219 protein-coding genes, 1 tRNA gene, 1 other RNA gene and 6 pseudogenes (2 of these 227 running past the window's edge) are annotated in these 226584 nt (G+C 68.1%); 120 read left to right on the forward strand and 107 right to left on the reverse strand.

All coding sequences use genetic code 11. From position 1 onward, the window contains the following. Both G6N30_RS12420 and G6N30_RS12425 read right to left on the reverse strand, forming a co-directional pair. Positions 1 to 161, reverse strand: partial view of a flavin-containing monooxygenase gene (locus tag G6N30_RS12420; RefSeq protein WP_134053183.1) — the 5' portion only. The gene continues 1459 nt to the left of window position 1, outside the view; 161 of the gene's 1620 nt are visible here — the first part of the coding sequence; it begins with the start codon at positions 159 to 161; its stop codon lies off the left edge, out of view. Continuing rightward, positions 158 to 1186, reverse strand: a complete 1029-nt coding sequence (locus tag G6N30_RS12425; RefSeq protein ID WP_134053185.1) for an NAD-dependent epimerase/dehydratase family protein — start codon at positions 1184 to 1186, stop codon at positions 158 to 160. Before G6N30_RS12425 ends, G6N30_RS12420 begins: the two co-directional genes overlap by 4 nt. A gap of 110 nt (positions 1187 to 1296) precedes the next feature. Here G6N30_RS12425 and G6N30_RS12430 point away from each other — a divergent pair. Further along, a pseudogene (locus G6N30_RS12430) lies at positions 1297 to 1641 on the forward strand (Rieske (2Fe-2S) protein); the annotation flags it as partial. 35 nt (positions 1642 to 1676) lie between these two features. Next, positions 1677 to 3326, forward strand: coding sequence for a medium-chain acyl-CoA ligase Mig (locus G6N30_RS12435; protein WP_134053187.1), 1650 nt, complete (start codon positions 1677 to 1679; stop codon positions 3324 to 3326). Here G6N30_RS12435 and G6N30_RS12440 read toward each other — a convergent pair. Together G6N30_RS12440 and G6N30_RS12445 are read right to left on the reverse strand one after the other, a co-directional pair. Next, on the reverse strand, positions 3323 to 4528 hold the full coding sequence (locus G6N30_RS12440) for a cytochrome P450 (protein WP_134053189.1): 1206 nt from the start codon (positions 4526 to 4528) through the stop codon (positions 3323 to 3325). The two genes, G6N30_RS12435 and G6N30_RS12440, sit on opposite strands and share 4 nt — an antisense overlap. Further along, positions 4525 to 4959 (reverse strand): annotated as a pseudogene (locus G6N30_RS12445) (aldehyde dehydrogenase family protein); the annotation flags it as partial. The gene G6N30_RS12440 and the pseudogene G6N30_RS12445, both read right to left, overlap by 4 nt. A gap of 117 nt (positions 4960 to 5076) precedes the next feature. On the opposite strand from G6N30_RS12445, the gene G6N30_RS12450 reads away from it, so the two are divergent. Together G6N30_RS12450 and G6N30_RS12455 are read left to right on the forward strand one after the other, a co-directional pair. Then, the gene (locus G6N30_RS12450) at positions 5077 to 6291 is read left to right on the forward strand and encodes a CaiB/BaiF CoA transferase family protein (protein ID WP_134055219.1); all 1215 of its coding nucleotides are present in this window, start codon (positions 5077 to 5079) and stop codon (positions 6289 to 6291) included. Between the two features lie 22 nt (positions 6292 to 6313). Beyond that, entirely contained in the window at positions 6314 to 7459 is a 1146-nt protein-coding gene (locus G6N30_RS12455) for a thiolase family protein (protein WP_134053193.1), read from the forward strand. Between the two features lie 114 nt (positions 7460 to 7573). On the opposite strand, the gene G6N30_RS12460 is transcribed toward G6N30_RS12455, so the two are convergent. The 8 genes from G6N30_RS12460 to G6N30_RS12495 form a co-directional block, all read right to left on the reverse strand. Further along, complete coding sequence (locus G6N30_RS12460) at positions 7574 to 8767, reverse strand: acyl-CoA dehydrogenase family protein (protein ID WP_134053195.1); 1194 nt, start codon at positions 8765 to 8767, stop codon at positions 7574 to 7576. Beyond that, the gene (locus G6N30_RS12465; protein WP_134053197.1) at positions 8768 to 9820 is read right to left on the reverse strand and encodes an acyl-CoA dehydrogenase family protein; all 1053 of its coding nucleotides are present in this window, start codon (positions 9818 to 9820) and stop codon (positions 8768 to 8770) included. Further along, positions 9820 to 10656 (reverse strand): amidohydrolase family protein, encoded by an 837-nt coding sequence (locus tag G6N30_RS12470; protein ID WP_134053199.1) that lies wholly within the window; start codon positions 10654 to 10656, stop codon positions 9820 to 9822. Before G6N30_RS12470 ends, G6N30_RS12465 begins: the two co-directional genes overlap by 1 nt. Next, positions 10653 to 12269, reverse strand: a complete 1617-nt coding sequence (locus tag G6N30_RS12475) for an acyl-CoA synthetase (protein ID WP_134053201.1) — start codon at positions 12267 to 12269, stop codon at positions 10653 to 10655. The genes G6N30_RS12470 and G6N30_RS12475 overlap by 4 nt, the downstream gene beginning before the upstream one ends. After that, positions 12269 to 13474, reverse strand: a complete 1206-nt coding sequence (locus G6N30_RS12480) for an amidohydrolase family protein (protein ID WP_134053203.1) — start codon at positions 13472 to 13474, stop codon at positions 12269 to 12271. The genes G6N30_RS12475 and G6N30_RS12480 overlap by 1 nt, the downstream gene beginning before the upstream one ends. Beyond that, the gene (locus G6N30_RS12485; protein ID WP_134053205.1) at positions 13471 to 14286 is read right to left on the reverse strand and encodes an enoyl-CoA hydratase; all 816 of its coding nucleotides are present in this window, start codon (positions 14284 to 14286) and stop codon (positions 13471 to 13473) included. The genes G6N30_RS12480 and G6N30_RS12485 overlap by 4 nt, the downstream gene beginning before the upstream one ends. A 119-nt stretch (positions 14287 to 14405) precedes the next feature. Continuing rightward, positions 14406 to 15203 (reverse strand): SDR family NAD(P)-dependent oxidoreductase, encoded by a 798-nt coding sequence (locus G6N30_RS12490; protein ID WP_134053207.1) that lies wholly within the window; start codon positions 15201 to 15203, stop codon positions 14406 to 14408. A 4-nt stretch (positions 15204 to 15207) separates the two neighbouring features. After that, on the reverse strand, positions 15208 to 15969 hold the full coding sequence (locus tag G6N30_RS12495) for a crotonase/enoyl-CoA hydratase family protein (RefSeq protein ID WP_134053209.1): 762 nt from the start codon (positions 15967 to 15969) through the stop codon (positions 15208 to 15210). Between the two features lie 210 nt (positions 15970 to 16179). Here G6N30_RS12495 and G6N30_RS12500 point away from each other — a divergent pair, with 210 nt between their 5' ends. Beyond that, positions 16180 to 16947, forward strand: a complete 768-nt coding sequence (locus G6N30_RS12500) for a TetR/AcrR family transcriptional regulator (RefSeq protein WP_179965584.1) — start codon at positions 16180 to 16182, stop codon at positions 16945 to 16947. Here G6N30_RS12500 and G6N30_RS12505 read toward each other — a convergent pair. The 3 genes from G6N30_RS12505 to G6N30_RS12515 form a co-directional block, all read right to left on the reverse strand. Next, positions 16934 to 18109 (reverse strand): thiolase family protein, encoded by a 1176-nt coding sequence (locus tag G6N30_RS12505; RefSeq protein ID WP_134053213.1) that lies wholly within the window; start codon positions 18107 to 18109, stop codon positions 16934 to 16936. The genes G6N30_RS12500 and G6N30_RS12505 overlap by 14 nt on opposite strands. Before the next feature lie 102 nt (positions 18110 to 18211). Continuing rightward, on the reverse strand, positions 18212 to 19099 hold the full coding sequence (locus tag G6N30_RS12510; RefSeq protein ID WP_134053215.1) for an enoyl-CoA hydratase/isomerase family protein: 888 nt from the start codon (positions 19097 to 19099) through the stop codon (positions 18212 to 18214). Then, positions 19096 to 19779 carry a hotdog family protein gene (locus G6N30_RS12515; RefSeq protein ID WP_134053217.1) on the reverse strand — a complete coding sequence of 228 codons (684 nt, stop codon included), beginning with the start codon at positions 19777 to 19779 and terminating at the stop codon, positions 19096 to 19098. The genes G6N30_RS12510 and G6N30_RS12515 overlap by 4 nt, the downstream gene beginning before the upstream one ends. 122 nt (positions 19780 to 19901) lie before the next feature. Between G6N30_RS12515 and G6N30_RS12520 the strand changes: the two genes are divergently transcribed. From G6N30_RS12520 to G6N30_RS12545, 6 genes are read left to right on the forward strand one after another with little or no spacing between them, the layout of a single operon-like run. After that, on the forward strand, positions 19902 to 20702 hold the full coding sequence (locus tag G6N30_RS12520) for an enoyl-CoA hydratase-related protein (RefSeq protein WP_134053219.1): 801 nt from the start codon (positions 19902 to 19904) through the stop codon (positions 20700 to 20702). A gap of 10 nt (positions 20703 to 20712) precedes the next feature. After that, positions 20713 to 21525, forward strand: coding sequence for an enoyl-CoA hydratase/isomerase family protein (locus G6N30_RS12525; protein WP_179965585.1), 813 nt, complete (start codon positions 20713 to 20715; stop codon positions 21523 to 21525). An 8-nt stretch (positions 21526 to 21533) separates the two neighbouring features. Next, a complete protein-coding gene (locus tag G6N30_RS12530) occupies positions 21534 to 22316 on the forward strand; it encodes an enoyl-CoA hydratase/isomerase family protein (RefSeq protein ID WP_134053223.1) in 783 nt (260 codons plus the stop codon). Next, the gene (locus tag G6N30_RS12535; protein WP_163687539.1) at positions 22316 to 23791 is read left to right on the forward strand and encodes a class I adenylate-forming enzyme family protein; all 1476 of its coding nucleotides are present in this window, start codon (positions 22316 to 22318) and stop codon (positions 23789 to 23791) included. Before G6N30_RS12530 ends, G6N30_RS12535 begins: the two co-directional genes overlap by 1 nt. Then, on the forward strand, positions 23781 to 25331 hold the full coding sequence (locus tag G6N30_RS12540) for a class I adenylate-forming enzyme family protein (RefSeq protein WP_134053225.1): 1551 nt from the start codon (positions 23781 to 23783) through the stop codon (positions 25329 to 25331). Before G6N30_RS12535 ends, G6N30_RS12540 begins: the two co-directional genes overlap by 11 nt. Beyond that, positions 25324 to 26865 carry a class I adenylate-forming enzyme family protein gene (locus G6N30_RS12545; RefSeq protein WP_134053227.1) on the forward strand — a complete coding sequence of 514 codons (1542 nt, stop codon included), beginning with the start codon at positions 25324 to 25326 and terminating at the stop codon, positions 26863 to 26865. Before G6N30_RS12540 ends, G6N30_RS12545 begins: the two co-directional genes overlap by 8 nt. Here the strand turns inward: G6N30_RS12545 and G6N30_RS12550 are convergent. The 4 genes from G6N30_RS12550 to fabG are packed head-to-tail and all read right to left on the reverse strand — an operon-like array spanning position 26840 to position 30675. Beyond that, the gene (locus tag G6N30_RS12550) at positions 26840 to 27508 is read right to left on the reverse strand and encodes a GntR family transcriptional regulator (RefSeq protein WP_134053229.1); all 669 of its coding nucleotides are present in this window, start codon (positions 27506 to 27508) and stop codon (positions 26840 to 26842) included. The genes G6N30_RS12545 and G6N30_RS12550 overlap by 26 nt on opposite strands. A 1-nt stretch (position 27509) precedes the next feature. Next, complete coding sequence (locus G6N30_RS12555) at positions 27510 to 28703, reverse strand: acyl-CoA dehydrogenase family protein (RefSeq protein ID WP_134053232.1); 1194 nt, start codon at positions 28701 to 28703, stop codon at positions 27510 to 27512. Beyond that, a complete protein-coding gene (locus G6N30_RS12560; protein WP_134053233.1) occupies positions 28700 to 29914 on the reverse strand; it encodes an acetyl-CoA C-acetyltransferase in 1215 nt (404 codons plus the stop codon). The genes G6N30_RS12555 and G6N30_RS12560 overlap by 4 nt, the downstream gene beginning before the upstream one ends. After that, positions 29914 to 30675, reverse strand: a complete 762-nt coding sequence (gene fabG, locus G6N30_RS12565; protein ID WP_163687542.1) for a 3-oxoacyl-ACP reductase FabG — start codon at positions 30673 to 30675, stop codon at positions 29914 to 29916. The genes G6N30_RS12560 and fabG overlap by 1 nt, the downstream gene beginning before the upstream one ends. A 99-nt stretch (positions 30676 to 30774) precedes the next feature. On the opposite strand from fabG, the gene G6N30_RS12570 reads away from it, so the two are divergent. Both G6N30_RS12570 and G6N30_RS12575 read left to right on the forward strand, forming a co-directional pair. Then, positions 30775 to 31959: an acyl-CoA dehydrogenase family protein gene (locus G6N30_RS12570; protein WP_134053235.1), complete on the forward strand. Its 1185-nt coding sequence runs from the start codon at positions 30775 to 30777 to the stop codon at positions 31957 to 31959. Further along, a complete protein-coding gene (locus G6N30_RS12575) occupies positions 31956 to 32777 on the forward strand; it encodes a mycofactocin-coupled SDR family oxidoreductase (RefSeq protein ID WP_134053237.1) in 822 nt (273 codons plus the stop codon). The genes G6N30_RS12570 and G6N30_RS12575 overlap by 4 nt, the downstream gene beginning before the upstream one ends. 89 nt (positions 32778 to 32866) lie before the next feature. Here G6N30_RS12575 and G6N30_RS12580 read toward each other — a convergent pair whose 3' ends face one another. After that, a complete protein-coding gene (locus G6N30_RS12580; protein ID WP_134053239.1) occupies positions 32867 to 33319 on the reverse strand; it encodes a MaoC family dehydratase in 453 nt (150 codons plus the stop codon). Positions 33320 to 34493: 1174 nt separating this feature from the next. Here G6N30_RS12580 and G6N30_RS12585 point away from each other — a divergent pair. Genes G6N30_RS12585 through G6N30_RS12595 form a run of 3 tightly spaced genes read left to right on the forward strand, consistent with a single transcriptional unit; the run spans position 34494 to position 39189 of the window. Then, the gene (locus G6N30_RS12585) at positions 34494 to 35243 is read left to right on the forward strand and encodes a hypothetical protein (protein WP_134053241.1); all 750 of its coding nucleotides are present in this window, start codon (positions 34494 to 34496) and stop codon (positions 35241 to 35243) included. Further along, the gene (locus tag G6N30_RS12590) at positions 35243 to 37372 is read left to right on the forward strand and encodes an Rv1355c family protein (RefSeq protein WP_134053243.1); all 2130 of its coding nucleotides are present in this window, start codon (positions 35243 to 35245) and stop codon (positions 37370 to 37372) included. Before G6N30_RS12585 ends, G6N30_RS12590 begins: the two co-directional genes overlap by 1 nt. Continuing rightward, positions 37369 to 39189 (forward strand): putative bifunctional diguanylate cyclase/phosphodiesterase, encoded by a 1821-nt coding sequence (locus G6N30_RS12595; RefSeq protein ID WP_276026763.1) that lies wholly within the window; start codon positions 37369 to 37371, stop codon positions 39187 to 39189. The genes G6N30_RS12590 and G6N30_RS12595 overlap by 4 nt, the downstream gene beginning before the upstream one ends. On the opposite strand, the gene G6N30_RS12600 is transcribed toward G6N30_RS12595, so the two are convergent. Beyond that, entirely contained in the window at positions 39151 to 40032 is an 882-nt protein-coding gene (locus G6N30_RS12600; RefSeq protein WP_134053247.1) for an FAD-dependent oxidoreductase, read from the reverse strand. The two genes, G6N30_RS12595 and G6N30_RS12600, sit on opposite strands and share 39 nt — an antisense overlap. A 483-nt stretch (positions 40033 to 40515) precedes the next feature. Between G6N30_RS12600 and G6N30_RS12605 the strand changes: the two genes are divergently transcribed. Together G6N30_RS12605 and G6N30_RS12610 are read left to right on the forward strand one after the other, a co-directional pair. After that, positions 40516 to 41193 (forward strand): TetR family transcriptional regulator, encoded by a 678-nt coding sequence (locus G6N30_RS12605; RefSeq protein WP_134053249.1) that lies wholly within the window; start codon positions 40516 to 40518, stop codon positions 41191 to 41193. Between the two features lie 54 nt (positions 41194 to 41247). Next, positions 41248 to 41898, forward strand: coding sequence for a ScbR family autoregulator-binding transcription factor (locus tag G6N30_RS12610; protein ID WP_134053251.1), 651 nt, complete (start codon positions 41248 to 41250; stop codon positions 41896 to 41898). 5 nt (positions 41899 to 41903) lie between these two features. Here G6N30_RS12610 and G6N30_RS12615 read toward each other — a convergent pair whose 3' ends face one another. Continuing rightward, positions 41904 to 42266 carry a PAS domain S-box protein gene (locus G6N30_RS12615; RefSeq protein WP_179965629.1) on the reverse strand — a complete coding sequence of 121 codons (363 nt, stop codon included), beginning with the start codon at positions 42264 to 42266 and terminating at the stop codon, positions 41904 to 41906. Between the two features lie 148 nt (positions 42267 to 42414). On the opposite strand from G6N30_RS12615, the gene G6N30_RS12620 reads away from it, so the two are divergent. The 5 genes from G6N30_RS12620 (at position 42415) to G6N30_RS12640 (ending at position 46665) form a co-directional block, all read left to right on the forward strand. Then, positions 42415 to 43647, forward strand: a complete 1233-nt coding sequence (locus G6N30_RS12620; protein WP_134053255.1) for an acyl-CoA dehydrogenase family protein — start codon at positions 42415 to 42417, stop codon at positions 43645 to 43647. Further along, positions 43648 to 44790, forward strand: a complete 1143-nt coding sequence (locus G6N30_RS12625; protein ID WP_134053257.1) for an acyl-CoA dehydrogenase family protein — start codon at positions 43648 to 43650, stop codon at positions 44788 to 44790. 77 nt (positions 44791 to 44867) lie between these two features. Then, positions 44868 to 45458 (forward strand): TetR/AcrR family transcriptional regulator, encoded by a 591-nt coding sequence (locus tag G6N30_RS12630; protein ID WP_134053259.1) that lies wholly within the window; start codon positions 44868 to 44870, stop codon positions 45456 to 45458. A gap of 105 nt (positions 45459 to 45563) precedes the next feature. Then, on the forward strand, positions 45564 to 46037 hold the full coding sequence (locus G6N30_RS12635) for a hypothetical protein (RefSeq protein ID WP_134053261.1): 474 nt from the start codon (positions 45564 to 45566) through the stop codon (positions 46035 to 46037). A gap of 73 nt (positions 46038 to 46110) precedes the next feature. After that, positions 46111 to 46665, forward strand: coding sequence for a hypothetical protein (locus G6N30_RS12640; RefSeq protein ID WP_134053263.1), 555 nt, complete (start codon positions 46111 to 46113; stop codon positions 46663 to 46665). A gap of 16 nt (positions 46666 to 46681) precedes the next feature. Here the strand turns inward: G6N30_RS12640 and G6N30_RS12645 are convergent, their stop codons facing one another. After that, entirely contained in the window at positions 46682 to 47317 is a 636-nt protein-coding gene (locus tag G6N30_RS12645; protein ID WP_134055225.1) for a nucleoside/nucleotide kinase family protein, read from the reverse strand. A gap of 78 nt (positions 47318 to 47395) precedes the next feature. Continuing rightward, a complete protein-coding gene (locus G6N30_RS12650) occupies positions 47396 to 48334 on the reverse strand; it encodes a mechanosensitive ion channel family protein (RefSeq protein WP_407664733.1) in 939 nt (312 codons plus the stop codon). Positions 48335 to 48648: 314 nt separating this feature from the next. Here G6N30_RS12650 and G6N30_RS12655 point away from each other — a divergent pair, with 314 nt between their 5' ends. Then, a complete protein-coding gene (locus G6N30_RS12655; protein ID WP_163687545.1) occupies positions 48649 to 49299 on the forward strand; it encodes a porin MspA in 651 nt (216 codons plus the stop codon). A 141-nt stretch (positions 49300 to 49440) separates the two neighbouring features. On the opposite strand, the gene G6N30_RS12660 is transcribed toward G6N30_RS12655, so the two are convergent. The 4 genes from G6N30_RS12660 to G6N30_RS12675 are packed head-to-tail and all read right to left on the reverse strand — an operon-like array spanning position 49441 to position 53633. Beyond that, a complete protein-coding gene (locus tag G6N30_RS12660) occupies positions 49441 to 51822 on the reverse strand; it encodes an ATP-binding cassette domain-containing protein (RefSeq protein WP_134053269.1) in 2382 nt (793 codons plus the stop codon). A 3-nt stretch (positions 51823 to 51825) separates the two neighbouring features. Further along, positions 51826 to 52236, reverse strand: a complete 411-nt coding sequence (locus tag G6N30_RS12665) for a VOC family protein (RefSeq protein ID WP_134053271.1) — start codon at positions 52234 to 52236, stop codon at positions 51826 to 51828. A 4-nt stretch (positions 52237 to 52240) separates the two neighbouring features. Beyond that, positions 52241 to 52681 carry a helix-turn-helix transcriptional regulator gene (locus G6N30_RS12670; RefSeq protein WP_134053273.1) on the reverse strand — a complete coding sequence of 147 codons (441 nt, stop codon included), beginning with the start codon at positions 52679 to 52681 and terminating at the stop codon, positions 52241 to 52243. A 10-nt stretch (positions 52682 to 52691) separates the two neighbouring features. Then, the gene (locus G6N30_RS12675; protein WP_134053275.1) at positions 52692 to 53633 is read right to left on the reverse strand and encodes a PE-PPE domain-containing protein; all 942 of its coding nucleotides are present in this window, start codon (positions 53631 to 53633) and stop codon (positions 52692 to 52694) included. Between the two features lie 160 nt (positions 53634 to 53793). On the opposite strand from G6N30_RS12675, the gene G6N30_RS12680 reads away from it, so the two are divergent. Next, positions 53794 to 53952: a helix-turn-helix transcriptional regulator gene (locus G6N30_RS12680; RefSeq protein WP_134053277.1), complete on the forward strand. Its 159-nt coding sequence runs from the start codon at positions 53794 to 53796 to the stop codon at positions 53950 to 53952. Here G6N30_RS12680 and G6N30_RS12685 read toward each other — a convergent pair whose 3' ends face one another. After that, positions 53953 to 54168, reverse strand: a complete 216-nt coding sequence (locus G6N30_RS12685; protein WP_134053279.1) for a hypothetical protein — start codon at positions 54166 to 54168, stop codon at positions 53953 to 53955. A gap of 51 nt (positions 54169 to 54219) precedes the next feature. Here G6N30_RS12685 and G6N30_RS12690 point away from each other — a divergent pair, with 51 nt between their 5' ends. The 3 genes from G6N30_RS12690 (at position 54220) to G6N30_RS12700 (ending at position 57504) form a co-directional block, all read left to right on the forward strand. Further along, a complete protein-coding gene (locus G6N30_RS12690; RefSeq protein WP_134053280.1) occupies positions 54220 to 54651 on the forward strand; it encodes a TIGR03618 family F420-dependent PPOX class oxidoreductase in 432 nt (143 codons plus the stop codon). 766 nt (positions 54652 to 55417) lie between these two features. Beyond that, positions 55418 to 56275 (forward strand): hypothetical protein, encoded by an 858-nt coding sequence (locus tag G6N30_RS12695; RefSeq protein WP_134053282.1) that lies wholly within the window; start codon positions 55418 to 55420, stop codon positions 56273 to 56275. A 491-nt stretch (positions 56276 to 56766) separates the two neighbouring features. Further along, positions 56767 to 57504: a hypothetical protein gene (locus G6N30_RS12700; protein WP_179965586.1), complete on the forward strand. Its 738-nt coding sequence runs from the start codon at positions 56767 to 56769 to the stop codon at positions 57502 to 57504. Between the two features lie 6 nt (positions 57505 to 57510). On the opposite strand, the pseudogene G6N30_RS27235 reads toward G6N30_RS12700, so the two are convergent. The 5 genes and pseudogenes from G6N30_RS27235 to G6N30_RS12725 form a co-directional block, all read right to left on the reverse strand. Then, positions 57511 to 58150 (reverse strand): annotated as a pseudogene (locus tag G6N30_RS27235) (P-type ATPase); the annotation flags it as partial. Between the two features lie 171 nt (positions 58151 to 58321). After that, positions 58322 to 58600, reverse strand: a complete 279-nt coding sequence (locus G6N30_RS12710; RefSeq protein WP_407664734.1) for a hypothetical protein — start codon at positions 58598 to 58600, stop codon at positions 58322 to 58324. A gap of 486 nt (positions 58601 to 59086) precedes the next feature. Then, positions 59087 to 59536: a DUF5078 domain-containing protein gene (locus G6N30_RS12715; RefSeq protein WP_234880112.1), complete on the reverse strand. Its 450-nt coding sequence runs from the start codon at positions 59534 to 59536 to the stop codon at positions 59087 to 59089. Between the two features lie 23 nt (positions 59537 to 59559). Continuing rightward, the gene (locus G6N30_RS12720) at positions 59560 to 59913 is read right to left on the reverse strand and encodes a DUF732 domain-containing protein (protein WP_134053286.1); all 354 of its coding nucleotides are present in this window, start codon (positions 59911 to 59913) and stop codon (positions 59560 to 59562) included. Next, positions 59910 to 60233, reverse strand: a complete 324-nt coding sequence (locus G6N30_RS12725) for a hypothetical protein (protein ID WP_134053288.1) — start codon at positions 60231 to 60233, stop codon at positions 59910 to 59912. The genes G6N30_RS12720 and G6N30_RS12725 overlap by 4 nt, the downstream gene beginning before the upstream one ends. A gap of 750 nt (positions 60234 to 60983) precedes the next feature. Here G6N30_RS12725 and ricR point away from each other — a divergent pair. Then, complete coding sequence (gene ricR, locus G6N30_RS12730) at positions 60984 to 61274, forward strand: copper-sensing transcriptional repressor RicR (RefSeq protein WP_134053290.1); 291 nt, start codon at positions 60984 to 60986, stop codon at positions 61272 to 61274. A gap of 390 nt (positions 61275 to 61664) precedes the next feature. Here the strand turns inward: ricR and G6N30_RS12735 are convergent, their stop codons facing one another. Then, on the reverse strand, positions 61665 to 62744 hold the full coding sequence (locus G6N30_RS12735; RefSeq protein WP_134053292.1) for a DMT family transporter: 1080 nt from the start codon (positions 62742 to 62744) through the stop codon (positions 61665 to 61667). A gap of 259 nt (positions 62745 to 63003) precedes the next feature. Further along, positions 63004 to 63309, reverse strand: a complete 306-nt coding sequence (locus G6N30_RS12740) for a metal-sensitive transcriptional regulator (RefSeq protein WP_134053294.1) — start codon at positions 63307 to 63309, stop codon at positions 63004 to 63006. Positions 63310 to 63521: 212 nt separating this feature from the next. Between G6N30_RS12740 and G6N30_RS12745 the strand changes: the two genes are divergently transcribed. The 3 genes from G6N30_RS12745 to G6N30_RS12755 all read left to right on the forward strand — a co-directional run bounded on the left by G6N30_RS12745 (position 63522) and on the right by G6N30_RS12755 (position 66410). Next, positions 63522 to 64967 (forward strand): MFS transporter, encoded by a 1446-nt coding sequence (locus tag G6N30_RS12745; RefSeq protein ID WP_134053296.1) that lies wholly within the window; start codon positions 63522 to 63524, stop codon positions 64965 to 64967. 286 nt (positions 64968 to 65253) lie between these two features. Then, entirely contained in the window at positions 65254 to 65739 is a 486-nt protein-coding gene (locus G6N30_RS12750; protein WP_134053298.1) for a universal stress protein, read from the forward strand. 83 nt (positions 65740 to 65822) lie between these two features. Further along, entirely contained in the window at positions 65823 to 66410 is a 588-nt protein-coding gene (locus G6N30_RS12755) for a carboxymuconolactone decarboxylase family protein (RefSeq protein ID WP_134053300.1), read from the forward strand. A gap of 366 nt (positions 66411 to 66776) precedes the next feature. Here G6N30_RS12755 and G6N30_RS12760 read toward each other — a convergent pair whose 3' ends face one another. Further along, a complete protein-coding gene (locus G6N30_RS12760) occupies positions 66777 to 67073 on the reverse strand; it encodes a hypothetical protein (protein WP_134053302.1) in 297 nt (98 codons plus the stop codon). Positions 67074 to 67589: 516 nt separating this feature from the next. Here G6N30_RS12760 and G6N30_RS12765 point away from each other — a divergent pair. From G6N30_RS12765 to G6N30_RS12800, 8 genes are all read left to right on the forward strand, one after another. After that, complete coding sequence (locus G6N30_RS12765) at positions 67590 to 68015, forward strand: MmpS family transport accessory protein (RefSeq protein WP_134055229.1); 426 nt, start codon at positions 67590 to 67592, stop codon at positions 68013 to 68015. Beyond that, positions 68012 to 70894 carry an MMPL/RND family transporter gene (locus G6N30_RS12770; RefSeq protein ID WP_407664735.1) on the forward strand — a complete coding sequence of 961 codons (2883 nt, stop codon included), beginning with the start codon at positions 68012 to 68014 and terminating at the stop codon, positions 70892 to 70894. The genes G6N30_RS12765 and G6N30_RS12770 overlap by 4 nt, the downstream gene beginning before the upstream one ends. A gap of 194 nt (positions 70895 to 71088) precedes the next feature. Then, positions 71089 to 71298, forward strand: coding sequence for a heavy-metal-associated domain-containing protein (locus G6N30_RS12775; protein WP_134053304.1), 210 nt, complete (start codon positions 71089 to 71091; stop codon positions 71296 to 71298). A gap of 1 nt (position 71299) precedes the next feature. Then, on the forward strand, positions 71300 to 72268 hold the full coding sequence (locus tag G6N30_RS12780; protein WP_197906171.1) for a DUF8832 domain-containing protein: 969 nt from the start codon (positions 71300 to 71302) through the stop codon (positions 72266 to 72268). Positions 72269 to 72296: 28 nt separating this feature from the next. Continuing rightward, positions 72297 to 74594, forward strand: a complete 2298-nt coding sequence (locus G6N30_RS12785; RefSeq protein WP_134053306.1) for a heavy metal translocating P-type ATPase — start codon at positions 72297 to 72299, stop codon at positions 74592 to 74594. A 273-nt stretch (positions 74595 to 74867) separates the two neighbouring features. Then, the gene (locus G6N30_RS12790; protein WP_276026764.1) at positions 74868 to 75560 is read left to right on the forward strand and encodes a sigma-70 family RNA polymerase sigma factor; all 693 of its coding nucleotides are present in this window, start codon (positions 74868 to 74870) and stop codon (positions 75558 to 75560) included. A gap of 207 nt (positions 75561 to 75767) precedes the next feature. Further along, a complete protein-coding gene (locus G6N30_RS12795) occupies positions 75768 to 76514 on the forward strand; it encodes a response regulator (RefSeq protein WP_134055237.1) in 747 nt (248 codons plus the stop codon). After that, positions 76511 to 77710, forward strand: a complete 1200-nt coding sequence (locus tag G6N30_RS12800) for a sensor histidine kinase (protein ID WP_134053308.1) — start codon at positions 76511 to 76513, stop codon at positions 77708 to 77710. Before G6N30_RS12795 ends, G6N30_RS12800 begins: the two co-directional genes overlap by 4 nt. Before the next feature lie 4 nt (positions 77711 to 77714). Here the strand turns inward: G6N30_RS12800 and G6N30_RS12805 are convergent, their stop codons facing one another. Further along, on the reverse strand, positions 77715 to 78428 hold the full coding sequence (locus tag G6N30_RS12805; protein WP_134053310.1) for a DUF305 domain-containing protein: 714 nt from the start codon (positions 78426 to 78428) through the stop codon (positions 77715 to 77717). 661 nt (positions 78429 to 79089) lie between these two features. On the opposite strand from G6N30_RS12805, the gene G6N30_RS12810 reads away from it, so the two are divergent. Next, positions 79090 to 79299 carry a hypothetical protein gene (locus G6N30_RS12810; protein ID WP_163687548.1) on the forward strand — a complete coding sequence of 70 codons (210 nt, stop codon included), beginning with the start codon at positions 79090 to 79092 and terminating at the stop codon, positions 79297 to 79299. Positions 79300 to 79555: 256 nt separating this feature from the next. Here G6N30_RS12810 and G6N30_RS12815 read toward each other — a convergent pair. The 3 genes from G6N30_RS12815 to pgm all read right to left on the reverse strand — a co-directional run bounded on the left by G6N30_RS12815 (position 79556) and on the right by pgm (position 82612). Then, positions 79556 to 79628 (reverse strand) — tRNA-Ala (locus tag G6N30_RS12815). Positions 79629 to 79683: 55 nt separating this feature from the next. After that, positions 79684 to 80952 carry an MFS transporter gene (locus G6N30_RS12820; RefSeq protein WP_134053315.1) on the reverse strand — a complete coding sequence of 423 codons (1269 nt, stop codon included), beginning with the start codon at positions 80950 to 80952 and terminating at the stop codon, positions 79684 to 79686. A 13-nt stretch (positions 80953 to 80965) separates the two neighbouring features. Beyond that, a complete protein-coding gene (gene pgm / locus G6N30_RS12825; protein WP_134053317.1) occupies positions 80966 to 82612 on the reverse strand; it encodes a phosphoglucomutase (alpha-D-glucose-1,6-bisphosphate-dependent) in 1647 nt (548 codons plus the stop codon). Positions 82613 to 82683: 71 nt separating this feature from the next. On the opposite strand from pgm, the gene crcB (G6N30_RS12830) reads away from it, so the two are divergent. The 6 genes from crcB (G6N30_RS12830) to mbtN all read left to right on the forward strand — a co-directional run bounded on the left by crcB (G6N30_RS12830) (position 82684) and on the right by mbtN (position 87539). After that, entirely contained in the window at positions 82684 to 83082 is a 399-nt protein-coding gene (gene crcB / locus G6N30_RS12830; RefSeq protein WP_134053319.1) for a fluoride efflux transporter CrcB, read from the forward strand. Beyond that, entirely contained in the window at positions 83079 to 83438 is a 360-nt protein-coding gene (gene crcB / locus G6N30_RS12835; protein ID WP_134053321.1) for a fluoride efflux transporter CrcB, read from the forward strand. Before crcB (G6N30_RS12830) ends, crcB (G6N30_RS12835) begins: the two co-directional genes overlap by 4 nt. Beyond that, complete coding sequence (locus G6N30_RS12840; RefSeq protein WP_134053323.1) at positions 83435 to 84457, forward strand: DUF190 domain-containing protein; 1023 nt, start codon at positions 83435 to 83437, stop codon at positions 84455 to 84457. Before crcB (G6N30_RS12835) ends, G6N30_RS12840 begins: the two co-directional genes overlap by 4 nt. Before the next feature lie 63 nt (positions 84458 to 84520). Beyond that, positions 84521 to 84790: a mycobactin biosynthesis acyl carrier protein MbtL gene (locus G6N30_RS12845; RefSeq protein WP_134053325.1), complete on the forward strand. Its 270-nt coding sequence runs from the start codon at positions 84521 to 84523 to the stop codon at positions 84788 to 84790. Between the two features lie 5 nt (positions 84791 to 84795). Next, a complete protein-coding gene (gene mbtM, locus G6N30_RS12850; RefSeq protein WP_134055239.1) occupies positions 84796 to 86361 on the forward strand; it encodes a long-chain-fatty acid--ACP ligase MbtM in 1566 nt (521 codons plus the stop codon). Positions 86362 to 86369: 8 nt separating this feature from the next. After that, on the forward strand, positions 86370 to 87539 hold the full coding sequence (gene mbtN, locus G6N30_RS12855) for a mycobactin biosynthesis acyl-ACP dehydrogenase MbtN (RefSeq protein WP_163687929.1): 1170 nt from the start codon (positions 86370 to 86372) through the stop codon (positions 87537 to 87539). Here mbtN and G6N30_RS12860 read toward each other — a convergent pair. Then, positions 87536 to 88174, reverse strand: coding sequence for a GNAT family N-acetyltransferase (locus G6N30_RS12860; protein WP_134053329.1), 639 nt, complete (start codon positions 88172 to 88174; stop codon positions 87536 to 87538). The genes mbtN and G6N30_RS12860 overlap by 4 nt on opposite strands. Positions 88175 to 88222: 48 nt before the next feature. Next, complete coding sequence (locus tag G6N30_RS12865; protein ID WP_276027020.1) at positions 88223 to 88597, reverse strand: hypothetical protein; 375 nt, start codon at positions 88595 to 88597, stop codon at positions 88223 to 88225. A 101-nt stretch (positions 88598 to 88698) separates the two neighbouring features. Here G6N30_RS12865 and G6N30_RS12870 point away from each other — a divergent pair, with 101 nt between their 5' ends. The 3 genes from G6N30_RS12870 to G6N30_RS12880 all read left to right on the forward strand — a co-directional run bounded on the left by G6N30_RS12870 (position 88699) and on the right by G6N30_RS12880 (position 90295). Continuing rightward, positions 88699 to 88896 carry a hypothetical protein gene (locus tag G6N30_RS12870; RefSeq protein ID WP_134053333.1) on the forward strand — a complete coding sequence of 66 codons (198 nt, stop codon included), beginning with the start codon at positions 88699 to 88701 and terminating at the stop codon, positions 88894 to 88896. Positions 88897 to 88907: 11 nt separating this feature from the next. Continuing rightward, entirely contained in the window at positions 88908 to 89441 is a 534-nt protein-coding gene (locus G6N30_RS12875; RefSeq protein ID WP_134053335.1) for a YbaK/EbsC family protein, read from the forward strand. Between the two features lie 116 nt (positions 89442 to 89557). Next, positions 89558 to 90295 (forward strand): DUF1906 domain-containing protein, encoded by a 738-nt coding sequence (locus G6N30_RS12880; RefSeq protein ID WP_179965630.1) that lies wholly within the window; start codon positions 89558 to 89560, stop codon positions 90293 to 90295. 6 nt (positions 90296 to 90301) lie between these two features. On the opposite strand, the gene G6N30_RS12885 is transcribed toward G6N30_RS12880, so the two are convergent. The 9 genes and pseudogenes from G6N30_RS12885 to G6N30_RS27240 all read right to left on the reverse strand — a co-directional run. Continuing rightward, a complete protein-coding gene (locus tag G6N30_RS12885) occupies positions 90302 to 91816 on the reverse strand; it encodes a serine hydrolase domain-containing protein (RefSeq protein WP_407664750.1) in 1515 nt (504 codons plus the stop codon). A 165-nt stretch (positions 91817 to 91981) separates the two neighbouring features. After that, positions 91982 to 93352, reverse strand: a complete 1371-nt coding sequence (locus tag G6N30_RS12890) for a cytochrome P450 (protein WP_134053341.1) — start codon at positions 93350 to 93352, stop codon at positions 91982 to 91984. A 94-nt stretch (positions 93353 to 93446) separates the two neighbouring features. Continuing rightward, the gene (locus G6N30_RS12895; protein WP_134053343.1) at positions 93447 to 93875 is read right to left on the reverse strand and encodes a cupin domain-containing protein; all 429 of its coding nucleotides are present in this window, start codon (positions 93873 to 93875) and stop codon (positions 93447 to 93449) included. Positions 93876 to 93893: 18 nt separating this feature from the next. Continuing rightward, complete coding sequence (locus tag G6N30_RS12900) at positions 93894 to 94508, reverse strand: sigma-70 family RNA polymerase sigma factor (RefSeq protein ID WP_134053345.1); 615 nt, start codon at positions 94506 to 94508, stop codon at positions 93894 to 93896. A gap of 162 nt (positions 94509 to 94670) precedes the next feature. Then, complete coding sequence (locus tag G6N30_RS12905; protein ID WP_134055241.1) at positions 94671 to 97466, reverse strand: ATP-binding protein; 2796 nt, start codon at positions 97464 to 97466, stop codon at positions 94671 to 94673. Between the two features lie 107 nt (positions 97467 to 97573). Next, the gene (locus tag G6N30_RS12910) at positions 97574 to 98332 is read right to left on the reverse strand and encodes an SDR family oxidoreductase (RefSeq protein ID WP_134053347.1); all 759 of its coding nucleotides are present in this window, start codon (positions 98330 to 98332) and stop codon (positions 97574 to 97576) included. An 86-nt stretch (positions 98333 to 98418) separates the two neighbouring features. Then, positions 98419 to 99180, reverse strand: a complete 762-nt coding sequence (locus G6N30_RS12915) for a YwaF family protein (RefSeq protein WP_134053349.1) — start codon at positions 99178 to 99180, stop codon at positions 98419 to 98421. Between the two features lie 108 nt (positions 99181 to 99288). Beyond that, positions 99289 to 100374 (reverse strand): resuscitation-promoting factor, encoded by a 1086-nt coding sequence (locus tag G6N30_RS12920; protein WP_234880177.1) that lies wholly within the window; start codon positions 100372 to 100374, stop codon positions 99289 to 99291. 240 nt (positions 100375 to 100614) lie between these two features. Further along, a pseudogene (locus G6N30_RS27240) lies at positions 100615 to 100950 on the reverse strand (transposase); the annotation flags it as partial. A gap of 116 nt (positions 100951 to 101066) precedes the next feature. Between G6N30_RS27240 and G6N30_RS12925 the strand changes: the two are divergent. The 4 genes from G6N30_RS12925 (at position 101067) to G6N30_RS12940 (ending at position 104571) form a co-directional block, all read left to right on the forward strand. Next, positions 101067 to 101564 (forward strand): hypothetical protein, encoded by a 498-nt coding sequence (locus tag G6N30_RS12925; RefSeq protein WP_134053353.1) that lies wholly within the window; start codon positions 101067 to 101069, stop codon positions 101562 to 101564. Positions 101565 to 101632: 68 nt separating this feature from the next. Then, a complete protein-coding gene (locus tag G6N30_RS12930) occupies positions 101633 to 102499 on the forward strand; it encodes a LysR family transcriptional regulator (RefSeq protein WP_163687551.1) in 867 nt (288 codons plus the stop codon). A gap of 75 nt (positions 102500 to 102574) precedes the next feature. Further along, positions 102575 to 103489 (forward strand): alpha/beta hydrolase, encoded by a 915-nt coding sequence (locus G6N30_RS12935; RefSeq protein ID WP_197906172.1) that lies wholly within the window; start codon positions 102575 to 102577, stop codon positions 103487 to 103489. After that, positions 103486 to 104571 carry a quercetin 2,3-dioxygenase gene (locus G6N30_RS12940; protein WP_134053359.1) on the forward strand — a complete coding sequence of 362 codons (1086 nt, stop codon included), beginning with the start codon at positions 103486 to 103488 and terminating at the stop codon, positions 104569 to 104571. The genes G6N30_RS12935 and G6N30_RS12940 overlap by 4 nt, the downstream gene beginning before the upstream one ends. 83 nt (positions 104572 to 104654) lie before the next feature. On the opposite strand, the gene ssrA is transcribed toward G6N30_RS12940, so the two are convergent. The 9 genes from ssrA to prfB form a co-directional block, all read right to left on the reverse strand. Further along, positions 104655 to 105022, reverse strand: a transfer-messenger RNA (tmRNA) gene (gene ssrA / locus G6N30_RS12945). A 98-nt stretch (positions 105023 to 105120) separates the two neighbouring features. Then, complete coding sequence (locus G6N30_RS12950) at positions 105121 to 107418, reverse strand: putative bifunctional diguanylate cyclase/phosphodiesterase (protein ID WP_166674584.1); 2298 nt, start codon at positions 107416 to 107418, stop codon at positions 105121 to 105123. Between the two features lie 91 nt (positions 107419 to 107509). Next, positions 107510 to 108355, reverse strand: coding sequence for an EamA family transporter (locus G6N30_RS12955; RefSeq protein WP_134053361.1), 846 nt, complete (start codon positions 108353 to 108355; stop codon positions 107510 to 107512). Then, entirely contained in the window at positions 108352 to 108858 is a 507-nt protein-coding gene (gene smpB / locus G6N30_RS12960; protein ID WP_134053362.1) for an SsrA-binding protein SmpB, read from the reverse strand. Before smpB ends, G6N30_RS12955 begins: the two co-directional genes overlap by 4 nt. A gap of 2 nt (positions 108859 to 108860) precedes the next feature. Beyond that, a complete protein-coding gene (gene ftsX, locus G6N30_RS12965) occupies positions 108861 to 109754 on the reverse strand; it encodes a permease-like cell division protein FtsX (protein ID WP_134053364.1) in 894 nt (297 codons plus the stop codon). Continuing rightward, the gene (gene ftsE / locus G6N30_RS12970) at positions 109755 to 110444 is read right to left on the reverse strand and encodes a cell division ATP-binding protein FtsE (RefSeq protein WP_134055243.1); all 690 of its coding nucleotides are present in this window, start codon (positions 110442 to 110444) and stop codon (positions 109755 to 109757) included. Positions 110445 to 110484: 40 nt separating this feature from the next. Further along, complete coding sequence (locus tag G6N30_RS12975) at positions 110485 to 110970, reverse strand: Rv3103c family proline-rich protein (RefSeq protein WP_163687556.1); 486 nt, start codon at positions 110968 to 110970, stop codon at positions 110485 to 110487. A 5-nt stretch (positions 110971 to 110975) separates the two neighbouring features. Further along, a complete protein-coding gene (locus G6N30_RS12980; RefSeq protein ID WP_134053366.1) occupies positions 110976 to 111956 on the reverse strand; it encodes a mechanosensitive ion channel family protein in 981 nt (326 codons plus the stop codon). Positions 111957 to 111959: 3 nt separating this feature from the next. Continuing rightward, positions 111960 to 113066 carry a peptide chain release factor 2 gene (gene prfB / locus G6N30_RS12985; protein WP_134053368.1) on the reverse strand — a complete coding sequence of 369 codons (1107 nt, stop codon included), beginning with the start codon at positions 113064 to 113066 and terminating at the stop codon, positions 111960 to 111962. Positions 113067 to 113246: 180 nt separating this feature from the next. On the opposite strand from prfB, the gene G6N30_RS12990 reads away from it, so the two are divergent. Next, complete coding sequence (locus tag G6N30_RS12990; protein WP_134053369.1) at positions 113247 to 114623, forward strand: FAD-dependent oxidoreductase; 1377 nt, start codon at positions 113247 to 113249, stop codon at positions 114621 to 114623. A gap of 6 nt (positions 114624 to 114629) precedes the next feature. On the opposite strand, the gene G6N30_RS12995 is transcribed toward G6N30_RS12990, so the two are convergent. Together G6N30_RS12995 and G6N30_RS13000 are read right to left on the reverse strand one after the other, a co-directional pair. Then, positions 114630 to 115034: a PPOX class F420-dependent oxidoreductase gene (locus tag G6N30_RS12995; protein ID WP_234880115.1), complete on the reverse strand. Its 405-nt coding sequence runs from the start codon at positions 115032 to 115034 to the stop codon at positions 114630 to 114632. A 66-nt stretch (positions 115035 to 115100) separates the two neighbouring features. Continuing rightward, positions 115101 to 115460: a hypothetical protein gene (locus G6N30_RS13000; RefSeq protein ID WP_134053373.1), complete on the reverse strand. Its 360-nt coding sequence runs from the start codon at positions 115458 to 115460 to the stop codon at positions 115101 to 115103. A 25-nt stretch (positions 115461 to 115485) separates the two neighbouring features. On the opposite strand from G6N30_RS13000, the gene hisN reads away from it, so the two are divergent. The 3 genes from hisN (at position 115486) to G6N30_RS13015 (ending at position 119165) form a co-directional block, all read left to right on the forward strand. Beyond that, complete coding sequence (gene hisN / locus G6N30_RS13005) at positions 115486 to 116283, forward strand: histidinol-phosphatase (RefSeq protein WP_134053375.1); 798 nt, start codon at positions 115486 to 115488, stop codon at positions 116281 to 116283. 220 nt (positions 116284 to 116503) lie between these two features. Further along, the gene (locus tag G6N30_RS13010) at positions 116504 to 117919 is read left to right on the forward strand and encodes an acyl-CoA dehydrogenase family protein (RefSeq protein WP_134053377.1); all 1416 of its coding nucleotides are present in this window, start codon (positions 116504 to 116506) and stop codon (positions 117917 to 117919) included. A gap of 31 nt (positions 117920 to 117950) precedes the next feature. Further along, positions 117951 to 119165 carry an acyl-CoA dehydrogenase family protein gene (locus tag G6N30_RS13015; protein ID WP_134053379.1) on the forward strand — a complete coding sequence of 405 codons (1215 nt, stop codon included), beginning with the start codon at positions 117951 to 117953 and terminating at the stop codon, positions 119163 to 119165. A gap of 4 nt (positions 119166 to 119169) precedes the next feature. On the opposite strand, the gene G6N30_RS13020 is transcribed toward G6N30_RS13015, so the two are convergent. From G6N30_RS13020 to G6N30_RS13035, 4 genes are all read right to left on the reverse strand, one after another. Beyond that, positions 119170 to 120351, reverse strand: coding sequence for a Dyp-type peroxidase (locus G6N30_RS13020; RefSeq protein ID WP_134053381.1), 1182 nt, complete (start codon positions 120349 to 120351; stop codon positions 119170 to 119172). After that, positions 120344 to 120823, reverse strand: coding sequence for a copper chaperone PCu(A)C (locus tag G6N30_RS13025; RefSeq protein WP_134053383.1), 480 nt, complete (start codon positions 120821 to 120823; stop codon positions 120344 to 120346). The genes G6N30_RS13020 and G6N30_RS13025 overlap by 8 nt, the downstream gene beginning before the upstream one ends. Continuing rightward, positions 120820 to 122220: a PepSY-associated TM helix domain-containing protein gene (locus G6N30_RS13030; RefSeq protein WP_134053385.1), complete on the reverse strand. Its 1401-nt coding sequence runs from the start codon at positions 122218 to 122220 to the stop codon at positions 120820 to 120822. Before G6N30_RS13030 ends, G6N30_RS13025 begins: the two co-directional genes overlap by 4 nt. Positions 122221 to 122377: 157 nt before the next feature. After that, on the reverse strand, positions 122378 to 122914 hold the full coding sequence (locus tag G6N30_RS13035; protein WP_234880116.1) for a hypothetical protein: 537 nt from the start codon (positions 122912 to 122914) through the stop codon (positions 122378 to 122380). Between the two features lie 36 nt (positions 122915 to 122950). On the opposite strand from G6N30_RS13035, the gene G6N30_RS13040 reads away from it, so the two are divergent. Then, positions 122951 to 123949 carry an acrylyl-CoA reductase family protein gene (locus G6N30_RS13040; protein ID WP_134053387.1) on the forward strand — a complete coding sequence of 333 codons (999 nt, stop codon included), beginning with the start codon at positions 122951 to 122953 and terminating at the stop codon, positions 123947 to 123949. 18 nt (positions 123950 to 123967) lie between these two features. Here G6N30_RS13040 and G6N30_RS13045 read toward each other — a convergent pair whose 3' ends face one another. Further along, a complete protein-coding gene (locus G6N30_RS13045; protein ID WP_134053389.1) occupies positions 123968 to 124942 on the reverse strand; it encodes an esterase family protein in 975 nt (324 codons plus the stop codon). Positions 124943 to 125244: 302 nt separating this feature from the next. On the opposite strand from G6N30_RS13045, the gene G6N30_RS13050 reads away from it, so the two are divergent. The 11 genes from G6N30_RS13050 (at position 125245) to G6N30_RS13100 (ending at position 135190) form a co-directional block, all read left to right on the forward strand. Next, positions 125245 to 125811, forward strand: coding sequence for a TetR/AcrR family transcriptional regulator (locus tag G6N30_RS13050; RefSeq protein WP_234880117.1), 567 nt, complete (start codon positions 125245 to 125247; stop codon positions 125809 to 125811). Positions 125812 to 125847: 36 nt separating this feature from the next. Further along, a complete protein-coding gene (locus tag G6N30_RS13055) occupies positions 125848 to 127005 on the forward strand; it encodes an acyl-CoA dehydrogenase family protein (RefSeq protein WP_134053393.1) in 1158 nt (385 codons plus the stop codon). Between the two features lie 23 nt (positions 127006 to 127028). After that, positions 127029 to 127415 (forward strand): nitroreductase/quinone reductase family protein, encoded by a 387-nt coding sequence (locus tag G6N30_RS13060; RefSeq protein ID WP_134053395.1) that lies wholly within the window; start codon positions 127029 to 127031, stop codon positions 127413 to 127415. 98 nt (positions 127416 to 127513) lie between these two features. Continuing rightward, the gene (locus G6N30_RS13065; protein WP_134053397.1) at positions 127514 to 128620 is read left to right on the forward strand and encodes a homogentisate 1,2-dioxygenase; all 1107 of its coding nucleotides are present in this window, start codon (positions 127514 to 127516) and stop codon (positions 128618 to 128620) included. After that, positions 128617 to 129816, forward strand: coding sequence for an alpha/beta hydrolase family protein (locus G6N30_RS13070; RefSeq protein WP_134053399.1), 1200 nt, complete (start codon positions 128617 to 128619; stop codon positions 129814 to 129816). Before G6N30_RS13065 ends, G6N30_RS13070 begins: the two co-directional genes overlap by 4 nt. Next, positions 129813 to 131012 carry a CaiB/BaiF CoA transferase family protein gene (locus G6N30_RS13075; RefSeq protein WP_134053401.1) on the forward strand — a complete coding sequence of 400 codons (1200 nt, stop codon included), beginning with the start codon at positions 129813 to 129815 and terminating at the stop codon, positions 131010 to 131012. The genes G6N30_RS13070 and G6N30_RS13075 overlap by 4 nt, the downstream gene beginning before the upstream one ends. Next, a complete protein-coding gene (locus G6N30_RS13080) occupies positions 131009 to 131914 on the forward strand; it encodes a hydroxymethylglutaryl-CoA lyase (protein ID WP_134053403.1) in 906 nt (301 codons plus the stop codon). The genes G6N30_RS13075 and G6N30_RS13080 overlap by 4 nt, the downstream gene beginning before the upstream one ends. Before the next feature lie 8 nt (positions 131915 to 131922). Next, positions 131923 to 132540, forward strand: a complete 618-nt coding sequence (locus G6N30_RS13085) for a TetR/AcrR family transcriptional regulator (RefSeq protein ID WP_134053405.1) — start codon at positions 131923 to 131925, stop codon at positions 132538 to 132540. 84 nt (positions 132541 to 132624) lie between these two features. Continuing rightward, positions 132625 to 133863, forward strand: a complete 1239-nt coding sequence (locus tag G6N30_RS13090; RefSeq protein WP_134053407.1) for an acyl-CoA dehydrogenase family protein — start codon at positions 132625 to 132627, stop codon at positions 133861 to 133863. Then, a complete protein-coding gene (locus G6N30_RS13095) occupies positions 133860 to 134819 on the forward strand; it encodes a phosphotransferase family protein (RefSeq protein WP_134053409.1) in 960 nt (319 codons plus the stop codon). Before G6N30_RS13090 ends, G6N30_RS13095 begins: the two co-directional genes overlap by 4 nt. After that, positions 134816 to 135190, forward strand: a complete 375-nt coding sequence (locus tag G6N30_RS13100) for a DUF6285 domain-containing protein (RefSeq protein ID WP_134053411.1) — start codon at positions 134816 to 134818, stop codon at positions 135188 to 135190. Before G6N30_RS13095 ends, G6N30_RS13100 begins: the two co-directional genes overlap by 4 nt. A 13-nt stretch (positions 135191 to 135203) precedes the next feature. Here the strand turns inward: G6N30_RS13100 and G6N30_RS13105 are convergent, their stop codons facing one another. Then, positions 135204 to 135836: a class I SAM-dependent methyltransferase gene (locus tag G6N30_RS13105; protein ID WP_134053413.1), complete on the reverse strand. Its 633-nt coding sequence runs from the start codon at positions 135834 to 135836 to the stop codon at positions 135204 to 135206. Positions 135837 to 135897: 61 nt separating this feature from the next. On the opposite strand from G6N30_RS13105, the gene G6N30_RS13110 reads away from it, so the two are divergent. The 17 genes from G6N30_RS13110 (at position 135898) to G6N30_RS13190 (ending at position 153301) form a co-directional block, all read left to right on the forward strand. Continuing rightward, a complete protein-coding gene (locus G6N30_RS13110) occupies positions 135898 to 136329 on the forward strand; it encodes a nuclear transport factor 2 family protein (RefSeq protein WP_134053415.1) in 432 nt (143 codons plus the stop codon). Between the two features lie 36 nt (positions 136330 to 136365). Then, positions 136366 to 136767 (forward strand): Rv3143 family two-component system response regulator, encoded by a 402-nt coding sequence (locus G6N30_RS13115; RefSeq protein WP_134053417.1) that lies wholly within the window; start codon positions 136366 to 136368, stop codon positions 136765 to 136767. 170 nt (positions 136768 to 136937) lie between these two features. Next, positions 136938 to 137312: an NADH-quinone oxidoreductase subunit A gene (locus G6N30_RS13120; protein WP_134053419.1), complete on the forward strand. Its 375-nt coding sequence runs from the start codon at positions 136938 to 136940 to the stop codon at positions 137310 to 137312. Then, positions 137303 to 137857, forward strand: a complete 555-nt coding sequence (locus G6N30_RS13125; protein WP_134053421.1) for a NuoB/complex I 20 kDa subunit family protein — start codon at positions 137303 to 137305, stop codon at positions 137855 to 137857. The genes G6N30_RS13120 and G6N30_RS13125 overlap by 10 nt, the downstream gene beginning before the upstream one ends. Beyond that, positions 137854 to 138549: an NADH-quinone oxidoreductase subunit C gene (locus G6N30_RS13130; RefSeq protein ID WP_134053423.1), complete on the forward strand. Its 696-nt coding sequence runs from the start codon at positions 137854 to 137856 to the stop codon at positions 138547 to 138549. The genes G6N30_RS13125 and G6N30_RS13130 overlap by 4 nt, the downstream gene beginning before the upstream one ends. Further along, on the forward strand, positions 138549 to 139889 hold the full coding sequence (nuoD, locus tag G6N30_RS13135) for an NADH dehydrogenase (quinone) subunit D (protein ID WP_134053425.1): 1341 nt from the start codon (positions 138549 to 138551) through the stop codon (positions 139887 to 139889). Before G6N30_RS13130 ends, nuoD begins: the two co-directional genes overlap by 1 nt. 28 nt (positions 139890 to 139917) lie before the next feature. Continuing rightward, entirely contained in the window at positions 139918 to 140760 is an 843-nt protein-coding gene (gene nuoE, locus G6N30_RS13140) for an NADH-quinone oxidoreductase subunit NuoE (protein ID WP_134053427.1), read from the forward strand. Further along, positions 140757 to 142073: an NADH-quinone oxidoreductase subunit NuoF gene (gene nuoF / locus G6N30_RS13145; RefSeq protein ID WP_134053429.1), complete on the forward strand. Its 1317-nt coding sequence runs from the start codon at positions 140757 to 140759 to the stop codon at positions 142071 to 142073. Before nuoE ends, nuoF begins: the two co-directional genes overlap by 4 nt. Before the next feature lie 103 nt (positions 142074 to 142176). After that, complete coding sequence (locus G6N30_RS13150; RefSeq protein ID WP_134053431.1) at positions 142177 to 144567, forward strand: NADH-quinone oxidoreductase subunit G; 2391 nt, start codon at positions 142177 to 142179, stop codon at positions 144565 to 144567. Beyond that, on the forward strand, positions 144564 to 145799 hold the full coding sequence (gene nuoH, locus G6N30_RS13155; RefSeq protein ID WP_134053433.1) for an NADH-quinone oxidoreductase subunit NuoH: 1236 nt from the start codon (positions 144564 to 144566) through the stop codon (positions 145797 to 145799). The genes G6N30_RS13150 and nuoH overlap by 4 nt, the downstream gene beginning before the upstream one ends. Further along, positions 145792 to 146316 carry an NADH-quinone oxidoreductase subunit NuoI gene (gene nuoI / locus G6N30_RS13160; protein WP_134053435.1) on the forward strand — a complete coding sequence of 175 codons (525 nt, stop codon included), beginning with the start codon at positions 145792 to 145794 and terminating at the stop codon, positions 146314 to 146316. Before nuoH ends, nuoI begins: the two co-directional genes overlap by 8 nt. Continuing rightward, positions 146313 to 147083 carry an NADH-quinone oxidoreductase subunit J gene (locus G6N30_RS13165; protein WP_134053437.1) on the forward strand — a complete coding sequence of 257 codons (771 nt, stop codon included), beginning with the start codon at positions 146313 to 146315 and terminating at the stop codon, positions 147081 to 147083. The genes nuoI and G6N30_RS13165 overlap by 4 nt, the downstream gene beginning before the upstream one ends. Continuing rightward, the gene (nuoK, locus tag G6N30_RS13170; protein WP_134053439.1) at positions 147080 to 147379 is read left to right on the forward strand and encodes an NADH-quinone oxidoreductase subunit NuoK; all 300 of its coding nucleotides are present in this window, start codon (positions 147080 to 147082) and stop codon (positions 147377 to 147379) included. The genes G6N30_RS13165 and nuoK overlap by 4 nt, the downstream gene beginning before the upstream one ends. A 103-nt stretch (positions 147380 to 147482) precedes the next feature. Next, positions 147483 to 149393, forward strand: a complete 1911-nt coding sequence (gene nuoL / locus G6N30_RS13175; protein ID WP_134053441.1) for an NADH-quinone oxidoreductase subunit L — start codon at positions 147483 to 147485, stop codon at positions 149391 to 149393. 53 nt (positions 149394 to 149446) lie between these two features. After that, positions 149447 to 150943 carry an NADH-quinone oxidoreductase subunit M gene (locus G6N30_RS13180; protein WP_234880178.1) on the forward strand — a complete coding sequence of 499 codons (1497 nt, stop codon included), beginning with the start codon at positions 149447 to 149449 and terminating at the stop codon, positions 150941 to 150943. Positions 150944 to 150981: 38 nt separating this feature from the next. After that, the gene (gene nuoN / locus G6N30_RS13185; RefSeq protein ID WP_234880179.1) at positions 150982 to 152514 is read left to right on the forward strand and encodes an NADH-quinone oxidoreductase subunit NuoN; all 1533 of its coding nucleotides are present in this window, start codon (positions 150982 to 150984) and stop codon (positions 152512 to 152514) included. Positions 152515 to 152524: 10 nt separating this feature from the next. Next, the gene (locus tag G6N30_RS13190) at positions 152525 to 153301 is read left to right on the forward strand and encodes an enoyl-CoA hydratase (RefSeq protein WP_134053445.1); all 777 of its coding nucleotides are present in this window, start codon (positions 152525 to 152527) and stop codon (positions 153299 to 153301) included. Between the two features lie 55 nt (positions 153302 to 153356). On the opposite strand, the gene G6N30_RS13195 is transcribed toward G6N30_RS13190, so the two are convergent. The 3 genes from G6N30_RS13195 to G6N30_RS13205 are packed head-to-tail and all read right to left on the reverse strand — an operon-like array spanning position 153357 to position 155456. Then, on the reverse strand, positions 153357 to 154166 hold the full coding sequence (locus G6N30_RS13195; RefSeq protein WP_134053447.1) for an ABC transporter ATP-binding protein: 810 nt from the start codon (positions 154164 to 154166) through the stop codon (positions 153357 to 153359). Then, positions 154163 to 154849, reverse strand: coding sequence for a PIG-L deacetylase family protein (locus G6N30_RS13200; RefSeq protein WP_134053449.1), 687 nt, complete (start codon positions 154847 to 154849; stop codon positions 154163 to 154165). The genes G6N30_RS13195 and G6N30_RS13200 overlap by 4 nt, the downstream gene beginning before the upstream one ends. A gap of 4 nt (positions 154850 to 154853) precedes the next feature. Next, a complete protein-coding gene (locus G6N30_RS13205) occupies positions 154854 to 155456 on the reverse strand; it encodes a TetR/AcrR family transcriptional regulator (RefSeq protein ID WP_134053451.1) in 603 nt (200 codons plus the stop codon). A gap of 43 nt (positions 155457 to 155499) precedes the next feature. Here G6N30_RS13205 and G6N30_RS13210 point away from each other — a divergent pair, with 43 nt between their 5' ends. Together G6N30_RS13210 and G6N30_RS13215 are read left to right on the forward strand one after the other, a co-directional pair. Continuing rightward, positions 155500 to 156651, forward strand: coding sequence for a phosphotransferase family protein (locus G6N30_RS13210; RefSeq protein WP_134053453.1), 1152 nt, complete (start codon positions 155500 to 155502; stop codon positions 156649 to 156651). Next, the gene (locus G6N30_RS13215; protein WP_134053455.1) at positions 156651 to 157790 is read left to right on the forward strand and encodes an Rv3169 family protein; all 1140 of its coding nucleotides are present in this window, start codon (positions 156651 to 156653) and stop codon (positions 157788 to 157790) included. The genes G6N30_RS13210 and G6N30_RS13215 overlap by 1 nt, the downstream gene beginning before the upstream one ends. Here the strand turns inward: G6N30_RS13215 and G6N30_RS13220 are convergent. Next, on the reverse strand, positions 157774 to 158922 hold the full coding sequence (locus tag G6N30_RS13220) for an MFS transporter (protein ID WP_134053457.1): 1149 nt from the start codon (positions 158920 to 158922) through the stop codon (positions 157774 to 157776). The genes G6N30_RS13215 and G6N30_RS13220 overlap by 17 nt on opposite strands. Positions 158923 to 158940: 18 nt before the next feature. On the opposite strand from G6N30_RS13220, the gene G6N30_RS13225 reads away from it, so the two are divergent. Next, on the forward strand, positions 158941 to 159501 hold the full coding sequence (locus G6N30_RS13225) for a TetR/AcrR family transcriptional regulator (protein WP_134053459.1): 561 nt from the start codon (positions 158941 to 158943) through the stop codon (positions 159499 to 159501). 34 nt (positions 159502 to 159535) lie between these two features. Here the strand turns inward: G6N30_RS13225 and G6N30_RS13230 are convergent, their stop codons facing one another. Together G6N30_RS13230 and G6N30_RS13235 are read right to left on the reverse strand one after the other, a co-directional pair. Continuing rightward, positions 159536 to 161020 (reverse strand): flavin-containing monooxygenase, encoded by a 1485-nt coding sequence (locus tag G6N30_RS13230; RefSeq protein WP_134053461.1) that lies wholly within the window; start codon positions 161018 to 161020, stop codon positions 159536 to 159538. Positions 161021 to 161065: 45 nt separating this feature from the next. Beyond that, positions 161066 to 162049 carry a TIGR03617 family F420-dependent LLM class oxidoreductase gene (locus G6N30_RS13235; RefSeq protein WP_163687931.1) on the reverse strand — a complete coding sequence of 328 codons (984 nt, stop codon included), beginning with the start codon at positions 162047 to 162049 and terminating at the stop codon, positions 161066 to 161068. 28 nt (positions 162050 to 162077) lie between these two features. Between G6N30_RS13235 and G6N30_RS13240 the strand changes: the two are divergent. Continuing rightward, a pseudogene (locus G6N30_RS13240) lies at positions 162078 to 163429 on the forward strand (flavin monoamine oxidase family protein). Between the two features lie 9 nt (positions 163430 to 163438). Here the strand turns inward: G6N30_RS13240 and G6N30_RS13245 are convergent. Continuing rightward, positions 163439 to 164392, reverse strand: a complete 954-nt coding sequence (locus G6N30_RS13245; RefSeq protein ID WP_134053465.1) for an alpha/beta fold hydrolase — start codon at positions 164390 to 164392, stop codon at positions 163439 to 163441. Between the two features lie 43 nt (positions 164393 to 164435). Next, a complete protein-coding gene (locus tag G6N30_RS13250) occupies positions 164436 to 165530 on the reverse strand; it encodes an NAD(P)-dependent alcohol dehydrogenase (protein WP_134053467.1) in 1095 nt (364 codons plus the stop codon). Positions 165531 to 165573: 43 nt separating this feature from the next. Here G6N30_RS13250 and G6N30_RS13255 point away from each other — a divergent pair, with 43 nt between their 5' ends. Then, positions 165574 to 166560: an NADPH:quinone oxidoreductase family protein gene (locus G6N30_RS13255; RefSeq protein WP_134053469.1), complete on the forward strand. Its 987-nt coding sequence runs from the start codon at positions 165574 to 165576 to the stop codon at positions 166558 to 166560. A gap of 4 nt (positions 166561 to 166564) precedes the next feature. Here the strand turns inward: G6N30_RS13255 and G6N30_RS13260 are convergent, their stop codons facing one another. After that, a complete protein-coding gene (locus G6N30_RS13260; RefSeq protein WP_234880118.1) occupies positions 166565 to 166996 on the reverse strand; it encodes a hypothetical protein in 432 nt (143 codons plus the stop codon). A gap of 431 nt (positions 166997 to 167427) precedes the next feature. Here G6N30_RS13260 and G6N30_RS13265 point away from each other — a divergent pair, with 431 nt between their 5' ends. Continuing rightward, positions 167428 to 167973: a TetR/AcrR family transcriptional regulator gene (locus G6N30_RS13265; RefSeq protein WP_134053473.1), complete on the forward strand. Its 546-nt coding sequence runs from the start codon at positions 167428 to 167430 to the stop codon at positions 167971 to 167973. Beyond that, positions 167970 to 170828, forward strand: a complete 2859-nt coding sequence (locus tag G6N30_RS13270; protein WP_134053475.1) for an FAD-binding and (Fe-S)-binding domain-containing protein — start codon at positions 167970 to 167972, stop codon at positions 170826 to 170828. The genes G6N30_RS13265 and G6N30_RS13270 overlap by 4 nt, the downstream gene beginning before the upstream one ends. Here G6N30_RS13270 and G6N30_RS13275 read toward each other — a convergent pair. After that, on the reverse strand, positions 170814 to 171404 hold the full coding sequence (locus G6N30_RS13275) for a DUF4396 domain-containing protein (protein WP_134053477.1): 591 nt from the start codon (positions 171402 to 171404) through the stop codon (positions 170814 to 170816). The two genes, G6N30_RS13270 and G6N30_RS13275, sit on opposite strands and share 15 nt — an antisense overlap. 247 nt (positions 171405 to 171651) lie before the next feature. Here G6N30_RS13275 and G6N30_RS13280 point away from each other — a divergent pair, with 247 nt between their 5' ends. Together G6N30_RS13280 and G6N30_RS13285 are read left to right on the forward strand one after the other, a co-directional pair. After that, on the forward strand, positions 171652 to 173319 hold the full coding sequence (locus tag G6N30_RS13280; protein ID WP_234880119.1) for a dynamin family protein: 1668 nt from the start codon (positions 171652 to 171654) through the stop codon (positions 173317 to 173319). After that, positions 173316 to 174893 (forward strand): GTPase, encoded by a 1578-nt coding sequence (locus G6N30_RS13285; protein ID WP_134053481.1) that lies wholly within the window; start codon positions 173316 to 173318, stop codon positions 174891 to 174893. Before G6N30_RS13280 ends, G6N30_RS13285 begins: the two co-directional genes overlap by 4 nt. A gap of 2 nt (positions 174894 to 174895) precedes the next feature. Here the strand turns inward: G6N30_RS13285 and G6N30_RS13290 are convergent, their stop codons facing one another. Beyond that, positions 174896 to 175651 carry a class I SAM-dependent methyltransferase gene (locus G6N30_RS13290; protein WP_134053483.1) on the reverse strand — a complete coding sequence of 252 codons (756 nt, stop codon included), beginning with the start codon at positions 175649 to 175651 and terminating at the stop codon, positions 174896 to 174898. Further along, the gene (locus G6N30_RS13295) at positions 175648 to 176598 is read right to left on the reverse strand and encodes a methylenetetrahydrofolate reductase (protein WP_179965632.1); all 951 of its coding nucleotides are present in this window, start codon (positions 176596 to 176598) and stop codon (positions 175648 to 175650) included. Before G6N30_RS13295 ends, G6N30_RS13290 begins: the two co-directional genes overlap by 4 nt. Before the next feature lie 238 nt (positions 176599 to 176836). On the opposite strand from G6N30_RS13295, the gene G6N30_RS13300 reads away from it, so the two are divergent. Further along, the gene (locus G6N30_RS13300; protein ID WP_134053487.1) at positions 176837 to 178663 is read left to right on the forward strand and encodes an acyl-CoA dehydrogenase; all 1827 of its coding nucleotides are present in this window, start codon (positions 176837 to 176839) and stop codon (positions 178661 to 178663) included. Between the two features lie 98 nt (positions 178664 to 178761). Here G6N30_RS13300 and G6N30_RS13305 read toward each other — a convergent pair. Continuing rightward, positions 178762 to 179094 (reverse strand): annotated as a pseudogene (locus G6N30_RS13305) (TetR/AcrR family transcriptional regulator); the annotation flags it as partial. Between G6N30_RS13305 and G6N30_RS27450 the strand changes: the two are divergent. Beyond that, positions 179044 to 179160, forward strand: coding sequence for a hypothetical protein (locus tag G6N30_RS27450; RefSeq protein WP_325053513.1), 117 nt, complete (start codon positions 179044 to 179046; stop codon positions 179158 to 179160). The pseudogene G6N30_RS13305 and the gene G6N30_RS27450 overlap by 51 nt on opposite strands. Here G6N30_RS27450 and G6N30_RS13310 read toward each other — a convergent pair. Beyond that, entirely contained in the window at positions 179135 to 179902 is a 768-nt protein-coding gene (locus G6N30_RS13310; RefSeq protein ID WP_134053491.1) for an SDR family NAD(P)-dependent oxidoreductase, read from the reverse strand. The two genes, G6N30_RS27450 and G6N30_RS13310, sit on opposite strands and share 26 nt — an antisense overlap. Positions 179903 to 179911: 9 nt before the next feature. Next, the gene (locus tag G6N30_RS13315) at positions 179912 to 180742 is read right to left on the reverse strand and encodes a sugar phosphate isomerase/epimerase family protein (protein ID WP_134053493.1); all 831 of its coding nucleotides are present in this window, start codon (positions 180740 to 180742) and stop codon (positions 179912 to 179914) included. Positions 180743 to 180940: 198 nt separating this feature from the next. On the opposite strand from G6N30_RS13315, the gene G6N30_RS13320 reads away from it, so the two are divergent. The 4 genes from G6N30_RS13320 to G6N30_RS13335 are packed head-to-tail and all read left to right on the forward strand — an operon-like array spanning position 180941 to position 184804. Further along, a complete protein-coding gene (locus G6N30_RS13320) occupies positions 180941 to 182275 on the forward strand; it encodes an MFS transporter (protein WP_134053495.1) in 1335 nt (444 codons plus the stop codon). Beyond that, positions 182275 to 183111: a transketolase gene (locus G6N30_RS13325; protein WP_134053497.1), complete on the forward strand. Its 837-nt coding sequence runs from the start codon at positions 182275 to 182277 to the stop codon at positions 183109 to 183111. The genes G6N30_RS13320 and G6N30_RS13325 overlap by 1 nt, the downstream gene beginning before the upstream one ends. Continuing rightward, complete coding sequence (locus G6N30_RS13330; RefSeq protein ID WP_134053499.1) at positions 183108 to 184097, forward strand: transketolase family protein; 990 nt, start codon at positions 183108 to 183110, stop codon at positions 184095 to 184097. The genes G6N30_RS13325 and G6N30_RS13330 overlap by 4 nt, the downstream gene beginning before the upstream one ends. Before the next feature lie 44 nt (positions 184098 to 184141). Further along, positions 184142 to 184804, forward strand: coding sequence for a GntR family transcriptional regulator (locus tag G6N30_RS13335; protein WP_134053501.1), 663 nt, complete (start codon positions 184142 to 184144; stop codon positions 184802 to 184804). 9 nt (positions 184805 to 184813) lie between these two features. Here the strand turns inward: G6N30_RS13335 and G6N30_RS13340 are convergent, their stop codons facing one another. Both G6N30_RS13340 and G6N30_RS13345 read right to left on the reverse strand, forming a co-directional pair. Continuing rightward, entirely contained in the window at positions 184814 to 185644 is an 831-nt protein-coding gene (locus tag G6N30_RS13340; protein WP_134053503.1) for an LLM class F420-dependent oxidoreductase, read from the reverse strand. Continuing rightward, a complete protein-coding gene (locus G6N30_RS13345; RefSeq protein ID WP_134053505.1) occupies positions 185641 to 186456 on the reverse strand; it encodes a hypothetical protein in 816 nt (271 codons plus the stop codon). Before G6N30_RS13345 ends, G6N30_RS13340 begins: the two co-directional genes overlap by 4 nt. Before the next feature lie 61 nt (positions 186457 to 186517). Between G6N30_RS13345 and G6N30_RS27245 the strand changes: the two genes are divergently transcribed. After that, positions 186518 to 186727 carry a hypothetical protein gene (locus G6N30_RS27245; RefSeq protein WP_166674585.1) on the forward strand — a complete coding sequence of 70 codons (210 nt, stop codon included), beginning with the start codon at positions 186518 to 186520 and terminating at the stop codon, positions 186725 to 186727. Continuing rightward, on the forward strand, positions 186705 to 187136 hold the full coding sequence (locus G6N30_RS13350) for an adenylate/guanylate cyclase domain-containing protein (RefSeq protein WP_166674586.1): 432 nt from the start codon (positions 186705 to 186707) through the stop codon (positions 187134 to 187136). Before G6N30_RS27245 ends, G6N30_RS13350 begins: the two co-directional genes overlap by 23 nt. 4 nt (positions 187137 to 187140) lie before the next feature. On the opposite strand, the gene G6N30_RS13355 is transcribed toward G6N30_RS13350, so the two are convergent. Beyond that, positions 187141 to 188778 carry a peptide chain release factor 3 gene (locus G6N30_RS13355; protein WP_134053507.1) on the reverse strand — a complete coding sequence of 546 codons (1638 nt, stop codon included), beginning with the start codon at positions 188776 to 188778 and terminating at the stop codon, positions 187141 to 187143. Positions 188779 to 188947: 169 nt separating this feature from the next. Between G6N30_RS13355 and G6N30_RS13360 the strand changes: the two genes are divergently transcribed. Beyond that, positions 188948 to 189211 carry a hypothetical protein gene (locus G6N30_RS13360; RefSeq protein WP_134053509.1) on the forward strand — a complete coding sequence of 88 codons (264 nt, stop codon included), beginning with the start codon at positions 188948 to 188950 and terminating at the stop codon, positions 189209 to 189211. Positions 189212 to 189225: 14 nt separating this feature from the next. Here the strand turns inward: G6N30_RS13360 and G6N30_RS13365 are convergent, their stop codons facing one another. The 11 genes from G6N30_RS13365 to G6N30_RS13415 all read right to left on the reverse strand — a co-directional run bounded on the left by G6N30_RS13365 (position 189226) and on the right by G6N30_RS13415 (position 200799). Next, entirely contained in the window at positions 189226 to 190797 is a 1572-nt protein-coding gene (locus tag G6N30_RS13365; protein WP_234880180.1) for a sensor histidine kinase, read from the reverse strand. Positions 190798 to 190895: 98 nt separating this feature from the next. Continuing rightward, entirely contained in the window at positions 190896 to 191894 is a 999-nt protein-coding gene (locus G6N30_RS13370; RefSeq protein ID WP_134053511.1) for an FAD binding domain-containing protein, read from the reverse strand. Next, a complete protein-coding gene (locus G6N30_RS13375; RefSeq protein WP_134053513.1) occupies positions 191891 to 192433 on the reverse strand; it encodes a (2Fe-2S)-binding protein in 543 nt (180 codons plus the stop codon). The genes G6N30_RS13370 and G6N30_RS13375 overlap by 4 nt, the downstream gene beginning before the upstream one ends. Continuing rightward, the gene (locus G6N30_RS13380; RefSeq protein ID WP_134053515.1) at positions 192430 to 194634 is read right to left on the reverse strand and encodes a xanthine dehydrogenase family protein molybdopterin-binding subunit; all 2205 of its coding nucleotides are present in this window, start codon (positions 194632 to 194634) and stop codon (positions 192430 to 192432) included. The genes G6N30_RS13375 and G6N30_RS13380 overlap by 4 nt, the downstream gene beginning before the upstream one ends. Before the next feature lie 82 nt (positions 194635 to 194716). After that, positions 194717 to 195157: a cupin domain-containing protein gene (locus G6N30_RS13385; protein WP_134053517.1), complete on the reverse strand. Its 441-nt coding sequence runs from the start codon at positions 195155 to 195157 to the stop codon at positions 194717 to 194719. Positions 195158 to 195169: 12 nt separating this feature from the next. Beyond that, positions 195170 to 196384 (reverse strand): FAD binding domain-containing protein, encoded by a 1215-nt coding sequence (locus tag G6N30_RS13390; protein ID WP_134053519.1) that lies wholly within the window; start codon positions 196382 to 196384, stop codon positions 195170 to 195172. Next, a complete protein-coding gene (locus G6N30_RS13395) occupies positions 196377 to 197363 on the reverse strand; it encodes an amidohydrolase family protein (protein WP_134053521.1) in 987 nt (328 codons plus the stop codon). The genes G6N30_RS13390 and G6N30_RS13395 overlap by 8 nt, the downstream gene beginning before the upstream one ends. Further along, on the reverse strand, positions 197360 to 198112 hold the full coding sequence (locus G6N30_RS13400; RefSeq protein WP_134053523.1) for an ABC transporter ATP-binding protein: 753 nt from the start codon (positions 198110 to 198112) through the stop codon (positions 197360 to 197362). The genes G6N30_RS13395 and G6N30_RS13400 overlap by 4 nt, the downstream gene beginning before the upstream one ends. Positions 198113 to 198128: 16 nt before the next feature. After that, entirely contained in the window at positions 198129 to 198926 is a 798-nt protein-coding gene (locus G6N30_RS13405; RefSeq protein WP_134053525.1) for an ABC transporter permease, read from the reverse strand. Continuing rightward, entirely contained in the window at positions 198923 to 199759 is an 837-nt protein-coding gene (locus G6N30_RS13410; RefSeq protein WP_234880120.1) for an ABC transporter permease, read from the reverse strand. Before G6N30_RS13410 ends, G6N30_RS13405 begins: the two co-directional genes overlap by 4 nt. Beyond that, positions 199756 to 200799, reverse strand: a complete 1044-nt coding sequence (locus tag G6N30_RS13415; protein ID WP_234880121.1) for an ABC transporter substrate-binding protein — start codon at positions 200797 to 200799, stop codon at positions 199756 to 199758. Before G6N30_RS13415 ends, G6N30_RS13410 begins: the two co-directional genes overlap by 4 nt. A gap of 105 nt (positions 200800 to 200904) precedes the next feature. On the opposite strand from G6N30_RS13415, the gene G6N30_RS13420 reads away from it, so the two are divergent. The 3 genes from G6N30_RS13420 to G6N30_RS13430 are packed head-to-tail and all read left to right on the forward strand — an operon-like array spanning position 200905 to position 204103. Then, positions 200905 to 202617: a helix-turn-helix domain-containing protein gene (locus tag G6N30_RS13420; protein ID WP_163687562.1), complete on the forward strand. Its 1713-nt coding sequence runs from the start codon at positions 200905 to 200907 to the stop codon at positions 202615 to 202617. Positions 202618 to 202673: 56 nt separating this feature from the next. Beyond that, the gene (locus G6N30_RS13425) at positions 202674 to 203090 is read left to right on the forward strand and encodes an ArsR/SmtB family transcription factor (protein WP_134053531.1); all 417 of its coding nucleotides are present in this window, start codon (positions 202674 to 202676) and stop codon (positions 203088 to 203090) included. After that, a complete protein-coding gene (locus G6N30_RS13430) occupies positions 203087 to 204103 on the forward strand; it encodes a cation diffusion facilitator family transporter (RefSeq protein WP_134053533.1) in 1017 nt (338 codons plus the stop codon). Before G6N30_RS13425 ends, G6N30_RS13430 begins: the two co-directional genes overlap by 4 nt. Positions 204104 to 204115: 12 nt before the next feature. Here the strand turns inward: G6N30_RS13430 and G6N30_RS13435 are convergent, their stop codons facing one another. Both G6N30_RS13435 and G6N30_RS13440 read right to left on the reverse strand, forming a co-directional pair. Next, positions 204116 to 204403, reverse strand: coding sequence for a DUF4873 domain-containing protein (locus tag G6N30_RS13435; protein WP_134053535.1), 288 nt, complete (start codon positions 204401 to 204403; stop codon positions 204116 to 204118). Further along, positions 204400 to 205317 (reverse strand): AurF N-oxygenase family protein, encoded by a 918-nt coding sequence (locus G6N30_RS13440; protein ID WP_134053537.1) that lies wholly within the window; start codon positions 205315 to 205317, stop codon positions 204400 to 204402. Before G6N30_RS13440 ends, G6N30_RS13435 begins: the two co-directional genes overlap by 4 nt. A 166-nt stretch (positions 205318 to 205483) precedes the next feature. Between G6N30_RS13440 and G6N30_RS13445 the strand changes: the two genes are divergently transcribed. Beyond that, on the forward strand, positions 205484 to 206116 hold the full coding sequence (locus G6N30_RS13445; protein ID WP_134053539.1) for a TetR/AcrR family transcriptional regulator: 633 nt from the start codon (positions 205484 to 205486) through the stop codon (positions 206114 to 206116). On the opposite strand, the gene G6N30_RS13450 is transcribed toward G6N30_RS13445, so the two are convergent. Continuing rightward, positions 206113 to 206655, reverse strand: a complete 543-nt coding sequence (locus G6N30_RS13450; RefSeq protein WP_134053540.1) for a dihydrofolate reductase family protein — start codon at positions 206653 to 206655, stop codon at positions 206113 to 206115. The two genes, G6N30_RS13445 and G6N30_RS13450, sit on opposite strands and share 4 nt — an antisense overlap. Before the next feature lie 51 nt (positions 206656 to 206706). Then, positions 206707 to 208146, reverse strand: coding sequence for a DHA2 family efflux MFS transporter permease subunit (locus tag G6N30_RS13455; RefSeq protein WP_134053542.1), 1440 nt, complete (start codon positions 208144 to 208146; stop codon positions 206707 to 206709). Positions 208147 to 208330: 184 nt separating this feature from the next. On the opposite strand from G6N30_RS13455, the gene G6N30_RS13460 reads away from it, so the two are divergent. From G6N30_RS13460 to G6N30_RS13475, 4 genes are all read left to right on the forward strand, one after another. Continuing rightward, positions 208331 to 210571, forward strand: coding sequence for a glycoside hydrolase family 3 C-terminal domain-containing protein (locus tag G6N30_RS13460; RefSeq protein WP_134053544.1), 2241 nt, complete (start codon positions 208331 to 208333; stop codon positions 210569 to 210571). A 103-nt stretch (positions 210572 to 210674) separates the two neighbouring features. Then, positions 210675 to 211703, forward strand: coding sequence for an alpha/beta fold hydrolase (locus G6N30_RS13465; RefSeq protein WP_134053546.1), 1029 nt, complete (start codon positions 210675 to 210677; stop codon positions 211701 to 211703). 100 nt (positions 211704 to 211803) lie between these two features. Next, entirely contained in the window at positions 211804 to 212280 is a 477-nt protein-coding gene (locus G6N30_RS13470) for an SRPBCC family protein (RefSeq protein ID WP_134053548.1), read from the forward strand. Continuing rightward, positions 212277 to 212633, forward strand: a complete 357-nt coding sequence (locus G6N30_RS13475) for an ArsR/SmtB family transcription factor (RefSeq protein ID WP_134053550.1) — start codon at positions 212277 to 212279, stop codon at positions 212631 to 212633. The genes G6N30_RS13470 and G6N30_RS13475 overlap by 4 nt, the downstream gene beginning before the upstream one ends. 23 nt (positions 212634 to 212656) lie before the next feature. Here the strand turns inward: G6N30_RS13475 and G6N30_RS13480 are convergent, their stop codons facing one another. After that, a complete protein-coding gene (locus tag G6N30_RS13480; RefSeq protein WP_134053552.1) occupies positions 212657 to 213301 on the reverse strand; it encodes an NADPH-dependent F420 reductase in 645 nt (214 codons plus the stop codon). 244 nt (positions 213302 to 213545) lie between these two features. Between G6N30_RS13480 and G6N30_RS13485 the strand changes: the two genes are divergently transcribed. Then, positions 213546 to 214079, forward strand: coding sequence for an HD domain-containing protein (locus G6N30_RS13485; protein ID WP_234880122.1), 534 nt, complete (start codon positions 213546 to 213548; stop codon positions 214077 to 214079). A gap of 53 nt (positions 214080 to 214132) precedes the next feature. Here the strand turns inward: G6N30_RS13485 and G6N30_RS13490 are convergent, their stop codons facing one another. After that, positions 214133 to 215563, reverse strand: coding sequence for an amidase (locus G6N30_RS13490; RefSeq protein WP_134053556.1), 1431 nt, complete (start codon positions 215561 to 215563; stop codon positions 214133 to 214135). A 233-nt stretch (positions 215564 to 215796) separates the two neighbouring features. Between G6N30_RS13490 and G6N30_RS13495 the strand changes: the two genes are divergently transcribed. The 3 genes from G6N30_RS13495 (at position 215797) to G6N30_RS13505 (ending at position 219695) form a co-directional block, all read left to right on the forward strand. Continuing rightward, entirely contained in the window at positions 215797 to 216756 is a 960-nt protein-coding gene (locus tag G6N30_RS13495) for a LacI family DNA-binding transcriptional regulator (RefSeq protein ID WP_234880123.1), read from the forward strand. Positions 216757 to 216897: 141 nt separating this feature from the next. After that, a complete protein-coding gene (locus G6N30_RS13500) occupies positions 216898 to 218340 on the forward strand; it encodes an APC family permease (protein WP_134053560.1) in 1443 nt (480 codons plus the stop codon). Between the two features lie 41 nt (positions 218341 to 218381). After that, on the forward strand, positions 218382 to 219695 hold the full coding sequence (locus G6N30_RS13505) for an NtaA/DmoA family FMN-dependent monooxygenase (RefSeq protein ID WP_134053562.1): 1314 nt from the start codon (positions 218382 to 218384) through the stop codon (positions 219693 to 219695). Positions 219696 to 219715: 20 nt separating this feature from the next. On the opposite strand, the gene G6N30_RS13510 is transcribed toward G6N30_RS13505, so the two are convergent. Then, positions 219716 to 220606 carry an SPFH domain-containing protein gene (locus tag G6N30_RS13510; RefSeq protein ID WP_134053564.1) on the reverse strand — a complete coding sequence of 297 codons (891 nt, stop codon included), beginning with the start codon at positions 220604 to 220606 and terminating at the stop codon, positions 219716 to 219718. A 218-nt stretch (positions 220607 to 220824) separates the two neighbouring features. Between G6N30_RS13510 and ponA2 the strand changes: the two genes are divergently transcribed. Continuing rightward, complete coding sequence (gene ponA2, locus G6N30_RS13515) at positions 220825 to 223302, forward strand: transglycosylase/D,D-transpeptidase PonA2 (protein WP_134053566.1); 2478 nt, start codon at positions 220825 to 220827, stop codon at positions 223300 to 223302. Between the two features lie 19 nt (positions 223303 to 223321). Here the strand turns inward: ponA2 and G6N30_RS13520 are convergent, their stop codons facing one another. Further along, positions 223322 to 224020, reverse strand: coding sequence for a mycothiol-dependent nitroreductase Rv2466c family protein (locus tag G6N30_RS13520; protein ID WP_134053568.1), 699 nt, complete (start codon positions 224018 to 224020; stop codon positions 223322 to 223324). Then, positions 224017 to 224796 (reverse strand): maleylpyruvate isomerase family mycothiol-dependent enzyme, encoded by a 780-nt coding sequence (locus G6N30_RS13525; RefSeq protein ID WP_134053570.1) that lies wholly within the window; start codon positions 224794 to 224796, stop codon positions 224017 to 224019. Before G6N30_RS13525 ends, G6N30_RS13520 begins: the two co-directional genes overlap by 4 nt. Before the next feature lie 204 nt (positions 224797 to 225000). On the opposite strand from G6N30_RS13525, the gene G6N30_RS13530 reads away from it, so the two are divergent. Together G6N30_RS13530 and G6N30_RS13535 are read left to right on the forward strand one after the other, a co-directional pair. Then, the gene (locus G6N30_RS13530) at positions 225001 to 226209 is read left to right on the forward strand and encodes a Fic family protein (protein ID WP_134053572.1); all 1209 of its coding nucleotides are present in this window, start codon (positions 225001 to 225003) and stop codon (positions 226207 to 226209) included. Between the two features lie 155 nt (positions 226210 to 226364). Continuing rightward, positions 226365 to 226584 carry the 5' portion of a DUF7715 family protein gene (locus G6N30_RS13535; RefSeq protein ID WP_134053574.1) on the forward strand. 155 nt of this gene lie beyond the right edge of the window, so only the first 220 of its 375 coding nucleotides appear in the window; it begins with the start codon at positions 226365 to 226367; its stop codon lies off the right edge, out of view.

A 226584-nucleotide genomic window follows, 5' to 3' on the forward strand; every position in this document is an offset into this window, starting at 1 on the left:
CGCGCCCCGGGGTAGCGGTTCACCAACCAGGTGCCCCCGACGCCGTCCGCCCGCTCCACCACCAGGGTCCGCACGCCCAGTTCACGCAACCGGTGCAGGGCACAGAGACCGGAGAACCCGGCGCCCACGACCAGCACCTCGACGCGCGAGGCCTCGGTCACAGGGCGATCACCTGCTCGTTGCGGTCGCGGCGCTCGACGTAGAATCGCGCCGCGCGGCGGATCGCCTCCGCGGTGGGGCCGGGCCGCCAGCCGAGGTCCCTGGTCGCCTTGCCGTGGTCGGCGGGTGAGGTCAGCGCGATCAACCGGGCGGAGGCGGGGTTGACCGGGAAGTCGGTGCGCAACAGCCGGTTCGACGCACCCGCGATCGCCGCCGCGAGATGGACGAGCGCCATCGGCACACCGAACCGGGGTGGCTTCGCACCCACCGCCTCGGCCGCGATCGTGAACATCTCGCGCTGGGTCATGAAGCGCTCGGAGACGATGTACCGCTCACCGGTCCGGCCGCGGTCGGCGGCCAGCACGAGGGCCTGGGCGGCGTCGTCGATGTCCACCACTTCGGCCCCGACGCCGCGGATGTAGCAGGGCATCTTGCCGAACGCGACCAGCGCGACCAGGGCGCCCTGCCTGGGTTGCCAATCCGGCGGGCCGTACGGGTTCGACACGCACATCGCCACCGCCGGCAGACCACGCTCACGCGCGTAGCGCAGTACGAGGTCCTCCGCCTGGCGCCGGGACTCGATGTACGGGCCGCCCTTGCCGCTCCAGTTGAACGGTGTGTCCTCGTCGACCGTCTCGCCGTTCACGCCGACGGCGACGGTCCCGATGGTGCTCAGGAACACGAAGCGTCGCAGCTCCGCCCGCACCGCGATCTCCAGAACGCCACGCAGACCCTCGACGTTGGTCGCGAACAGTGGTGCCGGGTCTGCCAGGTGCGCCCTGGTGTCGACGACGCAGTAGAAGACCACGTCCCGGTCGTCCATTGCCGCCTCGACCGCCTCGGTGTCGAAGATGTCGCCGTACCGCCGTTCCACGTCGAGCCCGTCGATGCCTCGGGTGGAACTGCTGCGGCGCAACAGGACCCGGACGTCATCACCCTCGGCCACCAGCCGCCGCACCACCGCGGCACCCACATTTCCGCTCGCGCCGAGCACCAGTGCCCGCCGGCGCGCCGGTGTGCCGTCCATCCGCGGGTCCCATCTGTCGAAGCGCATTCGCGTGATCGGCGGGGATGTTACTGTAACTCTTACAGTAGTTGACCGAAACGCAGAAACTCCGATCGGATGGGTGCGGTATGTTGATCCACAGCCACTTCTCCGGGCTCGGCTTCGCGGTCAGCGTCTTCGAGGGCTCCTCGAACCATCGACTGATCTTCGCCTGCACCCCTGTCGACGACGAAGTGTCCGACATGTTCTATTCGATCTGGTGGCCGAAGGTCGCCGGGGACTCCTCCGACGCCCCGCCCGAGGACGTGCGCGCGCGGGTGGAGAAACAGTTCCTGCGCACCGTTTGGGACGATCTGGACATCTGGCGGTATCAGCGCTACGTGGAGCGCCCCGCGCTGGCGAAGATCGACGCGAAACCCTATATGGCGATGCGCGAGTGGGCCAAGCAGTTCTACGACGTGCCCGCCTCGGTATGAGGGTCCGCCTCGCGGAGTTGGATGCAGGAGGTTCGATGCAATTCACCGTGCCCGAGGTCGCCGACGTGGTGGCCGCGGCGCTACCCGACCGCGAATACGTGGTGCAGGGCGCGCGACGCCTCACCTTCGCCGACACCGTCGCGCGGTCGAATCGTCTGGCGTCGTTCCTGCACGGCGCCGGATTGGGTTGCCACACCGAACGATCGGAGCTGCGCGGCCACGAGACCGGACAGGATCTGCTCGGCATCTACGCCCACAACGGCAGCGCATACGTGGAGGGGCTCCTCGGCGCCTTCCGCGCGCGTGTGGCCCCCTTCAACGTCAACTACCGCTACGTCCGTGACGAGCTGCGATACCTACTCGACGATGCCGGCGCCACCGCGTTGCTCTATCACGCGACATTCGCGCCGCGCCTCGCCGAGGTGCTGCCGGATCTGCCTCGCTTGCGCACCCTGATCCAGATCGCCGACGGCTCCGGTCACGAACTGCTGCCGGGCGCAGTCGATTACGAGTCGATCGCCGAAGATGGCCCCTCGGCGCCGCCGCCGGTCCACCCCTCCCCCGACGATCTCTACGTCCTCTACACCGGAGGTACCACCGGGATGCCCAAGGGGGTATTGTGGCGCCAGCACGACATCTTCATGACCGCATTCGGCGGCCGCTCGCTCTACGGCGGTGACACGGTCTCCTCACTCGACGGCATCGCCGAGCGTGCGGCGGCCAACCCGGGCACCACACTGCTGATCCTGCCGCCGCTGATGCACGGGGCTGCCCAGTGGGCGGTGATGACCGCGCTGACCACCGGCCAGACGGTGGTGTTCACCCCAGTTGCCGACCGGCTGGACCCGCAGGACGTCCTGCGCACGATCGAGCGGGAGAAGGCGGCGGTGGTGACGGTCGTGGGCGACGCGATGGTCCGGCCGCTGGCCGATGCCCTCGAGAAATCCCTCGCGCGTGGCGAAACCGACGTGTCGTCGCTGGCGGTCATCGCCAACGGGGGTGCGTTCCTCACCCCGACGACCAAACAACGCGTCATCGGTCTGCTGCCGAATGTGATGATCGTCGATGGTGTGGGGTCATCGGAGACCGGTGCGCAGATGACCCACCTGTCGATGAGCGGCACGGTCGCGACCGGGACGTTCAACGCGGGCCCCGACACGTGCGTGCTCGCCGAGGATTTCAGCACCGTGCTGCCGTCCGGCCACGACGGGCTCGGCTGGCTGGCCCAGCGCGGCTATGTTCCGTTGGGGTACAAGGGAGACGCCGCCAAGACCGCCACGACCTTCCCCGTCGTCGATGGCGTCCGGTACGCGGTGCCGGGCGATCTGGCCCGCCACCTCGAGGGCGGTGTGATCGAACTGCTGGGCCGCGATTCGGTGACCATCAACTCCGGGGGCGAGAAGATCTTCGCCGAGGAGGTCGAGATCGCCCTGGCCTCCCATCCGGCAGTCGAGGATGTCCTGGTCGCCGGGCGGCCCGACGACCGCTGGGGCCAGCAGGTTGTGGCGGTGGTCGCCCTCGCCGAGGGCGCCCGGGTCGGCGCGAAGGAGTTGATCGAGCACGCGGCCGCCACCATCGCGCGCTACAAACTGCCCAAGGCGGTGGTGTTCCGCAAGACCATCCAGCGCAGTCCGGCAGGCAAGGCCGACTACCGGTGGGCCCGCGAACAGGCGGTCAACGGCTAGGGCAGCACGCGCACCGGGACGTGCTGCCAGCCGGCGACGTTCTGCATGTTGACCCGTCGGCACCGCTGGAAGGAGACCTCGTACCGCGGCATGAAGTCGGCCATCTTCTCCAGTGCGACGGCGCTTTCCATCCGCGCCAGTGCCGCGCCCAGACAGCTGTGGATGCCGTAGCCGAAGCCGAGGTTCTGCGCCTGTGTGCGGTCACGGTCGATGTCGAAGGTGTCCGGATCGGTCCACGCCTCGGCATCGCGGTTGGCCGACCCACCGATCAGGAAGACCGGCTTGCCCGCCGGAATCGTCACCCCGTGCAGGGTGACGTCCGTGCGCGAACAGCGGACGTTGTACTGCGCCGGAGCTTCGTAGCGCAGTAGCTCCTCGACCGCGGCGGGGATCTTGCTGCGGTCGTCGAGCAGCGTGCGCCACTGTTCCGGGTTGCGCGCGAAGACCACTGCGGCGTTGCCGATCAGCTTGGTCACGGTCTCCGCACCTGCGCCGCCCAGCAGCATGGCGAACTGGGTGATCTCGATGTTGTCCAGCGGGCCGTGTTCACCGTTCTCGCGCTCGATCTCGGCGGTGATGAGCCTGCTCAGCAGGTCGTTCCCGAGGTCGCGCCGCCGTTCCTTGGTCAAGCGGTAGAGGAAGACCGCCATCTCGGTGCCGGCCTGGATGCCCCGTTCGCCCATCTCGACCTCACCGGGTTCACGATGCAGGAAATCGTCGACCCACATCCGCATCTGCTGACGGTGCTCGGCGGGCACCCCGATCATTCGGCTGATGATCTCGATCGGGAACAAGGCCGAGAAGTCCTGCACCAGGTCGAATCCCCCGGGATCGACCGCGGACAGGCAGTCGTCGATCACCTCCTCGACCATCGGTCGCAGCGACTGAACGGCTCGGGGGGTGAACACCTTGTTGAGCAGGCTGCGCATGTGCCGGTGTTCCGGTGGGTCCATCATGATGATCGACTTGTGCGGCGGCGGAGACTCGTTGCGCACCATGGCAAGATCGACTCCGCGGGCCGACGAGTAGGTCGCGAAGTCCTTGAAGGCGGCGGCCACGTCGGCGTGGCGGCTCAGCGCGTAGAAGTCGTATTCGTCGCTGTAGTACACCGGGGCTTCTTCCCGCATCCGCCGGTACGTCTCGTACGGCCCGTTGAAGAACTCTTCGGAGAACGGATCGAAAACCACTGTGGACAGGGTCATGTCAACCTCTTCGGTGTTCGGCCGAGCCGGTGGCGGGTGCGGGAACGGGCCCGGCGCAGCGCGAGGTCGGCACCCAGGCGCATGGGCCCGGTGAACGGCATCGCCGCGCGTCCGGTGATGCTGAACGGCAGGTCGCTGCCGACCACCGATCGGTGATGGCTGAACGTGTCGAAACCCGCCTTGCCGTGGTAGGCGCCCATCCCGCTGCGCCCGACGCCGCCGAACGGCGCGGCGGACGGGATCATCTGCGCGGCGAAGTCGTTGCGCGCGACCCCGCCACTGCGGGTGGTGCGCACGAAGGTGCGGAACTGCGTGTCGTCGGGTCCGTACCAGTACGCCACCAGCGGTGGGGGCCGCCGGTTGATGTGGTCCACCGCCTCGGCCGGCCGGCGGTATCCGCGGACCACGAGCACCGGACCGAAGACCTCCTTTCACCGGACCTCCTATATGATCGCAAGCGTGCGGGCAACTGTAACTATTACAGTATCGCAACTCGGAGCCGCCGTCCCCGCCGTCGAGCAAGTGAGGAGCACTCGGTGATCAAGGTGATGGAGGGCGTGCGCGTCCTGGAGGTCGCACAGTTCACCTTCGTTCCCGCCGCGGGCGCCATCCTCGCCGACTGGGGCGCCGACGTCATCAAGGTGGAGCACCCCGTGCGCGGCGACACCCAGCGCGGCTTCATCAACATGGGCGGATTCCAACTCGACCCCGCCCGGCATCCGCTGATCGAACACCCCAACCGCGGTAAGCGCAGCGTCGGCATCGACGTCTCGAAGCCGGAGGGACAGGAAGTCCTCTACGAGCTCGCCAAGACCGCCGATGTCTTCCTCACCAATTACCTGCCGGCTCAACGGCAGAAGAACAAGTTCGACCTCCAACACATCCGTGCGGTCAGCCCCGACATCATCTACGCCCGCGGCAGCGCCTACGGCGACAAGGGGCCCGAGCGTGACGTCGGCGGTTTCGACGGCACCGCCTTCTGGACGCGCAGCGGAGTGGGACATGCTTTGACGCCCGAGGAGATCGGCGGCGCGCTGTGCCAGGGCATTCCGGCGTTCGGCGACTCGATCGGCGGGATGAACATCGCGGGCGGGATCTCGGCCGCACTGTTTCACCGGGAGCGCACCGGTGAGGCGGTCGAACTCGACGTGTCGCTGCTGAGCACGGCCTGGTGGGCAGGTGGGGCGAGCATGACACAAGGCATGGAAACCGGCGAGGCGATGCGATCGCTGATGCCGGATGCCGCGGGTCCGAGCGTGAACCCGTTCATGGCCAACTATCTGACGTCGGACGGCGGGACGATCAACCTGTGCATCGTCAGCCCGACCGGCTACATCCGCGACGCGTTCGAGCACCTCGGGCTTCCGGAGTTGGCCGATGACCCGCGGTTCTGCGATGTGATGCCGCTGATCGAGAACGCGGCGGCCGCCGTCGAACTCATCAGAGACTCGATTCGCAGCAAGCCGTTCGAGTATTGGCGCCAGCACCTGAAGACGATGAAGGGCCAGTGGGCGCCGTTCCAGGGATTCCTGGACCTTGCCACTGACGAGCAGGCCGTCGCCAACGACATGATCGTCGAGGTCGAGGCCGCCGATGGCGGTAAGCCGTTCAGGGTGGTTCGCGGTCCCGTGCAGTTCAACCACGAACCGCTTGAGACCACGCGTGCGCCGCAGGCGGGCGAACACACCGAGCTGGTGCTGATGGAGATCGGCATGGACTGGGACCGCATCGAAGAGCTCAAGGACGCCGGCGCCATCGCCTAGGCGGGATCACGGAGGATGCACGATGAATGACGTCGCCATCATCGGCGTTGGCCTGCACCCGTTCGGCCGGTTCGAGGGCAAGTCCGCGATGCAGATGGGCGTCGACGCCATCTTCGCCGCCGTCGCGGACGCCGGTGTCGAGTGGCGCGACATCCAGTTCGCCACCGGAGGCAGCTGGACCGTCGCCAACCCGGACGCGATCGTCGCCATGGTGGGCCTGTCGGGGATTCCGTTCACCAACGTGTTCAACGCGTGCGCCACCGCGGCGAGCGCACTCAAGACGTGCGCGGATGGAATCCGCCTGGGCGACTACGACATCGGCATCGCCATCGGGCTCGACAAACATCCGCGCGGTGCGTTCACCGAGGATCCGGCACTGGTCGGGATGCCGTCCTGGTACGCCGAGAACGGCCAGTACCTGACCACGCAGTTCTTCGGAATGAAGGCCAACCGGTACCTGCACGACCACCAGATCTCACCGGCGACGCTGGCGAAGGTGGCCGCCAAGAACTTCCGCAACGGCGCCATGAATCCGAACGCGTTCCGGCGCACCCCGATGTCCGAGGAGCAGATCCTCGGTTCGGCGATGCTGAACTATCCGCTGACGCAGTACATGTTCTGCGCGCCCGACGAGGGCGCCGCCGCGGTGGTGATGTGCAACGCCGACATCGCTCACCGCTACACCACCAAGCCGGTGTATGTGCGGGCGGTGGAGGTGCGTACCCGGCGTTACGGCGCCTACGAGGTCAATACGACTTTCGCACCCGTCGAGGAGGACGTGGCGCCCACCGTGTACGCCGCCAGGGCGGCGTTCGAGAAGGCCGGCATCGCTCCCGATGACGTCGACGTCGTCCAGTTGCAGGACACCGACGCCGGCGCTGAGCTCATCCACATGGCCGAATGCGGGTTCTGCGCGCACGGTGAGCAGGAGAAGATGCTGGCCGACGGCGACACCGAGATCGGGGGCCGGTTGCCGGTCAACACCGACGGCGGATTGATCGCCAACGGTGAGCCGATCGGCGCGTCGGGGCTGCGTCAGATCCACGAGCTGGTGCGGCAGTTGCGGGGGGAAGCGGGTGACCGGCAGGTGTCGGGGACGCCCCGTGTCGGGTTCGCCCAGCTCTACGGCGCCCCGGGCACCGCGGCGGCGACGGTGGTGACGCGGTGACGCGGTGACGGCAAGGTGCGCCATGCCGAGCGCCCGCGAGACTACGGTTCCTGACGGATTTCACGCGAATTCGGTCAACAACCGTAGTCTCGGCGCACACGGCCGTGGAAACCGTCAGGACGCCTTCTTGACCGGCGGCGAGTAATTCGGCTTGCCCAGCCCGAGTGCGTACTGGGCGATCATGTTGCGGAACACCTCCAGGGTGCCGCCGTAGATGCCCACCAGCGGCGCGAAGCGGTACACGTATTCCGTGCCACCGTCGTCGGCCGCGCCGTCGGTGCCGACCGGCAGCGACGAGGCCACCCCGAGGATGTCCATCAGGTCCGGCGAGATGTCGCGCATCGTCTGCGCGATGGCCACGCGCCCGAAGATGCTCGGGGCGCTCAGCGCGGCCTCCATACGGGCGGCGCTGCGTCCCAACCGATAGGCGACCGACCGGTCGTCCAACAGCCTGCGGCCGTCGGGACCCGATTCGCCGACCCTGCCGGCCACGCGGTCCAGCGCGTCGGCCATGAACCCGGCCTGGTGCATCATGATCGAGACGTCGGCCAGACCGTCATCGGCGGCGGCGACCGCGCCGTGTTCGGCGTTGAGCGGTTCGCGCAGCACCGTCCAGCCACCGTTGACCTCGCCGAGGCGGTAGCGGTCGTCGACCCGCACGTCGCTGTAGTAGACGATGTTGGTGCGGTCGCCGTCGACGGTACGGATGCCCTGAATCTCGATCCCTGGCGTGTCGAGCGGGACCAGGAACATCGTCAGGCTCTGGTGTTTGGGCGCGGTCGGGTCGGTGTTGGTGATCAGGAAAACGTACTGGCAGTTGTGCGCCCCGGTCGTGAACATCTTGGCGCCGTTGATGATCCACTGATCCCCGTCGCGCACCGCCCGTGTCTTGCACGTCGCGATGTCCGATCCGCCTTCGGGTTCGGTGTAGCCGAGGCAGAGCCGGACGTGTCCGCTGAACACCCGCGGCAGCACCTCGTCGCGCACCTCAGCAGTGGCGAACTTGTCCACCGACCGCGCCACCATCGCCGTCGTCCCCCACGTCACCCACGGCACGTGGAATCGGCGCTTCTCCTGCTCCCAGATGCGTCGCCGGACCCGGCTGAATCCGCCGTCGGCTTCGGCCTTCCACTCGCGTTCGAGGTATCCGGCCGCCCCGAGGGCAAGATGGACGCCCTCGTCGAAGTTGTCGCCGGTTTCGCGGTCGCGCCGTTTGACCTCTTCGGTCACGAGGTCACCCAGCAGCGCCCGGACCTCGTCGTGGAACCGCCGGTCCTCGTCGGACAGTTCGATGCGGGAGAAATCCATCTAGCTGCTCCGTCCCGCGCGGCTCTCGCGATCGGCGACGATCGCCGCGATGCGCTGCGCGGCAAGGCCCGGGTCACCGCCGGCCAGCGGCCAGCCCCGCGCCCGCACGAGATACGCCGTCGCGGCGGCTTCCGCGGACACTCCGAGACCACCCTGAACGTGCACGGCCATGGTGGCGGCCTTCGCGGCCTCCTCGGCCATGAACACGAACGCCGACGGCGCCAGCTCCGGCCGCTCCTCGGGTTCGTTGTCGAGGAACCACGCGGCTCGCCGCACGAGGTTGCGGCCGCCCTGCACGACGATCGCGATGTTGGCCAGCGGGTGCGAAATTCCCTGCAGCGTGGAGATCGGCACCCCGAGCGTGTAGCGGGTCTTGGCGAACTCGGCGGCGATGGTCATCGTCTCCTCGACCAGTCCGACCAGTGCGGCAGCGGTGAGCAGCCGCCACTCTGTCAGCGCGCGGTCATAGGCGGCCGCCGCCTCCGCGCCCGCGCCCAGCACGGTGCGACTGTCGGCCGCGGCCGGATCCACCCACGCCATCGGCAGCTTGCCGATGTTGTCCACGCGCGCGGGCCGGGTGCCGAAACCCAAGCGCACCACCTTGTCTTCCTCGCGCACGAGGAGGTGATCGGCGATCGATCCACCGGCGATGAGCCGTACGCCCGGGGCGGCGTCGAGCCGCAGATCGAGTGCCGCGATCTGCTCCCCGCCGACAATCCCGGAGTCCAGCCCGCCGAGCGCGGCGAGCAGGCGTGCGGCCACCACGTGCTCGATCCACGGAACCGGGGCGAGGCTGCGGCCGATCTCCTCGGCCACCAGCGTGAGGTCGACCAGCGTCGCCCCGTCGCCGCCCGCCGACTCGGGCAACGCCATGGTGGTCGCACCCATCGCGCACAGGCGTTCCCACAGGCTCTTGTCGAACCCGGATGCTTCTGCGGCGCGGACGGTTTCGATCGGGCAGTGGGTCTTGAAGAACTGCCGGTAGGCGGTCTGCAGGTCGACGTGGTCCTCGGAGAGGCTGTAGTCGAGCCTGCGCAGTTCGTAGCGGTCCATCACAGCTCCTGTCCGGAGAAGAAGAACTCCTGGGCGTTGGTGCGCAGGTACTTCTCGAGCACCCCGGCCGGCAGGTCCAGGGCGGCCGCTTCGGGCACCACCCGGCGCATGCGTAACACCGGCCAGTCCGAGCCGAAGATGACCTTGTCCGGCCCGCGCGTACGCATGTAGTGCAACAGGCTGTCCGGCAACCGTTTCGGCGACCAGGCCGATGTCATCAATCGCAGGTTGCGGTACTTCATTAGCAATCGGATCGCGACATCCCACCACGGGTCGGCGCCGTGGATCATGCACAGTTTGAGTTCCGGGAACCGCACGCAGACCCGGTCGAGGTGGATCGGGTTCTGCACCTCCCCCGGGATGGGTGGGCCCGGCAGGCCGGTGTTGACACACAGGGGCAGACCGAGTTCGGCGCACTTGGTGTAGAGCGGGTAGTAGACGGCATCGCTGGGCGGGTACTGTCCGTCGCCCCAGAAACTCGGCCCCACCACGGCGTAGACGACCGGCAGATCGCGGGCGACGGCCGCCAGGTCCCGCAAGGCGGGAATCGGTCGCAGCAGGTCGACCCCACCCATTGCCAACGCGAACCGGTCGGGGCGGGCGTCGACGAATTTGCGTGCGGTGACCGACGGTCTGGTGAGGTTGTCCATCAGGATCGCCGTGGCCACGCCCTGTTCGTCCATCTCGTCGAGCAGTTCGGACAGGTCGACCGGCGCGAACATGGACTGCGGTCCCTTGAAGTAGTCGTCGCGCACTTTCAGCATCCACGACGGCTGCTGCTCGGTCTCGCCGAAATGGACGTTGACCAGACAGTCGATGGTCCCGGTGGGTGTCACGCCGGCGTCACCTCCCGCCGTGCCGCGCGTTTGGCCCAACGGTAGTCGGCCTTGCCGTTGCCCAGCCGCCGCACCTGATCTACCACGACGAACTCCTTGGGAACCTTGAATCCCGCCAGACGCCCGGCGCAGTGTGCGTGCAGACGCTCGTCGGCGACGCCGGTTGCGGTGTCGGCGAATGCGATCAGCGCGACGACCTCTTCGCCCCAACGCTGGCTCGGACGGCCCACGACCAGCGCATCGGCCACGCCGGGGTAGGCGCGCACGACCTCTTCGACCTCCTCGACGAACACTTTCTCCCCGCCGGTGTTCACCACCAGCGAGTCACGACCGAACAGCCGCAGTGTCCCGTCGTCTGCCAGGGCGCCGCGGTCCCCGGAGATCACCACTCGCCTGCCGTCCACGTCCGGGAAGGTCCTGCGTGTGCCTTCCGGATCGTCGAAGTAGCCCAACGGAATCCGCCCGGTGCGGGCGACCCAGCCGAGTTCCTGCTCCCCCGGGTGCAGGAATCGGCTGTAGTCCTCGGCGAGCACGAGCGCCCCGTCACGCAGTTCGAAAGTGTCCTTGGTGTCGCCGCGCCGGCTGCGGCCGAATCCGACGTTGCCGGTCTCCGACGATCCGTACCCGTTGACCAGGGTGATGCCCGGGAGCATGTCCAGCAACGCCTGCTGATGGCGCGGATTGGTCGCCGCACCCCCGGTCGCGACGGCGAACAGCGACGAGAGATCGTAGGAGTTGCGATGCAGTTCCGCGACGAGCGGGCCGGCGTAGGCGTCGCCGACCATGGTCATCAGCCCGACCTTCTCCCGTTCGACAGTCTCCCACACCGTCTTCGGATCGAACGCGGTCCGGTTGTCGTAGAGCACCACGGTCTGCCCGCTGAGCACTCCGGCGAACGCGGTCCACATGCCCGCCGCGTGCATCAGCGGGGACACCGCGAACCAGGGCGGACCGGCATGGCGGACCTTCTCCGCGATCTTGGTGGCGTCGGAGTGGTCCGCACCGTTCATCGATACGACGTAGGTGTCGCACTGCCGCCACAACACACCTTTGGGGCGGCCGGTGGTCCCGCCGGTGCACATCATCACCAGGTCGTCGGGAGACGGCGCGATGGTCTGTGGGACCACGCTTTCCGACAGGGCATCTGCCAGTGTGACCGCCGAGGGCAGTTCGGGGACCGCGCTGCTGTCGTCGACCGAGAGCCAGAGCGCGTCGGCAGGCAACACGTCGGCGAACTTCGCTCCCAGTGAGCGGTGGTAGATGACCGCCGCCGGTTTCACGTACTCGAGGAGGTCGAGCACTTCCCGCGGCGTGTAGTGGAAGTTCACGTTCACCGGCACCGTGCGGGCTTTCAGGCAGCCGATCACCATGTCGGGATAGAGATCGTTGTGCATGATCAGCGCTACGCGGTCCTGGCCGCATTCCCAGTTGGCCAGGGCGTGGCGCTCGCGGTGGGCGCCGAGGCCTCGCCCGGCGAGGAAGTGGGCCAGCCGGCGGCTGCGGTCGGCGGTGTCGGCGAAGGTGCTTCGGCGCTGCCCGCACACCGTCATCAGGCGATCGGGGACGGCCTCGGCGATGGCGTCGAGCACTGCGCCGATGGTCCACTCGCTCATCAGCGCGCCGCGACGTTGACGCCGATCAGGTCCAGTGCGTTGTCCCGCATCACTTTCCGGGTGTCCTCGGCACTGAATTCCGGGAACTGCGGGATGTCCGCGGTGAAGGCCATCGGGTCGGCCAGCCCCTCGCCGTGCGGCCAGTCCGAGCCGAACAGGATCCGGTCCACCCCGATGGTCTCGGCGAGCAGTTTCACGTCGTCCTCGTAATAGGGCGCGATCCAGACGTTGTTCTTGAGCTGCTCGACCGGGTCTTCCGTGTAGTGGTACGGCGCGGTGTTGGCGGACTTCTTCAACCGCTTGATCAGCCGATAGACGAAGTAGGAGCCGTTCTCGATGCTGGCCACCTTCAGCTTCGGGTGCCTGGTGAACACCTGGTGGACGATCATCGACGCCATCGCATCGTGAATGGCGCGGTCGTCCAGCAGCACCTGCTCGAGCGGATCCTTCTTGCCGAACCCCTCGAACGTCGCCTTGCCGCCCCACAGCGCCGCGATCGCGAGGTATCCGCTGTCGGACAGGTGGAAGATCACCGGCACACCGGCTTCGGCCAGGCGGGCCCACACCGGATCGTGTGCGGGGTCCCCGAGCGACCGCGGTTTGACCAGCCCGGGCACCGGTGCCGGCCGCACGCAGACGATCTTGGCGCCGCGCGCGAGCACGAACTCGACCTCGTCGATCGCCTTGGCGGGGTCGGCCAGCGAGATGATCGGCGCGGACAGGAACCTGTGGTCGGGGCGGTCGAAACCCCAGTCCTCGTCGAGCCACAGATTGAACGCGTGCACCGAGGCCATGGTCGCCTCGATGTCGTGTTTGAGCGCCTCCTCGACGCCGCAGGCAAAGGTCGGGAGCATGAACACGGTCTCGAGGTTCTGCTTGTCGAGGATCTTCACCCGGGCGTCGCGGTGCTGATACTCCGGGTGATCGCTGAGCCGGTCGACTTTCATCAACGACGCCGGGTCGACGCCCTCGGGGATCTCGCCGCGGAACAGCAGATCCAGGCAGCCCGGCTCGATGATCGGATCGAACGTCGGGTTGGGGATGAAGTGGTTGACGACCCCACCCATCACCGCGAGCGTGCGCTTACCGTCTTGGACCATCTGGACCCCACGGCGTTTGAACTCCTTGGGCAGGTGGCGCGTGAACGCGTCGAGCGGTTCGTAGTAGTGGTTGTCGACGTCGATCGCCATGTAGTCGAGCGTCATCGGAGTTCCTCCTGCAATACCGGGAAGTTCGGCGGCCGTTTCTCGAGGAAGCTCACGATTCCCTCGACGACGTCGGGACGCAGCAGCGATTCGCCCATCAGTTTCTCCGCTCTGGCGCTGGCGTCGACGACGTCGCGTTCGGCGTCGCCGTAGGTCTGTGCCTTGATGATCGCCAGTGAGGCCGGCGAGCAGTGCGCGGCGATGTCTTCGGCGTATTCCATGGCGCGGGCCATGAGCAGATCCGGCGCGACGACGTCCTTGACCAGCCCGAGGTGCGCCGCCTCGTCGGCGTAGAACGTCCGCCCGGTCAGCAGCAGATCCATGGCGGCGCCGAACCCGACGAGCCGCGGCAGGATCCACGAGATCCCGTACTCGGCGATCAGGCCGCGCCGCGCGAAGGCGGTCGCGAACTTCGCGCCGTCGGCGGCGAACCGGACGTCGCACATGAGTGCGTGAGTGAGGCCGATCCCGACACAGGCGCCGTTGATCGCCGCGATGACCGGCTTGCGCAGCGCCGTCAGGAAGTGCGGATGCCGCTCCCCGACGATCTTGCTGACGTCCGGCGCCTCTCCGTCCCCGTTACCCAGCGAGTCGCCGATGCCCGACATCGAACCCAGGTGTGCGCCTGCGCAGAACGCCCGGCCGCTGCCGGTGAGCACGATCGCGCGCACCGCGGGGTCCGTTTCGGCACGGTCCATCGCCGCGTAGAACCCCGACGAGATGTCACCACCCCAGGCGTTGAGCCGTTCGGGACGGTTCAACGTGACCACGGCGACGCCCGCCGGGGTGACCTCGTAGAGGACGGCCTCCACCGCATCAGCTCCTCGTCAGCACGAATCCCGCCAGCAGGTACTCATACTGTATAACTATCGGTAGCGGCTTCCGCAATACCCGGAGCGCGGCTGTTTGCGCAGGCGAAAGCGGTTGCTGCTCAGGTGAAGTCGCTGCCGCCGTCGACGTTGATGTTCGCCCCCGTCATGTACGAGTTGCGCCGGGAGGCAAGGAACGCCGCGACGGGGCCGATCTCCGACGGCAGACCGGCCCGCGGCAGGTGCGCGGGATGCCCGAAGTGTTCGGTGATGGCGTCCATCAGCCGGTACGGATCGCTGCCGTCCACGCCGATCGCCTCCGCCCATCCGGTGAGCGCTTCCGAGGCGATGCTGCCCGGCGACACGACGTTGACCAGGATCTCGTCGGCGGCCAGCGACAGCGACAGGTTCTTCGACACACTGGTGACCATCGCCTTCGCCGCCGTGTAGGCGGGCAATGTGGCGCTCTGGCGCTGCGTCGACTGGGCGGAGAAGTTGACGATGCGGGCCCACGATGCGTTGCGCAACAACGGGAGTGCCGATCGCACGCACCGCACCATGCCCAGCACACCGTCTTCGACCGCGGTTCGCCATTGGTCGTCGGTGAGTGACTCGAAATCCCCGCGGACGTCCGGTCCAACGGTGTTGACCAGGACGTTCAGCGCGTCCCCCCACCGCTGCGCCAGCTCGGCGAACGCGCTGTCCACCTGCTCACCGTCGCGCACGTCGGCGACGATGCCGATGGCGTCAGGACTTCCGCAGCCGGTGAGTTCGGCCGCGGCGCGGGACAGCGCCTCCGCCGTGCGGCCCACCACCGCCACCTTCGCGCCGTCCTCGGCGAGGCACCGGGCGGTGGCCAGACCCATCCCGCGGCCTCCGCCGACCACCACCGCGGTCGCGCCGGCCAGTCCGAGGTCCACCGGGTCAGGTACCGGTCCAATTCGGTGCCCGCTTCTCCGCGAACGCGATGGCACCCTCTTTCGCGTCGTTCGACGAGAACACCGGGATGATGAGTTCCATTTGCCGCGACCACATCTCGGATTCGCTCCACTCCGCGGAGCGGACCAGGATCTCCTTGGTCACGGCCACGGCCAGCGGACCGTTCGCGGTGATGCGTTCGGCGAGTTCGATGGCGCCGGCCAGCGCCTGCCCCGGTTCGGTCACCTTGTTGACGAAACCCCACGCCGCACCCTGTTCGGCGGAGAAGCTCTCACCGGTAAGGGCCAGTTCGAGCGCCTTCTGGTACGGGATGCGCCGCGGCAGCCGCAGGAGGCCCCCGCCCGCGGCGACCAGTCCGCGCTTGACCTCCGGAATGCCGAACTTCGCCGCACTCGACGCCACCACGAGGTCGGTGGCCAGCACGACCTCGGTGCCGCCCGCGAGTGCATACCCTTCGACCGCGGAGATCAGCGGCTTGCGCGGCGGCTTCTCGGTGAATCCGATTCCGCGCCCCGGGATGTCGACCCGCTCGCCCGCCGCGAACGCCTTGAGGTCCATCCCCGCGCAGAAGTTGCCGCCCGCTCCGGTCAGCACGGCAACGGAAAGGCTTGTGTCGCTGTCGAGTTCGTCGACCGCGTCCGCCAGCCCCTTGCTGACCGCGAAGTTGACCGCGTTGCGGGCCTCCGGCCGGTTGATGGTGATGATCAGTGTGCGCCCCTGGCGCTCCACGAGAACCTCGTCTGCCACCCGTTCGCCTTTCGCTGCCCGACTATCGCCAGAAAAGCGTACTATATGGCTTACTGTTGAGGGGCGGTGCGTGCCGATGATGCTTCTGCCAACGCTCGATGGCGAGCCGGCCGGTAGGGTCGACGGCAACGGTCGGCCCGAGGCCCCGGTGTGGAGCCGCAGATCACACTGCCACGGCCGGTAAATTCCCACACTCGGTGTCGAACGTCGATGGAGGTGCCCGCTGTGGCCAAACAAGCGACCGCGCAGAAGCGGCCGCGCCGTGAGCGCGGGTCGATCAATCCCGAGGACATCATCAAAGGCGCGTTCGAACTCGCCGAAGAGGTGTCGATCGACAACCTCAGCATGCCGTTGCTCGGCAAGCATCTCGGCGTCGGCGTCACGAGCATCTACTGGTATTTCCGCAAGAAGGACGACCTCCTCAACGCGATGACGGATCGGGCGTTGCGGCAGATCGTGTTCGAGTCACCCTATGTCGACGCCGCGAACTGGCGGGAGTCGCTGCACAGCCACGCGCACAACATGCGCAAGACCTTCATGACCAGCCCCATTCTGTGTGATCTCGTGCTGATCCGCGGAGCGCTGTCCGCCAAGGCGTTGCGGCTGGGTCTCGAGCAGATGGAGGCCGCGGTGGCCGGGCTCGTCGAAGCGGGCCTGTCCCCCGAGGACGCATTCGACACTTACTCCGCGGTGTCCGTGCACGTCCGGGGGTCGGTGGTGCTCGCGCGCCTGTACGAGAAGACCCGATCGCTCGACGGCCCGGACTTCAGCGCCGGGGAAGCAGCCACCATCGACTCCGAGACCATGCCGCTCATGGCGGCCCTGAGCGCCAAGGGTCATCACATCGGGGTGCCCAACACGATGAACTTCGAATACGGGCTCAACTGCATCCTCGACCACGCCGCCCGCCTCATCGACGAGGGCAGGCCGGCGAAGAAGGCGTCCGCACGACGGAAGACCTCGGCTACACCTCGATGACGACCGCGCCGCCCTGGCCGCCACCGGCGCACATCGCGGCGACACCGATGCCGCCACCCCGCCGCTGCAGTTCGTAGACCAGCGTGGTGACCATGCGAGCGCCGGACGCCGCGATGGGATGGCCCAGACTGCAACCACTTCCGGAGAAGTTGACCTTCTCCTCGTCCAGGCCGTACTCACGGCACGCCGCGATGGGCACCGACGCGAACGCCTCGTTGATCTCCCACAGCGCGACGTCGCCCGGGGTGAGCCCGGCCCGGTCCAGCACCTTGCCGATGACCTTGACCGCGCCGAGCCCGGTGTCGCGCGGCGCCACGCCCGCCGACGCCCACGCACGCACCTTCGCCAGCACCGACAGGCCCTCGGCCTCGGCGTACCCACGCTCGACGAGCACGGTGGCCGCCGCCGCGTCGTTGGTTCCGCTGCTGTTGCCCGCCGTGATCGAGAAACCCTCGATCTCGGGATGGAGCACCTTGAGGCCGGCCAGCTTCTCCGCGGTGGTGTCCCGGCGCGGATGCTCGTCGACGCTGAAGTCGACCACCGTGCCGTCGGGCTGTTCGACCTTCAGCGGGACGATCTCGTCGACGAACTTCCCCGCGTCCATCGCGGCGATCGCGCGCTGATGCGACCGCGCCGCCCATGCGTCCATCTCCTCTCGGGTGATGCCCGCGGCCTGCGCGGTATTCCACCCGACGGTGATCGACATGTCACGGGTCGGCGCGTCCGGGGTCTCGACGTGGGTGGGTGGCATCCAGCGCTCCTCGAACTTCAGTTCGGGACCGGGGATGCGCCAGTTCACCAGCGGCGTCATCGACAGCGACTGCACGCCTCCGGCCACCAGCACGCGCTCCATACCGGACCCGATCTGCGCCGCGGCGTTGCCGATCGCGGTGAGGCTGCCCGCGCAGTGCCGGTTGACCGACTGACCGGGAACATGCTGGAGACCCGTGGCGTCCGCCGCGTAGCGCGCGAGATCGCCTCCGCCGTAGTGGGATTCGGCGAAGATGATGTCGTCGATCGCGTTGGGGTCCACCCCGGAGCGCCGGATGACCTCGGGCAGCACCGTGGTGATCAGCGTTTCCGGCGGAGTGTTCACCAGCGTGCCCTTGAAGGACCGTCCGATGGCTGTGCGAACGGCGCCGACGATGACGGGTGTGGACATGTTCTCGACCTCGGTGTGTCAGGCCGTCACGGCGGCGGGTGCAAACTGGCGGTGTTTACAGAAACGGTATCAGTTGTAAGGCGACCGCACTACCGCCAGGGGTCACTCGACGTCGGGTTCGGGCACGTGGAAGTGCTCGTCACGCAGCCGGAACGCCTCTCTCGTTCCGTGCTGGGCACGGGTCTTGACGAAGTTGAACTCACCGGGGGCGAACTGCAGGTTGGTCCCGTAGGCGTGGAACAGGTAGCCGGCCACCTCCTCGCCCTGATAGGCCTGGCTCTGCTCGACCAGGCGGAACGCCTCTTTGGCGATCACGACGCCGTCGGCAGGCATCTTCGCGGCCTTCTCTGCCCAGTAGCGCGCGCGGGCGGGTACGGCGGAGGCGGCACAGGTTTCGGTGAACACCCCGAGGTGCTCGACAGCGCCTGCCTCGATGATGTCGCCGGTCAACAGCAGTCGGCGGGCCAGCACCGGACCGAGCCGATGGAAGAACATGTGCAGGCTGCCGAGCGCGGGTCCGAGGAAGCGGGTCGCGGGCATGCCGATCCTGGTGTCACGGCCGATCACCGAGATGTCGGTCATCAGTGCCATCTCGAAACCGCCGCCGAGTGCGAAGCCGCTGATCTCGCCGACCGTCACCTTCGGGAAACCCAGCAGATCGTGGTAGAAGCCGAACGACTTGCGGTCCACGGCGAGCCGCCTGCGCTGGCTCGGCCGGGTCCTGGCAGGTGCCTCACCGTGCTCTTGTCCGCCATACCAGCCGTACGCGTTGTTCATGTCGGCGCCGGTGCTGAACACCCCTTCGGCGCCGCGCAACAGCACGACGGTCAGATCGTCGTCCTCGGCGACGGTGTCGAGGTGGCTCGCGAGCGTCTCGCGCATCGCCGCGTCATAGGAGTTGCGTTGCGCGGGGTTGTTGAGCGTGATCGTCGCGATCCGCTTCTCGCGGTCGACGTCGAGGAGCACACGGTCATCGGAGATCGCCGTCATGGCGCTGGTTCCTTCCCTGTGGCCGGTCGGCTCTGCGGCCGCCGCGCCCCGAACCGCGCCCCGACGAGCCGCTCGGGCGGCAGCGCCACCGTGGTGGCCTCCCCCGTGCACAGCAGCTCGTCCTCGAGGCGTAGGTGTGCAATGGACGTGATCCCGCGTTCGGCGGTGGTCCTCTCGATCTCGAACCGCAGCTCCGTCAGTAACGGCGTGGGCCTGCGGTAGGTCAGGTTCAGTGACCGGGTTTTACCGGAAAGCCCGGTTGCGCAGTTGTGGTGCTGGATGACGCAGTCGAAGAACACCGCCAGGAAACCGCCGTGGACCAGCCCCGGTGGACCCTCGTAGGGCAGCGGGAAGCTCACCCGGCCCGCTGCTGCGGTCCCGTCGATGTGGTCGAGGCGGTAGGCCGGGAAGCAGGGGTTGAACGCCCCGCAGTCGTAGGCGTGATCGAGATACACCCGACGCTCGTCACCGAGGTCGTCGCCGACGCGGGGTGCGGCGTCGGCCGGCGCGACCGCGCTCAGTTCGCGTTCCCACGTGGCCAGCCGGGCGGTCATCTCGTCGACGGCGGGGTGCGGGTGCTCGAGCGCCAGCAGCACACCGGTCACGCGCCGGAGTGCAGCGGCTGCGGCGACCGTCTGGGCCAGCGGCTGTTCACCGAACCGGACTACGGGCTGGTCCATCCGCCGCCTCTCGTCGGTCCGATCCGTTCCGCGCACCGGCATTACTTGCTAACTTGTACAGGATATCAATCGAATTGCCTACTGTATGGCCAACCGTAATCCGAGAGAGAGACGACCGAACGGTGAGCGACGACGGCTCGGTACGCACCCACCGCGAGGGTGCGGTGCTGCACCTCACCCTCGACCGTCCCGGACGGCGAAATGCGTTGACGCACAGTATGACCTACGCGCTCATCGAGGCTCTGACCGCAGCCGCCACCGATGACACGCTGCGCGCGCTGCACATCACGGGGGTCGGCGACGATTTCTGCGCCGGCGCCGACTGGCTGGCCACCAACGCGGGCACACACGAGCGCCCGCGCACGGCCGATCTGGTGCGCCGCATCCCGCACACGTCGCACCGCGTCGTCGAACTCGTCCATCACATCCATCTGCCTGTGGTGTGCAGTGTCCGCGGCTGGGCGGTGGGCCTCGGCTGCAATCTGGCGCTGGTCGCCGACTTCGCGGTGGCCGCCGAGGACGCGGTCTTCTGGGAGCCGTTCACCTGTCGCGGCTTCAGCCCGGATTCCGGGGCTTCGTGGTTGCTCCCCCGGTTGATCGGCGTCGCGCGCGCCAAGCGGATGCTGCTGCTCGGCGAGAAGGTCGGCGCCGCCGTCGCCGCCGACTGGGGCCTGATCCACCAGGCGGTGCCACGAGACGAGCTCGACGCGATGGTGAACGGGCTGCTGGCCCAGCTGGCGGCCGGCCCCACGGTGGCGCTGGGCCTGGCCAAACAGGCCATTCACCACGGACAGCACACCACCTTGGAGCAGACCATGACCCAGGAGCTGTTCAATCTCGAACTTTCCTGCCGCACCTCCGATTTCAAGGAAGGGCTGGCAGCGTTCCGGGAGCGCCGCACACCCGATTTCCACGGCCGGTGAAGGGAAGACGATGTCAGCCATGTCGTTCGACACGATCAAGTACGAGGCCGACGGCCACAAGGCCACGATCACACTGAACCGGCCCGAAGCACTCAACGCGCTCAGCCCGCACATGATCACCGAACTGCGCACGGCCTACGAGGCCGCGGAGAACGACGACGACGTCTGGCTGCTCATCGTCACCGGCACCGGACGCGCCTTCTGTACCGGCGCCGACGTCAAGGAGATCCCCGGTGACGGCAAGGTGCTCTACGATCGCCCGTACCTGTCGACCTACGACCAGTGGGAGGCACCCCAGGAGGGCACTCCCCCGTTCCGCCGCATGGCCAAACCCGTGATCGCGGCGATCAACGGGTTGTGCTGCGGCGCCGGACTGGACTGGGTCACCACCTGCGACATCGTCATCGCGTCGGACCGCGCGCAGTTCTTCGACCCGCACGTGAGCATCGGCCTGGTCGCCGCACGCGAGATGGTACGTCTGGCAAGGGTTCTCCCGCGGACCGTGGCCCTGCGAATGGCCCTGACCGGCAGACACGAACGGATGAGCCCGCAGCGCGCCTACGAGCTGGGCATGGTCACCGAGGTCGTCCCTCACGACCGCCTGCTCGAACGCGCCCACGAGATCGCCGACATCGTCAACTCCAACGCGCCCCTGGCCGTCCGTGGCACCCGGTTGGCCATCCACAAGACCCTCGACCTCCCGCTGCACGAAGCGGAGATCCTGGCCGAGGCGTTCCGGGAGCGGGTGGTCCGCACCGAGGACGCGCTCGAGGGACCGAGGGCGTTCGTCGAGAAGCGCGCCCCCGACTGGCAGTGTCGATAGGACGGCCGATGACCTTCGAGACCATCCTGTTCGACGTCGACGACACCGCCCATGTCGCCACCATCACGCTCAACCGCCCCGAGCGGCTCAACGCGTTCAACCGCACGATGTGCGAGGAGATGCAGCGGGCCTGGCGCCTGGTGAAGCACCGCGAGTCGGTGCACGCCGTCGTGCTGCGGGCCGCCGGCGACCGGGCGTTCAGCGCCGGGCTGGACGTCACCTCTTCCTACGGGCAGCCCGACAACGTCTGGAACCACGAGGATCCCGGTGAACTGCTCAGTCCGAAGTGGCAGAAGATGTGGAAGCCGGTGGTGTGCGCCGTCCAGGGCATGTGCACCGCGGGCGCGTTCTACTTCGTCAACGAGGCCGACGTGGTGGTCTGTTCCGACGATGCGACGTTCTTCGACTCCCACGTCAGCGCCGGTCTGGTCTGCGCGCTGGAACCGGTCGGGCTGATGCGGCGCGTCGGCCTCGGTGAGACGTTGCGAATCGCGTTGCTCGGCAACGATGAACGCGTGGGGGCGGGGACGGCGCTGCGGATCGGTCTGGTCACCGAGGTGGTGGCGCGCGACGAACTGTGGGCGCGCGCCCACGAGATCGCGGCGACGATCGCCGCCAAGCCGCCGTCGGCCACCCAGGGCACCGTCAAGGCGATCTGGGAGTCGTTGGACCGACCGTACCGCGCCGCCATGGAACAGGGCCTGATCTACACCCGGCTGGGCAACCCCCTCGGGCAGGCCGAACTCGCCGCGGGCGCAGCCATTCCGAAGGCCGACCCGAGGATCCGCTGATGTACCCGCTGTCCCGGCGCATCACCGACGTGCTGTCGCTGCAACCCGAGGCCCAGGCGCTGGAATACGAGGACCGCTGGCACAGCTGGGGGCAACTGGGCACCCTGGCCGCCCTGATCGGCGACGTGGCCGGCGAACGCCGCGAGGACGGACCACCGCAGATCGGGGTCATGCTGCGCAACAGCCCCGTTCACGTCGGCGCACTGCTGGGGGTGCTGGCCGCCGGCGCGACCGTGGTGGTGATCAACCCGGCACGCGGCGATGCCCGTATCCGGACCGACATCTCCACGCTCGGATTACCGCTCCTCGTCGGGACGCCCGAGGACCTCGCCGCGCTCGTCGACCCCGATGTCCACGGCACCCGCGTGGAGATCACCACTCTCGACTCCGCGCCGCGAGTGGTCCGCACCGGCGCGATCCCCGACCCCGGCAGCCGACCGGGTGTGGCGGTGCGCATGCTGACCAGTGGCACCACCGGACCACCCAAACGTGTGGACCTCACCTACGACATGCTCGCCCGCAGCGTCATCGGCCCGGACCCTGACGAGGCGATCGCGCCGGCGTCGCCTCGCCGGGGTGTCGCGATCGTCAACTCGCCGCTCGTCCACATCGGCGGGGTGTTCCGCGTCCTGCTGTGCATCGCGGAGGCCCGCCCGTTCGTGCTGCTGGAACGGTTCGAGCTCACCCGGTGGGCCCGCGCCGTGCGCACCCACCGGCCCAAGGCGGTGTCGCTGGTGCCCGCGGCGCTTCGGACGGTGCTCGACTCCGATCTGCGGCGCGACGATCTGGCCGGCCTGCAGGCCGTCACCTCCGGCACCGCCCCGCTGTCCGCCGACGACGCCGACGCGTTCACCGAGCGGTTCGGCGTACCGGTGCTCACCTCGTATGCCGCAACGGAATTCGGGGGTGGCGTCGCAGGGTGGACGTTGGCGGACCACCGGCGCCACTGGCGGGACAAGCGCGGCAGTGTGGGCCGGGCCAACCCGGGCGCCCAGCTGCGGGTCGTCGCCGAGGACGGCGCCGTACTCGGACCCGATCAGCCCGGTCTGCTCGAGGTGAAACCGGCCCAGCTCGGCCCCGGCACCGAGTGGATCCGCACCACCGACCTCGCGCGCATCGACGCCGACGGCTTCCTGTGGATCCTCGGGCGGGCCGATCAGGCCATCATCCGCGGCGGGTTCAAGGTCATGCCCGACGACGTGCGGACCGCGCTCGAGGGCCATCCCGCCGTACAGGGCGCCGCGGTGGTCGGCAGGCCCGACGTCCGCCTCGGTGAGACCCCGGTGGCGATGGTCGAACTCCGGGCACCCGCCGACACCGGCGAGCTGACCGAGTACCTGCGCGACCGGTTGTCCGGATACGAGATCCCTACCGAGATCGCCGTCGTCGACGCCATCCCCCGCACTGCGTCCGGCAAGGCCGACCTGCAGGCGGTACGGCGCCACTTCAGCGGTCAGGCAGAGCGTGTCGGCTGACCCGACAACTGTGCCCGCGCTGCTGGGGCAGCAGGCGCAGGCCCGCGCAGACCATCCCCTCCTCGTCTGTGACGATGAACGACTGGGCTACGCCGCTGCCGACCGCCGGTCGGCGCAGCTGGCCCGGCGCCTGGTGGCGCTGGGCGCCGGCAAGGGCAGCCATGTCGGTGTGCTGTACCCCAACGGCGCCCGATTCGTGGTGGCCACGCTGGCGGTTGCACGCATCGGTGCGGTGGTGGTGCCGTTCCCGACGATGGCGACCACGGCCGAACTGCACGCCCAACTCCGCGACAGCGACGTCGAGATCCTGCTCACCGCGGTCTCCTACCGGTCGCACGACTACGTCCGGCAGTTGTCGCAGATCCTCGGCGCCGAACCGCCCACCGGCCGGCGGCTGTTCAGCGCCGCGGTACCGCAGCTGCGTCATGTGCTGATCGACGCCGACGGTGCCGGGGCCGGCGAGTCCGACCTCGGCCCGCTCGAGGACGACGTCGACGGTGCGGATGTGCTGGCGATCGTCTACACCTCGGGCTCCACCGGTGCGCCCAAAGGTGCGATCCACACGCACGCCGCCATGCTCACCCATCAGCGCAACCTCAATGCGATCCGCCACCTCGACGCCACCGACACACTGTTCTGCAACTCCCCGTTCTTCTGGATCGGCGGATTCGCGTTCGGGCTGCTCGCCACCATGACCGCCGGCGCCACGCTGGTCTGCTCGAACGCGACGGACGCCGCGCGGACCCTCGACCTGATCGAAACCGAACGGCCCACTGTCACCAACGGATTCGCCGCCGGAATCGCGCATCTCACCCGCGACCCGACCTTCGTGGGCCGCGACCTGTCGACCCTGCGGCGCGGCAACCTCTATCCGATCATGGCGCCGGACACCCGCCCGGCCGATCCCGAGCTGCGGCACAACATGCTGGGCCTCACCGAGGCGGGCAGCGTCGTTCTGCTCAGCGGTGACTTGAGCGATCAACCCGAACACCGCAGAGGTTCCTTCGGTAAGCCCGCACCGGGGTTCGGCATCCGCATCGTCGACCCGGAGAGCGGTGCGCCGGTGCCGATCGTAACGGTGGGCGAATTGTGCTTGGGTGGGCGGTATCTCATGCTGCGCTACCACCGGCGCTCCCGCGAGGAATGCTTCGACGCCGACGGCTGGTTCCACACCGGCGACCTGGCGCGCACCGATGGGGATGGGTACGTGTACTTCGTCGGACGCCGCGATTCGATGATCAAGACCGCGGGCGCCCACGTGGCGGCCGCCGAAGTCGAAGCCGCCCTGGCTCGGGTCACGGGCGGCACCGCCCATGTGATGGGGCTGCCCGACGCGGAGCGGGGGCGGATCGTGGCGGCGGTGGTCGTGCTCGACGACGGCGCGACGTTCGACGAGGCGGCGGTGCGCGAGCGGCTCCGCACCGAACTGTCACCGTACAAGGTGCCCAGGAGGTTCGCCGTGCTGCGGCGGTGTGAGGTGCCGCTGCGCTCCAGCGGCAAGGTGGACCTGGCGGCGCTCGCCGAGGTCTTCGATGACTGACCCCGTCCGGTGTGGCACCGACACCGTGGACCGCCTGGTACGGCTGCGCGCCGAACGCGATCCCACCTCCGTCGCCGTGATCGACCCGCACGCTCGTATCACCTACGGTCAACTCCACGTCACCACAATCGATCTCGCGGCGGCGTTCATCGAGGCCGGCGTCGGCAAGGGCACCCGGGTGGGGTTGATCATGCCCAACAGCGTGCGATGGGTGCAGATCGCCGTGGCGCTCACCCGGATCGGGGCCGTCCTCGTGCCGCTCAGCACACTGCTCGCCCCGCCCGAATTGGCCGCACAACTGCGCACCGCATCGGTACGGGTGCTGATCAGCGTGCCGGAGTTCCGGGGCCGTCGCTACCTCGACGACCTGGAAGCGCACCGCGCCGCGCTGCCCGCGCTGCGAGCGGTGTGGACCGCCGAACAGGCCGTGACCGCACCGGTTTCCGAGCGCGCCACCCGCATCGTCGACGCGCTCACCGACGCGGTCACTCCCAGCGACCTGTTCGTCGTCATGTTCACCTCCGGCAGCAGTGGACCGCCAAAAGGGGTCATGCACTCCCACGGCAACGCACTGGCGGCGGTGCGTTCCGGGCTGGACGCTCGGTGCATCACGGCGGAGACCCGGCTGTATCTGCCGATGCCGTTCTTCTGGGTGGGTGGGTTCGGCAGCGGTGTGCTCTCGGCGCTGCTGGCCGGCGCGACGCTGGTGACCGAAGAGATCCCGCAGGCCGACACCACGCTTCGCCTGCTCGAGCGGGAGCGGGTGACCCTGTTCCGCGGGTGGCCAGATCAGGCCGAAGCGCTTGCGCGTCATCCGGCTTCGGTCAGCGCGGACCTGTCGTCGCTGCGGCCGGGCAGTCTGGAGGCACTGCTACCGCCGCAGGACCGCAGTGACCCGGGCGCGCGGGCCACGCTGTTCGGGATGACCGAGGCGTTCGGACCGTACTGTGGCTACCGCGCCGACACCGACATGCCGCGCTCGGCGTGGGGTAGCTGTGGCCGCCCCTTCGCGGGGATGCAGGTCCGCATCACCGACACCGAATCAGGTGCGCCGGTGAGTGGCGGCGTCATCGGCGAGATCCAGCTGCGCGGCCCGCATGTCATGCGCGGAGTCTGCCGGCGTGGCCGCGAAGAGGTGTTCACCGCCGACGGCTGGTACCCGACCGGCGACCTCGGCCGCCTCGACGATGACGGATTCCTTTTCTACCACGGCCGTTCCGACGACATGTTCAAGGTCAGCGGCGCCACCGTCTATCCCAGCGAGGTCGAGAAGGCGCTGCGGACCATCGACGGGGTGGCGGGTGCCTTCGTCACGGACGTGTCCAACGCCGTCGGCGCGATGGTGGTCTCGCGGCGTCCGGTCGACCAGCTGCGCGCCGAGGCCCGCGCGCGGCTGAGCGCGTTCAAGGTACCGACGGTGTGGCTGGTGGTCGACGACGACGCGGCAGTCCCCCGCAGGGCCACCGGCAAGGTGGACGTCCGGGCGCTGCGTGAGCTGCTCACCGCGGCTACTGGACCACGCCGCGTGCCCTGAGGTGGTCGATGAGCGGTGCCGCGCCCGCCGCAAGGTGCTCCGACATCGCGGCGCGCGCCAGGTCCGCATCGTGGTTCTCCAGCGCGGCGAGCAGTTGCCGGTGGTGGCGCACCGACTCCTGCGGCCATTCCTCGATGGTCGGGAACACCGACTCCGGTGCGTACCGGGTGATCAACGACATCATCTGGGCCAGCTTCGGGGAGTCCGCCGCGACGTTGATCGCCCGGTGGAACTCGTGATTGAGCCGGACCGCCGCTTCCCCGTCGTGGCGCGTGTACGCCTCTTCGAGCGCGTCCTGGATGGCGGTGAGGTCCCGCACCTGATCGGCGGTGATGTGTAGCGCCGCGCGCGCGGCCAGCTCGCCGCCGACGTACGCCTGCACGTTCGACACATCGGCGATATCGCGGCCGGTGACCGGCAGCACCACGAACCCCCGCCGGGGTTGTTGCGCCAGAAGGCCTTCGGCGCGCAGCTCGAACAGTGCCTCACGCACCGGTGTGACGCTGACGCCGAGTTCACCGGCCAGTTGCTCGAGCCGGATGTACCCGCCTGCCGGATAGGTGCCGTCGAAGATCCGCCGTCGGACGAACCGGGCGATGTCCTCGGACAGTTGGGGCCGGGCCGCGAAATCGGGTGCGGTCATGTCAGATCCGGTAGTCGGCGAGCAGACGCTTGCTGATGATGTTCTTCTGGATCTCGCTGGTGCCCTCGCCGATCAGCAGGAACGGCGCATCGCGCATGAGCCGCTCGATCTCGTACTCCTTCGAGTAGCCGTAGCCGCCGTGGATGCGGAAGCTCTGCTGGGTCACCTCGGCGCAGAATTCGCTGGCAAGGTATTTGGCCATGCCGGCGGCGACGTCGTTGCGCTCGCCGGAGTCCTTGAGCCGGGCGGCGTTGACCATCATCAGATGTGCGGCTTCGACTTTCGTCGCCATCTCGGCCAGCTGGAAGGCGATCGCCTGGTGCTCGGCGATCGGTTTGCCGAACGTCTCGCGCTGCTGGGCGTAGCGCACCGCGAGTTCGAACGCCCTCAGCCCCACTCCGCAGGCCCGCGCCGACACGTTGACCCTGCCGACCTCAACGCCGTCCATCATCTGGACGAAGCCTTGACCGGGCTTCTCACCGAGCACGTCCTCGGCGCTCGCACGGTAGCCGTCGAAAATCAGCTCGGTGGTGTCGATTCCCTTGTACCCCAGCTTGTCCAGCTTGCCGGGAATCGTCAGGCCGGGCGCGACCTCCCCGAACCCCGTCGGCTTCTCGACGAGGAACGCCGTCAGGTTGCGGTGCGGTTTGTCGGCGCCCTCGTCGGTGCGGACCAGCGCGGCGACCAGCGTCGAGCTGCCGCCGTTGGTCAGCCACATCTTCTGGCCGTCGATGACATAACCGCCCGAGTCGTCGCGCCGTGCCCGCGTACGGATTGCCGCGACGTCGGAGCCCAGTTCGGGTTCCGACATCGAGAACGCGCCCCTGGTCTCACCGGTGGCCATCCGCGGCAGGAAGCGCTGCTTCTGCGCATCGGTGCCGTGCTGGCGGATCATGTAGGCGACGATGAAGTGGGTGTTGATCACGCCGGAGACGCTCATCCAGCCACGGGCCAGTTCCTCCACGCACAGCGCGTAGGTGAGCAGCGACTCGCCCAGTCCCCCGTACTCCTCGGGGATCATCAGGCCGAACAGACCCATGTCTTTCATCGCGTCGACGATGGCCTGCGGGTACGTGTCGGCGTGTTCGAGTTCCTGCGCGTTCGGGATGATCTCCTTGTCCACGAATTGCCGGACCGTGGAGATGATCTCGGTCTGGAACTCGGTCAGACCCAGGGTCTGGGCGAGGCGCGTCACGAGGCCACCCGCTCGAAGATCGCGGCCAGACCCTGTCCGCCGCCGATGCACATCGTCTCCAGCCCATAGCGGGCCTGGCGCCGGGTCAGCTCGCGGGCCAGCGTGGCGAGCATCCGCCCACCGGTGGCGCCCACCGGATGTCCCAGCGAGATGCCCGAACCGTGCACGTTGGTGCGCTCCATGTCGCGGTCGGTCAACTTCCACTCGCGCATGACGGCGAGCGCCTGCGCGGCGAACGCCTCGTTGAGTTCGATGAGGTCGATGTCCGACAACTCGAGGTCCGCCCTCGCCAGCGCGACCTCGGTGGCGGGCACCGGTCCGATCCCCATCACATGCGGCGCCACCCCGGCCAGGCCCCACGACACCAACCTGACCAGTGGCGTGAGCCCGAGCTCCGCGGCCTTCTCGGGTGTGGTGACCAGACACATCGACGCGGCGTCGTTCTGCCCGCTGGCATTGCCCGCGGTGACCGTCGCCTCCGGATCCTGTTTCGCCAGAATCGGTGTGAGCCGGGCGAGGCTCTCCGTGGACGTGTCCGCGCGCGGATGTTCGTCGGTGTCGATGACGTCGTCGCCACGCCGCGTGCGCACGGTCACCGGAATGATCTCCTCGGCGAAGACGCCGTTCTTCTGCGCGGCGACCGCCCGCTGGTGCGAGGCGACCGCCAGTTCGTCCTGCTCGGCCCGGCCGATGCCGTACTCGCGGCGCAGGTTCTCGGCGGTCTCCAGCATGCCGCCCGGGACGGGGTGGCGCCGCCCACCGGCGGTGGTCCTGCCGCGAGCGAGGGCGTCGTGGACGGCCACGCCGCCACGGGCGCCGCCCCACCGCATATCAGTCGAGTAGAAGGCGACATTGCTCATGCTCTCCGCGCCACCGGCGATCACCACGTCGTTCGCGCCGCTGCCGACCTGCAGGCAGGCCTGGATCACCGATTGCAGACCCGAACCGCACCGACGGTCGATCTGCATACCCGGCACGGTCACGGGCAGACCGGCGTCGAGCGCCACCACCCGCCCGATGGCCGGCGCCTCGCTGCTGGGATAGCAGTGCCCGAGGATCACGTCGTCGACCGCCGCCGGCTCGATGCCTGTACGGTCGAGCAGACCGGACAGCGCCGCCACCGCGAGGTCGACCGCGGTGAGGTCCTTGAACATGCCTCCGTAGCGCCCGATCGGCGTGCGGACGGGTTCGCAGATGACGGTCTCACGCATCAGATGTGCCGTCCGCCGGTGACTTCCAGCACGATGCCGGTCATGTAGGACGACAGGTCCGAGGCCAGGAAAAGCGCCACCTTCGCAACCTCGTCGGGTTCACCGGCACGGCCCATCGGCACCTCGGCGAGCTTCTGATCCCAGATGTGTTGTGGCATCGCCTCGGTCATCGCAGACCGGATGAGACCGGGTTGGATCGCGTTGACCCGCACACCGAGGTGGGCGAGTTCCTTCGCCGCGGCCTTCGTCATCCCGACGATGCCGGCCTTGGCCGCGGAGTAGTTGGTCTGCCCGACGAGCCCGACCTTGCCGGAGATCGACGACATGTTGACGATCGCACCGCGCTTGTTCTCGCGCATGATCGCGGCGGCCGACTTGAGCCCGTTCCAGGTGCCCTTGAGGTGCACGGCGATCACCTGGTCGAACTGCTCCTCGGTCATCTTGCGCAGGGTGGCGTCGCGCGTGATACCGGCGTTGTTGACCATGACGTCGAGACCGCCGAAGCGTTCCACCGCGGCCCTGACGAGCGCATCCACCTCGTCGGCCCGGGTGACGTCACACCGCACCGCGGTGGCCACCTCGGCACCGCCGAGGCGTTCGGCCGCGGCCTCGGTGGCCTCGAGGTCCAGGTCGCCGAGCACCACCCGCGCGCCTTCGGCGACGAAGCGCTGGGCGATCGCGAAGCCCAACCCCTGGGCCCCGCCTGTCACAACCGCGGTCTGTCCGGTCAGCAACGACACTCGATCACCTACCTGACTCATCGGGGCCTCCGAGGGGCCCGGTCGGCACGAATCATATTTCATATACGATATTGGCGGCCAGCCACCCCGGGGGCCGCCCCACCCGACTGGAGGTCGTCGATGAGCGAAGTCAGTGACGAGGATTTCCGCGAAATTCTCGCGCAGACAAGGCATTTCGTCAGGACCGCGGTGGTTCCGCGGGAGTCCGAGATCCTGGCCGAGGACAAGGTCCCCGACGACCTGCGTGAGCAAGCGAAGAAGATGGGGCTGTTCGGCTACGCGATCCCGCAGGAATGGGGTGGTCTCGGGCTGGACCTGACGCAGGACGTCGAGCTGGCCATGGAGTTCGGCTACACGTCGCTGGCGCTGCGCTCCATGTTCGGCACCAACAACGGCATCGCGGGGCAGGTGCTGGTGGGCTTCGGCACCGACGAGCAGAAGCAGCGGTGGCTGGAGGGCATCGCCTCCGGTGACGTCGTCGCCTCGTTCGCGCTGACCGAACCGGGCGCCGGGTCCAACCCCGCCGGACTGCGCACCAAGGCCGTACGCGACGGCTCCGATGACGAGGCCGGGTGGGTGATCAACGGACAGAAGCGTTTCATCACCAACGCCCCGACCGCGAACCTGTTCGTCGTCTTCGCTCGCACCCGGCCCGCCGACGACCAGGGCGCCGGTATCGCGGTGTTCCTCGTGCCCGCCGACGCCGACGGTGTCGAGGTCGGCGTCAAGGACGCCAAGATGGGACAGGAAGGCGCGTGGACGGCCGACGTGAACTTCACCGACGTCCGCGTTCCGGCTTCCGCGCTCGTGGGCGGCAGCGAGGACATCGGATACCGGGCGGCGTTGACGTCATTGGCGCGGGGGCGCGTGCACATCGCCGCACTGGCCGTCGGCGCGGCGCAGCGCGCGCTCGACGAATCCGTCGCCTACGCCGCCACCGCGACCCAGGGTGGGCAACCCATCGGGAACTTCCAACTGGTGCAGGCGATGCTGGCCGATCAACAGACCGGGGTGATGGCCGGCCGCGCCCTGGTACGCGACGCCGCTCGCCAGTGGGTGACCGGAGAGGACCGCCGCATCGCCCCGTCGGCGGCGAAGGTGTTCTGCACCGAGATGGCCGGCCAGGTCGCCGATCTGGCGGTTCAGATCCACGGAGGAAGTGGCTACATGCGCGAGGTTCCGGTCGAGCGGATATACCGTGACGTCCGATTGCTACGGCTGTACGAGGGCACCAGTGAGATCCAGCGTCTCATCATCGGCGGCGGGCTCGTGAAGGCGGCGCAGCGGGCGGGAGCGAACTCATGACCGGGCGACTCACCGGGAAGGTCGCCTTCATCACCGGCGCGGCCCGCGGCCAGGGGCGCGCGCACGCGGTCCGGATGGCGACCGAGGGTGCCGACATCATCGCCGTCGATATCGCGGACAAGCTTCCGCCCTGTGTCCCTTACGATCCCGCCACGCCCGACGACCTCGCCGAAACGGTGCGCCTCGTCGAGGAGACCGGCCGCCGGATCATCTCTTCGGTCGCCGACGTCCGCGACGTCGACGCGCTCAACGAGGTCGTCGACGCCGGCTTCGCAGAGTTCGGCCGACTCGACGTGATCGTCGCCAACGCGGGCGTGTCCGCACCACAGGTGTGGGACGCCATCACCCCCGAGGACTTCCGAGACGTCATCGACATCAACGTGACCGGCACCTGGAACACCGTGATGGCCGGCGCACACAAGATCATCGACGGTGGCCGCGGCGGCAGCATCATCCTGATCAGTTCGGCTGCGGGACTGAAGATGCAGCCGTTCATGATTCACTACACCGCCAGCAAGCATGCCGTGACGGGGATGGCGCGGGCGTTCGCCGCCGAACTGGGCAAGCACAAGATCAGGGTCAACAGCCTTCATCCCGGCGCGGTGAACACCCCGATGGGCACCGGTGACATGGTGTCTGCGCTGGAAACGGCGTACGCGACGAACCCGCCGCTGCAGTCGATGGTGACGCCGTTCTTGCCGGACTACATCGCCCAGCCCGAGGACATCGCGGACGCCGCCTGCTGGCTGGCGAGCGACGAATCCCGTTATGTCACGGCCGCGTCGATCGCCGTGGACCTGGGCTCGACGCAGTTCTGAGGCGACGACGGCAGCGCCGCCCGCCCGGCCCCGCCGCCACCCGGATCACGTGGATGCGGCTGCGCGGGGAGGCCCCGGTGCCAGGATGGTCAGCCGAGAAAGCGGACGATCGACTCGGCGACGGCGGCCGGCTTCTCGGCTCCCTCGATCTCCACGGTGATCGTGGTGGTCGCCTGGACGGCGCCGTCGAGGCGGTCCACCTTGGTGATCTCCCCGCGCGCCCGCAGCCTGGCCCCCACCCTGACGGGGTTGATGAAGCGAACCTTGTTGTAGCCGTAGTTGATCGCCATCTTGATGTTGTCGACCGTGTAGAGCTGGTGGCTGAAGTGGGGCAGCAGGGACAACGTCAGCAATCCATGGGCGATGGTGCCGCCGAACGGCCCGTTGGCCGCCTTCTCCGGATCGACGTGTATCCACTGATGATCATCGGTGGCGTCGGCGAACAGGTTCACCCGGTCCTGCGTGATCTCCAGCCATTCGGTGGGCCCCAGCTCGGCGCCCTCGGCCGCCGCGAACTCGTCGAGTCCATTGAAGGTCTTCACGGGTGCTCCTCTCCGGCGCCGGCGCGCCACACGTCGCACCCTACGGTTCGCCCGCGCCTCACACGACGCTGGGCACACCGGCGCGCCGGGATCCGCCCGGATAAGGCGAGTACCAAGTTTGCCAGAATGGCCCGATATTCGACCTATTCACGTGGGCCCGCCAATTCTTCGCCCGCTGCATTTGCGCGTTCGTGATAGAGGCGCACATCGCGCGTCGGGGCGTTCGCATCGGATCCGGTACGAATGCGCTGCGGCGACACCGGGCGCGCATTTCACCGCGACCGAGGTGGCACGGGCTTTCCGCCGACTTCCTCAGGAATAGGCCGAGCAAGCTCGAAGTATTACCCTGCGCAACTATCCCGCGATATTGACGGCTAGGACGCGGCCCGGCCCGGGTCGGTCGGCGACGCCCGAAACGCCCGCGAATCGCACGCAGCACCACCGACGACCACGCACCGGGGCCGAATCGCCGAGCAACCAGGATCGCGGCGATGGCCGCACCCGTGTCGCTGTCGACGCATGTCGGTCACGACGTGAAAACACGGCTCGGCATGGCCTGCGCGCGCACCGGGGACGCGAGAGCGCGCCACGGACAGCCACTCCTGGCAAAGTCGTCGGGTCGCCAGGGAGGGAGCGCCCGATCGCCGAGCCCGAACCGTTGTCAGCGGAGTCCGCGACGACGTTTCACGCCGCACCCGACCAGTGCGCGAACACCTCCGATCGCCGTCACACCGGGGGCTTTCTCCGGCCGCCGCGAGGGGTGCGACGAGTCCGGCGGTGCGCGGCCGGCACCACGATCCCACAGACGGCAAACCGGCATGGTGACGACCGTCACAACCTCGACACACCGGCAAACAGCCCGAAACCGTCCACGGACCCCTCATGCCGGCGAAATCGGGGTCGGTGCAATCGCAAAGTTCGCCGGATACGAGCTACGGACAAACAACCTGCGAAGACAGGCTATTGACCGATTGCCATAACTGAAGTCGCGTGCACAATCCGAGATCCTGGGTATGTACCCATAACGCAATACTGGACAAGATTTTCTCGCTAGCTGGAATAGAACCCACCTTGGGCGGGATACTCAAGTCCGCGTATTCGCAACACCGCGTGACGCGCACCACGACCAGCCGTCCCCAACCCCCTACGGCGGCTGCCCGAAGGACGGACACCTATGACTGCTCCCCAGCTAGACACCCTCGCTCCCCGGCTCTTCGAACTGGAACGAAGCCCCAGCTGGTGGGATGCCGCGAGCCAGTGCACGATCGTGGTGGCCCACCCCTCGACCGAGCCCGAACTGTGGGCCGATTATGTTCGCGGCGCACAGCTCAGCTACCAGAAGCACGGAGTGGAGCGGGCGCTGGACACGACGGCCCTCGAGCGTGGGGACGACACCGCGCTGTTCTGCGCCGGCATCAACGAGGCGGGAGAGGTCGTCGGCGGTCTTCGCGCCAAGGGCCCGTACACGGCGGTCGACCAGTGCCACGCAGTGGTCGAGTGGAGCGGTCAGCCCGGGCTGGACGCCGTGCGCAAAATGGTGGGCGATCGTCTTGCGTTCGGCGTGGTGGAAATGAAATCGGCGTGGGTGAGTGACGACCCTGAACAGAGCCGGGCACTCACCGACGTCCTGGCCCGTATGCCGCTGCATTCCATGGTCTTGCTCGACGCGCAATTCGCCGTCGCGACGGCCGCCGCTTATGTGCTTAATCGCTGGTTATCCTCCGGTGGCGTCCTGGCCGCCAAGATTCCCGCCACGCCATATCCGGACGCGCGTTATCAGACGAAGATGATGTGGTGGGACCGGCGTACATTCGCCAATCACGCCGATGCCAAGCAGGTTTCGACGTTCTTCGCGGAGACGCGGCAGGTGACGGCTCAGCTGAACGGGGTGGGTGAGCTCGCGGCCGCGGCTGCGTCGGTCTGATGACACTGTCCCCCGCTGATCAGAACCACTACACCGCCACGCTGCTCACCGACGAGGCCGACCACGACACGCTCGCAGCGCTGCGGGCCGATTCTCGAGTCGAATTCGTCGACCGGGCTGTGGAACTGCGCGCGGCCCTTGCCGAACTGCGGCCACCCGTGGGCGCCGAGCTGACCGACGAGCCGTTGCGGTGGGCGTATTTCCCGTGGCGTCGAACGGTTGTCGGCGTCCTCGGTCCCCGCGCGCACCGCAGGCTGCGACTCGATCGCAACCGGAACCTGATCACCGACGACGAACAGCAGCGGCTCAGCCGGCTGCGCGTGGGTGTCATCGGCCTGAGCGTCGGTCACGCGGTGGCACATACCCTTGCCGCACAAGGTGTTTGCGGGGAACTGCGGCTCGCCGACTTCGACGAGCTCGACGTGTCCAATCTCAACCGGGTACCCGCCGGCCTGTTGGACGTCGGCGTCAACAAGGCCGTGGTGGCGGCCCGGCGCATCGCCGAGCTCGATCCGTACCTACCGGTGCAGGTGGTGTCCGAGGGCATCACGCCGACCACCGTCGAGACGTTCCTCGACGGCCTCGACGTCGTGGTCGAGGAGTGCGATTCCCTCGACGTGAAGGTGCTGGTGCGTGAACACGCGCGGGCCCGTCGCCTCCCGGTTCTGATGGCCACCAGCGACCGCGGGCTGCTGGACATCGAACGGTTCGACCTCGATCCATCGCGTCCACTGCTGCACGGGTTGCTCGGGGACATCGATTCCGCGGCGCTCGAGGGATTGACCAGCAAGGACAAGGTTCCCTACGTGCTGCGCATCCTCGACGCCGCGGCGCTGTCCCCCCGGATGGCCGCGTCGCTGGTCGAGGTGGGGACGAGCCTCACGACCTGGCCACAGCTCGCCGGTGAGGTCGCGCTCGGTGCCACCGCGGTCACCGAAGCCGTCCGCCGGATAGGACTCGGTGAGCCGCTGCCGTCCGGCCGGGTGCGCATGGACGCCGCGGCGCTCCTCGACCTCGTCGAGGATCCGCTGGCCACCCCCCCGACGGTCGACCCGGTCGACGATCCGATGCCCGACGTCGAAGCGGATTCGGTTCCCGAGAAGGTCGCCGCAGCCGCCGTGCGCGCGCCGTCCGGCGGCAACTCGCAGCCGTGGCACATCGAAACGCGGCGCGACGCCGTGCACCTGTGGGTGGCGCCCGAAGCCACCACCGCGATGGATGTCGCATACCGCGGCAGTGCCGTCGCCCTGGGTGCCGCCGTCTTCAACGCCCGGGTCGCCGCCGCCGCGCACCGTCGCCTCGGCGAGGTGGAGCTCGAGCGCGGCGACGAGCGCACACCGTTGCGGGCCGTCGTGCACCTGCACCACGGTGAGGACTCCGAGCTCGCTCGCCTCTACCCCGCGATGATGCGGCGTGAGACCAACCGGCACCACGGTTCCGGCACCCCGATCGACGCAGCGCAGCTCGACGCGTTGGCCGCGGCGGCGGAGGCCGAAGGCGGCCGCCTGACAATGCTCACCGAGCCTCGGGACATGGCCCGCGCCGCCGAGATCCTCGCCGCCACGGACCGCATCCGGTACCTGACCCCCCACCTGCATTCGGAGATGTTCTCCGAGCTGCGGTGGCCCGGCGATCCGGCGCCCGACACCGGCATCGACGTCCGCATGCTGGAGTTGGGGCCGACGGACCTGGTCAAACTCGACATCCTGCGGCGCGGCGAGGTGATGGCGAACCTGGCCCGGTGGCAGGCGGGCTCGGCACTGGGCGACGACACCTACGAGCGGCTGACCTCGAGTGCGGCGCTCGGCGTCGTCACGTTCCGAGGCCGCACTCTCACCGATTATCTGCGGGGCGGTTGCGCGACCGAAGCCGTGTGGACCGCCGCCGAGCAGCACGGGGTGGGCACCCATCCGGTGTCGCCGGTGTTCCTCTATGCGCACGACGAGCGCGAACTCCGCGAGCTCTCCCCCGCATACGCCGAGGAACTCGGCGACCTGCAGCGCCGTTTCCGTGCGTTGACCGGCACCGGTGCCGACGAGTCCGAGGCGCTGGTTCTACGCTTCTCCATCGCGCCGCGACCCGCGATGCGTAGTAGACGCCGAGCACTGAGCAATGCAGCACCGGCATGACACCGGAAACGGAGACAACCGTGCCGAGAAACCTCGAGGTCCTCGTGACGTCGGTGGCAACAGACCTGATGGCCGTCACGGCGGCGACCTCGGCGCAGGTCAGCGAGCGGGTACTCGGCGACCTGGTCACCTACTTCGACGTCGACGTGAGCTTCCTTCGGCATCACGATCACCGCATTCACGCTTCGGAACTCGTGGCCGAGTGGCCGCCACGCCCGGATTCCGCCGGGCCGGACCCACTGAAGATCGTGTACTTCGCCGACAGCGACTCGGTGTTCGCAGAGACCGAACGTCTTTGTGAGCCCACAATTCTCCGGTCGGAGGCTGTCGCCCGCCCAGGGTCCGCCACTGTCGCCGAGGTGCCGCTGCGCTCCGGTGATGTCACCACCGGTGTGCTCGGATTCGTCAAGTTCGGCGAACGGGAGTGGCTGGGTAAAGAGCTCAATGCGCTCAAGGCGATCGCATCGCTGTTCGCGCAGGTACAGGCGCGAATCGCCGCCGAGGAACGCCTCCGCTACCTGGCCGATCACGACGACCTGACAGGTCTGTACAACCGCCGCGCGCTCCTCGGCCATCTCGACAGCCGCCTGGCGGCAGGCCGGCCGGGGCCGGTGGCGGTCCTGTTCTTCGACCTCGACCGGCTCAAGGCGATCAACGACTACCTCGGCCACGTCGCCGGTGACTGGTTCATCCGAATTCTGGCCGAACGGCTGCAGGAGGGCGACGAGGAGAGGTTCGTCGCACGCCTCGGCGGTGACGAGTTCGTCGTCGTACCGTCCATACCGATGACCACCGACGCCGCCGAAACCCTTGCTCATCGCCTCCAAAGCGTTCTGCGCGAACGGGTTTCGATCGACGGCGAGATGCTGACCCGGACGATCAGCATCGGCGTCGCCGTCGGGACACCCGGCCACGACACGACGTCGGACCTACTCAGCCGGGCCGACCAGGCGGTGCTGAGCGCCAAAAATGCCGGTGGCAACAGCATTTCGGTCTTCAGCGACCGGATGTCGCAGGAAATCGCCCTGCGCAACGACATCGAGTTGCACCTGCAGAACGTCATCGACGGCGGAGCCCTCGTGCTGCACTATTTGCCGGAGGTCGACATCCGCACCGGCGACATCCTCGCCACCGAGGCGCTCGTGCGCTGGCAGCATCCGACCCGGGGTCTGCTCTCCCCCGATCGGTTCATCGGCGTGGCGGAGTCCATCAACCTCGCCGGTGAGCTCGGGCGCTGGGTGCTGCGCAACGCGTGCGCGGAGTTCGCTCGCTGGCGATCGACCGGCGTCGGTGCGCAGATCGTGTTGCGCGTCAACGTTTCCCCGGTGCAGTTGGTGACCGAGGGTTTCGTCGACTCGGTTGCCGAGGCGATGGCCGAGTTCGGCCTGGAGCGCGGATCGGTCTGCCTGGAGATCACCGAGAGCGTCGTCGTCCAGGACATCGACACCACCCGCGTCACCCTCGCTGGCCTCAAGGAGGCCGGGGTCCAGGTCGCCATCGACGACTTCGGTACGGGTTACAGCGTGCTGTCACTGCTGAAGACGCTGCCGGTTGACACCCTCAAGATCGACAAGAGCTTTGTGCAGGATCTCGGAACCAACGCGGGCGATCTGGCGATCGTCCGCGCGATCATCGCGCTCGCGGAGGCGTTCCGCCTCGAGCTGGTGGCCGAGGGCGTGGAAACCGACATCGCCGTGCGGACGCTGCTGCACCACGGCTGCCACCGGGCGCAGGGTTTCCTGCTGTCCCGTCCGGTGCCGGGTCCCGAGATGGAGCGATTACTGGCCGAAGGGCGGGTGCCCGTTCACTTCCCGTGAGCGCCGCGTCTCGGAGCGGTTGCGGCGCGATTCGCGCAGCGTCTTGGGCAACCGCCGATTACTGCTCGAACACGTCGCCGGAGGAATGGCCGCGGGCGGAGGAGCGGCCGCGAGCAGTTCGACTCGCGCGAACCGGCTGCCGATCTCACTGACCAGCGCCACCTCGGCCTCGTCCTCGCCGCGTACGTAGTCCGCGGCGGCGGTGTGCGCGACGTGCGGTGCGAGCGTGATCCCGTGCCTGGCCCGGACCGCGTAGAGGCCGTCGGCGGTGTCGAAGACCGCACCGACGACCACCCCTTCCTCGAACACGATCCGCTGCAGGCGCGCGTCGCCCCTCATGTCGATGTCGCGCATGCGGGCCTCGCCGTTCAGCCACGTCGCCAACGGCACCGCACCGCCCCCGGCGGGCAACGTGACCCTGCCCACCACCTTGACCTGAACCGGGCGGTCGTCGAGCGTGCGCATGGTGGTGGTGCGCCAGTCGGACACCCTGGTGTGCAGCAGTCCGTACGGCGAGAGCAGGCACTGCTCCGTCCACTTCCGCAGCCGGCCGCCGTAGAAGGGGGCGACCTTGCGGTCGCGGCGTTCGGCCGCGGTCAGCGGCCGGACCGGGCGCACCGGGACGTCATCCGTAGGCAGTGGCTCGGTGGGCAGGCCGTCCGTCAGCGCGGCGAAATACTCGAGGGTCTCCTCGTCGGTCACCCGCCCGGCCGGCCAAGCACGCTCGTCGTCGTCCGATACGGCGACAAGCACGTCGACGCCTTCGTCAGCGGCCACCACCGCACTGGCGAGTGCACCCACCAGCCCGCCCACGCAGAGGACGTCGACTTCGTGATCCCACATATTCGTTAAACACCTCGCCGTTGCTCGGTTCGCGCCTGTCGGTTCATCGATCGGCGGGTCGATACACGCCGCTGTCGTGATGGTTCTGCCCGTTTTATGGCCACATCCAGGGCGGCACCGTTGAGCACGTGCACCCGGCCACGACCTGACGGATGCGTCGCGGGGATGGGAAGGTGGGTCGCCACGGCCTGTGCAGGGATTCGAGGGGGTTTGCCAGAACAGGCCGTGGCAACCGGATGAAGGTACCATCGCAACCGGCGGAGCGAAAGCGGGGCCGAATGGTGCCCGCCGACGCGCCCGCTCCGGCATATGCAGCGCATATGCCCGGCAAACGAGATACTCGAAGTCATCACCCGTCGCACTTTACATACTTTTTGGATGATTCGCACGACGGGCGGTAACCTGAAGTATGTACTGGCCACGGGGGCGTCCGCGGCCCCGACCACCCGCCGACACGCGCGGGCGAGCAAACCGAGGACGTGAGTGGCCGAGCAGGTCGACCGGAGAACCGACGCGACGCGTCAGCAGATCCTCCGGGCTGCGGCGAAACAGTTCGCCGTCAAGCCCTACGGTCTGGTGAACCTCGACGACATCCTGCTCGACGCCGCCGTCACCAAAGGGGCGATGTACCACCATTTCCGGTCCAAGTACGCGCTTGCCTCGGCGATCGTCGACCAGTGGCTCGAGTCGAATCGCCGCATCATCGACGACACCGTGGCGTTGCGACACTCCGGCATGGAAACGCTCGTCGACATCGTCTTCGCGATCGCGCTGAGAGACATCGGGGATCCCGCCACCCGGGCGGGCCTGAATCTGTTGGAGTCCGTCGGCCGCACGGACGGACTCCGCCGGCGCGCCTTTGACGCCTCGCGAAAAGCGTTGACCCCGCTCGCGCTGCGCGCAATCGAGAACGGTGACGCCGCGGCAGACAGGACGCCCGAGGACATCGCGCGCGTACTGGTCTACCTCTATCTGGGCGTGCGGCAGGCCAACGACCCTGGGGACGCCGCCGCCTTCCTCGGCGACCTGCACAGCGCGTGGACGCTGGTGCTCCCCGGGCTGGCGGCGAGCGACCGGCTCGGGTACCTGACCACCTTCGTTCGTCGGCGCAGCGCTTTGGCGATCAAGAAAGCCGCGCCGCTATCCACCGATACGCTATGACCGCGGGCCGACGCCCCGTGGCATCGACCGTCGTCCGGAGGTGGACAGCGAGACATGATTCGCCAGGCACGTTCTGAGGCGACCAGGCGCAGGATCATCGAGGCGGCGGTCGACCTGTTCAGCGAACGCGGTTTTCCCGGAACGGGACTCGGCGACATCATCGAGCGTGCCGAGATGACCAAAGGTGCGCTCTACTACCACTTCGACTCCAAAGAAGCTCTCGCCGCCGAGATCGTCAGAGAGGGCAGCGCCCGGCTGATGAGCACGTTCGACGCGATCAGCGAATCGTCTTCACCCGCCCTCGAGAGCATCATCCACGGCACGTTCCTCGTCGTCGACCAACTCAGCACGGACAAGGTGGCCCGTGTCGGGATCGTGCTGATGAGGGTGTTCGCCGGATTCAGCGACTCCGCGGGCGGCACCTACAACGGCTGGTTGTCGGCCATGGAAGCCGACGTGGCCCGAGCCCGCGACGAAGGCGACGTTCGCGAGGATGTGGATGTCACGGCGGTCGCCGAGACCTTCGTCGGCGCGTTCGTCGGGGGGAGCCTGCTGTCCGACGCCGCATCGAGGGGCGCGGACCTGCGCGAGCGCGTCACACGACTGTTCGGCCTCGTCCTGCCGGCCATCGTCACCGACGAATCACGGGACTACTTCGCCGAATTCCTGGCACGCGAGGCCCGACAGCGACCACCGCGGGACTGAGTGGCTCAGACCTCCTCCGACCACAGACGCTCGGTGAGGTCGGTGAACATCGCCAGTGCCACCGGATCGTCGCCGCGCAACAACGCCGACTTGCTCATCCGCGCCCGCACCGTGGAACCGTCCCGATGCACGAGCTCCACGACGAGGTCCGCGTGGGCGCGCACCACCATCACCGCGGAGTCGTCGGCCGGCAGCCGGTGAAAGATCTGGGAGAACCGCGACGCCGTCACTTCGTCGGGGGTGTACCCCACCATGTCGCCGAACGCCGCATTGGCGAAGAGGATCTGCCCGTCCTCCGCGATCGCAAGGACCGGCACCGGGAAGCGTTCGAGCAAAACCAGTGCCGGCATGTCCCGCAGCAGCGACATCGGCGATCGGTCGTCGTTGTCGTTTCGCCGCCGCTCCATCGAACGATTATCGCCGAACGCCGGTACGTGCGGAGGGCGGGGCGGTTGACCGTCACTTGACTAACTAGGTTTACTCTGTGAGGACGCACACCGAAGACGGGGGTGACCCATGGACTTGACCTGGTCGGATCGCGACTTGGCGTTCCGCGACGAAGTGCGCACGTTCCTCGCGGAGAAACTCACACCGGAGATTCAGCGCGCCGGACGGCTGATGACCAGCGTCTACGCCGACCATGAAGCGAGCATGGCGTGGCAGGCGATCCTGCACGAACGGGGCTGGGCGGCGCCCGCGTGGCCGGTGGAGTACGGCGGCTGCGACTGGAGCCTCACCCAGCACTACATCTTCAGTCGCGAATCCACACTGGCCGGCGCGCCCTCGTTGTCGCCCATGGGCATTCGCATGGTCGCGCACGCGATCATCAAGTTCGGCACAGCCGCACAGAAGGATTATTTCCTCCCCCGCATCCTCACCGGTGAGGTGTTCTTCTGCCAGGGCTACTCCGAACCGGAGGCCGGGTCCGACCTCGCCGCGCTGACCATGGCGGCCGTCGACGACGGTGACGACCTGGTGTGTACGGGCAGCAAGATCTGGACGACCCACGCCGCGGAAGCGAACTGGATGTTCGCCCTGGTGCGGACCACCCGCGCACCGAAGAAGCAGCAGGGCATCACCTTCGTCCTGATCGACATGACCACGCCGGGCATCGAGATTCGGCCGCTGGTCATGACCTCGGGCGAGGAAGTCCAGAACCAGGTCTTCTTCGACGAGGTCCGTGTTCCCAAATCGAACGTCCTCGGCGAAATCGACGACGGCTGGACCGTCGCGAAGTACCTGCTGGAGTTCGAACGCGGAGGCGGCTCATCGGCGCCGGCGCTGCAGGTGCTGGCCGAGGAGATCGCCACGGTGGCCGCGGATCAGCCGGGTCCCGACGGCGGCCGCCTCATCGACGATGCCGCTTTCTCGCGTCGGCTGGCCGAGGCTCGCATCCGCACCGACGTGCTCGAGATCCTCGAGTACCGGGTACTGGCCACCGTCGCGGCGGGCAAGAACCCCGGGTCGGCCTCCTCGATGCTCAAGGTGCTCGGCACCGAGCTCAGTCAGGATCTCACCGAATTGGCGATGGTCGCGGCGGGCCCGCGGGCACGGGTCTACCAACCGCACGCCACCTGCCCGGGCGGCCCGGTCGCCGAATACGAGCCGCCCGCCGACGGTTACGTCAGCGGTGAGCCGTGGCAGGCAGTGGCACCGCTGCGTTACTTCAACGACCGCGCCGGTTCGATCTACGCCGGCAGCAACGAAATTCAACGCAACATCCTGGCCAAGGCAGCATTGGGGCTCTAGATGGACTTCTCACTCACCAAGGAACAAGAACTGCTGCGTGACGGGTTGACGAAGTTCCTGTCGACCCGTTACGAACTCGAAAAGAGCCGCGCCGCAGCGAAAACCGGTCCGGGCTGGCAGCCCGACGTCTGGCGCGGCTTCGCCGAGGAACTCGGCATCCTGGGGGCGACCCTGCCCGAGGACGCGGGCGGTATCGGCGGTGGCGCGGTCGAGGCGATGGTGATCGCCGAGGCGCTGGGACACGCCCTGGTGGTCGAACCCTTCGTCGACACCGTCGTGGTGGCAGGCGGTTTGCTTCATCGCGCCGGCGGCCCCACTGCCGCGGCCGTGCTCGAGAAAGTCGTCGAGGGCACCGCACTGGTCGCGCTCGCCACCACCGAACCCACCTCGGGCGATAACTGGCGCGACGTGTCGACCACCGCCGAGAAGGACGGTGCCGACTGGGTTCTGCGCGGCGAGAAGGTCGTGGTCGCGGGCGCTCCCCTGGCCGGCTACCTCCTGGTCACCGCCCGGACCTCGGGCGACCGGGACGACGAAGAGGGCATCTCGCTCTTCCTCGTCGACCTCTCCGCGGTCAGGAGCGGCCTGACCACTCACCCGTACCGCACGATCGACGACCGCCGCGCGGCGGACATCACGTTCGACGGGCTGCGGATACCCGGTGACGCCCTGCTGGGCGAGGAGGGACGGGCCTGGCCGTCGATCGCCCGTGCCCGAGACGAAGGGGCCGCGGCCGTCTGCGCCGAGGCGGTCGGCGCGATGCGCAAGGTGCTGGCGGACACCGTCGAGTACTGCAAGCAACGCCACCAGTTCGGCACCGCCATCGGCAGTTTCCAGGTCCTTCAGCACCGGATGGTCGACATGCACATGGAGGTCGAACAGTCGGTTGCAGCGACGTTCCTGGCCGTTCTCAACCTCGAATCCGACGCCGAGGCCCGCGCACGAGCCGTGTCCGCGGCCAAGGCGACCATCGGCCGGGCGGCCCGCTTCATCGGTCAGAACGCCGTCCAACTCCACGGCGGCATGGGTATGACCGAAGAGCTCGCCATCGGTCACTACTTCAAACGCCTCACCGCGCTGCAGTACGAGTACGGCTCCACCGATCACCACATCACCCGGTACGCCCGGCTGACCCACGCCTAGACCACATCCACGGCACGATCAGGACACAGGTGCGGCGAAGCCCCGTGGGACAGGCTGAGGCCTGGTAAGCCTGGCCCATGTCCAGCCGAAGTGCGCCGCACACCACTCGGCTCAGCGACCTGCACGGCGGACGCTCGCTGATGTCGCGCCGGGTGTTCCGCGCCGCGGCCGCGATTCTCGGCGAGTGCACGGACGCGGGCCTGTCGATGTCGGCACTGGCGGACCGTGCCCGCGTGGCCCCGGCCGCGGTGAGTGCCCAATTCCCGTCCATCGACGCCGTGCTCGCCGAGCTCTACCTGCACCGCGTGTCGAGCCTGCCGTTGGTCGTCGATCCCGAGCGCTGCGTCGCCGCCCGGGTCAGCGGCCAGTTGCGCGCGGTCACCCTGGTGATGGCCGACGAGCCGACGCTGGCCGCGGCCTGCAGCCGGGCCCTGCTGCGCGCCGACGACCCGGCCGTGCTGTGCGCCCGGGACCGAATCGGCGCGGAGGTGCAACGCCGGATCGCCGCCGCGCTCGGCACCGGTGCGTGGCCGGAGGTGCAGGACACGCTCGAGACGGTGTTCTGGGGTGCACTCCTGCAGGTGCAGTCACGCGCCATCGACTACCGCGAGATGGCCAACCGGCTCGACACGATGCTCTCGCTCATCCTGCCCGACACCGCCCTCTGACCGCCGCACTGAAAGTCGAGTACTCGACTACTCATGCGTGGGCCCTTGCCGGTTCCTAGCGTGCCTTCTGTTGGCTCAGAAGTGACTCGAATTGGAGGGATCGAGATGACTGACTGGCAATGGGGATGGCGGTTCTGCCAGAAATGCGGCAACATGCACTGGCCCGAAGCCGGCGACGGTGTCTGCCAAACGGGAGGCGGTCATCGCCCACAAGGGTTGTTGTTCGCGCTTCCCTTCAATCGGCCGGTCGGCGCCAAAAGCGAGCGCAACTTCTACTTCTGCCGGGCGTGCCACTCTCTCTTCCAGCAGAAGGCATTCGGCGGCGGCAGTGACCTGGGTCGGTGCCCTGAAGGGGGGCAACACGACCGCACCGATTCATTCGAGTTCGTCCTCACCAAGGACAGGCCGGTGAACAACGCCCAGGACAAATGGGCTGTGTGCGTGAACTGCCACGTGCTCTGGTTTGGCCCTGTCAACGGCCACTGCCCATCGGCGACCCATGGACACAATCCGGGCGGAGGCAACTTCCCGATCTTCCACATCAACCACAGCACCGACCCCGACGACTGGATCCCCTGAACTGGCCCTGCCCGAAGGCAGTTCGAGGAACGGATCCTGTGACAGTACGGTTTCAGACCACTCAAGGAGAGCGATGGCTGAGGCAGAACCGGAGAGCATGAAGCGGCTGCACGATGACCTCCACACCGAGTACACCAAGTTGTTGGACATCGTGAACGGATTCGACCAACGTCTGCTCACGGTCAAAGGGTGGGGCGTCACCCTCAGCTTGGCCAGCCTGGGACTTGGGTTCCAGCAGGGGCACTACGGATTGTTCCTGATCGCGGCTGTCAGCGGCGCGGCGTTCTGGCTGCTCGAGGCATACGTCAAGATTCATCAGATTCACTACTACCCGCGAATGCGAGACATCGAAGTGACGGCGTACGAGCTGTTTCGCGTCGACACCGCCACCGGCCCTGCATCCTCACCACTCATCGATTGGGGATGGAAGACCGCAGGTCAACGATTCCGCAGGCAGAACCGCGAAGGTGACCCGCAGGTGCCCGACCGTTACCCGAAGGAGATGGAAGAGGGGCGAGCAGTGCAGCCCTGGACGATGGCACATGTGATGTTCCCGCATGTCGTGTCCATCGTCGTCGGAATCGTCCTCTTCATCCTGGGTCTGAACGGAGCCTTCGGCCCGATCTAGTCAACCTGTGCGCCGGCTAAACATCCTGCCCGCCAACGATTTCGAAGACCCGGTCACAGAGGCCGCGGGTCGCGACGATGAGGTCGGCATTCGTCTCGTCGACGGTGTCCACCCACTGCGCCGCCTCGGCGTCGCTACGGCCGCCCGCGACATGGCGCGCGATCAACCGCGCCCGGCGGACCGCGCGATCGACGTCGAGGTAGTAGAGCCGGGCCAGCAGTGGACGAACGCCGTCCCACAGACCGAGATAGTTGCCTTCGGTGACCACGAGCCGGGCGTCGGCCGGCACCACCCGCCCGGCCGCCACCGGCTCTTCGAGGGATCGGTCGAAATCGGGAACGTAGACGTCGCTGTGCCGATGGGCGGCGGCGATGCGAGTGAGGGTCGCGAGATATCCGTTGGCGTCGAAGGTGTCCGGCGCGCCCTTACGGCGGCGTCGTCCCAGACGATCCAGTTGTGCGTTCGACAGATGGAATCCGTCCATCGGGACGTAGCTCGCGATGGGGCCGAAGCGCTCGGCGACCAGCCTGGCGAGAGTGGACTTCCCGGTGCCGGGCGGACCGGTGATCCCGATCATGACCCGCCCCGAACCACTGTCGAGCAGTGCCTGCGTGTCCGCGGTGATCGTGCGCAGCGCCTCGTCGGCGGTCATCGTCTCGAGCGCGACGTCGCGCGGGTGAACTCTGCGCTGATCGTCGGAGTCCACCCACGCGACTATAGGGAAGCGCCGCTACTGCTGTCCGCCTCGCTCGTCGCCGTACGGATACTGCGGCCCGCCGGGCATACCGGTGTGCCGACCGCCGTAGGGATCGTCGTAGCCGGCGGGCTGGCCGGACGGGAACGGGCCACCCGTCGAGGGGCCCGTCTGCGGCGGCCGACCGGCCGGGTCGCTCGGATACTGTGAGCCCCCCTGGTACTGCGGCGCGCCCTGGCCATACCCGGGCTGACCGCCACCCTGCCAACTACCGCCCTGCGAGTAGCCGGATTGGGGCACGTTGCCCGCCGGGATCGCCGTCGTCGACTGGTTGCGATCCGCCAGCTGTTCGCGCATGTTGCGGCCTTCGTCCTCGGCCCGAGAGAGGTAGTTCTCCCACCGCTGCTGCATCGGCTTGATGAGGCCGCCACCGACCCCCACGACGAGGATGCCGCCGATGGTGCCGAGGATGGCGACCAGCACCGGCAGCGTGACGGTCAGCGCGATCCCGACCTGGTTCAGCGCCGCGATGACACCGAGACCGATGATCGAGATGCTCGCGATGTTGGCCAACATCCGGCCGTACGACAGGCCACTCAACGCATTGGACACGATGTCGCGGACCGCCGCCGCGATCGCCGCCGCCACCACGACGATGACCACCGCCACGAGCAGTTTCGGCAGGAACGAGATCACCCCGGCGATGAGGTCGCTGATCGGGTTGGGCCCAAACACACCGAACGCCAACTGCAGGACGACCAGCAGCAGTGCGTAGTAGACGATCTTGCTGACGATGGTCGAGGCGTCGTAGCTGCTCCGCTCGAGCGCCTTCTTGACGCCGCCACGCTCGACGGCGCGGTCGAAACCGACTTTCTCGAGGACCTTGTCGATGGCTTTGGCGATCAGCTTCGCCAGGATCCAGCCGATGATCAGGATGACGAGGAACGCGACCAGCTTCGGCGCGAAGTTCGCCACCGACCTCCACATATCTCGTAAGGCGTCTTCCATCGCTTCAACTCCGTTGTTCGTGGCTCCCCGCGGCCCGTTGGTGTGGTGACTCGGCGGTACCCACGGACCCGGCGAATAAACACGAGCGTCAATTGTGTTGGAGTCGGCAAACACCCGGGTGAGGTGGGGCGACGATGAACCTGAATGTTTGCTGTGACAACCCTTGCAGAGTGGTTGACACATCGGTTGTCGGATTGCTGAGCCCCTGTTAGGTTCTCCCCGTCGAAGTGGACGTCACCAACTCATCCCGCCGGCTGCCCGGCGACACAGCTAGGGGAATCATGAAGGCAATCGGTCGGGTGCTGGTCGCGTTGGTCGCGGCCATCGCCGCTCTGTTCACGAGCACGGGCACCTCTCACGCAGGTCTGGACAACGAGCTCAGCCTGGTCGACGGCCAGGGCCGCACGCTCACGATTCAGCAGTGGGACACCTTCCTCAACGGGGTGTTCCCGCTCGACCGCAACCGGCTGACGCGCGAGTGGTTCCACTCGGGCCGCGCCAAGTACATCGTCGCCGGCGAAGGCGCCGACGACTTCGAGGGTTCGTTGGAGTTGGGCTACCAGATCGGCTTCCCCTGGTCGCTGGGCGTGGGCATCAACTTCAGCTACACCACCCCGAACATCGCGTTCGACGGTGAGGGTATCGACGTCACGCAGGGCGCTGCCGGCATCCTGCCCGCCGAGGGCATCGTGACCCCGCCGCTGTTCCCGGGTGTGTCGATCAGCGCCGACCTGGGCAACGGCCCCGGCATCCAGGAAGTCGCCACCTTCGCGGTGGATGTGAAGGGGGCACAGGGCGACGTCGCGGTGTCCAACGCGCACGGCACGGTGACCGGTGCGGCCGGCGGTGTGTTGCTGCGTCCGTACGCCCGGCTGGTCGCCTCCACCGGTGACAGCGTCACCACCTATGGGCAACCGTGGAACATGAACTGAGTTCTCCGGCGATCAGGGCCCCGCGAGCACGTCTCGCGGGGCCCTTCTTCGCACGTTTTCTTGACTTTGCCACAAAACGGTTCCGACTGAACCTCAGATCGAGCTGACAATTAGCTGTGAGCGGGTTGTGGGGATGCTGGGTCAGCTGCCGACGTAGTCGGCGAGGTGCTTGCCGGTGAGCGTCTTGGGTGCCGCGACGAGGTCGGCGGGCGTGCCTTCGAAGACGATCCGGCCGCCGTCGTGTCCCGCCCCCGGGCCGAGGTCGATGATCCAGTCCGCGTGCGCCATGACGGCACGATGATGCTCGATGACGAGAACGGACTTCCCGGAGTCGACCAGCCGGTCGAGCAGGGCGAGCAACTGCTCCACATCGGCGAGATGCAGACCGGAGGTCGGCTCGTCGAGCACGTAGACGTCCTTCTTGTCCGCACCGGTGTCCCCCAGCCGGGTGGCCAGCTTGAGCCGCTGCCGCTCACCACCGGAGAGGGTGGTGAGCGGTTGACCGAGGCTGAGGTACCCCAGCCCCACATCGGCGAGCCGGTCGAGCACCTTGTGCGCGGCGGGGGTGCGGGCGTCACCCTCGTCGAAGAAGGCGAGCGCGTCGGCCACCGACATCTCGAGGACGTCGGCGATGTTGCGGCCGCCGAGCGTGTACTCGAGCACCGAAGGCTGGAACCGCCTGCCCTCGCACTGTTCGCAGGGCGACTCCACGGTCGCCATCACGCCGAGTTCGGTGTAGATGACGCCGGCGCCCTTACAGGCCGGGCAGGCGCCTTCGGAGTTCGAGCTGAACAGCGCCGGCTTCACGCCGTTGGCCTTGGCGAACGCCTTTCGGATCGGATCGAGCACACCGGTGTAGGTCGCGGGATTGCTTCGTCGTGACCCACGGATCGCGCCCTGGTCGATCGAGACCACCTCGTCGCGGCCGGCCACCGAGCCGTCGATCAGCGAACTCTTACCCGAGCCCGCGACGCCGGTGAGCACCACCAGCACGCCGAGCGGGATGTCCACGTCGACGTCGCGCAGGTTGTTGGTCTTCGCGCCGCGTATCGCCAGGGTGCCCTTCGCCTGTCGCACAGACTTCTTCAGTGCCGCCCGGTCGGCGAGGTGACGCCCCGTGAGGGTGCCGCTGCGCCGGAGTTTCGCGACCGAACCCTCGAACACCACTTCTCCACCCGCGGCCCCGGCGCCGGGTCCGAGGTCGACGACATGGTCGGCGATGTCGATCGTCTCGGGTTTGTGCTCGACGACCAGCACGGTGTTCCCCTTGTCGCGCAACCGCAGCAACAGCTCGTTCATGCGCTCGATGTCGTGGGGGTGCAGTCCGATCGTGGGTTCATCGAAGACGTAGGTCACATCGGTGAGTGAGGACCCGAGGTGACGGATCATTTTGGTGCGCTGAGCTTCTCCCCCCGACAGCGTGCCGGCGGGGCGGTCGAGTGAGAGGTAGCCGAGTCCGATCTCGGTGAACGAGTCGAGCAGGTGCTGCAATCCCTTGAGCAGCGGCCCGACCGAGGGCTCGTCGAGGCCGCGAACCCATTCGGCGAGGTCGCTGATCTGCATCGCACACACGTCGGCGATGCTGTGTCCCTTGATCTTCGACGACCGTGCCTCCTTGGTCAGGCGGGTGCCCTCGCAGTCCGGACAGGTCGCGAACGTCACCGCCCGCTCGACGAACGCGCGGATGTGCGGTTGCATGGAGTCGACGTCCTTGGACAGGTACGACTTCTGGATCGTCGGAATCAGACCGGCGTAGGTGAGGTTCACGCCGTCGACCTTGATCTTCGTCGCCTCCCGGTACAGCAGGTCGTTGAGCTCTTTCTTGGTGTACTTGCGGATCGGCTTGTCGGGGTCGAAATAGCCGCAGCCGCGGTAGATCCGGCCGTACCACCCGTCCATGCTGTAGCCCGGGACGGTGAGTGCGCCTTCGTTGAGCGATTTGGTGTCGTCGTAGAGCGCCGTGAGGTCGATGTCGGATACCGAACCGCGGCCCTCGCATCGCGGGCACATGCCGCCGGTGATCGAGAAGTCGCGTCGCTCCTTGACGGTCCTGCCGCCCTTCTCGAACGTCACCGCACCGGCCCCGCTGATCGACGCGACGTTGAAGGAGAACGCCTGCGGCGAACCGATGTGGGGTTTGCCGAGGCGGCTGAACAGGATTCGCAGCATCGCGTGCGCGTCGGTGGCGGTGCCGACGGTGGAGCGCGGGTTGGCGCCCATCCGCTCCTGGTCGACGATGATCGCCGTGGTCAGGTTCTCCAGGACGTCCACGTCGGGGCGCGCCATCGACGGCATGAAGCCCTGGACGAACGCGCTGTAGGTCTCGTTGATGAGGCGCTGCGACTCCGCTGCGATGGTGCCGAACACCAGGGAGCTCTTACCCGATCCCGACACCCCGGTGAACACGGTCAGTCGACGTTTGGGCAGTTCGACGTCGACGTTCTTGAGGTTGTTCTCCCGCGCGCCGAGCACGCGGATGACGTCGTGGCTGTCGGCGGTGGGCTTGCTCGTCGTACTCGACATGGCTCAGGGCAGCTCCTGGATGCGGATCATCGTGCCCGCGGGATCGCGGACAGCGCAGTCACGAACACCGTACGGCTGAACGGTCGGCTCCTGGACGATGTCGGCGTCACGCGACTGCAACCGCTCGAAGGTGGCGTCGAGGTCCTTGGTGGCCAGCACGATGATCGCGTAGGTGCCTTTGGCCATCATCTCGGCGATGACGCGACGCTCCTCGTCGGTCACTCCCGGGTCGGCGGCCGGCGGGTGCAGGACGATCGACGTCCCGGGCTGATTCGGCGGCCCCACGGTGATCCAGCGCATGGTGCCGCCGCCGACGTCGAGGCGCACCTCGAAGCCGAGCGTGTCGCGGTAGAAGGCCAGCGACTCCTCGGGGTCTTCGTGCGGGAGGAAGGTGTTGTGAATCGTGATGTCCATGGCCTCACCGTAAGTGGGGTGCGGCCGCGGAGGCTTCTCGATTCCTGACCGGTCTGGTCACCACCTTGGTCACACACGACGGCGGCTCTGCCGTGGCGTCGGCCCACTGCTGCCGGTAGGTGCTGGGTGGCGCTCCCACCAGCTCGGTGAATCGGGTGCTGAACGTGCCGAGCGACGAACAGCCAACGGCGAAGCAGACTTCGGTGACGCTCAGGTCGCCACGGCGCAACAACGCCATCGCCCGTTCGATTCGCCGGGTCATCAGATAGCTGTACGGCGATTCGCCGTAGGCGAGTTTGAACTGCCGGCTGAGGTGGCCCGCGGACATGTGGACCGCGCGGGCGAGCGCCTCGACGTCGAGGGGCTGCGCGTAATCCCGGTCGATCCGGTCGCGCACCCTGCGGAGGCGCCTCAGATCGCTGAGCCGCTGCGCATCAGCAGCCACGCCCGGAAGTTTACGACGGCCCGCCCTCGGTGGGGTCGCTGTCCGAGTCGTCGTCGGTGTTCGACGCCGCGGGCGTCGCGTCGTCGTCGGTCGCGTCCGTGTCGTCGTCGCGACCGGACGTCGGCTTGGGGTCGTTGCGCTTGTAGCCGGCGTTCACGATCGGACGGAGGTGGTCGTCCACCTCGTCGACGATGCTGCGCGGCACGCCCAGCTGACGCAACGGCTGAGTCAACGGCAGGTTCTTCGTGGGCACCAGGTACTCGGTGGTCTTACCGCCCAGGGTGTTGGTCTTCGTGGTGATGTGACTGTCCGGGACCGCCGTCAGGTCGACGCCGTAGGAGGGGTGCAGATACGCCACACCCATCACGGCGTTCGCGGTGGCGAGCAGGTTCTGGGGGCGGTCGGGGAAGTCGGCGATCCCGTCGTACTCGCGGGTGACGTACACCGTCTCGTAGGGGGTTTCGACCAATGGCTCGGGACGCGTGATGCCGATGGCGGGGATTCGTATCCCCTCCGGCACCCAGTTGGCGACCCCGCCGGAGGGGCGGGCCGGGTCGCCGATGTAGACGAAGCGCAGCTCGTCGGGGGCGGGTCGCCGCGCGGCGGGCAGTGCCATGATGCGCCGCTCCTCCTCGTGCAGCACCAGGCTTCCCTGCGAGACCCCGATGACTGATTTCGGCCCCTTCGTGGCGGTGACCGCATCACCGAGTTGCCTGGCGCCGATGGCGACCGACTCGTTCATGAGCACCGGTGAGGCGGGATACCCGACGCCCACCAAAGTGTCGTCGCGGCCCGCATAGACGTCGTTTTGCAGCCAGGCCATCTGTGAGTGCGTCGGCGTGCCGGGCCAGCCGGTGCCGCCGACGTAGAGGGCGGTGTCGCCTGCGGCCGGGGCGGCGGTCGTGATCGCGATCGCGGTAGCGGCGGAAGCCAGCTTGAGGACGCCGTTCATGGCGGCACTTTAACCCCTTTAAGGATGGCTTCAGCAACCTATTGTTGCAGACAAAAAGACACTTCAAGCAACCTATTTGCAGATGAAAGCAGAGATGGTTTCGTCCTTAAGGATGACAACGCGGGGTCGGGTAGGCTCACGATCCGTGGTGCTGCATTTCATGTCACGAGGTGAAATCGCCGAATATCTCGGCGTCAGCCTCGCGACCGTGAAGGGCTATGTGGACTTCCCGGAACCCGACGTCACGGTGGGCCGCAACCAGGGCTGGGCCCGCGAGACCGTCGACAAGTGGCTCGAGGGACGGCGCCGGGCGAAGTGACTAGCTCGGCCACCGCTCGATGATGCGCCCGTCGCAGCGAAGTTGAACAGCGGTGTGACGCTGACCGCCCGCGGCCTGCAGCTTCTCGGCGTACATCTGTCGGGCGTCGGCTTCGTCGGCCGCGTCCGTCGTGGTGGACTGCAAATCTTCGTCCGAGGGTTGCTCGATGCCCTGCTCGAACGGCGCCACGACCACGACATCCCATTTCGCTGTCATGCGCCCAGTATCGCCTCGCTTGAGCCGGGACAGTTGGGGCATCCACTTCACATGACATCGCCACTGCTGACCGACGACGCCAAGAAGATGTTGTCGAAGCCCAACCCTGCCGTCATCAGTACCGTCCGACGCGACGGCCAGCCCGTATCGGCCGCCACGTGGTACCTCCTGCGGGACGACGGCCGCGTCCTGGTCAACATGGACGTCGCCAGAAAGCGCCTGCAGCACATGCGCAATGAGCCGCGCGTGTCACTCACGGTCATCGACGACACCGACTGGTACACCCACCTCACACTCATCGGACACGTCGCCGAGATGTACGACGACGAGGGTCTCGCCGACATCGACGCGCTTTCACAGCACTATCAGGGGCAGCCGTACCCCGACCGGGAGCGACCCCGCGTCAGCGCGCTGATCGAGGTGGACCGGGTGCACGGCTGGGGCGCGCAGAAGAACAACGATCAGCCCGACGGGCGAGGCTGAGCTGCCCGTCCGCGCAAACAACGAAACCCGCCCCGGCCGATGGTAGGTCGTCGGTCTTCGCTGCATGCCTCGTGATCGTGACAAGAGTCAGCGGCAGCGCAACCAGGTCGTGGTCGAGATCAGGCTTGCCACTCGCAGCAGATGTTCGAGTAACTGGATCCGGCACTGATGGGGCGTCACGTCGAGGTCGCAAGTCGTGAATGCCACCGCCCTGACTGCCTGATGGCTCGGATCGATGCGGTGCACTCACCGCCATCCGACGCTGACCGAAGTACTACCGATAGCCCTTGCCATGGCCACGATTAAGCTAGCCCCTGCTACGACGGCGATCGGGCAACTTGTGTCTCTTCATGTGGTGACGAATGTGCGCGTGCCCTAGCATCCGCGTGTGGCACGAAATCGGGGGGCGCGGCCGCGCAAGAATTCGACCAAAAGAACAAGACGAGGACACGGGCAGGACGCAGCCGAAGGAAGACCAAAGGCAGATTCGCCACCCGTAGACACTCCGGTGCCCACGGAGCAGGCGACCTCGGAAGAGCGGTCGAGCGTGGCATCCGCCTCGAATACTGCAAGTTGTCGTTATAAGAGAGATACCGGCCAACGTGTCCTCGTCCAGATACTTGTTATGGCCGCCCTCTTTGGTGTCTCCTTGGCCGCAGGCTTCAGATATCGGCCAGAGGATAGCCGGCTTGAACCCTTTCCAGATAACGGTGTCGTAATCGAACTGGCGAGGAGCTACAAGAGCGGCGAGGATCGGTACCCACTAATGGCCGTCCAATGGCAGGAATCACACGGCACCGAGTCCTCAGACATGGGGGAAGCAATCCCGTTCCTGGCCCTACCGGATATCGAGAATGAAGAAACTACAAGGGTCATGATCTCGGCCATCTATGACACGCCGGGATTCCCCGTAGGTACGAAGTGGGACGCGAGCTTCGATCTTCCGGACGGGGCAACTCTCGAAAAGTGCGCTACCCTGCCTGGTCTGACTTGCAAGCCGGAGGACAGCAAAATCCCGGCTGGCCAGGGTCGAACTGCGAAGGTCGTCCGGGTGACTGGAGAGATGGCCGACGAAGGCCCATACTCGCAGACACAAACCAACGCTCTTCTCATCCGCGCTGACATCTCCGGTCCTCCAGGACTGATCTTCTCGAAATCACGGACCAAGGCGCTTGTTCGGTATCCCACCGTCGTGGTCAGGCCATCCTCGGGTCCACCCGAAGATCCGAACAACCCCACCGAGACCACGCCTATCGAGGTGATGTCACAGGTGATGTTCGATCGAGCGAATGGGCTTTCTTGGTCCGAGCCGCCCGCCGCTTCGGCCATGCTAGATGGCATGAATTCGTCGATCTTCGTAAACGGAGAGCGCGAGAGTCTTTCGCCGCAGGACTCTGCGCAGTGGCTTTACACAATGTACGACGGCATGCCACTGAGCATCCCAGCCATCAGCGGTACGGACGACGACGTCATTGAGCAGGACTCGCAAGACCTGTTCTATGCCGGTGTCTGGTTCGGTATCGCCGGCGGTACCGCTGTCACTGGCCTTCAACAAGTGATCGTCGGGTGGCCAAACCGAAAGCGAATGGGCGAACTATGGCGGCGGTTTCGGCGGCGAGAGTAACCGAAGTTGATCAGGGTTTGCATCAACCATCTCCTAGCTAGTTGGCTGAAAGCGTGCTGTACCGAACGCGCAGCGCTGATGAGAGAACTCGGTCGGTACTTGCCACCTGGGTGAACGCGACTCGCGACACCATGCCGCATTGCGTCAGCTGTTGACCAAAAATCTGACGACAGTAGCGTGCCCAACTACGTCAACAACACGGCGTTCAAGCCGGTAGAGAGCCTGTTCGCGGTCGCTGCGGTCCTGGCAGTGTGGGGGCACAAGACGAAGCCCGCCTCGGCCGATGGCCGAAGCGGGGTCTCGAACTGTGGAGCCAAGGGGATTCGAACCCCTGACCATCGCAGCATGTCGCCGCTCAACCGCGGGTGCGACTCTTGGCACGCACCGTGCCCGCGGCGGTACCTTAAAACACCGGTGACGGAGCAATCTCGTTCAGGTTGAGATGCGATGTCAGACCGCTGCTGCTCGAAGAATACTGCGATCATCGGCAGGTGGCACCCAGAGCAGAGTCGAAGACGGACAGCAGGCTGGCGGCTCGTCTTGCCGCGCTGGCCTCGCTCGGCGCTTGTGTCATTCACTTCGCCGTCGTACCGAATCACTGGCACGAGTGGATGCCGGCGGGGGTTTTCTTCGCATCCCTCGCAACTTTCCAATTGATATGGGCCCGTTTGGTTCTCGCCCGCACCACGACCCCCGTGCTAGCTCTCGGCATCATGGCCAACGTCGGCGCAATTGCGCTGTGGGCATTGTCCAGGACCGCCGGTGCGCCATTCGGGCCACACGCCGGTTCAGCCGAACTGGTCCAAGCCGCAGACCTCTGCGCCCTGCTACTGCAGATCTATGTCGTGATGGGAGCCGCTTGGGTGTGGCACCAGGGCCTGCAAGGGGTGCCCGTGCCGGGCTTCGCCAGCGCGGTAATTCTTTTCGGCGCGGCTGGTGTGGTCGCGCTGGCGTCCGCGGTCGGTGTCGCATCGGGACTGCGCCACGGCCATCATGCGCCTTCAGGTGCAGAAGCAGGGGCCGGTCACCACGGCACGAGCGCAGGGCACGTAGACGGCCATCACGGTCACGCCGAGCCGACCGCTCCGCCACCGGCCATCGAACCCGCGCGCACGCCGGCGATATCAACCCGGCCGCCAGTACCGGCACAGGTGCTGACACTGGTCCCATTCCCACCGCCGGCAGCAGAGCCGTTGCATGACCATGGTGATCACGACCACGGCCACTAAATTGCGGCTCTGCTGACGGAGACGCCGGGCTCGAGAGGACGAATTTTGCCCCTTCGCGACCAGGCGCTGGATGCCCGCCCAGGGCGGTGTCATCACCGGTAGCGGTGACCCGCAATTCGGAATCGGTGGCGACGGTTCCGGCCGTTACAGACTCCCGACGCCACGGGCCGCGATTCGCCCGGTCACCATCGATTCGTCCATGTCCGCGCGCCCATCGACGATTGCCATCGGCGGAGACGCTGCTGCCGGCAGACGTGGTTTGCGCCAGCGAGCGCATCTCCACCCAGTGGCCGAGCAACATGATGACGATCAGCAGCGCCAGTTCCCACCAGAACTCCAGCTCACGGTGAAGGAGGCGCAAGCTCGCGCCCCATGGGGCGAAGAATGAGACGGTGATCGCCACGCCGCTCAGCATCATTCCCTGTTTGCGGAACGGAATTCACTGACGGTTCCGGTGAGGAACGGACGCCCGCCGACGGCGTACATGACCGTGCCGAGAACCGGCACGATCCCCCTGGGCGCCTGGCAAGTCAGGTTTGTCGTAGCCGAGCAGCATCGCGAACATGGTCGAGAACGCGACGACCGGTATAGCGATGATCAGGTTGATCCAGCAAAGCTTCCGGAACTGAGCGACGTGGTCGCCCCCTGACCAGCATGCCCCCGGCCGGCAGACCGACATGGCCAACGTGGTCGGCGTGGTCGTCGCGCACGTCGTTGTGAGGTTCGCTATCTAACAGTCCTCGTGGTCAGTCATGCTGTGCGCTCCTTGGAGAAGTCCCAAATATCGGTTCGGGCGCGGGTGCAGTGCCGATCGGTGTCAGTCACGCCGTACCGGCGTACTTGTCGGGATCACGATCGAATCGTGGTCCACATCCTTTGCAACACAGCCAATACCGTCGATCGCGGTAGTACGGAACAGGCCCGCGGCTTCGGCAGCTGCCTTATTCACCGATGCGCCGGGCATGACGGGGCAGGTCGTCTCGTCCGTTGCGGGGTCGAGGAGGTTCTTTGCCGCGGAATTGATGACCGTCGTGTCGAACTGTTGGGGTGGGCCGCTGCAGCAGCAGCTGCACGTCGATTTCTTGTTGTCGGACATGGCTTCTCCGTAGTGCAGTAGGGACTTGTTTCTCAACGACGTTCGAGGATGTAGAGGCCTAAGAGGCTTCAGTGGACCCGGCCCGAATTAGACGGAAACGACGTCGACCAGCTCGTCCAGACCGATGAAGCCGTCGCACATTCGCGTGAAATGCCATGCGGGAGCGCATCGAATGTCCTTGGGGTGCAGCAGACGACGAAGGCGTATCGCGCCCGCTCCCCTGCCCTTCGCAACACGTACTCCAATGTGCATTCCCATCAGGAGTGACGGCATTGATTGCCAGCACACCGCCAAGTGGCGGCACAATCCGTGGCGACAGCCACGCTGGTGTCCAGACCGCAAACTGCCGGTTCACCGGGGCACGCATGTCGTGGGCGGCCAGCTCGCGATCAGCGTTGGTCGGGACCAGCTGGTCCCTCGAACAGTTCGACGACGTTGCCCCACCACCGCCTCCAGGCGCGCGGAACTGCAGCCACTTCGTAGGAGTCAACGGGCGACGGGCCAGTCCCACACCGACAGGTCACCGCGCGGATAGTTCAAACAGACCGCGGCCGCTTTGGCAACCACGCCCTTGTTATTGAAGAAGACCTTCGCCCAGTTGCCCCAGCGGGTGGCCACCTGCTCGTAGTAGATGTCGGTGGCGGTGTCCTCCGAGTACTGGCGCCGCCCCGCGGCATCCAGCGAGTAGAACCAGTGGACGCGGTCTTCGGCCATCTGCTGTACGTCCAGCGGCCGATTGCTCTTATCGAGCATGTACCGCTCGAAGTAGATCGGGCTGGTGTCTCGCACTGCCGCAAGGTACTGCTCGGCATCGCATTGCGTCTCGATCTGCTTGCTCGGGATCGGGTACTCGTCGGTCGCGTCGGCGAACACCCGCGGCGACACAAGCAGTGCCGTCGCGGCAGATGCCGTGATGATCAACAGCAGCACACGCATCGTCCATCGAATGCGGTTCATGGCTATGGCACCTCCGTGTGACTGGACGACATCGCGGTGAGCTTGCCAAGGTGTTCGGGGCAGTACAGACGTAGCCCGGAACCCAGGAATTGCCAGACTTGTTCGGCACTCGTCGTCCGCGCCAGGTTGCCGGACAGGAAGGCCGCCGACTCGGTGGCGTCGGCGTCCAGCCCGACGGTCAGGCGTTTGCAAGTGATCTTGGCCAGCCACGCGTTGTAGTCGCGCTGGCCGTAGATCCCGAAGCCGTGCAACTCGGTGGCGAAATCGGTGTCTCGATCCGCTAATGCTGAAGGCGCCAGGGTGATCGGCGCGGCGATCATCGCCGATACCCACCCGGCGATCATCCGCCGCCTCATGCCGTCGTCTCCTGGGCGACCTTGGGCCATGATTTCGGGGCCCCACGCGGACGCTCATCCGTCGGCCACCAGAACCACGTGCCCATCAGAGCCGCGATCGACGAGGTCTTCCGTGAGCGCACGATCTGCGCGTCGAACGGCAAACCCATGACAGCATCGTCAGACTGACCCATTGGCGCCGTGCTGATCTCGCCACGAATCACATTACGTACGACCGTCGGCATGGGATCGACGACATCCCAACCCCGCCTGGCGACCGTCGGCGCCACCGCAGCGTCCAATAGCGTTTCGGGGAGAGGGTTGAGTCTGAATTTGGTCACGACGTCGCCTTTCGTAGTGAACGGCCCCACAGCGCGCGAAGAATGTACCCCCCGGGGGTATTAATACCATACGCCCCCCGGGTATCAATGGGCAAGTCGACCGTCTGTCGCCAGACCACATAACCGGCCAGCTATTTCTCGAAATCGGTTGTATCCCAATGCCTACAGATCGGATAGGGGCGGAGGGCCGCTGTGGACATGGTGAAGACCAAGCGACGTACGCCTCGGATGGGGACAACTAGAAGGGAATAATCCTCTCCACCACAACGGTTTCGGATGCCGCTGACGGCACGAAGGTGCGGCGAGGTCTTCGTGCCTTCTCAGCCAATGATCACGCGGCTTTCCGCAGCGGCTCAAGGCGCACCAAGTTGAGCAATCCGTTGCCCGTTGAACGACTGGATCCAGACGTACTGAGACGGCGCCCCAAGATCGACGGACAAGAGACCGATGCCGTGATCGAGCACCAGTCATGCACGGCTCATGCCACGAACCTGTGATCGTTGACGGCTCGGACGTAGTGCGGCGCCTCTCGGGCGATGAAGGGACGATCCAAGTCAACGGCAACCCGCCGGCACGGATTGTTTCTGTACCCCACGGGGGTAGGTAGCATGGCCTCATGGTGCCTGGCGGCTTCTTTGCTCTTGCGGTCGTGCCTCGCCCGGATTCGTGAGTTGCAGTCGGTACTCGGCCACCACCTGGGGCAGGATGGGCACTACGGCCGAGGCCTCGGTGAAGACATTGGAAGGCTAGATGACGACCTCACGCGGATACTCGGCGCAGAAAGATAACCACGCTAAGCGGCTGCGCCGTATCGAAGGTCAAGTTCGCGGCATCGCCAAGATGATCGACGACGACAAGTACTGTATCGACATTCTGACCCAGATCAGCGCGGTCAACAGTGCCTTGCGCTCGGTGGCGCTGAGCCTGCTCGACGAGCACCTCGACCACTGTGTGACCCGCGCGGTCGCTGAGGGCGGTGACGAGGCCGACAGGAAGCTGGCTGAGGCCTCCGCTGCGATCGCACGACTCGTACGTTCCTGATCGCTACGGCGTGATTGCGCCACCCCGTAGGGCCACGAGCTTGACCATACGACTCGTGGGCGAGGTAGCGGTTGACCCATTGTCGGATTTCCAAGGTGGCGCGTCCTTTCACGCGGCGCCGTTCACATCCCGGGCAGACCCCCAGCCAGTCGCCCGTGCTGCCTCGCCGGGAGCGATGATCGTGGCGAGATGTTCGGCCTGGGTGCGTCAGCGGGCGACTTCATCAATCTGGGTGACAGTCAGCGATTTCCACGCAATGACGAGAACCCGCAACGCAGCGCAGGTATCGTCGTTGCTTCGCGGCCGGCGCGGCCGCTGGGCTATTGCGGTGGCAGCATGGCCGTCGTCCAAATTTCGGCATACGCCGCGGGAGTTGCCATCCCGGTGTGTTCACGAACGTTTTCGGATCCGGGAGCCGCTCGAAGGCAAACTACTACCACTCTGGGGCGGGATGACGGATTGTTGAGACGGCCGCGGTACCGCCGGCGGGTCAGCGGGTGTGCGGATGGTGCGTGGCGTGTCGAAGGTGAGCAGACCGACACCGGTGCCGATGACCAGCAGTCCCAGCACCAGTGCTGCGGTGAGGGGTTCGCCGAGCCAGCCCACGCCGAGCCCGACGCCCGCGATCGGGACTAGGAAGGTCACCGTTGAGGCGGCGACAGGACCGGCGTGGCGGATGATCCAGAAGTAGAGCAGGTAGCCGCCTGCAGTGGCGCCCACCCCGAGCACCGCGACCGCTGCGATCGCGGCGGCGGTCATTGGCCCCCGGGGCGGTGCCGCCCAGGTGGCGGCCACGGTCACCGGAATCAGCAGGGCCGCAGCGGCCAATTGCTGGCCCAGCGCCAGCGTCATCGGTGCGGTGTCGGGGAAGGCACGCCGGGCGTACGTGCCGCCCAGGGCATAGGACAGTGCTGCGGCCAGGGATGCCCCGGCAGCCAGGGCGGTGCCTGTACTTGGGGGCAGTGGGGCGCCGCCGAGCAGGATGACCACGCCGAAGACGCCGGCGGCGACACCGAGTACCCTGCGCCAGGTGATGCGCTGGCCGAGCCAGGCCGCGGCGACCAGGATGGTGAACATCGGGGTGGTGGCGTTCAGAATCGCTGCCATCGAGGCGTTGAGCCCAACGATGGCGGTGGCCACAAGGGTCAGAGGGACCGCGACGTTGAGGGCGGCCAGCAGCACGAATGCTCCGAACCGCTGGTGCACCCCGCGCCAGACGTCGCGGCGAGCGGCGGCGATCACGGCGAGCACGACCGCGGCCACGGCCAGCCGGACGTGGGTGGTGCCGACAGGGCCGAAAGCTGGCGCAGCGATCTTGATCAGCGGGAATGCGCTGCCCCACAGGGCGCCAAGCAATAGCAGAGCGCTGAGCACAAGTCCCGGATGAGGCTTGTCGGCGAACGCGCGGCCAGCATCGATGTCGCCGCTGCCGGGGTTGCGCGGCGAGGTGGTCTGGTGTGGTGTCGACATATCAGCTTCCTAAGCCGTTGTGATACTCGGGTGAAGTCAGAGGGCTCCGCGTCGGCCCGGTTGGCTCTAGGCCTGGCCCACCCCGCCAAGGCAGCCAGGGTCGAAGAGCCGTTGCAGGTGTAGGAAGACCGCGACGCGAGGATCACCGCGCTCTGGTCGGGCGCCGCCCTCGCTGGAGCCCCCGGTAGTAGAGGCGTTGGGTCCGGCCGTCGGCGGTGGTGCGCTCATCGGGAGTCGGCAGTACCTGCGCGATTCCAGGTCAAGAGCGGACCAGGCGGGCGATGGCGTCGGAGGCCTCCTGGATTTTCTCGTCGGCCTGCTGGCCGCCGGTTCGAGCCGCGTCGACCACACAGTGGCTGAGGTGCTCTTCGAGCAGGCCGAGCGAAACCGACTGCAGCGCCTTGGTCGTTGCGGAGACCTGGGTGAGGATGTCGATGCAGTACTCCTCTTCCTCGACCATCCGCTGGAGACCACGGACCTGACCCTCGATACGCCGTAGTCGGCGCAGGTACTCGTCTTTCCGCTGTATGTAGCCGTGCGGTGTGTGGTTTCCGTGGGCTGGCATCTACTCCCCCGCTCGACTCAGTGTCGACTTGATCATCAGTTCACCATACCCCCCCACGGTATTTTTGTATACTCTACGGGGGTATGGTACGCATGATCCCGGACGCCAGCACATGCCGTCAACGAAGCCGGAATCCGACTGACGCCCTTGACAAATCACAACAGGACCCAGCGCACTCGTCGGGTCTGTTCCCTACCGGTACGGAGTAACCGATGTCATCCGCAACGCAGGCGCCACCGACCAATCGCCGCTGGTGGGCCCTTGCTCTGATCGCCGCCGCCCAGTTCATGGTCATCATGGACACCTCGATCATCGGCGTGGCTCTGCCTCAAATGCAGGCCGATCTCAGGCTCACTCAGGAGAACCTGTCCTGGGTCTTCAATGCTTACGTCGTCGCCCTTGGTGGTCTGCTGCTGCTTGGCGGCCGCCTGTCGGACCTGTTGGGTGCCCGCCGTGTGTTCGGCACCGGCTGGGGCATTCTGCTGGTCGGCTCGGCGGTTGCCGGCGCCGCCGGCACCGTCGGCATCGAGCTGGCCGGACGGGCTGTTCAGGGGGTCGGCGCGGCCCTGATCGCGCCGGCGGCACTCACCTTGTTGATGATGCTGTTCGGTTCGTCGCCCAAGGAGCTGACCAAGGCGCTGGCGCTCTACGGCGCCGCCGCACCTGCCGGGGGTACCGCCGGCGTCTTCCTCGGCGGCGTGATCACCCAGTACCTGTCCTGGCCCTGGGTTTTCTATATCAATATCCCCGTCGCGCTGGTCGCGCTAGCCGCCACCCCGGCGCTGATGCCGGCCGGTGGTGCCGGTGGCCGCGGCTCGGTGGACGTCTTCGGCGCCTTGACCGTTACCGGCGGCCTGGCCGCCGTGGTCTACGGGGTCGTGCGGGCCCCCGAGATCGGCTGGGCCGCAGTCGGAACCTGGTTGGCGCTGGGTATCGGCGCTGCGCTGTTGGTCGTGTTCTTCATCATCCAGGCCTCGCGCCGGGAGCCACTGATGCGGTTGTCGATCTTGCGTACCCCCAACCTCGGGGCGGCCAACCTCGCCCAACTGCTGCTCGGCGGTGCCTGGATTCCGATGTGGTTCTTCCTCAACCTCTACCTACAGCAGGTCCTGGGCTATAGCGCCTTCCCCTCCGGTGCCGCGCTGGTACCGATGACGATGCTGATCATGATCGGCATGATCGTGCTCGCCCCTGCGATGATCAACCGGTTCGGCCCGAAGGCGCTCATCGTCACTGGGCTGGCCATTCTCGCCGCCGGGATGGGATGGCTATCGCTGATCAGCCCGAACGGCAGCTACGCAGTAGACGTCCTGCCCGCCTCGCTGGTCGCCGCGCTCGGAATGTCGCTGGCGTTCATCCCCTCCCTGGGCACCGCGATCTCCTCCGCCCCGCCCGAGGAGGGCGGCCTGGCCGCGGGCATCGTCAACACCAGCTACCAGGTCGGTTCCGCCCTCGGCCTCGCCGCCATGACCGCTTTGGCCGCCTCCTACGGTGCCGATCAGCTCGGCAATGCGATCGCCCTGACCGACGGGTTCTCCGCCGCCTTCCTTGGCGCCGGAGCCATCGCCCTGGCTGGCGCGCTCCTGGCCGCAATCACCCTGCGCCGCAATCCATCCAGCGCCGACGCGCCACAGCCCACGTCCGACACGACCACCTGATCGACCGGTGGGCGGCATCACGCCAACGGTACTTGCCGCCCACCAACCCAAAACCCGCCCGAACACCGATCACCCCTAATCGAAAGGGTCCTCGCATGGGCACCGTTCGCCCTCTTCACGTCGCCGTTGGTCAGTCAACGACCACCCGGCACGTCTTGCGTTGTCTGGCCGCATGCGCCGTCGACATCGTCTTCAACGAACGTCGGACACAGAGCGCTTGCTCTTCCGAAACCTGCCGCTGACCCAGTCGCCACCCGACGACCACCTCACCACCAGGGAGTACACCATGAACACCGACACGCCGATCCTGATCGCCTACGACGGGTCCCCGGATGCTCGCGCGGCCATCGATCACACGGCCCGCCTGCTGCCCGGCGCCCACGCCGTCATCCTCTACGCCCGTCAACCCTTGGAAAGCGTCTCCGCGCATCTGGAAGGCCACCCCGCCCTCGAAGAGCTGCAGAAATTCGACGCGGCCACTCACGACGCCGCCGCCCAGATCGCCGCGGAGGGAGCCAAGCACGCCAGCGATGCTGGTCTGCTTGCCGAGCCACGAGTCTCCTCGACGATGAGCACGGCCTCCGAGGCCATCGCCGGCGCCGCCGACGAGGTCGACGCGTCGCTGATCGTGATCGGCTCCCGTGGCCGCCGCGGACTCCGCGCCACTCTTCTCGGCAGCACTTCCGCGAGCGTTCTGCACCACGCGAGCCGCCCCGTCCTCGTGATCCCGTCGGCCCAGGTCGCCCGCGCCCGCCACACGACGACGGAGTAAGCCGGGCGCGCGCGAATCGGACGGCTCCTGCCACGAACGACCGCTCATGGCGTGTTCGACACCCAGAATCGAAGGAGAATCTGATGACACGGCTTCCCCCGCTCACCCCGGACACCGCCCAGGGCGCCGCGCGGAGACTACTGAGCGACCTTCTCGCCCGCCACGGCGAAGTCGGCTCCATGGTCGCCACCATGGCCCACTCACCCGCCGTCCTCGGCGGCTACCTCGACCTGAGCCGGGCGATGAAGCGATCCAAGCTGCCTCGGCAGATCACCGAACGCATCTCCCTCGCCGTGCAACACCACCAAGGGTGCGTTCTTTGTCTGGCCGCGCACACCAACGGAGCGCGCGCCGCAGGGGTGGATGACGCTGAGATCACGAAGGCACGCGAAGGCACCTCCGCCGACCCTGCGATTGCCGCGATCGTGGCCTTCGGCCTCCAGGTCCACACGGCGCCGGCCACCATCACCGACGACCAGATCACCGGCCTGCGCCAACACGGTTACACCGACCGGCAGATCACAGACGTCGTGGGCATCGTGGCCCTCAACGTCCTCACCGGAGCCTTCAATCTCGTCGCCGGACTCCAACCGACACAGAGCGCAGTCCCCAACGAACCAGCCCGACAGCCCGGCCGAACGACCACTTCGGTAAAACCCTTGACCCTTTGACCGCGGGCCCTCTCCGCAGGAGAAGCCTCACCGCACACGTCTCTGGCGACCGATCAACGACAGGCTCACGAGATCGACGGGGCGCGTAGCGCGGCGGGGCGTTCCTTGCGGCGGCTCGCCGCCGTTTAGGAAGTGGGCGCGGCGACGATCACTGCGTTGAACAAGCTCCGCGCCGTTGCTGCCGTGCTGAATCTGCCTGCAGTAGAATCATTTCCAATAATCCGCAGGCTCGCTACCGTTCGGCTCGCCCCGGCCGCGGACGGTGCTGGTGCAGAGCCCGGCGAAGCCGCCAGCGGCATCCCTCGGCCCGTCGGCCCGCGAGGCTGTGCCGTCGTCGAGTGATACGGCTCTCCGGGGTGGAGTCTGTCAGCATCGCGCGAGGACATACGCGCTCGAACCGTTCAATAGCTCCTCCCGATCACCGCCCGTTGCATCTATCGACGAGATCGCGCGGCCTGGCCGGACGGCGGCAACACCACACTGATCGAGTGGCAGCGTGCCCATCTTGTCGAGAATCACCTCATAGCCATGCTTCTGCAGAAAGTCGACGACATCCTGGGCTGACCGGGCGCCGGATGGTGCAGGGGTAGACGGAGCGGCGGTGGCGATCGACACCGCTGCCAAAAGCGTGGCGACCGAGGCGATTGATCCGATCTTGGCCACTGCGTCGCCTTTCCCACGTGAACCTGCCCCGGATGACGGCGAAGCCCCTCTGGGAACCATACCCCTAGTGGGTATAGCGCGGATGGTACGACCCCCCGGGCGTCAGGGGAAAGTCGCCTCTGTGCCGTCAGCCCACACGTCACACCTGTCCGCGCCTCGGAATCCATCCGGACCGCAATCAAAACATCACCGCTGCAGCAGTTGTCGTGGCCAGCCGCGCCATCATCTCGCCCCGGCACAGCCGTGACGTCACCCGATCCTGCACATGGCCCGGTCACTGACACCGGGACCATGCTGGACGTGCCTGCGACGCAACACTTTTGGAATGCACGTCCACTGGGGCAATCCCATGGCGTTCAACTGCGAGCGTCAACAGTCGCGTGCATGTCTGCATATACTCCCTACGGGTATGGGGTGTACGCTCCACGGCAGAGGTGAAACACGTTGGCGCAGGCGGGCAGCGCCTCGATTCTGCGGTTGTTCACGCCGATATGGCAGACGTTGAAGGGACGAGAGATGTTTCGGGTCGTGCAGCGCATGTGGATACCGATGGTGGTGGTAGTAGTGGTCGCGGTCGCAGTGTTTGCGGTGATTCGGCTGCAAGGGGTCGCCGGATCCACGACAGCCGGTCCGAGCGCCATCAGGGATGGATCGGAGCCCGTCATTCCCAAAGACGTGATCTATGAGGTGTTCGGCCCCTCGGGAACGACAGGCCAGGCGAACTTCCTCGACGAGCATGCTCAGCCGCAGCGTGCGAACTTCACCACATTGCCGTGGTCGTACACGATCTCGACAAGACTGATGTCGGTCTTCGCCAATGTGGTCGCGCAGGGCGACAGCGGCACGCTCGGCTGCCGGATCACCATCAATGGCGTCGTTCGCGACGAGCAGTCGGCGACCGCCCATAACGCCCAGGTCTTCTGCTTGGTGAAATCCGCATGAGCAAACACATGGCCGCTGCCAAGGCGTCCCGCATCGCGTCGACCGTCCGCCGGGTGCCCGGTCTGATGATCGTGGCCTGGCTGGTAGCGATGGTGGCGGTGAGTGTCGTTGTGCCGTCGCTCGAAAAGGTCGGCCAAGCGAACTTGGTTTCGCTGGCGCCCGAGGATGCGCCGTCTTATGCGGCGCTCAAGAAGCTGGGCGAAGAGTTCGATCAGTTCGGCTTCGACAGCATGGTCATGGTGCTGCTGGAAAGCGATACCGAACTCGGCGATGAGGCGCGCGACTACTACCGTGGCCTGGTCGCGCAGTTCAAGGACGACCGAGAGCATGTCGACCACGTTCAGGACTTCTGGGGCGACCGCGTCACGGCGGGCGCATCGCAGAGCATGGACGGTAAGGCTGCCTACGTGTTGTTGAATATGGTTGGTGACCAAGGGACGACGCCAGCCAAGAAGTCCGTTGAATCGGTGCGCGAAATCGTCGATCGCAGCAATCCGCCGCCTGGGCTGAAGGTTTACGTCACCGGTCCGGCCGCGCTCACGATGGATTTGAATTCCGCCGCTGACGAGAGCCAGCTGATGATGACGTTGATCACCTTCGCGATCATCGCTCTCATCCTGTTGATCATCTATCGCTCTTTCGCGACGATGTTGCTCGTCACGATCACGGTCTTTGTCGAGCTCAGTGTCGCGCGCGGCGTGGTTGCCATCCTCGGGCACTACCAAATCATGGAATTGTCGAATCTCGCGGTGAACCTGCTGACGATGCTGGGTATCGCGGCAGCGACCGACTACGCGATCTTCTTCCTCGGCCGATACCACGAGGCGCGGGCGGCCGGCCAGGATCGTATTGCGGCCTATTACACGACATATCATAGCGTTTCGCATGTCGTCCTAGGGTCGGGTTTGGCGATCGCCGGTGCGACTTTCTGCCTGACGTTCACCCGGCTGCCGTACTTCGCAGCGGTGGGTATTCCGAACGCCGTGGCCATGCTTGTCATCGTCGCCACGGCACTCACGCTCACTCCGGCGGTGCTGCTGGTGGGCACCCGCTTCGGGTTGCTCGAATCAAAGCGCAAGATCAAGACCCGGGGATGGCGCCGGATCGGCACCGGCCTTGTGCGCTGGCCGAAACCGATTCTCGTCGTAACGATGATCGTCTCGCTGATCGGTCTAGGGGTGCTGCCGTCGTACACGGTGAATTACAACGACCGGTATTACGTCCCAGACAGGATGCCCTCCATTCAGGGCTATCAGGCGTCGGACAGGCATTTTTCGAAGGCCAAAATGGACCCGGACATCCTGCTGGTCGTCGCCGATCAGGATCTACGCACCCCCGCCAACATGCTGATCCTGGACAGGATCGCGAGAAACGTTCTGCGGGTGAAGGGAATCAACAGAGTGCAAAGCATCACCCGCCCCTTGGGGGTGCCGATCGACCACAGCTCGATTCCGTTCCAGGTGAGCATGCAGTCGGTGTCGATGACCGAGAACCTGCAGTATATGAAGGACCGCATGAGCGATATGCTCGGAATGACCGACGAACTCGGTGCGATGATCGGCATCATGGAACGCATGCACGGCCTCATGCAGCAACAGGCCGACATCACCCACGACATGGTCGGCGATGCAAATGACTTGAAGGCGACCGCCGACGAAATGCGCGACCACATGGCCAATTTCGACGATTTCTGGCGGCCAATGCGGAATTATCTGTACTGGGAACCGCACTGCGCCAACATCCCGATCTGCTTCTCGACGCGGTCATTGTTCGACGGCCTCGACGGAATCGACAAGCTCAGCGACAACATGTCGTCGATGTTGGTCAATCTGGAGAAGATGGATGAGCTGATGCCGCAGCTGGTTGCGCAGTTGCCGCCGATGATCGCAATTGCCAAGAACATCCAGTCCACCATGCTGACCCTGCACAGCAGCTTCAACGGGCTGATCGAGCAGATCAGTCGCATGACCGACACGGCGACGGCCATGGGTCAGGCCTTCGATGCCGCGAAAAACGACGACTACTTCTACCTGCCGCCGGAGGCCTTCGACAACGCCGACTTCCAGAAGGGCCTCAAGCTGCTGGTATCACCGGACGGCAGGTCTGCGCAGATGATCATCACCCATGAGGGTGATCCGGCGGGACCTGAAGCGATCGCCACGACGTCGGCGGAGCTGGCTGCGGCGAAGGAAGCCATCAAGACCACGCCGCTGGAGGGGTCCGAGCTCTATCTTGGCGGTACCGCTGCGACCTATCACGACATCGAGGAGTTCACGAAGTACGACCTGATGATCGTCGTGATCGCGGCGCTCAGTCTGATTTTGATCATCATGCTGGTCATGACGAGAAGCATCGTCGCGGCTACGGTGATCGTTGGAACGATTGCGATCTCGCTGGGTTCATCGTTCGGGCTCTCGGTGCTCTTATGGCAGCACATTCTCGGCCAGCAGCTGCACTGGTTCGTGCTACCGATCACCGTCATCATCTTGTTGGCGGTGGGATCGGACTACAACCTGCTGCTGGTGTCGCGGTTCAAGGAAGAGTTGCACGCCGGCCTGAATACGTCGATCATCCGCGGGGTCGCCGGCTCCGGGACTGTGGCCACGCAGGCGGGTTTGGTGTTCGCGATCACCATGGGCTCAATGATCACCAACGACCTGATCGCCATCGGTCAGGTGGGATCTGCGATCTGTCTGGGCCTGTTGTTCGACACCTTCGTGATCCGCGCGTTCATGACCCCGACGGTAGCGGCGCTGCTGGGACGCTGGTTCTGGTGGCCGATCAAGGTGCTCCCCACCTCGGTGATCAGTCGGAGAGCCGCCGCAGCCAACGATCCCCCCGGCGAGGGCACCACCGAGATTTCGGTTCCGGCCCACTGAGTCTCGTCCCGGGTTCCGCCCACCGCCGCCGGCAGGGCTTGCCCGCCATCCAATGGTTCAGCTCGGACGTAAGGCGACACCCTCGCGCAAGCATGCGGTCCGGCCGGCTTGACTAAATACCCCATGGGGGTATGGTGTTGTACGTACACCGCATACCCCCATGGGGTATCCAAGCAGAATGTGAAGAGGAGCCCATGACCACGACCACGTACCAAGTGACCGGAATGTCCTGCGCACATTGCGAGGGCGCCATCACCCAGGAAGTCAGCCAGATCGGCGGGGTCGAGAACATCGAAATATCGTCAGCCACAGGCATACTGACGGTAACCAGCGCGGGCGAACTTGACGACGCTGCGGTCTTGGCTGCCGTCGAGGCAGCCGGGTACACCGGGGTGCGCACCTGACATGCGCGCACCATCCAAGCTCGGGTTGTACGTCTTAGGCCTGGCCGCGATCTTCGTCGTCGGCTTCGTCGGCGCCCGCGCATTCATCCCCACGGACGCGTCCGCGTCGTGGACGAAGCAAGCAGAGGAAGCGCAGATGGATCACGGAGCACAACACCACTCCGACACCACCGGATCGCCGTCCTCGGTCGAGATGTCCGGTCTGTCGATCGAACGCAGCGGTTATCAGATCCGCGACGTGGTAGCCCCCGGCGCGATCGGGCAGGACGGGAAGCTGTCGTTCCGTTTGACCGGTCCGGGCGGAGCTGCGGTCACCGAGTACGACACCGCCCACGATAAGGACTTGCACCTGATCGTCGTCCGTAGCGACGGTGCCGAGTTCCGGCATGTGCACCCCACCTACGACGGTGACGGATCATGGTCGTTGCCGTGGCGGTGGAATGCGGCAGGCTCCTACAGGCTCTACGCCGACGTCGTTCCGAGCGAACTGGGCAGCAATGTGACGCTGACGTCGACCACTTCGGTCGCCGGCGACTTCGTACCGAGGCCGCTGCCGCCCGTATCCGCTGTCGCCACGGTCGACGGTTACACCGTGACACTCGACGGGTCGCTCGGCGTCGGCACGAGTTCGACCCTGACGTTCACCGTCACGCGCGCGGGGCAGCCGGTGAATACGCTCGAGCCATATCTTGCCGCTTATGGGCACCTGGTGGCGCTGCGTGTAGGTGATCTCGGCTACCTGCACGTGCACCCGATGGGTGAGCCGGGCGACGGAGTCACCCAGCCCGGCCCCAACATCGATTTCATGGCGGCCGCACCCACCGACGGCACGTACCTGCTGTACCTGGACTTCAAGGTGGCCGGGCAGGTCCGCACCGCAGAGTTCACAGTCACCGCAGCACCAGCCGCGACTCCCGGCGATACCACCGGCGGCTCGCCCGAGCACGGCCACTCCGGCGCCGGTCACTGACCGGTAGCACGATGGAAGGACCTATCACATGACGACCTCGCCCGCGCATGCGGACACTGTCGAACTCGACATCAGCGGCATGACCTGTGCGTCATGCGCCATGCGGATCGAGAAGACGCTCAACAAGCTCGACGGCGTCTCGGCGACGGTGAACTACGCCACCGAGAAGGCCCGCGTCAGTACCCCGCCCGGATTCGACACCGCGGTCCTGATCGCCGAGGTCGAGAAGACCGGTTACGGCGCCGCTGTGCCGGCCGCCAAGAACTCAGCATCGGATGCCGATGAAGAGCGTGACGATCCCGAGCTGACGACCCTGCGCAACCGCCTGATGGGCTCGATCGTGCTGTCGGTGCCGGTGATCGTCCTTGCGATGGCTCCGGCGCTCCAGTTCACCTACTGGCAGTGGGCGTCATTGGCGCTCGCCGCGCCGGTGATCGTGTGGGCCGCATGGCCGTTCCACAAGGCCGCAGTCGCCAACCTCCGGCACGGCGCCGCGACGATGGACACTCTCATCTCCGTGGGCACCTCCGCGGCATTCCTGTGGTCGCTGTATACGCTGTTCTTCGGCACCGCCGGGGTACCCGGCATGACGCACGCGTTCGAGTTCACCATCGCCCCCGGGGACGGGTCCGCCAATATCTATCTGGAGGTCGCTGCCGGCGTCACCGCGTTTGTCCTGGCCGGACGCTACTTCGAGAAACGATCGAAGCGCCAAGCCGGTGCGGCCATGCGGGCACTTCTGGAGTTGGGCGCCAAAGACGTTGCGGTACTGCGCAATGGCCTCGAGACCCGAATTCCGACCGAGGGTCTGGTAGTCGGCGACGAGTTCATAGTGCGGCCGGGCGAGAAGATCGCCACCGACGGCGTCATCGTCGACGGGACTTCTGCGGTCGACGCGTCAATGCTCACCGGTGAATCGGTGCCGGTCGAAGTCAGCGAAGGCGATACCGTGGTCGGCGCAACGGTGAACGCCGGCGGACGCCTGGTAGTGCGTGCCACCCGGGTCGGATCGGACACTCAGCTCGCGCAGATGGCGAAACTGGTCGAGGATGCGCAATCCGGCAAGGCAGAGGTGCAGCGCCTGGCGGACAAGATCTCCGGTGTCTTCGTGCCGATCGTGATCGGTATCGCTGTCGCCACCCTCGCGGTGTGGCTCGGCGGCGGGTTCGGAATCTCGGCCGCGTTCACCGCTGCCGTCGCAGTGTTGATCATCGCCTGCCCCTGTGCACTCGGCTTGGCGACCCCGACCGCACTCTTGGTCGGCACCGGCCGCGGCGCCCAACTCGGCATTCTGATCAAGGGCCCCGAGGTGCTCGAATCGACCCGCAAGATCGACACCATCGTGCTCGACAAGACCGGAACGGTCACCACCGGCAAAATGACCCTGCTCGGCGTCACCCCCACCGCTGACACCAGCGAGACCGTGGTCCTGCGGCTCGCAGGGGCCATCGAGGACGCATCCGAACACCCGATCGCTCAGGCGATCGCCAGAGGCGCAGCACAGCGGGTTGGCACTCTGCCCACCCCAGAGTCCTTCAAGAACATCGAAGGCCGGGGCGTGCAGGGCATCGTCGACGGTCACCTAGTGGTAGTGGGACGAGCGTCATTGCTCGAGGACTGGTCTATCACGCTGAACACAGACCTGATCGCCGCCAAGGATGCTGCCGAGAAGGCCGGCCAGACCGCGGTTGTGGTCGCCTGGGACGGAGCCGCCCGCGGCGTGCTGGTGGTCGCCGACGCTGTCAAGGGCACCAGCGCTGAAGCCATCGGCCAGCTCAAGGCTTTGGGCTTGACCCCGGTGCTGTTGACCGGCGACAACCGAACCGTCGCTGAACAGGTCGCTCAGCAGGTCGGGATCGAGCAGGTCGTCGCCGAAGTCCTGCCACGGGAGAAGGTCGACGTCGTGTGCCGCCTGCAAGCCGAGGGCAAGGTCGTCGCTATGGTCGGCGACGGCGTCAACGACGCCGCCGCACTCGCGCAAGCAGATCTCGGCCTGGCGATGGGCACCGGAACCGACGCTGCAATCGAAGCCGCTGACCTGACCCTGGTGCGCGGCGACCTTCGATCGGCCGCCGACGCGATACGGCTGGCACGTCGGACATTGTCGACGATCAAGGTCAACCTGTTCTGGGCGTTCGCCTACAACGTGGCCGCGATCCCACTGGCCGCGCTCGGGCTACTCAACCCGATGCTCGCCGGTGCCGCGATGGCCTTCTCCAGCATCTTCGTCGTCAGCAACAGCCTACGGCTGCGAGCTTTCCGTTCCCAAGCTGACAGCTCTGCCGATGTCGACCCGCGACCTACGTCGGCGCCGCAGTTGGTATGAGGGTTACGACGATTCACACCCTGACCTACTGGAGCGCCATGGCCGACAAGTTGCCTTCCGGTCAACCAGCCGACCGGCGGGGATGTGAACCGTCCGACGGCCGCTGCAGTCGTCGTCGCAGGTTCGGGTCCCCTCTGGCCACACTGGCGACTAGGGCGGCGGGCCAACTAGGCGCCGGCGGAGGCGACGCGCGACGCCTCACGGTGTGACGACCAACGGTGTTGATTGACAAACGGATTCGTGAACCGCTCCAAAGTATCGAGAGGTCAGTTGATGGGTGTGGGCACGGCGACCGATGAACTGATGACGAGCGCAGGCGACCTCGCGGCGCGCTTCACCCACGACGTGCTCCCGCTGGTTGACACGCTCTACCGCGCCGCCAGCCGTTACACCACCACCGCGGCCGACGCCGAGGACCTGGTCCAGGAGACGCTGACCAAGGCGTATGCCGGGTTCCACTCCTACACCGACGGCACCAACCTGCGGGCGTGGTTGCTGCGCATCATGACCAACGTCTGGATCTCCTCCTACCGCGCCGCCCAGCGCCGCCCGGACGAGGTCGGCGCCGAGGTCACCGACGCCCAACTGGCCGCGGTGGCCGCCCACACCTCCACCGGGCTGCTGTCGGCGGAACTCGCCGCGCTGGAGGCGATGGGCGACGACGAGGTGCGCGCGGCGCTGGCGGATCTGCACGTCGGCCAGCGGCTGGTGGTCTACTACGCCGACGTGCAAGGGCTGCGCTACAGGGAGATTGCGGCGGTCCTCGACATCCCCCTGGGCACGGTGATGTCACGGCTACACCGTGGGCGGAGCCAGTTGCGCCGACTGCTCACCGACGTCGCGATTGCGCGGGGTTACCTCCCCGCGATCAGTGCCGCTGCAGCGCCGGATGAATTCAGTACTGGCCTCGCGCGATGTCATGGGCCGGCAGATCGAACGCCATGGCCTAGACGAGCGGCTGGATGATCGACGACGGCTGGTAGCGCACTGGTGCCGGCGGCACCAGCCTTTCGACACGTATGACGGAGATCTCGCTAAGTGCCCCAGGCTGATAACCGAACGTACTGTACGGATGCGAGGAGGATGGTCAGTTCCCAGCTGAGAAATGCCAGAGATCGAGCAGCTCCGGAAACCGCGCGCCGCCGCGGCCGCATTGCGGGCACCATATTGGACATGGAGCACCATCCGGGCACACCACCGGAGACGGCGAAGGGCTACCGCGCGCTGGTCGTCGACGACGAACTTCCCCTGGCGGAAGTGGTGGCCAGCTATCTGGAACGCGAGCAGTTCGAGGCCGTCGTGGCCGGCAACGGCGTCGACGCTATCGCCGTCGCGCGCGACCTCGATCCCGATGTTGTCATCCTCGACCTCGGTTTGCCCGGCATCGATGGACTCGAAGTCTGCCGGCAGCTACGCACGTTCTCCGACGCCTACGTCGTCATGCTCACCGCCCGTGACACCGAACTCGACACCGTGCTCGGCCTCACTGTCGGCGCCGACGACTACATCACCAAACCCTTCAGCCCGCGCGAGCTGGTCGCCCGCGTCCGGGCCATGCTGCGCCGACCCCGCGTCCGGCAATCAATGACCACACCCGCCGAGCAAGAGTTGGCGCCGCCTCGCCGCTTCGGCGCATTGAGCATCAATGTCGCAGCCCGCGAGGTACTCATTGGCGATGAACACATCCTGTTGACCCGCACAGAATTCGACATTCTCGAAGCACTCTCGGGCCGGCCAGGTGTCGTGCTCAGCCGACGCCAACTGCTCGAGATTGTCCGCGAAGGACCCTGGGTGGGCAACGAGCACCTCGTCGACGTCCACATCGGGCACCTGCGCCGCAAACTCGGCGACGACGCGGCAAACCCGCGCTACATCACCACGGTGAGAGGCGTCGGATACCGCATGGGGACCGGACAATGACTCACCCGCCGACGCCAACGTCCCCCCAACGTCGATGGTGGCGCCGCCCCGGCATCGGCCTGCGCCTGCTGGGTGCCCAAGCCATTGTGCTTGCAGCCGGGACCGCGACAACCGCCGTCGTGGCCGCCATCGTCGGCCCTCCCCTGTTCCGCGAACATCTCCACCGCGCCGGAGTCCCGATGGACTCACTGGAGGAAGTCCACGCCGAAGAGGCCTATGGCTACGCGACGGTGATTTCCATCGGCGGCGCCCTCGCTGTATCCGGAGTCGCCGCACTGGCCGTCAGCTTCTACCTCAGTCGCCGACTGCAACGCTCCATCACCGAAATCGCTTCCGCCGCCACCGATGTCGCCCAGGGCAACTACGACATCCGCGTCTCACCGCCACGCCTCGGCGACGACTTCGATGCACTGGCCACCGCCTTCAACCAGATGGCCTCCCGGCTCGAAGCCGTCGATTCGACCCGACAACGGCTCTTCGGAGATCTAGCCCACGAGATACGCACACCCGTGGCGGTGCTAGAGGCCTACATCGAGGCACTCGAAGACGGTGTGCGGACTCTGACGCCGCAGACAGCGGCGATGCTGCGCGACCAAACCCGCCGACTCGTACGGTTTTCCGATGACGTGGCCGCTCTGGCTAAGGCGGAGGAAAGTTCCGTCTCCATGTCCCACGCCCACGTTGACGTCGAGCGCTTGACGCGCCAGTGCGTCGCCGCCGTAGAAGAACGCTACGACAACAAGGGAGTCGCACTCCACGTTCGCATCCAGGAGGGATTACCCCAGTTGTGGGCCGACGAACAGCGACTGTCCCAAGTCCTGGGCAATCTGCTCGAAAACGCATTGCGACACACGCCATCCGGCGGGTGTGTCGAAGTGAGTTGCGTTCACGACGGCGACCGACTGAGGATCGCCGTCGCCGACACCGGCGACGGCATCGCCGCAGAGCATGTCAGCCGAGTGTTCGAACGATTCTACCGCTCAGATGTCGCCCGGGATCGCGAGCACGGCGGCGCCGGATTAGGCCTCGCGATCGCCAAGGCCCTGGTCGAGGCTCACGGCGGATCGATCACCGTAGCGAGCCTCGGACCCAATGCCGGCGCAACCTTCACCGTGGACCTGCCGATCACCCGACCGCGAAACCAGACTTCCCCGGTATCGCAGCAGGGGTACGCACCCAGCCAGACGAACCGCTGAGCGGCTACTTATCCAGCATCGCCTGCATCCTGTCGATCTCGGCCTGCTGAGATGACACGATATTTCGCGCCATGTCGACCGCCGCCGGGAATTGACCGTTGTCAATCTCCTGCCGGGCCATCGTGATTGCACCCTTGTGATGCTCGATCATCTGTGTCAGAAAGAGCCGGCTGGCCTCGGCGCCCTGCGCGTTCTGAAGGGCCGCCATATCGGTCTCCGACATCATGCCGTGGCCACCCTCGCCCATACCAGGCATATCGCCCATGCCGCCATCGCCGGGCATTTGATGTCCGGGCATATCGCCCATGTCGCCACCACCGGGCATCTGATGTCCCGGCATGCCGGTTCCGCTGGGCGTGGGCGTGTCCGACACTCCCCACTGCTCAAGCCATCCCTGCATCTGCTCGATCTCAGGACCCTGCGCATTCTTGATCTCATTGGCGAGCGAAATGACCTCGGGGTCGATGCCTTGCTTGCCAAGCAGCATGTCGCTCATCTCGATCGCCTGCTGGTGATGCGGGATCATGCCTTGGGTGAACATCACATCGGCGTCGTTATGGGTGGCGTCGCTGCTGGCAGGACCAGGCGACGCGGACGATGCCGCGGTAGTGGGGCTGGCAGCGGGCTCGGAATCGGTCCCGCTGTTCGAACACGCACCGACCAACAGGGTCGACGCCGCCAATACCGCAACGCCAACGCCATATCGCTTGTGCTGCATCTCGTCCTTTTCTCGCAATTTCGATTTTGCTTCTGCGCGGCAAGCGTCTCGCCGCCTCAGTACAGCCTCAGGAACCCACATATGGCTCGGTTCGATTTTCGATGAAGATCTGATGAAGACGACCCGGTGATAGCAGGCGAGCGGCGCACGCCAAGACGAAGCGCCACGCTGTTCTCTGATGCCCTCGATCTACGCGACCGGCTCTTCATGTTCGAACGACGACTGTCGTCAGAAAGTGTCGTCACGACGGATCTGCGACCGTACTCAAACGACGAAACCCGCCCCGGCCGGTGGCCGGAGGGGGTTTCTCGACTGTGGAGCTAAGGGGATTCGAACCCCTGACCCCCCACACTGCCAGTGTGAACTACGGTGTGCCGGCCTGTATTCAGGCGTCTACTGCGTGTCAAATCTTCCATGTCAGCCGGTCGGTTTCGTGCTCATGTGTCTACGGCGTGTTTGCGTGATCGACAGTCTCAGGACACCGCTAGGACACACCGAACAGCGGTTCGGGGACCGAGTGCCTTTACTACTCGTCGTCAGCCGCTTGACGGTCAATCTCAGCCGAAGCCCTATCCGCTGCGGCGGCTGCGCGATGCCGAGCTGCGGCGTCACGGTGCTCGATCGGATCGCCTAGACCCGCAGCCGCCGCGTCGTCGTGAACATGGGCGGCACGTTCGTGAACCTGCGCCGATTCGTCGTGCCGGTCAGCGGCTCGACGGTGCGCAGTGGCGGCACGCTCGCGCGACTCGTCCGCACGATCAGCCGCCAGCCGTACGTCGTCCTCGGTGACAGAGTCGCCGCGCTGCAACGCCGCGTGCCGGTTGATCAACTCCCCGGCCCGAGCCGCTGCCCGTTCTCGGGCTTCATCTGACACCCAACCAACATAAGCAGAGCCGAAGGTGTATGCGACGGTTCCCGTCAGGCGACGGCGTGGCGAGTGTCGAACCCGCGTGGCACGGCCACACCGAGCGCATGACTCAGGCCGCCTACGGGCGCGTGACCGACGACCGCCGCACCGCGGCGTCGGCGGTGTTCTCGGCAGCAGTAGGACAGACTTAAGACATTCGGCGCTGCGCCTGACCCTTACAGCAAAGAACCCGAGGCGATCTGCCTCGGGTTTCTTGTTGTGGAGCTAAGGGGATTCGAACCCCTGACCCCCACACTGCCAGTGTGGTGCGCTACCAACTGCGCCATAGCCCCGTGATGCGTGCTCACCGAAGTTACACCACCAGGGCTGGCCGCTCAAAATCGCTGGTCACGGCACTTCCCCTCCGGCCTCGGGACCGAGTGGGCGGGCTTCGGTGTGCTCGGTGGACGGGCGCGGTCGAGTCTCGGGCGCGAACACCCACCCCACCGCCGCCACACCCAAGATGATGCCGCTGACCAGGAACGCCCACCCGAACGACGTGTACTGCGCGATGAGACCCACCAGCAGCGAGCCGCCGATCGATCCGAAGTCCGCCATCATTTGGAACGTCGCGACCGCCGTCCCACCCCGCGACTTGTTGCCCACCACGTCGGCGACGGCCGCCTGCTGCGGCGAGACGAAGATCCCGGTCGCGGCCCCGGCGACGTAGGCCGCCGCGAGGAACACCGGCAGCGAGGTCGTGAAACCCACCAGCGCCGTCGACACCGCCGCCAGCGTGAGCCCGGCGATCAGCAGCTTGCGGCGCCCGAGGCGGTCCGACAAATACCCGCTCGGGATGACGACCGAGATGTTGCCGACAGCGAACGCGGTGAGCGCCAGACCGGCCGCGCCCGGCCCCCGGCCCAGCACCTCCACGACGAACAGCGGAACCAGCGCGATGCGCAGCCCGAACGACGCCCATCCCGTCGCGAAGTTGGAGAACAGCGCCGCCCGGTAGGCCCGGTGCCGGAACACCGTGCGGAACGGTACGGGCGCTTCCGGCTCCTCCTCGGGCCGGCCGACGACCGTCGAGTTGCGCAGGCTGACGAACACCACGGTCGCGGCGACGAGTAGCGCGGCACCGTAGATCAGGAACGGCGCCGACAGACCGAATCCCGCGGTGAGGCTGCCCAGGATGGGCCCGCCCACCGAGCCGATCATGAACCCGGACGAGAACAGCCCGGCGACGCGGCCACGCGCGTCGGCCGGCGATATCCGGATCATCAGACCCAGCGACGACACCGTGAACATCGCCGAGCCGATCCCGCCCAGCGAACGGAAGAGCAACAGCTGCCAGTAGGTCTCAGCGAACGCGCACGCCGCGGTCGACAACGCGACGATGATCAGCCCGCTGATGTAGACGCGCCGCTCCCCCAATCGCTGCACGAGCAGACCCGCCGGCGGCGCACCCACCAGACGCATGACCGCGAAGGCGGTGATGACGAATGTCGCGGCGCTGATGCTGACCCCGAAGTACCGCGCGTACTGCGGCAGCACCGGGGCGACCACGCCGTAGCCCAGCGCGACGACGACGTTGGCGGCCACCAGTACCCAGACTTCGCGCGGCAGCCGCTGCTTCGTCTTCTGCGGACAGTCATCCTCCGTCCGTGAACTCACGAATTGACCAGTCTCATGAAATGACCGCCGCCACCACTTCGAGAGCGGCGTCCTGCACCTCGGCCAGATGGTCGGGTCCCTTGAAGGATTCGGCGTAGATCTTGTACACGTCCTCGGTGCCCGACGGGCGTGCGGCGAACCACGCGTTCTCGGTGGTGACCTTCAGTCCCCCCAGCGGCGCGTCGTTGCCCGGTGCCGCGGTCAGCTTCGCGGTGATGGGCTCACCGGCGAGTTCGGTGGCGGTGACCTGCTCGGGTGAGAGCTTCGCCAGCCGCGCCTTCTGCTCGCGGTCGGCCGGCGCATCGATGCGGGCGTAGGTCGGGGCGCCGTACTGCTCGGCGAGTTCGGCGTAGCGCTGCGACGGCGTCGACCCGGTCACCGCGAGGATCTCCGAGGCCAGCAGCGCGAGGATGATCCCGTCTTTGTCGGTCGTCCACACAGTGCCGTCGGTGCGCAGGAACGACGCCCCGGCACTCTCCTCGCCGCCGAATCCGATTGTCCCGCCGATGAGTCCGTCGACGAACCACTTGAACCCGACGGGCACCTCCACGAGGGTGCGGCCGAGGCCGCCCACCACCCGGTCGATGATCGACGAACTCACCGCGGTCTTGCCCACCGCGGTGGCCGAAGGCCAGTCGGGCCGGTGGGTGAACAGATAGTCGATCGCCACCGCGAGGTAGTGGTTCGGATTCATCAGACCGCCGTCGGGCGTGACGATGCCGTGGCGGTCGGAGTCGGCGTCGTTGCCGGTGGCGATCTGGTAGTCGCCGCTTGCGCCGTTCAGCTTCCGGATCAACCCAGCCATCGCGTTGGGCGAGCTGCAGTCCATGCGGATCTTGCCGTCGCCGTCGAGGGTCATGAACCGCCACGTCGCGTCCACCAGGGGGTTGACCACGGTGAGGTTGAGGCCGTGACGTTCGGCGATGGCGCCCCAGTAATCGACGCTGGCACCGCCGAGCGGATCGGCGCCGATGCGGATGCCCTCGGCGCGGATCGCGTGGACGTCGACGACGTTCGGCAGATCTTCGACGTAGGCGTTGAGGTAGTCGTGGCGCTGGGCGGTCTGGCGCGCCCGGGCCAGCGGCACCCGCTTGACCTCACGTAACCCACCGCGCAGGATCTCGTTCGCCCGTTTGGCGATCGCGCCGGTGGCGTCGGTGTCCGCCGGGCCGCCGTTGGGCGGGTTGTATTTGAAGCCCCCGTCGCGCGGCGGGTTGTGCGACGGCGTGACGACGATGCCGTCGGCGAGGTCGGCGTCACGGCCACGGTTGAAACTCAGGATGGCGTGGCTCACCGCGGGGGTGGGCGTGTAGCGGTCGGCCGAATCGATCATCGCCACAACGTCGTTGGCGGCCAGCACCTCGAGCGCCGAGGTCCACGCGGGCTCGGACAGCGCGTGGGTGTCGCGGCCGATGAACAGCGGACCGGTCGTACCCTGGGCGGCGCGGTATTCGACGATCGCTTGCGTGGTGGCCAGGATGTGCGCCTCGTTGAACGCGGCGTCCAGGCTCGAGCCGCGGTGTCCGGACGTGCCGAACGCGACCTGCTGGGCGACGTCGTCCGGGTCGGGTTCGACGGCGTAGTACGCCGTCACGACCGAAGCGACGTCGATGAGGTCTTCGGGTTGCGCCGGCTGACCGGCGCGGGGGTTGGCCGCCATGGTCTTGATTCTGCTCCCTGATGACGTTGCGTTGTCTGACGGCTAGGGGTATTCCCGCCATACTCAGGGTCATGCCCCGTTTCGACGGTCGTGAACTGACCGCAATCTTCGTCGGCGGAGCGGTGGGCACGCTGGCCCGGGCGGGGTTCGAGGAACTCGCTGCGCCGGATCCGGGCCGGTGGCCGTGGCCTACGTTCACCGTCAACATCGTCGGGGCGTTCCTGCTCGGCTACTTCACCACCCGGTTGCTCGAACGGCTGCCGGTGTCGAGTTACCGCCGGCCACTGCTCGGGACCGGCCTCTGCGGCGGTCTGACGACGTTCTCGACGATGCAGGTGGAAACCGTACGGATGCTCGAGCGCGGGCACGTCGCGCTGGCGGCCGGCTACACCGCCGCCAGCCTGGCGGCGGGGTTGCTGGCGGTCGTCATCGCCACCGCCCTGGTGCGGCGGGTGCGGATCCGCGGATGATCGTGTGGGCGGGGGTGATGATCCTCGGCGGGGCGGGTGCGGTGTGCCGGTTCCTCGTCGACCGAGCCGTGACGTCGGCGGTCGGACGCCCGTTTCCGCTGGGCACGCTGGTCGTCAACGTCAGCGGGGCCCTCGTGCTCGGCATCCTCGCTGGGCTCGCGTTGAGTCCGGACGTCGCCCTGCTGCTGGGCGTGGGATTCGTCGGGTCCTACACCACCTTCTCCACCTGGATGCTGGAAACGCAGCGGCTGGCCGAGGAACGCCGAGGCTGGCCGGCCGCGGCGAACATCGTCGTCAGCGTCGTACTCGGCGTCGCGGCCGCCGGGCTGGGCCTGTGGTGGGGAAACCGGCTGTGAGCGGCCTCGCGAAGGTGACGGCGTATTTCGGCGAGCGGCAGCGCAGCGGTGGCCGGTTCGTTGCCGACGCCCTGCTCGACCTGTACGGCGACGCCTCGGTGGCCACCAGCATCGTGATCCGCGGCATTGCCGGGTTCGGGCCGCGCCACGAGCTGCGCAGCGACGTCACCCTGTCCGGGTCGGAGGACCCGCCGATCGCGGTCATCGCCGTCGACGCCGCGGCCAAGATGCGAAGACTGGCGTCGGACACGGTCGGACTCGTCACCCGCGGGCTCGTCACGCTGGAATCGCTGCAGCCGGCGGGCGGGCCGCTACCGGCCGGACCGTCGGTCAAAGTCACCGCCTACGTGCAACGCGGCCATCGGGTCTCGGGGGTGCTCGCCTACGCCGCCGTGTGTGACGTGCTGCGACGGCACGGCTTCGACGCGGCGACCGCCTACCTCGGCGTGGACGGCACCGCACACGGCCGCCGACAGCGTGCCGCGTTCTTCGGCCGCAACGTCGAGGTGCCCGCCATGGTGCTCGCCACCGGACCGCGGGAGCGGGCGGCGCCCGCGATCGCCGAACTGGGCGCGATGGCCGGTCTACAGATGCTGACCGTCGAGGCGGTCACGACCTGCAAGGCCGGGGGCACGCTTCTCTCACCCCCGCCGGTTGTCGCCGGCGACGGGAGCACGCACCAGAAGCTGGTGGTGCAGACGTGCGCGGCGGCGTCGCATGACGGTGTGCCGGTTCACCGCGCGCTGGTCACCCGCCTGCGAGCCGTCCACGTCACCGCAGGCGTGACCGTGCTCCGGGCGGTGTGGGGCTTCCAGAACGGCTCGGCGCCGCCGGCCGACAGCGTGTTCCGTCTGGGTCGCCGCGTCCCGGTGACCACGGTCGCGGTTGACACCCCGGAGCGGATCGCGGCGAGTTTTCGGGTGGCAGACGAGCTGACCGCGCGGCACGGGGTGGTCACCGTCGAGAGGGTTCCGGGCGCGGTGTCGATCGACGGCGGCGTCCGACGCGGCACGCTGTGACCTTCGCCGGGGCGCAGCGGTAAGCCTAGCCTTACCTGACTATGGCGTGTACCGTCCGTGCGCGTGCAAACGAGTAACCCTGAGTCCGTCAGCGCCGCCCTGACGGAGATCCTCCGCGACGACATGAACGTCGACATCCGTCGGGTGACGCGCGAGTCCCGGCTCATCGACGACGTGGGACTCGACTCGGTCGCATTCGCCGTCGGCATGGTCGCCATCGAGGATCGCCTCGGCGTCGCACTGACCGAAGAGGACCTGCTGAGCTGCGATACGGTCGGCGATCTCGAGGCGGCGATCCTGTCGAAGGTGCCGAGCACACCGAGCAACCCGTGAACCCGCTGGCGTCAGCGCTGGCCGATGCGATGACGTCCAGCGGCCACGATCTCGTCGTGCTCGGCGACGGGGGGTGGCATCGCCATCCCTGGCCGGAAGTGCACCAGCGGGCCGAGAACGTCGCCGGCCGGATCGGCGACGAGGCAGCCACCGTGGTGGTGCTCGTCGGCGAACCCACCGTCGAGTTCATCGCGGCGATCCCCGGCACCCTGTACGCCGGTGCGGCACTGTCGATCCTGCCGGGACCCGTCCGCGGCGCCGACCTCGCACACTGGGCGCAGAGCACCATGCAGCGGTGTGCGGGCATCGGCGCGGGCCTCGTGCTCAGCCACGGCGAACATCTCGACGCGCTGCGCGCGACCGGCGACCCGCTCCCGGTGCTGGACGTCACGCGGCTCGCACACCCGCAGCGGTCCGCGACCTTCACGCCTCCCGGTGTCGACGGCCCGTTCGCGGTGCTGCAGGGCACCGCCGGGTCCACCGGGTCACCGCGGACAGCCCAACTGGCCCCCGAGGCGGTCCTGGCGAATCTCCGTGGCCTGCAAACCCGTATCGACACCTCCGCCGCGGACGTCGGCTGCTCGTGGCTGCCGCTCTACCACGACATGGGCCTGACCTTCCTGTTCACCTGCACCCTGAGCGGGATGGAGCTCTGGCAGGCGCCGACGTCGGCGTTCGCGGCATCCCCGTTCAGCTGGGTGCAGTGGCTGACCGACAGCCGGGCCACCATGACCGCCGCCCCCAACATGGCCTTCGGCCTGATCGGCAAGTACGGCAGCCGACTCGCCGACCTCGACCTGGGGGCGTTGAGGTTCGCGCTCAACGGCGGTGAGCCGGTGGACTGCGACGGCACGCGACGGTTCGCCACCGAGATGGCCCGCTTCGGTTTCGACGCCGCCGCCCTGTCCCCCTCGTACGGGCTGGCCGAATCCAATTGCGCGGTCACGGTTCCCGTCCTCGGCTCCGGCCTACAGGTCGACGAGGTGGAGATCAGCACCGACGATGGGCGCTACCTGCGCAAGCACGCCGTCGTCGGGGAGGCCATCCCCGGCGTGCAGGTCCGGATCGTGCCGGTCGACGCATCCACCGAACAGGTGGACGGCCGGGAGTTCGGCGAGATCGAGGTCCGCGGCTCGTCGATGATGACCGGCTACCTCGGCGAGGCGCCGTTGACGCCCGGATCATGGTTTCCCACCGGGGATCTGGGCTACTTCGTCGACAGTGGGCTCGTCGTGTGCGGCCGCGCCAAGGAGTTGATCACCGTCGCGGGGCGGAACATCTTCCCCGCCGAGGTGGAACGCGTCGCCGCCCAGGTGAAGGGCGTGCGCGAAGGTGCGGTCGTCGCCGTCGGCACCGACGGCGCCGTGCGACCGGGGCTGGTCATCGCCGCCGAGTTCCGCGGAACCGACGAGCCCGCCGCCCGCAGCGAACTCGTCCAGAGGGTGGCATCCGAATGCGGTGTGGTGCCGTCGAATGTGGTGTTCCTCGAGCCCGGCACCCTGCCGCGCACGTCGTCGGGCAAGCTGCGCCGGCTCGAGGTCAAACGAAACTTGGAGGAAGTGAGCCGGTGACCGGGACGATCGAGACAGCAGCCCAGCCCACCGAGGACTACCAGGACCTTCTCGACCGGGTCTTCGACGATCAGGTGCGGGCCTGGACGACCGAGGCCGAGGCGACCGAGCGTTTCCCGCGTCAGCTCATCGAACATCTCGGCCGGTCCGGGGTGTTCGCGCAGAAGTGGGGCGACAGTCAGCAGCCCGATGTCGCGAAGCTGATCGCGCTCGCACTGGAGTTGGGGCGGCTGGGTTCCGCAGGCATCGGCGTCGGTGTCAGCCTGCACGACTCGGCGATCGCGCTGCTGCGGCGGTTCGCCAAGAACGACTACCTGCGCACCATCTGCGAGCAGGCGATCCGCGGTGAGGCGGTGCTGTGCATCGGCGCCTCGGAGACCTCGGGTGGGTCGGACCTGCAGATCGTCGGCACCGAAGTCCGTTCCGCGCGTGACGGATACGAGGTTCGCGGCATCAAGAAGTTCGTCTCGCTCTCGCCGATCGCCGATCACATCATGGTGGTGGCCCGCAACGTCGACCACGATCCGGCCAGCCGGCACGGCAACGTCGTGGTCATCGCCGTCCCGACCAGCCAGGTTCAGGTGCAGGCGCCGTACAACAAGGTGGGCGCGGGTCCGCTGGACACCGCCGCGGTGCACATCGACACGTGGGTGCCGGCGGATGCGCTCGTCGCGCGGCCGGGGACCGGGCTGGCGGCGATCTCGTGGGGGCTGGCGCACGAACGGCTCTCGATCGCCGGTCAGGTCGCAGGCGCCAGTCAGCGGGTCATCGGGATCACGTTGGCGCGCATGATGAAACGCCGCCAGTTCGGCCACACCCTCTACGAGCACCAGGCGCTGCGGATGCGGATGGCCGATCTGCAGGCCCGCGTCGACATGCTGCGCTACGCCCTGGCCGGCATCGCCGCCGGAGGCCGGCTCGATCTGCGCGCCGCGGCAGCGATCAAGGTGAGCGCCGCGCGACTGGGCGAGGAGGTGCTGTCGGAGTGCATGCACATCTTCGGCGGCTCCGGCTATCTCACCGACGAGACCCCGCTGGGCCGGTGGTGGCGAGACATGAAACTGGCCCGCGTGGGTGGCGGCACCGACGAGGTGCTCTGGGAACTCGTCGCCGCGGCGATGCGGCCGGACTACGACGGCTACGACGAGCTGATCAACTCACCGACCGGGGACGACTAGGAGCCGCCGATCGGGGGTGCGTCCTGCGGCGTGCGCGGGAAGGCGTAGAGCGCCATCCGGCGGTTGGCCATGTCGTGTTCGCCGAGGAAGGTGCATCCGGCGAATTCGCACACCCGGCGGGCGCCCGTGTTGCGGTGGTCGGGGTCGAACATGATGCGGCGGCAGCGCGGTTCCTTGTCGAACACGCTCGCCACCACCCGCGGCAGCAGCAGCGGCGCGAAACCGCGGTTGACGAACTTCAGGTCGGCGATCGCCGCGTGGATGCCGATGTCGTGCGGATCGGCCGCGTACCGGGGCGCGATGGAGTCCTTGGCCGCGCGGTACAGCTCCACGTACACGACGTCGGCGCCCTTGAAGCTGCCGATCAAAGGCCGCGAGTACTCGCCGTCGAGCTGGGCCTGCAGGTGGCGGCGCCACCGCTCCGGCGGCCACGGATACTCCCACGCCTCGACGAGGTGGGGCCGGTTCATCCACTCCGAGATCATCTCCGCGTCCGCGGCGGCGTCGGCGGGGCGCAGCGCGAACGGCTCGGCCAGCACCGGAAGCGGCGGCGCGGGCACCGCCCGCACCTCCTCGGAGACAGTGGTCAGTTCACGGGGCAGGACCGGCTGGAGCGCCTCTTCGATCTCGGTCATTTGAGCGACGAGCCTACCCGAGCGACTGAGGGTAGGTTTACCTACGTCTCACGCCACGAGGAGCGCGACTCCCGCCGCGACCAGCGCGATCACCTTGATCAGTTCGAGCCCGACATAGACGAAGTGCGCATGGGATCTCGGACCGTCCGCTCCGGCGAGCACCGCGTCCGAGCGCCGGCTGAGCCGGGGCCGCACCGCCAGCACCTGTGCGGCCAGGACCGCGATCGCGACCGCCGCCGCCACGACGACGCCCGCCGACGGTGGACGCACCACGAACGACACCACCACCACGGCGGCGAGGACCGCCTCGCTGGTGTTGAGCGCCCGAAACACCAGCCGGCCGATCCCGAGCCCCAGCTGGAGCGTGACACCCGGCGCACGGAACTTGAGCGGAGCTTCGAGAAACGAGATGGCCAGCACCATCCCCAACCACACGAAGAGCGCGGCGACCGCCACCGCCGAGGCTGCGTCCACGCCGTCAGCCTAAGCCAGCGCGAGTTGCGGTCCATGCGATGGTGGAACGCATGACCGCAAGGGACCGCGTCGAGGAGCTCAAACGCTGGCAGGACAGCGGTGCGGTGTGGACTGTCGTGTCGCGCACGCCGGACCGCCTGACCATCGCGTTGCTCCGGTGCGACGGCGGCGAGGAAGTCGATCGCTTCGAATCCGCCGATCCCGCGCTGAGGGAATTCGTCGGGGACCGCGTCGACAGCACACAGTGAGGAGACGCTCGATGCGCGTCGGTGACCTCGACTTCGCCCCGATCACGACCGCCACGGACTTGATCGCCGAGCCGGTCCGCGCCGCCGTCCAGCGCCACGGCGCGCACGGTCTGTGGGTCAGTCCGATCGACCCGGACCTCGCCGACACCGCCGAGTTCTGCGCGCACTACGGCATCGGCCTGGAGATGTCGGCCAACTGTGTGATCGTCGAAGGCAAACGGGCCGAACGGGTTTCGTACGCTGCCTGCCTGGTCCTGGCGACGACACGCGCCGACGTCAACGGCGTCGTCCGCAAGCGGCTCGACGCCCGCAAGGCGTCGTTCGCGCCGATGGGCACCGCGGTTTCGCTCAGCGGAATGGAGTACGGCGGCATCACCCCCGTCGGCCTGCCCGAAGGATGGCCGGTCCTCATCGACGAACGGGTGGTCGCACAGGGGCGCGTCATCATCGGCAGCGGTCTTCGCGCCTCGAAGGTGCTGGCGGAAACCGCATCTCTCACCGCCCTGCCCGGCGTCGAGGTGTTGGGGCTGGTCAAACCCGGCTGATCTCCGCTGACTGACCGCGCGGCGGGCGTCACCGTTGTTAGCATCGCGCCGTGCATGATCGGCCCGGTCGTGACGGACCGCGAACAGTCTCCCGGCGCGACGCGCTGATCTACGCGATATCCGCGCCGGCTCTGCTGGCGTTCGGCCCGATGACGGCGACTCTCACCGCGCAGAAGGCGTCGGCCGCCGAGGTGAGGCTGATCGACTTCACGCACCGGCAGGTCCCTCCGGAGCAGATCAAAGCGGCCGGTTTCGGCGGCGCACTGGTTTATGTGTCCGAGTTACGGCCGGGCGCCGACTTCGATTTCAAGCCGGTCACCCGCGGATACGCCGATGCGCTGCGGGCAACGGGCCTGCACGTGGTCAGCTGCTACCAGTACGGCAAACCCGGCTGGCCCACGCCGTCGGATTACACCCGCGGATACGACGGCGGTGTCGCGGACGCCCGGACCGCCCTGCGGCTGCACTCCGCGGCCGGCGGCCCCGCCTCGGCGCCGATCTTCTTCAGCATCGACGAGGACATCGACCTCGACATCTGGAAATCCGTTGCCGTCGAATGGCTTCGCGGGATCAACGCGGTACTGGGAGTCAACCGCACCGGGGTCTACGGGCACGCTCAGGTGTGCGCGTGGGCGATCGCCGACGGCGTCATCGGCCGCTCCACCACGCCGGGGCACTGGTGGGCGTGGCAGACGAAAGCCTGGTCCGGCGGTGAGCGCGAGCCCAGGGCCGTGCTCTACCAGTCGGTGGTCGTCACCGCCTCGGATCCGGGAGTCCGCCTCGGCGGCACCAACGTGGATGTCGACGAGGTCCTGGCGGGCGACTTCGGGCAGTGGGACCTCGACAGGGCGTGACGCGACTCAGCGCGGCGCGTCGCCGTAGAGCCCCAGGGCTCTCGCCGCCGCCGTGGCCACTTCACCGCGCAGCGTCGAGATCGGCCAGTTGCCGCGCGGATGAATGGCGTTCGCAAGAAGGACGACGTAGCTGTCCGATCCCGGATCGATCCACACCGAGGTTCCGGTGAAGCCGGTGTGGCCGAAACTGCCGACCGGGAAGACCATGCCCCGCGGCTGAGAATGGGCGGTGTCGATATCCCACCCGAAACCGCGCAGGTTCTGTCCCCTGATCGCCGGATAGTTCGGCGCCAGCAGCGGATGCCGGAGGTTGGGTGTCTCCTTCTCGGCTTGTGCGGCGGTGTCGTCCGCGGCACGGATCTGCTGGGCGGTGTGTCCTGGCTGCTGCGGCGCCGTCATCATCTCGAGCGTCCGTCGCCTCAGCGGGAAGTCGCTCGGGCGGTTCGCCAGCCGGTCCAGCAGAGCCTGCGCGAAGATGCCGACGTCGTGCGCGGTGGAGAACACCCCGGCGTGTCCGGCGACCCCGCCCATGCGGCGCGTCGTCCCGTCGTGCACCGCACCCCGGAGCAGCTGATCCCAATCGGGATTCGTCCTCGGATCACGACGCCCTTCGTCGTCATGGGCCGTCGGTGCGATGCGCGCGAGCAGATCGACGCTCCACGTACCTGCGGGGCAGCGAATCGGCATGGCTTCGCGGCGCGGCCGAGCCCATCGCAACGCGGTTCCCCGCATCGTGTGCGGGCCGCAGGCCTTGGCCGCCGGAAGATAACGCGTGTCCGACATGCCGAGCGGCGCAAAGACGTTGCGCTCGGCGTAGACGTCTTCGGGTTCGCCGGTGACGTCCTCGATCAGCGCGCCGAGCAGGATGAAGTTGATGTCGGAGTAGCGGTAGACCTCACCGGGTGGGGACTGCAGCGGTGCGGTGAGCGCGCGATGGACGCCTTCGGTCTTGTCGGCACGGGACAATCCCCACGGATCATCGAGGTTCACATCCGGTGCTTCACCCGAGAAGTGGGTGAGCAACATGCGGACCGTCACCTTCGCACGCTGCGGATCTCCTGTCGGGTTGAAGCCGGGCAGGTATTCCTGCACCGCGTCGTCGAGCCCGACCCTGCCCTGCTCGTAGAGCTGCATGACGGCGACTGCGGTGGCGAGGCACTTGGTCAGTGACGCCAGGTCGAAGATCGTGTCCTCGGTCATCGGCTCCGCCGGCGCCGCAGACCCGTCGAGTCCCGGTTCGCCGGCGAGTTTGCGCAGACCGTAGGCCTGGCGGAAGACGACCCGACCACCGTGCCCGATCTGCACCACCGCCCCCGGCAGCCGGTGTGCGGTGATTGCGTCGCCGATCAGCGCGGAGATCGCGGCGAAGTCCGCGGTGACCGCGGGCGGCGGCGGGCTGACAGGCGCGGCCTTCGCCCGCTGCGGTGCGGCGGCGCTCGGGCCCGGCGTCGTCGGCACGCCGGCGCCCACCGGCGTCTGGGCGGCGCCACATGCCGAAACGACAGCCGCGAGGAGCAAAATACATGTCAGCGCAACGGCTTTGCGCACGCGGAGCCTGCGCACAGGGACGCTGGCTAGCGAAGATATGGCCACAGGGTCGCCGTCGTGTTCAGGGCTACGGTCGGCCATCAGCATAGGTGGCGGACGCCGGCCGCTGCGGGAAATCCCGGGACGCGTCGTGGTCTCTCAGACCCTGCGGCGGACGCGTGCCCATATCGGGCCGGCGGCGACGGTGGTGTAAGGCGTCTCGAGCGGGAACTCGTCGTCGATCGAATCGATTCGGTGCGAGCGGATCAACGTGGCAAGTGCCAGCGTCGCCTCCAGCATGGCGAAATGCTGGCCGATGCAGGCCCGTGGCCCGCCCGCGAACGGGACGAACTGCCAGCGGTCCCGGTCCCTCGAGTTCTCCGGGCTGAACCGGTCGGGGTCGAATTCCAGCGGGCGGTCCCACAGCGCGGGATCACGGTGCACCGCGTAGATGCCGACGCCGACCAACGTGCCGGCCTCCACGCGATACCCGTCGATCTCCACATCGCGCAGCGCGAGCCTGCCGACGCCCGCGGCGGGCGGGCACAGCCGAAGCGACTCGTTGAGCACCTGCACGGTGTAGTTCAGCCGGCCGATGTCCTCGGGTGTGATGCGGCGGTCGCCGAGTGCCGACGCCTCGGCGGCCACCCGGTCCTGGGCCTCGGGATGGTGCCCGAGCGCCCACAGCGCGTACGTCAGCAGGGTCGCGGTGGTGTCATGGCCGGCCAGCATGAACACCAGCAGTTCGTTGCAGATGTCGTCGTCGGACAGCGCGAGCCCGGTCTCCGGATCGGTGGCGCCGATCAGCGCGTGGACCAGGGGCGCGTCCCGGCTCGGATCGGCCCGGCACGCCTGCAGGATGTCGAGGGTCACCGCCTTCATGGTCGCCACGGCCGCATTCGCGCGGCGGCGCTGCGGGCTGGGAAACCAGCGCGGCGCCCGTATCGGTTTGAGTGCGCGATCGGCCGCGTAGGACGCCGCGACCGGCAGCGGCCCGGCGATCACGTCGGCGCGGGCGTCGAGGTCAAGGCCGAGGATGGACCGGCCCAGCGACCGCATCGTCAGCCTGCGGCATTCTTCGTCGAGATCCACCCGGTCGTCGGCTGCACCCCACCGGTCGGCGACCATCTCCGCCGCCCGCGACATGTGCCCACCGAAACCGCGGACGCTGGGTTTGGTGAACACCGGCTGCAGCGCCCGGCGGCGCGGCACCCACGGGTCGTTCAGCATGACGAAGAGGCTCTCGCCGCCGAGATCGCGCACCTCGTCATGAACACGGCACCGTTCGGCCACGGCGTGGTTGCGCCCGAGGATGTCGCGGATTCCCGCCGGTGAGGTCACCACCACGATCTGCGGGATCATCCACTTCGGACCGAGCTTGAGCCGGATCACCGGCCCTGCGGCCTGGCGCAGCACTTCCTGTCCGGTGTGGAAATTGCGCACCAGGGGCAGCAACTGGCGATATGGCAGTGGGTTCTTCGGCGGCAGCGGTAACGCCGTGAGCCCGGCATCCTCGTTCGTCGCGACCATGGCGCCACCCATTATCGCGTGCGGCCCCGGCGGCCGCGACCCCGGCGCCCGGACCACGCCTTCGGATCGCGTGGATTGACGCGGTTGCCCACACCTAGCGCCCAGTTTCCGGGCCCCGGCGCGGCACGCGCAGGTGGGCCCGTGCGGCGAGTTCGTCGTCGTCGACCGGGACCAGCATCGGCCGGCCGGGCGCACAGACCATCGTGACGACGAACCGGCTCCGGACGTCATCGCGGTTGTTGGCGTCCGAGTAGTGGATGACGTCGCCCCCGGGTTCCCAGAACGCTTCTCCGGCGCGCACGACCCGCGGTGGCTGCCCTTCGAGTTCGAAGAGCATCTCGCCGTCGAGCATGTAGCCGAACGCCGGCCCACCCGGATGCCGGTGCGGCGGTGCGCCCGCGCTGCCCGGTGGATATTCGATGACGACGGTCATCACGTGGGCGTCCGTCGGGAGGAACGGTGGCCGGATCTCCTGGACCACCGTCGGTGCCGATTCCCAGGCCGGGTCGTAGTTCGCGAACATGTCCGGGCTCCTCGGGTCTCAGGCGGCGCACTGCTGGGCGGGGGCGAATCGGCCGCGGCCGTCGGCGAGATGGGCCAGGGCGATGCGCAGCCGCCCCCGGCCCCGGGAGACACGGGACATCACCGTGCCCAACGGGATGTCGAGGATCGCGGCGATCTCGGCGTACGTGTACTCCTCGACGTCGGCGAGGTACAGCGCCTCGCGGAAGCCGTGCGGCAGACCGCCCAGCGCCGCCCTGATCTCGCCGTCGGGGAGACCGGCGAGCGCTTCGGCCTCGGCGGACCGCGCGCCGGCCGGCGTCCGGCTGGCGCTGTCGGCGAGTTCGCGTTCGGTGATGTCGTCGACCGGGACCTCGAGCGGGCGGCACTGCTTGGCGCGGTACGTGCTGACCCAGCGGTTGTAGAGGATCCGGAACAACCACGCCTTGACGTTGCTGCCCTCCTTGAAGGTGTGGAATCCCGCGTACGCGTGCATCAGGGTCTCCTGCAGGAGATCTTCGGCGTCGGCCTCGCAGCGGGTCAGCCGCCGCGCCTTGCGGGCCAACGCGTCGAACAGCGGCTGGGTGTCGTCGGCGAACCGCGCGGCGAGATCCCGGTCCGGCTCGGACGTGGGCTGAACGGGGGTGACGGTCATGATCGAGGCTCCTTCGATTCGCCGGTCTGGCCTGGTGAGATCCCGCATGCGGGTGGTCACGACCAGATTCGCGCGCGCGACGGAGAAGCGAACCCTTGGAACCACGTAGTCCGTGGTGCGTGGTCCGTGGTGGATGGTCCGTGGTGACGATGCTTCAGGGGGTCAGCTGGCCCACGGCACCGTGCGCAGCTGCCGGCGCGAGGTGACGCCGAGCTTGACGAAGACCTTCCTCAGGTGCCATTCCACGGTGTGGGTGCTGATGAACAGCTGCGCACCGATCTCCTGATTGGTCAGGCCGTCCGCGGCCAGGCGGGCAATCTGTGCCTCCTGCGCGGTGAGCTCGTCGCCGGAGGTCAGCGGTTGCCGGCGCACCTTCTCACCGGTGGCCGTGAGCTCTCGCCGAGCCCGCTCGGCGAACCCCTGCGCACCCATCCGGGTGAACATGTCGTGGGCGACGCCGAGGTGTCTGCGGGCGTCGCCGCGCCGGTTGGTCCGGCGCAACCACTCGCCGTATGCCAGGTGGGTGCGGGCCTGGTGCACGACGATGCGGGTCCGGTTCAGGCGGTCGACGGCCTCTTCGAACAGCGATTCGGCGTGCGTGTCGTCGGCCAACAGCGCTCGCGCACTCGCCATCGCGCCCAGACCCCAGTCGGTGCCACTGGCGCCCGCCCGCTCCTCGAGATGGCGCAGCGCGTCCGCCGCGACCGTCCGCTCGCCCAGTCTCGCCGCCGCTTCGACGACTTCGTACAGACACCAGCCGTAGACGCCGAGATCCTCGTATTCGCACCCTTCGCGCGCGGCGGCCAGCGCCTCCTCATATCGACTCAGGCCGTTGTAGAGCACCGCGCTGGCGTACTTCGTCACCCCGAGAAGCCGTCCCTCGCCGCGGGCCACGGCGCTGTCCGCGGCGGCCTCGATCACCCCCGCCGCCTCGGCTCCCATGCCGCGCCAGGCCGCGAGCAACAGGGCGTGGTAGCGCACCGGGGCGCTGTGCCCGGTCGCCGAGGTGATCGAGCTCGCCTCTTCCAAAAGCCTTTGCGCGCTGGTGAATTCCCCGGCGAGCAGGTGGACGCCCGCCCGATAGATGAGCGCCCGCGGCAAGCCTGCCAGCACACCGGCATTGCGGGCGTACCGCACCACCGCATCGGACAGCCGATCGACGATGGTCTCGTCCCAGAGTTCGTGGGCGGCGGATTCCTGGACGACCGGGAACGCGGGAACCAGCCACCGCCGGACCTGGCTCTCGTCGGCCTGCGCCATCTCGCACATCGCTTCGAGCGCGACGCGGATAGGCTCCGCCCCGGCGCTCACGCCGCACGCGATGCGTTCCGTCATGCCCTTGAGCAGCAGATCAACCGGACGCGGTAGCTCGGGCGTGCGGGCGATCAGGGCGCGAGCTGCGGCGGCCGCCTCGGCCAGCACGCCCGGTGCGCCCAGCCGGCCGGCGTACATGCTCGCCGCGAACGCCTCGAGATAGCTCTCGCGCGCGGCGAAATCGTCGAGGCCCTCCAGTCGGCCGGCAGCATCGAGCAGCGCCGGTGCGGTGTCGCCGACCGGAGGCGCACCCGCATCTCCCGACCGACTCCGCATGAACTCCATCTGAGCCCTCAGCCGCGCCACTCCAGCACGTTCCAGCGCCGATAGCGGCGCCATGTCGGCGATCGCGAGGAGCTCGTAGGCCGCGGCGGGTGCCGCCGCGTCTCGCTTCGCCTGCGCGGCGGCCAGCGCCCGTACCCCACGCAGAGCGGGGTCGGAGGTCAGCGCAGTGGCCCGCTCCAGGAACGCGGCCGCGGCCGCGACGCCTCCCCTGGACTGTGCCCGCGCGGCCGACCGCTCGAGTTCGGCGGCGACCGCGTCGTCGGCGCCCGATGTCGCGTTGGCGGCGTGCCAGGCGCGGCGATCGGGGTCCGTGTCCGGGTCGGTGGCCTCGGCGAGGACCCGGTGGATGCGCCGGCGGTCGGCGAGATCGGCGGCGCGATACGCGGCGGACCGCATCAGCGGGTGGTAGAAGCGCATCCGCGGTCCGAACTCGATGACACCGGCCGCCTCTGCGGGCCCCAGTGCGTCGACCGGTATGCCGAGCTGTGCTGCGGCACGGAGGAACAGCGCGGCGTCGCCCACGGGTTCGGCAGCCGCGGCCAGGATCAGCAGCCGCGTCGGTGCGGGCAACGCCTGGATGCGGCGGACGAAGCTCTCCTCGACCTGGCCCGGCGACGGGCGTCCGCCGATGTTCCAGAACCCGCCGGCGAGTTCCGGGGCCGGGACGGTCCGGGGCACCTCCAGCAGGGCCAGCGGGATCCCGCGCGTTTCGGCGACGACCCGGTCCCGCACACGCGGGTCGAGGCCGCCGAGGACGACCGAGTCGAGCAGTTCGCGCGCGTCGCCGTCGGACAGGCCCTCGACCCGCAACTCCGGCAGACCACTCAAGGCGTCGGCGCCGCCGTCCCGGGCGGCGAACACCAACGCGATGGGCTCGGCCATCAGCCGCCGCGCGACGAAGCCGAGTGTCTGCACCGACACCTGGTCGAGCCACTGCGCGTCGTCGATGAGGCCGATCAGCGGCTGGTCGTGCGCGGCGGCGGCCAGCAGACTCAGCACGGCGAGTCCGACCAGGAACCGGTCCGGGGTCGGACCGACACCACGCCCGAACGCCACCGTCAGCGCCTCGCGCTGCGGCTGTGGCAGGTCGTCGAGATGGCCCATCAGCGGTGCGCACAACTGCTGCAGACCGGCGAACGCGAGCTCCATGTCGGATTCCACACCGGCTACATGGACGCAGCGGAACCCGTCGGCGAGCTCCGCGGTGTGCTCGAGGAGTGCGGTCTTGCCGACGCCGGCCTCGCCGCGCAGGACGAGGACGCGGCAGCTGCCCGACCGCACGGTCGACACGAGTTCGCGAAGCGTCTCGCATTCGAACGCGCGGCCGCGCAGACCTTCACCCCGACCCTGCGTCGCCATCATCACCACCGCGTCCGTCACCCGCCGCTTTGCCTGCTGTGAGCGGCGGGTCCGATCTGGATGGTAGTGGCCCTCGGGCCGAGGGGCCAGACAGTTGCCTTAGGGCATCAGGCCTTGGCCGCCGCTTCGAGGATCCAGTCGGCGAAGCGGATGTCGAACCGGGTGGCCCCGTCGTCGGGCACGAGCGTGCGCTCGCCGATGGCGACGCCCCAGTACCGCGCTTCGGGGTCGGCCACCACCTGACGGCTGTCGCCACGCGCGGTCAGCGCCGTGCGGATCAGGTCAGGAAGGCGGAATTGTTCGGGGCCGCCGACTTCGGTGATGCCGTTGACCGGTTCACCGACGGCGGCGATCGCGACCGCCTCGGCGACGTCGGCGGCGGCCATCGGCTGGATGAGCGCCGACGGCAACCGGACGGTGTCCCCCTCGGTGGCGGAATCGGCGATCACGCCGAGGAATTCGAAGAACTGCGTCGCGTGCACGATAGTGAACGGGATCGGCCCGCCGCTGATCAGTCCCTCCTGGGCGAGCTTCGCCCGGAAGTACCCGCTCTCCAGCGCCAGCTCGTCGGTGCCCACGACTGACAACGCGACGTGGTGCCTGACTCCCGCTTCCTGTTCTGCGGCAAGGAGATTCGTCGTCGACGCGTTGAAGAACTCCGTGGCGGCCGCTTCCTCGAACGACGGGGAGTTCGACACGTCGACCACGACGTCGGCTCCGGCCAACACCTCGCGGAGCCCCTCGCCGGTGACCGCGTTCACCCCGGTGGAGGGGGCTGCGGGGACGGCGTCGTGACCGTGCTCGGTCAAGCCCTGCACCAGCTTCGAGCCGACCAGCCCCGTTCCTCCGATTACGACGACTTTCATGATGACCCTCCTCGGCCGTGTCATTGTGGGCGTGCTGTCGGCTGTGACAGCTCCCTGACCCCGAGAACTCGCGGCCCCCGCCGAATTCATCCCGGACGCTGGAAGTCGGTGCGCTCCACCGAACCGGTGGCCGGATGCGCCTTCTCGCGTCGCCGCGTCCGCTCCCACGGCCAGGTGATCAGCGCCCACACGCAGACGACGATCAGGATCTCGACCAGCAGGTACACCGGCCACGGGCCGAGGAGGTCGAGCACCGACGCGGTCGGCGGCTTCCCGTTGAGATATCCGTAGTTGGTTCCGGCGATCAGGTTGAACACGAACGTGAAAGCCACCCACCCGAGCGTCACCGCGACGGCGAATCGGTAGTCGCGCCAGCGCGGCCGCATCCCCCGTCCCCAGGTGAGGTAGACCGCCGCCCACACGACGAGCACGTGCAGCGTGAAGAACGTGAGGAACAGATGGTCTGGGAAGTCGGGCGCGCCTTCCTCCGGCGTGCCGACGTCCGGGGTGAGCAGGGCCTGGGTGCTGAGCACCAGTCCCCAGTAGTAGGTCAGCACGAACGCCCAGTGCCGCTGCGACCACAGGGCGTAGGCGGCCATGAGTTCGGCGATATCGCACAGCTGCAGTGGCACCGATGTGGCGAGCTCCGGCCGGATCAGCTTGTAGACCAGCGCCACGAGGAATGCCGCCACCAGCAGTATCGCCAGGGTCCGGCTGAGCAGGCGCGCCCGCTCGGCACTCTGCCGGCGTCCACACCAGACCAGGAGGACCGCGCCGACGGCGAACAGGGTGAGCACCACCAGGTGCGAGGGGCCGTAGGCGGAGAACTCGCGTTGCGCTGAAACCACCTCGTCACCTCCGTGCTGCCGACTCACCCTCGCTCAGCTGAACGAGCCGTGTTCGATCATTACAGCCTCAGTGTCACCCGGCCCGCGGGCGCAGGGGGCGGTTCGCGTTCACCGCTTGGCCCTCGCGCTGCACACCGGCCAGGCGCCCCACCCCTGCTTGTCCCGGGTGACCTCGGCGATGGCGATCTGCTCTTCGCGCGTGGCCAGGTCGGCGCGCGGCGCGTATCGCAGTCCGCCGAAGCTCTCCCAGGTGCTCTGGGTGAACTGAACGCCGCCGTAGAACCCGTTGCCGGTGTTGATCCCCCAGTTGCCGCTGGATTCGCAGAAGGCGAGCGCATCCCACGTGGCGTTGTTCTGCACCGGCGGGACGGCGGTGCCTGGTTTGGCGCCCACCCGCTGCACCTGTGGGCGCGCGGGGGTCACGACGTCGCGTGCCATCACCTGTCGGTACACCACCTTGCCGTTCACCGTGGAGACGGCGAAGGTGACGTCCTGGGTGCCGGGGACGCCGGGGTCGTCGACGACGCGGCGGCTGATGTTGATCGACGGGTCGTGGATGCGCCGCAGCGGTGCGGGCAGGGGTAGGCGTTCGGAGAACTGGTGCACCCGGATGCGGGTGATCACGATCTCCATGCCCTCGACGACCGGTGTGGACGCCGGGGGCGCCACCTTGTCGTCCTGTTGGAGGCGGGCACCGGCGGTTTCCAGCAGCTGTCCCACGGTGGCTGCCGCCAGGCGCCGCTCGCTCTTGACGCCACCGTCGCTGATGCGCACGCGTTTCGGGGTGACGACCGGCAGCGCCATACCCTCGACCGGCACGCGGCTGGTGCGCGACACGTCGACCGGTGCCACGTCGCGCATCGCCAGCTGCTCGAGCGCTTCGCCGACGGTCACGGCGGTCGTCCACACTTCCCCGCCCGGTTGTCCGTCCACCGAGACCTGCAGCGGCCGACCGCGTCGCAACTCGATGGTGTCCGATCCGCGGACGAGCTGATCAGGGCCGGGGCGGACCTCGTCGTGCTCCCTGACCGCGTAGCCGTTGGCCCGCAGCACGTCGCTCACCCGCGACTTCATCGTCGACACGGTCACCGACTCGCCGTCCACCGTGAGCGTCACGCGCTTGGTCATCGTCGCCACGTAACCGCCCGAGACCATCAACGCCACCAGGACCGCGGCGACCAGCCCACGCTGCACCCTCGAGGTGGCGGGAGCCGGTGCATCGCAGGTGGGGCGTTCGGCATCCTCGGCCGTATCGGTGCGTTCCGCGTCGGCCAGCAGGGTCAGGACGTCCTCCGCCAGCACGCCCCTCGTCGCCCCGTCGAGCACGACACGGCCCACCCGGTGGACGCCCGCGGCCTGAGCAATCAGCAACGCCTGCACGAACAGTCGAGTCAGTGCCGCGAGGTGCCGCCTGCGGAACTCGGCGATCACGCTGTGGTCTGGTGTCTCTTCGGCGGCCAGCCACCGAAAAGAGGGATCGTCGCGACATTTGCGTTGGATTTGCCGCGACGAGGCGACCCCGGTGGTGTAGGCGTACAGCAGGATGCCGACCAGCAGCCGCGGATCGTAGGGGGGCGTGTCGAGCCCGTCGGAGTAGGCGGCGCGGATCGGGGCGAGATCCGCATGCTCGTCGACGAGCACCGCGACCAACCGAGCCAGATTCTCGGCAGGCATCCCGTCGTCGGCCGACACCCGGAACGACTTGTCGGGTAACGGGACTCGTCGTCGCGGGACGCGCATCGGCGTGGTGTCGACCGTCACGGGGTTCATCAGCCACCAATGATGCCTGCGAGCTGTTGCCTAGCCGATCATCCCGCTCGGCGTGTTGCGTGTGGGGCCGCTGAGGCGACGCTCTCGGTTGGGCGGGCGCGCTACGGTGGTGAACCATGCGGTGGTTGACCGCTTCGGGTTTGGGTCACTCGGACTGCGAGCGCATCGCCGACGCGGTGCTGGCGCAGCCCGTGCTGGCCGTGACCAGCCTGGCCTACGTCGCCGCGGGGGTGGCCGTGCTGTGGAGCGCCGTGCGGTGGCGGCGGCCGCTGGGTTGGACGGCCGGGGTGGTGCTGGTGGCCGTCGGGGCCGGCAGCTTCGCCTTTCACGGCCCTCAGCCGTCGTGGGCGAAGCCGGCGCACGATCTGCCGATCATCGCCGTGGGCGTGGTGTACGCCGTCCTTCTCGCGCGCAGTCGGCGCCCGCAGTGGCGGTCCGTCTGGGCGCCGGCGGCCGGGCTTCTCGTGGTGGGGCTGGCGGCTTACGCCGCGGGCCGTTCCGGGTCGCCGCTGTGCCGGCCCGACAGCGTTTGGCAGTACCACGGCGCCTGGCACGTCCTGTCCGCCGCCGCCGCGGGGTGGGCCGCCCGCGCCATGGCGCCGGATCGTCGCTGACCGGCCTCCTGCGCTCGCCCCCTTCGAGTGTCGGAGTTCGACTGTCCGAGCCGGGCTATTCTCGGCCGGTGGACGTGACGGTCGCGCATCTGCGCAGCTTCCTCGCGGTGGCCGAGGAGCTGCACTTCGGGCGGGCGGCCGAGGCGCTGCGGGTGAGTCCGTCGTCGCTCAGCGAGCACATCGCGACACTGGAACGTCGGACTGGCAGGGCTCTGTTCACTCGCACGTCCCGCAGCGTGGCGCTCACCGACGACGGCCGTCGTCTGATCCCGTTGGCGCAGCGCGCCGTTGGGGCAATGGACGACGTGCTGCAGTGGGCCCGATCGGACGGCGACCGGATTCGACTGCGGATCGGGTTGTCGGTGTTCAGCCCACGCTTCCGCGCGATCCTGGCCGAGGCACACCGGCAGTTCAGCGAGATCGTCTGGGAGGTCAGGCAGTTCGGATTCGCCGAGCCGTACCGCCCGCTGCTGACGGGTGAAGTGGACTGCGCGGTGATCCCCGAAGCCGCGCCACCGCCGGCTACCGTGGCGGCGACCACGCTGTGGACCGAGGCCTGCCTGCTCGTGGTGGCCGACAGCCACCCACTGGCGGCCCGTGACCGCGTCACGGTGGACGATCTGACCGATCAGACGTTCGTCGGGGTCGGGGACGCCTCGACCTTCGATCACTGGCTGGGCGATGCCTTGAGAGATGCGCCGCGCACGCTGTCGATCGCCCGCAATTTCGACGAGGTGTTGGAATTGTGCGCGGCGGGCATCGGGGTCAACGTGGCCGGGGCCGCAGCCGCCGAGATGTATCACCGGCCAGGTGTCCGGTTCGTCCCCATCGCCGACCTCGCCGATCGGCCGACGAACCTGTGCGTCGCAAAGGGGCGCTCCAGCCCGGCACTCCGGAAGTTCATCAGGCTGGCCGTGCGCGTCGCGCACGCCTGATCATCCGGATCGGCCGAACGGTCGTTCGGAACTTCCCGCTGGTGGTTCGGCAGTCACGTGCGGAGAATCGAAGGTGTGCAACAGACTTCGATCACGGTGCGGCGTGACGTCGAATTCGCTCGACGGGACACCGGTCCGCTCCTCCTCGATCTCTACCGTCCGGCGAACACGACGGCGCCGGTGGTGGTCTGGCTGCACGGGGGCGGCTGGTTCACCGGCGACCGCACGTTGGCGCCCGATCTGAGCCGGTTCTTCGCCGAGCGCGGAATCGCCATGGCGTCGATCGAATACCGGCTCAGCGCCGCCGCAACGTTCCCCGCGCAACTGCACGACGTGCGGTGCGCCATCCGATACCTGCGGGGTCATGCCGCGCGGTGGCACCTGAATCCGGATCGCATCGGCGTGTGGGGATCGTCGGCCGGCGGCCACCTGGCTGCGCTGGCCGGGCTCACCGGGCACATGGACCGCCTCGAGGGCGAAGATGAAGGCGGGGACGCCTCGGTGCGTGCGGTCGCCGAGTCGTACGGGCCGTCCGACCTCAGCCAATCGGCGGCACAGATGCCCGACGGGTCACCGAGTCCCGAGACCCGGCTGTTCGGTGCCCGCCCTGACCAAGCGGTGGACCGTGCCCGCGCGGCCAGTCCCCTGTACCGGGTCAGGCACGACGCCCCAGCGTTCCAGATCTCGCACGGCACCGCGGACACCGTTGTACCGCAACGGCACAGCCAACGACTACACACCGCCCTGAACGCCGCGGGCGCGGTGAGCGAGCTCTATCTGGTCGACGGATACCGCCACGGCTTCCTCAACCCCGGCGGCCGCCTGGAAGCGGGTATCACCGAGTTCTTCGACGACGGACGGTTGCATGCCGAAGGACAGTCCGCCGCAACGCTTTTCACCAGCAGTTGTTCGAGTGTGTCGACGACGTTCGGGTTCGACACCATCGGCGACTTCTTCGCCCACCACCTGATCGAGAAGGACATCTCATGACCGGCATCATCGACGTCGAGGCGATGCACGACACACGGCCGCTGATCAACCGCCTGCCGGGCGAGCCCGCGCCGTACTACCTCGCCGGCGGCAAGGGACTTCGCTACGAGGTCGACGGCCAGCTGTGGACCGTCATCGCCCGCTCCGTCGATACCGGCGGATCGTTCGACGCCGCGTTCATCCTCGGTCCGCGCGGCGCCGCGGCTCCGTTCCACAGCCTGCCCGGCCACCAGCGGACCTATCACGTGTTCGACGGCTGTGTTCAGTTCTGGCTACCCGGGCGGAGTCGCGTTCTGGTGCAGGGAGATTCGATTCACGTGCCGCCGGAGGTGCCGGTCGCCTATCGGATACTCGGCCACAGCACTCGGATGCTGTTCTTCTCGGCACCCGGTGGCGCCTTGGATGTGGTGCTCGACGACGAGGCGATGGCGCAGGCGCGAACCGAGGCGCGCGTGCACGCGGCCTCCGGTGGGTACGGGATACCGGCTGACGAGGCGCTGCTCCTGCTGCCGGGTGGTGCGCACCGGCACGACCTGGAGTTCGCCGCAGCGAGCGACGAGTGGGATGACACGCTGCCGGCGGGTGCGGAACCCTATTTCCTCCGCGCGATGACCGGAGAACGCCGTGCCTGGCCGAGCGCGATCAACTCGTTCGCCGCACGCGGGCGCAACACGGGCGGACGCTACTTCTCGGTTCTGACCAATGCCGCCCCGCAGCCCTACATCGGACGACACTTCCACGAGCACCACACGGAAAACTTCTTCTGCATGGCGGGCCGAGTGTGGTTGTACGCCAACGGCGACGAGGTGCTGCTCACCCCGGGAGATTTCCTCCACGCGCCGGCGGGCACCATCCACGCGTTCGCCATAGAGCGCCACGACACGCGGATGCTGGGGATGTTGACGTCCGATGTCTTCGAGCCGTTCTTCGATGTCACCGCGGATGCGACGGATGACCATGTCTACACCGAAGGTCTCATCAATCCGGACACCTTCATGGCGCGACTGGCCGCTCATGCCGCCGATCTCGACGTCGTGCAGGTCGGCCCGCCGCCGGTGCGCAACCGGGCGCTCGATCTGTAGCCGACGAGCCGCCACAGCGTCATCGGCGCGACGCCCGCAGCACGAAAAACAGGCCAGAGACTGGGTCTCTGGCCTGTTCTTATCAGTGGAGCTGCCGGGAATCGAACCCGGGTCCTACGGCATGTCCTCGAGGCTTCTCCGTGCGCAGTTCGCTAAGTCTCTACTCGGATCTCCTGATCACGCGAACAAGTCAGGATGACGATCCCAGTCGCTGTTTGATGTCCCTTCAAGTCCCGCGACCGGACTTGAAGGTGGGTCCCTCTAGCTGACGCCAGGGTCCGGGCCGAGGGCGCTCCCGGTCTGACGGACTAGCTTCGCTTAGGCAGCGAGAGCGTAGTCGCGCTGATTGGTATCGGCGCTTAATTGGTTGCAACGACGCTTACGGTGGTCTCTTGCCTGCACCGGCACGCTTCCCTTGATTCGATGCTCGAAGTCGAAACCGTTCAGCCCCCTGTGTACTTGTCAAACAATCCCCACCGGCGCGCGGTAGGGCCCTTCATCGTACGCGAGTTCCAACGGTTCGCTCCACCCCTTTGTTCCGCCCGCCCGTCACGGTCCGGAGACGGCCCCTTCACGGCTCTCCGCCAGGGTCCGGCAGAGCTCGCTCATCGGCATCGCGCGTCCGAAGAGGTGGCCCTGCGCCAGCCGACACCCCGCGGCCAGCAGCGTGTCCACCTGCTCTGGGTACTCGATGCCCTCCGCGATGACGTCGAGATTCAACGCATCGCACAGTCCGATCACCGATCGGTAGAGCGCCAGATCCCGGCCGGGTTCCCCGCCGGCGGCCAGGCTGCGGTCGAGTTTGACGACGTCGACCGGCAGCGCGTGCAGATAGCTGAGCGAGTTGAACCCGCTGCCGAAGTCGTCGAGGGCGACCTTCACCCCGACCGCGGTCAACCTCCTGATGGCCGCGGCGCCCTTCGACAGATCCACGATCGGGACGGTTTCGGTGATCTCGAGGATCAGTCGCTCCGGTTCCATCCCGTGCCGCTGCAGGGTCGCCACCACCTGCGTCTCGAACGCGCGGTTCCCCAGCCGCGCCGCGCCGATGTTCACATGCAGTGCGAGATCCAGCCCGGCTTCTTGCACCTCCCGGCAGGCCAGGTCCAGCACCATCGCGTCGAGCGCAGCTCCCAGCCCGGCGCCTTCGGCCACCGCCACGAAGGTCTCCGGAGGCATCTGCATCCCGTTCGGGGTGGTCCACCGTGCAAGCGCTTCGACCGCCATCGGTGCGGCGTGCGGCAACACCACCACCGGCTGATAAGCCAGCGCGAACCCGGCGGGCACACCGCCGTCCGCCTGCCGCAGCGCGCTGACGAAGTCGACCGACACCCCTGAGGACGGGCGGTACACCACGGCGGTGTCCTTCCCGAGCCGCTTACCCGCGTACATCGAGATGTCGGCCTGCCTCAGCAGATCGTCGGAGGTCGGCGCCGGCTCATGGGCGGAGGGTCGGACCAGACCCATACTCGCGCGCACCCGCACCGACGAACCGTGCACCGCGAACGGATCCCGCAGCGCGACCCGCAGTTTGTCGGCCACCACCTCCGGCGCCTCGTGGTCGCCCTCCACGAGGATCGCGAACTCGTCGCCTCCGATGCGGGCCAGAGTGTCCGACGGCCCCACGCACTGGCGCAGCCGATCCCCTACCGCGCACAGCAGTTCGTCGCCGGCGGCGTGGCCGAACTGGTCGTTGACCTCTTTGAAATCGTCGATGTCGACGAAGATGAGGACGAACTTGCCGTCGTGCATCGCCTCGTCGAGTCGCTGCGCGAACAGCAGCCGGTTGGGCAGCCCGGTCAGCGCGTCGTGGTGCACCTGGTGGGCCAAGCGGGTCTGCGCTTCGTACAGCTGTCGGGTCAGCAGACGTTGGGCGCGCATCGCGACCACCTGCCGCGCGGTGACCAAGCCGATCATCAGCAGGGTCGCGAAGGTGACCGGCGAGGGTATCTGCTCGTCGATCAGGAGGTGGAAGGACAGCAGCGAGATGATGAGCAGGAACCCGATGTAGGGCAGGAACGCCTGCAGCCAGTCCATCGCATCCTCGCCGCGCCCGCTCATCGGCCGAGGCCGTCTGAGCGCAAGCGCGAAGCCGATCATGAGCGGCCCGAGGGCGAATCCGACCCCACACCAGAGATCGCCGGACTCCACCCCCACGGTTCGCAGGTAGGCGGCCAGCCGATCCGACGCGGCGATCGTCAGCACCCCGCCGGAGAGCAGGAGATAGTTCACCCGATCGGGACGGTCCCGCCGGTACGCCATCGCCATCAGCGCCGCGACCACCACGACCACCAGTTCCAGCAGCGAGTAGGCCACCACGACGGTCGTGTTCTGCGAGCGGGGCAGCGCCGCCCCGGTCATCGCGCCCAGCCCGGCGATGAAGGCCAGGATCGAGAACGCGGCCGCCGCCACCAACCCGTCGAGCACCGTGACCACGCGCGAGTGCCGCAACGAACCGGCGTGCCTGCCGTGCAGACCTCCGCCTCCCCCGGCGAGCACGATCATCGCGGCCAGTGACAGCACCGGCGGCAAGAAATAGGCGACGACAGCGATCAGCGGCGCGGTGTCGCTCCCCGTCGCTCCGCCGCTGAGGAACCAGGCCACCTCGCCCACCAGCCAACTGGACATCGCGCCGGCGACCAGCAGTCGCCACCACCGCGCCGTCCCTGTGGTTCGCCGCGCCACCACCAGGGCGATCACCAACGCCGAGATCCCGATCGCCGCCTGCAGCGCCGCCGCCACCGAGCGGGCGGTTGCCTCGCCGTAGGGCGCCAGCGCGTTCCAGTAGGCCAGCACGGCGACGGCGGCAAAGAGACCGAGGCGCCATTGCGCGGTATTCACCGACACAGGCCCCCCGTCTGCCAGCGCGAACAGTCACCCCATACTGCCACGGCAACACCGGCCGACAGCGAGGGCTACCACGGCCGCGCCGGCGCGGCTAGCCCGCGGCGATCATCGTCACGGCGCCCAAGGCCAGCAGCATGCCGAGCGCCTGCCAGCGGGTCACCCGCTCACGCAGTACGACGATCGCCAGCAGCACCGTCGCCGCCGGATACAGCGACATCAACACCCCGGCCAGCGACAGCAGCGACGCCTGCAGGGCCAGCAGCATCGCCACGTTGGCCGCGGTGTCGAGCACACCGGCCAGCAACGCCAGCTTCAACGGAACCCCGGCCGGCGCCGCGAGCTGTCCGCTGACGGCCGCGATCGTCACCACCAGCACCGTCGCCGCCGCTCGTGCGAAGACCAGCGGCCACAGCCCCGCGGCGACCGGGGCCTGATCGATCAGCACGAAGTTCAGCCCGAACGACAACCCGGCGCCGACGGTCAGCCAGGCCACCTTCCTCGTGAACCGGTGGGGACGGACGTCGTCGTCGCTCGCTTCACGGCTGACCAGGACGACCGCCACCAGCGCCACCAGGATGCCGCCGGCGGCGACCCCTCCGGGCCGCTCGCCGAGGAACAACCCGACGCCGACCGGGAGACCGGCCACCAGCACCGCGGTCAGCGGTGAGACGACCGAGATCGGGCCGGCGCCCAGCGCCGCGTAGAACCACCACACGCCGAAGGCCTGCGACACCCCGCAGGCCACACCCCAGACGACCGCGCCGTGGGAGATCTCGCCGCCGACGGCCACGGCGAGCACTGCCAGCAGGACCATCGCGACCGGATAGGAGACCAGCACCACGCGCAGCGCGGCGACCCGCCGTGAGGCGATCCCGCCGACGAAGTCACTGACCCCGTAGCCGGCCGCAGACGCCAGCGCGAACAGGATTCCGATCAGGACATGCCCTTGGCCCTGCGGCCCAGCTCGCGAACGACCTCGCGCTCGGCGTCCCGGCGAGCCAGGTCCTGACGCTTGTCGTGGGCCTGCTTACCGCGGGCCAGTGCCAGCTCGACCTTGACCTTGCCGCCGGAGAAGTACAGCGACAACGGCACCAGGGTCAGGTTGCCGTCGCGGATCTTGCCGATGAGATTGTCGATCTCGCGTCGGTGCAGCAGCAGCTTGCGGTTGCGCCGCGGGGCGTGGTTCGTCCATGTGCCGTGGTGATATTCGGGGATGTGCAGGTTGCGCAGCCAGATCTCGCCGTCGTCGACGGTGGCGAACGCGTCGGCCAGCGACGCCGTTCCGTCGCGCAGGCTCTTGACCTCGGTGCCCATCAGCGCGATCCCGGTCTCGTAGGTGTCGAGGACCGTGTAATTGTGCCGGGCGCGGCGGTTGGTGGCGACGATCTGGTTGTTGGGGTCCTTGCCCCCGCCGGCCTTCCCGCCCTTCTTGGCTGCCACGCCTACCTCCGCACGTACAGGCGCAACGTGACGTACGAGGTGACTCCGGCCATCGCGACGCCGACGAACAGCAGGATGGGCGAGATGTACAGGATGTCCGCGTAGTCGATTCTGGCGATCAGGTTGGCTTGGTAGAACTGGTCGAGCGCGTTCTCCAGGAACGCGGCCCGCACCACCACCAGGCCCGCGATCGCGATGACGACGCCCAGCAGGGCGGCGAGCATCGCCTCGAGCAGGAACGGCAGCTGGGTGTACCAGCGGCTGGCCCCGACCAACCGCATGATGCCGACTTCCGTGCGCCGGGTGTAGGCGGCGACCTGCACCATGTTGGCGATCAGCAGGATGGCGCCGACCGCCTGCACGAGCGCGACGGCGAACGCGGCGTTACTCAGCCCGTCGAGCACCGCGAACAGCCGGTCGACCAGATCCTTCTGGTTCTGCACCCCCTGCACCCCGGGTTGCCCGACCATCGCCTTGTCGAACTCCTCGTGTTGCTCCGGATCGACCAGCTTGACGACGAAAGAGGCCGGGAACGCATCCTTGCCGGCAACGTCCTTGTACTGGGGGAACTTCCGGATCGCGTCCTCGTAGGCGTCGTCACGGTTGAGGAACACCACGGAGTCGACGTCGGTGCGGTTCTCCAGTTGCGTGCGCAGGCCCTGGCACGGATTCGCGTCGCACGTCGGATCGCTGGCCGAGACCTCCGGGGTCAGGAAAACCTGGCTCTCCACCCGGTCGAGGTAGATGTCGCGCGAGTTGTCGGCCAGCCGCACGACCAGCAGGCCCCCGCCGAACAGGCCGATCGAGATCGCGGTCGTCAGGATCATCGCGACCGTCATGGTGACGTTGCGACGAAGTCCGGTCAGAACCTCATTGATCAGGAACCCAAAGCGCACTTAGCGATCCATTCCGTAGACACCGCGCTGCTCGTCACGGACCAGCCGGCCCAATTCGAGTTCGAGCACGCGCTGGCGCATCGAGTCGACGATGTGATGGTCGTGGGTGGCCATCAGCACGGTGGTGCCCGTGCGGTTGATCCGCTCCAGCAGATCCATGATGTCCTTACTCGTCTCGGGGTCCAGGTTGCCGGTCGGCTCGTCGGCCAACAGCACCAGCGGCCGGTTCACGAACGCCCGCGCGATCGCCACCCGCTGCTGTTCACCGCCGGACAGTTCGCCCGGCAGGCGGTTGGCCTTCCCCGACAGCCCGACCATCTCCAGCACGTCGGGCACCACCCGGTTGATCACGTCGGACCGCTTCCCGATCACCTCGAGCGCGAACGCGACGTTCTCGAACACCGTCTTCTGCTGCAGCAGACGGAAGTCCTGGAACACGCAGCCGATCACCTGCCGCAGGCTCGGGATGTGCCGCCCCGACAGCTTGTTGACGTGGAACTTCGACACCCGGATGTCGCCGGAGGTCGGGGTGTCCTCGGCGAGCAGCAGCCGCATGAACGTCGACTTGCCGGACCCGGACGGCCCGATGAGGAACACGAACTCACCCTTGTCGATCTTGAGTGACACGTTGTCCAGGGCGGGGCGCGCCGAGGACTTGTACTGCTTGGTCACGTTGTCGAGGGTGATCATCACGGCTCGCCAGTGTAGCGGGACGCGACCCGGCCGCCGGTTACGGCAGCGGGAGCGGCAGGCCGGGCAGCGGCTGCGGTCCCGGGGCGGGCGTCGGGGTCTGGGTGACCGTCTGAGGCGGCAGCAAACCGGGTCCGTCGGGGTCGATCACCGTGGTCGTCGGCGCGGGAGGCGTCGAGGTCGTCGGCGTGGGGCTGGTGGTCGTGGTCTCGGTCGGACTCGTGGTGGTGGGGGTCGGCGTCGTCGTGGTGGTGCGTGGCGGCCGTCGGGTGGTGGTCTGAGGCACCTCCACCTGCGTGCGGGGCACCCAGGTGTAGTCGGGGTCGGGCACGAACCCGGGCGGCACGACAACGGGGGCCGGTGGTGGCGCGGCCGGTTCGGGTGCGAACGCCTGCTGCACCCAGAACAGTGCGACGAACAGCACCACCAGACCGAGGGTCGAGGTGCGGACGCGACCGCGGAACAGATAGGCGGGCCAGCTCCGGCCGGTGATCGTGTCCTTGAGGGCGCGGGGCCGAAGGCTCACCGGGCTCACTTCTTGTCCTCCGTGGGCCCTTGGGTCTCCACTTCGGCGCCGCCGGCCGTCGCCGGGTGCACGATGGCGCCGACCATCGGTCCGGAGCCGTCGGTGGGAGAACCGACGCCCGCGCGCCGAAGTGCGGCGATCACCAGCACCCGCAACTGCCTGCCCACCTCGAACTGCTTACCGGGCAGCGTGCGTGCCACCATGCGCAGGTTCACGGTGTCCAGACCGATGCTCTCGACACCCATCATCTGAGGTGCGTCGAGCAGCAGATCGTGCAGCTTGCGGTCGTCCATCGCCTTGGTGGCCACCTCGTGCAGCAACTCGTTGACCTCGTTGAGGTCCGCGGACGTCGGCACCGGGATGTCGATCACCGCGCGCGCCCAGTCCTTCGACAGGTTGACGGTCTTGACGATCTGCCCGTTCGGGATGGTCAGCATCTCTCCCTCGGGCGAGCGCAGCTTGGTGACCCGCAGCGTGACGTCCTCCACGGTGCCTTCGGCAGGCACCGCGATACCGGCGACGGTCAACGCCACCAGGTCACCGAAGCCGTACTGCTTCTCGGTGATGATGAAGAACCCGGCCAGCAGATCCTGCACCAGCCGCTGCGCACCGAAACCGAGTGCGGCACCGAGCACCGCGGCCGGGGCGACCAGCGAGCCGATCGGGATGGCCAGAGCGTCGGTGATCTCGACGGCCACCACGACGAACAGGATGGCGATCGAGACCCACGAGATGACCGAGGCGACGGCCTGCCGGTGTTTCGCGCTCTCCGAGCGCACCAGCTGATCGGACTCCTGGTACTCGGCGTCGATACGCCGGCTGATCCGCTGTGCCACCCAGTTGATGAAGCGGGCACCGAGTAGACCGCCGATCAGCAGCAGCGCGATCTGCAGACCGCTGGTGAGGATCCACACCCCGATCTCGCCGCGCCAGAAGCCGGTCCAGCGTTCGGCCAGCGGAAACGCCAACACAGTGTGGTTCGTCATCGGCTAATCGTCGTCACGCCTGTTGCGCCAGCGGATCCCGGCTTCGAGGAACCCGTCGATGTCACCGTCGAGCACCGCGGCCGGATTGCCGACCTCGTACTCGGTGCGCAGGTCCTTGACCATCTGATACGGGTGCAGCACGTAGGACCGCATCTGGTTGCCCCACGAGCTGCCGCCGTCGCCCTTGAGCGCATCCATCTCGGCGCGCTCCTCCTGCCGTTTGCGTTCCAGCAGTTTGGCCTGCAGCACGCGCATCGCCGCAACCTTGTTCTGCAGCTGAGATTTCTCGTTCTGGCAGGTGACGACGATACCCGTCGGGATGTGGGTGAGGCGGACGGCGGAGTCGGTGGTGTTGACGGACTGCCCGCCCGGGCCGCTGGAGCGGTACACGTCGACGCGCAGATCGGTCTCGGGGATCTCGATGTGGTCGGTGGTCTCGACGACCGGCAGCACCTCGACGTCGGCGAACGACGTCTGGCGGCGGCTCTGGTTGTCGAACGGGCTGATGCGGACGAGGCGGTGCGTGCCCTGTTCCACCGACAGCGTGCCGTAGGCATATGGCGCGTGCACAGCGAACGTGGCGCTCTTGATGCCGGCCTCTTCGGCGTAGGAGGTGTCGAACACCTCGACGCCGTAGTTGTGCTGCTCGGCCCAGCGGATGTACATGCGCATCAGCATCTCGGCCCAGTCCGCGGCATCCACGCCCCCGGCTCCCGACCGGATCGTGACGACGGCCTCGCGCTCGTCGTACTCGCCGGACAGCAGGGTGCGGACCTCCATCGCCTCGATGTCCGCGCGCAGCTTCGCGAGTTCGGCGTCGGCCTCGGCGACCTCGTCGGCGCCGCCTTCTTCGGCCGCGAGTTCGTAGAGCACCGGCAGATCTTCGACGCGCTGTCGCAGTGCCTCCACGCGCCGCAGTTCACCCTGCGCGTGCGACAGTTCGCTGGTGACCTTCTGGGCGCGGCTCTGGTCGTCCCAGAGGTTGGGGTCGGAGGCGTCTTGTTCGAGCTTCTTGATGCGGTCCCGCAAACCGTCGACGTCGAGCACTCGCTCCACCGTCGTGAGGGTGGCGTCGAGGGCGGCGATGTCGGCTTGACGGTCAGGATCCACGGGAACTCAGGGTACCGGCCGGTGCGGCGGCGGTCGTGGGCCCGCCCGCATGATCGGCGAGTTCCACGCGACTTGCCCTCGGCGCGGACGTGCCGCGTTTAGAGTCGGTTGGGTAACCAGCGCGGCCGCGTCGCGACAGCCCCTTGCGCGTGGCCGAGCAGCGACAGAAGGCACCTTCATATGCCCCAGCAGCGCCCTTTTCACGTGGCGATCGTCGGTTCCGGCCCGTCCGGGTACTTCGCCGCATCCTCTTTACTCAAGTTCGCCGACAGCGCCGACGCGGACCGCGATGTGCGCGTCGACATGCTCGAGATGCTGCCCACGCCGTGGGGTCTCGTGCGGTCCGGGGTGGCGCCCGACCACCCGAAGATCAAGTCCATCAGCGCGCAGTTCGACAAGACGTCGGGCGATCCGCGGTTCCGGTTCTTCGGCAACATCGCCGTCGGCGACCATGTGAAGCCGGAGGAGTTGGCCGAGCGGTACGACGCGGTGGTGTACGCGGTCGGTGCGCAGTCCGATCGCTCGCTGAACATCCCGGGCGAGGATCTGCCGGGCAGTGTGGCGGCGGTCGACTTCGTCGGCTGGTACAACGCCCATCCCCACTTCGAACAGATGGGGCCCGACCTGTCGACCGGCCGGGCGATCGTCGTGGGCAACGGCAACGTCGCCCTTGACGTCGCGCGCATCCTCGTCACCGATCCGAAGGCGCTGGCCAGCACCGACATCGCCGATCACGCGCTCGAGTCCCTGGACAAGCGCGGTGTCGAAGAGGTGGTCGTGATCGGCAGGCGTGGTCCGCTGCAGGCCACGTTCACCACACTCGAGCTGCGCGAACTCGGTGACCTCGAAGGACTCGGCGACGTCGACGTCATCGTCGACCCCGCCGACCTCGCCGACATCACCGACGAGGACCTCGAGGCGGCCGGCAAGACGGTCAAGCAGAACATCAAGGTGCTGCGCGGGTACGCCGAACGTCCACCGAGTGGGGCGGCGCGCCGCATCGTGTTCCGGTTCCGCACGTCACCGATCGAGATCAAGGGCACCGATCACGTGGAGTCGATCGTGCTGGGGCGCAATGAACTGGTCAACGACAACGGCCGTGTGGTGGCCAAGGACACCGGCGAGCGGGAGGAGTTGCCCGCGCAGTTGGTGGTCCGGGCGGTGGGATACCGCGGCGTGCCGACACCGGGTCTGCCGTTCGACGAGCGCAGCGGAACCATCCCACACACCGACGGCCGCATCGACGGTCGGCGCAACGAGTACGTGGTCGGCTGGATCAAACGCGGGCCGTCGGGCGTGATCGGCAGTAACAAGAAGGATTCGCAGGCGACCGTCGACACGGTGATCGCCGACCTGCACAGCGCGACGCTGGCCGACTTCGGTGAGGACCACTCGGAGAAGCTCGTCGAGTGGCTGGTGTCCCGGCAGCCGAAGCTCGTCACCGATGACCACTGGAAGCTGATCGACGAGCACGAACGGTCAGCCGGTCAGTCGGCGGGCAGGCCGCGCGTCAAGCTGACCAGCGTGGCCGAACTCCTCCGCATCGGCCACGGCTGAGGCCGGTCAGCCGCCCGCGGGAGGTGTCACCCGCTCGGCGTCGATCGTGACGACGACGCGGGTCTCAGGCCGGCCGGTGAAATTGGGGTAGGGCGTGCCGAGGTATTTGTGCGAGATCTCGTCGATGCTCTCGGCTCCCCCGTCGGTAGTCATGTCGGCGACGCGGCCGCGCACGGCGTAATAGCGGAACACCTCGTCGGGGTCGGCGACGTTGAGTGCGATGCGCGGATCGCGCCGCAGGTTCTTGTCCTTCTGGCTGCCCGCGACGATGTTGATCACCACGCGCTCACCGTCGGTGGTCACCCAGGTCTGGGTGAGCTGCGGCGAACCGTCCGGCATGAGCGTGGTGACGAAGCAGGGGCTGGGCTTGCGGAGCAGATCGAGCAGGCCTTTAGGCAGTGGAGTGGACACACACTTTCCTAGCACCCCGGCCGCACCGGTGCAGGCGGCATGCGGCCACCCCACCCGCATTCACGCCTAGTTCAGGGGCGGCGGCACGTCTGGTGACACGGGCGACTCCGGCGGCGCGAAGTTCCAGTTGTCCGGATTCTTCGGCGAGTACACCACCGGGAACAACGCGCCCATCGAGGGCCAGTTGTTCACGTCGACGGCCATGCGTTGGTAGACGACGTGCTCGTTGACCGTCGGACCGTTGATGACCCCGGAGATCGTGACGAACTGCTCCCCCGTCACGTCGTTCGGACGTGGGCTGACACCGGTGACCAGCAGGGTGCCCTGCGCAAGTTCACCGCGCGGACCGCGACCCCGCCTCATCCACGGCACGACGAACATCGCGATCGCACCGATCAACAACAGCAGCACAACGAATTCCCACACCGTGCCCATGGTAGGACTTGCAGACATGAGCACCGGATCCTTCAGCGTGGCCGACGACCTGGAGTTGGCGCTGCGGCTCGCCGACCTTGCGGACGCCGTCACCGTCGATCGCTTCCGCGCGTTGGATCTGCAGGTTGAGACGAAACCCGACCTCACCCCCGTCAGCGACGCCGACCGCACCGTGGAGACCGATATTCGGCGACAACTGGAGAGTGAGCGCGGCGGCGACCCGATCCTCGGCGAAGAGTTCGGTGGCGCAACGACATTCAGCGGCCGGCAGTGGGTCATCGATCCGATCGACGGGACCAAGAACTTCGTGCGCGGCGTCCCGGTGTGGGCGACGCTGATCGCGCTGCTGCATGACGGCGTGCCGGTGGCGGGCGTGGTGAGCGCGCCCGCGTTGCAGCGCCGCTGGTGGGCGGCCGACGGTCAGGGCGCGTTCGTCGCGGTGGCCGGTCAGGCCCCGCGGCCGCTGTCGGTGTCGAAGGTGGCCGAGCTGGAGTCGGCCAGCCTGTCTTTCTCCAGCCTGTCCGGATGGGCCAAACGCGGTCTGCGCGACCGGTTCATCGACCTCACCGACACGGTGTGGCGGGTGCGCGGGTTCGGCGACTTCTTCTCCTACTGCCTCCTGGCAGAGGGCGCCGTGGACATCGCCGCCGAACCCGAGGTGTCGCTGTGGGATTTGGCCGCCCTCGACATCCTGGTGCGCGAATCCGGCGGCACGTTCACGAACCTCGACGGCGTGGCGGGCCCGCACGGCGGCAGCGTCGTCGCCTCCAACGGGTTGCTGCACGACGCGGCGCTGTCCCGCCTCTCGCGCTAGTCGCGCCGAGAACCGCCGTATGGGCGGAACCGCCTCGCGCACAACGACGTCGGATGTCGGCGACCAGCTTGTGGGCGCCGGTCGAGCGCATCAGGCACTTCAGCCCGCTGGCCGCCTCCACTGCCAGGGCGGGATGTGAATTTCCTAACATGCCTCCCGAACCTTACTCCGGAGTAAGATACGGTCATGGCTATCGCCCCGACCAAGTGAGGCAGCTGGAATGACCAACACCCTGCCGTCCAAGAACGGCACCTCAGCCCGTCCCGAACGCTCCGGCAAGGAGAGCGCCGTGGGCCTTCAGCGACACAAGCGGACCCCGACCGACATCGGGTTGGCGCTGATCACCCCGCTGGTCGGCCAGGAGTTCCTCGATCGGTACAACCTGCGCGACCCCCTCAACCGCGGTCTGAAGTACGGCGTCAAGCAGGTGTTCTCGGCCGCGGGCGCCTCGACCCGGCAGTTCAAGCGGATTCAGGGGCTCGGCAAGCAACCGACGCGGCTGCCGAGCGCCCCGAAGGGGTCGGACTACTTCGACCTGACCCCGGACGACGACCAGAAGATGATCGTCGAGACGGTCAAGGAGTTCGCCGAGGAGGTGCTGCGCCCGGCGGCCCACGATGCCGACGCCGCGGCCGCTTACCCGCCGGATCTGATCGCCAAAGCCGCCGAGCTCGGCATCACGGCGGTGAACATCCCCGAGGACTTCGACGGCATCGCCGAACACCGCTCGACGATCACCAACGCCCTGGTGGCCGAGGCGCTGGCGTACGGCGACATGGGTCTTGCGCTGCCGATCCTCGCCCCGGGCGGGGTGGCCGCGGCGCTCACCCATTGGGGCAGCGCCGACCAGCAGGCCACCTACCTGCGCGAGTTCGCCGGTGACAACGTGCCGCAGGCCTGCCTGGCGATCGCCGAACCCCGTCCGTTGTTCGACCCCACCGCGTTGAAGACGACGGCGGTCCGCACCCCGGGCGGCTACCGGTTGACCGGGGTGAAGTCGCTGGTCCCGGCCGCCGCGGACGCGGAGCTCTTCATCATCGCCGCGCAACTGGACGGCAAGCCGGCGATGTTCATCGTCGAATCGGCATCCGAGGGCCTGCGCGTCACGCCCGATCCCAGCATGGGTGTGCGCGCCGCCGCGCTCGGCCGCATCGAACTCGACAACGTGGCGGTCCCGCTGGGGAACCGGCTCGGCGAGGACGAGGCGTCATCGGCCGACACCGAGCAGGACTACCGCGAGGCGATCGCACTGTCCCGGCTCGGCTGGGCGGCGCTCGCCGTCGGCACCTCACACGCGGTGCTCGACTATGTGGTGCCCTACGTCAAGGAACGCCAGGCCTTCGGCGAGCCGATCGCCCACCGCCAGGCGGTGGCGTTCATGTGCGCCAACATCGCCATCGAACTCGACGGGCTGCGCCTCATCACCTGGCGCGGCGCGTCGCGCGCCGAGCAGGGGCTGCCGTTCACCAGGGAAGCCGCCCTGGCCAAACGCTTCGGCACGGACAAGGGCATGCAGATCGGCCTCGACGGCGTCCAGCTGCTCGGTGGCCACGGATACACCAAGGAACATCCCGTCGAACGCTGGTACCGCGACCTGCGGGTGATCGGCGTCGCCGAGGGCGTCGTCGTCCTCTAGACCGTCCTCTGAGTCAGAAACGGATCCTGTCATGGCAATCAACCTGGAACTGCCGAAGAAGCTGAACGCGGTCATCGAGAAGGCCCATCAGGGGGCCGCCGAGATGCTGCGTCCGATCTCGCGGAAGTACGACCTGCGCGAGCACGACTACCCGGTCGAGCTGGACACCCTGGCCACCCTGTTCGAGGGCATCTCGGAGGCCAACACCATCTCGTTCGCGGGCGCCGAGGCGTTCCGCGACGCCGACGACGGCCCGAAGGGAAACGTCAACGGCGGCAACATGTCGGCGGTCCTCAACGTCACCGAGATCAGCTGGGGTGATGTCGGCCTGATGCTGTCGGTGCCGCGGCAGGGGCTGGGGAACGCGGCGATCTCCGGCGTCGCGACCGACGAACAGCTCGAGCGGCTCGGCAAGGGTGTGTGGGCTGCCATGGCCATCACCGAGCCGGGCTTCGGTTCGGACTCGGCGGCGGTGTCGACGACGGCCCGGCTCGAGGGCGACGAGTACGTGATCAACGGGGAGAAGATCTTCGTCACCGCCGGATCGCGTGCCAGCCACATCGTGGTGTGGGCGACGCTCGACAAGTCGCTGGGCCGCGCGGCCATCAAATCGTTCATCGTGCCGCGCGAGCACCCCGGCGTGACGGTGGAGCGGCTCGAGGACAAGCTCGGCATCAAGGCCTCCGACACCGCTGTGATCCGCTTCGACAACGCCCGCATCCCCAAGGACAACCTCCTCGGCGATCCGGAGATCCACGTCGAGAAGGGTTTCGCGGGGGTCATGGAGACCTTCGACAACACCCGGCCGGTGGTGGCGGGCATGGCGGTCGGGATCGGCCGCGCCGCGCTCGAGGAGCTCCGCAAGATCCTCACCGACGCAGGCGTCGAGATCTCCTACGACAAACCGGCCTACGCCCAAAGCGCGGCAGCCGCGGAATTCCTTCGCATGGAAGCCGATTGGGAGGCGGGCTACCTGCTGACCGTGCGGTCGGCGTGGCAGGCCGACAACGCGATCCCCAACTCCAAGGAGGCGTCGATGGCGAAGGCCAAGGCGGCGCGCGTGGGTACCGACATCACCCTCAAGGTCGTCGAACTGGCCGGCACGGTCGGCTACTCGGAGGAGACCCTGCTGGAGAAGTGGGCGCGCGACAGCAAGATCCTCGACATCTTCGAAGGCACCCAGCAGATCCAGCAGCTGGTGGTGGCCCGTCGCCTGCTCGGGCTGACCTCCGCACAGCTCAAGTAGCCGTTCACCTCTCGAGCAGCTGCTGACCCACGTAACCCCCGACGGGTGCGCCCGGCGGGATCGCGAACACCGCCGATCCGACCGGCGTGATCCAGGGGTTGAGCGCGTCGGCCTCGGACAGCCGCTGTTGAACCGGCACGAACTGGCGGGCCGGATCACGTTGGTAGGCAATGAAGAGCAGCCCGCTGTCGGAGATCTGCCCGGTCGGAGGGGTGTCGTCGTAGTTGTAGGGGCGGCGGAGGAATTGCTCACCGTCGGACCGGTGCCGGGCCAGCGCGATGTGGGAGTTCTCCGGTATGACGGGGATCCCGTTGACCGCCGCGGTGAAGTCGGGTTCGTCGCTCTCCCGCGAACCGGTCAGCGGTGCACCGTCGCTCAGTCTGCGACCGACGAACAGCTCCTTGGAGTGCCGGTCCACCTCGTCCCACGTATCCATCTCGGCGCGGATCCGCCGCAGCACCAGCATGGTGCCGCCCGCGAACCACGGTTGGTCGGCACCCGGATCCCACACATACTGCTCGAGTGCCGCGTCGTCATTCAGGTTCGCCGTACCGTCGACCTGGCCCATGAGATTGCGCATCGACGCGCCGGCCGAGGCACTCGCGGGGTTGCGGTAACCGCGCTGTACCCAGCGGATCGTGGTCATCGACCGGACGTTCTTGGTGAGGATTCGGCATGCGTGGCTGATGGTGAGCAGGTTGTCGGCGCACAGCTGCAACATCAGCTGCCCTCCGCCCCAGCGCGATTCGAGCCGGTCGACCCGGAAATTCGGAAGGGTCCGCAACGCCGCGGGCCGGTTGGCGGTCAGCCCGACCGCGTCGAAGAGGTCCGGACCGTAACCGACGGTGACGGTGAGCCGCGCCGGGTCGGCGGCAAGCTCCGGTTCGGTGTCGGCGAGCGCCGGTGACCCCTGGGTCAGCCGGGCCGCGTCCTCGCTCCACAATTTCATGACCGACCGCAGCCCGGCTCGGTCGGCATGGGCGGGCCTCAGGTCCAACGCGATGATCGTGGTGTAGGCCTGCGGCCGTGTGGCGACGCCGGCCTGATGCACGCCGTAAAACGGTTCGGTGGCCGTCGCGGGCTGAACCACACGGGCACCGGCCGTCGCGGTCAGCCCGACCCCGGCGATTCCCGCGGCGACCGCGCCGGCCCCGAACAGCGTGCGCCGGCTGAACCCCTCACCCATGATGGCCACCGTCGTAATGCTCGTCGGCGCCGGGGAATTCGCGCACCTGCGCCGTGATCGGCAGCGTCGACCCGTCGTCGAACGTCACGGTGATCTCGATGTCCGAACCCGGTGCCAACGGCGCGGTCAGGTCCATCAGCATCAGGTGATCGCCACCGGGCGTCAGCTCGGTGTCCGACCGCGCGGGCACCACGAAGCCGCCCGGCTTCACCCGCATCGTCGGTGCGCCGCCTTCGCGGGCCACCTCGTGCAGCTCGACCCTCGCGGCCACCGGGGCGGCCGCCGAGGTGACGCGCACGTCGCGATCGCTGCGGTTGCTCAGATGCGCGAACGCCGCCGTCATCCCGCGGTCGGCCGCTTTGACCCAGGCGTCGTGAACCTGCACTGCCGCAGCATCGTTCGCGGGCTCGGCGTTGCCACCGCAACCGGCGAGCAGCAACGCGGCGAACAGCGCACAGACGACCGCCCTCATCGGGCACCCCCGGAGACATTGCGGCGCTGCGCCACACCGACCGCGGTGTCGACGACGACGAATCCCAGTAGGCTGAGCCCGAGCAGCGGAATGAACCATCCGATCGCGGCGGCCACGGCCACCAGTGCCGCCACCGCCACCGGCGGGGCGCCCCGCAACACACCACGAGCCGGGGGCCGCCCACCGCTCGTCGGCCGGCGCCGCCACCACATCAGATATCCCCGCACGATGACCGTCACCAGGGCGACGGCCAACACCGCCAGCGCGAGCTGATTGATAAGCCCGAACAGCAACCCCATGTGGAGCTGGATCCCCCACGCGGCCAGTTTCGCGGCCAGCGGCCAATCGGCGAACCACGACGTGTCGGTCACCCGGCCGGTGGAACCGTCGACGGCAACGGCATTGTTCGACATCACCCACGGTTCGCGGGTCTGCGCGACCGTGAAGGCGGTTTCGCTGTCCGATGGGATGGACACCTCCACGGCTCCGCCGACACCGGCCGACCGCGCCGACTGCAGCACGCGGTCGACCTCGTCAACTCTCGGCGCCCCGCCGCCGCCGGAGCCCGTATCGACTCCGTGGTGGTCGTGTCCGGCCATCGCCGCCGACCCGTCGAGCGTCGTCGAGACGGCCGGCGTGTTCCACGACAGCGCCGCGCGTAACTCGGTGATGTGGTCGCCGGCGTAGCGCGACCACGTCAGGCCGGTGGCCGACAGGAACAGCAGACCCGCGGCGATCCACAGACCGACGGCGCCGTGCCAGTTCAGGGTGCGGGCGCGGCCGCGCGCGGTGCGATCCACGGTGAACAGCCGCGCGCCGGGAGCACGCCGTCGGGCGAACCAGAGACCCGCACCGGCCAGGGCGATCACCCACAGCCACGAAGCCGCCAGCTCGCTGTACATCCGCCCGGGTTCGCCGAGGTGCAGGTTGCGGTGCAGCTGGTCGATCCACGTCCGGACCGGCAGCGCGCCACTGCTCCCGTAGACAACGAGGTCGCCGACCGGTTGCGCGGTGGCCGGGTCCACGAACACCGCGCGGCGCTCGGATTCTCCGAGCGACGGGTCGTCGAACAGGACCCGCGTCGTGTCACCGGGTTCCCCGGCCGGCCGGACCGCGGTGACCGTGAGGTCGGGGCGCACCGCCTGGGCGGCCGTGATCTGTTCGCCGACCGAGCGGGATTCACCGCTGGGGTGGACGTGCAGGTGATCGCGGTAGAGAAGGTGCTCGATCGACGGCGCGATCGCGTACAACCCGCCGCTCACGGCGGCGATCAGGAGGAACGGGCCGACGAACACGCCGGCGTAGAAGTGCAATCGGCGCAGCAGCGCTGTGAGCGCGGGTTGCCGCGGAGACGAGTCGTCGGTGGTTGACGGGGTAAGTGGATCGGATGTGGTCATGCGTGAGTGCTTTCGGCCGGTGGGGGCGCGAAGAAATGTCGCGCCGCGGGACGTCAGCGCTCGCCTGAGCGCCGACGGACTCGCCCGCGCACAGCGCAGGCGTCAAGGGTGTGTGAACAGCCCGCGTGGTCGCGGCGCGATCACGCGGTGTGCGGCCTCAGCCGCCGATCGACACCACCCGCGGCGGCGCGCGCATCCCCAGTCCGGATCGGAGCAAAAACTGTTGAACGACAACGGATATAGCGTGATGACGGCGCCTCGGCGCCGAGGGGCGGCCGCGGTGGACCAGCGTGAGCATGAGCCAGCACAGAACCGAGGCGGCGACCCGGTACAGGTGGCCGACCAGGCCGATGAGCAGGCCGAGCGCGATCGCCGCGAGCGCGTGGGCGAGCGCCATGGGCAGCGACGGCATGAGCTCGTGGCCGCCGCCGTGGTGCCCTGCGCTGACCGCCAGCACGACGTGGGTGAGCAGTTGCCCCGCACCGACGGCGGCGATGAGCCCGGCGGCCCGCGACGGACCGTTGGCGCCTGCGAGCGCACCGACCGCCGCGCACACCAGAGCGACGAGGACCAGGGTGGGGCCGGTGGGCACGTGGCCGCCGGCCACCGCGTGCGCGGCCATCGCGAACAGGCCCGAGCACGCACCCACCAGCACGCCGCACAGGGCGCCGGCGCGGGAGGTCACCGTGCTCACGGCCCGAACCTTACCGGGTGACTAGCGTGGCATTCCATGGAGACTTTTCAGGCGCTGATCGCACGGCAGTCCGGGGACGGGATCGACACGGCGGTCGAGACCCTCGAGGAATCGGCCCTGCCGCCGGGCGAGGTGACCATCCGGGTGCACTACTCGAGTGTGAACTTCAAGGACGCCCTGGCCGTGACACCCAAAGGTGGTGTGGTGCGGGACTATCCGATCGTCCCGGGCATCGACCTGACCGGTGAGGTGGTGGCGTCGGACAGCGACGAGTTCGCCGTCGGCGATCTCGTGCTCGCCCACGGCTACGACATCGGCACCGGCAAGCACGGCGGCTACGCCGAATTCGCCCGGCTCCCCGCCGACCAGGTGGTGGCCCTCGGCGAGCTGAGCCCGCGCGAGGGCGCCGCGATCGGCACCGCCGGGTTCACCGCCGCGATGAGCGTGCAGGCGCTCGCCGACCGCGGCATCCGCCCCGAAGACGGTGACATCGTGGTGACCGGCGCCAGCGGCGGGGTCGGATCGGTCAGCGTCGACCTGCTGTCAGCGCAGGGCTACCGCGTCGTCGCGTCGACCGGGAAGCCGGAACAGGCCGACCTGCTGCGCTCGCTGGGCGCGGCCGAGGTGATCGGCCGGCTCCCGGAGGATCCGGACGCCAAGCCGAGGCCACTGGGCAGAGCCCGCTGGGCGGGCGCCGTGGACTGCGTGGGTGGCGCGACCCTCGCCGACGTGCTGAGCACGCTCGCCTACGGCGGGGCGGTGGCGGCCAGCGGGCTGACCGGCGGCCCGGGCCTGAACACGACCGTGATGCCGTTCATCCTGCGCGGGGCGGCACTTCTCGGCATCGACTCGGTTCAACTGCCGATCGGCCCGCGCCGGGAGCTGTGGGCGAAGCTCGGCGGTGAGCTCAAACCACAACACCTCGCCGACCTCTCCCACGACGTCGACGTCAAGGACGTCGTGGAGGTGATCGACGAGGTGCGCGCCGGCCGGTACTCCGGCCGGGCGGTGGTGCGGGTGGCCGGCGGTTTCTGACCGCCGGCCCACACCGGCTCAGCCCAGCAGCACGCGCTGCAGGTCGGGCTTCATCTGTTGGAGCTGCTGACCCCAGTACTGCCAGGTGTGCGTGCCGCCGGCCGGGAAGTTGAACACCCCGTTCTGCCCGCCGGCCGCGATGTAGCGCTCCTGGAAGGTGATGTTGGTGCGCAGCGTCAGGCTCTCCAGGAACTCCTGGGGAAGACCGGCGCCGCCCAGCTCGCCCGGCTTGCCGTTACCGCAGTACACCCAGATGCGGGTGCCGTTGGCGACGATCTTGTCGATGTTGACCATCGGGTCGTTGCGCAACCACGCCTCGCTGCCGCCCGGTCCCCACATCGGCTCGGGCTTGAAGCCGCCGGCGTCACCCATCGCCAGGCCGACCAGGAACGGCCACCAGCCTTCCGACAGGTTCAGGAAGCCCGACAGCGATGCCGCGTAGATGAACTGCTGCGGGTGGTAGATCGAGAGCACCAGCGAGGCCGATCCGGCCATCGACAGACCGACCGCGGCACTGCCCGTCGGCTTGACGTCACGGTTGGCCGCCAGCCAGTTCGGCAGCTCCGAGGTCAGGAACGTCTCCCACTTGTAGGTCTGGCAGCCGGCCTTACCGCACGCCGGCGCGTACCAGTCGGTGTAGAAGCTGGACTGGCCGCCGACCGGCATCACCACGGACAGACCGGAATCGAGATACCACTCGAATGCCTGCGTCTCGATGTCCCAGCCGTTGAAGTCGTCACGGGCACGCAGCCCGTCGAGCATGTAGACCGCAGGAGATCCGGGTCCCCCGCTCTGGAACTGGACCTTGATGTCGCGTCCCATCGCCGGTGACGGGACCATCAGGTACTCAACCGGCAGTCCCGGCCGCGAGAACGCTCCCGCGAGTGCCGAACCGCCGGTCAGGCCGATCACGCCGGGCAGCATCGCCGCCACGACGGCGGCCACCGCGAATCGGCGTGCCCAATGGCCTCGAATCTTGTCAACGATCGTCATAAAGCAATCCATCCATCTTCCGGTTACCGCGTAACGCTCCACCCAGCGGACACACGTCGCCATTGGCACCGCAGCCATTTCTGCACTGCGTTGTCCGCGCCCGCTCGACTGACCGGTGCGGCAGAGGAGCGGACCGAGAGAATTCAGTTGTCGCGCACTGAGTAAAACATGGGCCCTTAACTGAGAAAACCCCATAAAACTGCAGGCAGGGCCCTCGCGGCGGCAAAACCTCAGGTGAAGCGCGGTTCGGCGGATTTCCGACGCAACCGTGTCACCTGCGGATACGGCTAATGTTCAGGGCCATGCCGAGGCCTCGTTCGACCGGCGCCGGCCGGCTTTCCGTCGACGACTGGATTCAGAACGGTTACGCGATCGTGGCCGAAGCGGGTCTGGCGGCGCTCAAGGTGGACCGGCTGTGCGATCGGCTCGGGGTGACCAAGGGCAGCTTCTACTGGCACTTCGACGACATGCGCGCATACCGCGCCGCCCTGGTCGCGGAGTGGGGGCGGATGCGCGACGAGGACCGCAGGCGACTGGACGAGATGGCGGACCTTCCGCCGCGGGAACGCCTGTCGCAGATGATGTCCGAGCTTGTGAGTACCCGCCACTGGACCATGGAGCGCGCCATGCGCGAATGGGCGCGCAGCGACGACGCGGTCGCCGCGGGCGTGCGGGCCGCCGACCGGGCCCTGGTCGCCGGGGTGCGGCGGGCACTGCTCGACGGCGGATTCGACGAAGAGGACGCCGACCTGCGGGCGAACGCGATCTTCGCCGCCGGGGTCGGGTTCATCCATCTGTCGGGCCCCACCCCGAGCGCCCGGCAGGCCGCCAGGCGTGAGCGCTTCCTCGATCTCATGCTGCGGCGCTGACCGCTTCCATACTAAAAAGTACGGTAGGGTCCGGCCATGGCCGCAGCCTCTGGTGTCGAAGCCCGTCTGAGCCCGGCGCGTCTGGCCGAACGAGCACCCGAAGCCGAACGGTTGCGGCGTCTGCCGCAGGCGACGGTGGACGACCTCGTCGCATCGAAGATCACCGACCTGCTGGTGCCGGCCCGCTACGGCGGCCGAGAGGCGTCCTACCCGGAGATCCTGCGGCCGGTGCGCGAGCTGGCGCACGGCTGCGCGTCGAGCGCGTGGACCATCGGCTTCTACGTCCTGCACAACTGGATGGTCGCGTTGTTCGACGAACAAGCGCAGGCCGAGGCGTTCGCCGACCGCCCGTTCCTCGCACCGGCCCCGCTCGCGCCCACCGGCCGCGGCCGTCCCGACGGCGACGGGATACGGCTGAGTGGGCGCTGGTCCTGGGCGACGGGCGTGATGCACGGCAACTGGATCATGGTGGGCGCGCTGTGCGGACCCGACGAGGCCATCTACCCGGCGCTCGCCCTGCTGCCGATCGGCGACGTCACCGTCGAGGACGTCTGGCACACCGACGGGATGCGCGCCACCGGCTCCAACGATGTGGTCATCGAGGACGCGTACGTGCCGGCGCACCGCCTGGTGCGCGTGGCGGACATCCACGCGGGTACCGCGCCCGGTGCGGCGTTGCATGACGCACCCGCCTACCGCTGGCCGATGGTGCCCGCCCTGGCGTTTCTGGCCGCGATGCCCGCCCTGGGCAGCGCCGAACGCGTCCTCGAGATCTACACGGAACGCCTCGGCGAGCGAGTGCTGGCCTTTGAGGGTGTGAAGCAGCAGGACAAGCCGCTCGCCCAGGCCCGACTCGGTGAGGCCGACGTGCGCCTGCGGGCGCTGCGCGCACTGCTCGACGACGCCGTCGGCGGCATCGAGCAGCGGGTCCGTGACGGCGACGAGGTGCCGCTGATCGTGCGCGCACAGGCCCGGATGGCCGCGGCGCACATCGTGCACGAGTCCCGCGCGCTCATCGGCATGCTGATGTCGGCCTCAGGGGCGAGCGCGCATTTCGTGACGAACCCGTTGCAGCGGGCCAAACGCGACGTCGACGTTCTCGCCGGTCACGTGATCTTCGATTACGACACGAGCCGCGAATTGGCGGGCACACTGGCGGTCGGCGCACGGATTCCGCCGTTCGCGATGGTGTGAGCGGGGCGACGAAGGAGGACGAGATGGCCGGCCTGCGCGACACGGTGGCCCACACGTTCCAGAAGCGCATCGCCAACCCGGTCATGCGCCGGCTGCCGTTCCAGACGCTGCTGGAGACCACCGGCCGCAGATCCGGCCGGCCCCGCCGAACCCCGTTGGGCGGGAAGCGAATCGGTGATCAGTTCTGGTTCGTCTCGGAGTTCGGCGAGCGATCGCAGTACATCCGCAACATCCAGGCCGACCCTCACGTGCGTGTGCGCCTGCACGGCCGGTGGCACTCGGGTGTCGCGCATCTGCTGCCCGACGACGATCCGCAGGCGCGACTGCGGGAGCTGCCGCAGTTCAACAGTTTCGGGGTGCGCACGTTCGGCACGAATCTGCTCACCGTCCGGGTGGACCTGACCGACTGAACGTGTCGGCGCCGAACCCTTGTGGATGACGGGAGATAAAAGTAACGTCAGTTTTAGTTTGTGCCGCTCCCCCACGCGAACAGTCAATGGAGACTTCGATGGAATCGTTCGTTCACCTGCGCAAAGGCAAGACGCCCCGGCGGCCGCACGCCGACCTCGACGGCCAGAAAGACGACGAGCTCGGTCGCGGCGGGTTCACCGGACGGACCGCCAACATGTATCGGCGCAACGACCCCACCGCATTCCGCACCGTCGGACCGCTTCGCCCACTCGACGTCCTGGGTGATCAGCTCAAACCCGCCGACGCCACCGACGCCAACGGCGCACCGCTGCTGATGTTCTCCAACGCCGACTGTCAGGTGCTGCTCTCCCGGCGCACCGACCAGATGCCGTACTTCGCCCGCTACGTCGACGGAGATCTGCTGTCGTTCGTGCACACCGGTTCCGGGGTGTTCGAGACCGAGTTCGGACCGCTGCGCTACCGCGCCGGCGACTGGGTCTACATCCCGAAGGCGTGCACGTTCCGCCAGGTCCCCGACGCCGAGTCGATGCTGCTGATGATCCAGTCCGCCGAGGAGTTCCGCGTGCCGCCCCCCGGACCGCTCGGCAGGCACTTCCCCTTCGACCCCACCCAGGCCACCATCCCCGAGCCGGAGCCGATCGACGACGGCGTCGGCCCCCGGGTCGACGGCGAGTACGAAGTGCGGCTGTTCCACGAGGGCGGACCGACATCGCTGTTCTATCAACATCATCCGCTCGACGTGGAGGGATGGCGCGGCGACAACTTCGCGTTCACCTTCAACATCAGCGACTACCACGTCATCACGTCCGACAGCGTGCACCTGCCGGCCACCGCGCATCTGTTCATGCAGGCCACCGGGGTGTACGTGATGAACTTCCTGCCGAAGCCCGCCGAGGGTGTGCCCGGTACCGAACGCACACCCTGGTATCACCGCAACGTCGACTACGACGAGATCGCGTTCTTCCACGGCGGTTCGCTGTACGGCATCCCGATGCCGCCGGGGCTGATCTCCCACGCGCCGCAGGGTGTCCACCACGGCGCGCCGGAGAAGGCGCGGGAACGCGCCCGCCGGAAGTTCGACGAATTCCAGCGGGTCGACTGGCAGGTCATCGCCGTCGACACCCGTAAGCGGCTGATCCCGTCACCGGAAGTGCTGGCCAACGATCTGGGGCAGCATTCGTGACGACCGCCGTGCGCTACGAATACGACCGCATCCCGTATCTCGTTGCCTATCAGAACACCTCAGCGGTGCGTGACGTCTACGGCGGCGTCGCCGAACTCGTCGTGCTGGAGAGCCATCTACTGCGCCCGCGCGACAAGCCCTCGGACACCGTGTTGGTGTTCATGCACCCGATCGGCGGCGGCGCGTACCTGCCGATGATGAACGCGCTCGCCAAGGCCGGCCACCACGTCATCTACTGCAACAGCCGGTTCCGCGGCACCGATTCGGCGCTGCTGATGGAGAAGGTCGTCGAAGACCTCGGCGAGGCGATCAAGGACGCCAAGAACCGGCTGGGCTACGAGAAGGTGGTGCTCGCCGGCTGGAGCGGCGGCGGGTCGCTGTCGGTGTTCTACCAGCAGCAGGCGCAGCATCCGACCGTGACGGCGAGCCCGTCCGGGGACGGCCCCGACCTGACCAAGCTGGGGCTGATCCCCGCCGACGGCATCATGCTGCTGGCCGCCCACATCAGCCGCCACGGCACGCTGACCGAATGGCTCGACGCCTCGATCCTCGACGAGGCCGACCCCACCGACCGCGACCCTGAACTCGACCTCTACAACCCCGACAACCCCCACCAGCCGCCCTACACCGCCGAATTCCTCGAGCGGTACCGCGCCGCCCAGATCGCCCGGAACCGGCGAATCACCGCGTGGGTCAAGGACAAACTGGCCGAGCTGCGGTCGAGCGGAAGGCCCGGAGCGGACGTCGCCGAGTTCGCGTTCGTCGTGCACGGCACCATGGCCGACCCGCGCTGGCTGGACCCCACCGTCGACCCCAACGACCGCGCACCGGGCACCTGCTACCTCGGCGATCCAGAGGTGGTGAACATGAGCCCGGTGGGCCTGGCCCGGTTCTGCACACTGCGCAGCTGGCTGTCGCAGTGGAGCTACGACGACGCCAACGGTGACGCGGTGAAGGCGGGCCCGGACATCGCGGTGCCCACGCTGGTGATCGGCAACCTCGCCGACGACGCGTGCACACCGAGCCACACCCGGCGGCTGTTCGAGGCCATCGGCCACCCCGACAAGGAGATGCACGAGATCCCAGGGGCCAACCACTACTACTCCGGACCCGACCAACGTGAGACGCTGCGGGAGGCGGTCGGCATCTGCACCGACTGGCTGCACCGGCACGGGTTCTCTTCGGAGGTGGGATGACAGGCGCACTGGACGGTATCCGGGTCATCGAGATCGGCACGCTGATCTCCGGCCCGTTCGCCGGACGGTTACTCGGCGACATGGGCGCCGAGGTGCTCAAGATCGAGCCGCCCGGCGCCCCCGACCCGCTGCGCACCTGGGGCCAGGCCGAACTCCACGGGCACCGCTTCTTCTGGACCGTGCACGCGCGCAACAAGAAAGCCATCACGCTGGACCTGCGCACCCCGCGCGGCCGCGAGATCTTCCTCGAACTCGTCGAGCAGACCGACATCATCGTCGAGAACTTCCGGCCCGGCACCCTCGAGCGGTGGGACCTCGGCTACGACGTACTTCGCAGCCGGAACAAGGGCATCATCCTGGTGCGGGTCTCGGGTTACGGCCAGACCGGCCCCGATGCCCACCGAGCGGGGTACGCGTCGGTCGCCGAGGCGGCCAGCGGCCTACGCCACCTCAACGGCTTCCCCGGCGGACCCCCGCCCCGGCTGGCGCTCTCCCTGGGCGACAGCCTGGCCGGCATGTTCGCCGCACAGGGTGCGCTCGCCGCGCTGTACCGGCGCACCGTCACCGGTGAGGGCCAGGTCGTCGACACCGCGCTGACCGAATCCTGCCTGGCGGTCCAGGAGTCGACGATCCCGGACTACGACGTCGGCGGTGTGGTGCGCGGCCCGTCGGGCACTCGCCTGGAGGGGATCGCCCCGTCCAACATCTACCGCACCGCCGACGGCAGCTGGGTCGTCATCGCGGCCAACCAGGACACGGTCTTCCGCCGGCTGTGCGCCGCCATGGAACAGCCGGAGCTGGCGACCGACGACCGCTTCGCCGACCACTCGGCACGCGGCCGCAACCAGGACGAACTGGACAAGATCATCGGCGGCTGGGCGGCCGAACGCCAACCCGACGACATCATCGCGACGCTGTCGGCCGCCGGTGTCATCGCCGGGCCGATCAACACCGTCGCCGACGTGGTCGACGACCCACAGCTGCGGGCGCGCGGAATGATCGCCGAGCACTGGGACGAGCGCGTCGAACGCACCGTCCTCGGCCCCGGAATCGTGCCGGTGCTGTCGGAGTCGCCGGGAGAGATCCGCAATGCCGGCCCGGCGCGCCCCGGTCACCACAACGACGAGGTGTACGCCGGGATTCTCGGCAAGACCGCCGAGGAACTGGCCGAGCTGCGTGCCGAGGGGGTGCTGTGAGCGAGCTGCCCGCCAAGGTCGACATCCGCGAGGTCTCGCTTCGCGACGGCCTGCAGATCGAGCAGCCGATCCCGCTGTCGGCCAAACTCGAGTTGCTCGAAGCGGTCGTCGCCACCGGTGTCCGCGAGGTCGAGGCCACCGCGTTCGTCTCACCGTCGAAGGTGCCCGCGCTGGCCGACGCGGCCGAACTCGCCGCCGAGCTGGCCAGATTCGATCAGGTCGAGTTCTCGGCGCTGGTGGCCAGCCCGAACGGCGCCAAACGGGCGATCGCGGCTGAGCTGCGCTCCATCGAGTACGTGGTGTCGGCCGCCGACGGGCACAGCCGGGCCAACGTCGGGCGGTCCAGCGCGGAGGCGACCGCGGTGATCCCCGACATCGTCGCGATCGCCCACGACAGCGGCGCCACGGTCGAGGTGATCATCGCGACGGCCTGGGACTGCCCCTTCGACGGGCCCACCCCGCCGCAGCGGGTACTCGACATCGTGGACGCCGCAACCGGATTCGGCGTCGACCGGTTGGCGATCGCCGACACCATCGGCACCGCGACGCCCCGACGCGTCAGTGATCTCGTCGCGCAGGTGCGCCCCCGCATCGCTGACCTGCCGCTGGGCGCCCACTTCCACAACACCCGCGGCGCGGGCCTGGCCAGCGCCTACGCCGCCGTCCAGGCCGGGATCACCCGCCTCGACGCCTCGGTCGGCGGTTTGGGCGGTTGCCCGTTCGCCCCGGGCGCGAGCGGCAACATCGCCACCGAGGATCTGGTCTACCTGCTGCGCGACAGCGGTATCGACACCGACGTCGACCTTCAGGCCGCCATCGCCGCCGCCGTGGTCGCCCGCGCGGTCGTCGGCCACGACCTCCCCAGTGCGCTGCTGCGCGCCGGGGACCGGATCACCGGCTGAGCGCGGACATGGCCCCGGAGTCGTCGACGCTGAGCAGCAAGGGCCGCCAGACCCGGTACGCCATCGAGCAGGCAGCCCGGAAGCTGTTCGCCGAACGCGGTTTTCATGGCACCACGCTGGCCGACATCACCTCGGCCGCCGGCAAGTCGCCCGCGGTCTTCTACCGCTACTTCGACGACAAGGAGGATCTGCTGGCCGCGCTGGCCCAATCCTTCCTGCACGACGTCGTCGCCCCGTCGCGTTCGGCTGTGCCGCTCCCCGCCTCCCCCGACGACGGCGACTTCTTCACCACCGTGGTCACCGGCTACTGGAACATCTTCAAGCAGAACATCGGCATCATGATCGCCGTCGCGCAGCTCGCCGCGGCCCAGCAGCGATTCGCCGAGCTGCAGAACGAGTTCCGCCGCTTCGGGATGGACGTCGTCGCCGCGTCGGTGCGCAATGCCCAGGAACAGGGTTACGGCGCCGATCTCAACGCGGAGCACACGGCGGCGGCGATCGCGCTGCTCTTCGAGAACTTCACCGTCGTCATGGTCGGCTCGTCGGGCCTCGGTCTGCAGATGAGTGACGCCGACGCGATCGCCACGCTGTCGACCATCTGGAAGAAGACGCTGTATGGCTTCTGACCGCCGCCGCGCCGAGTGCACGGTTGTTGTGCGCAAACCTCGAGTAGACCCGTCCACAACCGTGCAGTCGGCGTAAGGAGAGACATGGATTTCACCCTCCCAGAACACCTTCCGGGCGTTCTCGCGGACATGGACGCGTTCATCGAGGCGGAGATCAAACCGCTCGAACGCGAGCACATGCAGTACTTCGACCGCCACCGCGAATATGCCCGCACCGACTGGGAGAACGGCGGCATCCCGCAGCGCGCATGGGAAGACCTGCTCGACGAGATGCGCCGCCGCGCCGACGCGGCCGGCTGGCTGCGGTACGGGCTGCCCGAACAGTTCGGCGGGCGCGGCGGCTCCAACATCGACATGGCGGTGATCCGAGAGCATCTGGCGCACAAGGGTCTCGGCCTGCACAACGACCTGCAGGACGAGTCGTCGATCGTCGGCAACTTCCCGCAGGTGATCATGATGGACCGCTTCGGCACCGATGCGCAGAAGGCCGAGTGGATCGAGGCGATGCTCACCGGTAAGCGGTCCATGGCCTTCGGTCTGACCGAACCGGACCACGGTTCGGACGCGACGTGGCTGGAGACCCGCGCCGTGCGCGACGGTGACGGCTGGGTCATCAACGGTAGGAAGCGGTGGAACACCGGCGTGCACCGCGCCACCCACGACCTGATCTTCGCGCGGACCTCCGGCGAACCCGGACAAGCCCGCGGCATCACCGCATTCCTCGTGCCCACTGACGCACCCGGTTTCGAGGTGCCGTACTACTGGTGGACGTTCAACATGCCCACCGACCACGGTGAGGTGGTGCTCACCGACGTCCGGGTGCCTGACGACGCGATCCTCGGCGAAGTGGACCGCGGCCTCGAAGTGGGCCAGACCTTCCTGCACGAGAACAGGATTCGCCAGGCCGCGAGCAGTCTCGGCGCCGCGCAGTACTGCATCGACCGCGCCGTGGAGTACGCCGGACGGCGCACGGTGTTCGGCAAACCGCTCGCGGTGAACCAGGCCGTGCAGTGGCCGCTGGTGGAACTGCAGACCGAGGCGCAGATGGTGCGGCTGCTCGTGTACTACGCCGCCACCGAATTGGACCGCAGCCACCACATGGAGGTCTCCGACAAGGTCTCGATGGCGAACTACCGGGCCAACCGGCTGGTGTGCGAGGCGGCCGATCGGGCCATGCAGGTCCACGGCGGTGTCGGGTACAGCCGTCACGAACCGTTCGAGCACATCTACCGCCACCACCGGCGCTACCGGATCACCGAGGGCGCCGAGGAGATCCAGATCCGCCGGGTCGCCCAGCGGCTGTTCGGGTTCGGGCGGAAGTGAGCTCTGAACTCGAGGCGGTGTTGCGCCCGCTGCTGGGCGAGGTGACGGTGGAGAACCTGACCACGCTGACGGGCGGGGCGAGCCGCACCACATCGGCGTTCGACGCGGTGGCCGCCGACACGAGGAGCAGGCTGATCCTGCGCACCGGCCCGCCCGACGAGGTGCACGCCGGGATGGAACTCGAGGCGCGGGCGCAACAGCGCGCGGCCGCCGTGGGCGCGCCGGTCCCCCGCATCGTGACCGCCGACAACGACCCTGCGGCACTGGGTAATCCGTATCTGATCTGCGAGGCGATCGACGGTGAGACGATCGTCCGCCGTATCCACCGGTCACTCGACGACGCCGGACGCGCTCGGTTGCTCACCCAGTGCGCCGAGGCGCTGGCGGCCATCCACCGCGCCGATCCACGGGATATCGGGCTGACCGAGACCGACCAGCTGGCCGAGTGGCGTGACCGCCTCGACGAAATGGGCGACAGTACCGCCACATTCGAATGGGCGTTCCGCTGGCTGGCCGCCCACCGACCGGCGCCGACGCCGCACCGGTTGGTGCACGGCGACTTCCGCATGGGCAATCTGATCGTCGACGGCACCGGCCTCGCCGCGGTCCTCGACTGGGAGCTCGTCCATGTCGGTGAGATCTACGAGGATCTCGCGTGGTTCTGCATCAGGGCGTGGCGGTTCGGCGCCGCGGAACGGCTCGGCGCGGGCGGGCTGGGCAGTGTGGAGGACTTCCTCACCGCCTACGAGGCCGCCAGCGGCGAGACTTTGGACCGGTCGGCGTTTCGCTGGTGGCTGACCGTCGCCACGCTCCGGTGGGGCGTCATCTGCCGCTATCAGGCCGAACGCCACCTCAGCGGGCAGACGCCGTCGGTGGAACTGGCCGCGATCGGCCGCCGCGTCTGCGAGACCGAATGGGATCTGCTCGACCTGCTCGAGGGCGGAGGACCGCGATGACCGGACCCCAGTGGTTGTACGGCAGGCCGACCGCGGCCGAACTCGTCGCCGCGGTGGCGGACTTCCTCGACAACGACGTGCGGGCGGCCACCCGGCGGGATGGCCGGCCCGCCGACGCGGGGCAGGTGGGTTTCCACGCCCGGGTGGCGGCGAACGTGCTGCGCACCGTCGAGCGGGAACTCTCCGACACCACCGCCGGGGAGGCCGTCGCGGCGCTGACCGGTCTCGGCTTCCCCGACGAGGCCCAGTTGGCGGCCGCGATCCGCGCCGGAGAGCTCGACGGCCGGGAATCCGAGCTGCTGCCCACCCTGCGGACCCTGGTCGGACACCGGCTGGCGGTGGCCCACCCCGGCTATGACCGGGTGGACTGAGCCCGCGGTGCGATCACGTCCGGCGCACGCGGGCCAGCCAAGCCGGTTCGTCGACGCGTGCCCCCACCGGCATTCCCAGCGCGTCGGCGTGCGCCGGGCCGACGACACCGCGGTAGGTGGTGGTGTCGACGGCCTCGACCCGCCAGCCGTCGGCGAACGCGGTCCGGATGTCGTCCTCGCTGACCTGCGGTCCGAAGCCCCGGCCTGCGTCGGAGAGCGCCAAGACGTGAACGACCGCGCCGGGGCGGCACACCTTGCGCAGGCTGTCCACGTAGCGCAGGCGATCAGCGGCGTCGAAGACGTGGAACAGCGCGCTGTCGACGACGGTGTCGAACCGCGCGTCCCCGTCGAGGCGCATGGCGTCGGCGACCTCGAAGCGGGCCGCCACGCCGCGGTCGGCCGCGTTGCGCCGGGCCAACTCGATCGCTCGCGCAGAGAAGTCGATTCCCAGCACGTCGTGGCCCCGCTCGGTGAGCAGGATCGTGTGCTCGCCGGCGCCGCACCCGGCGTCCAGGACCGCCCCGCGGATGGCGCCGCGCCGTTCGAGTTCGACGATCGCGGGTTGCGGTTCGCCGATCACCCATGGCGGCGCCCCGCCGGCGTAGATGTCGTCGAACAGGGATTTCGGAGGTGTCGTCTCAGGCATGTCCGCAGTGTCGTACCTGAAGTGCACTTCAGGTCAACCCGCCGATCGGAAGGAATCCACCATGGCCGGCCTGCCCGCTGACGCCCTCGACGAGGTGGCCGATCGACTGTTCGGCGCGATCGAACGCAGCGACACCGCCGCCGTCGAAGCGCTGTGGGCCGAGGATGTGCTGGTCTGGCACTCCGGGGACCGGCGGGACAACGACCGCGACCGCGCACTGCGGGTGATCTTCTGGTTGGTCGGCCACACCACCGAGCGGCGCTACGAGGTGCTCGACCGGCGCCTGTTCGGCGACGGTTTCGTCCAGCAGCACATCCTGCACGCCACCGGCAGCAACGGCAGCACGATCGCGATGAGGGTGTGCATCGTGATCGTCGTGCGTGCGGACGGTCTGATCACCCGGATCGACGAGTACTTCGACCCGGCCGAGATGGCGCCCCTGCTCGACGACACGCCCGAGAGGCGCGGCGCGGCGGACAAATCGCCCGAGTAGGTCGCCGTCACGGGCTCAGCCGCTAGCATCTGGCGCATGGCAGCCCCGCCCCGATCGCTGCGGATCCTGGTCTACAGCGACAATCCGCAGACGCGGGAAGCGGTGCGGCTGGCACTGGGCAAACGGGTCCACCCCGAACTGCCCGAGCTGAGCTACCTCGACGTGGCTACCGCCCCGATGGTGGTCAAACAGCTCGACGCAGGTGGTTTCGACCTGGCCATCCTCGACGGCGAAGCCACGCCCGCCGGCGGAATGGGGCTGGCGAAGCAGATCAAGGACGAGATCGCCGACGCGCCGCCGATCCTGGTGCTGACCGGCCGGCCGGACGACGCCTGGCTGGCGTCCTGGTCGCGCGCGGAAGCGGCGGTCCCGCACCCGATCGACCCCATCCGGCTGGGCGACGCGGTGGTGTCGTTGCTGCGGCTCTCCGCGCAGTAGCCCAAGCCCAATTGCCCTGCCGCGCTGCGGCATTCACGCATGGCGCGCTGCGGTCGACGCCGTGCGCCGCATTGGGAACCGATACTAACCAAATGTGTGGCGCAGATCCCAAACATGGCTAGGCTGTGGGTTAGCTCACATCGACAGCCCCGAGGGAGCGTTTGGCCGGTATGGACCTCTACACGCCGATCCTGGTACTCGGCGCCATCGCGGCGGTGTTCGCGGTGGTGTCGGTGGTGATCGCCGGGGTGGTCGGGCCGACCCGCTACAACCGGGCGAAACTCGAGGCCTACGAGTGCGGCATCGAGCCGCTGGCGCCCACCGGAGCCAACGCCCAGGCGACCGGCCAGCGTTTCCCGATCAAGTACTACCTGACGGCGATGTTGTTCATCGTCTTCGACATCGAGATCGTGTTCCTCTACCCCTGGGCCGTGGCGTTCGACAGCCTCGGGTTGTTCGCGCTGATCGAGATGCTGCTGTTCATGCTCACCGTGTTCGTGGCCTACGCCTATGTGTGGCGGCGGGGGGGACTCAATTGGGACTAGAGGAACGCCTCCCCGGCGGCATCCTGCTCTCGACGGTCGAGAAGGTCGCGGGCTACGTCCGTAGCGGTTCGCTGTGGCCCGCGACGTTCGGCCTCGCCTGCTGTGCGATCGAGATGATGGCCACCGCCGGTCCGCGGTTCGACATCTCACGGTTCGGGATGGAACGCTTCTCGGCCACACCGCGCCAGGCCGACCTGATGATCGTCGCAGGCCGCGTCAGCCAGAAGATGGCACCGGTGCTACGGCAGATCTACGACCAGATGGCCGAACCCAAATGGGTGCTCGCGATGGGTGTGTGCGCTTCCTCCGGCGGGATGTTCAACAACTACGCGATCGTCCAGGGCGTCGACCACGTCGTCCCGGTCGACATCTACCTCCCCGGTTGCCCGCCGCGACCGGAGATGCTGCTGCACGCAATCATCAAGCTGCACGAGAAGATTCAGCAGATGCCGCTCGGCGTCAACAGGGACGAGGCCATCCGGGAGGCCGAACGGGCCGCGCTCGCGGTGCCCTCCACGATCGAGTTGAAGGGGCTCCTGCGGTGACGGAGGCAGACAACGCCACCCGCAACGGCACGGGCGACCCGGAGATCATCGGTGTGCGTCGAGGGATGTTCGGCGCCAAGGGCTCCGGCGACACCTCGGGGTACGGCCGCCTGATCCGGCCGGTCGCGCTGCCCGGCAGTTCACCACGTCCGTACGGCGGAGACTTCGACGCGGTGGTCGACGCTCTCGCCGACGCGCTCGGCCGCGACGGTTACGACGCGTCGGTCGAACGCGTCGTCGTGTACCGCGACGAACTGACGCTCGAGATCGACCGCGCGCAACTGCCCGTCGTGGCCAAGACGCTGCGCGACGACCCGGCCCTGCGGTTCGAACTGTGCCTCGGCGTGAGCGGGGTGCACTACCCCGGCGACGAAGGGCGCGAACTGCATGCGGTCTACCCGCTGATGTCGATCACCCACAACCGGCGAATCCGGCTGGAAGTGGCCGCACCCGACGACGATCCGCACATCCCCTCGCTGTTCACCGTGTATCCGACCACCGACTGGCACGAGCGGGAGACCTACGACTTCTTCGGCATCGTCTTCGACGGCCACCCGTCGCTCACCCGGATCGAGATGCCCGACGACTGGGTCGGGCATCCGCAGCGCAAGGACTACCCGCTGGGCGGTATCCCCGTCGAGTACCACGGCGCCCGGATTCCACCGCCCGACGAGCGGAGGGCCTACAACTGATGAACGTTCCCCCCGACCCGCCCGTCGCGGGCGGTGATGCGCGCACCGGCACCGAGACCGTCGTGGTCGTCGGTGGCGAGGACTGGGAGCAGGTGGTGGCCGCCGCCGAACAGGCGCAGGCGGGCGAACGCATCGTCGTCAACATGGGCCCGCAGCATCCCTCCACGCACGGAGTGCTGCGGCTGATCCTCGAGATCGAGGGCGAGACGATCACCGAAGCCCGTTGCGGGATCGGCTATCTGCACACCGGCATCGAGAAGAACCTGGAATACCGGAACTGGACGCAGGGCGTCACCTTCGTCACCCGGATGGACTACCTGTCGCCGTTCTTCAACGAAACCGCCTACTGCCTGGGGGTGGAGAAGCTGCTCGGGATCACCGACGCGATCCCGGAGCGCACCAACGTGATCCGCGTGATGCTGATGGAACTCAACCGCATCTCGTCGCATCTGGTCGCCCTGGCCACCGGCGGTATGGAACTCGGCGCGATGAGCGCGATGTTCTATGGCTTCCGGGAACGCGAAGAAATCCTGTCGGTGTTCGAGATGATCACCGGCCTGCGGATGAACCACGCCTACATCCGGCCCGGCGGCCTGGCCGCCGACCTGCCCGATGGCGCCGTCCCGCGCATCCGCGACCTGCTCGCCCTGCTGCCGGGGCGGCTGCGCGATCTGGAGAACCTGCTCAACGAGAACTACATCTGGAAGGCCCGTACCCAGGGCATCGGCTACCTCGACCTCGCGGGGTGCATGGCGCTCGGCGTGACCGGGCCGGTCCTGCGCTCGACCGGACTGCCCCACGATCTGCGCCGGGCCCAGCCCTACTGCGGTTACGAGAACTACGAATTCGACGTGATCACCGACGACGGATGCGACGCGTACGGCCGGTATCTCATCCGGGTGAAGGAGATGCGCGAATCGCTCAAGATCGTCGAGCAGTGCCTCGACCGGCTCGAACCCGGGCCGGTGATGATCGAGGACAAGAAGCTGGCCTGGCCGGCCGACCTCGCGCTCGGACCCGACGGTCTGGGCAACTCCCCCGAACACATCGCCCGCATCATGGGGCATTCGATGGAGGGTCTCATCCACCACTTCAAGCTGGTGACCGAAGGCATCCGGGTGCCGGCCGGGCAGGTGTACACGGCGGTCGAATCACCGCGCGGCGAACTCGGCGTGCACATGGTCTCCGACGGCGGCACGCGCCCGTACCGGGTGCACTACCGCGACCCGTCCTTCACGAATCTGCAGGCGGTGGCGGCGATGTGCGAGGGCGGTATGGTCGCCGACGCCATCTCGGCGGTCGCGTCGATCGACCCGGTCATGGGTGGGGTGGACAGATGATGAGCGCTCGCGCGAAGAGGGTCGGCGGATGATCTTCCTCGAACTCGGCCAGCGGCCGGAGGAACCGGGACCGCCGATCAGCGGCTCCGCATCCTACGAACCCGACGTCGCGACCCGTCTCGGCAAGGATGCGGCACGCATCGTCGCGCGCTATCCGCAGGCCCGGTCCGCACTGCTGCCGCTGCTGCACCTGGTGCAGTCCGAGGACGGCTGCCTCACGCCCGCCGGAATCGCGTTCTGCGCCAACCAGCTCGGACTGACCGACGCCGAGGTGGCGGCGGTGGCGACGTTCTACTCCATGTACCGTCGCACCCCGACAGGCGATTATCTGGTCGGGGTCTGCACCAACACGCTGTGCGCGGTCATGGGTGGCGACGAGATCCTCGACGCACTGCAGGATCACCTCGGTGTCCACGCGGGACAGACCACCGACGACGGCCGGGTCACCCTCGAACACATCGAGTGCAACGCGGCATGCGACTACGCACCGGTCGTGATGGTGAACTGGGAGTTCTTCGACAACCAGACCCCCGTGTCGGCACGCGAACTCGTCGACGAACTCCGCGCGGGGAGATCCGTGACGCCCACCCGCGGTGCACCGCTGTGCACCTTCCGAGAGACCGCGCGAACGCTCGCCGGGCTCAGCGACCCGGGCGCCGTCGCCGATTCGGTGGCGACGGGGGAGGCGACGCTGGCCGGTCTGCGCGTCGCCCGCGCCAACGGAATGTCCGCACCGGATCCGGACACCCCGAACGACGCTGCCACACAACCGGATCCACAGCTCACCGAAGCGGCCGACTCGACCCGGGACGAACCCGCCCCGGCACCGGAAGCGGCCGCTCCCCCGCCGGTCAACGGGTCGGCGCCATGACCGCGCTCACCCCGGTGCTGACCCGGTTCTGGGACGAACCGGAGCCCTGGACGCTGCAGACCTACCGGCGCCACGACGGATACCGCGCGCTCGAACAGGCGCTGGCCATGGGTCCCGACGAGGTCATCGCCACGGTGAAGAACTCGGGGCTGCGGGGCCGGGGCGGTGCGGGCTTCCCCACCGGCACCAAATGGTCGTTCATCCCGCAGGGTGACGACGGACCCGGCGCCAAACCGCACTACCTGGTCGTCAACGCCGACGAGTCGGAACCCGGGACCTGCAAAGACATCCCGCTGCTGATGACCACGCCGCACTTCCTGGTGGAAGGTGCGATCATCGCCGCCTACGCGATCCGCGCCCACCACGCGTTCATCTACGTACGCGGTGAGGTGGTGCCGGTGCTGCGTCGCCTGCAGGCCGCGGTCGCCGAGGCCTACGAGGCCGGCTATCTGGGCACCGACATCTGCGGATCCGGTTTCGATCTCGAGCTCATCGTCCACGCCGGCGCCGGCGCCTACATCTGCGGTGAGGAGACCGCACTGCTCGACTCGTTGGAGGGCCGCCGCGGCCAGCCCCGGCTGCGCCCGCCGTTCCCGGCGGTCGCCGGTCTCTACGCGTGCCCGACGGTGGTCAACAACGTCGAGTCCATCGCGAGTGTGCCCCCGATTCTGCGAGGCGGCATCGACTGGTTCCGCTCGATGGGTTCGGAGAAATCGCCCGGCTTCACGCTGTATTCGCTGTCCGGCCACGTCGCCCGCCCCGGCCAGTACGAGGCGCCGCTGGGGATCACGCTGCGTGAGCTGCTTGAGTACGCCGGGGGGGTCCGCGCCGGCCACACCCTGAAGTTCTGGACACCGGGAGGGTCCTCGACCCCGCTGCTCACCGGCGAACACCTCGACGTGCCACTGGATTACGAGGGCATGGCGTCGGTGGGGTCGATGCTGGGCACCAAGGCGCTGCAGATCTTCGACGACACCACCTGTGTGGTCCGCGCGGTGCGGCGCTGGACGCAGTTCTACGCCCACGAATCCTGCGGAAAGTGCACCCCGTGCCGGGAGGGCACCTACTGGCTCACCCAGATCTACGCGCGCCTGGAGAGCGGTGACGCCACCGAGGCCGACGTCGACAAGCTGCTCGACATCTCCGACACCATCCTCGGAAAGTCGTTCTGCGCATTGGGCGACGGGGCCGCGAGCCCGATCATCTCGTCGATCAAGTTCTTCCGCGACGAATACCTCGCGCATCTCGGGGGCGGCTGCCCGTTCGATCCGCACGCCTCGACGCTGATGGCAGGACGAGAGGTGGGGGTGTGAGCGCTCCCTGCGGCCTCCCATCGCCGAGTGTGCGGTTTCGTCCGCGACGCGCCGCGCGAGGCGTACGGAACCGCACACTCGCGGGAAGGAGGTGGGGGTCCAAATGACGCAGACCGCCGACACGGGCACGCCGAGCGCACCGCCGGTCGAGATGGTGGAACTCACCATCGACGGCGCCACGGTCAGCGTGCCCAAGGGCACACTGGTGATCCGGGCCGCCGAGTTGATGGGCATCCAGATCCCCCGGTTCTGCGACCACCCGCTGCTCGACCCCGTCGGGGCGTGCCGGCAGTGCCTGGTCGAGGTGGAGGGCCAGCGCAAACCGATGGCGTCGTGCACCACGACGGTGAGCCAGGACATGGTGGTGCGCACCCAGTTCAGTTCCGAGGCCGCCGACAAGGCGCAGCGCGGTGTGATGGAACTGCTGCTGATCAACCATCCGCTCGACTGCCCGGTCTGCGACAAGGGCGGTGAGTGTCCGTTGCAGAACCAGGCGATGTCCAACGGGCGCGCCGAAACCCGGTTCACCGACGTCAAGCGAACCTTCCCGAAGCCGATCAACATCAGCTCCCAGGTGCTGCTCGACCGCGAACGGTGCGTGCTGTGCGCACGGTGTACCCGCTTCTCCCAGCAGATCGCCGGGGACCCGTTCATCGAGCTGCTGGAACGCGGTGCGCTGCAACAGGTCGGCATCGCTCCCGGTGAGCCGTTCCAGTCCTATTTCTCCGGCAACACCGTCCAGATCTGTCCGGTCGGCGCGCTCACGGGCACCGCCTACCGGTTCCGGGCGCGGCCCTTCGACCTGGTGTCGAGCCCCAGCGTGTGCGAGCACTGCGCCTCGGGATGCGCGCAACGCACCGACCACCGCCGCGGAAAGGTGTTGCGCCGGTTGGCCGGTGACGATCCGCAGGTCAACGAGGAGTGGAACTGCGACAAGGGACGCTGGGCGTTCACCTATCCGACCGTGGGCGACCGCATCGCCACACCACTTATCCGCGACGACGACGGTGCGCTGCGCCCGGCGTCGTGGTCGGAGGCACTCGCCGCGGCGGCCGCCGGGCTGGCCGCCGCAGGCCGGGCCGGTGTGGTGGTGGGTGGCCGCGCCACCGTCGAAGACGCGTACGCCTACGCGAAGTTCGCGCGCATGGTGCTCGACACCAACGACGTCGACTTCCGGGTGCGGCCGCACAGCGCCGAGGAGGCCGATTTCCTCGCCGCACACGTGGCGGCCCGGCCGATGGAGGTCACCTACTCCGACCTGGAGACCGCCCCCGCGGTGCTGCTGGCCGGATTCGAACCCGAGGACGAGTCGCCGATCGTGTTCCTGCGGTTGCGCAAGGCCGTGCGCAAACAGGGACTGCAGGTGCTCTCGGTCGCGCCGTTGGCCAGTCGCGGATTGACGAAACTGGCCGGCCGCCTCGTCGCGGCCGGACCCGGCGGTGAAGCGGCCGCCCTCGACGGGCTGTCCGACGAGACGCTGCTGCGCCTGCCCGGCGCGCTCATCCTCGTCGGCGAGCGGTTGGCCGCGGCGCCGGGCGGTTTGACCGCGGCGGCCCGGCTCGCCGCCGCGACCGGCGCACGGCTGGCCTGGGTACCGCGCCGCGCCGGGGAGCGCGGCGCCGTGGAGGCCGGCGCCCTGCCGACCCTGCTGCCCGGCGGCCGTCCGGTCGCCGACGCCTCGGCCCGCGCGCAGCTCGCGGCGGCCTGGCACACCGACCGCCTGCCGGACACCCCGGGCCGCGACACCGGGGCGATCCTCGACGCGGCGCGCTCGGGGGCGCTCGGCGCGCTGGTGTGCGGCGGTGTCGACGTGACCGACCTCCCCGACCCGGACGCCGCGCTCGCCGCGCTGGCGGCGGTGCCGTTCGTGGTCAGTCTCGAGCTCCGCGAAAGCGACGTCACCCGGTCGGCCGACGTGGTGTTCCCCGTGGCTCCGGTGGCCGAGAAGGGTGGCGCGTTCCTGGATTGGGAGGGCCGGCTGCGTTCCTTCGCACCGGCGTTGCGCAGCAATGCGATTCCCGATCTGCGCGTGCTGAACTTCCTGGCCGACGAGATGGGCGTCGATCTAGCCCTCCCGGACGTGGCGGCGGCCGGCGCGGAACTGGGCAGGCTGGGCTGGTGGGACGGGCCGCGCGCGGCGTCCGAACACGAGGCGACGCCGCCACCGCAGCCTGGGCCGGGACAGGCGGTGCTGACGGGCTGGCGGATGCTGCTCGACCTCGGCCGGATGCAGGACGGCGAACCCCATCTCGCAGGCACCGCACCCGCCCCCGTCGTCCGGCTGTCCGAAGGCACCGCGGGCGCCATCGGCGCGGGGCCCGGTGACCTGGTCACCGTCAGCACCCCGCGCGGACAGATCACACTTCCGCTCGTCGTCACCGACATGGCCGACGGCGTCGTGTGGCTGCCGCTGAACTCCCCCGGTTCGCAGGTACACCGCCAACTCGGCGTGAGCATCGGCGCCGTCGTGGCGATCGGGCGGGCCGCATCGTGACCCACCCCGACCCCACCCTGTTCGGCCACGACCCCTGGTGGCTGATCCTCGCGAAGGCCGTCGGCATCTTCGCGTTCCTGGTGCTCACGGTGCTGGCCGCGATCCTGATCGAGCGGAAGGTGCTGGGCCGCATGCAGATGCGGTTCGGGCCCAACCGAGTCGGACCGAAGGGGCTGCTGCAGTCCCTGGCCGACGGCATCAAGCTGGCTCTCAAGGAGGGCATCACGCCTGTCGGCGTCGACCGGCCGATATACCTACTCGCGCCCGTGATCTCGGTCATCCCGGCGTTCATGGCGTTCGCCGTGATCCCGATGGGCGGTGCGGTGTCGGTGTTCGGGCATCGCACCGCGCTCCAGTTGACCGACCTCGCCGTCGCGGTGCTCTACATCCTCGCCGTCACCTCGGTCGGCGTGTACGGCATCGTGCTCGCGGGCTGGGCGTCCGGATCGACGTATCCCCTTCTGGGCGGGTTGCGTTCGAGTGCGCAGGTGGTCTCCTACGAGATCGCGATGGCCCTGTCGTTCGCCACCGTCTTCCTCTACGCCGGCACGATGTCGACCTCGGGCATCGTCGCCGCCCAGGACAGGACGTGGTACGTCTTCCTGCTTCTGCCCTCGTTCCTGGTGTACGTGACGTCGATGGTCGGCGAGACCAACCGGGCGCCGTTCGATCTCCCCGAAGCCGAGGGTGAGCTGGTCGGCGGCTTCCACACCGAGTACTCGTCACTGAAGTTCGCGATGTTCATGCTCGCCGAGTACGTCAACATGACCACCGTGTCGGCGCTGGCCACCACGATGTTCCTGGGCGGCTGGCACGCCCCCTGGCCGATCAGCATCTGGGACGGCGCAAACTCCGGATGGTGGCCGCTGCTGTGGTTCACCGCCAAGGTGTGGGCGTTTCTGTTCGTCTACATCTGGTTGCGCGGCACCCTGCCCCGGCTGCGCTACGACCAGTTCATGGCCATCGGATGGAAGATGCTGATCCCGGTCTCGCTGGCATGGATCATGGTCGTGGCCACCGCACACACCCTGCGCAACACCGGCTACGGCGGATGGGCGAGCGGGGTGCTGATCGCCGGCACCGTCCTGACACTGCTGCTCGCCGCCGTTCTGTGGCGCACCATGCGTTTCCGCCGGGAGCGCCCCGCTGCGGGCGACACCGCCGAGGACACCTTCCCCACCCCGCCGATGCCCGGCCGCGCGGCCGTGACCAGGGAGACAACCGATGCCTAAGCTGTGGGACGCCGTCGCCGGCTTCGCCGTCACGTTCGGCACGCTGTTCAAGAAGCCCATCACCGAGGAGTATCCGGAGAAACCCGGTCCGGTCGCCCCCCGGTATCACGGCCGCCATCAACTGAACCGGTATCCCGACGGTCTCGAGAAGTGCATCGGGTGCGAACTGTGCGCGTGGGCCTGTCCCGCCGACGCCATCTACGTGGAGGGCGCCGACAACACCCCCGACGAACGCTATTCGCCCGGTGAACGTTACGGCCGCGTCTACCAGATCAACTACCTGCGCTGCATCGGCTGCGGCCTGTGCATCGAGGCCTGCCCGACGCGCGCGCTGACGATGACCAACGAGTACGAGATGGCCGACGACAACCGCGCCGACCTGATCTGGGGTAAGGACAAGCTGCTCGCGCCACTACGCGAAGGCATGCAGGCACCGCCGCACCCGATGGCGCACGGCGCCACCGACGACGACTACTACCTGGGCCGGGTCGGTCCGGTCACCGAGGACGTCACATGACCCCGCACCTGCTGGTCCTGGCCGCCGACGGCGCGGCGCGCACCTCCACGAGCGAGGCCGTCGTGTTCTGGATCGTCGGCGGCATCGCGTTGCTGGGGGCGATCGGGGTGATCGCCGCCCCCAAGGCGGTGTACTCGGCGATCTTCCTCGCGGCCACCATGATCGCGCTGGCCGTGCTCTACATCGCACAGGAGGCGCTGTTCCTCGGCGTGGTGCAGGTCGTGGTCTACACGGGCGCGGTGATGATGTTGTTCCTGTTCGTGCTGATGCTCGTCGGGGTGGATTCGTCGGAGTCGCTGGTGGAGACGATCCGGGGTCAGCGCATCGCGGCGATCGTGGTCGGCATCGGATTCGGCGTGCTGCTGATCGCGGGCATCGGCACCGTCTCGGTGGCCGGGTTCACCGGTCTGCCCGAGGCCAACAGCGGGGGCAACGTGGAGGGTCTGGCCGAGCTGATCTTCACCCGCTACCTGTGGGCCTTCGAACTCACCGGCGCGCTGCTGATCACCGCGGCGCTCGGCGCCATGGTGCTGGCGCACCGGGAGCGCTTCGAACACCGCAAGACCCAGCGGGAGCTGTCGATCGAACGATTCAGGAGCGGTGGGCATGCCACGCCGATGCCGAATCCCGGGGTGTACGCGCGGCACAACGCCGTCGACATGCCGGGCCGGCTGCCCGACGGCAGCGGCGCCAGGTCGTCGGTCAGCACGATCCTGCATCCGCGGGCGGTTCCACCGTCGGGTGACGGAAGGAACGGCCACTCGTGAACCCCGACAACTACCTGTACCTGTCCGCGCTGCTGTTCACGATCGGGGCGGCCGGAGTGCTGTTGCGACGCAACGTCATCGTGGTGTTCATGTGTGTGGAGCTGATGCTCAACGCCGCCAACCTCGCGTTCGTGGCGTTCTCCCGGATGCACGGTCGACTCGACGGGCAGGTGGTGGCGTTCTTCACGATGGTGGTCGCCGCATGCGAGGTGGTGATCGGGCTGGCCATCATCATGACCATCTACCGGGCCCGTCGGTCGGCCTCGGTCGACGACGCGAACCTGTTGAGGCACTGATGAGCGCTCGCGCGAAGAAGAGAAGGCACTGATGAGCGCTCGCGCGAAGAAGAGAAGGCACTGATGAGCGCTCGCGCGAAGAAGAGAAGGCACTGAGGCGCTGATGACCGCTGGAGTGTGGCTGCTGATCGCGCTTCCCCTGGCCGGCGCCGTCGCCCTGCTGCTGGCCGGGCGGCGCTCCGACCGTTGGGGTCACCTGGTGGGTACCGCGGCGGCGGTGGCGTCGTTCGTCGTGGGCGCCGTGTTGTTCGCCGGGATGCTGAGCCGGCCCGCCGAGGAACGCGCCGTGCACGAGACCTTGTTCTCGTGGGTGCCGGTCGGCGAACTGCAGGTCGACTTCGGTCTGCAACTCGACCAGCTGTCGATGTGTTTCGTCCTGCTGATCACCGGTGTCGGCTCGCTCATCCACGTCTACTCGATCGGGTACATGGCCCACGACCCGGGCCGCAGAAGGTTTTTCGCGTACCTCAACCTGTTCGTGGCGGCCATGCTGCTGCTGGTGCTGGCCGACAACTATCTCGGCCTCTACGTCGGATGGGAGGGCGTCGGTCTGGCGTCGTACCTGCTGATCGGGTTCTGGTCGCACAAGCCGTCGGCGGCAACCGCGGCGAAGAAGGCCTTCGTCGTCAACCGTGTCGGTGACATGGGCCTGGCGATCGCGTTGATGGTCATGTTCGCCACGGTCGGGTCGGTCTCGTTCGCCGGAGTGTTCGGCGCCGCACCGCAACTCGGCGAGGGCACGCTGACCGCGATCGGTCTGCTGCTGCTGCTCGGCGCCTGCGGCAAATCGGCCCAGGTGCCGTTGCAGTCCTGGCTGGGTGACGCGATGGAGGGCCCGACGCCGGTGTCGGCGTTGATCCATGCCGCCACCATGGTCACCGCGGGGGTGTACCTGATCGTGCGCTCCGGTCCGGTCTTCGACCTCGCGCCGGCAGCCCAACTCGCCGTCGTCATCGTCGGCACGGTGACACTGCTGTTCGGGGCGATCGTCGGCTGCGCCAAGGACGACATCAAGAAGGCGCTGGCCGCGTCGACGATGAGCCAGATCGGGTACATGGTGCTGGCGGCCGGGCTCGGCCCGGCCGGCTACGCGTTCGCGATCATGCACCTGCTGACCCACGGATTCTTCAAGGCCGGTCTGTTCCTCGGCGCCGGCTCCGTCATGCACGCCATGGGCGACGAGGTGAACATGCGCCGCTACGGCGGGCTGCGCAAGGCCCTGCCGATCACCTTCGCCACGTTCGGGTTGGGGTATCTGGCGATCATCGGGGTGCCGCCCCTGGCGGGGTTCTTCTCCAAGGACGGCATCATCGAAGCCGCGCTGGGCGCCGGCGGCGTCAAGGGCTGGGTGCTTGGGGGTGCGGCGATCGTCGGCGCAGGTATCACCGCCTTCTACATGACGCGGGTCATGTTGATGACGTTCTTCGGCGAGAAGCGTTGGGCCGGTGGGGTGAGCGAAGCGACGGGGGATGGACCCAGCGTGCATCCGCATGAGGCGCCCGCCGTCATGACCGCACCGATGATCGTGCTGGCCGTCGGGTCGGTGGGCTCCGGCGGCTTCCTCGCGATCAACGGCACGCTGTCGCACTGGCTGGAACCGGTGGTCGGCACCCACGAGGAAGCGCACGCGGTGCCGGTCGTCGTCGCCACCGTGCTGATCCTGTCGGTCGTCGCCGTCGGAATCGCGATCGCCTACCGCATGTACGGCAGGCGCGCGGTGCCTGCGGAGGTTCCGGCGGGATCCGCGCTGACCGTCGCCGCTCGCCGCGACCTCTACGGCGATGCCTTCAACGAAGGAGTGCTCATGCGGCCGGGGCAGGCGCTCACCGCGACAGTGGTCCGGATCGACGACGAGGCCGTCGACGGTGCAGCGACCGGACTCGCCGCACTGGTGTCCAAGTGGTCGGACGGAATGCGCCGTCTGCAAACCGGTTTCGCGCGGTCCTACGCGCTGGGCATGCTCGGCGGCGCGGCGCTGATCGTGGCGGCGATCCTGGCGGTGAACCTGTGGTGATTCCCTGGCTGAGCGTGCTGTGGGCGGCGCCGATCATCGGTGCCGGCGTGGTGATGCTGATGCCGCGTCGCGCGCTGGCGAAGTGGGTGGCGCTGGCGGTGTCGCTGCTGGCACTGGGCGTCACGGTCGTCATCGCCGCCGGCTTCGACCCCGGCGGGGAGCAGTACCAGTTCGTCGAATCGCGGCGCTGGATACCGTCGTTCGGCACCGGCTACATCCTGGGCGTCGACGGCATCGCCCTGGCGCTGATCGTGCTGACCGCGGTCCTGGTCCCGTTGCTGATCGTCGCCGGCTGGAATGACGCCGACAACGCCGCGCAGCGACGGTCGGTGCACACCTACCTCGCCCTGACCCTGGCGGTCGAGGGCATGGTGTTCATGTCGCTGATCGCCCTCGACATCCTGCTGTTCTACGTGTTCTTCGAAGCCATGCTGATCCCGATGTACTTCCTCATCGGCGGTTTCGGCGCCGACCGCGTCGCCTCGTCGAAGGCGGCGGTGAAGTTCCTGCTTTACAACCTGTTCGGCGGTCTGATCATGTTGGCCGCGGTGATCGGGCTGTACGTCACCACGGCGGGCAGTGACGCCTTCGGCAGCGGCACCTTCGACTTCCGCGCGATCGTCGCGGCCGTCGCCGCCGGGGACTTCGCTGTGAACCCCGCCGTGCTCAACCTGATGTTCGCCGGGTTCATGTTCGCGTTCGCGGTGAAGGCCCCGCTGTGGCCGCTGCACCGGTGGCTGCCCGACGCCGCTGTGGAGGCCACACCCGCCAGCGCCGTGCTGATGATGGCGGTGATGGACAAGGTCGGCACCTTCGGCATGCTCCGTTACTGTCTGCAGCTGTTCCCCGACGCGGCCACACTGTTCCGGCCGCTGATCATCACGCTGGCGGTGGTCGGCATCATCTACGGGGCGGTGGTGGCGATCGGACAGACCGACGTCATGCGGTTGATCGCCTACACCTCCATCTCGCACTTCGGGTTCATCATCCTCGGCATCTTCGTGATGACGACCCAGGGCCAGTCGGGGTCGACGCTGTACATGGTCAACCACGGCATCTCGACCGCGGCGCTGTTCCTCATCGCCGGATTCCTCGTCTCGCGCCGGGGGTCGCGGCTCATCGCCGCCTACGGCGGTGTGCAGAAGGTGGCGCCGGTGCTGGCCGGCACCTTCCTCGTCGCCGGTCTGGCGACGCTGTCGCTACCCGGGCTGGCGCCGTTCATCAGTGAGTTCCTGGTGCTCATCGGCACGTTCACCCGGTATCCGGTGCTGGCCGTGCTGGCGGCCACCGCGCTGGTGCTCTCGGCGATCTACGTGCTGTGGCTGTATCAGCGCATCATGACCGGACCGGTTCGCGAGGGCAACGAACGGCTACGCGATCTCGTGCCGCGCGAACTCGCCGTGGTGACACCGCTGATCGTGCTGCTGCTCGTGCTGGGGATCTACCCGAAACCGGCACTCGACGTCATCGACCCGGCCGTCGGGCACACGTTGACCACCATCGACCAGCCCGATCCGGCACCCACGCTGGCTGATGGGAACGCCCCGTGATCCCCACCCCCACCGTCGAATACGGCCTGCTCTCCCCCATGCTGATCGTGATCGGCGCCGCGATCGCCGGTGTGCTGATCGAGGCGTTTCTGCCCAGGCGAAGCCGTTACGCCGCCCAGGTCGCGCTCGCCCTCGGGGCCACGGCGGCCGCCCTGGCCGCGGTCGTCCTGCTGGTCCGGCAGCTGTCGGGAGAGGTCGGCCGGTCCGCGGTGATGGGGTCGGTGGTGATCGACCGTCCCGCGCTCTTCCTGCAGGGCACCATCCTGATCGTCGCCGTCCTCGGCGTCCTGCTGATCGCCGAACGCCGGATCCCCGTGGCCACCGATACCGACGACGACCCACCGGGATTCGACGCGTTCACCCCGCAGGCCTCGGCGGTGCCCGGAAGCGTGGCCGAACGGGTGGCCACCCGCGCCGGGGCGGCGCAGACCGAGGTGTTCCCGCTGACCATGTTCGCGGTCGCCGGCATGCTGCTGTTCCCCGCCGCCGACGATCTGCTGACCATGTTCATCGCGCTCGAGGTGCTCTCGCTGCCGCTGTACCTGCTGTGCGGGTTGGCCCGCCGCCGCCGTCTGCTCTCCCAGGAGGCCTCGCTCAAGTACTTCCTGCTCGGCGCGTTCTCCTCGGCGTTCTTCCTCTACGGCGCGGCGATGCTCTACGGCTACGCGGGCACACTGGACCTGCGCGGGATCGCGGCCGTCGTCGCGGAGGACACCGGCAAGACCTCGCTGGCGTTGACCGGGACCGGCCTGATCCTGGTCGGGTTGTTGTTCAAGGTCGGGGCCGCGCCGTTCCACTCGTGGATCCCGGACGTCTACCAGGGCGCGCCGACGCCGGTCACCGCGTTCATGGCGGCCGCCACCAAGATCGCGGCGTTCGGCGCGATGCTGCGGATCTTCTACGTTGCCCTGCCCGAACTGCGCGCGGAGTGGCGGCCGGTGCTGTGGGCGGTCGCGATTCTCACCATGGTCGTCGGCACGGTGACGGCGGTGACGCAGACCGACGTCAAGCGCATGCTGGCGTATTCGGCCATCGCCCACTCCGGTTTCATCCTGACCGGAGTGATCGCCGAGAACCGGCCGGGTCTGTCATCGGTGCTGTTCTACCTGTTCGCCTACGGGTTCTCCACGGTCGGGGCGTTCGCGGTGGTCGGCCTCGTGCGGGGGGCCGACGGTCAGGAGGAGACCTCGATGGCCCGGTGGGCCGGGCTCGGCAGGCGCAATCCCCTTGTCGGCGCGGTGTTCTCGCTGTTCCTCCTCGCGTTCGCCGGAATCCCCTTGACCAGTGGTTTCGTCGCCAAGTTCGCGGTATTCAAGGCGGCGGGTGAGGGCGGGGCGATACCGCTCGTGGTGGTCGGCGTGGTCGCCAGCGCGGTCGCCGCGTACTTCTACGTGCGGGTCATCGTGTTGATGTTCTTCACCGACCCGCCGCTGGACGCGCCGCAGATCGTCGTGCCGAGCGGGTTGACCACCGCGGCCGTCACCGTGACCGCCGCGGTGACGCTGGCGCTCGGCGCCCTGCCGCAGCCGCTGCTCGACCTGGCCGACAGCGCCGACCTGTTCCTGCGTTAGCTTGCCTGTCATGACGTCACTTGTTGTTCTGGCGGCCGACCACGGGCCCGTCCGGCTGCTGACCATGAACCGTCCGGAGGCGCGAAACGCGCTCAGCCGCGACCTCATTCGGGCGCTCTACGCCGCGCTGTCCGACGCCGACGCCGACGAATCAGTGCGCGCGGTGGTGCTGACGGGGACCGACCCGGCGTTCTGCGCAGGAGTCGACCTCAAGGAGGCCGCGCGCGACGGTTCGACCTACTTCGCTGAATTCCAGTCGCAGAGCTGCATCACCCGAGTGGCCGAGATGCGCACACCGATCGTCGGGGCGGTCAACGGTCCGGTCTTCACCGGCGGGCTCGAGATGGCGCTGGGCTGTGACTTCCTGATCGCCTCGGAGCGGGCCGCGTTCGCCGACACCCATGCCCGTGTCGGCATCCTGCCCGGCGGCGGCATGACGGCGCGGCTGCCGCAGGTGGTCGGCGCCGCGATGGCGCGACGGCTGTCGATGACCGGTGAGGTGGTCGATGCGGTGCGGGCGGAGCGGCTCGGGCTGGTGACCGAGGTGGTGGCCCACGACCGGCTAGTGGCCCGCGCGCTCGAGCTGGCGGGTCAGATCGCGGACGTGCCCGCCGCGACCATGGCCGGGCTCAAGGAGATTTATCGCCGCGGCACCGATGCCGTCATCTCCCCCGCACTGGCCGCCGAACGAGACATCTCGGGCACTCAGGACCGCGACTTCGCCGGTCTCGGAACCCGATTCGACGACGTCACCGCCCGCAACCGCGCGCAGATCGGCACCGATTGACCCACGCCCCCTCTCGGCTGTGCGGTTTCATCCGCGACACGCCGTGTAGCGCGGCTCAATCCGCACACTCGGCGTAGCTTTCGGCCTCGGCCTGGGCAAACCAGCGACCGTTACTCATCGCGATCGTGATCGGATGGTCGAAGCACGCGCTGATCGCCGCGGAGGTGAGGACGGTGCGCGCGGCCCCCTGGGCGATGATCCGGCCGTCACGCAGCAGCAGCGCGTGCGAGGTCGTCGCCGGGATCTCCTCGATATGGTGGGTGACGAGCACGGTGGCCAGTTGCGGATCGGACCGGCGCAGCCCGTCCATGGCGGCCAGGAGTTGTTCGCGCGCAGCCAGATCCAATCCGGTGGCGGGTTCGTCGAGGATCAGCAGATGGGGCTCGCCGATCAGCGCCCGGGCGATGAGGGTGCGCCCGCGCTCCCCCTGCGACATCACCTGCCACTGCGCGCCGGCCCGGTCGGCGAGGCCGAGGGAGGCGATCAGCTCGTCGGCGCGACCGATCTGCTCGTCCGTCGGTGACCAGCGCGGCACGAAGTCGGGGGTGTTCGTCAGGCCGGTGAGCACCACCTCGCGGGCGGTCAGCGGCGCGTCGATGCGCAGCCGTGGGTTGACGTGCCCGATGTGGGTGCGCAGTTCCCGCATATCCACCCGGCCCAGCCGGTGTCCGAGCACGTCGACCGTTCCGCTCGTGGGATGCGCGACGGCACCGAACAGGTTCAGCAGCGTGCTCTTGCCCGCACCGTTCGGCCCCAGCACCACCCAGCGCTGCCCGGCCTCGATGGTCACCGAGACGTCGGCGAGCAGATGGCGCCCGCCGCGGACGACGCCGATCGCCTCGGCGCGCAACACGGTCGGCGTCACGGCGTACTCCTGGTTCGGGTGAGGATGAACTCCACGGTCGGGCGGCCACCGAACTCCGGCCGTCCGGCGGTCGCCTGCTCCACTTGAGCGCGGGCCTGCGCGTACACGGGTGTGGCGGGGTCCAGCACCGACAGGTAACGCTCGTGGGCGGCCAACGATTCCACCGCGACCTCGACGAATCCGTCGACCACTTCACCGTGCGTGCCGTCGGGGCCGTTCTCGAACAGCCAGCGTGGCGGATGCACCAGCGCATCGTAGGCGGCGGTGACGGCGGTCGCGAATTCGATGTGGTCACGCTGATTGGGCTGACCCGGTGCCCATTCGGGTCCGCTGTAGATCGTGATGAGGACGTCGGGCGCCACCTCCTCGATGGTGCCGGAGATCCTGGCCCGCAACGCCGGCGTGTCGCGGATCTGGCTGTCCGGGAAATCCCAGAACGTCACGTCCTCGACGCCGACGATCGCGGCCGACCGGATCTGCTCCCGCTCGCGCAGCGGACCGGCCTCCTCCGGCGCCAGCCCCTCGATACCGGCCTCACCCCGCGAGGCCAGCGCGTAGTGCACGCGTCGGCCCGCCGAGGTCCATTTCGCCACCGCGGCGCCGATGCCGTACTCGGGATCGTCTGGGTGGGGCACCAGCACCAGCGCGGTGTGCCAGTCGCCCGGGAAGGGTTGCAATGTCACGGGTTCATGCCACCACACCGCGGGTGACGATGGCGGCGGTCTGGTCCACCCACGCGTCGTCGAGGTCCCCGCCGGGCAGCAGCAACAGCCGCAGCATGGTGGCGCCGCCGATGACCTCGATCAGCCGGTCCGGGTCGACGTCACCGTGCACCTCACCCCGGGTGATCGCGTCGGCGAGGCGGATGCGCACCGCGGCGAACAGATCGGTGAAGCGCGCCATCACCCGCATGTTGAGGCCGGCGTCGTCGGCCATGTCCGCGATCAGCCCCGGCAGCGCAGCCCGCACCACCGGGCTGGTGAACACGTCGCGGGCGGCGCCGATCATCGCGCGCACATCGGCGGCGATGTCGCCGGCCGGCGCCGTCAGCGCGGTGGGCGCGGCGGGGAAGGCCGCTTCGTGCACCAACTCGGCCTTGCTCGACCAGCGGCGGTAGATGGCGGTCTTCGTGGTGCCCGCCCGCTCGGCCACCGCCGCCATGGTCAGGTTCGAATAGCCGATTTCCACAAGCAGATCCGCGGCGGCCCGCAGTATGGCAGCGTCGATGCGTGGATCGCGGGGACGTCCCGCGGTCTGGACCTTGTCAACCGGAGACGGGTCTGCTTTCATAACGCTACTCACCGTATCGTATTTGCGGCCGAAGGAAGAACGCATGCCACACGAACCGGCTGTCGAAGACGTCAGCCGCCTGCAGCGCGCCAGCCGCGACATCACCACCCTGCCCGGCGTCATGTCGCGCTGGCTGGCCACCCGGCTACCCGGTGGGCAGGCCCCGGAGGTTCTGGTCGAGAGCGGTATCGACGCCAACGGAATGTCATCGGAGACAATCATTCTCACCGTGCGCGACCCGCTGGAGCAGCGCCTCGTCGCCCGTGTGGCACCCGCCGCCGAGGACGTCCCGGTGTTCTCCGAGTACCGGCTGGACCACCAGTTCGAGGTGATCCGCCTGGTAGCGGAGCTGACCGATGTCCCCGTGCCCCGGGTGCGCTGGCTGGAACCCACGGGTGAGGTGCTCGGCACGCCGTTCTTCCTCATGGACCACGTCGACGGAGTCGTCCCACCCGATGTCATGCCGTACACGTTCGGCGGCAACTGGTTCTACGACGCGCCCGTCGAACGGCAACGCGAACTGCAGGACAGCACCGTCGACGTGTTGGCCAAGCTGCACTCCATCCCCGACCCGCAGAGCACGTTCGGGTTCCTCGCCGGCGGCTCCGGGGACACCGCGCTGCGACGAAACCTCAACTGGCTGAAGGCCTGGTATGAGTTCGCGGTGCCCGGCATCGGCCGCTCGGAGCTGATCGAGCAGGCGCTTCAGTGGCTGGACACGCACTGGCCGGCCGACGTCGCGGCGACCGATCCGGTGCTGGTCTGGGGTGATGCGCGGATCGGCAATGTGCTGTACCGGGACTTCCGCCCCGTCGCGGTGCTGGACTGGGAGATGGCGACGCTCGGACCCCGCGAGATGGACGTGGCCTGGATGATCTTCGCCCACAACGTCTTTCAGGAACTGACCGGCCTCGCCGGACTCGAGGGCATGCCGCACTTCATGCGCGAGGAGGACGTCAAGGCGACCTACGCCGAGAAGACCGGCGTGCAACTCGGTGACCTGCAATGGTTCTACGTCTACTCCGGGGTGATCTGGGCGTGCGTGTTCATGCGCACCAGTGCGCGGCGGGTGCACTTCGGTGAGATGGAGCCGCCGACCGACGTGGAATCGCTGTTCTACCACGGCGCGCTGCTGCGCCGCCTTATCGGAGGGCGCGATGAGCGCTCGCGCGAAGAGCAGAGAGGAGACGCCTGATGCTCGGTCCGATGGACGAGTTCCCGGTGCACCAGGTGCCGCAACCGATCGCGTGGCCCGGGTCGTCGGATCGGAACTTCTACGACCGCTCGTACTTCAACGCCCACGACCGCAGTGGGGACCTGTTCCTGATCACCGGGATCGGCTACTACCCGAACCTCGGCGTCAAGGACGCGTTCGTCCTCGTGTCACGGCGCGGCGGCGGGGAGAGAGGACTGCTCGGGGACACCCACACCGCGGTGCACCTGTCCGACGGGATCGACCAGGACCGGCTGCACCAGCACGTCGGCAACTACCGGGTGGAGGTCACTGAACCACTGCGCAAGTTGCGGATCGTCATGGACGAAACCGAAGGTGTCGCTGTCGATCTCACGTGGGAGGGCCTGTTCGACGTCGTGCAGGAACAGCCGCACGTGATGCGTACCGGCAACCGCGTCACCCTGAACGCCCAGCGCTTCGCGCAGGTGGGCGCCTGGAGCGGGCGGATCCTGATCGACGGCGACGAGATCGCCGTCGACCCGCAGACGTGGATCGGCACCCGCGACCGGTCGTGGGGTATCCGTCCCATCGGCGAGGCCGAACCCGCCGGACGTCCCGCGGATCCGCCGTTCGAGGGAATGTGGTGGCTCTATGTCCCGATGGCCTTCGACGACTTCGCGATCGTGCTGATCATTCAGGAGGATCCGAGCGGATTCCGGTCGCTCAACGACTGCACGCGGGTGTGGCGCGACGGGCGCGTCGAGCAGCTGGGCTGGCCGCGGGTGAAGATCCACTACACCTCGGGCACCCGCATCCCGCACGGCGCCACCATCGAGGCCACCACCGGCGACGGCACTCCGATCGTGTTCGAGGTGGAGTCCAAGCTGCCGGTGCCCATCCACATCGGCGCCGGCTACGGCGGCGACTCGGACTGGCTGCACGGGGTGTGGAAGGGCGAGAAGTTCACCGAGCGGCTGGATTACGACCTGAGCGATCCGTCGGTGGCCGGGCGGGCGATGTTCGGCGTGATCGACCACGTGGGCCGGGCGACATGTGCGGTCGACGGCCGCGCGATCGAAGGGTGGGGGCTGTTCGAGCACGGTGCGCTCGGCCGCCACGACCCGTCGGGCTTCGCCGATTGGTTCACGCTGGCGCCGTGACCGGCGTGTCCTCGGTGGCCGGCCGCAGCAACAGCGCGAGCAGACCGAACACCGCGCAGGCGCCGAACGCGGTTTGCGCGCCTGCGCTGTCGATCAGCGCGCCCACCGCCGGGGCACCCAGCGCCTGACCGACCGCGAGGGTGAAGAAACTCAACCCCACCCCGAACGCCGTCCGGTCGGGGTAGACGCGCACGCTCCACAGCAGGAGCAGACCGGACATCGCCACGTACGCCGCACCGAACATGCCGGGGGCCGCCAGGATCACGACGAGGTGGGTGGACCCGACGGCCAGGGCCAGCGTCGCCGCCGCCATCGCCACGGTGGTCAGCACCCACGCGGGTCGCAGGCCGATCCGCGCCACGAGCGCACCGCCGAACGCTCCGGCGATACCGGCCGCGCCGAGCACCGTCCACGAGACCGACGACACGACCGGCCCGGCGCCGCCGACGGAGGTGATCACCTCCCTCCCGAAGTTCCAGACCGCGATGCTGGCGACCCCGGCGATCAGCGACGCCACGACCAGACCGAAAGTTCCTGGCCGAACAGTCCTCTCGCGCAGACCCGATGGCTCGGTCGCCCCGACTGACGGCACCACGCGGGCCGCCCACACCGTCACGACGGCGGTGATCGCCGCGAACAGCGCCCACGCGATCCGCCAGTGGCCGAACAGCAGCAGCGCGACGGGGCCGGAGACGACCACACCGATGCCCGTGCCCGCGTTCACGATCGTCTGGGCGCGGTCGGCCACCGCGCCACGCATCAGGTGCGCGACGGCCGCGGCGAGCGGCGGCGAGGCGATCCCCGTGCTGCATCCGGCCACGAGGATTCCGACGGCGAGGAACAACGTCGACGGCGCGGCCGCGACGGTCGAGATGCCCACGGTGGCAACCACGCCCGCGCCGACCGCGACCCGTCGGGGACCGAGTCGTTCGGTCAGCACGATGCTGAGCACGATCGCGGCGCAGTACCCCACGTAGCTGCCCGCGCCGATGAGGCCGAACGCCGTCGACGTCAGCTCGAAGGTGTCGGTGAACACCGGCGAGAACAACCCGTAGGCGAAGCGCGCGAACCCGTAGCAGCAGCCGATCAGGCAGGCACCCGCTCCGACCACAAAGTAGAACGATCGTTGCATTCTAGCTACAATGGCACGATGTCCGTCCGTCGGCAACCCGCCCGCATCCGGCTGCTGCAGGCCGCCGATGAACTGTTCTACGAACGCGGCATCGCCGGTACGGGTGTCGACGCCGTGATCGAGCGCGCCGGTGTCGCCACCGGTTCGCTGTACAAGAACTTCCGCGGCAAGGACGACCTCGTCGTCGCCTACCTCGCTGATCGCGACAGCCGGTGGCGCGCGCTGTGGGAAGAGTGCATCACCGCCGAAACCGATCCCCAACAGCGGATACTCGCGATCTTCACCGCGATCGAACGGTGGCGCGCGGGTACCTCGCTGGCCCGGGGCTGTTCACATGTCGCCGCTGCCGGCCAGTTGCCGCCGGGCCATCCAGGTCTCGACGCGGTCGCCGAGCACAAGCGCCATGTCGTCGCACGGCTGACCACCGAGGTGGCCGCCGCCGGTGTCACCGATGCCGGGGAGACCGCACGCGACATCGCCCTGGTCTACGACGGGATGCTCAGCGCGATGGCAGTCGGGCTGGAACCCGATCCGATCGGCCGGGCGCGGCGGATCGCCCAGCGGCTGCTTGCGCCGTGATTTCGGCGTGCTCAGTTGCGCTGGGCGCGACCGATCACGCCGAAATCACTCGGTCTGGGGCCGGTACGCGGCCGAACACCATCGACTCCTCGATCCGGTCGAAGCGGTGGTCGATCGCGTCGAGGACGTAGTTGTGGCGTACGTTCCACGGCCGCTGGGTGCCGGACTTGGGCAGCGCATGCGGCGCGCGCTGGACGTAGCCGGCGTTGATGTTCCACGCCGGCTTCTCGGCCATCGGCTTGTCGCCGAGGTGCGGATAGGCGTGGGTGTAGCCGTGTTCGTCCATGAACGCGACCAGCCTGGCGAAGGCGCGCGCGGTCAGGTCGGCGCGCAGGGTCCACGACGCGTTGATGTAGCCCACGCACCACGCCAGGTTCGGCACGTCTTCGAGCATGTGCTCCTTGAAGACGAACCGGTCCTGCGGTTTGATCTCCGCGCCGTCGATGCTCAGCGCGATCCCGCCGAGCGCCTGCAGCTGCAGCCCGGTGGCGGTGACGATCACGTCGGCGTCGATGCGCTCACCCGAACGCAGCACGACGCCGTGCTCGTCGAACGTGTCGATGTGGTCGGTCGCCACGTCCGCCCTGCCTTCGGCGATCGCCGAGTACAGGTCGTCGTCGAGGCTCAGGCACATCCGCTGGTCCCACGGGTTGTAGCGCGGGTTGAAGTGCACGTCCACCGGATAGCCCTCGGGCAGCGTCTTGGCCGCCTGGCGGCGGATGAACCGCCGCACCAGGCCGGGCGCCTTACGCGACAGCGCGTAGGTGGAGACGATGAACGCGAGGTTGTAGAACCGCACGAGGTGGAAGGCGATCCGCGCCGGGAACACCTTGCGGATGGCCTGGACCACCGGGTTGATCCGCGGCGAGGACAGCACGTAGGTGGGCGAACGCTGCAGCATCGTGACGTGGCCGGCCTGCCGGGCCAGCGCCGGCACCATGCTGATCGCGGTCGCGCCACTGCCGATCACCACGACTTTCTTGCCCGTCACGTCGAGGGATTCCGGCCAGTGCTGCGGATGCACCACCTCGCCGGCGAACCTGTCGATGCCGGGGAACTCGGGGCTGTAGGGCTCGTCGTAGTTGTAGTAACCGGTGCCGAAGAACAGGAACCGGCTGCGGTAGGTCCGCGGCCCGCCGTCCTGCTCGACGTGCACGGTCCACGTGTCGGTCGCCGAATCCCAGTCGGCGGACAGCACGTGGGTGTCGAACCGGATGTGGGAGTCGATGCCGTGCTTGCGGGCGGTCTGGGTCAGGTACTCGCGGATGTGGTCGCCGTCGGCGACGTTCTCCGGCCGGGTCCACTGTTCGAACGGGAAGCTCAGCGTGAAGATGTCGCTGTCCGAGCGGATGCCCGGGTAGCGGAACAGGTCCCAGGTCCCGCCGATGCGTGACCGGCGCTCCAGGATCGTGTACGTCAGCCGCGGGTTCCGCTCCTGCAGTCGGTAGGCCGCGCCTATGCCCGAAATGCCTGCCCCGATGATCAGGACATCGGTCTGATCAGCATCGACGCTGCTCATGGAACCTCCATTGGTCCGCTTACGTACCGACCCCCACCATAGGGCTCACCCATGCAGCGCGTCGACGATCTGGGCCAACGAGTCCACGTCGATCGGCTGGGGCTGGTACAGGCAGATCCGGTCGGCGACCCCGTCGACCCGGTCACGGATGTGGGCGGCGATCTCCGCCGGAGTGCCACAGGCGGCGATCGTGTGCAGCACCTCGTCGGGGATGAGTTTGGCCATCTCCTGCCAGCGGCCATGTTTCGACATCGCGTGCAGCTCGGGCTGCAGGTCTCCCCACCCGTGCAGATCGAGCACCGGACGATAGGCCGGGGTGGAACCGTAGAACGCGAGCAGCTGGCGGGTGGAGCTGTGGTCGGGGTTCTCCTCGGAGGTGACGGACACGATGATCTCCGGGACGACGGTGAAGTCGGCGGCGTTGCGGCCCGCGGCGGCGAGCCCGTCGGCGACCGCGGACATCGTCGACTCGTGCAGGAACCGCTTGGTACCGAACGGCATCACCAGCAGCCCGTCGGCGTGTTCGGCGGTCGCCCGGGTCAATCGTGGCCCGAGGGCACCGACGTAGATCGGTGGCGGTCCGTAGGTGTTGCCGCGCGGGGTGAAGTTCGGGGTCATCAACGTGTGCCGGTAGAACTCGCCGCGGAAGTCCAGCCGCTCCCCGGTCGACCAGGTCGCGAAGATCGCCCGCAGGGCACCGATCAGCTCCGTCATCCGCGCCACCGGACGGTCGAAGTCCGCGCCGAACCGCTTCTCGATCTGCGTGCGGATCTGGGTGCCGAGGCCGAGGACGAACCGCCCCTCGGACAGGATCTGGTGGTCTATCGCCTGATGGGCGAGGTGAATCGGGTTGCGCGGGAACGCGATCGCGACGTTGGTCATCAGATCCAGCCCGCCGACCGTGGCAGCCAGCGTCAAGGGGGTGAACACGTCGTGCGGCCCCTCGAAGGTGAACACGCCGTCGGCGCCCGCCTCGCGCAGCGCGTGCACCCTCTTGATCGCGTCCGTCGGGCCGAACAGCGCTGTCATCACCTGCACAACGTGAGAGCCTAGTCACATGAGCGCACCGGTCGACGTGGACGTCGTCGTGGTGGGGGCCGGATTCTCCGGGCTCACCGCGGCCCGCGAACTCACCCGCCGCGGTTATGACGTCGTGGTGTTCGAGGGGCGCGACCGGGTCGGTGGTCGCGCGTACACCACCACGGTCGCCGGCACCCCGGTCGATCTCGGCGCGACGTTCGTGGGACCGACTCAGGAGGCGGTCAACGCGCTGGCGGCCGAGTTGGGCTGTGCCACCGTGCCCACCTACAGCCGCGGGAAGAACCTGATCCGCTGGCGCGGGCGGGTGCGCTCCTACCGCAGCACCATTCCGCGGCTGTCGATCCTCGAGCTGCTCGACGTCTCCCGCATTCAGTGGCGGTTCGAGAGGCTGGGCAAACAGGTGCCGGTCGCCGCGCCGTGGACCGGGCCCACCGCGCACCGGCTCGACGACCTCAGCCTCGAATCGTGGTTGCGGACGGTGCGCGCGAGCGCGTCGACGCGTGACCTGATGGCGATCATGTCGCGGGTGACGTGGGGTTGCGAACCGGACGCGGTGTCGATGCTGCACGCCGTGCGCTACGTCAAGGCGGCCGGCGGTATCGGGTGCATGCTCGATGTGGAGGGCGGCGCGCAGCAGGACCGGTTCCACGGCGGCACCCAGCAGATCGCCTTGCGGATGGCCGAGGAACTGGGCGAACGCGTGACGACCGCCGCGCCGGTGCGGCGCGTACGGCGGCTCCCCGACGGGATCGTGCAGGTCGACACCGACCACGGCACGACGTCGGCACGCGCGGTGGTGATCGCGGTGGCGCCCGCCCATCGCGACGCGATCGCCTTCGAGCCACCGCTGCCCGCCGGCTACCACGAACTGGCCGCCCATTGGCCGCAGGGCCGGCTGAGCAAGGCGTACGCCGCCTACGCCAAACCCTTCTGGCGCGAGGGCGGCTGTTCGGGTGAGGCGTTGTCCGACGAGGGCCCGGTGTTCATCACCTTCGACGTCAGCCCGTCCGACGACGGCCCCGGCATTTTGCTGGGCTTCACCGATGCCGCGGTGTTCGACCGGCTGCCCCCGAGGAGCGCCGCCGGTGCGTCATCGACGGATTCACCACCCTCTTCGGTGACGCCGCCTCGGAACCGATCGACTACGTCGACCACCTCTGGGGCACAGAGGATTTCGCGCCGGGCGGCCCGACGGCGGCGGTCCCGCCGGGCGCCTGGACGGCCTACGGCCAGTGGCTACGCACACCGTTCGACGGAATCTATTGGGCGGGAACGGAAACCGCCGACCAGTGGACGGGGTTCCTCGACGGCGCGGTGCGGTCGGGGCGGCGCGCCGCCGCCGAGGTGCACGTCCGGTTGTCGCGCTGAGCCGTCGCCCTACGACGTGGCCCGGCGCGTCACGGCCACCGAATCCACGAGATTGCGCAGCGCGCCGTTGACCTCCTCGGGCCGCTCCAGGATGGCGCAGTGCCCGCCGGACAGTTCGAGGAACGCCGCGAGGTTGGGCACCGTCTCGGCGATGCGCCGCGCCGAGGTGATCGGCAGTAGTCGGTCCTTGTCGCTGCCGATGACCAGCGTCGGCACGGTGAGGTTCTCCAGACCGATGTGGCGCGGTCCCATCGACTCGACCAGCACCCTGGCCCACCCGCCGCGGCCCGCGGCCGGAGTGCCGGTGAACAGTTCGAAGACGAACGCGGCAACCGCGGGATCGGCGGCGCGGCCGACGGCCAACTGGGAGACGAACCGGCGGCTGGGCCGGTGCGCCGCGGCGATCAGGGGCGCCGCGCCGAACGTCTTGATGACGGTGCTCGCCGCGCGCACCCGCGTCGCCGACAGCCGGTGCGGCACGGGCAGGAACTGGATGTCGCGCAGCAGATCCCCGGTGGTGGTGTTGATCAGTGCCACGCCGGCAGCCCGCTGTGACACCCGCTCGGGGAAGCGCTCGGCCCAGGAGGTGATCGCGATGCCGCCCATCGAGTGGCCGGCGATCACCGCGCGCTCGTGCGGGGCGACGGTCGCGGCGAGTACGGCATCGAGATCCGCCGCGAGGTAGTCGAGGCTGTAGTTGCCGCGCCGCGGCGGTACGCCGCTGCGGCCGTGGCCCCGGTGGTCGTAGGCGATGACGCGGTGGTCGCGGGCGAGATCGGCGATCTGATAGGCCCAAACCCGGATTGCGCAGGTGATGCCGTGGGCGAGCACGACGGGCGGGGCGTCCTCAGGCCCGAAGACCTCGGTGTGCAGGCGCACGCCGTCGATCGAGCGCACAGGTGTCACGCGGCCCTGCGGCATCGCCTTCGCCGCCGCGAATCGGCTGGTCCTCGCCCTGCTCACGGGGTGCTCCCATCGCTACCGGCTGCGTTGCCGGACATTAAGCTTAGCTGCCGGTGACCAGCACCGGCTTGATAACACGACCGGTCTTGGCGGCTGACCAGGCGACGTCGAAGTCTTCGAACGCATACGTCGTGACGAGCCGGTCGAGTGGGAGTTCGCCGGCACCGGCGAGGGCGACCAGTCGTGGGATGAAGGCGTGGGGTTCACTGTCGCCTTCGACGACACCCCGCACGGTGAGCCCTCTGCCCATGATCAGTCCCACCGGCAGCGGCGCGACGGGCGCACCGAGTCCCACGATGGCCAGGGTGCCGCGGGCGCGCAGGACACTCAGCGCCGTCGTCAACACCTCGGGTATCGCCGTGGTGTCGACGGCGGCGTGCGCCCCACCGCCGGTCGCGTCCAGCACCTCCGCGGCGACGGCGCCGGCGGCGGCATCAACGGTGGCGGTCGCCCCCAGCTCGGCGGCGAGTTCGCGGCGCTGCGCCACCGGGTCGACGGCCACGATGGCGCGACACCCCGCGATGCGCGCACCCATGACCGCCGACAGCCCGACCGCCCCGGCTCCGAACACCACCACGGCGTGCTCGGGGCGCGCGGCCAGTGCGTTGAGCACCGTTCCGACCCCGGTCTGCACGCTGCATCCGAGCGGTGCGGCCAGTACCGGGTCGAGGTCGTCGATGGCGACGGTGTTGCGCTGTCGCGCAACGGCGTAGGTGGCGAGACTGGACTGCCCGAAGAAGCCGCCGCCGATCGGGGTGCCGGCGAGACGCAGGGCGCTCGACTCCCCCGCCCCGTCGCCACGCATGTTGCGATCGGTGGAGTGCGCGCAGTAGGCGGGTCGGTGGGCGGCGCAGTACTCGCACCGGCCACAGCTGGCGAAGGTGAGCACCACCGGTTGGCCGGTGCGCAGATCGGCCTGCGGTCCGGTCGCCACGACGGTGCCGGCCCCTTCGTGACCGAACACCATGGGCAGGCGTTTGGCCGGCCAGCGGGCGGCGATGCTGATGTCGGTGTGGCAGATCCCCACCGCGTCGATGCGCACCAGCACCTCGTCGCCGATGGGCGGCCGGACGGCGATGTCGGTCAGGCTGGGGTCTGCGCCGGCTTCCAACAGCACCGCGGCACGGGCGTCGATCACCCCGGGATGTTAAATGGTTGCCGACGACGGAAGGAAGGCGACCATGCGCGCGGTTCAGATTGCCCGGCTGGACGGTCCCGACTCGGTGCAGGTCGTCGAAGTCCCAGAACCACGCGGCGACGAACCCGACGCCGCCGACCAGGTGCTGATCGAGGTGCACGCGGCGGGTGTGGCGTTCCCCGACGCGTTGCTCACCCGCGGGCTCTACCAGTACAAGCCGGAGCTTCCGTTCACGCCGGGCGCCGAGATCGCCGGCGTGGTGCGCAGCGCCCCCACCGGTTCGGGCATCTCGACCGGCGACCGGGTCGCCGGATTGACGATGCTGTCCGGCGGGATGGCCGAAGTCGTTGCGCTGCCGCCCGATCGGGTGTTCCCCCTGCCCGATGCGGTGTCGTTCGAGGCCGGTGCGGGTCTGCTGTTCAACGATCTGACCGTGCACTGCGCACTGCGCACCCGCGGGCACCTGGCGCCGGGTCAGACCGTGTTGGTGCACGGCGCGGCGGGGGGCATCGGCACCTCGACGCTGCGGTTGGCTCCGGCGTTCGGAGCCGGGCGCACGATCGCGGTGGTCAGCACCGAGGAGAAGATCGCGGTGGCCCGGGCGGCCGGAGCCGACGAGGTGGTGCTGGCGGACGGATTCAAGGACGCGGTCAAGGAGTTGACGGGTGGCCGCGGTGTCGACATCGTCGTCGACCCCGTCGGCGGCGACCGGTTCACCGACTCACTGCGCTCTTTGGCACCGGGCGGACGGCTGCTGGTGATCGGCTTCACCGGTGGCGACATCCCCACGGTGAAGGTGAACCGGCTGCTGCTCAACAACGTCGACGTCGTCGGAGTGGGCTGGGGCGCTTGGACATTCGCCCATCCCGGCTACGTGCGCGAACAGTGGGCCGAACTCGAACCGCTACTGGCCTCCGGTGCGGTGTCGGCGCCGCAACCCGACATCTATCCGCTGGAGCGGGCGGCCGAAGCCATCGCGGCCCTCGAGAACCGCACGGCGAAAGGCAAAGTCGTCATCGCGATGCGGTGACCGCTCAGGGTGCGGCGATGTAGTCCATCGGCGGACCGTCCGGCCCGACGGCCGACTGGTCGGCGACTGCGGTGGCCACGTGCTGGCCGGCCTGCACGGTCGCGAAGACCGCCACCCGGTCGTCGACCGCGAATGATGCGGCGGGGCTCGCGGGCTGCTGGCGGTCGGCCGTCACGGCGGTGGTGTCCGGAGTGATCCGGTAGGTCTGGATGAGGCCGTCGTCGCTGCGCGTGGTCACCGAATCGGCGGTCACCGCGACCACCGTGCCGTGCTGGGTGGTGGGTGCGGTGCTCGACGCCTGCGGGGCAGCCGGAGCAGCCGGTTCCGGTGAGGAGAAGTGCACGATCGCGCCGGCCAGGACACCCGCCGAGGCCACGGCGAACGACAGCGAACCACCCACGACCACGGGCCATTGCGTCGTCCGACGTCGGGTCATCGGTTCCGGTGACCGGTGTTTTCCACTCATACCTCTGCGCTCCACGAAGTTGTGCGTTCGACGGGTTTTTACCCATGCACTCCTTCGTGCAAACCGCGTTTACCCTGCAAAACCTTCCCGCACCCCCGCTGAGCTGCGCAGATGCGCGCGTCAATTCGCGTTCATCTCTCGCGGAATCGGCACTCAGCGCATCCGTTCCGGAAACAGAACACTCGAAGAATCCGCACCCCTGGCACCATCGCTTGGGCACCGTGTCCCTGCCGCCGGAAGATCGGGAGCGCCGCGCCGATTCCGCCGCTGGCGCCCGTGATGGCGGCGACTTTCGAGGTGTTCGACGACATGGGGGACACTCTCTTCGGTTAAAGTGGACACGTGTCCCCTTACCGCTTCGCCGTACCGGACTCACGTCCGCTTGGCCGGGGCGCCGGGTGGTGAAGCGTCGCAGCGATGCCGAGGAGAACCGGGCGCGAATCGTCGCGGTGGCACGCGAGCGTTTGGTCGCGTCCGACGACGTGAAGATGAATGAGATCGCCCGGGCGGCCGGCGTCGGCCAGGGCACGCTGTACCGCCACTTCCCCACCCGTGAGGCGTTGCTGGCGGAGGTCTACCGCGACGACGTCGACGCGCTCGTCGGCGCTGCGCCGGACCTGCTGGCGCAGCATCCGCCGATCGAGGCGATGACCCTCTGGTTCGGCAGGGTCGCGGAGTACGCCCGGGTGAAACGGGGGGTGTTCGCTGCCGCAACCGATACCGCGCAGCGGGAACTCGACGGCCACAGTGCGGGGCCGATCGACAAGGCCGTGACCGCGCTACTGCAGGCCGGACAGGCCGCCGGCCAGATCCGCCCGGACGTCGACGCCCGGGACATGATTCTGTTGATGGGTTTCCTGACCCGTCTCGACGATGCGGAATGGGACAGCCGAGCGCATCGCGTACTCGACGTGATCCTGGCGGGAGTGGAGGTGAGGGCTCGATGACCGACTGCGTGGGGGAACTCGCGGCCATGGGTATCGACGTGGACACCTCGACCCGGCGGCGGGCCGAGTACTCCTTCGACGCGTCCAACTACCGTCTCCCGCCGCTCGGGGTGATCTTCCCGCGGTCGGTCGACGAGGTGGTGCACACGGTCCGGGTGTGCGCCGCACACGGTGTGTCGGTGACGAGCCGAGGTGGCGGAACCTCGTTGGCAGGCAACGCGATCGGCCGGGGTCTGGTACTCGACTTCTCCCGGCACATGAATGCCGTGACGTCTGTCGACGAGTCGGCACGCACCGCGTGTGTACAGCCCGGCATCGTCCTCACCGAACTGCAGCGGCACATCCAGAGCGCGACCGCCGGGCGGCTCACGTTCGCCCCTGATCCGTCGAGTAAATCCAGGGCCACCGTCGGTGGCGCGATCGGGAACGACGCGTGCGGGAACCACTCCGTGCGCTACGGCCGCACGTCCGACCACGTCGTCGCGCTCGACGTGGTCACTGCGGCCGGCCACCGCCTCACCGCCACCGGCGACGGGGTGCACGCCACCGATCCGACCGACGGGTCCGCGGTCGCCGCCGCCGCGCAGATCACCGCTGATCTCCGCGCGCTGACCGGCGAACACCTCGCCGAGTTCCGGCTGGAACTGGCGCGCTTTCCCCGGCAGGTGTCGGGATACCACCTCGCAAATCTCCTACCCGAGAACGGTTTCCGGGTGGCGAGAGCGCTGGTCGGCACCGAGGGCACCTGCGCGGTCATCGTCGGCGCCACGGTGTCCCTCGTGCCGGTCGCGCCGTCGGCCATGCTGTTGTGCCTCGGCTACGCCGATCTGGTCGACGCCGCCCGGGACAACTCGCTCATATTGCGCTACTCCCCCGCCGCGATCGAAGGCATCGACTCGTTGATCGTCGACACGGTGCGGCATCTGCGGGGGCCCGATTCCGTGGTTGGGCTCCCGGCCGGGAACGCCTGGCTCTACGTCGACATCGACGGCGAGGACCGAGCCGAAGTCGAAGCGCGCGGCGCGGACCTCGTGGCTGACTTGCAGCGTGCCGGACGGCTTGTCGAGGCCCGCGTGGTGGCCGACCCGACCGAACGTGCCTCGCTGTGGCGGGTCCGCGAAGACGGCGCCGGCTTGTCGGCCCGCCTGGTCGACGGCGGCGAATCCTGGACCGGCTGGGAGGATTCGGCGGTCGCCCCCGATCAGCTCGCCGACTACCTGGTCGCCATCAAGGCGCTGCTCGCAGAGTTCGGGCTCACCGGCGTGATGTACGGGCACTTCGGCGCGGGGTGCATGCACATCCGCATCGACTTCGATCAACGGACCGAACAGGGGCGCGAGATCATGTCGCGCTTCATCCGTCGCGCGGCCGAACTGTGCGTGCGGTTCGGCGGCTCGATGTCCGGTGAACACGGCGACGGCCGTGCGCGCTCGGAACTGCTGTCGCTGATGTACAGCCCCGCCATCATGGCGGCCTTCTCCCGGTTCAAGCGGATCTGGGATCCGTTGGGCATCCTGAACCCCGGATCGATCGTCGACCCGGAACCGCTGTTGGACAACCTTTCCCTGGCCGGTGTGGACGGGCGCGACTGGCCGACCTCGTTCGACCTCACGCCCAGCCACCATGTTCCGGTGGCCCCGTTCGTCCACGCGGTACAGGGCTGCATCGGGGTGGGCCGCTGCCGCGCGCCGAGCGGCGGAGTCATGTGTCCGAGCTTCCGCGCCACCGGCGACGAGAAGGACTCCACCCGCGGACGGGCGCGGGCTCTCCAGGAGATGGCACGCAACTCGCCGACCGTCGCCGACGGCTGGCGCTCCGACGACGTCATGGAATCGCTCGACCTGTGTCTGTCGTGCCGGGCGTGCTCCACCGACTGCCCGGTCGGCGTCGACATGGCGACCTACAAATCCGAGTTCCTCGACCACTACTACAGCGGCCGCCGCAGGCCGTTGTCGCACTATTCGCTCGGGTGGCTGCCGACGTGGCTCGAATTGATCACCCGGGCAGCGCCGCTGGTCAATCTGCTCACCCGGGGCCGGATGGGTCGGGTGGCGGCACGGATGGGCGGCCTCACCCCGCACCGAACGATGCCGGAATTCGCCTCGGCCGGACGGATTCGTCGGGAACTCTCGGCCGCAGGCACCGACGGTGACGTCGTCCTGCTGGCCGACACCTTCACCCGTGGGTTCCGTCCGGAGGTGGCCGGCGCCGCCGCCCGCGTGCTGGCAGACGCCGGGATGTCCACTGAGTGCCGCACCGACGCCTGCTGTGGCCTGACCTGGATATCGACGGGCCAGCTGTCAAAGGCCAAGCAGCGCTTGGCGAAAGCTGCCGAGGTGCTCGACGACGGTACCGACCGGCCGATCGTCGTCCTCGAACCCAGTTGCGCCGCAGCCTTGCGTAAGGATCTGCCCGAGCTCATTCACACCGAGGCCGCCCGTCGCGTCGCCCGTCGGATCCGTACCTTCGCGCAGATGGTCACCGAATGCGCCGAGAACGGCTGGCGGCCGCACCATCGGCTGCCCGATGAGGTGACCGTCCAGACCCACTGTCACGAGTACTCCGTGTTCGGCGCGGCCACACAACGGCGAGCTCTCGAGGCTCTCGGGGTCGCCGAGGTACGTGAGGCGACCGGTTGCTGCGGTGTGGCAGGCAATTTCGGATTCGAACCGGATCACTACGACGTCAGCATGAAGGTGGCCGAACAGGGCCTCGTACCCGCTCTCCGCGACACCTCCGCCGACGCTCCCGTCCTCACCGACGGGTTCAGTTGCCACATGCAGGTGCGGCAGTTGGACGCTGACCGCTCGTCGCAGCACCTCGCGCAACTCCTGGACCGCTCAGCCGACGGCTGAGATCGTGGCGCTTTGCGCGTGCCCGCCGGGATCCTCCATATCGGCCGCGATCGACACCACCAGTCCCCCGATTATGAACGCGGCGATCGCCGCGACCAGGGTGCCCGTGCTGAACGAGGGAATGAATCGCCGTGCGCCGCTGGGCGTTTGAGCGCCGTGGTGATATTCGTGTGTCAGCGCGTGGCCTTTCCCCCTTCGCAGCAGGGCGCGGTTGACCGGATAGGCGGCGAGAAACGCCGCGCCCAGAGCGATCATCATGCCGACCCAGAAGACGGCGTTGACCAGGCCGGCATCCATGGCGCCGGGGATCACGGCCATGACGGCGTTGTCGACGATCTCCATGGTCAGAATCGACAGCGTGTCGGCGGCCAGCACGACGCTCAGCGCCGTGCCCAGGGCAAGGCCGGCCTTCAACAGCGGCAGCGTCGAGAGGGTGTATCCGAACACGAAGGCCAAGGCGACCGCGAGACCGATGGTCGCCACATTGCTCAAGCCGATCGCGGTGCCGATCATCAAACCCGCGATCTCCCCGATCGCGCACCCGGTGAGGCAGTGCAGCGTCGCACTGACGGCCATGGCATTGACGTTGTCGCCGTGACCCTGGTGTGCGTGGTCCTGGTGTTCCCCGCCTGGGTGTTCGTGGCCGGTGTGGGAGTGGTCCATGCCGTCATGGTCGTGGGTGTGCACGGTCACCGTCTGCTCCTTCGCTCGAATCGGGTACCCCCTGGGGGTATCCAGACATTACCCCCCGGGGGTATAGATCGCAAGAGGAACAGGTCGCCAAAGCAGCCCGCAGTGGCCTCCGGTGCTGCACGCTGAGGGGATGACGGCGGCCACGGACCTCCTCGATGCGGTGGCTGCTCTCCGCGCGGCGCTCGAACGCACCTCGTTCCCGCTTCCCGCGCCGTCGGCCTGGCCCGCGGATCGGGATCGACGCGAGCTGACCGGACAACTCACCGACTACCTCATCCCACGGTTACGCAGCATCGACGCACCGCTGTTGGCGGTCGTCGGGGGTTCGACCGGAGCGGGCAAGTCGACCTTGATCAACTCACTCGTCGGCGACGAGGTGAGCCAGTCGGGCGTGCTGCGCCCGACCACCCGCGGCCCGGTGATCGTCTGCCATCCGACGGATCTGCAGTGGTTCACCAACGACCGCATCCTGCCGCAGCTGCCGCGCTCAGCCGGTCCGGACGGACTGCGGTTGTCCCCCCATCCGGGGATCGGGCCCGGCCTCGCGCTGCTCGACGCCCCCGACATCGACAGCGTCGTGAGCACCAACCGTGAGCTCGCGGCCACCTTGCTGGCCGCCGCGGACCTGTGGATCTTCCTCACCACCGCGGCGCGCTACGCCGACGCCGTGCCGTGGCACATGCTGCACACCGCCCGCGACCGCGGCACCGCGATCGCCGTCGTGCTGGACCGCTGCCCGCCGGAGGCCGTCCACGACGTCGCGGGACACCTGTCGGACATGCTGGCGGCAGGCGGGCTCAACGGAGCTCCGCTGTTCGTGATCGTCGAACAGTCCCTGCGCAACGGGCGGTTGAAGGAGAAGTCGATCGCGCCGATCCGCGCCTGGCTCGGCGGGCTCACCGCGGACGCGGAGCAGCGGGCGTCGGTGGTGCGCTACACCCTCGACGGTGCGCTGCGCAGCCTGCCGCCACGCACGTACGCCCTGGCCGGCGCCGCAGACGAACAAGCCGAGGTCCGCGGCCAACTGGAGTCGTGCGTACGGTCGTCCTACGACGACGCACTGGCACGGGTCGACGAGGCCATCCGCGACGGCGCCATGCTGCGCGGAGAGGTGCTGGCGCGCTGGCAGGACGTGGTGGGCACCGGTGAGCTGCTGCGCCGGCTGGAATCCCGCGTCGGCCGAATCCGTGACCGCATGGTCTCGGCGGTCACCGGACGCTCGACCCCGGTGGAGGAGCTCGGTTCGGCGCTGGAGAGCGGAATCGCCACGGTCGTGCGGGCAGCGGTCGAGGACGCCGCCGAGTCGGCCTACGGATGCTGGGCCCGCCATCAGGCCGGCGCGCTGCTGCTCACCGACGAATTGGCGCGCCCCGCACCGGGATTGCCCGAGGCCGTCGAACGTCTGGTCCGCGACTGGGAAGGGTTCGTGCTCGAGCTCGTCCGCACCGAGGGCGCCTCGAAACGATCTGGCGCACGGCTGGCGTCCTACGGGGTCAACGGCGCCGGCCTGGTCGTCATGCTCGCCGTGTTCAGTCAGACGGCCGGGTTGACCGGCGCCGAGATCGCGGTCGCGGGCGGAACGACGGTGGCCAGCCAGAAGGTGCTCGAGGCGATCTTCGGCGAGCAGGCCGTGCGCGGCCTGGCCCGCCAGGCCCGCGATGAACTCCTGACCCGGGTGGGCCAGTTACTGGACGAGGACGCCGGCCGGTACCGCCAGGCGCTCGGGTCGGCGTCGTCTGCGGTGAGCGGCGACGAACTGCGGGCCGCCGCGAATCGTGTTGCGGCGGTGCTGCAATGACGATCGCCGACCGGCTCGCGGCGTTGACGTCGGTGGCGGACCTGGGTGTGGGCCGGCTGCCCGAGGATGTGCTCGCCGACGTGCGCAGCCTCGACGCCCGGGCCGGGACGCGGCTGCGGTTGTCCGGTGAGCACACCGTCGTGGCGCTCGCGGGTGCGACCGGAAGCGGAAAATCCTCGCTGTTCAATGCGATCGCCGGGGCGCCGCTGGCGCAGGTCGGGATCCGCCGGCCGACCACCTCGGCCACCCAGGCCGTCGTGTTCGGCCCCACCCCCGCCGGCGAACTGCTCGACTGGCTGGAGATCCGCAACCGCCAGGCCGGGGACCCGTCAGCCCAGCAACTGTCCGGGCTGCTGCTGCTCGACCTGCCCGACCATGACTCGATCGAGGCGGCGCACCGTGCCGAGGTCGACCGGTTGATCCGCCTCGTCGACGCGTTCGTGTGGGTGCTCGATCCGCAGAAGTACGCCGATGCCGTTCTGCACGAGCAGTATCTGCGTCCGCTGGCGCCCCACCGCGAGGTGATGGTCGTCGTCCTCAACCAGGCCGACCGGCTGTCCCTGCCGGACGTGGCCGCCTGTATGCACGACCTGCACCGGCTGCTGTCCGAAGACGGGCTGACCGGGGTGCCCGTGTTGGCCACCTCCGCGGTCAAGCCGGACGGGGCGGCCGAACTGCACGAGTTCCTGGTGGCGACCGTCGCGGACCACCGGGCGCGCACGGCGCGGGTCAGTGCCGATCTGGACGCGATGGCCGCCAGGCTGGCTCCGCTGGCGCCCGCGCGGCGATCAGAGCCGGCGCTGCGCGATGCCGAGCGGCACCTGCGCGGTTCGCTCGCCGGCGCAGCCGCCGTCCCGACGGTCGTCGACGCCGTCGGGCGGGCCTACACCCGCCGCGGTCTGGCCGCGACAGGCTGGCCGCCGGTGCGCTGGATCCCCAAACTCCGGCCGGATCCGCTGCGCCGTCTCGGGCTCGGCGCCTCCGACACGCAGGGCGAAATCCTGCGGCGAACGTCGATGCCGTCGGGTTCGGCGGCGTCGCGGGCCGGGGTGGACAGCGCGGTGCGCGCGCTGGCCGACACCGCGTCCGACGGGTTGCCCGCGCCGTGGCCCCGAATCATGCGTGAGGCGGCCCGGTCCCGCTCGGATGCCGTGCCTGATGCGCTGGACAGGGCGGTGGGCGGAGCCGATCTCGGGATGGCCCGGCAGCCGCGGTGGTGGCGCCTGATCGGGCTGCTGCAGTGGCTGCTGGTCGCCGTCGCCGTGGCAGGCGGGGTGTGGCTGGGGGTGCTCGCGGTACTGGCCTACCTGCAGATCGACCTCGACGCCCCCTCGCTCGGCCCGTTCGCGCTGCCGACCGTCCTGCTCATCGGCGGCCTCGCGCTCGGGCTACTGCTGCGAATCGTGGTGCGCCCCTTCGTGGCACTGGGCGCCGCGCGGCGGCGTCGACGGGTAGCCGCCGAGTTGAATCGACGCATCGACGGGGTGGCCGAGGAGTTCGTGCTGGCGCCGCTGCGCCAAGAGTTGTCGCGGTACGGGCAGCTGTCGGCGGCGGTGCACGGCGTCAGCCGCTGACCTCACCCGTGCCGCAGCACCAGCATCTCGCCGGTGACCTCGCCCTCGCCGAGCAGATCTGCGATCCGCTTGCTCTGCTTTTCGGCGAGTTCCCAGGCACGCGACGTACCGTGCCGATCGGCGAGAGCTGCGTCGACCGCGTCCACCCGATCGGTCCATTCCCGCGGTATGGCGGGCAGATCGGCTGTGCTGCGCCACTTCTGGATCGCCAGCCCCGCATCGGCGATGAGTTCGATGAGGTGTTCACGCGTCGGGAAGTGGTTGCCTTCGGGCTGTTTGGTGAGCAGGGGTTCGCGCGCCACGAACGCGAGCAGCGCGATGCGACCGGGTGCCCGCACCGTCCGTCGCATCTCGGTGAGCAGTTCGAGCTGGTGGGGCGTGGTGCACAACACGCCCAACGACCATGCCGCGTCGACGCAGGCGTCCGCCAACGGCAGCGCCGACCCGAGGGCCTGCACGACGGGGAACCCGAACAGTCTGCGGGCGGCGCGGCAAGCGCCTGCCTCCGGTTCGACGAGCACCGGTGCGAGCGAAACCGCATGTGCGGCATAGGCGGCCGGTCCCCCGACGCCCGCGCCGCAGTCGAGCAGCGAATCCTCGGACGTCAGCCTTAACTGCTCGATCAACCAGTCCAGGGCCGCGGGACTGCCGCTACCCCGGCACCCGGCGGGGATGTGGTAGTCCGGACCGAGGTCGGCGGCCACCTGCGCGGTCCACTCCGCCACGGTGTCGAACTCCGCGCCCATCGCTTCGGTCATGCGGCCTCCTGCGCCTTGATGAGCCGGCCGACTTCGGCCTTGATCTCCGCGCCCACCCGGGTGCCGGAGGCGGATGCCAGTCCGGAGACGTTGACTCCGTCGACGCCGTCGATCGCCAGTAATGCCCGCGCTTCGGCGACCGCGGCCGCGATCCCCGCCGACACCGGATCCGCGGCGCCGAGCACCTCCTCGACCACCCGCTGATCGAGTTCGAGGCCGGGCAGCCCTTGCAGGACGGCCGCGGAGACGAGGTCGGTGAACACGGCGACCGCGGCGACGACCGGAATCGTCAACCCGGCCGTCCGCGCGGATGCCATGAAGTCGGCGACGGTGCCCGGGAACGGGACGTGGTTGAGGACGGCGAGACTCGCTCCGGCGCGCTGCTTCTCGACCAGACGCGCCGGGCGGGCACGCACCGGCGGCGCGGTGGGGGTCTCCGGGACCGCCGCGACCATGCCGACCGACGCGGCCAGCGACACCAGGCGCGGACCGTCGAGATCGAAGGTCTGCGTGACATCCGGGCGGACGTCGTACCCACGGCCGTCACCGGTCACGCACAGCACGGTGCCGACACCGAGTGTGCGCAACCCGCGCAGTTCCTGCTCGAGGACGACGCGGTTGCGGTCGCGGCAGGACAGCGTGATCCAGGGCGACATACCGGACTCGAGCAGCAGGCGGCCCATCAGCGTGGGCGGGAAATCCGGCCGGTTCTGATGCTCACCGACGAGGACCGCGTCGCACGAGTGGGCCAGGATGCCTGCGGTCGCCGCGACGTCGGCCTCGTCGAACGGTGCGCAGCTGAAGTCGGTGAGCACGAGCGGCGCCGACGCCGGACGTGGCGCGGGTTCGACACCCGTCCACGGCACGACGTCGGGGAAGACGCAGGGGCCGGTGCGCATTTCGCACTGTCCGTCGGGGCGGACGCCGCCACAGGGCCCGAACTGCATCCGCTTGGGACATTGCAGGTCCGTCGCCAACGCCACCCTCCACAGTCGTCCGTTCGCAGCCATGTACCCGGGGGACCGGGCTCCCAAGCGGAGCGGCCACGGGCCGAACCAATGTGATCTGCGTCACAGATACGTGACACCACCTGAAACCCTCCGGTTGCGTCACCGTAGGTTACGGTTGCGTACGTTTTCCCAGATCACGGACACTTGACCTCATCTCGCAAGATGGGGGACGCCCATGGGCCACTACATCGCGAATGTGCGCGACATCGCGTTCAACCTCTTCGAGGTTCTGCGCCTCGGGGCGGTCCTCGACGCCGGTGACTACGGCGACCTCGATGCCGACACGGCCCGAATGATGCTCGATGAGGTGGCCCGCCTTGCGGAGGGCCCGCTCGCCGACTCGTTCGCCGACGCCGACCGCAACCCCCCGGTTCTCGACCCGGCGAACCACACGCTCTCGGTACACCCCTCGTTGGTCGCGTCGGTGCATGCGGTCAAGGCGGCCGAATGGTGGCGCATCGGCATCGCCGAGGAAATCGGGGGCATCCCTGCTCCGGCCCCGCTCGCATGGGCGATACAGGAGATGCTGGTGTGCGCGAATCCGTCGGCGGCGTTCTTCTGGGCTCTGGGTCCTACCATGGCGCAGGCACTCGCGATGGTGGGCACTGATCAGCAAAAACGTTGGGCGGCAGGTGGACTCGAACGCGGATGGGCCGGGACCATGGTGCTGACCGAGCCGGACGCCGGCTCTGACGTCGGCGCCGGTCGTGCGCGGGCGAGCGCTCAGCCGGACGGTACCTGGCACATCGAGGGCATCAAGAGGTTCATCTCCGGCGGCGACGTCGGACCGTGCGCCGAGAACATCTTCCACCTCGTACTGGCGCGGCCGGACGGTGCTGGGCCGGGCACAAAGGGTCTGAGTCTGTTCTACGTGCCGAAGTACCTGTTCGACCCCGACACACTCGAACTCGGACCGCGCAACGGCGTTTTCGCGACCGGCTTGGAGCACAAGATGGGTTTGAGGTCCTCCCCCACGTGCGAACTGACCTTCGGCGCTCACGGCATACCGGCGGTCGGCTACCTCGTCGGCGACGTGCACAACGGCATCGCGCAGATGTTCACGGTGATCGAACACGCCCGGATGACCATCGGGGTCAAGTCGGCGGGCACGCTTTCCACCGGCTATCTCAACGCACTCGCATACGCCAAAGTAAGAGTGCAGGGCGCCGACATGACGCAGCTGACCGACAAGACCGCGCCGCGAGTCACCATCATGAAACATCCCGATGTACGGCGCAGTCTGATGACGCAGAAGGCGTATGCCGAGGGGTTGCGGGCACTGTACCTGTACGCCGCCGCGCACCAGAACGCCGATGTGGCGCAGCACGTGTCGGGTGCAGATCCGGCGATGGCCCACCGCGTCGCCGATCTATTGCTGCCGATCGTCAAGGGTGCCGGCTCGGAACGGGCATACGGCATCCTGACCGAGTCCCTCCAAACGCTCGGCGGGTCCGGCTACCTGCAGGACTATCCGATCGAGCAGTACATCCGCGACGCCAGGATCGACTCACTGTACGAGGGCACGACCGCGATTCAGGCACTCGACTTCTTCTTCCGCAAGGTCGTCCGCGATGGCGGCGCGGCGCTGGCGCATCTCTCATCTCAGATCAGCCACACCGTCGAGACGTCCGACGCCGGCTTGAAGAAGCAGGCCGAAAGAGTGCGCACCGCACTGGAAGACGTGCAGGCGATGACTGGCGCCCTCACGGAGTACCTGCTGTCCGCTTCAGAGCAGCCGGCACAGATCTACAAGATCGGGATGCAGTCAGTGCCATACCTGCTTGCCGTAGGTGACCTGTTCATCGGCTGGAGGCTGCTCGCGCAGGCCAACGCGGCCCAGGAGGCGCTGGTGAAGAACTCGTCGGCCCACGCCTTCTACCGAGGCAAGATCGCCACGGCAGCGTTCTTCACAGCGAACGTCCTTCCCCAGCTCAGCGCCCTGCGGGGCGTCATCGAATCGGTTGACCTGGGTCTCATGGAGGTACCCGAAGCGGCATTTTGACGGAACCGGCCGTCACGCAGACGTCCGGCGCCGCCCGACAGATAGTGGGCCAGCACCGGCTGCAGCCCGTCGATGAGGGTCTCGTCGTCCATGCCGGCCAACGGCGGCAACGCGAGGATGTTCCGGGCGACCGCGACCCCGATCAGCTGCGAACCGACCAGGGCCGCCCGTTCGGCGCTGCGGTCGGGCGTGAGGGCCGAAAGCGCGGGGGCCCGACGAGGTGCCCGCCGACCGCGCCTGGAAGATCGCCGCCGTCCTGGCCGGCGCCGACGACGCGAGCTGCTGCGAACACCGCGCTCGTACTCGTCCGTGAGCGCGGCGCGCCAGACATCGAGGCGTTCGACGGCGGGCAGGCCGAGCGCGGCGACGAGGGGCCAGCCGTGCTGGTCCGGCCCGACGGGTACATCGCGTGGGCGGGAAAGTCCGCGGATCGCCCGGCATGGGCAGCGGCGTTGCCGGTGAGGGCAGACGCTAGTGAATGTGGCTGCCCCCGTTGATGTCCACCGTGGTGCCGGTCAGATAGCTGGCGTCCTCACTGGACAGGAACGTGATGACCGCGGCCACCTCGTCGGTGGTGGCGGTGCGGCCGACGGGGATGTCGGCGGCCAGCTTCGCTTCCTGCTCGTCGGTGGAGCCGACCCGGATATTGGTGTCGACGGCACCGGGAGTCACGGCGTTGACGGTCACACCGGTGTGGGCGATCTCGCGTGCCAGCGACTTGGTGAACCCCAGAATCGCGGCCTTGGCCGAGGAGTACGGCACCTTGCCGAACACTCCGCCACCGCGCTGCGCGGATACCGACGACATGTTGACGATGCGGCCCCAGCCCTGGTCGATCATGTCAGGCAGGAACGCCTTCGAGACGAGGTAGGTGCCGGTGGCGTTGACGGCCATCACCTTGTTCCACTGCTCGAGGGTGGTCTCGAGGAACGGGACGGGCGAGGTGATGCCGGCGATGTTGGCCAGTGCACCGACCGGAGGCAGGTTCCCCGAGGCGACCTCGGCGGCCACGGCGGCGTGCGCGGCGCCGACGGAGTCCTCGGAGGTGACGTCGACGGCGTGGCCGAAGGCGGGCACCGCGTACTGGTTGCCGATCTCCGCGGCGACCTTCGCCGACTTCTCGCCGTCGAGGTCGAGCACGACGACGGCCCAGCCCTCACGGGCGTAGCGCTCGGCCACGGCCATGCCGATGCCCTTGTCGGAGGTGGCGCCGGTGATGACGGCGGTCTTGTTCTGCATGGGTTCTCCTCAGATCAGTTCGGAAATCAGTTGCCCGGCGCGCACTGCCGCCGCCGGGCGTTCGTCGTGGGTGATGTCGCGGGTCTCGAGTTCCAGCGAGAAATGGCCGTGGTAGCCGGCGTCTGCGAGCGCCTTGAGGCCCCGGCCGAAGTCGACCGCGCCGTTGCCGACCGAAAGATTGATGTCGCCGGGCGCCGCGTCGCGGATGTGGACGTGAGCGATGCGGGGCCCGAACCGGCAGACGAAGTCGACGGGGTCGCCACCTGAGGCCACGATGTGGCTGAAGTCCATCACGATGCCCACCTCCGGTCCGAACCGGCTGGTGAGCGCCTGCGCCCGGTCGATGTCGCAGCACAGGCGGTGGAAGTGCAGCGATTCGGTCCACAGCTCGACGCGGCCGGCCGCGGCCACGTGTGCGGCCGCGACGAGTTCGTCGGCGACGCGATCGAGGTCCTCGTCCAGTGAGCGCAGGGGGTGGTGACTCAGCGCACCGCAGGGCAGCACGAGCGCGCGAGCGCCGGTCGCCGCGGCGAGCGCGACGAGCATGTCGAGATGGCGAACCCGGGCCCGCTCCTCGGCGCCGGTCAACGACGCGTTGAGGTCTCCGATGTCGCCGTTGATGGACCGCACCCGCAGCCCGGAGGCCGCGACGTCGGCGGCGACCTCAGCGACCGCCGACTCGTCGAGGACGTACGGGACGTGGTCGCACACGCCGGGCAGGGCGCCCAGGTCGATCTCTTCGAAGCCCAGGGCGGCGATGGTCTGCAGCGCCTGCGGCAGCGGCTGGTGCCGGAAGCTGATCGTCGAGCAGCCGAGGCGGCTGTGGAGTGTCGGGGTCATGTCACCTCCTGTGATGACCACCACAGTATCCACGTTGACTGTCAACAGTCAACTCCCGACAGGCGATTTGTGTTGACTGTTGACAGTGGGATGTGCGCGTGGTCACACTGAGAGGCGTACCGCACTGTTGACCGTCGACAGTGACCTGGATCGCCGGTTGGAAGACCAGCAAGAGCAGCGTTTGAAAGGATGACCACCATGAGCGATGACGCTCTGAAGATGCGGGGCCCGGTGCACGGCACACCGGACGCCAAGCGGGTCGCGATCGGTTCCGGTGTCGGCGCAGTGATCGAGACCTACGACTTCATCGGGTTCGGCACGGCGGCCGCCCTTTACTTCGGCACCGCCTTCTTTCCCAACTCCAGCCCGGTCGCCGGTACGCTCGCGGCCTTCGCGACGCTGGGCGTCGGATTCGCCGCCCGCCCGCTCGGCGGCATCATCGGTGGTCACCTGGGCGACAAGGTCGGCCGCAAGCCGGTGCTGGTCGCCTCGCTCATCGTCATGGGCCTCGCGACGTTCGCCATCGGCCTGCTGCCGACCTACGCCGCAGTCGGTGTCCTGGCCCCGATCCTGCTGGTGACCGTCCGCATCATCCAGGGCCTCGCGTTCGGCGCCGAATGGGGCGGCGCGATCCTGATGAGCTACGAACACGCACCGTGGAAGCAGAAGGGCCGCTACACCGGCATCGTCCAGGCCGGCTTCCCCGTCGGACTGCTGCTGGCGAACCTCGTCTTCCTGGTGAGCGTCCACCTGGGCGGTGACTGGGCGTGGCGGGTGCCGTTCCTCGCCAGCATCGTGCTGGTCATGGTCGGCCTGGTGATCCGCGCCAAGGTGCCCGAGTCGCCGGTCTTCGAAGACGTCAAGAACGAGGGCAAGGTCGTCAAGGCCCCGATCGTCGAGGTCGTCAAGAAGGACTGGCGCAACATCGTTCGCGGTATCGGCCTGCGCATCGCGGAGACCGCCGGGTACGCGGTCTCGATCACCTACATGATCAGCTACCTCAAGAGCACCGGGGTCGCCACCGCGACCGAAACCCTTGTCGCGCTGTGCATCGCATCCTTCCTCGGGATCTTCGCGACGATGGGGTGGGCACGCCTGACCGACCGGATCGGGCGCCGCCCGGTGTACATCGGCGTATGCGCGTTCGCGATCCCCTTCGGCGTGCTGATGTTCCTTCTGGTCAACACCGGTTTGATGTGGCTGATCATCGCGACCTTCGTCATCTCCTACGGCGTCTGCCAGAACGCGCTGGCCGGCGCCCAGGGCGCCTGGTTCCCCGAGCTGTTCACCGCCAACACCCGGGCATCCGGTGCGTCCCTGGCCTACCAGATCTCGGCAATGGTCTCCGGTTTCACACCGTTCATCACCACCCTGCTGTACGAGGGGTTCGGCTGGGTGGGTCCGGCACTGCTCTTCTCCGGCTACGCCGCGATCGGCCTGTGGGCCGCCCTGGCGACACGGGAGACATGGGGTCCCGCCGAGCGCAAGGCCGCCGAGAAGGCCGCCGCCGAGTCCCACGCGCTGGCCGCGTGATGCGGGCCCAGCGAGTGGTCGACGCTGCCTACCGGATGCGTCACCACGCCCTCAACATGGGTGAGGCCCAGGGCCAGGGCTATGTCGGTCAGGCTCTGGGAGCCGCCGACATGCTCGCCACCGTCTATGTCGATCAGCTCAACTACCGCGCCGACGACCCGCACTGGGAGGGCCGCGACCGGTTTCTGCTGTCGACCGGGCACTACGCCATCGGCCTCTACGCGGCCCTGGCCGAAGCCGGCATCATCGACGTCGAGGAACTGGAGAGCTACGGATCCGACGACTCCCGGCTGCCCATGTCCGGAATGGCCAGCTACACACCGGGAATGGAGATCTCGGGCGGATCGCTGGGCCACGGCCTGACGGTGGCGGTCGGGATGGCCCTGGGGTTACGCCACCAGGGGTCACCGGCGCGGGTGATCAACTTCCTTTCCGACGGCGAACTCGACGAGGGTTCGACCTGGGAGGCCGCGATGGGTGCCGCGCACCACCGGCTGGGCAACCTGATCGCCATGGTCGACATCAACGCGCTGCAGGCCGACGGCCCCACCGCGGGCGTGCTTCGCACCGAACCCGTCGTCGACAAATGGGCGGCGTGCGGCTGGGACGCCGCCCGCATCGACGGCAACGACGTCGAGCAGTTGCTCGACGCCTTCGACCGCATCGGCGACTCCGGAGGCGACCGCCCGTCGGTCATCCTGTGCGACACCAGGATCGGACGCGGCGTACCGCTGCTGGAGAACAGAGAAAAAGCGCACTTCATGCGCATCGACGCTGACGAATGGCAGATCTGCCGCGATCAGCTGACCGAAGGTTTCCGAGGAGTATCCGCATGACATCCGTTGCGCCACAGAAGCTCAAGACCTCGGCGATGATCGCCTCGTTCGCCGACCCGGGCCAGAAGACCGCGCCGGCACCGTTCGGTCATGCGCTGGTCCGCGCCGCCCAGGAGAACGACAGGATCGTCGGTCTGACAGCCGATCTGGGCAAGTACACCGATATGCACATCTTCGCCAAGGCGTTCCCGGAGCGGTTCTTCCAGATGGGGATGGCCGAGCAGCTGCTGTACGGCGCGGCGGCGGGAATGGCCGAGACCGGCCTGGTGCCGTTCGCGTCGACCTACTCGGTGTTCGCCGCCCGCCGCGCGTACGACTTCATCTGCCTCGACATCGCCGAACCGAACCTCAACGTCAACGTCGTTGGCGGATTGCCCGGCCTCACCACCGGATACGGTCCGTCGCACCAGGCGACCGAGGACATCGCGATCTTCCGGGGGATGCCGAACCTGACGATCGTCGACCCCTGCGATTCGGTCGACATCGAACAAGCCGTCCCCCAATTGGCAGAACACCCCGGCCCGACCTATCTGCGGTTGCTGCGCGGCAACGTGCCGACGGTGCTCGACGAGTACGACTACCGCTTCGAACTCGGGAAGGCCAAAGTCCTGCGCGACGGCACCGACGTGGTGCTGATCTCCTCGGGTCTGATGACGATGCGGGCACTGCAGGCGGCGGAACGGCTGGCGAATGACAACGTCGACGTCGCCGTGGTGCACACCCCGACAATCAAACCGTTCGACACCGAAACCGTTCTGGCGCAGGTCGACACCGACCGTCTGGTGCTGACGTGCGAGAACCACACCGTGGTCGGCGGGCTGTTCGAGACGGTCGCGTCGGCGGCGGTACGGCGTGGAATCGGCAAGCAGGTCACCCCGGTGGCACTGCCCGACGAGTTCTTGGCGGCCGGCGCGCTGCCGACGCTGCACGATCGCTACGGCCTGTCGACGGCGCAGATCATCGCCACCGTGCGCGCCCGGCTGTAGACTCAGATGTCGACAGCTGAATGTTGACAGTCAGGGAGCACCTCATGTCCGTCGATGGGACGTCGCTGCTGCGTCTGGAGAAGACCAGTCTGCGCGAGCAGGCGCTCACGGCGTTGCGGCGGGCCATCACCACCGGACAGTTGACCCCCGGAACCCACCTGGTGGAGACCGACCTGTCCGAGGCGCTGCAGATCAGCCGCGGCACCCTGCGGGAGGCGATGCGCCAACTCCAGCAGGAGGGCCTCATCTCGGCCGGTGCGCGCGGGCGGCTCTCGGTGCGTCACCTCGACGCCAAGGAGATCAGGGACATCTTCGAGGTCCGCGCCGCGCTGGAGTCGGTGGCGGCCAGGACCCTGGCGTCCCGACCCGACCGGACCGAGGCGGTCGCCGCCCTGCGGCACGCCGTCGAGGAGATGGACCGGTGGGCCGCCTCCAACCTCGAGGACCGAATCGAGGCCGATCTGCGGTTCCACCGAACCATGTGCCACCTGTCGGGGAACGAGACGCTGCTGCACTCGTGGTCATCGCTGGAGGGCAGCATCCGGATGTCGATCATGTTCGCCGGTGTCGACCGCGCGCTCAAGAACATGGACGCCAGAAGGCATCTGGCGATCGTCGAGGCGATCGAAGCCGGTGACGGCGACACCGCGGCGGCCACCGTTCGCGAACACATGGCCGGCGCGGCGTCTGTCCTGATCGGCGCCTGAGCAGCGGGCCTAACCGCGGTACTGTTCGACCATCGCGGCGAATTCGTCGAGTTTCTTCAGCGATTCGTCGAGCGGCCGAGTGGGCAGCAGTAATGCCAGCTGCTCGAATCCGAGATCCTCGGCGGCCCGCCAGTAATCCGGCTTCGCCGGTGTGCCGAACATGGCCAGCGGGACATCGTGGCCGGCGCCGTCGCGCAGCTGCCCGATGCGCTTGGTCAGCTGCTCGGTGGGAAGCGGATTGGAGATCCACCCGGCGCCGTGCCGGATGACGCGTTTGACGGTGGCATCGGAGTTCCCGCCGATGTAGATGGGCGGGTGCGGCTTCTGCACCGGTTTCGGACGGCTGTACGAGGGCGCGAAATCGACGTACTTGCCGTGGTACTCGGCCGGTTCGTCGGTCCACAGGGCCTTGATCGCCTCGATGCGTTCGTCGAGCAGTGCACCGCGGGTCTTCGGATCGGTGCCGTGATGGCGCAGCTCCTCGATGTTCCAGCCGGCGCCGACCCCGAACACGAACCGGCCCCCGGAGATCAGGTCGATGCTCGCCGCCTCCTTGGCGGTGATGATCGGGTCTCGCTGGATGAGCAGCGCAATACCGGTGAACAGTTCGATCTGCGAGGTCACCGCGGCCGCAGCGGCCAGCGTGACGAACGGGTCGAGCGTGCGGTAGTAGACCGACGGCAGGTCACCGCCCTCGGGGTAGGGCGACTCACGGCTGGCCGGAATGTGGGTGTGCTCGGCGATGACGAGGGAGGCGAAGCCCCGCTCCTCGACCGCCCGCGCGAGCGAGACCGGGTCGATGCTGTCGTCGTTGACGAAGGTCGAGATCCCGAACTTCATGCGTCGTCTCCTTTCGCCGAGTCCATCGGCACCGGATACCCGTTTCCACCGCCCGCAGGCATCAGCTGCGCCAGCCACTGCACGAGCGCGCGGCACGCAGGCCACGTGTCCGAGTCGCGCACCGCCAGCAGCGAGAGCGGATTGTCGAGCGCCTGGCGTAACCCGGCCCGGGCGTTGGAGACGTCGACCTCGGCGAAGGACACGTCGGGGTCGGTGTTGTTCGCTTGTGCGACGGCGAGAACGGCATCGATCGAGTCGGGGACGAAGAACGCGTCGCCGACTCGCGGCGACTCCGAGTGGTCGATGTACACCACGCACGTCATCTCCTGCCCGTCGGTGAACCGGGCGCCGACGAGCAGTTCGTGGCCCTCGCCGAGTCCGAACGTCATCCGCACCGCACGATGAACGGTGGTGCGGTTCAGGTCGGCCAGCCAGTCCGGCAGGGAGTCTTGACGTTCGTCGGCCGCCCGCCGGCACTGCGCGCGCAGCCCGTTGTCCTCGATCAGCATGTCCCCGAGCACGGCCAGCAGCGCCGTCGTCTCCGCACCCTGCAGGTCGATGAGGGCGGCGACCAGTTCGCCGGTCGTCGGCGGTTGCTCCTCGGAAGGCTGCAACGGCTGGGCGGTGGTACCCAGGATCAGAGTGCTGACCAGGTTGAGGATCTTCAGCGGGTGGCCACCGTCGAGCGCCTGCCCCACCTCGCCGATCAGCGACACCTCTTCCGCGGTGTCGGGCGGTTGCGCGCGCGACTGCCTGCGTTTGGCGTCGCGCCGAGCCTGTTTGGCATCCCTGCGCCTGCGTCCGTCGGCCATGGCCGAACCGTACTCGGACGCGCGGACGGCTCGCGCGCGGCGGATCCGGGATGATCGTCGCGTGAACGTCACGCTCTGGACGGTCGTGCTGATCGAGTTCGCCGGCCTCGTCACGCTCGGCATCTTGCTGCTCCGGTCGCGGCGGGCGCTGGCGCAGAGCCGCCGCCGGGAACTCACACGGCGCAGGGCGAGCGACGAACCGCGCCCACCGCGGCGGCGCAAACCGATGGGCATCGCACCGCGACTGGGTGAAGCTCCTGGATCGACATGAGCAGCTGATCCGGCGGCACGTCGCCGACCACAGGGGCTTCGTCGTCAAGAACCAGGGCGACGGTTTCATGATCGCGTTCCCGGATCCCGCGGGAGCTGTTCGGTGCTGTATCGCGGTGCAGCAGGCGCTCGGTGCCGACGGTGGCGGGTCAGACGGCATCCGCGTGCGGATGGGCGCGCACGTCGGCACGTCGGTCCGGCGGGGCGACGATCTGTTCGGGCTCGACGTCGCGATGGCGGCCCGGGTGGCCGATCTCGCCAACGGCGGCGAGATCCTCGTCAGCGATGCGCTGCGCCTGGCGATCGGCGACGCCGACGACTTCGGCTTCGGTGCGCCGCGCGCCGTCGATCTGAAGGGCGTGCCGGAGACGCAGACGGTGCATGCCGTCGAATTTTCCGATGTGCGTTGAGGTTTCAGTCTCCCGCGGCCACCAGCGAGCGCAGCCGCACCTCGGGAAAATCCCGCTCGACGTTCTCGAGGCGCCACTTGGTGGTGAACACCGCGATGACGGCGCCGTCGGTACGGGTGAACACCTCGACCGAGGCCTGCTTGCCCAGCAGTTCGGCGTCGTCCGGGTCGGCGACGCGCGCGACCGTGTAGGGCAGGGGTTCGAGCGAGATGGGCGCGTTGAACTCGCCGGCCATGCGGTGGCTGGCCACCTCGAACTGCATGGGCCCGACGGCGGCGAACACCGGAGCCTGGTCGCCGCGCCGGTCCGAGCGCAGCACCTGGATCACGCCTTCCTGGTCCAACTGCTCGATCCCTTTACGAAACTGCTTGTGCTTACTCGGGTCGGATCCGCGCGCGACGGCGAAGTGTTCCGGCGAGAAGGTCGGGATCGGCGGGTACTGCACCGGGACGTCGCGGTACAGGGTGTCCCCCGGGCGCAGCGCGGCAGCGTTGGCGAGTCCGATGACGTCGCCCGGCCATGCGGTGTCCAGCGTGGAGCGCTGCTGGCCGAAGACCGACTGCGCGTACTTGGTCACGAACGGTTTGCCGGTGGCGGCGTGGGTGAGGACCTCGCCGCGCTCGAAGGTGCCCGAGCAGACCCGGGCGTAGGCGATGCGGTCGCGGTGCGCGGAGTCCATACCCGCCTGCACCTTGAACACGAACGCACTGAACGGCGCGGTGGGTTCGCGGCGGTTGCCGTCGACGTCGAGCTGGCCGCGCGGCGGCGGCGCGAGTTGGGCCAGCACATCGAGGAGCTGGTTGACACCGAAATTGAGGATGGCCGAGGTGAACAGGACCGGCGTGGACGTACAGCGGAGGAACGAGTCGCGGTCGAAGTCGGCGCCGTCGGCGCTCAACAGTTCGGACTCTTCCACCGCGGTGTCCCAGTCGTCGCCCGCGGCGTCGTGGGCGTTCGCGGCGTCGATGTGCTCCTCAGGGGCGGCGGTGGCACCGCCTGCGGTGCGGGTGTACTTGATGTATTTACCGGTACGCCGGTCAAGCACACCTTTGAAGTCCCCGGCGATGCCCACCGGCCAGGTCAACGGGGTGGTCTGCAGCTGGATGCGCTCGTGGATCTCGTCCATCAACTCCAGCGCGTGGCGACCCGGCCGGTCCCATTTGTTGACCACCGTGATGATCGGGATGCCCCGATGGCGGCAGACCTGGAAGAGTTTGAGCGTCTGCGGTTCCAGACCCTTCGCGGCGTCGATGAGCATCACCGCGCAGTCGACGGCGGTCAGCACGCGGTACGTGTCTTCGGAGAAGTCGGCGTGGCCGGGGGTGTCGAGCAGGTTGATGATGCAGGTGTCCCCACCCTGGGTGCGATACGGGAACTGCAGCGCCGTGGAGGTGATGGAGATACCGCGGGCCTTCTCCATCTCCATCCAGTCCGACACCGTGGCGCGCCGGCCCGCCTTGCCGTGGATGGCGCCCGCCTCGGTGATCGCCTTGGCATGGAGCACCAGGGCCTCGGTCAGCGTGGACTTCCCGGCGTCGGGATGGCTGATCACGGCGAAGGTCCTGCGGCGGCGAGCTTCGGAGGAGATGCGGTCTGCCTGTGGCCCGGTGGCCGTCGACACACCTGAGGCGGTATCGGTCATTGCGGCTCCGATTCTATTTGCCGCGGCGCTGAAACGATAATCGCGGCAATCCGGCGAACGAGTACCTGCTGGCGTGCCCAGCCCTTGGGTGCTGGCGCCGATGGCAGAGCCCATATCGAGAGCGATCCTTGGGCTGAGCGGCCCTGGCGGGCCGCAACGAAGGAGAAGCGTGACCATGAAGACGCCGACCAACTACGTCGCAATCCTGGTTGTGGGGGCAGGTGCCGCCGCGATCGCACTTGCTCCCGTCGCCGCGGCGGCCCCCACCGGCCCCAGCTGCGTGAAACTGACCCGCTCAGCCACTCAGTGCGAGCCGATCGGCGATGCGCACCACCGGTCCATCCGACCGGAGACCAGCCGTGAGACGCAGCACCCTTTCGACGGCTCCTTCGGTCCGTTCGGCGTCATGCGCGACCACCGCGACCACCGCTGAGCCCGGTTGCGACCCTATGGCGGTTGCGGCGTGCGCTCGTCGAACGGAATCCTCGCGACCAACGTTGTTCCGCAACCTGACCGGCTGCAGATGTCCAGCCGGCCACCGACGGCCTCGACACGGTCCTTGAGCCCGATCAGTCCGGAACCACCGCCGACGGCGGCGCCGCCGATTCCGTCGTCGGTGATCGTCAGCTGCAGTTCGTCACCCGTGTCGGCGGCGCTGACCGTCACCTGCGATGCGTGGGCGTGTTTCGCGGCGTTCGTCAGCGCCTCCGCCACGACGTAGTACGCCGCGACCTCCACATGCTGGGGCAACCTCGCGTGAACGTCCAGGTCGAGCGTCACGGGCACGGGTGAGCGGCGGCCCAGTGCCTTGATGGCCGGACCGAGTCCGCCCCTGGAGAGGATGGCCGGGTGTATCCCCCGGGAGAGCTCCCGAAGGATCTCCGCGATCTCGGTGAGCCCGGAGATCACCTGGGAGATCTGGTCGTTGAGCGCCGGCTGGTCAGGGGGTACGGACGCCTGGACACCGCGCAGTTGCAGTCCGAGTGACACGACGCGCTGCTGCGCACCGTCGTGGAGGTCGCGTTCGAATTGACGCCGGGCCTGATCGGCGGCGGTGACGATCCGGGCGCGCGACGCGGTGAGTTCGGCGCGCGTTTCGGCGTTGGCGATGGCTGTGGCGACGAGATCGGCGAAGTCGCCGATCCGCTGTTCGGTTCCGGCCGGAAGTGGTTCGCACAGCGCTGATCCCACGATCACCGCGCCCCACACCCTGCCGTCGACGATGATCGGTGCCCCCACCGCGGACCGCAGCCCGAGTCGTCTCACGCGTTCAGCGGTCGATCCGGCTGCATCGTCGAGACAGTCGATCCGAGCGGGTCGGCCCTCCCGCCGGATGAGGGCCGCGACGTTGTCGCCCTCCAGCGAAAGGTGTTCTCCCTGCAGCATCATCGGGTTGCCGCGTTCGTCGCGGCTACCGACCACGACCGTGGCGCCGCCGGGCGTATAGCGCAACAGGACGGCGTTGTGGATCCCCAGACCTCGGGACAGTTCGGCGACGGCCGCCGGGTATACCTCGGCGGGTGCCACGCCGCGGGCGACGAGCGTCGCCACACGGCGCAGCGCAGACTGCTGCTCGGCGAGCGCACCGGCGAGTGACGCCGCGACCTCGGCCTCGCGACGGCGCTGTTCGGCTTCGCTGGCTCGCAGCCGGGCGTGCCTGCCGAGCAGGTTGGCCGACAACGCGACCGGCAGGAACACCAGGACCGCGACGAAGTCCTGGATTCCCTCGGCGACGACGGAGCCACCCTGCTCGGTGTGGAAGTAGAAGTACACCACCGCGCTGACCAGCGACGTCGCGACCGACAACGCGAGACCCCAGCCGGCGGACACCACCAGCACCCCGAGCAGGAACAGTGCCCCGTAGGCGTGCACCGACGACATCTGCTTGAGCCAGTAGACCAGAAGCGTCTCGACGGCGATGAAACCCGCGGCGACCACGATGCCCACGGCGATCGGCGCCGGTGTCGGCCGCAGGACCAGGCTCAGCGGTCCTTGCCGGGACGCCGAGGCTGGTGACACCGCCGGATGCGGTGCCGCCGGGTTCTGCGGAGTGTGCACAAGTCGACCTCGCCTTCACGCGGTCAAACGCACCGTCGACGCCGGAAAGTCCCGGTGTGTCAGGCGTCGTCCCCGCGCACGGCGGCGGCCATGTGCAGTGCCCGCACCACACTGTGACGGCCGAGGTCTATCTTGAACGCATTCTGCGGCAACGGTTCGGCCCCGTCCATCGCCCGGGCGGCGGCTGCGTGGAACGCTTCCTCACCGGGGGGCCGCCCGACCAGGATGCGTTCGGCCTCGTACAGCCGCCACGGTTTGGCAGCCACTCCGCCGAGCGCGAGGCCGGCCGATGCGATCACTCCGTCCACCACCCGGAGTCCCGCCGCAACGGATACCAGCGCGAAGGCATAGCTGTGCCGATCACGCACCTTCAGGTACCACGAGTGGTCCGCCAGATCCGATGGCGGCAGCTCGATGCCGAGGATCAGTTCGCCGTCGCGCAGGGTGTTGTCGACATCGGGGGTGGTGCCCGGCAGGGCGAAGAAGCCGTCGATGGGGATGGCGCGCCGACCGTCGGGGCCTTGGACGTGCACGACGGCGTCGAGGATCGCCAGTGCGACCGCCATGTCCGACGGGTGGACCGCCACGCAGGCGTCACTGGCTCCGAATACGGCGTGCTCGCGGTGGAATCCGTGCCGCGCCGCACAGCCACTGCCCGGGACGCGCTTGTTGCACGACGAGAACGCCGTCTGCATGAAGTACGGACACCGGGTGCGCTGCAACAGGTTTCCGCCGGCGGTCGCCATGTTGCGCAACTGTGTGGTCGCCCCGCTGAGGATGGCGTGCGACACCACCGGGTACTGGGCGCGGATCAACGGGTGGTTGGCGATCGCGCTGTTGGTCACGCCCGCCTCGATGAACGCACCACCCTCTGCGGTCGGGGCGATCGTCGTCAGTGCGAGCCGCCGCAGGTCGACCAGCGCCTCGGGTTGCTCGACCCCACCCTTCATCAGGTCGAGGAGGTTGGTGCCGCCGGCGAGGTACCTGGCGCCCGGTGCGTTTCCGGACGCGATCGCATCCTCCACGGTGGTGGCGTGCCGGAACTCGAACGTCTTCACCCGGTGCGCCCCTTGACGGCCACGGCCTCGATGGCGGCGACGATATTGGCGTAGGCGCCGCAGCGACAGATGTTGCCTGCCATGCGTTCCCGGATCTCCGCGGCCGTCAGACGGGGGCACCCGTTCACCACATCGGCGCGGGATCCGTCGAACGACACCGTGCTCAGATCGCCGCGGGCGTGCTCGGCGAGCATCGCGTGCGCCGACGAGATCTGCCCGGGTGTGCAGAACCCGCACTGAAACCCGTCGCACTCGACGAACGCGCGCTGCAGCGGGTGCAGCTCGTCACCGTCGGCGATCCCCTCGATGGTGAGGACGTCCGAGCCGTCGATCGACACCGCCAGCGTCAGGCAGCTCACCACCCGTTCGCCGTCGACGGCCACGGTGCATGCGCCGCAGAGGCCGTGGTCACACCCCTTCTTGGTGCCGGTCAGGTGCAACCGCTCGCGCAGCAGGTCGAGCAGTGTGGTGCGGACGTCGGTCTCGATGCGGTGGGTCTCGCCGTTGATGCGCAGTTCCACGACGTGGTCTGGGCTCATCCCACCTCCTCGGCCACGGGTGGGTGGTACGGAACCATCAGGTCCTCCAGGGTGATCGGCAACTCTCGCAACCGCTTTCCGGTGGCGTGGAAGATGGCGTTGGCGATGGCGGCGGGCACCCCGCACGTGCCGATCTCGCCGATCCCGCGCACACCGATGGGATCCAGCCCGAAGTCGTCGCTCTCGACGAAGGTGACGTCGAATTCGGGGCGGTCGGCGTGCGTGGGCAGGTAGTACTCGCCGATCATCTGCGCGGTGTCGGCGTCGTAGGGCACCTGTTCGAGCAGGGCCATGCCCAGACCGAAGGTGATGCCGCCCATCACCTGGCTGCGGGCGAGCTTGGGATTGAGCACCCGTCCGCAGTCCATCACCGCGACCCACCGGGTGACGCTCACCCGGCCGATCTGCTCGTCCACCTCGACCTCGCAGAAGTGGGCGCCGAAGGACTGAGACGCCTGGCCGCTCTGATCGCCGGCATCGCTTCGGGCGGTGAAGGTGAGCTGGTCGTGATGCGTTCCTGCCAACGCGGCGAGGTCGACACCCTGGGCGTTGTCACCGGCCAGCGAAAGGAGTCGCCGCTTCCACTCGGTGGCCGCGGCGTGCACGGCCGACCCGACCGTCGCGGTGGTCTGCGACGCCCCGCTGTACGGAGCGGCCGGGAAGTCCGAGTCGCCGGATTCGAACGTGACGCGGGACAGAGGCAACCCGGTGACGTCGGCGGCGACCTGGGTCATGACGGTGCGCACGCCGTTGCCGATCTCATGTGTGGCCGAGGCGAATCGGACCGTCCCGTCCGGAGCGGTCACCACGCGGCAGCCGGCCGGCATGCGACGTCCCGGGTACGTCGCCGTCGCCATGCCCCAACCGACCTGGACGCCGTCGCGCCGCAGGGCGCGAGGCGCCAGCGGTCGATCCTGCCAGCCGAACCTCTGCGCTCCGGTGTGGTAGCACTCCAGCAGGTGCTTGCCCGACCAGGGCTTTCCACTGGCCTGATCGATGTCGGCGTGATTGCGCAGCCGCAGCGCCAGCGGATCGAGCCCCGTCTGGTGTGCGAGCTCGTCGATCGCCACTTCGAGCGCGAAGAGGCCGGGCGCCTCGCCGGGCCCGCGCATGAAGCACGGGGTGGGCTTATTGAGCCGCGCGGTGCGGTGCGATACCTCGAGGTGCGGGGATTCGTAGAGGAACCGGGTCGACAGGCCCACCGGCTCGCAGAAGTGCGCGACGGTGGAGGTCTCGGTGAGCGTGTGGTGTTCGGTGCTGAGGATGTGCCCGTCGTCGTCGGCGAGGAGGACGAGGTCCTGTTCGGTCCGCGGCCGGTGCCCCGTGGACGAGAACATCTGGTCGCGGGTGAGCACCAGCTTCACCGGCCGCCCGGTCTCCCGCGCGGCGACCGCACACAGCACCACGTGCATCCACAGGAAACTCTTGGAGCCGAACGCGCCACCGACCAATGGCGACAGGACCCGGACGCGGCCCTCGGGGATCCCGAGGTACGCGGCCAGTGCCGCGCGTTCACCGGCGATCCAGCGGGTGCTGTCGTGGACGGTCAACTGGTCCCCGGACCATGCGGCGATGGTGGCGGACAACTCGATCGGGTAGTGCGCATTGAGCGGTGTGGTGAAGCGCGCGGCCACCCGGTGCGCGGCGTCGACGGGCGGTTCGCCGCGGCGGTCCTGCAGCTTCTCCTCCGAGAGTTTGACGAAGTGGTCGGGTTGGTAGCTGCCGTGCCGGACCGGCCCGTCCTGCCCGTCGCGAGCCGGCGGCACCTCGCGAGCGTCGAGCTGCGCCGGAAGTCGCTCGTACGACAGCTCGAACAGTGCGGCCGCCGCGGCCGCGTTCTCGGCCGTGTCGGCCACCACCAGTGCCATGTGCTGGCCGACGTGCTGCACGGTCATGTCCGACAGCGGAGGGCGGCGCTCGAGCGGCAGGTCCCAGGTCAGTTCCTCGGGCAGCACGCCGAGCGGCGGGCAGTTGAGCGGCGTCAGCACATGCAGCACCCCGGGGGCGGCCGAGGCGCGCTCGGCGCCGGCCCGCATCGACTCCTCGGTGACCAGCCCGTGCGGGATCTCGGACTGGACGAGTGCGGCGTACACCTGGCCGGGCAGTGTCAGGTCGGCGGTGTAGCGGGCGGCGCCGGTCACCTTCTGGTCGCCTTCGACGCGGTCGACCGATCGGCCCGTCCGATCGACGGTCCCCGTCATGTCGTGGTGTCCTTTCGTCCGGTGCGCCACCAGCGTGGTGCAGCCGTGCCGGTACGTCCACTCGGGCGCCGCCCAGTCGCGATCACCCCCCGAGCGGCAACGGCGTGTTGGCCGAGTCGAGGTGCTCGACCGTGGTGAACACCAGTTCGGTGTCGCCGGCGTTCTCGATGTCGTGCAGCAGGAACTCCCCCGCGGCGAAGGTGAAGTGCCGCGTCTCTCCCGCGGCGTAGGACACCTCGCGGGTGGTGCCGTCGGCGGTGTGCTGGCGGCTGCGTCCGGCGACGACCGCGGTCCAGAAGTAGTCGAGAACGTGCCGGTGGGCGTGGAACCGCTCGCCCGGCGCGAGGCGGATCTCCCACACCCGCACTCGGCTGTTCTCACTGAGCAGCCGCGAGCCCACGTGCCCGTCGTGGGCGTGGTCGGCGAACTCGGCGCGCAGCGCGTCGGTCCAGCCGTCGAAGTCGGTGCCGACGAGTGTGCCGGCAAGGGGTGCATCGGTGAGGAATTCAGGTGTCGTGGTCATCTCGATCTCCTTTTATCGTCCGGGGCCGTACAGGCCGAAACGGTTGTCGGGGTCACCGGGCACCCACGTGCAGTGGAACTGCGAGCGGGCACCCATCTCCTTGACGCGGTGCATCAGTCGCTGCCCGAGTTCGAGTTGGCCGGGCTCCCACTTCGCCAGTGCCTCGGCGATGTCACCGCTGTCCGACAGCGCGTCATAGAGTGCCCACGCGTTCGCGGCGGCCTTCGCGGTGCCCGCCGCCGCGTGCGGACGGGCCGCGCTGGCCGCGTCACCGACGAGGGCCACCCGGCCCGACGCCATGCGGTGGGCGACCACGTCGTACACCGCCTGCAGGTAGGGCTGTTCGGTGCGCCGCACCACCTCCGCGGCGGCCGGAGCGAGCACTTCACCTGCGACTGCGCGCATTTCGTCGACGAATCGGTCCTGCACGCCTCCCGGATGCAGTGACACGCCCGCGAGGAAGCCGCGTTTGTCGGTCATCAGCTCGTCGAGTTCATGCCCCTCCGGCACGTTGCGGTACCAGACGTAGTTCAGTAGTCGCTCGCCGACCGTGAGGCCGCCGTCGGCCGACGGGATCGGGTAGACGTTGATGTGCGTGTGCGGTGCGACGCTGTAGGTGATCGAGTCGTGCAGCAGCGCGAAGGTCTCCGGGGACACCTCGCGCTCGGGCACGGTGCCGCGCCAGCCGACGTACCCGGAGTACTCCAGCCTGCTGTCCGGTGAGATGCGGCGCCTGCTGGGCGAGCCGATACCGTCGGCGAACACCACGAGGTCGCCGCGTTCCCGGCGGCCGGACGTGAAGCGCACCTCGACCCCGTCGGCGTCCTGGTCGAAGCCGGCCGCATACTCACCGAGGTGGTAGTCGTCGGTACCGAAATCGGCCAGCAGCGCCCGGTAGAACGTGCCCCACGACGTGTAGCTCCACGGCGCCTCCTCGCGGTGCACGACGGCGTTCCCCGGCCCGAGGTACTGCACGAAATGAGTTGAGGTACTGACCTGTTCGGGGTGTTGATCGCTGCACTCGACGAACCAGCGAAGGGTGTCGGGTTGCAGCACGATGCCGCCGCCACGGCCGTCGAGGTTGGTGGGTGTCCGCTCGAACACCGACACGTCGAAGCCCAACCGGCGCAACAGCAACGCCGTCGTGAGTCCGCCGATGGAGCCACCGATCACCAGCGCGCGGTGCCCACTCCAGTCCTGGCGGGAGGCGCTGAGACGCTCAGACACGATTCTCTCCTTCGGTGAGCCCGAGGAAGCGTCGGGCGTTGTGTTCCAGGGCGGCGTCGTCGATGCCCACGGCGTGCGGCAGGTCCAGTGGGCGCTCCACGCCCATGTCAAACGGGTAGTCGCTGCCGCACATCAGGTGCGCCGGATCGGCGTGCGCCCGCAGCAGTTCCAGGGCGGGCCCGTCATGGGTCAGGGTGTCGAACCACAGATCCGTGAAACCTTCACGCGGTGAGCGGGTTTGCGCGCTGCGCACGTCGCCGCGCTGATTCCAGCCGTGCTGCCAGCGGCCCACCAGCGCCGGTGCGCAGCCGCCGCCGTGCAGCAGGCAGATCCGCAGCGCCGGCAGCTCCTCGAGGACGCCGCCCAGCACCAGTGCGGCTGCTGCCGTGGCGGTCTCGACGGGGTTGCCGATGAGGTTGGTCAGGTAATACGACGACCACTCGGGGCGGGGCAGCTGCATGGGATGCACGAGCACGGCCGCGTCGTTCTCGGCGGCGATCGCCAGCACGTCGCGCATTGGCGCCACGTCGAAGGAGGTGTGGCCGAGCAGGGGCGGCACCGCGATACCGCGGACGACGCCCGTCGCGGCGATGGCCTCGATCTGCTTGCGTGCTTCGTCGGGATCGTGCAGCGACACCAGACCGAGGCCGAGCAGCCGGCCGCCGCTGTCACGGCACACCCTGGTGAGTTCTTCGTTGAACGCGCCCACGTAGTCGTCGACGCCCGGCGCATCCGACACGGGAAAAGCGAACGGCGGTGCGGAGATCACACGTGCGCCGAGCCCTGCCGCCTCGGTGTCGGCCAGCACGCGGGCGGCGTCGCTCATCGCGGCGGTTTCGATGGACAGCGGCAGGTCGCCGAGGTGTAGTTGGCCGTCACGACCGTTGAGCGGTGGCACCGGCGAGCCCGGGGGCAGGCGGAACAGGTCCTCCGGGAGCCAGTGGGCGTGGACGTCGACCGGCCCGGGTCGGAGCGTCATGCCGGACTTCCCGCGGTGGCCGCCTCGAGCGCCTCGAAGCGGGCCAGGATCTCGGCCTGCAGGACCGCGACGGCGGGGTCGGAGGCCTTGCGCGGCCTGGGCAGGTCGACGTCGATGACCTCGTGCACGCGTCCGCCGGGGGCGAGCACGACGATCCGGTCGGACAGCTGCACCGCCTCGGTCACGTCGTGCGTCACGAACATCACGGTGCGGCGCGACTCCAGCCAGATCCGCTCCAGGTGTTCGCGCAGCGTCCGCGACGTCATCGCGTCGAGGTGGCTGAACGGCTCGTCCATGAGCAGGATGTCGGGTTCGACGGCGAAGGCGCGGGCGATACCGATTCGCTGCTGCTGACCGCCGGACAGCTGGGCCGGGAACCGGTCGGCGCAATGGCTGAGCCCGACCAGATCCAGGTAGTGCCGGGCGCGGTCCTCCCAGCCTGGGCGTTCGTGCTGGACGAAGCCGAGATTGGCCATCACGGTGCGCCACGGCAGCAGCCGTGGGTCCTGGAACACGTAGCCGACGCGGGCGTCGTGCCCGCCTGAGGTCAGGTCGACCGTGCCGGAGGTGTGCGACTCGATGCCGGAGACGATGTTGAGCAGCGTGGTCTTGCCGCTGCCCGACGGCCCGACGATCGACACGAACGTCTCACCGGAGATGGTCAGGTCGATACCGTCGATGACGCGGGTGCGGTGACCGCTGCGGTCGTGGAAGTCCTTGACCAGGTTGCGGATCTCGATGGAAGCCATAGGTTTCTCGCTTTCGTCAGTTGTTGCGCCAGCGGGTGACGCGGCGTTCGATTGGGCCGAGGACGAGCAGGTCGGCGACGACCAGCACGACGATGAACACCAGGACCCAGGCGAAGAAGCCGTCGAGCTGGTTGGCGTCGTACCAGTACCGCGATCGCCAGCCGACACCTGAGGTGGCGCCGAACCACTCGGCGAGCAGCAGCCCGTTCCACGCGCTCATGATCGCGAAGCGCACGGCAGCCACCGTCGAGCCGGCCACCGCCGGAGCGACGATGTGGCGCAGGACATTACGTCGCGGCACCCCGAACGCCCTGGCCATCAGGACCAGGTCGGCGGGAACCGCGCGGGTGGCCTTGGCGATGTTGACGATCACGAACGGCAGCCCGGACAGGAACACCGTCACCACCGGGGTCAGCCAGCCGAATCCGAACCACATCGTGGTCAGCAGCGCCCAGATCACCGCGGGGATCGCGAGTGCGGCGGCGTTCAGATCGGAGAACGCCAGGTCGGCCCATCGGGACAGACCCATCCAGACGCCCACCGCCGCACCGACGACCAACGCCAGCACCAGGCCGAGGGCGAAGCGGTTCATGCTGATCGCCAGGTTGTGCCACAGTTCGCCGAGGGCGGCCTCGGAGACCAGGCTGTCCGCGGTCTGGGCGGGCGACGGGATGCGGTTGCCGATGACGACGGCCAGCTGCCACGCCCCCAGGATCGTGAGCAGGGCGGCGACGATGGCGACGGCCGAGGAGGTCTGCCCGCGCAGTTGGCGGCGCCACACGGGCGCGGTGGCCGAGAGTGCGTCGGTGGTCATGCGATTTCCTTCCGCCAGGCGAAGAAACGGTTCTCCAGGTAGGCCAGGCCACGCTCGATGAGGACCATCGCGACGATGAACAGCGTGGTCCACGCCAACATGTCGGCCACCTGGAATTCCTGATAGGCCTTGCGGATCATGAACCCGACGCCGTCGCTGGCGCCGAAGACCTCGGTGAGCGCCTCGACCTTCCACGCCATCGCGAAGCCGTAGCGCACGCCGGCGAAGACGAACGTCACCAACGCCGGCAGGTAGAGGTGCCGCAGCACGTCGCGCCGGTTGCGTTCGAACGCGCGGCACATCGCCAGCAGGTTCCCGTCCACCGAGCGGACACCCTCGGCCACGTTCATCGCGATGAACGGCAGTGCGACGAGCGCCGAGACGACGACGGGGCCGCCCGCGCCGACACCGAAGATCAGCAACCCGAACACCGCGTAGGTCAGGCCGGGCATGTTGCCGAGTACGAACAGCGGCAGCGAGAAGTACGACGACATGAATCTCGAACGCCCCATGGCGAACCCGATCACCAGACCGCCTGCCATCGCGATCGCGAAGCCCGCCGCGATCTTGCCGATGCTGGACGCGAAGTTGGTGAACGCCTCGCCTGATGCGGTGATCGCCACCACCCGCTCGAACACGTCGAGCGGCCTCGGGAGGATCGGGTCGTTCACCCAGGCGGCGACGAGGGCCCACGCGGCCACCGCGGCGACGAGCGCGATACCCGACACCAGCCATCTGCGCGGGCCGGGGCCGCCTGTCCACTTCCGGCGCGGGCGCGGGGCCGGATCCCGCTGCGCCGGATCAGCGTCCGGCGGCGTGATGGTCTGGGTCACTGGTGGACTCCTCGGGTGGGCAGGAATTGGGGATCGGTGACGTCGTCACCGATGACACCGGTCTCACGCATCAGGTCGAAGATCGAGGACTCGTCCTCGGCCCACTTCTGATCGAAGCGGACGTCGTCGACCACCCAGTCATGTTGGGCCACATAGTCCTTCATGAACGCGATGTCCTCGGGCGTCTCGACGGCGAAGTGCTGTGGATATCGCTCGATCATGTCGTCTCGGTGCCGCTGCCATTCACCGAGACCGCGCTCCCACAGGTCGAGGAACGCCGACACCTCGCCGGGATGCCCGTCGACCCAGTCTTTTCGGGCGACGAACACATTGCCCATCGGGCCGTCGTGACCCGGGGCGTCGAGTTCGGCGAACAGCTCCGCCGACGACTTCCCGTCGTAGAGGGGGCGGACGCTGCCCTCGCGCAGATCGCCGGCCGACAGGTCGGGGTAGCAGATGCACGCGTCGATCTCCCCGCGCGCCAACAGGTTCGAGAGGTTCTGGATGTCGGCGACGATCACCTGATAGTCGTCGGCGAGGTTCACGTCGTGCATCTGCTTGAGCAGCGCGCTCCACACGAGCGTGCCTGACACGGTGGTGAAGACACCGAGCCGCTTGCCCTTCAGGTCGGCGAGGGTCTGAGCGGGGTCGTCGGCGCGCACGAGGATGCGGCTGCGCTCGGCGTTGTAGCGGCCGATGATCACCGTCTCGCGTTGTGTCTGCTCCTCGAGGCCAGGGACCTCGAACGACGCCGTGGAGATGATGTCGGCGTGTCCGCCGGCGAACAGGCCGAACTCGTCCCACGTCGCGCTGGTCTCGATGTGGTACCCGCTTTCGCGCTGCCACTCGTCGACGATGCCCGTCTCGTTCATGTAATCCCAGATCGGGTCTGGGGCGAACGTGAACCGGATGACGCCGTCGCGCGCTGCGCGCGATGATGCCGGGCCGCCGAGGCCGGCCGAGCACCCCGCGGTCAGCGTCACCATCGCCGCAGCGGCGACGGCGACCGCGGCACGAATCGTCCGAGTGCTTCGTCGCACGGGAACCTCCTGCATGTCATGTGACGGCTGTCACCGTCCGCACCAGACTGATGGAGTCGACCCAACCCGGGCAATGTCTTGACGTACACACTTATGCTTCGAAACATGTCGTCGGCGACACTGAAGCCCGATCTGGCGCGATGGCTCGACGCGCTGGCCGGTATCGGCGAGGCGGTGGGCGGTGACGAGCCGGTCATCGATCTCGTCGACCGGGTCGCCCGTACGGCGTGCGACCTGCTGGGTTACGACTTCTGCGCGGTGTTCCTGCCGACCGCGGACCGCCGAGCGCTCACGATCGTCGGCTCGCACGGCCTCTCCCCCGACTACGTGGCGCAGGTCAACGCCGATCGACCGATCCTGCTCGACGTCCGCGGCGCCGAAGAAGCCCCGACCAGCGTCGCGTTCCGCACCGGGGAGGTCGTGACGCTCGAGGACATCGAGACGACGCCCGGCATCGGCCCGTGGGGCGGTGTGGCCCAGGAGCAGGGATACCGGGCACTGGTGTCGGTGCCGCTGCGCCGGGCGGGGGTGGTCGTCGGGGCACTCAACGGGTACCGCACCGCGCCACACCGGTTCGACGCCGTCGAGATCGGCCTGGTGACGACGCTCGCCTCGCAGGTCGCCGTCGCACTCGGCACCGCGCAGCTGCGGTCGCGGGAACAGGACACCATCCGGGAACTGCGCCGGGCCGAGGAGGTGCACGCGCTGCTCACGGCCACCGCGCTGCGCGGCGAGGGGGTGTCGGGGGTGGCGACCGCGCTGGCCGAGCTGTTGGCCAGGCCTGTGCTGATCGACGATGTCTACGGCGCCGCGCTGGCCGAGGCCCGGTGGCCCTCGGACGGAGCTGTCGGGGAGGGGGTCGCCGCCGACGTGACCCTGGGCGGCGAGGTGGTCGCCCGCGTCCGGGTCACCGCCACCGAAGACGACCTGTCTCCTCTCGACATGCGCGCCGTCGAACACGCGACCGTCGTCACGGCGCTGGAACTGATGCGCGCCCGCACCGCGGCCGAGGTGGAGCAGCGGCTCCGCGGATCGCTGGTCGCCGATCTGCTGAGCACCGACGGCGCCGACATGGCGGCGTTGCTCGACCGTGCGCGGCGGCTGGGCTGGGATCTGTCCGGCGAGCAGACCCTGATCGCGGTGCGATCTGCGGACCCGCAGGCTGCGGACGACCGAACCGCCACCGAGCGGCTGCTGGCCGGTGCGGACAGGTTTGCGGCGACGGTCACGCCCCGTCCGCTGGCGGCCGTGTACCGGGGCGATCTGGTGCTCATCGCGGCGCCGTTCGCGACGGCGCCCGGCCGGATCCGGGGGGCGGCCGCGGTGGCCCGTCGCCTGGTCGACCATCTCACGGACACCGGGGTGATCGGTCGCGCGGTGGCCGGGGTGACCCCCGCGGCGGCCGCGGTCGAACTACCCGGTCTGCTCCGAACGCTGCGTGGCGCAATGGATCTCGCGGCAGACACCACCTCGGATGCGACGACGACGGTGATCGATCTGCGCGACGTCGCGATCGACCACCTACTGTTGCAGCTCGACGACCCGCAGCGGCTGCGCGACTACGCCACGACGGTGCTGGGGCCGGCCCTCGAGTACGACCGCGAGCACGGCAGCGAGCTGCTGCGCACGGCACGGGTGCTGCTGGAGCGCGACCTGGATCGCCGGGCGGCGGCCGAGGCGCTGCACCTGCACCCGAACACCGTGGCTCAGCGGATGCGTCGGCTCGAGGCGCTGACAGGCCTGCGCCCGACCCGGCCCCGCGATCTGCTGCAGCTCAGCTCGGCGCTGACCGTGGCACGGATCGCCGGCCTCGGATGACGGGCGCTACCCGGCAGCCGTCGCGCTCAGCGATACTCCTGTCCTATTATCTGCGTATGAATGCAGATAGTCAGCGATGCGCTCGGCGGCTGCCCGACGATCAGGTGGACCTCGTCGTCGAGGTGTTCCGGATGCTCGCCGATGCCACCCGGGTGCAGATCCTCTGGGCACTGGTGAGCCGTGAGATGTCGGTAAATGATCTTGCCGCTCATGTGAACAAGCCCGCGCCCTCGGTCTCGCAACACCTGGCGAAGCTGCGGATGGCCCGGTTGGTCCAGACCCGCCGAGACGGCACCAGCGTCATCTACAGCGTCGACAACGAGCACATCAAGCAGCTCGTCACCGATGCGGTGTACAACGCCGAACACGCCGGTCCGGGTGTTCCCGGCCATCACCGGGAGGCCGCGGATCTGGCGACCCTGCACGACGGCTCGGCCGCCAGAGGCGCGCGCGGGCAGGGACGCGGCGCATGAGCCGCGAGGCGGGCCACGGGCATCCTCACCACCACCACCATCACCATCACACTTCGACGGGTGGGGGCCGGATTCGTGGGGCGGTCAGAGAGGTGTTCGCACCTCACAGCCACGACGCGTCGGACAGCATCGACGGCGCGCTCGAGTCAAGTGCCGCGGGCATCCGGGCGGTGAAGACCAGCCTCGTCATCCTGGGCGCCACCACGGTGGTGCAGATCGCGATCGTGATGCTCTCGGGATCGGTTGCGCTGCTTGCCGATACGGTACACAACTTCTCCGATGCGATGACGGCGATTCCGTTGTGGATCGCGTTCGCACTCGGAACGAGAACCGCCACTCGGCGCTACACCTACGGGTACGGACGGGCAGAAGACATCGCGGGGCTCTTCGTGGTCGCGATGATCGCGCTGTCCGCGATCGTTGCCGGCGTCGAGTCGATTCGCCGCCTCATCGCCCCTGCGCCGATCGAACACGTCGGTTGGGTGGCCGCGGCGGGTCTGGTCGGATTCCTCGGTAACGAGTTGGTCGCCGTCTACCGAATCCGTGTCGGACGCCGTATCGGCTCGGCGGCACTCGTGGCCGACGGCCTGCACGCCCGCACAGACGGATTCACCTCGCTCGCAGTGGTTCTCGGTGCCGCGGGGGTCGCGCTGGGCTTCCCGCTGGCCGATCCCGTCATCGGGTTGCTCATCACCGTGGCGATTCTCGCGGTCTTGCGGACCGCCGCGCGTGACGTGTTCCGGCGCCTCATGGACGGAGTCGATCCGGCACTGATCGAGACGGCGGAGACCGCGCTCGCGGCCGAGCCGGGGGTCACTGACGTGGGGAGCGTCAAGATGCGTTGGATCGGCCACCGACTCCACGCGGAAGCCGAGCTGGACATCGATTCCGGTATCACCCTCGCGGAGGCACATCGCATCGCGCACAGCGCCGAACACACCCTCACCCATGCGGTGCCGAAGCTATCGACCGCACTGGTGCACGCGTATCCGGCGCGCGTCGAGAGCCGGTGACTCCCGCTCACCTCATACCGGCGAGAGGTCGTACGGCGGCTCCCCCACGCCGCTGACCATGAGCTGGCCGGACGGTATCCTCTCGACCAATCGCACTGGGGAGCTGCGCTTCCCGATCCACAGGTGGGCCGGCTTGCCCGCCTGGAGCTCGTCGGGAGCGCCGTAGGCCAGGCCCTGCCAGTGGTATCGCCCGTCGATCGGGTTCAGGTGACCGGCCAGGCGTACTCGGACCGGACACCGCGTGCCTGCCACATCCAGTTCGGCGTCCCCGTCGAATACGCCGCTCTCGTCGACGCTCACAGGAAGTTGCTGCGCTTCCACATCCGCCGGCCGATCCGGCTCATGAGCCCGACCTCTTCGAGGAACGTCGCCAGCGGAGCGAATCCGGCTCGCATCGTCTCGTGGAAGTGCGGGTTGGCACGGGCCTGTCGACGCGCCTCGCGGGCGTCGAGCCCGGCCCGGCGATACACCGCCGGGTTGGTGAACAGGTAGCGGTAGAACGGCCCACCGGCACCGTGGATCGTGCCGAGGAGGTACCGGTTGATCGGCCGCATCGCGGGGACGTCGCGGCGCGCGCCGTCGCGGGCGAACTGGATGTGGCGTGCCTCCTCGGTGACGTGGATCCGCATGACCCGGCTCACGATCGGCTGCAGTTCCGGATCGTCGAGGATCTGCCGCTGCAGCGCATCGAAGATCTCCTCACCGACCAGCGCGGCGATCCACAGGACCGTCTTCTGGAACACCAACGGCAGCGTGTTGATGATCATCCGCTGGAACCGCTTCGGCTGGAAGGGTTTGCCGCCGACGGCCTCGATCGTTCGGCCGAACATGACCATGTGGCGGGTCTCGTCGCCGAGTTCGGTCAGTGAGTAGTGGGTGGAGGGTGACGTGCAGTCGGCGTGCATCAGGCCGCGCAGCAGCGCCTGATTGAGGATGTTCTCGAACCAGACGCCGGCCGACAGCAGGTTGATGAACTCCTGGCGCGACAGCTCGATCTGCTGTTCGCGGGTCATCTCGGCCCACATCGGTGTGCCGTACAGCGACACCACCCGCGGCGGCAGAAAGAACTTGTCGGGAACGACCGGCGTGTCCCAGTCGATGTCGACGACGGGGGCGTACGACTTCTTGGCCGATCCCCGCAACAGCCGCTCTGAGAAGTCGTCCCGACTGGGCGATGTGCCGGTTGACGGAGCCTGGTCGATGGTGCCGGCCATGGGGGCCTCCTGCTGGTCGGGTGCGTTCGGACACTGGCGTTCGACCCAACGAGCGCCATCAGTACGAAAGATACATTCTTCGTTCGTTTGTATCAATCGTCTGTGTGCAGGCTTTAGACTGCGTGAGCACCGTCGTCCCCAGAGCGGCCCATGTCGAGGAGATCCGATGAAGTACAGCGGCCTGCTCGCCAAGGCGGTACAGCGATTCGGGTCGCCGACGGCGGAGGGAAACGCCGAACGGATCCTCGACGCGGCGCTCAAGCAGTTCGAGCTGTTCGGGATCCGCCGCTCGACGGTGGAGGACATCACCCGTCGTTCCGGATTGGCGCGGGTCACGCTGTACCGGAACTTCGCGAACAAGGACGCCATCGTCGAAGCGGTGCTCTTGCGGGAACTCGAGCGGTTTCTCTCCGACCTCGCCGCCGAGGCCGGCGGTTACGCCGAAGCCGAGGACAAGCTGGTCGAGGGGTTCGTCTTCACGCTGACCACGTTGCGTGACCATGCGCTGCTGCAGCGGTTGCTCGCCACGGAGCCGGAAACCGTGTTGCCGTTCCTCACCGTCGAGGGCGACAGCGTCGTCCGGACGGCCTCGTCGTTCCTGGCCCATCAGCTCGCGGTGGCCCTGCCCGACGACCATCGCACGCAGCTCGAGCTGCTCGAGGTCGCCGAGGTCACCGTCCGGGTCATCGTGTCGTTCGTGCTGACACCGTCGCAGAACGTCGCGCTCGGCGACGACGATGCCGCCCGGTCGTTCGCGCGCCGCTACCTCGTCCCGCCGCTGTTGGGGTTGGCCCGCTAACGGCGCGGTTCGTACCGCATCGCGACAGCGCCCGAGGCGAACTCACGCCGGCCGACGAGTTCGAGGTCGATGGGCTTGGACAGGCCCGCGAACAACGTCGGCCCGTGGCCCACGATCCTCGGCTGCACGACGAACTCGTACTCGTCGATCAGCCCCAGCTCCGCCAACGCGAGCGGAAGCTGCAGGCCCCCGACGTACAGGCCCTCCCCGGGCTCGCGTTTGAGCTGTTCGACAGCGTCTCTCAGATCGCCGCGCAGGAGTTCGGCGTTCCAGTCGACCCGGTCGAGGGTGCTCGACACGACATACTTCTTGGCCGCGTCGATGGTCCGCGCGAAAGGTCGTGTCCACTCAGGCATGTCGTCTGCCGGCGACCGCCACGCGGACTCCATCATCTGGTAGATCACCCGACCGAAGATGAGGGCGTCCGCGCGGCCGATGGTCTCGGCGGCGTAGCGATGCAGTTCCTCGTCCGGGATCCCGGCGCGGTGGTCGCAGCAGCCGTCGAGGGTCACGTTGATCGAGTAGCGGAGGGGACGCACCCCGTAAGGATGCACGAGGGGCGGCGCGCCGGTTGCGGTTCCGTGGAAGACCTAGTGCACCGGTGTGGCGGCTGCGGTCGCCGGTCGGCGTCCCGTGAAAAGCCCCACGATGACGACGACCACGCCGATCACCGCGGCGACGGTGAAAGCAGCACGCACACCGGGTAGGTCGGGCGCCCCGCCCGACACCGACGCCTTGGTCATGACGGTGATGAACAACGCCGTACCCGCAGCGCCGGCGACCTGTTGCAGCGTTGTGAGGATCGCGCTTCCGTGCGTGTACAGCGATTCGGGCAGAGCCCCCAACGCGTCGGTCATCAGCGGTGTGAACATCATCGACAGACCCACCATCATGACCGTCTGCAAGCCGATGATCTCCCACATCGGTGAGGTCGCCGACAGCGTCGCGAACCCCCACAGCGACGCGCAGAGCATGAGCGAGCCCGGGATGACGAGCAACCGAGCGCCCAGCCGGTCGTAGATGCGCCCCACCAGTGGGCCTGCCACTCCCATCAAGATGCCGCCGGGCAGGCTCACCAGGCCTGCTGCTAACGCGCTCTGCCCCAGCACATCCTGCACGTAGAGCGGCAGCATGATGATCGCGCCGAACAGCGCCATGAACCCGAGGATCACCAGCGACAGCGATAGTGAGAAACGTCGATAGGCAAAGGGGCGCAGGTCCAGAAACGCCCGCTCGCGCCGCTGCAGCTGCACCTGCCGGATACCGAAGACCACCAATGCCGTTGCGCCGACGGCGATCGGTACCCATGCGGGCGCAGCCTGCCGTCCACTTCCGGATTCACCGATGAGCGAGAGACCGAACACCAGACCGGCGAAGCCGACGGCGGAAAGTGGTATGGACGCGGGATCGATCGGCGTCGGGCGCTGCCGTTCGTCGGCCACGCGCAGCCGTGCGACGCCCGCCGCCAACGCGAGCGCCCCGATTGGCAGCACGATCCAGAACATCCACCGCCAGCTCAGTGAGCCGAGGATGATGCCCGACAGTGTCGGACCGATTGCGGGGGCCACCGCGATGACGATCGAGATGGTTCCCATTGTCCGTCCGCGCCGCTCAGGCGGGATCAGGGTCATCACCATCGTCATCAGCAGCGGCACCATGACCGCGGTGCCGCACGCCTGCACGATCCGGCCGGCCAGCAGGACCGCGAAGCCGGGTGCCACGGCTGATATCACGGTGCCCGCGCAGAACAACGCCATCGATGTCAGGTAGACGCCTCGCACCGGGAACCGCTGCAGCAGCGACCCGCACATCGGGATGACGACCGCCATGGTCAGAAGGAACCCACTGGTCAGCCACTGTGCGGTGCTGGCCGTGATGTCCAGATCGACGATCAAGGCGGGCAGAGCGACGCTCATGATCGTCTCGTTGAGGATCATGACGAACGCCGACCCGACGAGTATGGCGATGATCGCGTTGGCGCTGGATGGCAGGCGCTCGCGGGTCGAGGGCTCCTGTGCCTCGGTGGTCATGTACCTCCCTGATTGTTCGTTCGGCTAACCAGAATAGGCGAGTCGCTTCACCCAGCAGTCGACGCCGAGACGACCTACCGGATCCGGCCTCTCCTGGCACGTCGAGGGTCGTGAAACTGGCACCCCAAGAACTGCAGCCGTACCGTTTGGCATGGAGACAACTGACGCTCGCGGACATGGCGATATGCCCGACGACCCTGTCGACGTGACGAGTGTGACTCTTGAGGCGAAGGCAGCGCTCGGAAGCGGTCAGTCTTTCTGGCGCACGAAGGCCGTGGGCGGGCTGCCCGCCGTGGTGCTCACCGACGGCCCCCACGGTGTGCGCGCTCAGGCCGACGCAGCGGACAATTTCGGTGTCGCCGGTAGCGCTCCGGCGACGTGCTTTCCACCGGCCGCCGGCCTTGCGCAGAGTTGGGATCGCGGGCTCGTCGAGCGTGTGGGCGCCGCACTCGCCGACGAGGCTCGATCCCTCGGTGTGAATGTCCTGCTCGGCCCCGGCGTGAACATCAAGCGTGACCCGCGCTGCGGACGCAATTTCGAGTACTTGTCGGAAGATCCGATTCTCAGCGGCATGCTGGGCGCGTCGTGGGTGAACGGACTGCAAGGCGGTGGGGTCGGCGCGTCCGTCAAGCATTTGGCGGCCAACAACGCCGAGAGCGACAGGATGCGATCAGACTCTCGCGTCGAGCCGCGCGCGCTGCGGGAGATCTACCTGAAGAGTTTCGAGCGTGTGGTCACCGAATCTCAACCGTGGACGGTGATGTGCTCGTACAACAAGATCAACGGCGTCTACGCGTCGGAGAACCGATGGCTGCTGACCGATGTGTTACGGCACCAATGGGGCTTCACCGGTGCCGTGGTCAGTGATTGGGGGGCAGTCAACGACCGTGTCGCGGCAATGGCTGCCGGCCTTGATCTCGCGATGCCCGGCGGCGACCCGTCGCTCGACGACGAGGTGATCGCCGCTGTCGCGGCTGGAGATCTCGACGAGGCGACAGTGGACGAAACCGCGGGCCGCGTCATAGGTCTCCTGCGGCGCGCCGCCGACAACTCAGGCCCCGTCGAGGCCGTGGACCTCGACGCCCATCATGCTCTTGCCCGCGAGGCGGCCAGCCGTAGCGTCGCGCTGCTCAAGAATGCCGGTGGCGTCCTGCCGCTGGCGCCGGACCGCAGGCTGGCGGTCATCGGTCGCTTCGCCACCGAACCGCACTATCAGGGCGGTGGAAGTTCCCGTGTCAACGCCGCCCGCGTCGACATCCCCCTCGACGAAATCCGTAGTCGCACTGCGGCGGACGTCACTTGCACCGCCGGGTTCGGCGCGGAGGGGGACCCGGCGCACGCCCGCGCCGACGCGGTGGCGGCGGCTCGCGCGGCCGACGTCGCCGTCGTGTTCTTGGGATTGTCCGATCTCGACGAGTCCGAGGGCTACGACCGTGACGACATCGATCTGCCGGAGGAGCAGTTGCACCTGCTGGCCGCCGTAGCGGAGGTCCAACCGCACACTGTCGCCGTTCTGTCCCACGGCGGCGTGGTGCGCCTGGACGACGTGGATCGGCGTGCAGCAGCTGTCCTCGACGGGGGCCTGCTCGGGCAGGGCGGCGGCGCGGCGGTGGCCGACGTGCTGTTCGGAGTCGTCAATCCGTCGGGGCGCCTCGCCGAAACGGTGCCCGTACGTCTGGAAGATGTTCCGTCCTTCCTGAACTTCCCGGGTGAACACTCCCATGTCCTCTACGGCGAAGGAATCCATGTGGGGTATCGGTGGTACGACGCCCGCGCGTTCGAGGTGACGTATCCCTTCGGACATGGGCTGTCCTACACGACATTCGGGTACGGCAGTGTCGAGGCCCGGACCGAAGACGGCGCCATCCGCGTGGCGCTACCGGTGAGCAATACCGGTCCCCGCGATGGCCGTGAAGTGGTGCAGGTGTACGTATCCAAGGCCGCGTCCGACGTGCAGCGACCACCGCAGGAATTGAAGGGATTCCAGGTCGTCGATCTGCCCCGCGGATCCACCTCGATGGTGGTCATTCGTATTGCCCTGGAGGATTTGGCGTACTGGGACGACCGCGTCGACGACTGGGTCCTCGAGGGCGGTGACTACACCATTCGGGTCGGCAGTTCGAGCCGGGATATCCGCTGTACGACGGACGTTCGGCTCGAGGGCGACGGACCGCGCATCGCGTTGTCCGAGAATTCGACGATTGCCGAGGTGCTGGCGCACCCCGTCGCCGGACCGCTGTTCACCGCGATGGCGCGACAGGCCATGCCCGCGATGCCCGACGCGTTGAGCAGCGATGGCGAGCTGGTCAAGATGGTCGGATCAATCCCCCTCCATCGCATCCGGCGCTTCGCCGGCGGCATCGGTCAGACCGCGATCGATCGGCTTCTGCAACAGGCGAATCAGCCACTGGACGGGCAGCAGTAAAACGCGGAATCTCGCTGGGTCTCCTGCGTCGTGGGTTCCAGTTGGTTATGCTCCGACTGGTCAGAGCATTTCGGTGCCAGACTCAACCAAGAGGTGCCGTTCGATGGATGAGTTTCCGCAGGACTACAAGCTCTTCGACCTCGGCGACGTGACGCTGCAGCATGGTGCCACGCTGCGCGGCGCGAAGCTCGCGTACAAGACGTACGGTGAGTTGAACGCCGACAAGACGAACGCGGTCGTGTTCCCGACGTGGTATTCCGGCCGCCATTGGGACAACGAGTGGTTGATCGGCGACGGAATGGCCCTGGACCCTGCGAAGTACTTCGTCATCGTCCCGAACATGCTGGGCAACGGCCTGTCGACCTCGCCGTCGAACACACCACCCCCGTACGATGCCGCGCGCTTCCCGCATGTCACCTTCTACGATCAGGTCGAACAGCAACACAAGCTCGTCGAGTCGTTCGGGATCGAGACACTTGCGCTGGTGACCGGCTGGTCGATGGGTGCCGGGCAGACCTACCAGTGGGCCGTCAGCTATCCGGATATGGTGCAGCGCGCCATGCCATTCTGCGGTTCCTCAAAGACCAGCGAGCACAACATCGTGTTCCTCGAAGGCGTGAAGGCCGCACTGACGGCGGACGCAGCGTTCAAGGAGGGTTGGTACACCGACAAGCCCGTCAAGGGACTGCGTGCGGCCGCCCGGGTCTATGCCGGGTGGGGTTTCTCGCAGGCGTTCTATTGGCAGCAGGAGTACAAGAAGATGGGGTATTCCTCGCTCGAGGACTTCCTCGTCGGCTTCTGGGAGGGCTTCTTCCTCGACCGCCGAGACGCCAACAATCTGTTGGCCATGCTGTGGACCTGGCAGAACGGCAACGTCGGGGCAACGCCCGGCCGAGGGTTCGACGGCGACCAGGTCGCGGCGTTGAAGACCATCAAAGCCAAGATGATCGTGCTGCCGGCCGAGAAGGATCTCTACTTTCCGCCCGAGGACGAGGAGTTCGCGGTCAGCCACATCCCGAACGCCGAGTTACGGGTCATCCCAGGCATATACGGTCACTTCGCGGGCGGCGACGCGAACCCCGAGGACAACAAGTTCATCGACGACGTCCTCAAGGAACTGTTGGCCGACTGAGTCGGCGGACCACTTCCTGCCCCTTTCACACATCGGGCAACTGAACCGTTGCGTATCGAGAGGGTGGTGTGGTTGACTACAGGCAACTAGGAGGTTGCTCATGTCATCGACCGACCGCATTGAGAAGTTCACCGTCCTCAACGCCCCGCTGGAGCGGGTGTGGAATGCCATCAGCGACTCGGAGAGCTTCGGCACCTGGTTCGGAATGCGCGTCGACGGACCGTTCGTGGAGGGAAGCACTGTTTCGGGTGTGATCGCCGTGACCGAGGTCGACGACGAGGTCGCCGAACGGCAGCGCCCCTACGCCGGCGAGCCGGTCACCCTCGACATCGTCGCCGTCGAGCCGCAGCGCCGGTTCGCCTTCCGATGGAACCCGTTGCCCGGATCGGATCTGACGACTCTGGTGGAGTTCACGCTCACCGACACCGCGGACGGCGTGCAGTTCCGCGTCGTCGAGTCGGGCTTCGAGGCGCTGCCCGCCGAGCACCGGCGCTCCATCTTCGACGGCAACAGCGAGGGCTGGGCGTTGCAGATGAGGCTCATCGCCGCGTTCCTGGCACAGCCCGTCCAGCGATGACGGCAGGCGTGTCGCAGGCGCGGGCGGCAAAGGTCTTCGACGCGCTCGGCGAGCCGCACCGGCTGCGCATCGTCACCGGGCTGTGTCGGACGGGTCCGAGGTCCACTTTGCAGGTGGCGCAGTCACTTACGATGAGCCGCCAGGCCACGACCAAGCACCTCGAACTCCTGCAGGCGGCCGGCGTCGTCAGCAGCGCCAAGTCCGGTCGCGAGCGCATCTGGACCGTCGAACCGCAACCGCTGAGCGCGGCCGGCGACTACCTCGCCGCGCTGTCCGCCCGTTGGGACGGCGCGCTGGCGCGGCTACAGGCGTTCGTCGACGACGGTGAACCGCCCAACGGTGACCACCGGTAGTGCCGCGATCAGGTGCGTCACGTTCAGGGGTGGGCAAGATCCTTCTCGGGTGGCGTGGCGCCGCTGATCTGCTGCGAGATGAAACTGTGCGTGGTCAGTGGGCCCCCGAACTGCTGCAACAACCCGCCCTGGTCATTGCGTCCCAGATCGATCGGCTCGAAGCCGAACTGGTCGATCAGTTGGGCGATCTGATCGTTGGCGTCAGGGTGGTTGCCCGACAAGAACAGAACCCGCCTTCCGCCGTGCCCGTCGCTGGGGTCGCGGGCCAAGACCTTGGCCCAGGTGTGGCCGAAAGCTTTGACGACCCGCGCACCGTTGGCCCAGCCCGCCACGACATCCGAGGACGCCCGGCCACCCAGGTCGGCGGCTGAGAAGTCCGTGTAGTCGATGGCGTTCGTAGCGTCGACGATGATGCGCTGGTTCCAGTCGGGTACCTGCTCAACCAGCCCTTGCACGGCTTCGAACGGCACGGCCAGGATGACCACATCGGCCAGCAGGGCGTCAGACACCTCGGCAGCGCTGATCCGCGGCCCCAGCGTGTCGGCCAGAGGTTTGACGGCGTGAGCGCCGCGTGAGGCGGCTACGGCCACATCGATCCCACTGCGGGCGAACTGGGCTGCCACCGCCGAACCGATATTGCCCGAGCCGATGATCGAATACGTCGTCATGATCGTCTCTTCTCTCGTTGCAGCGATCACCCGGTTGCGGTCGCATCGGGCACGCCTACATAAGCGTCCGAACGGGCCGGCTATTCCGTGCTCGACGCCGGCGCTGCAGGCACCCCCACCACCGCCACCTCATTGGTCGTCTCGCTTCAGACGCGCGGCCGGAACAAGTGACCGCTACGTTTGTCCGGGAACCAGTTGAAAGGAGTCGGTCATGAGTACGCCGACACGCGCCACCTTCCGCACGATGGCCGAAGGCACCGCCGGAGACTACGCGCTGATCGGTCGCGCCGAAGAGGCGAACAATGCCGGCCTGGTACCCCGCGTCCTGTCACTGGTGGAAGTCCTCGCTGACGGCGAGCAGGCTTATCCGATCAGTCGGCTGGACCACTCACTGCAGTCGGCGACCCGGGCCTTCGACGACGGACGGTCCGTCGACTACGTGGTTGCGGCGCTTCTGCATGACATCGGTGACACGTACGCGCCTCATGCCCACGGCGCGTTCGCCTCAGCAGTCCTCGCGCCCTACGTGTCGGAACGTCTGGCTTGGATTGTGAAGGTGCACCCCGAATTCCAGAAGTATTACTACGCCCCGCACATGGGTGGCATCCGAGACGCTCGGGAAGAATACCGCGGACACCAATGGTTCGACGACTGCGTGGAGTTCTGCGAGAAGTACGACCAGAACTGTTTCGACTCGCAGTTCGAGCATCGTCCGCTCGAGTTCTTCCGCCCGATGGTCGAGCAGGTCTTCGCCCGCGAGCCGTGGGCCGCGCACTGATCCCGCGCCCTGCCAGCCGATGGCAGTCAGTTCTCCAGTCCTGCGCCTGAACATCAGTCCTTGGGCCGGTCGTGTCGCCCGAAGATCACGGGGCGATGCACCGACCATGGACGAACGTTCTCCAATTCGAAGGCAAGCGCGAGCAGGAGATCCTCGCGGCCGTGAGCGGCCATGAAGTGGGTTCCGATGGGGAGGGCGTCAGCGTTCCAGTACAGCGGCACGGACATGGCGGGCGAACCGACGGCGTTGGCGTACCAGGTGAATGGCGAGTACTCAGCGTCACGATCCAGCAGTTCCAGAGGATCCGTTGGATCTGCTGTGAAGAAGCCGAGCGGAGGTGGCGGCGCTGCCAGCGTCGGAGTCAGGAACACATCGAACTCGGCCCAGAACGCCGAAATCTGGTGTTCGGCTCGTTCGAGAGTCGCAATGGCACCGCGTATGGCGGCAGGTGAGAAACTGCGACCATGCGCGACAACAGCGTCGGTGTAGGGTTCGAGGTCGCCGGGACGCGGGGGGTATCCGAGGACAGCGATCCAATGGTCAAGCCACGCTGCGGCTCCCGCGGTGTAGAGGATCAAGAAGGCGCGCTCGAGCTCCGCGAAGTCGCCCGGCAGCTTGGTCTCGGCGACGGTGTGACCCAGGCGCGCGCAGAGTTGGACCGCGTCGTCAACCGCTTCTTCGCAATCACTGTCAACCGGGGTCCCGAGTGGCGGTGTTGTGGCGTAACCAATTCGGAGTGCCGGCTTTGGTGAGGAGCTCAGGGTGAAACGGTCGCCGCCGCCCGCTGAACCGACGGCGCGGGCGTGGAGGACTGCGGCACTATCACGCACTGTTCGTGTCAAGACGTGCTCAGACCAGATCCCGGACGCAGGGCTACCAGACAACAGCTCAGGGATCAGCGCGCGGTGCCTGCTCGGTTTGAGTCCGAAAAGCCCGCAGGCCGATGCGGGAATTCGGATAGAACCGGCCGCATCGTTGCCGTGGGCGATGGGGACGACACCGGCCGCCACCGCTGCCGCCGCGCCGCCGCTCGATCCTCCTGTGGTGCGGGTGGGGTCCCACGGATTGCGGCAAGGCCCGTGCGCCGCAGAGTCGGCGGTTGACAGTAGCGCGAATTCACACGTCGCCGAGGTACCAATGGGGATCAGGCCGGCCGCGCGGTATTGGCGGACGATCTGGCTGTCGACGGTGGCGACGAAGTCACGCAGGTATCGCGAGCCTGAGGTGTGCCGTATGCCGGCCTGCAACGCCAGGTGGTCCTTGATCAAGCAAGGTACACCGGCCAGCGGCGCATCGACGTCGACCGTAGCGGCGTGGGCGCGCGCCGTCTCCACCATGCTCGTCACCTGGAACCCGAGAAGCGCGTTCAGAGATTCCGCCCGGGCGATGGCGCTCTCGACCACCTCTTCGGCCGAAATCATCCCAGCCCGGATGGACTCGGCGATGGCTATCCCGTCGCTGGCTGCCAACTCGTCTTCGTTCATACCTGCGTCCCCGCTCTATTCATGAACCATGTTCACAGGCAGTCTGTTTCGCTACGGCTGCGGACTCGCAGCACTACTGTGTGCGGGAGGGCATACTCGCCGTGATGCGTTCACACCCGTCGGCCGTGACGATAACGTTCTCCGCGTGGTTCCGCTGAGGATGTGTGACCGAAGGCCTAGATTGAGCGCACATGGCAGCTGAACGCGGCAGAGGCAGGGTTACCTTGCGTGACGTGGCACTCGCCGCGAACGTTTCCACCACGACTGTGTCGGATTCGTTGAACGGCAGCGGCTCGCTGCCCGTGACGACCCGACAGCGGGTGCGCAAGATCGCTGCCGAGTTGGGATACCGTCCCAGCGTCGCCGCGCGGTCTCTGCGCAACGGACGGACCGGAACCCTGGTGATCACGATGTTGCCGAGCGAGGTTGACGCCGAATCGCTCTGGCATGTCGACTATTTCATGCGGGTGATGGCCGGAGCCGCGATCGAGGCGAACCAACGCGGCTTTCTCCTCGCGGTTGCGCCGGCACACATGCAGCTGGATGCCGCGCACGACGGGCTCATCGCCGTCGACCCCTCCAAAGAGGATGACCTGGTCGAGTCCGCGCGCCTCCGCGGTACCCCGGCGAGCACGGTGGGACGCACCGACTCCACCGCGGCGAGTTGGGTCGACAACGACTGGGCCGGCGTCGTCGCCGACGTCCTCGATCATCTCGAACGGGGTGGTTCGCGTCGGCCGATGCTGATCACCCCGGACTCCCCTGCGTCGTACATCCATTCCGTCGAGCACGAGTTCACGTCCTGGTGCGCCCGGCGAGGTTTCGCCGACCGCAGATCCCGAATCCCGGGCGCCTTCAATCCGGCGGCGGCTCGCGCCGCCGTGCGGGACATCCTCGACGATCCCGACCCCCCGGACGCGCTCTTCGTCGGCCTGGATCAGCTCGCGCTGGCCGCGGAACTGGCCGCGATGGACGTGGGGCTGCGCGTCCCGCAGGACCTCATGCTGGTGAACATCGGTGACGGTGCCGCGGTCGCGCTTGCGCCCGTGCCGATCTCGGTGGTCGAACTGCATGCTGAGGAGATGGGCCGGACCGCGGTGCGCATGCTGGTCGACCAGATCGAACAGAACGCCGAACCCGGCCGCGAGGTGGTGTCCGCGCATCTCGTCGTCCGCGCCAGTTCTCAGCGGTAGGGCGCCGGAGCACGTCACCAAGCCGTAGCGCGCGGTAACAGGAACGTTACTGTTGCAGCCGCCCAGCGACACATGACGCCCCTAACTTTCAGCACAGAAACGTTCCTGCGCCCCCGCGGGAGCCTTGCTGAAGGAGCGCCCGTGGACGACATCGCGACTGGTACGACTGCGGTTCCGCCCACCGCCGCCGCACCGATGCGACGCGAATTCTCCATGTGGTCGGCAGCCATGCTCGGCTTCGTCTTCGTCTCGCCGATCGTGGCCATGTACATGGTGTTCGGGCTCGGTCTGGCCGCGGCCGGGCCCGGTTTCTGGTGGGCCCTGGTGGTTGTGCTGATCGGCCAGGTGCTCATCGGCGTGACGTTCGGTGTGCTGGCGTCGCGGTGGCCGATGGCAGGCGGGGTGTACCAGTGGTCGCGACGCTTGCTCGGCCCGGCCTACGGGTGGTTCGCCGGATGGGCCTACATGTGGACGCTGATGATCACCCTGACCGCGGTGTCCTACGGTGGTGCGTTGTTCGCAGCCGCCGCATTCGATCTCGACGCGGACAACCAGACGCTGATGACGCTCGTCGGGATGGTCATCCTCGCCGGCGCGGTGCTTGTCAACGTGCTGGGCCGTGCGGCGGTCCGCATCGTCGGCTTCCTGTGCCTGATCGCCGAGGTGGTCGGCTCGGTGGGTATCGCGTTGTGGCTGTTGTTTTTTCACAAGGTCAACAGTGTCGCGACGCTCGGCAGCGCGATCACCTGGCCGTCGGACACCGCCTTCATGGCAACACCGTTCGTGTTGGCGGTCATGTTCGCAGGATGGTCCTTCCTCGGCTTCGAGAGCGCCAGCACCCTCGCCGAGGAGGTCGGTGAACCCAAACGCGACATCCCCAGGGCGATCGTCGGATCACTGGTCGGCGTCGGACTCGTCGTGCTGTTCACGTGCTTCGCCTTCCTGATGGCCATGCCTGAGAGCGCCGCTGCCGAAGCCGATCCCGTCGCGGCCACGCTCACCGCGTACCTCCCGGCTCCTGCCTTCAAGGCCGTCATGATCCTGTTCGTCATCGCCTACTTCGCTACCGTGGTCGCGATCAGTTCAGCGGTGTCGCGCATCGTGTGGTCTTACGGTCGCAACGGAGAACTGCCGATGAGCCACCAGCTCGGCAGACTGCACCGGCGCATCAACACTCCGACTGTCGCGACCGTGGTCACCGGCACGATCGGCATCGTGCTGTACCTGCCGTTCCAAAGCGAACAGATCTACACGCTGCTGGTCACTTTCGTCACCGCGGGCTTCTTCCTGTCGTTCGGATTCCCCATCGTCGGGCTCGCGATCAGCAAGGTCCGGGGCACGTGGGACCGCTCCGAATCGACGTTCCTCGGCCGCGCCGGGCACATCGCGGGGTGGCTCGCGCTGGTATGGGTGATCGTCGAGACCGTCAACGTGCTGTGGCCTCGCACCGGTGACCCGCTGGTCGATTGGGCGCCGTTCGTCGTCACCGCAGCTCTGTTCGTCATCGGCCTCGCCATCCGGGCAAGTCTGGGGCTCAGAGCCGTTCAGGACGCCACGAGTACGGAACTCCAGCCGCAGATCTGACCGTCGAAAAGTACAACTATCGAGAAAGTAGTGATTCTCCGGTGAAAGACAAGAAGTTCCATCTCGGTTGGTTCATGAACTTTACCTCGGACATGTGGACGGGGCCGTTCGAACAGACCGGCGGTACGCCGTGGGACGGGCAGTTCTACGTCGAGATGGCCAAGAACCTCGAACGCGCAGGCTTCGACTTCATCATGATGGAGGACAAGCTCGCCGTGTCCGAAGCTTTCGGCGGCACCAAAGAGGCGGTCCTCAAGCACGCGTTCGGCATGGTACCCAAGCACGACCCGGCGCCTTTGGCGACGTTGATGAGCGCCGCCACAAGGCATCTCGGTGTGGTGGCCACGCTGTCGACGCTGGGATATCCGCCATTCCTGCTGGCGCGGCTGTGCTCGACCATCGACCACATTTCGAACGGCCGGTTCGGCTGGAACATCGTGACCAGCGCCGAGAACGCCGCCGCGCAGAACTTCGGCCTCGACGAGTTGCCACCGCGGGAAGACCGCTACGCGATGGCCGACGAGTACATGGATCTCGTTTACCAGCTGTGGGATTCGTGGGAGCCGGACGCGGTCGTCGTCGACCGCGAACGCGGTGTGCACACCGACTTCACGAAGGTCCACGAGATCAACTTCCACGGCAAGTACTACAAGTGCCGCGGCCCGCTCAACACCGCGCCGTCCCCGCAGGGCCGGCCGACGTTCCTGCAGGCCGGCGGGTCGCCGCGGGGACGGGACTTCGCGGCAAAGCACGCCGATGCGATCATCACCCTCGCCGAAGGCGTCGACGGGATGCGGGCGTATCGCGAGGACATCCGTGGCCGGGCGGCCGCCCAGGGTCGCAATCCCGACGAGGTCAAGGTCATGTACCTCGTGATCCCGACGCTGGGCGAGACCACCGAGGAGGCGATGGCGCGGCGCGAGCGAATGGTCACCTCGCAGGCATTCGCCGAACAGTCACTGTCGCTGCTCTCGTCGATCACCGATATCGACTTCGCCCAGTTCGACCTCGACTCGCCGCTGCCGCATCTCACCACCAACGGCGAGCAGGGCTCGCTGGATAAGTTCCAGCAATCCGGGTCGGGCAAGACCCTGCGGGAACTCGTCTACGAGTCCGCCGAGTTCTCGTCGTCCTATCCGCTGATCGGTACGCCGTCGGCCGTGGCCGATGAGATGGAATGGCTGATGGACGAGGTCGGCGGCGACGGTTTCCTCATCACACTGCACAACCAAGGCGTGAGCCGCAGACACGTCATCGAGGTCACCGACGGCCTGGTGCCCGAACTGCAGCGGCGCGGCGTCGTGCGCACGGAGTACACGCAGACGACTCTGCGTGACACGCTTCGGGAGTTCTGAAGCTGCCGAGGTTTGCGGCCTCAGGTCGCCAGTTCGGCCTCGCGTTGAGACTGCGTCAGTGCAGACGACATGCCGGAGAGCGACGCCGTCAGCGCAGCCGGAATGTCGGTGTCCGGGCGCGACGCGTCACCGCCGGCCGAGCTCTCGCCCTGCGCCTGCGGCGTCGACCGTTCCAGGAAGCGAAGCAGTTCGACGGGGAAGGGCAGCACCAGGGTCGAGTTCTTCTCCGCCGCCACCTCCACGACGGTCTGCAGAAGCCGCAGTTGCAGTGCCGCGGGTTGCTCGGACATCACCCCGGCCGCGGCGGCCAGCTTCTGGGAGGCCTGCAGTTCGCCGTCTGCGGTGATGACCCTGGCCCGTCGCTCCCGCTCGGCCTCGGCCTGGCGGGCGATCGACCGCTTCATGGAGTCGGGCAGGATCACGTCCTTGATTTCGACGCGGTCGATGTGGATTCCCCAGCCCAGCGCCGGGCTGTCGATCATCAACTCCAGGCCCTGGTTGAGGTGCTCCCGATTGGACAACAGGTCATCGAGGTTGCTCTTGCCGATGATCGACCGTAGCGACGTCTGCGCGACCTGCCCGATGGCCGATTTGTAGTCCTGCACGTCGACGGCCGCCCGCACAGGATCGGCCACCTTGAAGTAGATGACCGCATCCACCCGTACGGTCACGTTGTCGCGCGTGATGCCGTCCTGGGCGGGTACCGGCATCGTGATGATCTGCATGTTCACCTTCTGCAGTCGATCAGCGACTGGGACAAGCAGCGTGAGCCCGGGCTCGCGCACCCGGGATTGCACCTGCCCGAACCGGTACACCACGCCGCGTTCGAACTGTTGGATCACGCGCAGGCTGGACCCGAGACAGAGCAGTGTCAGCGCCACGACGCCGGCCACCGCGTAGAGGGTGGTCATGATGCCTCCCTGGTTGGTCGCTCATCGGGCGGAAGCCGACGGAATACGCGGCACGTCGCTGTCAGCGTGTCGAGGTCAGAGCGGAGTCCAACCGGTTCCCGGCCCCGCGGGCCCGAATCCATACATCGATTGTGGCACCAGCGGGTGCCGGGCTCAACGACACCGATGGACTGCTGCAATCCGCTGTCAGGTCCCGTGAACCGTCCTAAGCTGGCGCTATGCGCGACCAGCGCCGGGCAAAGCGGGAAACCCTCGCCAGGCTGGCGGGCTGCTGCCTCGCCGCCGGGCTGCTCGCGGCGGCGTTGATGTTCCCGTTCGTCGGCGGTGCCGGGACGGCGTTCATGCGCGTAACCGACTCGGCCACTGAGGAATTCACACAACTGCTCGAGGGGGCGGCGCCGACCGTCTCCACCATGGTGGACGAAGCAGGGAACCCCATCGCATGGCTGTACGAGCAGCGCCGCTGGGCGATTCCCAGCAATCAGATCGCCAACTCGATGAAACTGGCGATCATCTCGATCGAGGACAAGCGTTTCAGTGAGCACAACGGCGTCGACTGGCAGGGCACCCTGACCGGCCTGGCGGGTTATCTCCAGGGCGCCGAAACCACCCGGGGTGGGTCGACGGTCGAGCAGCAGTACGTCAAGAACTTCAACCTCCTGGTGAAGGCGCAGACCAGTGCGGACCGGCGCACGGCGGTAGAGAACACCCCGGCACGCAAACTCCGCGAGATCCGGGCGGCCCTGGCCATGGACGCCGCGCTCCCCAAGGCGGAGATCCTCGCCCGCTACCTGAACCTGGTGTCGTTCGGCAACGGTGCGTTCGGTGTTCAGGACGCCGCGAAGACCTACTTCGGCATCGATGCCCGCGACCTCAACTGGCAGCAGGCTGCGCTGTTGGCCGGGATGGTCCGCTCCCCCAGCTCGCTGGATCCGTACATCTATCCCGATGCCGCGTTGGAACGGCGCAATGTCGTGCTCAACACCATGATCGAGAACCTGCCTGACAAAGCCGACGAACTCCGCGCCGCCAAGTCCGCACCGCTGGGCATACTGCCGCAACCCGCGGCGCTGCCGCAGGGTTGCATCGCCGCCGGTGATCGCGCGTTCTTCTGCGAGTACGCGCTGCAGTACCTGGCCAGGGCGGGTCTGAGGGTGGAGGACGTGGCCCGCAACGGCTACCTGATCCGCACCACCCTCGACCCGAAGGTCCAGGAAAGCGTCAAGAACGCCGTCGACGAATTCGCCGACCCCGCCGCCGTCGGCGTCGCCAGCGTGATGAGCGTGATCAGGCCCGGCAAGGACGCGCACCGCCTCCTCGCGATGGCCGACAGTCGCAGCTACGGGCTGGACGCCAACGCCGGCCAGACGGTGCAGCCGCAGCCGTTCTCTCTCGTCGGCGACGGTGCCGGCTCGATCTTCAAGATCTTCACCACGGCCGCCGCGCTGGAGATGGGGATGGGCATCAACGCCACCCTCGATGTGCCGCAGACGTTCCGGGCCACCGGCCTGGGCGACACCACCGAACCTGGATGCCCGCCAAAGACGTGGTGTGTGAGGAACGTGTCCCAGTACGCCGGCCAGATGAACGTGACTGATGCGCTGGCAAAATCACCCAATACCGCGTTCGCCAAACTGATCTCCCAGATCGGCGTGCCCCGAGCGATCGACATGGCGGTCCGGCTCGGGCTGCGATCCTACGCCGAGCCGGGCACCGCCCGCGTGTACGAGCCCGAGACCAACGACAGCATCGCCGATTGGGTCAAGCGGCAGAACCTAGGATCGTTCACACTCGGCCCGCTGGAGCTCAATGCGCTCGAATTGTCCAACGTGGCAGCGACGTTGGCCTCGGGAGGAGTGTGGTGCCCGCCCAGCCCGATCGACAAGATCTTCGACCGCAGCGGCCACGAGGTGGCCCTCGCGGCGGCGCCATGCGAGCAGGTTGTTCCCGAGGGGCTCGCCAACACGATGGCCAATGCGTTGGGGAAGGACCACATCGGCGGAACCGCCACCGGCGCGGCGGGTTCTGTCGGATGGGATCTGCCGATGTCGGGCAAGACCGGTACCACCGAGTCACACCGGTCCTCGGCATTCCTCGGGTTCACCAATCAGTACGCCGCCGCGAATTACATCTTCGACGACTCCCCGACTCCGTCCGGTCTGTGCTCGAGCCCGCTGCGCGAGTGCAGTGACGGAGACCTGTACGGCGGAACCGAACCGGCCCGCACTTGGTTCACGGCGATGAAGCCGATCGCCACCGACTTCGGCCCGATCGCCATGCCCCCCACCGATCCGCGCTACGTCGACGGTGGCCCCGGCGGCGCGGTACCCAATGTGGCCGGGCTTAAGCTCGATGAGGCACGAAAGAAGTTGACCGAGGCAGGCTTTCAGGTCGCAGACCAACCGACTGCGGTCTACAGCTCCGCCGCGAAGGGCAGCGTCGTCGGCACGACTCCGAAGGGCACAACAATTCCCGGTACGATCATCACGATCAACACCAGCACCGGGTACGTCCCCGCGCCGGTGTACCAGCCGCCTCCTCGGAGTGCCCCTGCCGCTCCGAGCGCGCCGCCGTCAGGGGAGGCACCGCCCCCGCCACCCCCGAACATCGTCGAAATCCCGGGACTGCCGCCGATAGTGCTGCCGTGGCTGGCGCCACCGCCGCCACCCCCGCCACCTCCGGCTCCACCGCCGTGACAGCGCGTGATCCGGCCGCTCAACTCAGCTCGTCGAGGCTGACCACCTTGCCGCGGTTGATCGATACCCAGTCTCTGGCCTCGAGGTACGGGCGGAACGTCGTAGCGATCGCCTGCTGGTCAGCCGAGGTCTTCGGACGCTGCAGCTCATAGAGGTGCGGGAACTCCGTCCACGCCACGACGGCATCCCACAACCGTAACGCGGCCACGCCGACCGGCGGATCGATCAGCACCGGCCCGAACAGGCACTGGCCGTCCGGAAAGAACAATGTCGGCACTCCGTAGCCGCCCGCGTCGACGACGCGATTGTGGTCGGCCAGCACCTCGTCGCTCGTCGTCCGGTCCGCAATCGCTTCATCGACCAATCCCGGGTCGAATCCCAGCTCCCTCAAAAGGTGCCGGGCGACGGTCTTCTCGTGCGGCTTGTGCCCTTCGACGTGCAGCGCCCGCGCCGCCCGCTCGTACCAGGCGTCGACGTCGGCCATCGACTGCCGGCGCAGCAACGCGCCGATGCGCATCATCGACCAGCCGTAGGACCATTCTCGCTCCCACGGATGCTTCTTGCCCTCCTGCCTGTTGATCTCCTCGAGACTGAAGAAGCGCCAGTTCACCTCGAGGCCGGTCTGGTCGCGCACGGAGCGGATCCACCGCGACGTCTGGTACGCGAACGGACACATGACGTCGAAGTGGAAGTCAACGGAGACAGGGCAATTGGTCACATCGTAAACCTCAGGTTGCGGGCGGCGCGGTCGCCGAGCTCGTCGTCACCCGTCCAGCTGATCGCACCGGAGTCGATCTGCTCCTGCGGGTCGATGCGTCCACAGGCGAGCTGGATGAACGTCGTGGAGTCGGTTGTCACGGTGACGTCGGGGTCGTCGAGGTGGTCGACACGCGCGGCCCGTCCGTCGACGGCGACGTGGATTTTCCGGGTGAGCGGGCCGGTGAGGTCGAACGTGAGGCTCTTGCCGTCGGGCAAGCCGACCCTCTTGCCGACGATGTAGCCGATCGAGTTCTCCACCTGTTGCAGTGCGATCTCCGCCGCGACGCCGCCGTCGTCGGTCTGGCGGCCTAGCGGCGTGGTGATGTCGCGCTCGTGCACCCAGAAGTCGAAGACTCTGATCGCCAGGAAGCGACCGTACGTGCCTGGGCCGACGGGCATCCAGGACGGGCGGGCCAGATCCTTGTCCGTCAAGGCGGCTAGATCACGACGCCGACGGTCGTAGACGCCATGCACCTTGTCGACGTACGGAGTCTCGTCAGCGAGGAACTCGCCGGCCCGCTCGAACGGCGGTGGTGTCTGGTCGTCCTCGGGCAACCACCCGGCCATGACGGCTTCGATGCTGGTGACGTGGTCGACGACGCCGCGCACGCTCCAGTCCGGGCACAGTGACTGGACCTGCCACTCGTCATCGCTGAGGTCGGTGCACAGCACGCCGAATGCGTCGTAGCAGTGCTCCAGCGCGCCGCGGATCTCGTCGAGGCTTCGAGTTTTCACGCTCGCATCATCTATCCGCAGGCGGCTACGCACCGGTCTTTTGGCGACGGTGACTGTCGTGAGGCATCGCTGTGCCGTCGCGGCGGCCGGTCGGGTGGAACCTCGCGTTTCAGGCGGCCACCACAAGCAGCCCTGGCTCACACGCGATGTCAGTGACCGCCGCATAGCATCACTTAACTTCTCAAGTGATGCTATCCTTGGGGGGTGGCATCAGCCAGTGGGGGCACCGCGCTCACGTACGAGACCCTGACGTGGGACGCACCGGTCGAAGCAGGCTACGGACTCGCGGACCTGCGGGCAGCGCAGCGACAAGCCGGAGACTACGAAGCCGCCGTCCCCGCTTCCATCGCCGAACTCACCGTTTCGCTTCCCGCGGCTGTCCTGGCCGATGCGGAAGAAGCAAGCAATGAGATCACACGTTTCGACGCAGAACTCGGCGACGAGATCGCGCCTTTCGCGTCGGTCCTGCTGCGCTCCGAGTCCGCGGCGAGTTCGAACATCGAAAATCTAACCGCCTCCGCCCGAGCGATCGCCGAAGCCGAAGCGCTCGGCGACACCAGCCGGCGCAATGCGGCCCTGATCGTGAGCAATACCGAAGCCATGAAGGCTGCGGTCGCGCTGGCCGACCGACTCGACGACAAAGCGATCCTCGCGATGCACGCCGCCCTGATGCACCACAGCGATCCCGTCTCAGCTGGACACTGGCGCACCGAGCAAGTTTGGATCGGCGGTGGAAGCTTCGGCCCCCGCGGCGCCGACTACATCGCACCGCACCACACTCGCGTCCCCGGCGCCATCGAGGATCTGCTCGCCTTCACCAATCGCGCCGATGTGCCCAGCCTTCCCCAGATCGCCATCGCTCACGCACAATTCGAGACCATCCATCCCTTCACCGACGGCAACGGCCGGACGGGCCGCGCACTGATCCAAGCGATGCTGCGGCACAAGCGACTCACCCGCCAGATCACCGTCCCGGTTTCGGCCGGGCTCCTCACCGACACCGATGCCTACTTCGGCGCCCTGGGCTCCTATCGCGACGGTGATCCCGCCCCCATGGTCGAGCGGCTTTCGGAAGCGTCGCTGCTCGCGGTCGCGAACGGACGCCGACTGGTCACCGACCTCAGATCAATTCGTGAAGAGTGGGATGCAAGGATCGCTGCGCGGCGGGACTCAGCTGTTCATCGGGTCGCCGACCTGCTCATCCAGCATCCGGTCTTCAATGCGCGGCTGCTTCAGCGTGAACTTGGCATAACGACCGGGAATGCCCGCCGATATGTCGACCCGTTGACCGCCGCCGGAATAATCATCGAGTTCACCGACCGCGCCCGCAACAGAGCATGGCGCGCACCAGAAGTCCTCAGCGCGCTCGATGCGTTCGCCACGCGGGCTGGGCGGCGCAGACGGACCGGATAGACCGGCACGCCAGACCGGGATCGTGTCCAGGTTGACGGTGACCGACGTGTGGCCATGCGGTTAGGTGTCGCCGCGGCGATGCACCGGCTGCGCCCTCACCCGAGCTGTCGGTGGGCACTCGTAACGTCGGCACCAACCGCGTAGGAGGTCGGAAAATGAAGATTCTGGTGGCGACAGAACTCACCCAGGGCACCCGCAGCAACGACTACAACTACTGCGTCCCAGGCGAACTCGTGTGGGTCCAGGAACCGTGCGACCGAGACCGGCGTAACCCTGACGGCGGCTGCGGATGCGGCCGTGGCTTCGCCGGTGTGGCGTCCCACCGCGCGACCACAACGGCGGAGGTCGTCGAAGTCGGTTTCAGTCGCGACGAAC

It is taken from the genome of Mycolicibacterium litorale (assembly GCF_010731695.1).
GTDB classification, from domain to species: Bacteria; Actinomycetota; Actinomycetes; order Mycobacteriales; family Mycobacteriaceae; genus Mycobacterium; species Mycobacterium litorale.

Coding starts and splice junctions, on each gene's coding strand:
- G6N30_RS13055 (WP_134053393.1), top strand. CDS start 125,848: ATGGCCGCAGCCTCTGGTGTCGAAGCCCGTCTGAGCCCGGCGCGTCTG.
- G6N30_RS13375 (WP_134053513.1), bottom strand. CDS start 192,433: ATGAGCCCAGACCACGTCGTGGAACTGCGCATCAACGGCGAGACCCAC.
- G6N30_RS12465 (WP_134053197.1), bottom strand. CDS start 9,820: ATGGACCGCTACGAACTGCGCAGGCTCGACTACAGCCTCTCCGAGGAC.
- G6N30_RS12765 (WP_134055229.1), top strand. CDS start 67,590: ATGTTTCGGGTCGTGCAGCGCATGTGGATACCGATGGTGGTGGTAGTA.
- G6N30_RS12640 (WP_134053263.1), top strand. CDS start 46,111: ATGGCTGAGGCAGAACCGGAGAGCATGAAGCGGCTGCACGATGACCTC.
- G6N30_RS13205 (WP_134053451.1), bottom strand. CDS start 155,456: ATGAAAGCAGACCCGTCTCCGGTTGACAAGGTCCAGACCGCGGGACGT.
- G6N30_RS13225 (WP_134053459.1), top strand. CDS start 158,941: ATGTCCGTCCGTCGGCAACCCGCCCGCATCCGGCTGCTGCAGGCCGCC.
- ftsE (WP_134055243.1), bottom strand. CDS start 110,444: ATGATCACCCTCGACAACGTGACCAAGCAGTACAAGTCCTCGGCGCGC.
- G6N30_RS12755 (WP_134053300.1), top strand. CDS start 65,823: ATGACACGGCTTCCCCCGCTCACCCCGGACACCGCCCAGGGCGCCGCG.
- G6N30_RS13255 (WP_134053469.1), top strand. CDS start 165,574: ATGCGCGCGGTTCAGATTGCCCGGCTGGACGGTCCCGACTCGGTGCAG.
- G6N30_RS13190 (WP_134053445.1), top strand. CDS start 152,525: ATGACGTCACTTGTTGTTCTGGCGGCCGACCACGGGCCCGTCCGGCTG.
- G6N30_RS13440 (WP_134053537.1), bottom strand. CDS start 205,317: ATGGCCGGCACCATCGACCAGGCTCCGTCAACCGGCACATCGCCCAGT.
- G6N30_RS12635 (WP_134053261.1), top strand. CDS start 45,564: ATGACTGACTGGCAATGGGGATGGCGGTTCTGCCAGAAATGCGGCAAC.
- G6N30_RS12535 (WP_163687539.1), top strand. CDS start 22,316: ATGTACCCGCTGTCCCGGCGCATCACCGACGTGCTGTCGCTGCAACCC.
- nuoE (WP_134053427.1), top strand. CDS start 139,918: ATGATCTTCCTCGAACTCGGCCAGCGGCCGGAGGAACCGGGACCGCCG.
- G6N30_RS13295 (WP_179965632.1), bottom strand. CDS start 176,598: ATGCAGTTCGGGCCCTGTGGCGGCGTCCGCCCCGACGGACAGTGCGAA.
- G6N30_RS12745 (WP_134053296.1), top strand. CDS start 63,522: ATGTCATCCGCAACGCAGGCGCCACCGACCAATCGCCGCTGGTGGGCC.
- hisN (WP_134053375.1), top strand. CDS start 115,486: ATGAGCACCGGATCCTTCAGCGTGGCCGACGACCTGGAGTTGGCGCTG.
- G6N30_RS13165 (WP_134053437.1), top strand. CDS start 146,313: ATGACCCCGCACCTGCTGGTCCTGGCCGCCGACGGCGCGGCGCGCACC.
- G6N30_RS13105 (WP_134053413.1), bottom strand. CDS start 135,836: ATGCCTGAGACGACACCTCCGAAATCCCTGTTCGACGACATCTACGCC.
- G6N30_RS13315 (WP_134053493.1), bottom strand. CDS start 180,742: ATGACCCCGACACTCCACAGCCGCCTCGGCTGCTCGACGATCAGCTTC.
- G6N30_RS13040 (WP_134053387.1), top strand. CDS start 122,951: ATGGAGACTTTTCAGGCGCTGATCGCACGGCAGTCCGGGGACGGGATC.
- crcB (WP_134053319.1), top strand. CDS start 82,684: ATGCCCCGTTTCGACGGTCGTGAACTGACCGCAATCTTCGTCGGCGGA.
- G6N30_RS12560 (WP_134053233.1), bottom strand. CDS start 29,914: ATGCGTGAGACCGTCATCTGCGAACCCGTCCGCACGCCGATCGGGCGC.
- G6N30_RS13325 (WP_134053497.1), top strand. CDS start 182,275: ATGCGGGCCCAGCGAGTGGTCGACGCTGCCTACCGGATGCGTCACCAC.
- G6N30_RS13355 (WP_134053507.1), bottom strand. CDS start 188,778: ATGACCGATACCGCCTCAGGTGTGTCGACGGCCACCGGGCCACAGGCA.
- G6N30_RS13020 (WP_134053381.1), bottom strand. CDS start 120,351: ATGGGTGAGGGGTTCAGCCGGCGCACGCTGTTCGGGGCCGGCGCGGTC.
- G6N30_RS12870 (WP_134053333.1), top strand. CDS start 88,699: ATGACCGCAAGGGACCGCGTCGAGGAGCTCAAACGCTGGCAGGACAGC.
- nuoN (WP_234880179.1), top strand. CDS start 150,982: ATGCTGATCGTGATCGGCGCCGCGATCGCCGGTGTGCTGATCGAGGCG.
- G6N30_RS13065 (WP_134053397.1), top strand. CDS start 127,514: ATGGAATCGTTCGTTCACCTGCGCAAAGGCAAGACGCCCCGGCGGCCG.
- fabG (WP_163687542.1), bottom strand. CDS start 30,675: ATGAGTCAGGTAGGTGATCGAGTGTCGTTGCTGACCGGACAGACCGCG.
- G6N30_RS12655 (WP_163687545.1), top strand. CDS start 48,649: ATGAAGGCAATCGGTCGGGTGCTGGTCGCGTTGGTCGCGGCCATCGCC.
- G6N30_RS13235 (WP_163687931.1), bottom strand. CDS start 162,049: ATGACAGCGCTGTTCGGCCCGACGGACGCGATCAAGAGGGTGCACGCG.
- G6N30_RS13280 (WP_234880119.1), top strand. CDS start 171,652: ATGACGGCGGCCACGGACCTCCTCGATGCGGTGGCTGCTCTCCGCGCG.
- G6N30_RS13385 (WP_134053517.1), bottom strand. CDS start 195,157: ATGACCACGACACCTGAATTCCTCACCGATGCACCCCTTGCCGGCACA.
- G6N30_RS13230 (WP_134053461.1), bottom strand. CDS start 161,020: ATGAGCAGCGTCGATGCTGATCAGACCGATGTCCTGATCATCGGGGCA.
- G6N30_RS13025 (WP_134053383.1), bottom strand. CDS start 120,823: ATGAGGGCGGTCGTCTGTGCGCTGTTCGCCGCGTTGCTGCTCGCCGGT.
- G6N30_RS13075 (WP_134053401.1), top strand. CDS start 129,813: ATGACAGGCGCACTGGACGGTATCCGGGTCATCGAGATCGGCACGCTG.
- G6N30_RS13405 (WP_134053525.1), bottom strand. CDS start 198,926: ATGACCACCGACGCACTCTCGGCCACCGCGCCCGTGTGGCGCCGCCAA.
- G6N30_RS12455 (WP_134053193.1), top strand. CDS start 6,314: ATGAATGACGTCGCCATCATCGGCGTTGGCCTGCACCCGTTCGGCCGG.
- G6N30_RS12505 (WP_134053213.1), bottom strand. CDS start 18,109: ATGTCCACACCCGTCATCGTCGGCGCCGTTCGCACAGCCATCGGACGG.
- G6N30_RS12530 (WP_134053223.1), top strand. CDS start 21,534: ATGACCTTCGAGACCATCCTGTTCGACGTCGACGACACCGCCCATGTC.
- G6N30_RS12460 (WP_134053195.1), bottom strand. CDS start 8,767: ATGGATTTCTCCCGCATCGAACTGTCCGACGAGGACCGGCGGTTCCAC.
- G6N30_RS12525 (WP_179965585.1), top strand. CDS start 20,713: ATGTCAGCCATGTCGTTCGACACGATCAAGTACGAGGCCGACGGCCAC.
- G6N30_RS12750 (WP_134053298.1), top strand. CDS start 65,254: ATGAACACCGACACGCCGATCCTGATCGCCTACGACGGGTCCCCGGAT.
- G6N30_RS12435 (WP_134053187.1), top strand. CDS start 1,677: ATGCAATTCACCGTGCCCGAGGTCGCCGACGTGGTGGCCGCGGCGCTA.
- G6N30_RS13465 (WP_134053546.1), top strand. CDS start 210,675: ATGGATGAGTTTCCGCAGGACTACAAGCTCTTCGACCTCGGCGACGTG.
- G6N30_RS12690 (WP_134053280.1), top strand. CDS start 54,220: ATGACATCGCCACTGCTGACCGACGACGCCAAGAAGATGTTGTCGAAG.
- G6N30_RS13030 (WP_134053385.1), bottom strand. CDS start 122,220: ATGACCACATCCGATCCACTTACCCCGTCAACCACCGACGACTCGTCT.
- G6N30_RS13300 (WP_134053487.1), top strand. CDS start 176,837: ATGGGCCACTACATCGCGAATGTGCGCGACATCGCGTTCAACCTCTTC.
- G6N30_RS13120 (WP_134053419.1), top strand. CDS start 136,938: ATGGACCTCTACACGCCGATCCTGGTACTCGGCGCCATCGCGGCGGTG.
- G6N30_RS13215 (WP_134053455.1), top strand. CDS start 156,651: ATGCTCGGTCCGATGGACGAGTTCCCGGTGCACCAGGTGCCGCAACCG.
- G6N30_RS13460 (WP_134053544.1), top strand. CDS start 208,331: ATGCCCGACGACCCTGTCGACGTGACGAGTGTGACTCTTGAGGCGAAG.
- G6N30_RS13045 (WP_134053389.1), bottom strand. CDS start 124,942: ATGACGATCGTTGACAAGATTCGAGGCCATTGGGCACGCCGATTCGCG.
- G6N30_RS13060 (WP_134053395.1), top strand. CDS start 127,029: ATGGCCGGCCTGCGCGACACGGTGGCCCACACGTTCCAGAAGCGCATC.
- G6N30_RS13310 (WP_134053491.1), bottom strand. CDS start 179,902: ATGCAGAACAAGACCGCCGTCATCACCGGCGCCACCTCCGACAAGGGC.
- G6N30_RS13050 (WP_234880117.1), top strand. CDS start 125,245: ATGCCGAGGCCTCGTTCGACCGGCGCCGGCCGGCTTTCCGTCGACGAC.
- ricR (WP_134053290.1), top strand. CDS start 60,984: ATGACGACCTCACGCGGATACTCGGCGCAGAAAGATAACCACGCTAAG.
- nuoI (WP_134053435.1), top strand. CDS start 145,792: ATGCCTAAGCTGTGGGACGCCGTCGCCGGCTTCGCCGTCACGTTCGGC.
- G6N30_RS13285 (WP_134053481.1), top strand. CDS start 173,316: ATGACGATCGCCGACCGGCTCGCGGCGTTGACGTCGGTGGCGGACCTG.
- G6N30_RS12940 (WP_134053359.1), top strand. CDS start 103,486: ATGACCGGCATCATCGACGTCGAGGCGATGCACGACACACGGCCGCTG.
- G6N30_RS13455 (WP_134053542.1), bottom strand. CDS start 208,146: ATGACCACCGAGGCACAGGAGCCCTCGACCCGCGAGCGCCTGCCATCC.
- G6N30_RS13260 (WP_234880118.1), bottom strand. CDS start 166,996: ATGACCCGACGTCGGACGACGCAATGGCCCGTGGTCGTGGGTGGTTCG.
- G6N30_RS13400 (WP_134053523.1), bottom strand. CDS start 198,112: ATGGCTTCCATCGAGATCCGCAACCTGGTCAAGGACTTCCACGACCGC.
- G6N30_RS12595 (WP_276026763.1), top strand. CDS start 37,369: ATGACACCGGAAACGGAGACAACCGTGCCGAGAAACCTCGAGGTCCTC.
- G6N30_RS12660 (WP_134053269.1), bottom strand. CDS start 51,822: ATGTCGAGTACGACGAGCAAGCCCACCGCCGACAGCCACGACGTCATC.
- G6N30_RS12905 (WP_134055241.1), bottom strand. CDS start 97,466: ATGGCGACGCAGGGTCGGGGTGAAGGTCTGCGCGGCCGCGCGTTCGAA.
- G6N30_RS13220 (WP_134053457.1), bottom strand. CDS start 158,922: ATGCAACGATCGTTCTACTTTGTGGTCGGAGCGGGTGCCTGCCTGATC.
- G6N30_RS13480 (WP_134053552.1), bottom strand. CDS start 213,301: ATGACGACGTATTCGATCATCGGCTCGGGCAATATCGGTTCGGCGGTG.
- G6N30_RS12440 (WP_134053189.1), bottom strand. CDS start 4,528: ATGACCCTGTCCACAGTGGTTTTCGATCCGTTCTCCGAAGAGTTCTTC.
- G6N30_RS13430 (WP_134053533.1), top strand. CDS start 203,087: ATGAGCCGCGAGGCGGGCCACGGGCATCCTCACCACCACCACCATCAC.
- G6N30_RS12895 (WP_134053343.1), bottom strand. CDS start 93,875: ATGTTCGCGAACTACGACCCGGCCTGGGAATCGGCACCGACGGTGGTC.
- G6N30_RS12795 (WP_134055237.1), top strand. CDS start 75,768: ATGGAGCACCATCCGGGCACACCACCGGAGACGGCGAAGGGCTACCGC.
- nuoF (WP_134053429.1), top strand. CDS start 140,757: ATGACCGCGCTCACCCCGGTGCTGACCCGGTTCTGGGACGAACCGGAG.
- G6N30_RS13380 (WP_134053515.1), bottom strand. CDS start 194,634: ATGACGGGGACCGTCGATCGGACGGGCCGATCGGTCGACCGCGTCGAA.
- G6N30_RS12865 (WP_276027020.1), bottom strand. CDS start 88,597: ATGGTGCTGGCCATCTCGTTTCTCGAAGCTCCGCTCAAGTTCCGTGCG.
- G6N30_RS13330 (WP_134053499.1), top strand. CDS start 183,108: ATGACATCCGTTGCGCCACAGAAGCTCAAGACCTCGGCGATGATCGCC.
- G6N30_RS13210 (WP_134053453.1), top strand. CDS start 155,500: ATGCCACACGAACCGGCTGTCGAAGACGTCAGCCGCCTGCAGCGCGCC.
- G6N30_RS12570 (WP_134053235.1), top strand. CDS start 30,775: ATGAGCGAAGTCAGTGACGAGGATTTCCGCGAAATTCTCGCGCAGACA.
- G6N30_RS13340 (WP_134053503.1), bottom strand. CDS start 185,644: ATGAAGTTCGGGATCTCGACCTTCGTCAACGACGACAGCATCGACCCG.
- G6N30_RS13270 (WP_134053475.1), top strand. CDS start 167,970: ATGACCGACTGCGTGGGGGAACTCGCGGCCATGGGTATCGACGTGGAC.
- G6N30_RS13100 (WP_134053411.1), top strand. CDS start 134,816: ATGACCGGACCCCAGTGGTTGTACGGCAGGCCGACCGCGGCCGAACTC.
- G6N30_RS12775 (WP_134053304.1), top strand. CDS start 71,089: ATGACCACGACCACGTACCAAGTGACCGGAATGTCCTGCGCACATTGC.
- G6N30_RS12575 (WP_134053237.1), top strand. CDS start 31,956: ATGACCGGGCGACTCACCGGGAAGGTCGCCTTCATCACCGGCGCGGCC.
- G6N30_RS12675 (WP_134053275.1), bottom strand. CDS start 53,633: ATGAACGGCGTCCTCAAGCTGGCTTCCGCCGCTACCGCGATCGCGATC.
- G6N30_RS12425 (WP_134053185.1), bottom strand. CDS start 1,186: ATGGACGGCACACCGGCGCGCCGGCGGGCACTGGTGCTCGGCGCGAGC.
- G6N30_RS13345 (WP_134053505.1), bottom strand. CDS start 186,456: ATGGCCGACGGACGCAGGCGCAGGGATGCCAAACAGGCTCGGCGCGAC.
- G6N30_RS12805 (WP_134053310.1), bottom strand. CDS start 78,428: ATGCAGCACAAGCGATATGGCGTTGGCGTTGCGGTATTGGCGGCGTCG.
- G6N30_RS13180 (WP_234880178.1), top strand. CDS start 149,447: ATGCTGATGCCGCGTCGCGCGCTGGCGAAGTGGGTGGCGCTGGCGGTG.
- G6N30_RS13090 (WP_134053407.1), top strand. CDS start 132,625: ATGGATTTCACCCTCCCAGAACACCTTCCGGGCGTTCTCGCGGACATG.
- G6N30_RS12720 (WP_134053286.1), bottom strand. CDS start 59,913: ATGAGGCGGCGGATGATCGCCGGGTGGGTATCGGCGATGATCGCCGCG.
- G6N30_RS12590 (WP_134053243.1), top strand. CDS start 35,243: ATGACACTGTCCCCCGCTGATCAGAACCACTACACCGCCACGCTGCTC.
- G6N30_RS13425 (WP_134053531.1), top strand. CDS start 202,674: ATGAATGCAGATAGTCAGCGATGCGCTCGGCGGCTGCCCGACGATCAG.
- G6N30_RS12480 (WP_134053203.1), bottom strand. CDS start 13,474: ATGACGCTCGACTACATGGCGATCGACGTCGACAACCACTACTACGAA.
- G6N30_RS12600 (WP_134053247.1), bottom strand. CDS start 40,032: ATGTGGGATCACGAAGTCGACGTCCTCTGCGTGGGCGGGCTGGTGGGT.
- G6N30_RS12810 (WP_163687548.1), top strand. CDS start 79,090: ATGGGCGGCACGTTCGTGAACCTGCGCCGATTCGTCGTGCCGGTCAGC.
- G6N30_RS13150 (WP_134053431.1), top strand. CDS start 142,177: ATGACGCAGACCGCCGACACGGGCACGCCGAGCGCACCGCCGGTCGAG.
- G6N30_RS12790 (WP_276026764.1), top strand. CDS start 74,868: ATGGGTGTGGGCACGGCGACCGATGAACTGATGACGAGCGCAGGCGAC.
- G6N30_RS13290 (WP_134053483.1), bottom strand. CDS start 175,651: ATGACCGAAGCGATGGGCGCGGAGTTCGACACCGTGGCGGAGTGGACC.
- crcB (WP_134053321.1), top strand. CDS start 83,079: ATGATCGTGTGGGCGGGGGTGATGATCCTCGGCGGGGCGGGTGCGGTG.
- G6N30_RS12770 (WP_407664735.1), top strand. CDS start 68,012: ATGAGCAAACACATGGCCGCTGCCAAGGCGTCCCGCATCGCGTCGACC.
- G6N30_RS12715 (WP_234880112.1), bottom strand. CDS start 59,536: ATGCGTGTGCTGCTGTTGATCATCACGGCATCTGCCGCGACGGCACTG.
- nuoD (WP_134053425.1), top strand. CDS start 138,549: ATGAACGTTCCCCCCGACCCGCCCGTCGCGGGCGGTGATGCGCGCACC.
- G6N30_RS13420 (WP_163687562.1), top strand. CDS start 200,905: ATGTCGTCGGCGACACTGAAGCCCGATCTGGCGCGATGGCTCGACGCG.
- G6N30_RS12585 (WP_134053241.1), top strand. CDS start 34,494: ATGACTGCTCCCCAGCTAGACACCCTCGCTCCCCGGCTCTTCGAACTG.
- G6N30_RS12735 (WP_134053292.1), bottom strand. CDS start 62,744: ATGTCGACACCACACCAGACCACCTCGCCGCGCAACCCCGGCAGCGGC.
- G6N30_RS13335 (WP_134053501.1), top strand. CDS start 184,142: ATGTCCGTCGATGGGACGTCGCTGCTGCGTCTGGAGAAGACCAGTCTG.
- G6N30_RS13085 (WP_134053405.1), top strand. CDS start 131,923: ATGGCCCCGGAGTCGTCGACGCTGAGCAGCAAGGGCCGCCAGACCCGG.
- G6N30_RS12980 (WP_134053366.1), bottom strand. CDS start 111,956: ATGACGAACCACACTGTGTTGGCGTTTCCGCTGGCCGAACGCTGGACC.
- G6N30_RS12900 (WP_134053345.1), bottom strand. CDS start 94,508: ATGACCGTCACCCCCGTTCAGCCCACGTCCGAGCCGGACCGGGATCTC.
- G6N30_RS13475 (WP_134053550.1), top strand. CDS start 212,277: ATGACGGCAGGCGTGTCGCAGGCGCGGGCGGCAAAGGTCTTCGACGCG.
- G6N30_RS12695 (WP_134053282.1), top strand. CDS start 55,418: ATGGCCGTCCAATGGCAGGAATCACACGGCACCGAGTCCTCAGACATG.
- ponA2 (WP_134053566.1), top strand. CDS start 220,825: ATGCGCGACCAGCGCCGGGCAAAGCGGGAAACCCTCGCCAGGCTGGCG.
- G6N30_RS12740 (WP_134053294.1), bottom strand. CDS start 63,309: ATGCCAGCCCACGGAAACCACACACCGCACGGCTACATACAGCGGAAA.
- G6N30_RS12990 (WP_134053369.1), top strand. CDS start 113,247: ATGCCCCAGCAGCGCCCTTTTCACGTGGCGATCGTCGGTTCCGGCCCG.
- G6N30_RS12510 (WP_134053215.1), bottom strand. CDS start 19,099: ATGACGGCGATCTCCGATGACCGTGTGCTCCTCGACGTCGACCGCGAG.
- G6N30_RS13115 (WP_134053417.1), top strand. CDS start 136,366: ATGGCAGCCCCGCCCCGATCGCTGCGGATCCTGGTCTACAGCGACAAT.
- G6N30_RS13445 (WP_134053539.1), top strand. CDS start 205,484: ATGAAGTACAGCGGCCTGCTCGCCAAGGCGGTACAGCGATTCGGGTCG.
- G6N30_RS13395 (WP_134053521.1), bottom strand. CDS start 197,363: ATGACGCTCCGACCCGGGCCGGTCGACGTCCACGCCCACTGGCTCCCG.
- G6N30_RS13110 (WP_134053415.1), top strand. CDS start 135,898: ATGGCCGGCCTGCCCGCTGACGCCCTCGACGAGGTGGCCGATCGACTG.
- G6N30_RS12615 (WP_179965629.1), bottom strand. CDS start 42,266: ATGTCGCTGCTGCGGGACATGCCGGCACTGGTTTTGCTCGAACGCTTC.
- G6N30_RS12800 (WP_134053308.1), top strand. CDS start 76,511: ATGACTCACCCGCCGACGCCAACGTCCCCCCAACGTCGATGGTGGCGC.
- G6N30_RS12515 (WP_134053217.1), bottom strand. CDS start 19,779: ATGGACCAGCCCGTAGTCCGGTTCGGTGAACAGCCGCTGGCCCAGACG.
- G6N30_RS12665 (WP_134053271.1), bottom strand. CDS start 52,236: ATGGACATCACGATTCACAACACCTTCCTCCCGCACGAAGACCCCGAG.
- G6N30_RS12890 (WP_134053341.1), bottom strand. CDS start 93,352: ATGGTCGCGACGAACGAGGATGCCGGGCTCACGGCGTTACCGCTGCCG.
- G6N30_RS12450 (WP_134055219.1), top strand. CDS start 5,077: ATGGAGGGCGTGCGCGTCCTGGAGGTCGCACAGTTCACCTTCGTTCCC.
- G6N30_RS12475 (WP_134053201.1), bottom strand. CDS start 12,269: ATGAGCGAGTGGACCATCGGCGCAGTGCTCGACGCCATCGCCGAGGCC.
- G6N30_RS12710 (WP_407664734.1), bottom strand. CDS start 58,600: ATGTCCGACAACAAGAAATCGACGTGCAGCTGCTGCTGCAGCGGCCCA.
- G6N30_RS13275 (WP_134053477.1), bottom strand. CDS start 171,404: ATGGCCGTCAGTGCGACGCTGCACTGCCTCACCGGGTGCGCGATCGGG.
- G6N30_RS12625 (WP_134053257.1), top strand. CDS start 43,648: ATGGACTTCTCACTCACCAAGGAACAAGAACTGCTGCGTGACGGGTTG.
- G6N30_RS12785 (WP_134053306.1), top strand. CDS start 72,297: ATGACGACCTCGCCCGCGCATGCGGACACTGTCGAACTCGACATCAGC.
- G6N30_RS13510 (WP_134053564.1), bottom strand. CDS start 220,606: ATGACCACCCTCTACGCGGTGGCCGGCGTCGTGGCGCTGACACTGCTC.
- G6N30_RS12860 (WP_134053329.1), bottom strand. CDS start 88,174: ATGACCGAGATCGAAGAGGCGCTCCAGCCGGTCCTGCCCCGTGAACTG.
- G6N30_RS12550 (WP_134053229.1), bottom strand. CDS start 27,508: ATGACCGCACCCGATTTCGCGGCCCGGCCCCAACTGTCCGAGGACATC.
- G6N30_RS13320 (WP_134053495.1), top strand. CDS start 180,941: ATGAGCGATGACGCTCTGAAGATGCGGGGCCCGGTGCACGGCACACCG.
- G6N30_RS12685 (WP_134053279.1), bottom strand. CDS start 54,168: ATGACAGCGAAATGGGATGTCGTGGTCGTGGCGCCGTTCGAGCAGGGC.
- pgm (WP_134053317.1), bottom strand. CDS start 82,612: ATGGCGGCCAACCCCCGCGCCGGTCAGCCGGCGCAACCCGAAGACCTC.
- G6N30_RS12620 (WP_134053255.1), top strand. CDS start 42,415: ATGGACTTGACCTGGTCGGATCGCGACTTGGCGTTCCGCGACGAAGTG.
- G6N30_RS13010 (WP_134053377.1), top strand. CDS start 116,504: ATGACCAACACCCTGCCGTCCAAGAACGGCACCTCAGCCCGTCCCGAA.
- G6N30_RS12610 (WP_134053251.1), top strand. CDS start 41,248: ATGATTCGCCAGGCACGTTCTGAGGCGACCAGGCGCAGGATCATCGAG.
- G6N30_RS12500 (WP_179965584.1), top strand. CDS start 16,180: ATGGAGGTGCCCGCTGTGGCCAAACAAGCGACCGCGCAGAAGCGGCCG.
- G6N30_RS12910 (WP_134053347.1), bottom strand. CDS start 98,332: ATGAAAGTCGTCGTAATCGGAGGAACGGGGCTGGTCGGCTCGAAGCTG.
- G6N30_RS12545 (WP_134053227.1), top strand. CDS start 25,324: ATGACTGACCCCGTCCGGTGTGGCACCGACACCGTGGACCGCCTGGTA.
- G6N30_RS12875 (WP_134053335.1), top strand. CDS start 88,908: ATGCGCGTCGGTGACCTCGACTTCGCCCCGATCACGACCGCCACGGAC.
- G6N30_RS13490 (WP_134053556.1), bottom strand. CDS start 215,563: ATGAACGAAGACGAGTTGGCAGCCAGCGACGGGATAGCCATCGCCGAG.
- G6N30_RS13485 (WP_234880122.1), top strand. CDS start 213,546: ATGGCCGAAGGCACCGCCGGAGACTACGCGCTGATCGGTCGCGCCGAA.
- G6N30_RS12925 (WP_134053353.1), top strand. CDS start 101,067: ATGCGGTGGTTGACCGCTTCGGGTTTGGGTCACTCGGACTGCGAGCGC.
- G6N30_RS13015 (WP_134053379.1), top strand. CDS start 117,951: ATGGCAATCAACCTGGAACTGCCGAAGAAGCTGAACGCGGTCATCGAG.
- nuoL (WP_134053441.1), top strand. CDS start 147,483: ATGACCGCTGGAGTGTGGCTGCTGATCGCGCTTCCCCTGGCCGGCGCC.
- G6N30_RS13470 (WP_134053548.1), top strand. CDS start 211,804: ATGTCATCGACCGACCGCATTGAGAAGTTCACCGTCCTCAACGCCCCG.
- G6N30_RS12780 (WP_197906171.1), top strand. CDS start 71,300: ATGCGCGCACCATCCAAGCTCGGGTTGTACGTCTTAGGCCTGGCCGCG.
- G6N30_RS12630 (WP_134053259.1), top strand. CDS start 44,868: ATGTCCAGCCGAAGTGCGCCGCACACCACTCGGCTCAGCGACCTGCAC.
- G6N30_RS12645 (WP_134055225.1), bottom strand. CDS start 47,317: ATGACCGCCGACGAGGCGCTGCGCACGATCACCGCGGACACGCAGGCA.
- G6N30_RS12680 (WP_134053277.1), top strand. CDS start 53,794: ATGTCACGAGGTGAAATCGCCGAATATCTCGGCGTCAGCCTCGCGACC.